The sequence below is a fragment of the Sphingomonas sp. P2_B6 genome, from assembly GCF_056404755.1.
The window spans coordinates 110,772-274,872 of sequence record NZ_JBFUDK010000006.1; the positions used below are offsets into that span (position 1 = coordinate 110,772).

Here is a 164,101-nt window from a genome sequence, read left to right on the forward strand (position 1 = left end):
ACGGCAAACGCCTCGGCCTCGATCTCGGCGATCCGCAGCTTCTCGGCCGCTACGAACGCTGGCGCAGCCTCGACACCTTCATGGTCGCCGCCGCCACCGACGGCCTGACTCGCCTGTTCGGCATCCCCGGCCGCACGGCCTCCGCCGTGCGCCGGTTCGGTCTGTCGGCGGTGCAGAAGCTGCCACCGCTCAAGGACCGCTTCATGGCCGAGGCGCGGGGCGAATCGGGCGACGTGCCGAAGCTGCTCCAGGGGCTGACGGTTTAGATATTTTCGCAAGAAGGAAGTCGCGGATGAGCGTCATCGTCGCCCTGGCAATTCTGGCGGCCGCACAGGAAGGAATTCCGACAGCTGCCGATCCTCTCGCGCCGGCAGCGTCCGGCATGCTGCAATGCTATGAGCCGGACGTCACGAAGCACAGCTGCCGGTCGCTTGCGGGTTACCGCAAGCGGCCCGACGGCAACTATGACAATAGCGCCACCGTCCTGGTCTCGCCGGCTCCACTGGTCATCGTGGACACGGTCACGACGGTGGAGATCGATGCGGGCGCTGTCTGCGGGACGATCCGGAAACAGGATATCGACGCGGCCGGCATCTCGCTCGAGGGCCAGAAGCTCAGCGAGAGTGAGGCGGTGGGGATTCGCCAGCTGATAGCGGGTGGTCTGGCGAGCATCATCGATCGCCGCATCTGCACCACCTATGTGCCCGCCGGCTCGGACTATGTGGCGAAGGCCACCATCGAGGGCGCGACGACGCCGCCGTTGGAACAGAAGATGATCTGGGTGGCACCGACGGACGGATACAAGGTCGGGATGTAACACTGAGGCGCAGAGCGCTATTGCAGCGTCACCGAATCCTCGCCGTCGTGGCGGCCGAAGAACTGCATCAGCTGGATGATCAGCTCGGCGCGGTCCTCGATTCCCGGCGCTTCGAGCAGCGCCTGTTTCGCCGCCACGTCGAACGGCGCGATCTGGGCGATGCCGTTGACCAATGCCTCGTCGTCGAGCCGGGTCACCGCCTCCCAGTCCACCGCATAGCCCTGCGCATCGGCGAAGCGGCGCGATTCGATCTCGAGCGAGGATCGCCGCGACAGCGACAAGATCTCGGCTTCGCTCGGCACCGGCAGCAACAGCGCCTCGACCTGGCGGAACGCGGTCGTCACGTCGAGCTCGCGGATGATGCGGAACAGCGCGACACCTTCCAGCACGAGATTGTAGCGTCCGTCCTCGCTCGCCTCGAACTCGGCGATCTTCCCGACACAGCCGATCTCGAACAGCGCCGGCGCCTCGCCGGGCGCCAGCGGGCCGGGGCGCGGCTGGATCATGCCGATCCGCCGGTCGCGCGCCATCGAATCGGATATCATCGCGCGGTATCGCGGCTCGAAGATGTGCAGCGGCAGGTGCATGCCGGGAAACAGCAGCGCACCGGGGAGCGGGAAGATCGAAAGCCGAGTCGAGACCGGCGCGTCGGTCATCCGAACAGGATCGCCGACAGCCGTCGCCGCTGCGCCGAAACCCAGGGATCCTCCAGGCCGACCACGTCGAACAGCTTCAGCAGTTGCTGGCGCGCAGCGCCCTCGTTCCAGTCCTTGTCCGCGGCGATGATGCCGAGCAGCGAATCGGCCGCGGCATCGCGGTCGCCCGCCGCCATCTGGCCGCCGGCCAGCTCGAATCTCTTGTCGAAATCATCGGGGTTGGCCGCGACTTCGGCCGCCAGACCCGCGAGGTCGTCGACCGGCTTGACGTCCTTCGCCAGCGCCAGCGCCGATTTCGCGCGCTCGATCTCGGGCAGCTTGGCGAGCTCCTCGGGAAGCGCCGCGATCGCCGCCTCGGCCTCGTCGATCCGATTCGCCGCGACCAGCGCGCGCACCCGGCCCGACAATATAGCGGGGTGCTCCGGCACCATCTCGCCGATCTGTTCGAACACCGACAGCGCCCGATCTGTGTCGCCGTCAGCCAGCAATTGCTCGCCCATCGCGATCAGCGGCTCGATCTCGGCCTCGGCGCTGGCCACTTCGCTCTCCACCGGCAGCTGACGGAGGATCTGGTCGAGCATCGTCTTCAGCTGCGATTCGGTGCGTGCGCTGGTCAGGTCGGCGACCAGCTGCCCCTGGAACATCGCATAGACGGTCGGGATCGACTTGATCTGGAATTGGGTGGAGATGAACTGGTTCTTGTCGGTATCGACCTTGGCCAGCACCACGCCCTTGTCGGCATACTCGGCTGCGACCTTTTCCAGCACCGGGGTCAGCGCCTTGCACGGCCCGCACCATTCGGCCCAGAAATCGATGATGACGAGCTTCGTCATCGACGGCTCGACGACGTCGCGCCGGAACCCTTCGACTGCCTCGCGCTCCGCGGCGGTCATTCCCAAACTGGCCAAGTGTCGCTCCCGTGCTTCTATGTCGCGCCTTATGTGGGTGCGCGGGCGCTCAAGCCAACCCTTTTCGTCGGTTGTGCATCAAGGGGTTGCCGGACCCAAAAGCCGATGCTAGAGGCCGCCCCCTTACCCGCCCGGTCCACCGACCGGTCAGGCGCCAGAGCGGGYGTAGCTCAGGGGTAGAGCACAACCTTGCCAAGGTTGGGGTCGAGGGTTCGAATCCCTTCGCCCGCTCCAGTTTTCCCAATGGGAATCAGCGAATTTCCTGGATTGGCCGCGCAAGCGGCCTTTTCCATATGTCGGGCGCGCGGGTTTCGCGATTCGTCCCATCTACCGCGCCGGGCTCCGTACATCTCCGGAGGGCGGTTGGGCGTCAGCCTCGCTAGAAGGCCGGGAAAGGAGATCCAGCATGACCGATGAGTCCCAGTCCTCCGCGATTCGCCATGTCGTGATTCTCTGCCACCCGGAACAGGAAAGCTTCAACGCGTCGGTCGCTCATGCCTATAGCACCGAGGTCAACCGGCACGGCCATGAGGTGCTGGTCCGTGACCTGTACGCCATGGGGTTTCATCCGGTGTTGAAGTCGGCGGAGCGCCCCGGAGCCGGCTTCCGGCAGTTCGCTGATGTCGAGGACGAACTGGCCCTCCTCAGCACCGCGGCCGTGTTCGTGCTGGTCTATCCACTCTGGTTCGGCACCCCGCCTGCGATGATGAAGGGATATATCGAGCGCGTGCTCGGAACCGGGGTGCTCCCCGGCGACGTACAGGGCCGCTCCGCCAAGGGCGTGCTTGCGGGCAAACGCATGCTGAGCTTCACCTCGTCGGGCCTGAAGGACATCTGGCTCGACGAGCAAGGGCAGCTGCAATCGCTGATCACCTGTTTCGATCATTATCTCCAGAACGCGTTCGCCATGGGTCCGTCACGGCATTTTCACTATGGGTCGATCGTTGCCGGCATGGATCCGCGTTGGGTCCGGCAACATCTCGAAGACGTGCGAACCCAGGCCCGCGCAATCGTGCAGGATCTCGAGCAGGAGCGTGCCGCGACCTCGGCTTTGCCGTCCTGAAGGATGCGCGCTCAGCCCCGTCGGCGGGGATGCCCTGTCGCTACGCCGCCGGACAGGCGGGCGACCCACGGATAGCGCGCGGCGACCTCCTCGGTATAGCCGAGGTTGAACACCGTCGGGCTTTTCGCCGGCCGCTCGCTGCGGCTGTAGAGCGTGCCGAACAGGCGATCCCACAGGAAGTTGGTGATGCCGAAATTGCCATGCTCGTCGTGGAAATGATGTTCCATATGGCGTTGCTTCATCACTGCCAGCCACCGGACGCGCGGCTTGTAGGCGAGGTGCTGGATGCAGTGGAAGAATTCGTAGAAGCAGGTGGCGAGCAGGCCGGTCGCGAACCCTGCCGCGGCGCCGCCGACCCCGCCGATCAGCCAGCCGGGCAGGGCCGAGACGATCAGCAATGTCGGCAGTGTCGTGTAGAGCGCGCCGAACAACACCTCGAGATGGTTGGGATCCTGGTGATGGTCGTAATGGATGCGCTTCCACAGCCCGGCGAGCGCCGGCACCTTGAACATCCAGTGGCAGTGCAGCACCCAGCGGTGCAGCGCGTACCACACCAGGGGATATGCCAGCACCACCAGCAGGATCGCCGCGAGCGTCGGCAGCGCCGCCGCCGGGCGCCACAGCCAGATGCCGATCGAGGCCATGGTCAGCACGAGATAGCTGAGGATCGTGTAATGCCCGAAATAGGCGGCCACCAGCTCGCCAAGGGTCATCCGGTCGAGATGGTGCGATTGCGTCCAGAAGGCGCGACGTGGGGCGGGATGGCGAAGATGCATGGGAATGGCTGGTCCGGTTGAGCTCGCTGGCGAGCGGATCGCGTCAGCGGTTATCATCGTGCCGACCGCGCCGGGTTGACGGCGATCAAACGCGCGTGCCGGCGGCAGCTTCGTATTTCTACCAATAGGCCCGGGCCGGCGGACGTCGCATCGATCGCGCATCGCCAACAGTCGCAGGACTCGCATCATGCAAGCGCTCGTTTATCAGGGCCCCGGCCGCAAGGCATTGGAGGAACGGCCCAGGCCCGTCATCATCGACGCCGGCGACGCGATCGTCCGCGTCACGAAGACCACGATCTGCGGCACCGACCTCCACATCCTGAAGGGGGACGTGCCGAGTTGCGCGCCAGGCCGTATCCTCGGCCATGAGGGTGTCGGGGTGATCGAGGCGATCGGCGCGGGGGTGACCGCGTTCAAGCCCGGCGACCATGTGCTGATCTCCTGCATCACCTCTTGCGGACGCTGCGACTATTGCCGGCGTGGCATGTATTCGCACTGCGTCACCGGCGGCTGGATCCTCGGCAACATGATCGACGGCACCCAGGCCGAGTTCGTGCGAATCCCCCATGCCGACACCAGCCTCTATCCGATCCCCGCCGGCGCGGACGAGGAAGCATTGGTGATGCTCAGCGACATCCTGCCGACCGGTTTCGAATGTGGCGTGCTCAACGGCAAGGTGTCCCCCGGCTCGAGCGTCGCGATCGTCGGGGCCGGGCCGATCGGCCTCGCCACGCTGCTGACCGCGCAATTCTACTCGCCGGCCGAAATCATCATGATCGATCTCGACGACAACCGGCTTGAGGTAGCGCATCGTTTCGGGGCGACCCATGCGATCAACAGCGCCGATGGCGGCGCGGTCGAGGCGGTCAAGGCGATTACCGGCGGCCGCGGCGTCGATGCGGCAATCGAGGCGGTGGGCATCCCGGCAACCTTCGAACTGTGCGAGCAGATCGTCGCGCCGGGCGGCGTGATCGCCAATATCGGCGTGCATGGTGCCAAGGTCGACCTGCATCTTGAGACGCTCTGGTCGCAGAACATCTCGATCACCACGCGGCTGGTGGATACCGCAACGACCGCGATGCTGCTCAAGACCGTTACGTCGAAGAAGCTCGACCCGACCAGGCTGATCACGCATCGCTTCAGTCTGGACGATGTGCTCCAGGCCTATGACGTGTTCGGCCGCGCCGCCGAAACCAGCGCGCTCAAGGTGATCATCGACGCGAGTGCGCCATGAGCGCGGTCGCACCGGCCGAACGCCGCTTCGGCTATTGGGCGGCGATCGGTGCCTGCGCGGCAAGCATCGCCTATGGCGTGCCGCAGGTCCTGCAGGTGGCCGGATGGCTGCCGACCCCGCTCGACCGCTATCTCATCTTCGCGCCGTCGCTCGCGCTGGCGCCGCTGTTCGTGCTCGCCATGGCGGCGTCGAGCGCCCAGGCGGCGCCGGAGCATCGCGCCAGGCGGCTCGGGGCGCTGGCGCTGGCGGTGGTCTATGCGACTCAGGTCAGCAGCGCCTATGCCATCCAGCTCGGTTCGGTCCTGCCGCGCGAAGCGGCCGGGCAGATCGGACCGCTCAGCGACTTTACCTGCTGCACCTTCCGCGCCCCGATCACGACGGTCGACCTGCTCGGCTACACTCATATGTGCCTGTCGTTGCTGCTGCTCGCGACGACCTATGGGCGCGGATGGCTGCGCTGGATGCTGCTCGCCAATGGCGCGCTGGCGCCGGCGCTGTTCTTCCAGCTCGTCTGGCCGGAACTGATCCTTGTCGGGGCGATCTGGCTGGTCGTCTTTCCGCTGGCGATGGCGCTGCTTGCCCGCGACCTCGATCGCGGGGACAGCTGACGAGTCACCATAGCGCAACGCCGATTCCGAGCGCGATCGCCGCTGTCGCAGCACCCAGCGGCGCTGCTGCCACGAGATGCGCGCGGGATCGCGACACGCCGAGCACAAGCCCCGTCTTCAGCACCATGTTGAGCAGCACCGGCATCGCCAGCACCACGCCGGCCATGCGCGGCGCGATCGCGTCGGGCGGCATGGCGCCGAAGGCGATCACCGCCGCATCGACATCGGCCAGTCCGATCACCGCCAGCACCCCCGCGACGCCCGCATCGCCGAACGCGATCAGCGCCCAATGGCTGGCGATGGAGGAGATGGCGACGACCATTGTCAGGACGAGCGCCGCGCCGAGTTCGAGCGGATTGCCCAGTGCGACGGCCTGTTCCTGCTGCGTCGTTTCGTGGCGAAGCCGCCACCAGGTCGTGCCCGCCAGTAGGGCCACCGCCGGCCCCAGGATGATCGCAAGCGGCCCGATCGCACGTGGCGCGAGGATGGCGACGAGCACGCAGACTCGTGCGACGCTGATCGCCGAGGCCAGCGCGATCCCTGCCGACAGCGCGGCGGCCGCGGCCGGGCTGGTCGCCAGCCTGCGCGCGAACGCCAGGGTTACGGCGGTGGAGGAAACCAGCGCGCCGCAGGCCGCCACCAGCACCATGCTGCGCGATGCCCGTGCCCGGCGGGCCAGGATATAGCCGGCGAAGGACAGGCCGGTGACGAAAATGATCACCAGCATCAGCTTGTGCGGGTTCAGCGCCGCATAGGGGCCGATGGCGCGATCGGGCATCAGCGGCAGCAGGACGAGCGCGAGGATCGCGAACCGGGCCGCCGCGCGAAGCTCCGCCGCGCTCAGGCCGCGCACGATGCCGTGCAGCTGGCCACGCATCGACAGCAACAAGGTCGCCGCGGCCGCCGCGCCCAACGCCATCGCCGGCTGTCCGGAGGTGGCCAGCATGCCGAGCGCCAGCACGACCACGCCGGCGATCGCGCTGGTCGCGCTCAGGTCGTCCGGCTCGCGGCTCTGGCGCAGATAGCCGACCAGGATGATCAGGCCCGCGCTGCCCAGCAACGCGATCGCGCCCAACGCCGGCAAAAGGCCGGCGACGCCACCGGCCAGCCCGAGCAACCCGAAGGTGCGGAATCCCGCGACCCGCGTTCCCGCCCGCTCGCGCCGGCTCGTCCAGCCCCGTTCCAGACCGATCAGCAGCCCGATGGCGAGGGCATAGCCCAGCGACGCCGCCATGACCGGATCGAGATCATCCATCTACGTCATGCTCGCTCAAGCACCATTGCCCTGTACGATTGCCCGGGTCTGTATCTTGTGCCGTTCGCTCAGCACCATGGCGCAGGTCGATCGGGCCTGTTCGCGGACACGCTCGAGATCTTCTCGCACGAACCGTTCGTCACGGCCATCGACGATCGCGTCGAAATGGACATGCGCGCTGCCCGCCATCGAAAAGATCGTGGTGAGATAGGTGTCGAAGGCCTGGCGCATCGACGCCCATTGGCCATGCTCCTCCAGCCACGGCATGGTCGAGGCGGAGGAGCTGAGGATCACCAGCCGCTTGCCCTCAAGCGGCCGGAGACCGGTGCCTGTCTTGATGTCGCGCGCGGCGAGCCCGGCGCCCATCACGCGGTCGACATACCCCTTGATGATTGCCGGGGGCATGCCGAACCAGATCGGGTAGACCAGCACGATCACCGCGCTGTCGCGGATCAGGTCGATCTCCTCCTGAACGTCCGGCGCCGGCGCAAAACCCGGCATATCGGGGCGTTCCTCGTTCTTGAGCAGCGGATCGAACCCGATTTCATAAAGGTTCCGGAGCACCGCGGTCTGGTCGCAGCCGCGCACCGCGTCGCAATAATCGGCGGCGACCGAGCCGTTGAAGCTCCACGGCGCGGGGTGACCGAGGATCACCAGGTGGCGGATGTCGTGCGGATCGACGGACATCACAGGACCCCGTTGATCGCAAGGGCCGCCGCGAGTTCCGCCAGGACGATGCAGCAGAGAATGGAGCCGCCGACGGCAAGGCGCGGCTGGCGGGCGGCGAAGGTCGCCGCGCGGTCGGAAAGGGCATGCAGGGCCGTTGCCATATCGAGTCCTCCGGATGGGATGCACGGACTCTAGCGGCCGGACCCGACGGCCATATGCGGAACTATACGGATGTCTCGGCCGGGGCTTGCTGTGGGAAAACAACGGTGCCGGGAACGCACGTCGCGCCGTCCCGCACAGGAGCGATCCCATGACTGTCCGCAATCTCGACGGCCTTCTCCATCCGCGCAGCGTCGCCGTGATCGGCGGATCGCAGCGACCGGGCTCGATGGGCGAAATGGTGCTCACCAACATCGTCGATGGCGGTTTCGCCGGCACGGTGTTCGCGGTGAACCCGAAGCCGGTCGAGATGGAGGGCGTGTGGTGGGTGGCGTCGGTTGCCGACCTGCCCGGCGTGCCCGACCTCGCCGTCATCGTCACCCCGGCGGAGACGGTCGCGACGATCGTCGCGGAACTCGGCGCGCTCGGCACCAGGGCGGCGGTGATCGTGTCGGCCGGCCTGCACGATCCGGCGACGCGCCAGGCGATCCTGGATGCCGCCAAACCGCATCTGTTGCGGATCGTCGGGCCGAACTGCCTCGGCGCGCTGCTTCCCCATGCGAAGCTCAATGCGTCGTTCGCGCCCCGGGTCGCGCTGCCGGGCCGGCTCGCCTTCGTGTCGCAGAGCGGCGCGTTGGTCACCGCGATGCTCGACTGGGCGGGGGCCAGGAATATCGGCTTTTCGGGCGTCGTCTCCGTCGGCGACATGGCCGATGTCGACCTCGGCGATCTGATCGATCTGTTCGCGGCCGATCCGAAGACCGACGCGATCCTGCTCTATATCGAAGGCGTCACCAATCCGGCCAAGTTCATGTCGGCCGCCCGCGCCGCCTCGCGGATCAAGCCGGTGATCGCGATCAAGGCCGGGCGGACCGAGGCGGCCGGCAAGGCGGCGACCTCGCATACCGGCGCGCTGACCGGCGCCTATGACGTTCACGCCGCTGCCTTCCGCCGCGCCGGGATCATCCTGGTCGACAGCCTGTCGGAGCTGTTCGACGCGGCGCAGATGCTCAGCCGGCATCGGCCGCGCAGCGGCGAACGGCTCGCCATCGTCACCAATGGCGGCGGCGCGGGCGTGCTTGCGGCCGACGCCCTGCCCGCGACCGGCGGCACGCTCGCGACATTGTCGCCGGACACGATCGCCGCGCTCGATCCGCAGCTTCCGGCGAGCTGGTCCCGCGCCAATCCGATCGACGTCGTCGGCGACGCGCGGCCCGAACGTTTTGCCGCGGCGACGCGCGCGGCACTGGCCGATCCGGGCGTCGATGTGGTACTGGTCATGCACTGCCCGACGGCCGCGGCGACCGGCACCGATATCGCGGGCGCGGTGATCGATGCGGTCGCGGGTCATGTCCCCGCGACCAAGGCCGTGATCGCCTGCTGGCTCGGCACGCACAATGCGGAGACGGCGCGGGCGCAGTTCGACGCAGCGGGCATTCCGCTGTTCGACAATCTCGACGATGCCGTGCGCGGCTTCGGCTATCTGCTGCAGGCGGGCAAGGGCCGGGACGCGCTGATGCGCGCGCCGGCGCGCGTCACCGTGGCCGAGGCGGATCGCGCCCGGGTGCGGGCGATCCTGACGGGGGCGCGGGCGGAAGGGCGCACGATCCTCAGCGGATGCGAAGTCCGCTCGATGCTCGCCGCGTACGGCATCCCGGTGGTAGAGGCGCGGCTGGCGCGCACCGTCGAGGCGATCCCGACCGTCTGCGCGCGCATCGAACCGCCCTATGTCCTGAAGCTCATCTCGCCGCAGTATCCGCACAAATCCGATATCGGCGGCGTGGTGCTCAATCTGGCGAGCGCTGGCGAGGTGGTTACAGCCGCGAAGGCGATGATCCGCCGTGTCGGGCAGGACCATCCCGAGGCCTCGATCACCGGTTTCGAGATCGAGCCGATGATCGCTCCCATGCACGGCCGCGAACTGCTGGTCGGCATTGCCGAGGATGCCATATTCGGGCCGGTCATCGCTTTCGGTGCCGGCGGCAAGGCAGTGGAACTCGTCCGCGACCGGGCACTCGGCCTGCCGCCGCTCGACGATGTGCTGGCCGGGGAGATGATCGACTCGACCCGGATCGCCCGGCTGCTCGACGGCTATCGCGACGTACCCGCGGCCAACCGGACCGCGATCGTGTCGGTGCTCAATGCGCTGTCGGCGCTCGTCCTGGATTTTCCGGATATCGTCGATCTCGACATCAACCCGCTCGTCGCCGACGAACGGGGGGTGATCGGTGTCGATGCGCGGGCCCGGATATCCGATGCGCCCCGCGCGTCGCGCGCCGTGATCCGCCCGGTGCCGATGGAATGGGCGCGGGAACTCACCACGCGGGACGGCGTCGTGATGCAGGTTCGCCCGGTCAAGCCCGATGACGAGGAAGCGCTCGCCGCGTTCTTCCGCCACGTCACGCCCGAGGATCTCCGCTTCCGCTTCCTCACCGGCCTGCAGGAAGTCGGCCGGGACCGGCTCGCCGCGATGACTCAGATCGATTATCGCCGGACGATGAATTTCCTCGCCTTCGCCGGGGACGGCCTGCTGATCGCGACCGCGATGCTGGCCTGCGACCCGGACGGAGTCCGCGCGGAACTGGCGATCTCGGTCCGCGCCGATTTCAAGGGGCGCGGTGTGAGCTGGACGCTGCTCCAGCATGTGCTCGACTATGCCCGCGCCGAAGGCATCGACTCGGTCGAATCGGTCGAGAGCAGCGACAATCACGCCGCCCTGAAGCTGGAGCGCGAGGCAGGTTTCAAGGCCGTTCCGGGCGAAAGCGGCTCGACCGAAGTGACCGTCCGCCGGAAGGTCGAATCGGCCTGATCCACCCTCTTTGTTCGAAAGATATCCCATGACGCATATTGCCGTGATCGATGGCCATCCCGATCCCGATCGCGCCCGCTTCGTCCATGCGCTCGCCGACAGCTACAGCGCGGGCGCCGTCGATGGCGGGCATGAGGTGAAGCTGATCGAGCTCGCCACACTCGACTTCCCGCTCCTCCGGTCGCGGGCCGCCTGGGAAAAGGATGCGCCGCCGCCAGCCATCGCGGCGGCGCAGGAGACGCTCGCCTGGGCCGATCATTATGCGATCTTCTATCCGCTCTGGCTGGGCGACATGCCCGCGCTGCTCAAGGCCTTTCTGGAGCAGGCATTGCGTCCGGGCTTCGCGATCGACCCGAAGGGGGCGGGGCTGAACAGTGGCCTGTTGCGTGGCAAATCGGCGCGGCTGGTGGTGACGATGGGGATGCCGGCGATCTTCTATCGCTTCTATTTCGGCGCCCACAGCGTGAAGAGCTTCGAGCGCAACATCCTGAAGCTGGTCGGGATCAAGCCGGTGCGCCAGACCCTGGTCGGCGGCGTGGAGGGAAGCCCGGAGGATCGGGAAAAGGCGCTCGACGATCTGTTCGAACTGGGCCAGACGGGTTCCTAGAGTCGTTTGCAGCTTCGCTGAATCGGCACCAGCCCGCTCCCCAACCGGCCTCCCACAGAATATCCTGGATGGGAGGCCGGGTGGGGGAGCGGGCTGGTGCCGTCCTACTGAACTAGAGCCCGGCGGCCACGCGGCCGTCGCGGCGATAGAGATCGTCGAGGAAGCGAACGCCACCCTCCGTGGCGGCATCCGGCTCCGCGGTGAAATACACGATATAGACCGGCACTGGCGTCGTCAGCTTCAAGGTGCGGTTGACGCCGCTCGCCATCAGGCCGTCGAACTCGGCGGCGCCTTCCGGCGACAACAGGATCTTGGCGAGGATGTCGGGACGCGCCGTGCGCACGCAGCCATGCGACAGGGCACGCCGGTCCTGCTCGAACAGCTCGCGTGACGGTGTGTCGTGGATGAACACGCTGTGCGGGTTCGGCATCTCCAGCTTCACCAGGCCGAGCGCGTTGCGCGGCCCGGGCCGCTGCCGGACCTGCAGCCCCCCACCGGCGCCGCGCGCCGCGACATATCCTCTCCTGGCCGCTTCGGCGGGCTGGGTGCGCACCAGCGCGCCGACACTTTCGGCCACGATGCTTTGCGGGACGTTCCACCAGGGGTTCGCGGTGACGCCGGTCACCTGGGCGGCGAAGACCGGTGTCGGGCTCGCCGGCTTGCCCACGATCACGCGGTGGCTTGAGATGACGGCGTCATGCTCGATGAGATCCAGCCGAAAGGCGGGCGGGTTGACCAGGATATGGTTGGTCCCCAGGTCGCGCGGCAGCCAGCGCCAGCGCTCCATGTTCACCCGGATCGTCAGGCAATGCGCGGGCGAATCGCAATGCCCAAGGGCCTCGCGCAGACCCGCATAGGCTGCATCCCGCGGCAGCAGCGCGTGGAGAGCCGAGGCGATGTCATGCCGGGCCAGCGCTCCGGCGAGCCATGCGGCATAATCGATCCGATCGCGGGGGATGCCCCATCCGGCACGCGCCGCGGCTGTCGCCGACCCCTCGGCATAGTCATGCGCCAGCGACAGCGCGAGGCGGTCGGCCTGCGCGTCGAGATCGGGTGCGCCCGCCCCGGCCTGGGCCTCGAAGCCCGCAATGTCGTAGCGCCCGGCCCCGATTCCCTCGGCCTGGCTCCGTTGCGCCTCCCCGATCAATGCCGTCACATCGGTAGTCGACCAGCGAGTTGTCTCGGCGGCCGCGGGCGCGGCGATGGACGCGGCCCCGAGCAACAGCAGGGCGGCCAGCTTCCGGACAAAGGGCACGCGTCAATGCGCCATGAACAAGGGCACCGGGCTCTTGGTCAGCATCGCCCGGGTCACGCCGCCGAACAGCGCCTCGAGCCACCGGCGATGCCCGAACCCGCCCATGACGATATAATCGAAGGCGCCGGTCGCGACCCGCTCGAGCAAGGCGTCCGCGGTCGTCCCCGTGCCGCGTGGCCATCGCCGGATCATCGCATGGACATCGTGACGCGAGAGATAGGCGGCGGCGTCCTCGGCCGGGGCGTGGACTGAAGTGTCGTCGATCTCCACGATCTCGACCCGGCTGGCGAGCTTCAGGAGCGGCACCGCGGCGCGGAGCGCGGCAGCGGCCGCAGACGATCCGTCCCAGGCGACCAGGGCATTGTCGAGATCCAGGCGTTTGGCCGACTCCGGCACGGCGAGGATCGGCTTGCCCGCGCCGACGACCAGCGCGCCGGCGGCGGTGCGCATGTCGGGGAGGGGAAATTCGTCGAGCTCGCGGTTGACCACGATGAGGTCGGCCAGGGTCGAAGCGTCCTTCAGGCAGGCCGCGATCTCACCGGTCGCGTCCAGCCAGTTCCACGTGACGTCTTCCTTGGCGAGACGCTGCTCCAGCCTCGTCCGGTTCGCCGCTTCATGGTCACGCTCTTCGGCCAGCAACATCTCGGCGCCGAACGCCGCATCGCACGCATATTCCGTACCGAGCATCGCGGGCAGGATGGCGACGTCCAGACAGGTGACATGGCCGCTCACGGCGCGTCCGATATCCAGGGCGGCCTGAAGCCGCGCTTCCTGGCCCGCATCGTCGTGGACCAGCAGGAGAATGTTCTTCATCATGTCCATCCCTCTCTGCGCCGGCGCGGATGCGGTCGGCGGCGTTACGGCAAGCGGGTCAGCCAGTGATCGCGCCTGCCAGTTCATTGGGCCGCAGCGGCTTTTCCAGCACTGCGTCGAACCCGCAGGCCTTGGCGCTCGCGGTCAGCGTCGGCGACGAAAAGGCCGTCACCAGGATCGACCGTCCGTGCCAGCCATTGCGGCGCAGCGCCCGCAGCACGCCGAGGCCGTCGCCATCGGGCAAGCGATAGTCGGTCACGAGCAGATCGATCTCCTCCGCGCGCAGATTGGCCAGGAACGGCAGCGCCGAGGCGAAGGAGCGGACCTCATAGCCGCGGGCGTGGAGCACCAGCTGCAACGACCGGCGGACGCCTTCGTCATCCTCGATGAGAACGGCCTGTTCGCGGGGAGCGGTCGGAAAATCTGGTCGAGGCATGGATCACCTTGAAAATGAGGTCGCTGCCCTTGTGAAGCCGCCACCCGCGGCGGTCTCTACGCAGATGTGCGTAAGATCGTCCGGCGGTCAGCGGCCATGAGCGAGGAACAGCGGGACCGGGCTTTCCGTGAGCATCCGCTGCGTCGCGCCGCCGAACAGTTCCTCGATCGCGCGCGCCCGGCCGAAAGCGCCCATCACGACATAGTCCGCCTTGGACCATTGCTGCGCCGACAGGATCACCGCGCCGGGGCGGTCCATCAGGATCTTTTCGCGCTGGATCGTCGCCTTGATACCGTGGCGAGACAGATAGGTCGCAGCCTCTTCGGCCGGGATCTTCAGGGAGCCATCGTCGACATAGAGGATCGTGACGGCGGCGGCTTGCCCGAGCAGCGGCACGGCCGCCCGCAGTGCCGCCTCGGCGGAGGGAGAGCCGTCCCAGGCGACCAGCGCGTGGCCGCGAATATCGAGGCCGGTTGCCGTCTCCGGGACGGCCAGCACCGGAAGCCTGGCCTCGACCAGCAAGCGACCGGCCAGCTCGATCGCGTTCGGGAACAGGCTCGTCTCGAGTTCGCGATTGATCACGATCAGGTCGGTCAGCGCGGCGGCATCGAGGATCGACTCGGTCAGGTCGCCGGTGACGTCGATCCAGTCGAACGGCACATCGTCATTCTCCAGCCGCTCGCGCAGGCGAGTACGGTTGGCCGCTTCCTTCACTTCCTCGTCGGCGCGCAGCAACGCGCTGCCGCCCATCGAGGCATAGTCGGTTACCAGCTCCGGTACGATCGCGACATCGACGCAGCGCAGATGCCCGCCGACGCCGCGGGCCACGTCGAGCGCGGCCTGGACACGCGCCTTCTGTCCGCTGTCGTCATGGATAAGGACGAGGATGTTCTTCATGGCATTGCCTCCTGATCGATGCGCCCTTGTCGCGCTGGCAGCGGATCGGGAACATTGGGAAGTTTACGGATGAGCATCGGTCGCGCCGCTTGACCCGCGTCAAAGCGCGCTCCCGCCGGACGGGCGACAGCGCGGTGTCATGATTGAATCGCAGACATTGCGCGACGCGGCGCCCGGGGCGACGGCGGACGCGGAACTGATCGACCTGCTCGGCCGGCAGCTGCGCGACGATCACGATGCGCAGCTGGCGCTCTGCGTCGAGCTGGAGCGCCTCGCCGACATGCTGCCCGCCCTGCCGCCACCGCGGCGCGTCAGGCGCATCTGCAGCCATATCGAGTTCGTGACGACGCGGTATTTCCGGCGTGCCGAGACGATCTTCGCCGATGTCATGACCGCCCGGACCGATCCGGTGCTGCGCCAGATGTTCGACTCGCTGACGAGGATGCATGCGCTGGACGCGGTCCATGGCGAGGATGTCGTCGCGGCCTTGTGGGACGGGACCGCACGGGGCAGCGCGGCCCGCCCGGAGGAGCTCGGCTATATGCTGCGCTGCTTCTTCGACGGCTGCCGCCGGGCGGTCGCGCTGGAGGAGGCGCTGATGCTGCTGGTCGGCGCCGGTATCGAGCGGGAGCAGGGTGCCAGCTGAAGCTCAGCCGGCGTCGGCGATCGCCCGAAGCGTCGCCATGTCGGTCACGTCGATGCTCCGGCCGCCCTTGGCCAGCGCGATGGCGCCCATCGTCTTCAACCGGGTGAGCTGGCGGCTGACCGTCTCGATCGTCAGCCCCAGATAATCCGCCATGTCGCCGCGGCTAATCGGGATCTGCAACGCGGCCGGCGCCCCGCCGCCATCCTTGGCGGCGCGGTGCGCGAGATCGATCAGAAAACCGGCGATGCGTTCCGGCGCGCCGCGTTTGCCGAGGGTGAGCATCCGTTCGCGCGCATCGTTGAGCGACGTCATGGTCCGGCGCAGCAGGGCATGTTCGAGCGCGTGCGAGCCGCGCAGTACGTCCTCGAAACGCTCGCGCGGATAGAGGCACAGGTCGGATTCAGTCAGCGCGGTGACCGTGAGGGTCGCTTCCTGCAGGAAGAGCTGGCCGATGAAATCGCCCGAGAAGAGCAGGCCGACGATCTGTTCGCGGCCGTCCGCGGTGGAGCTCGTCACCTTGAGGATGCCGGACACCAGATTGGCGCAGGCAAGATTGGCGTCGCCCGCCCAGCTCAGCACCTGCCCCGCCGCGATCGTGCGGCGGCGGCCGATCGCGCTGAGTGCCTGGAGTTCGGTATCGGCGAGGCCCCCGCAGATGGCGTGCTCGCGCACCAGGCAGGATCGGCAGCGGTCGACGACGGGGTTCATGTCCGTCCAGTGCCAGCGGCCGTGCGGCGCGGCTGTACGTAACTATCCGGAGTCGACCTCGCCGGCCTGTTTGCGGGGGCAGGCGGCGTGGCAGGCGACGGGACAATCGCGGTCCCGCGCCGGCGACCGCGGCCCGATCGGCAGGGGCATGCTGGCATGCTGGCCGCAGATCGCGACCAGGACGACAGGACGATCAGCCGCGCAGAGCGGCGTTCCCGACAAAGCGAGTCCCGCGACCGCCGCCAGGGAAAACAGGGCGGACAGGCTAGACGGCATTGCTGAACCTCACCTGGTTGGACGTTCGATAGGGGTCGAGCGTCGCAGCGATGCTGCGGGCATAAGGAAGGGCATCGGGCGCGAGGGTCAGCCGATGGCCGTCGCGAGCGACAAGGCCGAGCGCGCGAAAACGGTCCAGCGCCGCCTCGGTCGATGCGGTGAGGGGCAGGCCGGACAGATCGGCGCGTCCGTTGCACAGGATCTGCTCGATCGCCGCGCCGGTGCATGCATCCAGCGCTGACCGCCGCACGCCGCGCGCGGTGGCGAACCGCCCGCTGCCGATCTTCAGATGATAACGCCCGGTGTTCTTCTCGTTCTGCAGCAGCCCGTCGGGGAAGGCGCTGATCGCCGAGGCGCCGAGACCGATCAGCGTGTCCGACGCGTCCTCGGTAAAGCCCTGGAAATTGCGCCGGAGTTTTCCCGCGCGCGCCGCGACCGCGATGGCGTCGCCCGGCCGGGCGAAATGGTCGAATCCGATCGGCTGATAACCGGCGGCGGTCAGCACCTCATGGGCGATGCCCGCCTGGGCGAAGCGTTCGCGCGGCGAGGGCAGGGCACTCGCGTCGATGCGTCGCTGGCGGGGCAGCAGATGTGGGACATGGGCATAGCCGAACACGGCCAGCCGGTCCGGCCCCATGGCGATCGCGCGGTCGAGCGTGTCGACCAGGTCGGCCGTCGACTGGCCCGGCAGGCCGTACATCAGATCGAAATTGATCGATTCGACTCCGGCCTCGCGCAGCAGGCGCACCGTCCTGGCGATGTCGGCCTCGGGCTGGACCCGGCCGATCGCGGCCTGGATATGCGGCGCGAAGGTCTGCACGCCCAGGCTGACCCGGCCGATATGGTTGCGCGCGATGCTGGCGGCCCATGCCCGATCGAAGCCGCGGGGATCGACCTCGATCGAGGCGACGGCGCCGACATCGTTGAATGCGTCCAGCAGCCGGTCGTTCAGCCGGTCGAACGCACCCGGCGCCAGCGCGTTGGGGCTGCCGCCGCCCCAGGCGATGCGGGCAATCCTGCCCCGACCCGCGAGATGCGCCGCGACCAGCTCGATCTCCTCGCCGAGGCGCTGAAGATAGGCGTCGAGCCGCGCGCTGCGGTTGGCGGCGCCGGTGTTGCAACCGCAATACCAGCAGATCTCCCGGCAATAGGGGATGTGCAGATAGAGCGAGACGGGCGCGTCCTGCCCGACCGCGGCCAGCGCGCCTTCCATATCGGATGCGTCGACGCCGTCGGTGAATTCGGCCGCGGTCGGGAAGCTCGTATAGCGGGGGACCGGGGTCGCGAGCAGGTCTGGGATATGGCGCCACATGCCGTCCTGGATGCGGCACCCATGGGGTCCATGCCTTGACCCCGGTCAAACCACTTCTTGCCTGCGCTCAAATGCCCCGGCGCCGCGGCCGCCTAGGAGCGGGCCAGCTCAAAGGAGGCTGTACATGAAACAGATGATATCGATCGCCGCGGTCACGCTGGTCGCCGCAATGGCATGGGCCGCGCCGGCCAGCGCGCAGGAACGGCAGGGAATCGAGGCCGGCGACGTGCTGCTGCGCGTTCGCGGCATCCTGGTCGCGCCGACGGGCGGATCGGGCGGCATCGCGCCGACCTTCCCCGGCGAGAAGGTCTCGGTCGATACCGCGGTGATGCCGGAGGTCGACCTGACCTATATGGCCACGGACAATATCGGGTTCGAGCTGATCGCCGCGACCACCAAGCACACGGCCTCCGGCAAGACCGGGACGACCGGCGGCATTGGCGATCTCGCCTCGACCTGGGTGCTGCCGCCGACACTGACGGTGCAATATCACCTGAACCCGCAAGGCAAGATCCGTCCCTATGTCGGCGGCGGCATCAACTACACGGTGTTCTACAATGAAAAGGCCTCGGCCGGTTTGAAGAGCGCGGTCGGCCCGACCAGCGTGCACATGTCGGACAGCGTCGGCTGGGCGGCGCAGGCGGGCATCGATATCGATCTGACGAAGCGCGTGTTCCTGAACCTCGACGTCAAATATATCGACATGGACACCAAGGCGACGCTGCGGACGACGGCAATCGGCACGCAGACGGTGAAGGTGCATCTCGACCCGGTCGTGGTCGGTGTGGGCTTCGGCATCCGCCTTTGATCCGGCCCGGCGGATCGGAAAGGGCCGGCAGCAATGCCGGCCCTTTTCTGTTGGCGACCTGTCGGATCGGGCGTTATTTCAGCGCGTCGCTCGGCGCCGATGGCGGGCCGGTATCGTCATCGTCGATCAGGATGCGCAGCGCGGCACCGTCGAGATCATCGAACTGGCCGGACCGCACCGTCCAGAAAAAGGCGCCCAGCGCCGCCAGGCCGAGGCCGAGCGCAACGGGGATCAGCAGGGCGAGACCGTTCATCGCGCGGCATTCCGCAGGCGCAGGGCGTTGGCCACCACCAGCAGCGACGATCCCGACATGGCCAGGGCAGCGATCAGCGGCGTGACCTGCCCGGCCATGGCCAGCGGCACCGCCAGGACATTATACCCGATCGCCAGCGCGAAATTCTGGCGCACCACCGCCATCGTCCGCCGGGCCGCGGCGATGGCGATCGGCACCGGCATCAGCCGGTCGCCGAAAAACACGACATCGGCGGCAAGCTGGCCGACATCGCTGCCCGACGAGGGCGCCATCGCGACATCGGCGCTTTTCAGCGCGGGCCCGTCGTTCAGGCCGTCGCCGACCATCAGCACATGGCGCCCGGCCGCCCGGAGCGTTTCGATCGCGCGATATTTGTCGGCAGGGGACATCCGTGCCCGCCCGCTGATGCCGAGTCGATCGGCAAGCGCCGTCACGACCGGCGCGGAATCGCCCGACAACAATTCGGGCGCGAAGCCCAGCCGCTTCAGCCGCGCCACCGCCGCGGCGGCATCGGGCCTGGGCGTGTCGCCGAACAGGATGAGACGAGCGGTACCGCCGGTCATGGCGAAGGCGGTTGCCACGGTGTCCGCCACCCCGCACCCGCCGACCCAGTCCGGCCGGCCCAGCCGGACGAGGCGATCCCCGAACCGTCCCTCCATCCCGAGGCCGGCATGCTCCACCAGGTCGGTGAGCGGTACCGGCACGACGCCGTCGCGTTCGAGCCTTGCCGTGAGCGCGCGGGACAATGGGTGGTGGCTCGATTGCGCCAGCCGCAACAGCGCGGCGCGCTCCAGCGGATCGTCCGGCAGGCCGGACCGGGGCTCGATCCTGGCGAGCGTGACGGTGCCGGTCTTGTCGAGCAGAATGGCATCGGCTTCGGCCAGCCGTTCCAGCGCGCTGCCGTCCTTGATCAGCACACCGGCGCGGAACAGCGAGCCGGCCGCGACCACCTGCGCGATCGGCACCGCCAGCCCGAGCGCGCAGGGGCAGGTGATGATCAGCACTGCGACGGCGATCATCACGGCCTGGTGCACACCCGCGCCGGCGATCAGCCAGCCGGCAAAGCTGAGCAGGGCGAGGGTGTGGACGGCGGGTGCATAAAGCCGCGAGGCGCGGTCGGCGATGCGGACATAGCGCGACTTGCCCTGTCCGGCCGCTTCCATCAATCGCGCGATGTCGGCGATCGCGGTCGCGTCGCCTGCCGCGGTCGCCCGCACCGTCAGCGGGGCGGAGAGGTTGATCGTGCCGGCCAGCACGACGCTGCCCATGGCGGCGGATTCGGGCAGACTCTCGCCGGTGACCAGCGATCGGTCGACATTGCTGTGGCCTTGCTCGACCACGCCGTCGACGCCGATGCGCTCGCCGGCTGCGACCAGGATCTTCATGCCCGGCGCGACATCGGCGGCGGCGCGGCGCCGCGTGGTGCCGTCGGGCCTGAGGACCAGCACGTCGCCCGGCACGCGGCGCATCAGCGCGGCGACGCCGTCCTGCGCTCGCGCGCGCATCGCACTGTCGAGGAAGCGGCCGGCGAGCAGGAAGAACAGCAGCATCACCGCGCCGTCGAAATAGGCGTGGTGGCCGCCGGTCGCGGTTTCGTAGAGGCTCATCGCCGCGGTGAGCGTCACGCCGATCGAGATCGGCACGTCCATGTTGGTGCGGCCATGGCGGAGCGCGCTCCAGGCGCTGCGGAAAAAGGGCCGGCCGGCAAAGGCGATCGTCGGCAGCGCGATCAGCGCGGACAGCCAGTGGAACAATGTACGGGTCGGCCCTTCGGCGCCCGACCAGATCGCCACCGAGAGCAGCATGATGTTCATCGCGGCGAAGCCGGCGACCGCCATGGCCAGGACGAGCGCCCGGCTCTCGTCGCGCGCCGCGCCGCCGGTGTCGCCGGCAAAGACATGCGCGGTGAAGCCCAGGCGTCCGATCGCCGCCTGCAGGCTCTCCTCGTCCAGCGCGTCGTGCAGGATGCGTACGCGCCTGGTGGTGAAATTGACCCGGGCCGAGGCGACCCCGGGGAGTTTTGCCAGCCCGTCCTCCAGTGTCGCGATGCAGCCAGCGCAGCGCATGCCGTCGACCGTGAAGCTGGTCTCCATGGCGCGCGGCGCGCGGGCGATCGGGAGGACGGCGTTCACAGCCGCACCTCGTCGTCGAAGCGCGCATCGTTCCGGCCGTCGCGCACCTCGATATGGAGCAGCCAGCGACCGGCGGGCAGCGGCGCGGTCGCGACGAAGCGGCCATCCGGGCCGCGCCGGAAGGAGAGCGCGCGGGCGGGAACGCGGCCGAGCGGATGGGCGGCCGTCGCGGTCACCGTCGCGGCCGTCAGCGCTCCGCGCGGTCCGGTCGGGACGATCCGCACCAGGCGGTCCGCCTCTGCCGTCACGGTCACCGACCAGCCCAGCGCCCGCTGCGCACGCGCTTCGGCCAGCCAGGTGTTGAACTGCTGGCTCGCGACATAGCTGTTGTCGACCACCGTCCCGCCAAAGGTGCCGACCGCGTAGCTCGCCATCAGGAAATTGACCGCGATCACCACCCCGAAAAAGGCGACCATGATGCCGGTCATGTGCCAGCCGGTGAAACCTCGTGTCATTGCCCTTGCTCCGGCCGTTCGAAATAGCTGTCGTCGTTTGCACCGCCGCCCTCGGCATCGATCGCGCGGACGGTGAAGCGCATGTCGGTGCGCGCCGCGCCCGCAGCCGGTGCCGCGACGAAGACCTGGGTTTTCGCGACCTGATCGGCGGGGACCGTGAGGCGGACGGTCCGGCCTGCGCCGCTGCGCCCGCTCGCCTCGGTCCACATCACGCCCGGCACGCCGGAAATGCCGATTTCCACCGTGCGCGGCCGCGCCTCCATGTTGCGGACCTTGACGGTATAGCCGTTGCGGATGCTGCCGTCGGAGAGGCGCACCCATTGCGGATTGCGGGTCTGCAGCACGCTGATGTCGATCCGCGTCCGGCTGCCGAGCGCGAACAGCATGCCGAGCCCGATGCCCGCCCAGACGGCGAAATAGACGATCGTGCGTGGCCGGAGCAGGCGCTTGATCGGCGATAATGGCGTGCCGCCGGCCGCGGCGATCCGCCCGTCCAGGTCGGTGGTGTAGCCGATCAGCCGCGGCGGCCGGCCGACCTTCGCCATGATGCCGTCACAGGCATCGATGCACAGGCCGCAGGTGATGCAGCCGATCTGCGGCCCTTCGCGGATATCGATGCCCGTAGGGCATACCGCGACACAGGCGTTGCAGTCGATGCAGTCGCCGATGCGCGGCGCGAGCGACTGGTTGCCCGCGAGCGCGACGAGTGACGGCATGCCGCCGGCATCGAGATCGAGCGCCGTCGCCTCGCGCTTCAGCCCGTGCGTGCGCGGCTCGCCGCGCCACGCCTTGTAGGTCACGGTCAGCGATTTCTCGTCGAGCATCGCGCCCTGGATGCGCGGCCAGGGGCACATATAGATGCACACCTGCTCGCGCATCAGCCCGCCGAAGACATAGGTGGTGAGCGTGAGGATGCCGATCGTCGCATAGGCGGCATAGGGCGCGGTGCCGTGCGCCAGATCGCGCAACAGGGCCGGCGCGTCAGCGAAATAGAAGATCCACGCCCCGCCGGTCAGCGCGCCGATGATGAGCCAGATCGCATGTTTCGACACGCGCTTCAGGATCTTGGCCGGGCCCCAGGGTGCCTTTTGCAGGCGGAGCTGCGCGTTGCGATCGCCGTCGATCGCCCGCTCGACATGCACGAACAGGTCGGTCCACACCGTCTGCGGGCAGGCATAGCCGCACCAGGCGCGGCCGACCGCGGAGGTGACGAGGAACAGGCCGATCCCGGCCAYGATCAGCAGACCGGCGACATAATAGAATTCGTGCGGCCAGATCTCGATCGCGAACATGTAGAAGCGGCGGTGCGCCAGATCGACCAGCACCGCCTGGTCGGGCGCGAAGGGGCCGCGATCCCAGCGCAGCCAGGGCGTCACGTAATAGATCGCCAGCGTCACCGCCATGATCGCCCATTTCAGGCGGCGGAAGCTGCCATCGACGGCCTTGGGGAAGACCTTGCGCCGCGCCTCGAAGAATTGCTCGCCCGGGAGGAGGATTCTGTCAGGGTGCGACATTCTGCTTCACCGGGATGGGCGCCCCCGTCTCGGGTGCCGCCGGCGGCCCCACCGGTTTTTCAGGCACCATCGCCTCGCCGCCGCCGAGCGAATGGACATAGGCGGCGAGCATCTTGATCGTGACCGGATCGAGGCGCGAGCCCCAGGCCGGCATGATGCCGTAGCGCGCATTGGTGACGGTCTCGGTCAGAGTGGCGCGGTCGCCGCCATAGAGCCAGATACCGTCGCTCAGGTTCGGCGCGCCGACCGCGCGATTGCCGGTGCCGGCATCGCCGTGGCAGACGGCGCAATTGGCCGCGAACAGCGCCTTGCCGCGCCGGGCGGAAAGGCTGGCCGGTTCCTGTTTCGACAGGACGCGGACCCAGGATACGACATCGTCGATCTCGACCGGCTTCAGGATGCCGTCGCGACCGAAGGCGGGCATCATCGACAGGCGGGTCTGGTCGTCGCCGGGCTGGCGAATGCCGTGCGTGAGCGTCTGCTGGATGGCCTTGATGTCGCCGCCCCACAGCCAGTCGTCGTCGTTGAGATTGGGATAGCCCTTGAAGCCGGTGGCACCCGAGCCATGGCATTGCACGCAATTGACCTTGAAGGCAGCGCGTCCGCCCTCTTCCGCCGCATGGAGCAGCTTCGAATCGGCCGGCAGCCGCTCGATCGGGATTTGCGCGAGGGCGAGCATCACCGGGGCCTTGCGGTCCTTGTCGGCGGCGACCTCCTGTTCGAACTGGGCCTGGCTCGACCAGCCCAGCGTACCCTGCGTCGCGCCGTGCAGCATCGGGATCGCGGGGTAGAGGACCATATAGATGATCGCGAAGACGATCGTCCCGTACAGGGTGTAGAGCCACCAGCGCGGCATCGGGGTATCGAGTTCCTCGATCCCGTCCCATTCGTGGCCGACCGTCGGGGTGCCGGTCGCCTCGTCGATGCGCTTTCCGTCAGCCATCGATATCGTCCTCTCGTTCGAAGATGCTCAGGGCCGCGCGCTGGTGGCTTTCGGCCACGCCGCGCAGGAAGGTCCAGCCGACCAGGACCAGGAAGACGATGCCCATCATCACCAGGCCCCAGCTGTCGGCGAGATGCCGAAGCGTGTCGTAGGTGCTCATTTCTGTTGCTCCCTCGGGGCCGCCGATTTGAGGTCGATCTGCGTGCCCAGGCCCTGGAGATAGGCGACCACCGCATCCATCTCGGTCAGGCGGCCGGGATTGCCGTCGAAATCGCGCGACTGGGCCTTGGGATAGCGCTTCGCGATCGCGGCGGCGTCGCCATCGGCCGAGCCCTGGCCGACAATGTCCTCGGCCGCCTTTTTGATATCCTCGTCGCTATAGGGCACGCCGACCCGGCGCAGCGCGATCAGGTGATCGGCGATATGGCTGGTGTCGACATCCCGCTCGGCCAGGAAGGCATAAGGCGGCATGATCGATTCCGGCACCACCGAGCGCGGATCCTTCAGGTGCTGGACATGCCATTCGTCGGAATAGCGCCCGCCGACGCGCGCCAGATCGGGGCCGGTGCGCTCCGATCCCCATTGGAACGGGTGATCGAACATGCTCTCCGAGGCGAGACTGTAATGGCCGTAGCGTTCGGTCTCGTCGCGGAACGGGCGGATCATCTGGCTGTGGCAGCCATAACAGCCCTCACGAATATAGATGTCGCGTCCGGCGAGCTCGAGCGGCGTATAGGGCCGCACCCCTTCCGTCCGGGTGACGGTGGAGTCGATCCAGAACAGCGGGGCGATCTCGACGATGCCGCCGATCGCGACGGTGATGAAGGCGAGGACCGCGAGCAACGTGACGTTGCGCTCGATCGCCTTGTGGCGGGAAAGGGCGTTGGCCATGGCGGGGTCCTCAGGCGTGAGCTGGCTGGGTGGCGGGCACGACCGGCACGTCGCGGGCCGGATCGAAGGCGGGGCTCGACATCGGCGCTTCGTCGCGCAGCTTGCCCGCGATGGTCATCCAGATGTTCCAGACCATGAACAGCGCGCCGAGCAGGTAGAGCAGCCCGCCCGTGGTGCGGATCACGTAATAGGGGTGCATCGCCTGGACGACCTCGGCGAAGGAGTAGACGAGATAACCGTCGGCCCCATATTCGCGCCACATCAGGCCCTGGGTGATGCCCGCCACCCACATCGCCGAGGCGTAGAGCACGATGCCGAGCGTCGCGCACCAGAAGTGCCAGTTGACCATGCGCAGCGAATAGAGGCGGGTGCGACCCCACAGCCTCGGTGTCATGTAATAGAGCGCGCCGAAGGTGATCATGCCGTTCCAGCCGAGCGCGCCCGAATGGACATGGCCGATCGTCCAGTTGGTATAATGGCTGAGCGAGTTGACCGACTTCACCGACATCATCGGCCCTTCGAAGGTCGACATGCCGTAAAAGGCGAGCGCGAAGACCATCATGCGGATGATCGGGTCAGTGCGGATCTTGTCCCACGCGCCGTTGAGCGTCATCAGCCCGTTGATCATGCCGCCCCAGCTCGGCATCCACAGCATGATCGAGAAGACCATGCCCAGCGTCTGCGCCCAGTCCGGCAGCGCGGTGTAGTGGAGATGATGGGGACCGGCCCAGATATAGAGGAAGATCAGCGACCAGAAATGGATGATCGACAGCCGGTAGCTGTAGATCGGCCGTTCCGCCTGTTTGGGCACGAAATAATACATCATGCCGAGGAAGCCGGCGGTCAGGAAGAAGCCGACCGCGTTATGGCCGTACCACCACTGAGTCAGCGCATCCTGGACCCCGGCAAAGGCGGAATAGGATTTGGAGCCGACCAGGCTGACCGGCATCGACAGGTTGTTGACCAGGTGGAGCAGCGCGACCGTGATGATGAAGCCGAGATAGAACCAGTTGGCGACATAGATATGCGGCTCGGACCGGCGCACGATCGTGCCGACGAACACCGCGAGATAGGACACCCAGACGATCGTCAGCCAGATGTCGACATACCATTCGGGCTCCGCATATTCGCGGCCCTCGGTGATGCCGAGCAGATAGCCGGTCGCGGCCAGCACGATGAACAGCTGATATCCCCAGAACACGAAGCGCGCGAGCCAGGGAAAGGCCAGGCGCGCGCGGCAGGTGCGCTGGACGACGTAGAAGCTGGTGCAGATCAGCGCATTGCCGCCAAAGGCGAAGATCACCGCCGAGGTATGCAGCGGCCTGAGGCGGCCGAAGGTGCTATATTCGGAATGGAGATTGAGCAGCGGGAAGGCGAGCTGCGAGGCGATGACGAGACCGACCAGGAACCCGACTACGCCCCAGAACACGGTCGCGATCACGCCCCAGCGGATGACCTCGTCGTCATAGCGATTGCGCGGTGCCGCCGCGGGATAGGGATTGCTCGCGCCGCGCATCGTGCCCGCGGCGGCGATGAGCGCCGCGCCGGCGACGATGCCCATCTGCACGGCGAAACCGTGATCGATCGCGCTCGCCGCCGCGAGCAGCGCGAGCAGGCCCAGCAGCAGCCAGGCGCCAGCCCTGAATAGAATATCGTCCATTGCCCACCCTTCCACGGTCATCAGCGCGTGCCGAATGACGGTCGCCGCGCTCGCGGCCCTTGATCGTCGTCAAACTGCTAGGGGGCGGGGCAGCGCGCGGCTGTACGTAAAGGTCCTAGGATCGGACTGGCCCTCCCGCCTTTATGGAGAGGGCATGAGGAGCAGATTGCGGGCCGGCGACGGATCGATTAGCCCTGCGGGCCATGCGGAAGATGGCGGACGAATGACCCTGGTGACTGCCCCGGATGCGGAACGGCAGGAATCATCGATCTTTGGCTATGCCGTGGCGGCCCTGGCCGTTTGTATCGGTGCGGTCGGCCAGGTGATGCTCAACCCCTGGTTGCAGGCCGATGCCCATTTCCTCTTCTATATCGTGGCGGTGCTGGGCGCTGCCGCCTTTGGCGGGACTGGCCCGGCGGTCGCCGCGACGATCGCGGCGCTCGTCTTCGCGATCGCGCTCGGCGGCCTGCCGCGCGGCTCGGCCGGCCTTGTCGAACCCGCCGCCTTCGTCGTCGCGAGCGCGCTCGTCATCGTGATCGCCGACCGGATGTCGCGGTTCAAGCGGCGCTCGCTGGTCTCCGAGGAACATGCCGTCGCCCGCGCGCGCTCGGCCAGCGAGGTCGCGGACGAGCTCAACCTGCTGATCGACGGCGCGGCGGGCTATGCGATCTACATGCTCGACCCCACCGGCCATGTCACGATCTGGAACCAGGGCGCCGAACGGCTGAAGGGCTGGACCGAGGAGGAAGTGGTCGGCCAGCACAGTGCGATCTTCTATCCCGAAAGCGCCGTCGCCGCAGGCAAGCCTGACGCCGACCTGGAGCGCGCGCGCCTTCACGGAAAGCTCGAGGAGGAGGACTGGCGCCTGCGCAAGGACCGGACCGAGTTCCTGGCGCATGTGACGGTGACGCCGCTTTACGATAACGAGAATGTCCTGCGCGGTTTCGGCAAGGTCATCCGCGACGTGACGGCGCAGCGCGCCGCCGAGCGCGAGCTGAGTTCCAATGCCGCGCTCCTCCAGTCGATCCTCTCCACCGTCCCGGACGCCATGATCCTGATCGACAATCGGGGGCGAATCATGTCGTTCAGCGCCGCCGCAGAGCGCACCTTCGGCTACAGCGAAGCGGAAATGGTCGGGAAGAATGTGTCCGTCCTGATGCCCTCGCCCTATCGCGAGGCGCATGACGGGTATCTCGACCGCTATCTGACGACGGGCGAGCGCCGCATCATCGGCATCGGCCGGGTCGTCACCGCGATGCGCAAGGACGGCAGCCATTTCCCGATGGAGCTGGCGGTTGGCGAAGCGCTCGCCGGCGACCAGCAGGTCTTCACTGGCTTCGTGCGCGATCTCAGCGAGAAGCAGCGGGCCGAGGCCGAGATCGAGGAGCTTCGCTCCGGCCTGATCCATGTCGCGCGGGTGAGCGCGATGGGCACCATGGCGTCGACTCTGGCGCACGAACTGAACCAGCCGCTGACCGCCGTGGCCAATTACATGGAAGGCGTGCGCGACCTGCTCGATCGCCCCGATCCGGACGACCTGCCGATGATTCGCGAGGCGCTGAACGACGCGGCGGGCGAGGCGATGCGCGCCGGCAACATCGTGCGGCGCCTGCGCGAATTCGTCGCGCGCGGCGAAGTGGACAAGACGATCGAGGATCTGCCGCCGCTGATCGACGAGGCAGCGAAGCTCGGCCTGATCGGCGCGCCGCAAAGAGGGGTCGAGACGGTGTTCGACCTGGCCGTGACGTCGCCCGTGCTGGTCGACAAGATCCAGATCCAGCAGGTGCTCATCAACCTGCTGCGCAACGCCATCGATGCGATGGCGGAAAGCGACGAACGCCGGCTGCTCATTGCGACGCGCCAGGCAACGCCCGGCACGGTGCGGGTGACCGTCTCGGATACCGGCCCCGGTCTCGCGCCCGAGATCGCGGAAAACCTGTTCCAGGCGTTCAACAGCAGCAAGAGCGAGGGCATGGGGCTTGGCCTGTCGATCTGTCGCACGATAGTGGAGGCGAACGGCGGTCGAATCTGGATGGAGCCGCGCCCCGGCGGCGGCACCAGCTTCCATTTCACGCTGGTCGGTACGAGCCTGGAGGTGGAAGATGAGTGATAGGCGCCTGATTCACATCGTCGATGACGAGGACTCGATCCGGCGTTCGGCCAGCTTCATGCTCAGGACAACGGGTTTCGCGGTGGAGACCTGGCCTTCCGGCGTGGCGTTCCTGAAGGAGGTCAAGCATCTCCAGTCCGGCTGTATCCTGCTCGACATCCGCATGCCGGAGATGGACGGCCTGGAGGTGCAGAATGCCCTGAACGAGCGCGGCATCACCATGCCCGTCGTCATCTTGACCGGGCATGGCGACGTTGCGATCGCGGTGCGGGCGATGAAGGCGGGCGCGGTCGATTTCCTGGAAAAGCCGTTCGAAAAGGCCGCGCTGCTCCGCGCGATCGACGCCGCGTTCGATCGGATCGCCCAGTCGGAGACCGCCACCGCGCGCGCGGAGGATGCCGCGGTGCTGGTCGGCGCGCTCACCGCGCGCGAACGCGACGTGCTGGAGGGCCTCGCCAAGGGGCTGCCGAACAAGACGATCGCGTTCGACCTCGGCATCTCGCCGCGCACGGTCGAAGTGCACCGCGCGAACATCATGGCGAAGTTCGAGGCACGCAGCTTTTCGGACGCGCTGCGCATCGCCTTCGCCGCGGGTTACGGCCAGGGCGAGTGACATCCGGGGTAATGGTCGGCAGCGCATTTTCGAGCTGGCTGGAGCAGCCAGCGGCTCGGAAAACGCGACGGAAAATCTAGAAACCAAAGCCCTGCTGGGCCGGTTCGGGCGGCGACAGGTCGATACCCTCGATCGCCAGCATCTTCACCTTCGACTCGGATCCGCCCGGCGCGGAAAAGCCGCCGACCTTGCCGCCGGCTGCCAGCACACGGTGGCAGGGCACGATCAGCGGCACCGGGTTGGACGCCATGGCCTGGCCCACCGCGCGCGCCGATTCCGGGCCGGCGCCGAGTTCCTTCGCCACGGCGCCGTACGTCGTGGTCTCACCCCAGCCGAGCCGCCGCACCGCGTCATAGATCTGCACGAAGAACGGCGCCTGCTCGCCCAGATCGACCCTGACGGCGGAGAAATCGGTTTCTTCGCCCTCGAAATAGCGCTGCGCGGCGGCGATGGTTTCGGCAATCTCCGGCGGCGGCGTACGGCGCGCCGCGTCGGGAAAGCGGCGCAGCAACGCCCGCTCGGTCCTGTCGGCCGAGTCGGCCGGCAGACGAAAGCCCACCACCCCGGCGTCGACCCACGCGATTCCCGCGACGCCGTTCGCCGTATCGAAAAGCTGATAGTCGGCCACGGCCTCACCCTGCTTGACTGTTCCCCCATGAAGATAGGGAATGCGGCGGCGCCGAACCAGCCCGCAGGGTGAGTCTGCGGTCAGGCTTTCTTGCCGCGCAGCGTATTGATCACCGCCAGCGCGAGCGTGCCGACCAGAGCAGCCGTCGCCCAGGGCCGTTCCTTGGCAAATGCCTTGGCCTTGTCCGCCAGCGGACCGGCGCCCTGCACCACGGCATCCCGTGCCGCGCCATAGCTTTGCTGCAAATTGCCGACGACCTGATCGGCGACGCCCTGATTCTCCGTGGCGGCATCGCCCGTCGCCTTGCCGATCGTTTCCTTCACCTGGCCGGCGAGATTGCGGCCTTCACCCTCGAGCGTGTCCTCGTTCATCTGGATTCCCTTCGCGCGGCATCTCACCGGTGAAATGCCCAACCCCGTAACGATCGACAAGCCCGACGTGTCCCTCGCACGCGCCTTTTCGCGCGAATCCTGCGGCAACCCCCACGCCGGTGCGACGTTGAAGGCTTATGCCTTCCAGCGTCATTCGCTCCTATGACTATGACCCGGTCGAGCAGCGGCTCGACATCGAGTTCGTCAGCGGCCGGCGCTATTCCTATCTGGACGTGCCAGAATCGGTGTTCGACGCGATGCGCCGCGTGACCTCGAAGGGTGGTTTCTTCAACCGCCGCATCCGCGATTACTACGACTTCGTCGAGCACGCCTGACCGGCATCACTCCATCGGGTGCAGGAAGCGGTGGACCGAGGACACCACCACCGATCCCTCGCCCACACCCGAGGCGACGCGCTTGACCGATCCCGCGCGGACGTCGCCGATCGCGAAGATGCCCGACTTGCTCGTGGCATAAGGCGATGTCGATCCGTCGGCGTCGGCGCCGGTCTTGACGAATCCCTTGTCGTCCAGCGCCAGGCACCCGTCGAGCCAGTCGGTATTGGGCTCCGCGCCGATCATCACGAACATGTTGCTGATGTCGTGCCGCTGCGCCTCGCCGGTCTTCGCATTGGTCCAGGTCACGTGGCGCAGATAACCATCCCCCTCCAGCCCGGTGACCTGGCAATGCGTGTGCAGCGTGATCTGGCCCGAGGAGAGGATGCGCTGGACGAGATAGTCCGACATCGTCTCCGCCAGCCCGCGCGACCGCACCAGGATATGGAGATGCTTCACTGTGCGCGACAGGAACACGGCTGCCTGCCCGGCGGAGTTGCCGCCGCCGACCACCAGCACTTCTTCGCCGGCGCACAGATTGGCCTCCATCGCCGTCGCGGCATAATGGATGCCCTGTCCCTCGAACCGGTCGTAATCGGGCACGTCGAGCCGGCGATAGCGCGCCCCGCTGGCAACGACGACGGCCCGGCCCGTCACGCGCTGCCCGTCCTCCATCGTCACGACATAAGGGTCCTTGCTGCAATCGAGCCCCGTCGCCGGCCGCGCAATGGCCAGCCGCGCGCCGAATTTCTGCGCCTGTACCTGGGCCCGCCCGGCCAGCGCCCGGCCGGAAATGCCGGTCGGGAAGCCGAGATAATTCTCGATCTTGGAACTGGTCCCGGCCTGCCCGCCCGGGGCGAGGCCCTCCAGCACGATCGTGTCGAGCCCTTCCGATGCGGCATAGACCGCCGCCGCCAGCCCGGCGGGCCCCGCGCCGACCACGATGACGTCATGGACGCGTGTCGGGTCGAGCGTCTCGGTCAGCCCCAGCGCATCGGCCAGTTCGCCCGTCGGCGGGTTGCGCAGCACCGATTCGCCCGGCGCGATGACGACCGGCAACTGGTCCGGCGTGATCGAGAAGCATTCGAGGAAACCCTCCGCATCCGGATCGCTTTCGGTGTCGAGCAACCGGTGCGGATAGCCGTTGCGCTCGAGAAAGCGCTGCAGCCGCTGCGTATCGCCCGAATGGCCCGATCCGATCAGCGTCGCGCCGCCATGCGCATGCTTGATCAGTCCGACGCGCCGCAGGATGAAGGCGCGCATGATGATCTCGCCGATATCCGCCTCGGTCGAGACCATGCGGCGGAAATCGACGCGCCCGATCCGCAGCACCCGGCTGTCCTCGCCGGTGCGCCCGGTGACCAGGATCGCGCGATTGTTGAACAGGTCCAGCTCGCCGGTGAACTGCCGCGCATGATGCGTGGTGAAGATATTGGCCACCCCATGCTCGTCGATATCGAGCACCTGGATCGACCCATCCAGCACGACGAAGAAATCCACGCCCCGCTCGCCCCGCGAATAGAGCGCGGTGCCCTTGGCGACCGATTCTTCGCGGCCATAGGCCATCATGCGCTCGACCATCGCCTCGGCCAGCACCGGAAAGGTCTGCGCGGTCCGCTCATAGGGATCAGTCGGATCGATCTCGGTCCGGTCGGTCGCCATCATCTTCCCCATGCCATGGTCCATTCCGGTTCTAGCAGGGTCGCGCGCCTTCGCGAAAGCGACTTCGTCCGCGCTCACGAGCCCGTCTTTGCGGCGCTCGGCGGGAGGGGCTCGTTCTGCGTATCGTTGGCCGAGCTATGATCGACCTCCAAAAAAGAGCACAACTGGACGGTGCCTCAGCCGTTCGCCACAATGTCTCTTGGAGTGTTTGGGAACTTGCCGAATAAATATCGACGCAAGGCACCGGCATGATCGCAGGGGGCGACCGTGCGCCGATCGTCCTGCCGGTGGAAGCACGACTTCTGCTCGCCTGCGCGCTTGATCCAGCTCTGATACCACCTCCTCAACTGAGGCACCTCGCAGGCGAGGTCTGCGACTGGCCGGCCATGTTACGGCAGGCGACCCACCACCTGTCGCTTCCCATGCTGCGGGAGCGACTGGTCGAGATCCGGGACTGCGTTCCGGCCGAGATCATGGCCGAACTCGATCGCGCCGTGATCGTGGCGACCGCCCACACCCTTCAGCTCAGCGCGATCGCCGCCGAGCTCAATCGGTCCTGGTTCCGACCGGAACAAATCCGCTTTGCGGTTTTCAAAGGGGTGGCACTGGCCCAACGCTATTATGGCTCGGTCAACGGACGGTCCTGCCGTGACCTCGACCTGCTGGTGAGCAGCAAGGGGTTCGCGGATACGGTGACGCATCTGATCGCCCGGGGGTTTCGCCTGACCAAGCCGTTCGAGCTGCCCGCGGACCAACAGAGCCATGCGGCGCATGTCGAGGCGATGTGCAGCCTGAACCGGGAAGTCTCGATGCGCGCGCCATCGGGCCAGATGGTCGATCTTCATCAGAACGTGGATCTCACCGGGGCCGACTTTCCCACCGAACAACTGCTCGACCGGGCGGAGACGGTGGCGATCAGGGGCGAGACATTGCCGGTCTTCTCGACCGCCGATCTGTTCGTCTACATCTGCTATCACCACAGCCGCCATCGATGGTCGCGCCTTCACTGGATCGGCGATCTCGGGCGGATCGCCGCGGCGCCCGATTTCGATGTCGCCGTGGTGCGCGTGCGCGCGCAGCGCGCCGGACTGGAAAAGCTGGTCCTCGCGTGCCTTGACATGCCCGCGCTCCTCGCCGCCGCCGTGGCGGGGCATTGGCCTGCCGATGCGGGGCTTGCGGACAGGATGGCGCGGGATTGCATCAGGTTTCTCCATCCGGACCATGCGCCACCCGAGCTCGAGCGGCACAGCCGCGGTGCTGATCGGCTGTTCCGCTGGCGCGACTGGTTCGCGACGACCGCAGTTGAATGGCGCCAGCGAAAGGGGCTGCGGCGCCGTGCCCGGGCGGTCGGGCGAAGCTTGACCCCGTCGTGGCAAGCCTATCGCGATCTGCCGCTCCCCAGGAGGCTTCGCTGGCTTTACACACCCTGGCGGGTAGCAGCGCATTTGGTCAGCTATTTTCCAGTGCCCAGGTTCGGGCGGAAAGACAGGAACGACGGATGAGAGATCGCGCGCGGGAGCTACTCGCCATGCGACCCTTGGTCGAGGGAAAGCCGATGGCGATGCTGGCGCTGGCGCGTCAGCTGCCCACGGTCGGTGAGCGCGCGAGCGCGCTCGATCTGATCGCGCGCGCGCTCGCGCTGGAGCCCGGCGATGGAGAGGTGCGTGCTCTGGCCACCGAGTTGCTGAGCGACGGCGTTCATTCGTGGCACTTCTCGATCGTTCGGGATGCGGTGCGCAACAAGGCCTATGACGCGGCGCTGCGCAGGGCGGTTTTTCCAGGCTGCACGGTCCTTGAAATCGGCACCGGTACGGGGTTGCTCGCCATGATGGCCGCGCGCGCGGGCGCAGCGCGGGTGGTCACCTGCGAAGCCGATTCGGCCGTCGCTGCCGCGGCGCGCGAAAATATCGCCATCAATGGATTCGCCGACCGCGTCACGGTGGTCAACAAGCACTCGACCATGGTCGAGCTCGCGGATGTCGGCGGGCCGGCCGATGTGCTCGTGTCCGAGATCGTCAGTAACGACATGCTGAGCGAAGGCACGCTCCTGGCGCATGAGGATGCGGTGCCGCGCCTTCTGAAACCCGGCGGTGCCGTGATTCCGGTGCGTGGCCAGATCCGAATCGCGCTGGTGGACGACGGTGGCGCGGCGCAAGCGGATCTGGGCCTTATCGACTCCTTCGACCTGAGCGCGTTCAACAAGTTGCGCCAGCCCTATCGCAACATCCCGATCGGTAACGCTTCGATCGCGCTGCGCAGCGCCGCCACCGACTTGTTCACGTTCGATTTCGCAAATGGTCCCTGGCGGGGAGAGCGCCGCGCAACCATTGTCGCTTCGCAAGGCGGGCGCGTGAGCGGCGTGCTGCAATGGATCGCGCTCGACCTGGACGATCGGGAACGGTACGAAAACAGTCCCCGGCCAGGCGCGACGTCGTGCTGGGGCGCGATCTTCTGGCCCTTTGCCGTGCCGGTCATGTCGGCGCCCGGCGAATCCTTCGCGATCGGCGCATGCCACGAGGGAAATCGCGTCCGCATCTGGCGGGGCGACCCCGCCGGATTTGACTTGCAAGCGATTTCGGCGCATCGCTAATGGGTTAGGCAATGCTGGATCAGCTCATGAACGATACCAACAATGATGCACCGGTCCCCGAGGCTGTAGTTGTCGACAAGCCGGAATGGGTGAAGCCGGAGATCACGTCCTTTGCGCCGGTTCAGGCCGCCGAAGGCATCTCCTACCGGCCGAACGACGGCATCAGCAACCTCACCTGATCAACGCGCTGTTTTTGGACGTTGACTGACGGACCTGGGACGGCAGGCGCGCCGAGATCTGGGACTTCTCCTGTGGTGGCAGGTTCGCCTGGCGCGGACCCGCCCAGCAGGCCATATGATCTCGCAACGGCGGATCATGACTATCCCGCCTGGGATGGCGCGCCGCTCCGCACGATCCTGATCTGCACTCATCCCCGATCTGGCAGTACGCTGCTCGGGGAGGCGTTGTATTTCGCCAGCGGCCTGGGTTGTCCGCTGGAATATTTCCATGCCGGGTTCCGTCCGGTTCTCGCCGCGCGATGGGGATGCGTCGGCCTGTCGGATTATGGTCGGGCGGTCCATCGCTGGCGTACCGACGTGTCCGGCACCCTGTCCGTGAAACTGTTCTGGCGCGATGTGATCGAACTGGCCGAGGAACTCGAGCCCGGCCGTTTCGACGATTTGCACGGGCGTCGGCCGGAGGAAACCCTGCCCGACACGTACCGCGAGATCGCCGGGCTGATCGCGCCGCTCTTCCCCGCCGCGCACCATATCCATCTCGTCCGGCGAGACCGGGTGCGGCAGGCGGTCTCCGCCGCCGCCGCGGTGCAGACCGGCATCTGGCGCCAGATACCGCAGATGGGCGAACGGCCCGAAGCGACGGCGCCGAGTTTTGATTTTGCGACGATCGAACGGCTGATCGCCTATGCCGATTTCTGCCATCGTCACTGGCTCGGCTTTTTCGCGGCGATCGGCGCTGTCCCCGATGGCGTGACCTATGAAGGTCTGACGCGCGATCACGACGCGGTGATTGGGTCCCTCCTCGGCCATCTCGGCAGCAAGGCGGCAGTTCCGGCAGTTCGCATGAAGCGCCAGTCGGACGTGCGGAACGAGGCGATGGTGCTGCGCTTCCTGCGGGAGAACGCCACGCGCGGGGCGAGCGGCTGCACGTCGTGAACGCCTCTCGCGGTCTCATGCCGCCATGGCAGGTGCGACGCGACATGCTGTCCCCGCACCAATGTCGCGATCTGCTTGGCTGGACACTCGACAACGAGGCGCGCTTCAGGCCCGCCGCGCTGGACAAGGGGCTGGTCGATCCGACGATACGCCGCTCGCTCAGCTTGCGGGACCTCGGGCCGTTCTCGGCCCTGTTCGAGGCGCATGTACGCGCCATTTTGCCGGACATGATCGAGCAGATGCGCGTGACGCCCTTCGTCGCCGACGACATCGAGCTGGAGTTGGTTGCGCATAATGACGGGGCGCATTTTGCCCTGCACGGCGATCTCTACACGGGCGAGGGCAGCGCCAGGGGCGATCGGATGCTCAGCGCCGTCTATTATTTTCACCGCATGCCAAAGGCATTTTCGGGCGGCTGCCTCAGGCTGCATCGGATCGGCGCGGTGCCCGGCGACATGGGTGTGGATATCGCCCCGGACCACAACAGTCTTGTCGCCTTCCCGTCCTGGGCGCCGCACGAAGTGCTCACCGTGCGATGCCCATCAGGCGTGTTCGGCGATTCCCGTTTCGCGGTCAATTGCTGGGCTTACCGTGCGCGCCGGCGCCGATCGTCAGGCGACGGCGATTAAGTCCCTGTCGCGCATATCCGCGATGAATTCGATCACATCGTCGTGACAGAGCGCCGCATCGACTGAATGGGCCTCAGCCATCTTCGCGCACAATTCGCCAACGGAGATTTGCGATTCGAGCAATGCCCAGATCTGGGCCGCGGTGCGGTTGAGCTGGAAGAAATAGCCGCTCTGGATATCGAGAATGACCGCTTCGTCGCCCACGTCCGCCGCGATCATGTTCCCACAGCGGCTGACCATCCTGCCGTCATCAATGTCGTTCGCTCGCATCGGTCGCGCCGCTCCTCATGGACGATGTTCAGATCTTGAAGGCGTTTTCCAGCCACATGTCCATCGCCAGCGTGAACCATACCGGCCCCCAGGGTTGATCGGGAATGGGGCCGGTCGACCCCTGGTCGCGCCAGCGCTGGAAGGCGGCATGCATTTCCCCGATCCTCGCGCCCTCCACCCAGCCAAGCTGGGCGCAGAGCAATTGCTCGACCGGGCGTCGACGCAGCAGTTCGGAGATCGCGTCGACGGTGTGGGCGACGAACGCCGCCTTGCTTTGCCGCGTCCGGACCTTTTCGGGCAACGTGCCCTTCATCGCCTGACGGAGCAGGTATTTCTTTTGTCCATATCGGTTCAGCACATTGCCCGACGCGCCCATCATGAAACGCGCGAGGCGCTGATCATGGAACGGATGGCGCTGCTCGATGCCGAAGCTGGCGCTATACGCCATCGCCGGCTCGACGTTCACGTGGCGCCGCGCCAGTGCGAACACGCCGTAGCGCTGCTTTTGCGCGAAGCCCGGAAGATCGACGGGAAGGGCGTCGGCATGCCATCGCTCGGTCAGGCCGATCCGCTCCGCCCAATCGGCATTGAGCCACGGGGGTGCCTGAGTGGCGAAATCGAGGTGCGGCCGGAGCAGGCGCTCCCGGTGGCGCGGGCGAACCAGGGGCCCGAAGCCGTGATAGAGGATTCGGCGCGCCGAAACATAAGCCGGCTTGTCGGGAAATTGCTCGAAACCCGTCCTGAGCAGCGCGCCCCACCGACCGGTCCTGGCAAGGTCCGGCCAATGTGCCAGCGACCCGGCGAGCCAGTCGTCGCCGCCCTCCCCGGTCAGGAGCACACGTTCCCCATCGGCCTGCAGGCGGATACAGACCTCCGCCAGGGTGTCGAGCACATTGGGCCGCAGGGGAAGTTGCAGCGTTTCGGCGCACCACGCCGCGGCGGCATCCGCGCTGAACGGCCGCGCCCCGACGACTTTGGCGGTGATACCGAGATGCGCCTCTACCGCGCTGCTCCACTCCGTCTCGTCATGCGGCTCCCCGGGAAAGCGCGCCGTTATCGCCCCGATCTGCCGGCCGATCCGTCCCGCCCGGTGGAGTTCCGTCGCCCGGCACACGACCGAAGAGGAATCGAGCCCACCCGAAAGCTGCGACGACAAGGGTGTCGCGCTGCGGGTGGTCGCGATCAGCGCCTGATCGAACAGCTCCTGGAAACGCGCGACATGATCGGCCTCGGACAGGCGGGACCAATCCTCGAACGGACCTGTATGCCAATGCCATTGTCTGACCCTGCCTTTCTCCAAGGCCAGCGCCGAGCCCTGCGGAAGCCGGTTGAGCCCCTGCCAGAACGTATCCGTCTGGCTGACGAAGCGCGCGGAGAGAAACTCTCCGATCGCGGGTTCGTTGAGCTTGCGCTCCATGCCCAGACCGACGACGAGCGAGCGTGGTTCGGTCGCGAAGCCGAAGGTGGTCCCGTCAAACGTCCACACCAGCGGCCGCCAGCCATAGGGCGACCGCACCATCAGCAATCGCCGGTCGCGCGGTTGCCAGGTGGCGATGGCAAAATCGCCGACCAGCGACGCGACATAATCGTCGCCCCGTCGATCGAACAGCGCCAGCGCGATTTCGCCATCGGGGGCGGCCTTCATCCCCTCGCCCTGCGCGCCGAGCTGGGCGATCAAATCGGCACGATTGTCGAGGCGGCCGTCGAATACCATGACCGCGCCCGAGCGTTCGCTGATAAAGGGCTGCACTTCGCCGATCGACTCGGGCGTGGTTGCATGGGCGAAGCGGATCAGGCCCGCCGCGCCATCATGCCAATGCTTGACGCCGTCGAAGCCCCGGGGCACGGCGGCCCTGACAATGGACGCAAGCAGTGCCTCGGTCATGTCCCGGCCATCGACATGGACCGCGCCCGCAATGGCACCCAATTTCGTCTCCAGTCCGGCCTGACAGCGTTTCGGCATAGCATGTATCACTGACCTGGCAATCGGCTGGCCGGTACGAGGAAAGGTGGGAACGGGTTGACGTCTATCTACAGTTTCGGTGGGCTGCGGCTGCATTCGGCCATACCGGTCGATCAATTGCGGACATGCCCTGTCGACGCCGATGGCTGGGCCGATCTCGCGCTTTCGTTCGAAACCGGGGAGCCGCCCGTTCACGACCGGGTGTCTTATCGCTGGCCGGGCCGTTACGAGCTCGTCATTGGCACCTGTGGCGACGAATGGCTGATGACCTCGGCGCTGGATGGGGCGTTCCTGATCAGCAGGGAGCGGCGCACGGTGCGGTGCATCGCCGCGCCTGGCGCCTCCTTCGACGCCTGTGTCGACGTTCTGGTCCGGCGCGTGCTGCCCCGCGTGGCAACGCTGTTCGGGGCGAGCGCCATCCATGCCGCGGCGTTGGCGCGGCCGGAGGGCGGCCTTCTCCTGCTGGGCATGTCCGGGGCGGGGAAATCCACCATGACCGCGGCGTTGGGTCATGCCGACTGGCATATCCTCAGCGACGATATCTCCGTGCTGTGGGGGCAGGAAGAGCCCCTGATCGCGCCTGCGGCAAAGGGCGTGTGCGTCTGGCCTGCGTCGCGCGAAGGGCTCGGCCTTCCGATCGAGCGATGCCGGCCGATGCCGGGTTATCACGGCAAGACCCATTTCGTACCGGACGGCGAACCGGCCATAGTGCCCGTGCCGCTGCGCGCGCTCGTCTTTCTCAGGCGCGACGGCGACATCGCCCCGGTGCTCGAGCCGATGAGCGAAACCGAGGCACTGGTGACGGCGGCGCATATGCTGGTGCAGTTCGACCCCGGCGACCCGGCCCGGCCCGACCGGGTACGCGGGTTCGCGCGCCTGAACGCCGCGGTCAGGGCGGTACCAAGCTACCGCCTCCGCTATCCCCACGACTTTGCCGCGCTCGCCGATGTCGGCGCGTTGCTGCAGGGGATCCTGAAATCCTGAGGCCACCACCGCGCCGCGACGTGGGGTGCGAGGCCTATGCCGCTACCTCGAGCGCGCCGGCCTTGTGCAACAGCGACTGGGCGGTCACCTCATGCCGCGCCCGGACGACGATGCTCATCAGCCTGTCCTCGTAATCGATGACGAAGTCCCGCGCGATCAGCCAATCGGCATCGGCCAGTTTTTCCGAGGCCAGCGATCGGCGGGGTAGCGGCTTTTCGAGCTCCAGCAGGACCGCCGCCTGCCCGGTCGTCAACGGCGTGAGCGGTGCGCGCGCCAGCGGGCGGGTATCGAGCACCGCCTGTGTCGCACCGACGTCGAACAGCTCGAGCGCGGGCAGCTTTTCCTGCCGCCAGGTCTGTTTCCAGGCGTCCATCACGGCACGAAGGCGCTCGAGCAGATCGGTATCGCTCAGCAGCGGCGTGGTGTAGGAACCGCTGAAATGATAGCCGACCTCGTCCGCTCCGACATCTGCCGGATAGAGCTGGCGATAGCCCGGGAACGGTGCGAGCTCGCCGATGCCCAGGCCGATCGGATCGTTATAATAGGGGCTGTAGCGATCGATCAGGATCGAGTTGCTTCCAGTCGGACCGTGAAGATGCACGAGCTTGGGGATCAGGCCGATCATCGCTTCGTAATCAGCGGCCTGCTCGCCCGGGAAGCCGTAGATCATGCCCCAGTGCACCCGCATGCCGATCCCGCGACAATGTCGCAGCAAGGCGATGTTCTGGTGCGCCGACACGCCCTTGCGCATCAGCTTGAGCACGTCGCTCGACAGGGATTCGATGCCTGGCTGGATGGAGACGATGCCGCCCATGGCCATGGTGTCGAGCTGGGACTCGGTCAGGTTTGCCTTGACCTCGTAGAACATCTTCACGCGCGGGCCGCGCGCGGCGAGATCGGGCCAAAGCTCGCGCAGATAACGCATCGGCATGATATTGTCGGTCATGAAGACCTGGTCCACGCCCCAATGCTCCAGCGCGTCGAGCTCGTCGATCACCGTCTCGGCCGGCTTTTCGCGAAACGCCATGCCCTCGCCGTTCAGCCCGCAAAAGGTGCAATGGTTCTTGGCGCCCCACCAGCACCCGCGCGACGTCTCCATCGTCAGATAGCGTGGCAGCCATTCGGGCAGGGCGCCGGCGGCCTGTAGCGGGCGCAGCGTCGCGAAGAAATCCGAATAGTCGGGCGGGAACACGGTGCGCATGTCGCGGATCGGCTCGGTGTGGATCACCCGCGCCGCCGCCCGCGCGCCATGGCGAAGATAGTTTTCGCAGAAGTCGGGAAAGTCGATATCGGCCTCGCCCGCGAAGAAATGGTCGATCCACGGAAAGGCCTTGGCGAGGCCAAGGCTGAGGGGCCATGCCGCGTTCGCGCCCCCCATCACCGTCACGATCGTCGGATCGGCCTCCTTCACGCGCAGTGCGATGGCGGAGGCCGCCATATTCTGCTCGAATGTCGACGACACACCGACGATGCGCGGGCGCAGCGCGAGAATCCGTTCGATCGCCTCGTCGAGCATCGGGGCGATCGCATCGACCACCCGGCGGTAATCGGCATCCTGCGTGTCCGTCAGCGCTTCGAGCGGCGGGAGCGCGGCCACGATGTCGGGGGGATAGGCGTGTGGACGGAACAGCCGCTCGCCGACCATCGCCTTTTTCTGGCCGTGGCTGATCGCATCATAGGCCTCCAGCCCGACCCGCCCCGCCAGCATCATCCCCGGATAGAAGATGCGCGTGCCCAGGCCACGCGCCGTACAGGCGCTTTTGAGGATCGCGGTTCCGAGCTGCGGATAATGCATTGAATCGAACGGCGGGACGACCATGCAGATTTCCGTGGCGGAAGACGTCGATCCGCGGCTCATGTCACTCTCCCTGCCATGCCGCTGGTTTATCATAATGCGGCAGGCTTGCCATCGTGCCGCCGACGCCAGCCGAAGCGCGGCTGGCGCCACGCCCGGGCAGGGCGTATCGCCATGGACCGAGGTTCAGCAAGAAGAGCAAAGTGGCCGATTCATCAGCATCCGCCGAACGCAGAATCGACTGGCTGGATTATCTGCGGCTGCTGTGCGCGATCATGGTCGTGGTGACGCACTATGTCGTTGTCGTCGTGCCCAGGATACCGGGCCTGACGAACACCGATCTCGGCCTGATCTCCGATATGGCGAGTTATGGGCATATCGCGCTGTTCGCCTTCTTCATCATGAGCGGCATGATGATCGTCCAGATCGTCCAGCGCCAGAAATTGTCAACCTTCGTCACGCACCGCGTGACGCGCATCTATCCGACCTTTGTCGTCTGCCTGTCGCTCACCAGCTTGCTGGGAATCGGGGAACTGGGCCGGATGCATGTCGGCTTCTGGCAATATCTCGCCAACCTGACGATCAATGCCGAGGCGTTCGGCTATCGTCCGGCGGACGCTTCCTACTGGACCCTGAGGGTCGAGATCATTTTCTATGCGATGATCGTCGCGGTCGCGATGCTGGGGTGGCTCAGGCACATCCAGGCGGTCGTGGCGGTGTGGATCGCGCTTCAGGTGGTTGCCGCACCCTTTTTTCCGCGGGCGCCGTTGCTCGGGACAGATTATTATTTCCTGGCCGCGGGCTGTGTGATGGGATTGCTGTACCAGCGCCGCAACGAAAGGCTGAACCTGGCGCTGCTCGCGGTCACTGCCCTGCTCGGCACGCGGACCATCATCATCGCCTCACGCGGCATGCCATTCGATCCCTGGATCGGGATCGTCCTGATGATGGGGGTCTTCGTCCTTTTTCTGGCGATGCGGGGCAGCGATATCCGCCTGCCCTGGGCACGCCGGATCGGATCCTTCACCTATCCGCTCTACCTTCTTCACTTCAAGATCGGCACGATCATGCTGACATGGTGGGCAACCGATGCGAACAAATGGTGGCTGGTGGCCGCCTTGTTGCTTGGCATGATCCTGTTCTCGCTCGTGCTGGACGACATCGTCGAATTCAGGCTGCGTCGGATGTGGCGCAAGCTTGCCATGGCGACGGTGGCGCGGCCGTTCGCCCTGTGGGAGCAGCGTCGGCTTCAGGCCGGGATGCCCGCTGGTGTCTGGCCATGAGCGCGCAGGGTAGAAACACGATGCTGACGATCCCGAGCTATATCGCCTGGCAGAATGTCGACGGCGATCTCGCCTTGTTCGACGAGCGTGATGACCGGTATCATTTGCTGAACGGCACCGCCGCCGCGATCTGGCGGGGAATTGCCGCCGGGATGGACCGGGCCATGCTGATTGACCGGATAGCAACCGACTTTCGCGTGAAGGCCGACGACATCGTCGCGGATATCGACGCCTTTACCGAAGCGGCCATCGCGCAGGGCCTGCTGCTGAGGCAGGGCACTCCCCCCTGACGGCGGACCCGCGCTCGGCAACGTACCGATGACGCGACCGTCGATCTGCCCTAGAATCATGCTCCAGGAGCAATGGGCATGAGCAACGGCATGATTCGCACCGGCATCGGCGGCTGGACCTATGAGCCCTGGCGCGGGGTGTTTTTCCCCGAGGGCCTCGCCCAGAAGCGCGAGCTCGAATATGCCTCGCGCGCGGTGACGGCGATCGAGGTCAACGGCACCTATTACGGTTCGCAGAAGCCGGCGACCTTCGCGTCCTGGGCCAAGACCGCGCCCGATGGCTTCGTCTTCGCGCTCAAGGCCTCGCGCTTCTGCACCAACCGCAAGGTCCTGGCCGAATCGGGCGAGTCGATCGCGAAGTTCGTCGGCCAGGGCATCGTCGAGCTTGGCGACAAGCTCGGCCCGATCCTGTGGCAGTTCATGGCGACCAAGAAATTCGACGCGGATGATTTCGCCGCTTTCCTGAAGCTGCTGCCCGCATCGCATGAGGGCGTCGCGCTGCGCCATGCGATCCAGGTCCGGCACGACAGTTTCCATGTGCCCGAATTCGTCGCCATGGCGCGCGCCGCCGGCGTCTCGCTCGTCTTCGCCGATTCGGCCGAATACCCCGCCATTGCCGATGTCACCGGCGATGTCGTCTATGCCCGGCTGGAACAGGCAGTCGAGAGCGTGCCGACCGGCTACACCGCCGCCGAACTCGATCGCTGGCTGGAGGTCGCGCAGGACTGGGCGGCGGGCGGCCAGCCCGACGGCCTGCCCTATGCTTCACCCGAACAGCCGCCGAAAAAACCGCGCGACACCTTCGTCTTCTTCATCAACGGCGCGAAAGTGCGCGCGCCCGCCGGCGCGATGGCGTTGCTGGAGCGGATCAACGCCAACGGTTGATACTGGCTACCAAAAGAAGGCGGGAGTCGGTGCTCGCCTTCACCTTCTCTGCTTCCCCGGCGAAGGCCGGGGCCCAGTTGGGGGACGTTCTTGGCTTGTGCTGCGGGTCGTTACTCGACCTCTCCAACTGGGCCCCGGCCTTCGCCGGGGAACAGTTCCTGCTCGCCGCCGCTCTACCGAACGGCCGCACCCTGCCCCAGGATCGCCGCCGTCTCGATCGTGTCGAGCGCCTGGCGCGCGCCGATGTAGCGCCGCGCGGCGGTCGTCCAGCGCTCGGCGCTTGACGCACCCGGCATCCGCGCCACTTCGGCCAGGGCTGCCTCGACATGCCCCGCCTCCAGCGTGCGGCGCGCCCGGGTGAGCCGGTCGGCGGGCAGCGGCGAGGGCGTATCGGCGCGGTGCAGGACGATCAGATTGCCGAATTCGCGGCCCAGGCTGGCCAGCCAGCCGTCGCGGGCGGCGCCGGTCTTCAGCTCGGGCGCGATCGAATCGAGCCCGACGCGCAGATCCTCGATCGTCACCGGCTGCTGCGCCGCCTGGATGATCGTGCCGACCGCCTGGGGCTGGATCGGGCCGAAGCGCTCGCGCAACTGCTCCTCGATATAGCCGAGCGGCAGGCCGCGATCGATCTGCCGGCGCGCGGCGAAGGCGATCATCAGGCCCTCGGCGCGGGTGGCATAGCCGGAGGCGGCGCGTGCCTGCCCGCCGACGCTCGCGGTGCGCGTTTCCAGGTCGGCGAGGCGCGCGGCCAGCTCGGTCTCGCGGGTCGACAGCGCGTCGAGGTCGATCGCCGGCGCGGCCGTGGTGGCGTCGCCGGGCACGATCACCACGGGGGTGCGCTTGCCGTCGGCGGTGGCGGCAAGCGGCAGGGTCACGGTGGCGACCGGCTTGTGGCCGAACCATTGCGGAAAGGCGTAGAGCCCCAGCGCCATCGCGCCGAGCCCGGCGAGGAAGGCGATTGCCCCCAAGATCGCCGCGGTGCGCCAGTCGAGCTTGCGGGGGGGAGCCGTCGGGGTCGGCAGGTCGTCGCTCATGCCGCCTTATCCCCGCGCATGCTCACCCGGTCAATCGCGCGTGCGTCGCGATCGCAGCCTCGATCAACGCGGCGTCATTGGGCGCGGCAGCAGTGGCGATCCACGCCCAGCCCGTCCCGGCTGCCGCCGCGACGGCGGGGCTGAACGCAGCGAGACCGACCGATGATCGGGCGAGACCATGCGCGTCGGCCAGTTCGCCGAGGCGGATGGCGGCGCGGGCCGAGTGCAACAGCGCGATCGACCCGCTCAGGGCAGCGAGGTCCGCCGCCGGTACCGGCAGCGGCTCGCTGGCATAGACCGCAATGGCGCGCGCGATCACGCCGCCTGTATCGATCGACCGCTCGCGCCCGCCGAGATGGAGGATATGGGTAAAGCCATGGTCACCGGCGAGCAGAGACGCAGCGTCGGATGTGCCCGACACCATGACGTCAAGTCCCGCCGCGCGGCTGATCTCCGCGGTTCTTGCACCCACGGCCAGCACCGGCAGATGCCGCAGCGCCTCCAGGCCCGGCCCGGCGAAGCGGACGGCGTTGGCGCTGGTCAGCAGCAGCGCGTCGAACGCGGCAGCGCTGGGCACCGTCCAGCCAAGCGCGCGAATCTCGAACAGGGGGAGCCGGATCGCACGGAGGTCGAGCGCTTCGATCCGCCCGATGGTCGCGGCATTGCCCGGTTCCGGGCGCAGCACCGCGACGCCTGGCGTCATGCCGCGAACAGCCGCCGCACTGCCGGCGGCGCCCGGTCGAGCAGGTCGCGCGCCAGTTCATCGGCACTGACCTTGTCGATCGACTCCATGGTCTCGCCCGCGACATGGGCACTGCCGTCCTCGGCCAGCAATTCCGCGCGGATCGTCATCCGGTCGCCGTGAATCGTCGCCAGCGCCGCCACCGGCGAATGGCAATCCGCCTGGAGCGCGGCGAGCAGCGCACGCTCCGCCAGCACGCAGCGATGCGTGTCGACATGGTCGATCCCCGCCAGCCAGCCGATCACCCGTTCGTCATCGGCCCGCGCCTCGATCCCGACCGCGCCCTGGGCCGGGGCCGGCAGCATGACGTCATTGGAGATCGCCACGCCGATATCGAAACGCCCCAGCCGGTCGAGCCCCGCCGCGGCGAGCAGGGTGGCGTCGACCTCGCCCGCCGCCAGCTTGGCGAGCCGCGTGTCGACATTGCCGCGGAAGAACACGGTCTCCAGGTCCGGCCGGATCCGCTTGAGCTGTGCGCTGCGCCGCGGCGAGCTGGTCCCGACCACCGCGCCCTGCCGCAAGGCGGCGATGCTGTCGGCGCCGATCAGCCGGTCGCGGACATCGGCGCGCGCCAGCATCGCGGCGATGCGGATCGCCGCCGGCCGGATCGTCTCGACATCCTTCATCGAATGCACCGCGCAATCGATCTCCCCGTCGATCAGGGCGCGATCGAGTTCCTTGGTCCACAGCGCCTTGCCGCCGATCTCGGCCAGCGCCCGGTCCTGCACCCTGTCGCCGGTCGTCCTGATCGGCACGATCTCGACGGCATCCTCGCCCCAGCCCTGAAAGGCGCAGATGGCACCCCGCACCATGCCGGCCTGCACGAGCGCAAGCGGCGATCCGCGGGTACCAAGGCGAAGGCGGGGATTGGACAAGGCAGACTCCGTTGGACTGAACGTTTCCGGCCTAGAAGAAAGAGCGGGCCTTCGACAAGCTCGGGGCGAACCGTTAGGGAGGCGCGATGGCACTCATCCTCGGCCTCGAATCGAGCTGCGACGAAACCGCCGCCGCTCTGGTGACCAGCGACCGCCGCGTCCTCGCCCACCGCCTGCTCGGGCAGGAAGCGGAACATCGCCCCTATGGCGGTGTCGTGCCGGAGATCGCGGCACGCGCGCATGTCGAGGCGCTGATCCCGCTGGTCGAAGGCGCGCTGGCCGATGCCGGGGTGACCCTGGCCAATGTCGACGCGATCGCCGCGACCGCCGGGCCCGGGCTGATCGGTGGCGTCATGGTGGGCCTCGTCACCGGCAAGGCGCTGGCGCATGCGGTCGGCAAGCCGCTGATCGCGGTCAATCATCTGGAAGGCCATGCGCTGTCGCCGCGCCTGTCCGATCCCGATCTCGATTTTCCCTATCTGCTGCTGCTCGTCTCGGGCGGCCATTGCCAGCTGCTGCTGGTCGAGGGGGTCGCGACCTATCGCCGCCTCGCCACCACGATCGACGACGCGGCGGGCGAAGCCTTCGACAAGACCGCCAAGCTGCTCGGTCTCGGTTTTCCCGGTGGCCCGGCCGTCGAGCGTGCCGCCGAGCTGGGCGATCCGACCGCCGTGCCGCTGCCGCGCCCGCTGAGAGGTTCGGCCGAGCCGCATTTCTCCTTCGCAGGGCTGAAGAGCGCGGTCGCCCGCGCGCGCGATGCCGGCACCTGGAGCGCGGAGGATATCGCCGCGTCCTTCCAGGCGGCCGTGGTCGATTGCCTGATCGATCGGACGACGCAGGCGCTGGGCCGGGCTGACGGCGTGACGTCACTCGTCGTCGCGGGCGGCGTGGCGGCCAACCGGTCGGTCCGCACCGCGCTGCAGGGTCTGGCGACCGCCAGCGGCCTGCGTTTCGTCGCGCCGCCGCTGTGGCTTTGCACGGACAATGCCGCGATGATCGCCTGGGCCGGGGCGGAGCGCTTCGCCATGGGTCTCACCGATCCGCTCGACGTGGCGGCGCGGCCGCGCTGGCCGCTCGATCCGGGGGCGGAGGCTGTGCGCGGCGCGGGAGTGAAGGCATGAGGATCGGAGTCGTCGGCGGCGGTGCCTGGGGCACCGCGCTCGCCAGCGTCGCGGCGCGCGAAGGCGAGCCTGTCCTGCTCTGGGCGCGCGAGCCCGAGGTGGTCGAGGCGGTCAACGCCACGCACCGGAACCCGCTGTTCCTGCCCGACATCGCCTTGCCCGCCTCGATCGAGGCGACCGGGTCGCTCGACGCCGTCTCGGCCTGCGATGCGTTGCTGATCGTCGTCCCCGCCCAGCATATCCGCGGCATCCTCGGCGCCATGCCGATCGGCGCCACGCCGCTGGTGCTCTGCGCCAAGGGCATCGAGGCCGGATCGCGCCTGCTGGTCGGCGAGGTCGCGCGCGCGGTGCATCCCGACGCGCCGATCGCGGTGATCTCGGGCCCGACCTTCGCGTTCGAGGTCGCCCAGGGCAAGCCGACTGCCGTCACGCTTGCCTGCGACAGCGAGGATCTCGGCGCGCGCCTGGCCGATCGTCTCGCCGGCCCGGCGTTCCGGCCCTATTTCTCGTCCGACGTCATCGGCGCGGAGATTGGCGGCGCAGTCAAGAACGTGCTCGCCATCGCCTGCGGCGTGGTCGAGGGCGCCGGGCTTGGCCAGAATGCCCGTGCCGCACTGATCGCGCGCGGGTTCGCCGAGATGACGCGCTTCGGCCTGGCGCGCGGCGCCCGGGCGGAAACGCTGGCCGGCCTCTCGGGGCTGGGCGACCTCGTGCTTACCTGCTCCTCGACCAGCTCGCGCAACTTCTCGCTCGGCATGGGGCTCGGCCAGGGCAAATCGGCAAGCGACCTGATGGCGGATCGCCGCACCGTCGCGGAAGGCGCCTTCACCGCGCCCGTGTTGCGCGAGGCCGCGGCCGAGGTCGGGGCCGACATGCCCGTCACCGAAGCCGTCTGCGCGCTGCTCGACGGCGCGGACGTGCGCGAAGTCGTCGGCGCGCTGCTGGCGCGGCCGCTAACCCGGGAGGATCAGTGATGCGCTGGGCAGCCCTGCTCAAGGGGATCAATATCGGGGGCAAGAAGATCCCGATGACCGAGTTGAAGGCGCTGGTCGAGAAGATCGGCCATCGTGACGTCAAGACGCTGCTCGCCTCGGGCAATGTCGTCTTTACCGCCACGGAGACTGACGGGGCGAAACTGGAAAAGGCCCTGGAGGAGGCACTCGCCGCCTGGGGCCTGAAGACCGAGGTCGTGGTGCGCAATCTGAAGGAACTGGAAGCGGTGATCGCCGCGAACCCCTTTCCGGACGCCGCAAAGGCCCATCCCAACCATCTGCTGGTGTCGTTCCACCGCGACCCGGTGCCGGACGGGCTGATCGAGAAAATCCCTGCCATCTATGACGGACCCGAGCTTCTGAAGGCGATCGACCGCGAGCTGTTCATCGATTTCCCGGTGGATGTCGGGCATTCGAAGCTGCTGCCGGCAATGGCGAAGGTGAAATTCCCGAAGCTCGCGACGATGCGCAACTGGAATACGGTGCAAAAACTGCGGGACTTGCTCGTCTGAACTCTCCCGCCGTTGTCCCGATCTCACCCTTCCGTTCGTGCTGAGTAGGGATCGAGTAGGCGAAGCCGTATCGAGAGCCCGTATCGAAGCACCTTGGCGCGTGGTACGCTTGTCCTTCGATACGCCATTTCGACAAGCTCAATGGCTAATCAGGACGAACGGTGGTTGGTCGATTACCGATCCGCGCTGGGGCGGATCGACAATCAGGAGAACCTCGATCGCCTCAGAAATCGACTGCGATGCCCTTGAGCGTCCAGTCGCCATAGCGCGTCGGATCGAGCCCGAGCGGGTCGTTTTCCGCCTCGGGCGCGGGCTGGGGATCGGGTTTCGGCACCGGCGGGCTCTTGGAAAGATAGGCTGGCGGCTTCACATGTGGCGGGCGGCGGCCCATGGCGGTTCATCCCGGATGCTGCTTGCCACCCCATCCACCCGCAACGACATGAGTTCAAGCGATTTGACCCGACCCCCACGCCAATCTTCCGACCGCCCCGCCGATCCGCCGGGCGTGCCCGCCCGCCGCGCCGCGCTGAAGCTGCTCGATGCGGTGCTGCGCCAGGGCCTGCCGCTCGAGGCAGCGCTCGACCGCGCGACTCAGGGGATCGATCGCGGCGACGATCGCGCGCTCGCGCATGCCATCGCCGCCGAAACGCTGCGGCGCCTGCCCGATCTCGACCTGCTGATCGATTCGGCGACGCGCAGCCGCCTGCCCGATGACGCCAAGGCACGCTTCGCCCTGCGCATCGCCCTGGTCCAGGCACTGGCGCTCGGCACGCCACCGCATGCCGCGATCTCGACCGTGCTGCCGCTGGTCGATGGCGGCCCGCGCAAGCTGGTCCACGGCGTGTTCGGCACCCTGATGCGCGGCGCCGCCACGCTCCCGGAATTTCCGACCTTGCCCGAGGATGTCGAGGCGCGCTGGCAGAATGCCTGGGGCGAGGACCAGGTCGGCGCCGCCGAACGCGCCATTGCCGTGCCCCCGCCGCTCGATCTGACCCTCGCCGATCCGGCCGCTACCGAGGCGTTGGCGGAGGAAGTGGGGGGCATTTCGCTGCTCCCCGGCCATATCCGTCTCGCCAGCACTAACGTTCGGGAACTTCCGGGTTTCGAAGAGGGCGGCTGGTGGGTGCAGGATATCGCGGCCTCGCTGCCCGCCCGGCTGATCGGCAGGGGGCAGGGTGTCGCGCTCGATCTCTGTTCGGCCCCCGGCGGCAAGACGATGCAGCTCGCCAGCGCCCGCTGGAGCGTGACGTCGGTGGATTCGTCGGACAACCGCCTGGCGCGGCTTCGCGAGAATCTTGAGCGCACCCATCTCGACGCGACGGTCATCGCCGCCGATCTGCTCAAATGGTCGCCCGATGCGCCCGCCGATGCCGTGCTGCTCGACGCACCGTGCAGCGCGACCGGCATCTTCCGCCGTCACCCGGATGTGCTCCACCGCGTGAATCCGCGGGTGATCGCCGAGATGGCACGCGTGCAGGCGCAATTGCTCGCCCGCGCGGCCAAATGGGTCAAGCCCGGCGGCACCCTGGTCTATGCCACCTGCTCGCTCGAACGCGCCGAGGGCGAGGAGCAGCTCATGGCCTTTCTCGCGGCCCAGCCCGATTTCGCGATCGATCCGGTACGCGACGAGGAATTGCCCAGGGGCATCGCGCCGCATCAGCGCGGCTGGGTCCGCACCTTGCCCGGCATGCTAGGCGACGAAGGCGGCTGTGACGGCTTCTTCATCGCCCGATTGCGCCGTGCGGCCTGACTTGCCTTGCGGGGCGACTCAGCCATGCTAAGGAATCGGTCATGCAACAGCCTGTCCGTATCGCCCCTTCGATCCTCTCCGCCGATTTCGCGCGTCTCGGCGAGGAGGTGCGCGCGATCGATGCGGCTGGCGCCGACTGGATCCATGTCGATGTGATGGACGGCCATTTCGTGCCCAACATCACGATCGGCCCGGCCGTGGTGAAGGCGCTTCGCCCGCACACCACCAAGCCGCTCGACGTCCATCTGATGATCGCGCCGGTCGATGCCTTTCTCGACCAGTTCGCCGAGGCTGGCGCCGACACCATCAGCATCCATGTCGAGGCCGGGCCGCACACGCACCGCAGCCTCCAGCACATCCGCAAGCTCGGCAAGCGCGCCGGCGTGGTGCTGACGCCGCAGACGCCGGCCAAGGCGCTCGATTACCTGCTTGAGGAAGTCGATCTGGTGCTGGTGATGAGCGTCAATCCCGGCTTTGGCGGCCAGGGCTTCATCGCCAGCGCGCTGCGCAAGATCGAAAGCGTGCGCAAGATGATCGACAAGGCCGGGCTCAGCGTCGATCTCGAAGTCGATGGCGGCATCGATCCGGTCACCGCGCGTGAGGCGATTGCCGCCGGCGCCGACGCGCTGGTGGCGGGCACCGCGACCTTCCGGGGCGGCGCCTCGGCCTATGCCGCCAATATCCTTGCCTTGAGAGGCGGGTGAAGGACGGCGATCGCGATTCCGGCGCCGACGGCATCGAAGAAGGCAAGCGGCTGATTCGATCCGGGGGCGACAAGGGCCTGTCGCTTGCCGAGCGTCTCTCGGAATATCTCCACCGCCTGACCTGGAAGACGCCGATCCACGGCATGCGGCTGAAGGGCCGGCATCCGCTGAAGCTGATCGCGGTGCCCGACGATCCTTTTCCCGGCGATCCGCGCCGCGGCCAGGCGCTGCTTGAGGGAACACTGAACCTGCGGGGCGAAATCCGGGTCATCGCCGACCTCGATCTCGCCGCGCCCGATTTCTCGCGCGCCTTTGGCGATTATCTTCACGGCTTCCTGTGGCTGCGCGACCTTTCCAGCGCCGCGCCGCGCCGCCAGGCGACGCCGATCGCCGAGGATCTGATGCGCCGCTGGCTCGCCGCGCATGCCGACAAGGTCAGCGAGCCGGCCTGGCGCGCCGATCTGTGGGGCCGCCGCATCCTGCTCTGGGCCGCCCATGCGCCGCTGATCCTGTCGAGCACTGACCTGGTCTATCGCAGTCTCGTCCTCAACACGCTGGCCCGCGGCGCGCGCCACATCGATCGCGGCGCGGACAAGCTCCCGCCCGGCGCTCCCCGGGTCGCGGCGTTGTGCGGCGTGGTCGCGGCCGGCCTGCTGATCCCGGGCGGCGATGCGCGGCGCGGCGCGGCTGAGTCCGCGCTGGCCAAGGCGCTGTCGGTCTCGGTGTTCGAGGATGGCGGCAGCGTGGCGCGCTCGCCCATGGCGCAACTCGACATCATCATGCTGCTGACCAGCCTGAAGCATGTCTATGCTGCCCGCCGCCTGGTCGAACCGCCGGCCATCGCCGCGGTGCTGGCGCGCATGGTGCCGGCGCTGCTCGGCGTGTGTCTCGGCGATCACGGGCTTTCCAGCTGGCAGGGCGGAGGCCCCGTCCGGGGCGAGACGCTCGACGCGATCATCGCCGCGACCGGGATTCGCGCACGGCCGCTCCGCCAGGCGCGCGACTGGGGCTATCAGCGGCTCGCCGCCGGTGCCGCGGTGCTGATCATGGATGCGGCGCCCCCGCCGATCGCCCGGCTGGTAGAGGGTGGCTGCGCCTCGACGCTCGCGTTCGAACTCTCCGACGGGCCGCACCGCCTCGTCGTCAATTGCGGCGGCGCCCGCGCTGCCGTCGCGCAGCTGCCCGCCGCGCTCGCCGATGGCCTGCGCACCACTGCCGCGCATTCGACCCTGGTCGTTGGCGACAGCAATTCGACCGCGATCCATGCCGACGGAACGCTCGGCCGGGGTGTCGCCGAAGTCGAGTTGACGCGCCAGGAAAGCGAGGCGTCGAGCCGGATCGAGGCAAGCCATGACGGCTATGCCAGGCGGTACGGCTTCCTCCACCGCCGCCAGCTCGTCATGACCGGCGACGGGCGCGAGGTGCGCGGCGAGGACATGCTCCTGCCCGCGAGCAAGAAGCGCGCGCTCGCCGCGACGGCCTTCGCGGTCCGTTTCCATCTCGGCCAGGGCGTCTCGGTCTCGCCCACGGCGGACGGCATGGCCGCGCTTCTGCGCCTGCCGGGTGGGGTGTTGTGGCAGTTCCGCTGCCGCGGCGGCACGCTGACGATCGAGGACAGCCTGTGGATCGACGGCGACGGCCGTCCCCAGTCGACCCAGCAGCTCGTCGTCTCCGGCGAATCGCCCGCCGGCGGCGCCAATGTCAGCTGGACCTTGAAGCGCGCGACCTGAGGCGGCAGAGGGGCGCGCAATCCTTACCCCCGGAGTGCCCCATGACCGCCATCACCATCCGCCGCGCCCTGTTGTCGGTATCCGACAAGACCGGCATCGTCGATCTCGGCCGGGCGCTCGCCCGCCACGGCGTGGAGCTGGTCTCGACCGGCGGCACCGCTGCGGCGCTGCGTGACGCGGGGCTCGCAGTGCGCGACATCTCGGACCTGACCGGCTTTCCCGAAATGATGGACGGCCGCGTCAAGACGCTCCACCCCAAGGTCCATGGCGGCCTGCTCGCCGTGCGCGACGATGCGGCGCATGTCGCCTCGATGGAGGAGCATGGCATCGGCGCGATCGATCTGGTGGTGGTCAACCTCTATCCCTTCCTCCAGACCGTGATGAAGGGCGCTGACCGGCCCGAGATCATCGAGAATATCGATATCGGCGGCCCGTCGATGGTTCGCTCGGCGGCGAAGAACCACGCCTTCGTCGCGATCGTCACCGACCCTGCCGATTACGAGGCGCTGATCGCCGAGATGGACGCGGGCGCCGGCGCGACCACGCTGGAACTGCGCAAGCGCCTCGCCGCGCGCGCCTTTGCCGCGACGGCTGCCTATGACGGCATGATCGCAAGCTGGTTCGGTTTCGCCGATCAGGGCGAGGCCTTTCCGGAAACCCTGCCGATCACGCTGAAGCGCGGCGCGACGCTCCGCTATGGCGAGAACCCGCATCAGTCGGCCGCCTTCTACACCGCCACCGGCCCGGCCGCGCGCGGCGTCGGCCAGGCGCGCCAGGTGCAGGGCAAGGAACTCAGCTACAATAATTACAACGATGCCGATGCCGCGCTCGAGCTGGTCAGCGAATTCCGCGATGCCGCGCCGACCGTGGTCATCGTCAAGCACGCCAATCCTTGCGGCGTCGCCACTGCCGCGACGATCGAACAGGCCTATGCCGAGGCCTTTGCCTGCGACACGGTCTCGGCGTTTGGCGGCATCATCGCGCTCAACCGCGCGCTCGACGAAGCGACCGCGCGCGCCATCTCGGGCATCTTCACCGAGGTGGTGATCGCCCCCGATGCCGACGAAGCCGCGCTCGCCATCTTCGCCGCGAAGAAGAACCTGCGCCTGTTGCTCACCGGCGACCTGCCCGATGCGGCGCGGAACGGCATCATGGCCAAGTCGATCACTGGCGGTTGGCTGGTCCAGACCCGCGATAATGGTGCCGCACCCGATCTGAAGGTGGTCACCAGGCGCCAGCCGACCGAGGCCGAACTCGCCGATTGCCGCTTCGCCTGGACCGTCGCCAAGCACGTCAAGTCGAACGCGATCGTCTATGCCAAGGACGGCGCCACCGCCGGCATCGGTGCCGGGCAGATGAACCGCCTCGAATCCGCCCGCATCGCCGCCTGGAAGGCGAAGGACGCCGCTGACAAGGCCGGCTGGGCCATACCGCGCACGATCGGCTCGGCCGTCGCCTCGGATGCCTTTTTTCCCTTCGCCGATGGCCTGCTCGCCGCGGTCGAGGCGGGGGCGACCGCCGTCATTCAGCCGGGCGGCTCGATCCGCGACGACGAGGTGATCGCGGCGGCGGACGAAGCGGGGCTGGCGATGGTGTTCACCGGCATGCGCCACTTCCGCCACTAATCCTCAGGTCGGCAGCGCGTCTTCCGCCGCGGGGATCTTGCCGAACAGCGCGCGGTCCTCGGGGCCGAACGCCCAGCGGTGCAGCACGAACACATAGCAGGCGAGGATCACCGGCACGCCGATGATCAGCTCGGCCCATTCATAGCGCCTGGGCAGCGAGGTGAAGAGCGAGCCGACCGCGATCGCGGCGACCGCGGCCCAGAGCAAGGGCCATCGGAACCCCGATACCCGCGCCTTGAGCAGGCGCGACAGGAAGCTCGCCTTCACGATCGAGCTGATCGCAAGCGAGATCAGCAGGGCGACGGCAGGTCCCGCCGCCTGGAAATTGACCGGCCAGCCGATCGCCCGCATCGCGAAGATCAGGCCGAAACTCAGCGCGACCTGAAAGCCCAGCATGAAGAGCGAGATCGCCAGGTTCCGCATCCGCGCGACATAGACCAGCGCCGATTCGCACACCGCCCCGGTCGATGCCGCCACTTCGGCGGTCAGCAGGAAGGCGAGCGCCGCGGTGCCGGCGACGAATTGCGGACCGATCACGCCCATCACCGCCTCGCCCGGAATCGACCCGACCAACGCCAGGCCGGCCTGCGCCGCCATGATCCAGAAACCGACCTGGCGGACCTGCGCCGCCACTGCCTCGCGGTCGTCCCGGGCCAGGCTCGCGGTGATCACCGGCCCCAGGATCGGATCGAAACTGGTCTTCAGCTTGGCGGGCAAGGAGGCGACCTGCTGCGCCATATAATAGATGCCGACGATCTTCGGTTCGAACATCACGCCCAGGATGAAGCGGTCGACGTTGCGCGTGCTCCATTCGATCGCATCGGCGCCCGCCAGCGGCACGTTGCGGCTGGCCATGGCGAACAGCCGCACCACGCGCGGCCGCCAGCCATAGGGCAGGCCATAGCTGCGGATGAACGGGATCAGCGAGGCGACCAGCGCCGCCGCCATCGACAGGATATAGGAATAGAACAGTCCGTCGCGCAGCGAGACGAAGGAAAAGGCATAGGCCGCGACGCTGATCGTCCAGGGCTCGACGACCGCCCGGGCCGTCACGGTCGCCTTCACGTTGCGGCGATAGGCCAATGCCGCCAGGCTGACATCGGACCAGGCGACGGCGAAGACGATGCACGGCAGCCACCGGTCCATTCCCTGGATCGGGCTGTTGGGGAACATGATCTCGGGGATGGCGATCAGCACGCTGCTCGCGATCAGCGAGGCGCAGAACGCCACCGCCATCGCATCCCAGGCGACGTGGACATGCGGCCGCTCGGACGAGGACAGGGCCTGGGCAAGCCCGCGCTTCAGCCCCAGCGTCGCCAGCAGCGCGGCGAGCTCGACCACCACCACGGCCAGCGCGAAGCGGCCGACGATGTCCGGACCATAGACCCGGCCAGCGATGAACAGGAAAGGCAGCCGGGCCAGCAGCCGCAATGCGAAGCCGAGGATGTTGGTGCGCCCGCCCTTGGCAAGCGCCTTCAGATCCTCGGTGCCCCCGTCATCGGCGGCGACCGGATTGGTCAATGCGCCGCTCCCCAGCTGGCGCCCACGCCGATCTCGATCCCGAGCGGCACGCTGAGCACCACGGCAGGCTCGGCCGCGGTCGCCATGACGCGCTCGATCACTGGCTTTGCCGCCGCGACGTCGCCCTCGGGCAGCTCGAACACCAGTTCGTCATGCACCTGCAGCAGCATGCGCACCTTGGGCAGCCCGGCTTCGAGCAGCGCCGGGCCCATCCGCACCATCGCGCGCTTGATGATGTCGGCGCTGGTGCCCTGGATCGGCGCGTTGATCGCCGCGCGCTCGGCGCCCTGGCGCTCGTGCTGGATCTTGGATTTCAGCCGCGGGAAATGCGTCTTCCGGCCGAACAGCGTCTCGGTATAGCCCTTCTCGCGCGCCTTCTCGGTCGTCTCGACGATATAATGGTTGATGCCCGGGAAGCGCTCGAAATAGCGGTCGATCATGCCCTGCGCTTCGTCGGCGGTGACGTCCAGTCGTCCGGCCAGGCCCCAGCGCGAGATGCCGTAGAGGATCGCGAAGTTGATCGTCTTGGCGCGACCGCGCGTGTCGCGATTGACCTCGCCGAACAGCTCCTGCGCGGTCAGGCTGTGGATGTCGTCGCCATTGGCGAACGCTGCCTTCAGCGCGGGCACGTCGGCCATATGGGCGGCGAGCCGGAGTTCGATCTGCGAATAATCGGCGGCGAGCAGGACATTGCCCGATTCGGCGACGAAGGCGTCGCGGATCTGACGGCCGATCTCGGTGCGAATCGGGATGTTCTGCAGGTTCGGGTCGGTCGAGGACAAGCGTCCGGTCTGCGCGCCGGTCAGCGAATAGCTGGTGTGGACGCGCGCCGTCTCCGGGTTGATCTGCGCCTGCAACGCGTCGGTATAGGTGGATTTCAGCTTGGACAGCTGGCGCCACTCGAGCACCTGGCGGGCGATCTCCTTGCCCGGCGAGTCCTTGTCCGCGGCGATCCGCTCCAGCTCGTTGACGTCAGTCGAATAGACGCCCGACTTGCCCTTGCGCCCGCCCTTGATGCCCATCCGCTCGAACAGCACGTCGCCCAGCTGCTTGGGGCTGCCGATGGTGAAGGGGCCGCCGGCAAGGCCGTGGATCTCGGTCTCCAGCGCGGCGATCGAATGCGCGAACTCGGTGGACAGCTGGGCAAGTCTCTCGCGGTCGACCTTGATGCCGTGCCTTTCCATCCGGGCGATGACGGGGGCGAGCGGCCGGTCGACCATCTCGTACACCCGCGTCGCCCCCTCGGCCGGCAGGCGCGGCTTGAACCGGCGCCACAGCCTCAGGGTGACGTCGGCGTCTTCCGCGGCGTAGCGGGTGGCCGATGCCAGGTCGATCTCGTTGAACTTGAGCTGGCTTTTTCCGGTTCCAACCACGTCCTTATAGGCGATGCAGCTGTGCGACAGGTGAGTCGCGGCGAGCTCGTCCATGCCGTGGCCGTGCAGGCCCGCATCGAGATCGAAGCTCATCAGGATCGTGTCGTCATGCGGCGCGACGTCGATGCCGAGCCGCCCGAGCACGATCATGTCATATTTGAGATTGTGCCCGATCTTGAGCACGCCGGGATCCTCGAACAGCGGCCCGAGCTTCTCCAGCGCCACGGCTGGCGCAAGCTGGTCGGGCTTCTCGGCGAACAGCCCGGTGCCGCCATGGGCGAGCGGGATGTAGCACGCCTTGTTCGGGGCGAGCGCCATGCTGATCCCGACCAGCTCGGCCCGGGTCGCATCCACGCCGGTCGTCTCGGTATCGATCGCGACCCAGCCCTGGCGCCGCGCCTCGGCGATCCAGCGGTCGAGCGCGGTCTCGTCGATCACCGTTTCATAGCCGTCGTGATCGCAGGGCGGGTCCTCCTCCTGCGGCACGCTCTTCGGTGTTTCGACCGGCGCATCGGCGACGGCGGAAAGCTTGGCGAGCAGCGACTTGAAGCCGTGATGCTCCAGGAACGCGCGCAGCGGCGCCGCGGGAATCCCCTGCAGCTCGAGCGATTCGAGCGGCTCGGCCAGCGGCGCATCGTCCTTCAGGGTGACCAGCACGCGCGAGAGGCGGGCATTGTCGGCATGCTCGATCAGATTGTCGCGCAGCTTGCCCGGCTTCATCGACGGGGCAGCGGCGAGCACGCCTTCGATATCGCCATGTTCCTGGATCAGCTTGGCCGCGGTCTTCGGGCCCACGCCCGGCACGCCCGGCACATTGTCGACGCTGTCGCCCATCAGGCCCAGCACATCGCCCAGCCGGTCGGGCATCACGCCGAACTTCTCCATGACATGCTCGGGCCCGAGCCGGCGATTGTTCATCGTGTCGTACAGGTCGAGCCCCGGCTCGATCAGCTGCATCAGGTCCTTGTCGGAACTGACGATGGTGACCGACCAGCCCTCGCGCAGCGCGGCCTTGGCATAGCTGGCGATGATGTCGTCCGCCTCCAGCCCGTCCTCCTCGATGCAGGGCAGCGAAAAGGCGCGCGTGGCGTCGCGAATCATCGGGAACTGGGGCACCAGGTCCTCGGGCGGCGGCGGACGCTGCGCCTTGTATTTGTCGTAAAGCTCGTTGCGGAACGTATGGCTCGATTTGTCGAGGATCACCGCCATGTGCGTCGGTCCGTCGGCCTTGTGCAGCTCGTCGGCGAGCTTCCACAACATGGTGGTATAGCCATAGACCGCGCCGACGGGTTCGCCGTGCACGTTGGTCAGCGGGGGAAGCCGGTGATAGGCGCGGAAGATATAACCCGAGCCGTCGACGAGGTAGAGATGAGGCATGGCGGGTGGATAGCAGCGTGGAGCGCTTGCCCCAAGCCCGACTTGCCCTGCGCTCTAGTTGTTCAGCGTCGTCGCGGCATCGGCCGCGCCGCCGCCGCTGGCAACGGCATAACCGCCCCCGCGATGGCTCCCCACCACCGCCGTGACGACTGCCTGCATCAGCGCCTGGCGCGCCGGGATCGGCCTGGGCGTGTCCCCGATCATGATCGCCACGGCATAGCTGCGGCCGTCGGGGGCCATCAGCAGGCCGACATCATTATAGCCCGCGGTGCGACCGCCAAGATCCTGGCCGGTGCCGGTCTTGTGGCCGAAGCTCCAGTCGCCGGGCACCGCGCCGTGCATGCGCTGCTTGCCCGTCTTGGAGGCTTCCATCGTGCCGATCAGATAGTCGGTCGATTGCCTGGACAGCAATTGGCCGGTCTTGAGCCTGGCGAGCGCACCGGCGATGGCGGCGGGCGCGGCACCGTCTGGCGGATCGGCGACATAACGGTCGAACGCAGCGGTCCGTGCGGCCTGGGGCAGCCGGGCGCGGGCAACCGCAAAGGCATTGCCATAGGCGTATTCCGGCTTCCACTCGAGCCCCGCCGTCCCGCTCTGCAACAGCTTCTCGCCCGGGCCGAAGCGGATGTCGCCCAGTCCCTTGCGCCGGATGAAATCGCGCACCGCCGCCGGCCCGCCGACATAGCGCAGCAGCCGGTCGTTGCAGGTATTGTCGCTCATCGTCAGCGCGCGCCGCAGCAGCTCGCCGATCGTGGTGCGATAGCCGTCGCCCTTCACCAGCGCGGCGATCGGCTGGTGGAACAGGGTGAAATCCTCCCGGGTCAGCGTGACCGGATCGTCAAGCGTCAGCCGGCCGCTGTCGCGATAGTCCAGCACGGTCATCGCCACCCACAGCTTGCTCACGCTCTGTTGCGGCAGCCGGGTCTCGCCATTGCTGGAAACGGTCCATCCCTGGTCGATGCTGCGCACCGCGATGCCGACCTTGCCGTTGAAGTTGCGGGCGAGCGACGCGATGTTCGCGACCAGCGCCTCGGGCGCCGCGGGCGGCAGCGGCCTGGGTGCGGGCGGCGGAACGGGAACGACCAGCTGATAGCTGGGGCGCGCCGGCGCGGGGGGGATCAGGGCGAGGTGCCGGCTGGTGTCGTGGCCGCACGCGCAGAGTGCCGCGGCGAGCAGGATGACCGATACCGGCCTTGGAAAATCAAACGGCAGAATCTGCGTCACCAATCATGTCCCACCCCGGCGCCGATCTTAGGCCCGGAATCTCCTTGAGGAATCCCCAATGTGCCAGCGTTGCGATGAACCGCGGCTGTCACAAGGTGAAATGGTGGTGACAGCAATCGGGACCAGGCTTTTGATTCCATTCGCGAGTCTTGCGGCTCGATCAGGTCCGGGCGCGTTCTCAGGGGATCAGGACCGTGTCGATCGCTTCGGGCAGCATCGCGGGATAATCGAGCGTGTAGTGCAGCCCGCGCGATTCGTGCCGATGCAGCGCGGACCGGACGATCAGCTCAGCGGTCTGGAGCAGGTTGCGCAGCTCGATCAGGTCGGGCGTGACACGGAAATGGCCGTAATAGTCGTTCACCTCGTCGGTGAGCATCCGGATGCGGTGCTGCGCGCGTTCAAGCCGCTTGGTCGTGCGCACGATACCGACATAATTCCACATGAAGCGCCGGATCTCGGTCCAGTTCTGCTTGATCACGACTTCCTCGTCCGAATCCTCGACCCGGCTTTCATCCCAGGGACGGATCGGGGGCGGCGCGGGCAGTTCGTCCCAATGCTCCAGGATATGGTCGGCCGCGGCCTCGCCGAACACGAAACATTCGAGCAGGGAATTGGAGGCGAGCCGGTTCGCGCCGTGCAGGCCCGATTCGCTGCACTCGCCCGCGGCGTAGAGCCCGGGCAGGTCGGTCTTGCCGTGCAGGTCGATCACGACCCCGCCGCACGTATAATGCTGCGCCGGCACCACCGGGATCGGGTCCTTCGTCATGTCGATGCCCAGCCCCAGCAGCTTTTCGTAGATGTTGGGGAAATGCTCCTTCACGAACTCCGGCCCGCGATGGCTGATGTCGAGATGGACATAATCGAGGCCGAGCCGCTTGATCTCATGGTCGATCGCGCGCGCCACGATGTCGCGCGGCGCCAGCTCCGCGCGCTCGTCGAAATCGGGCATGAAGCGGTATCCCGTATCGGGAATCAGCAGATGCCCGCCCTCGCCGCGCACTGCCTCGGTGATCAGGAAATTCTTGACCTCCAGATTGTAGAGGCAGGTCGGGTGGAACTGCATGAATTCCATGTTCGACACCCGGCATCCCGCGCGCCACGCCATGGCGATGCCGTCGCCGGTCGCGCCGCGCGGCGCGGTGGAGAAGAGATAGGTCCGCCCCGCCCCGCCCGTCGCCAGGATCGTGGCGCGCGCGGTGCAGAGCTCGACCCGCCCGGTCGCGCGGTTGACGGCATAGACGCCCCAGACATGGCCCGATCCCGAATAGCGCTCCTCATGGCGGCCGGTGGCGAGGTCGATCGCGACCATGTCGGGCACCAGGGTGATGTTGGGATGCGCCTCGGCGGCGCGCTGCAGCGCTTCCTGCACCGCCCAGCCGGTCGCATCGGCGACATGCACGATCCGCCGGTGGCTGTGCCCGCCCTCGCGCGTCAGGTGCAGGGTGTCGCCGTCAGTGGCGAAGGGCACGCCAAGCTCTTCCAGCCGCGCGATGGCGGCGGGCGCGCGCTCGACCACGAACTCGACGGTCTCGCGGTCGTTCAGCCCCGCGCCGGCGATCATCGTGTCCTCGATATGGCTTTCGAAGGTGTCGCCCGGCTCCAGCACCGCGGCGATGCCGCCCTGCGCCCAGGCAGTCGATCCTTCGTTGAGCCCGCCCTTGGCGAGCACGGTCACCTTGACCCGGTCGGCGAGATTGAGCGCGGCGGTCAGCCCGGCCGCGCCGGATCCGATGATCAGAACATCGCTTGAATGAAAGTCCGGCACGCCTACTCCGTTCGTATCGAGCGAAGTCGAGACCAGTCGTTCGATCCGCGTTTTCAGCGACTACGCCCGAAACGGAAGGGAAAACAAGCGGTCGCTACCCGTTGGATGCCCGGGTGAGGTTCAGGAACACGTCTTCCAGATCGGCCTCGCGGGTCGAAACATCGACGATGCCATAGCCGTCGGCCTGAACCGCGGCGAGCACTTCGCCGGCATTCACCCGGTCCTTGGCATAAGTGATCGCGAGCGTTCTCGTGCCCTTCAGCTCGATCTTCTGGAAACACACCGACTGGGGCGGCGTCACGACGTCACGGTCGACCGTCACCTCGACCAGCTTCTCGGTCGCCTTGCCGACCAGCTCGCGAGTCGGCTCGTTCGCGATCACCTTGCCATGGTTGATGATGGCGATGCGGTCGCACAGCTGCTCGGCTTCTTCGAGATAATGGGTGGTCAGCACCACCGTCACGCCCTGCTGGTTGAGTCCGCGGACATAGGCCCAGAGTTGCTGGCGCAATTCGATGTCGACGCCCGCGGTCGGCTCGTCGAGCACCAGCACTGGCGGCGTGTGGACCATCGCCTTGGCGACCATCAGCCGCCGCTTCATCCCGCCCGACAAAGTGCGGGCATAGGCGTTCGCCTTGTCCTCCAGATGCACCGCGCGGAGCAGCTCCATCGACCGCCGCTTCGCCTTGGGCACGCCGTAGAGCCCGGCCTGAATCTCCAGCGTCTCGAACGGGGTGAAGAAGGGGTCGAACAGGATCTCCTGGTTGACGATACCGATCGACGCCTTGGCATTGCGCGGATGCTGGTCGATGTCGAAGCCCCAGATCGAGGCCTTGCCCTCGGTCTTGTTGACCAGCCCGGCCAGGATGTTGATCAGGGTCGACTTGCCCGCGCCGTTCGGCCCGAGCAGCCCGAAGATCTGCCCGCGCGGCACTTCGAAGGACACATCGTCAAGCGCGCGCTTCCCGCCCTTGTAGGTCTTGCACAGGGAGTCGATGACGATCGCGGCTTCGGTCATGCGGGAGCGCATAGCGCGCGACATCGCGCCGGTCATCCCCTCCCGTAAACGGGACGGGAGAACGCCGATTGCTCGACTCGCCCCACCTTGCTATCGCGCCACCTCATGATCGCCCCGCCCGAAACCCTCCGCGTCTCCCATCGCCGTGTCGCCTGTGACGGCGCGACCGACATTCCCGGCGGCGCCGCGCTCGGCCATCCGCGCGTGTTCCTCGAGATCGACGAGCATGGCTATGTCGATTGCGGCTATTGCGATCGGCGCTTCGTGCTGATCGGCGGGCCCGCCGATGGTGTCGATCAGTCGACGCTTCCCGATCATCCGGCTGGCGCCAGCGTCTGACCTGCCTATATTGGCGGGCATGACCAGCCTTACAGACCCCCGCTCGTTCCTCTATCACGATGGCCAGCTCGATCCCGCGGAGGCGCAGCGCCTGACCGCGTCGGCGCTTGCCAGGGCCGATGACGGGGAGCTCTATCTCCAGTATCGCAAGTCGGAAGCGTTCGGCTTCGACGATGGCCGGCTGAAGACCGCGAGCTACGACACGCATTCCGGCTTCGGCCTGCGCGCCGTCTCGGGCGAGACCACGGCGTTCGCCCATGCCAATGAACTGAGCGCCGCCGCGATCGGCCGTGCCGCCGAGACCATGGCGCTGATCGATCCGTCCGCCGCGGCCAAGGCCCCGCCGCCGCGCGCGACCAACCGCCATCTTTATACCGATGCCGATCCGCTCGATCCCATCCCCTTCGCCGACAAGGTGAATCTCTGCCAGACGATCGACGCCGCCGCCCGCGCGCGCGATCCGCGCGTGGCGCAGGTCTCGGTCTCGCTGTCCGGAAGCTGGAGCGTGGTCGAGATCGTCCGCGCCGATGGCTTCGTCGCGACTGACATCCGCCCGCTCGTCCGTCTCAACGTCTCGATCGTGGTCGAGCAGAATGGCCGGCGCGAGACAGGCAATTTCGGGCTTGGCGGCCGCTATCTCTACGACACGCTGATGCAGCCCGAGACGTGGAACCGGGCGATCGACGAGGCGCTGGCCCAGGCCGTGGTCAATCTCGATTCGGTCGCTGCGCCCGCCGGCGACATGACCGTGCTGCTTGGCCCGGGCTGGCCCGGCATCCTGCTGCATGAAGCGATCGGGCACGGGCTCGAAGGCGATTTCAACCGCAAGGGCACCAGCGCCTTTTCCGGCCGGATCGGCGAGCGCGTCGCGGCGCCGGGCGTAACGGTGATCGACGACGGCTCGATCGCGGACCGGCGCGGCTCGCTGTCGATCGATGACGAAGGCACGCCGACTCAGGAAAATGTGCTGATCGAGGACGGCATCCTGCGCGGCTATATCCAGGACCGGCTCAATGCGCGGCTGATGGGCGTCGCCCCGACCGGCAATGGCCGCCGCGAAAGCTTCGCGCATGCGCCGATGCCCCGCATGACCAACACCTTCATGCGCGCCGGCAAGGACGATCCCGCCGAGCTCCTCTCGCGGGTCAAGAACGGCATCTTCGCCAAGAGCTTCGGCGGCGGCCAGGTCGATATCGTCTCGGGCAAGTTCGTCTTCTCCTGCACCGAGGCGTACAAGATCGAGAATGGCAGGCTCGGCGCCCCGATCAAGGGCGCGACGCTGATCGGCGACGGCCCCAGCGTGCTGACCAAGGTCACCGGCATCGGCAACGACTTCGCGCTCGACGAAGGCGTCGGCATGTGCGGCAAGGGCGGCCAGAGCGTCCCCGCCGGCGTCGGCCAGCCGACCCTGCTGGTCAGCGGGCTGACGGTGGGCGGCACGGCGGTCTAGCGCATCAAAAAGGACTGGAGCGCAAGCGCGGCCGCCACGATCACCATCACGATCGACCAGCTCTCCATGGGCAGCGACATGAATTTGTGCCGGGCACGATAGAGAAAGCGCCTGACCAGCGTGGCAGGCGGGGCGAAACCCCGCCGCTTCGCGTTCATCCGCCGGCCGACTTCCCAGTTGATCGGCGCAGCGGCGAACAGGACGCTGGCCCAGAAAAGGGATGTGTAGGATGGCAAATGCGCCGCATCGGCGATCATGCCGATGATGATCGCCACTGCGATCACGATCACCGGCGTAAGAAACCCTTTTCCCTGCCACCAGAAAACAAACATCGCGCCCCTCCTGGCCTACGCTAGCTCAGGCGGCGGTCGGCTGGTAGGCTCCAATGATGGACGAATCTCAAGAAGCATCCTGGCCGGTCCTCGACTGGCCCGCGTGGCGCGAGACCGCGATCGGCCTCCAGCTTCGCACCCAGATCATCGGCAAGGTCCGCCTCGCCCTGACGCCGTGGCTCAACCATAGCTGGCATATCCCGCTTTACGTCACGGCGCGCGGCTTGGGCAGTTCGGCCATCCCGTGCGGCGACCGCATCCTGCAGATCGATTTCGACCTGATCGCTGACCGGGTCGTCTTCGCCGCCAGCGACGGCGGCGTGAAGACCGTTCCGCTCGCGGCCGGCAGCATCGCCGATTTCCACGCTGCCGTGGTGGAGGCGCTCCGGGACCTTGGCGTCACGACGTCGTTCGACGGCACGCCCAGCGAGATGCCGGGCGCCCTGCCTTTCGCCGAGGATCGCGAGCATCGCCCTTATGATGGGGAGGCCGCGCGCCGCTTCTGGCGTGCGCTGATCCAGGCGCAGCGGGTGTTCGGCCAGTTCCGCACCGGCTTCCTCGGCAAGGCCAGCCCGACTCATTTCTTCTGGGGCAGCTTCGATCTCGCCTCGACCCGTTTCTCCGGCCGCGATGCGCCGCGTCATCCCGGCGGTTTGCCCGGCCTCCCTGACGATGTGACGTGCGAAGCCTACAGCCATGAGGAATCGAGCGTCGGCTTCTGGCCCGGCAGCGACGCCTGGCCGCACGCCTCCTTCTACGCCTATGCCTATCCGGCGCCCGCCGGCTATGGCGATGCCAGGGTCGAACCGTCCGAAGCCGTCTACAGCAGCGAGATGGGCGAGTTCCTCCTGTCCTATGACGCAGTCCGCACCGCCGCCGATCCCGACGCGGCGCTGCTCGCTTTCTGCCAGTCGACTTATGATGCCGCCGCCGACCTGGCCGGCTGGGACCGCGACGCGCTCGAATGCCCGCTTGGCCGGCCACGGGTGCCACGCAAGGTCTGAGCTTCCAAGCTTTCCCAGGCGCGCGTTGGAAAGAAGGGCGTTTCACGCGAAGGCGCGAAGATGTGCCGTCGCGGACGAGCGCCCATCGGGTTCCTCTTCGCGTCTTTGCGTCTTCGCGTGAACATATTCCTTTCTCGCGCCCCTCCCGAACCGGCAACGGCTGTGGTACGGACCGCCCATGGCCGAGTTCTTCGATGCCCTCACCGACGACCACCGCGCCTTTCTCGCGCGCCAGCCGGTGTTCTTCGTCGCCACAGCTGCCGAGGGGGCTCGGGTCAACCTCAGCCCGAAGGGCATGGACTGTTTCCGGGTGCTGGACGACAAACGTGTCGCGTATCTCGACGTCGCCGGCTCGGGCAACGAGACCAACGCGCATCTCCTCGCCGACGGCCGCATCACCATCATGTTCTGCGCCTTCGAGAGCCCCGCGCTGATCTTCCGTATCTATGGCCGGGGCGTGCCGGTCCTGCCGCAGGACGATCGCTGGGCCGTGCTGGCAGCTCATTTCACCTTGCTCCCGGGCACCCGCCAGATCTTCGAGGTGGCGATCGACCAGGTGCAGACCAGCTGCGGCTGGGGCGTGCCGCATATGCGCTTCGAGCGCGAGCGCGAGACGCTCAGCAAATATCATGCGAAGTCGAGCGATGAGGAGCGGTTCGGCAAATATGCCCGGCGCACCCACAGCATCGACGGCCTGCCCGTCCGCAATCCGACCCGGGCCGCTCAATAGTGGCGTTGGTAGAGTTGGGCCGCTTCAACCGCAACGAAGCCCATATCGTGATCGGCCGGCTCGATTCGGAAGGGATCGATGCACTCGCGCTCGACGGCAATGCGAGCATCGCGGACGGCAGCTATCTGTTCATTCCCGTCCGCGTGATGGTCGATGACGAGGATCTGGCGGCCGCCCGCAAAATCCTGTCGGATACTGCCTGATTCTTGGGCAGCCGTTAGCGGCTGCACAAAAATTTACCTGCGGGTAACATTTCCTTTCAGAAAATGGCGCGGAAACGCGTGTTTTCGACTCTGGCACGACCATTGCTGATGTTCCCCCGGGACAATTCTCACAAGGGGGGCGCCGGTGAAACTCATCATTGCCATCATCAAGCCATTCAAGCTCGACGAGGTCCGCGAGGCCCTTACCGAGATCGGCGTCGCGGGCATGACCGTGACGGAAGTGAAGGGCTTTGGCCGACAGAAGGGCCAGACCGAGATCTACCGGGGGGCCGAGTACAGCACCAACATGGTGCCCAAGATCAAGATCGAGATCGTCTGCGCGGCGGACCTCGCCGGCAAGGTCGTCGAGGCGATCCAGGCATCGGCCAACACCGGCGCGATCGGCGACGGCAAGATCTTCGTTCTCGATGTCGGCCAGGCGGTGCGCATCCGCACCGGCGAAACCGATGAAACCGCGCTGTGAGTAAGGGGGCAGTGATGAAGCATGCATTGAAATACGCCGGCATCGCCGGTCTCGGGGCCGGTCTCGGGGCGGCGCTCTTCGCCGCTCTTCCTGCCTGGGCGCAGGATGCCGCAGCGGCCGCACCGCCGGCACCCAACAAGGGCGATACCGCCTGGATGCTCACCTCGTCGGTGCTGGTGCTGATGATGTCGGTGCCCGGCCTCGCGCTCTTCTATGGCGGCCTGGTCCGCACCAAGAACATGCTGTCGGTGCTGATGCAGGTCCTGATGATCGTCTGCGTCGCGTCGCTCGTCTGGGTTTGCTGGGGCTATTCGATGGCCTTCACCGCCGGTTCGGGCGCGACCGCGCCGTTCGTCGGCGGCTTCTCCAAGCTCTTCCTGAAGGGCGTCGATGCCACCACCCTGGCGGCGACCTTCTCGAACGGGGTCTATATCCCGGAATATGCCTATATCTGCTTCCAGATGACCTTTGCCTGCATCACGCCGGCGCTGATCGTCGGTGCGTTCGCGGAACGCGTGAAGTTCACGCCGCTGATCATCTTCGTGGTTGCATGGCTGACGATCGTCTATTTCCCGATCGCCCACATGGTCTGGTACTGGGCCGGCCCGGACTTCCTGCCCAAGCAGCCGGGTGACTTCGGCTATCTCTACGGGATCGGCGCGCTCGACTTCGCCGGCGGCACCGTGGTGCACATCAACGCCGGTATCGCCGGCCTGATGGGCTGCCTCGTGATCGGCAAGCGTCTCGGCTACAAGAAAGAGCCGATGCCGCCGCACTCGCTGACCATGACCATGATCGGTGCCTCGCTGCTGTGGGTCGGCTGGTTCGGCTTCAACGCAGGCTCCAACCTCGAAGCCAACGGCGTCACGGGCGTCGCCTTCATCAACACCTTCGTCGCCACTGCCGCCGCGGCCGTTTCCTGGGCCGTGATCGAGCAGATTGTCCACAAGAAACCGTCGCTCCTCGGTGCGGCAACGGGCGCCGTCGCCGGCCTCGTCGCGATCACCCCGGCCTCGGGCTTCGGCGCGCCGATGACGTCGATCATCCTCGGCCTCGTCGTCTCGCCGATCTGCTTCCTGTTCGTGACGACCGTGAAGAACGCGCTGAAATATGACGACTCGCTCGACGTGTTCGGCGTCCACTGCATCGGCGGTATCGTCGGCGCGCTGGCGACCGGCATCATGGCCGATCCGAACCTCGGCGGTCAGGGCTGGTTCGACTACACCGTCATGCCAGCGGTTGCCGGCAAGTACGACATGGGCGCGCAGATGATCACGCAGCTCAAGGCGATCCTGATCACCCTGGTCTGGTCCGGGGGCGTGTCCTTCGCCCTGTTCACGCTGCTCAAATACACCATCGGCCTTCGCCCGAGCGAAGATGTCGAGGCCGAAGGCCTGGACATCAGCGAGCATGGCGAGCGGGCCTACAACTACTGACAAGTTCGGGGCCGGCCATAAGGCCGGCCCCCCCTCTCGTTCCTCCTGCGGACGACCTCAGGCCGGTGCGGCAACGCACCGGCCCTTTTTTACGTCAGGAAGCGGGAGGCGTTTCTTCCTCATGGGTATCCGCGGGTTCGGAGGCGACATCGCCCTCACCCTGCTGCTTGCGATAGCGCCGCGCGGCCAGGGTCGCGCCCAGGAGGAAGCCGCCGGGCACGAGAAGGATCGCGGCCGCCAGACCGACGCGGTTCAGGGTCTTTCTGTCCATCGGGCGGCGCTACACCCGAAAAGCCGGACGCGCGCCATATGAATGGTGTCAGCCCGCGAGATCGGCCTTCACGAAATCGGCGCAGCGCTCGCCGATCATGATCGACGGCGCATTGGTGTTGCCGGAGATCAGCTTGGGCATGATCGAGGCATCGGCGACATAGAGCCCTTCCACCCCGCGCACACGCAGCTTCGGATCGCACACCGCCAGATCGTCCGATCCCATCCGCGCCGTGCCGACCGGGTGATAGATGGTGTCGGCCCGGGCGCGGATCAGCCGCTCCAGCGCGTCGTCGTCGTCAAGGTCGACCGGATAGCGGTCGCGGCCCTTGTGATCGGCGATCGGCGGCGTCTCGAGGATGCGGTACATCGCCCGCACGCCCTTCTTCAGCAGCTCGACATCGCGCCGGTCGCTGAGAAAGGCGGGGTCGATCAGCGGCGCGGCGCGCGCATCGATCGACTGGAGCCGGACGGTGCCGTGGCTCTCCGGGCGCAGCACGCAGACATGACAGGAAAAGCCGTGGCTCTTCACCTTGGTCCGTCCATGATCCTCCAGCACCACCGGCACGAAATGCAGCTGGATGTCGGGCGCGGGGGAAATGGGGTCGACCGTCAGGAAGCCGCCCGTCTCGGCATAGGGCGTGGTCATCGCGCCGCGCCGGTGCCGCATCCACTGCACGATCGCCCCCATGGACTTGAGCGTGCCCTTGAGCGACTGGCCGATGAAATAGCTGCCCTTCACCTCGAACCCGGCGACATAATCGACATGGTCCTGCAGGTTCGCGCCGACCATCGGCCGGTCGATGCGCACGGCAATGCCCTGCTCCCGCAGATGCTCGCCCGGCCCGATGCCCGACAGCATCAGCAATTGCGGCGTGCCGAACACCCCGCCCGCGAGCACCACCGCGCGGCGGGCGCGGATCACCCTGGCCTGACCATTCTGCACATAGGCGACGCCGCTGGCGCGGCCTTCGTCGAACAATATCCGCTCGGCGGTTACCTCGGTCAGCACCTGCAGGTTGGTCCGTCCGGCCGCGCTCTCGACATAGGCGCGCGACGAGCTCCAGCGCTCGCCGCCCTTCTGGGTCACCTGATAGACGCCGACGCCGTCCTGCCGGGCGCCGTTGAAATCCTCGTTGACCGGGATCTGCAGCTGCCGCGCCGCCTCGACGAACTCGATCGATCCCGGATGCGGGTCGCACTGGTCGCTGACATGCAGCGGCCCGTCCCCGCCGTGCCAGGCATCGGCCCCCCGCTCATTGCTCTCGCTGCGTTTGAAGACCGGCAGCACCTCGTCATAGGACCAGCCGGGGCAGCCCATCGCCGCCCAATTGTCGTAATCCCATTTGTTGCCGCGCAGATAGAGCATCGCGTTGATCGCGCTCGACCCGCCGAGACCGCGCCCGCGCGGCTGGTATCCGCGCCGGCCGTTCAGCCCGGCCTGGGGCACCGTCTCGAACTGCCAGTTGGTCTTGGGCGTCTGGAAAGCGATGAAGCCCGGGATTCGCGTGCGGAACCCGGTGTTGGGCCCTCCCGCCTCAAGCAGGGCAACGCTGAAGCGCCCATCCTCGCTCAGCCGGCCGGCTGCTGCCGCTCCGCCCGATCCGCCCCCGATGACGACGATGTCGGCTTCTTCCACGCGACCCCCTCTCGTGCCTGCTCTTTTTCGAGCCAGCGTTGTTTGATTGTTTCGGACGTGTCGCGGCTGCCGTCGTGGCTCCAGCCCGGCGGCTGCACGATATAGCCGAGCTTGGCGCGCAGCCCGGGTGCCGCCCACACGTCCCTGGCGATGCCCACCCATTCGTGGAACGCCGCCCAGACCAGGTTGAAGCTGCCCAGATTCTTGACGATGCCGTACCGCGGCCGGTCGTCGTCGCGCTCGGGCTCGTAGGTACCGAGCCATTTGTCCCAGACAATGAACACCCCGGCATAATTCTTGTCGAGATAGCGCGGGTTGGTCGCGTGATGGACGCGGTGGTGCGACGGCGTGTTCATCACGGCTTCGAACCAGCGCGGCATGCGGTGGATCACTTCGGTGTGGATCCAGAACTGGTAGATCAGGTTGATCCCGCCCACGAAGAACACCATCGCCGGCGGGAATCCGATCAGGAACAGCGGCAGCCGGAAGATGAAGCCGATCGAGATGAAGCCGGTCCAGGTCTGACGCAGTGCGGTCGACAGATTATAATGCTGGCTCGAATGGTGGATGACATGGCTCGCCCAGAACCACCGCACCCGGTGCGCCGACCGGTGGAACACATAATAAGCGAAATCGTCGATCACGAAGCACAGGACGAACCAGTACCAGGCATAGCCGATGTCGAAGAGCCGGTACTGCGACAGCCACACCGCCAGCGTATAGACGAAACCGCCGGTCAGCACGCCCGCCACGGTGCTGCCCGTGCCGAGCGCGAGCGAGGTCAGCGTGTCCTTCGGCTCATAGCGTTTGCGGTCCTTCGCCCAGGCGACCAGCATCTCGGCCAGCACCAGCAGGACAAAGGCCGGAACCGCATAATCGACGGGATTCGGCAGCGTCATGCGGACTGCTTACACTCTTGTCAGCGACGCTTCCAGCCCGCGCACATCCGATTCCAGCACGCCGAGCAGGGTCACGTCGCCGAACAGCCGCTCGCCCGTCCTGACCGTGACGCCCTCGATCGCCGGTCCGATCGACAGCGGCGCGAGCAGCCGCCGCGCCGCGACGCGCGCGCCGTGCCGCTTCAGCACCGCGATCGCGCCATTGCCCGCGACGATCGCCGCCCCGCCATCCTGGCTGACCAGCGCGGCGTGCGCATAGAAGCCGACCAGCATATCCTCCGCGATCTCGCGCGCCTCGGCCGCGCTGGCGATCCGGCTTTCGCCCAGCCGCAGCCACCGCGCGACCCCGGCCAGCGCCAGGATCGCCACGATCGACCCGGCGAGCTGGACCCAGTTCACCTGCCGCCGGCCAGCGTGTCGAGCAAGGGCTGGATGCCGGTCAGGTCGTATCCCGTGGCCGCGGCTTTCGACATCAGCCGGTCGGGGTTGTCGCCCATCTTCGCGCGCGCCAGCGCCCAGAGATTGCAGGAGCGCGTGCCCGAGCGGCAATAAGCCAGCACCGGCCCGTCCGCTCCTTCAAGCGCCGCGACCATCGCATCGACCTGGTTGCCCGAGAAGCCGGCATGGGTGATCGGGATCGCGGTATAGGACAGGCCGGCCGCCTCGGCCGCGGCGCGGATCGCCTCGCCTTCGGGCTGGCCGCCTTCCTCGTCATCGGGCCGGTTGTTGACGATCGCGGTGAAGCCGGCCGCGGCGATCTCCGCCACGTCCTCGGGCGTGATCTGGGGGGAGACGGAGATCGAATCGTCGATAGGGCGAATGTGCATGCCGAACCTTCATAAAAACCCCTCTCCCAGCGGGAGAGGGAGGGGCCCATGCGCAGCATGGGAGGGTGAGGGCGACTCAGCTACCGGTCGGACGCCGGGAAATGGGTCAACCTCACCCCAACCCCTCTCCTAAAAGCAGAGGGGCTTTGCGTCACGCCCCATCGCGGATCACGCTGAGAAACGCATCGCCATAGGCTTCGAGCTTGCGTTGCCCGACCCCCGAAATCCGTCCCAGCGCGGAGAGATTGCCCGGCTTGGTCGTCGCCATCTCGCGCAACACCGAATCATGGAAGATGACGTAAGGAGGCACCTGCCCCTCCTGCGCCAGCTCGCGACGCTTGGCGCGCAATGCCTCGAACAGCGGATCGCCGACCGGATTGGCCACAGCATTCGCGCCGCGCCGTCCTCGCCGCTCGCGCCTGGGCGGCAGGATCAGCGCCACCTCGGACTCGCCCTTCAGGATCGCCCGCGCCTCGGGCCCGAATTCGAGCCCGCCGAAATCATTCGCCCGCAACGCATCGCGCAGCAGCAGCGCGCGTGCGACCGGCTTGATCAGCGCGGCTTCCTCGGGGCTCGACGCGATACCGAACACCTTCAGCGCCTCATGCCCGTTCATCAGGCTGCGCTCGCTCGACTGGCCGGTCAGGATGCTTTCGATATACCCCACGCCGAAGCTCTGCCCGGTGCGGAACACGGCGGAGAGGAATTTGACCGCGACCTCGGTGGCATTCACCGCGCTCGGCGGATTCAGGCAATTGTCGCAATTGCCGCAGGTCTCGGGCGACTCGTCGCCGAAATGCTTGAGCAGGATGCGCCGCCGGCACCCCGCCGTCTCGACCAGCGCACCCAAAGCGGTCAGCCGGGTGCGCTCGCCCGACTGGCGATGCGGCTCCACTTCGGAAATCCGCTGGCGCGCCTTGGCGAAATCCTCCGCCCCCCAGAACAGATGCGCGATGGCCGGGTCACCGTCGCGCCCGGCGCGGCCGGTCTCCTGATAATAGGCCTCGATCGATTTGGGCAGCCCGGCATGCGCGACGAAGCGGACGTCGGGCTTGTCGATGCCCATGCCGAACGCCACCGTGGCGACCATCACCATGTCCTCGGACGCGACGAAATCAGCCTGGTTGCGCGCGCGGACATGCGGTTCGAGGCCGGCATGATAGGGCCGGGTCGACCTGCCCGTCGCCGCCAGCTTCTCGGCGAGCTGTTCGACCGCCTTGCGCGTCTGGGCGTAGACGATGCCCGGGCCGGGCTGCTCGGCAATCACATCGGCGATCTGCCGGGTCGTGTTGTCCTTGGGCGAGATCAGATAGCGGATGTTGGGCCGGTCGAACCCGGCGACGATCATGCCGTCGCGCGGGATGCCGAGCTGTTCGAGGATGTCGGCGCGGGTATGCGCATCGGCGGTCGCGGTCAGCGCGAGTCGCGGCACATCGGGGAAATGATCGAACAACGGCCGCAGCAGGCGATAATCGGGCCGGAAATCATGCCCCCATTCGGACACGCAATGCGCTTCGTCGATCGCGAACAGCGCCAGCCGCGCCTGGCCGAGCAGATTGCGGAAGCTCTCGCCCGACGCCCGCTCGGGCGCGACATAGAGCAGGTCGAGCTCGCCTGCGCGGAACCGGCCGATCGTCTCCATCTGGTTGGTGTCGACCGAGGTCAGGGTCGCGGCGCGAATGCCGATCGCTTCCGCCGCGCGCAGCTGATCGTGCATCAGTGCGATCAACGGCGAGACGATGACGCAGGTGCCGTCGAGCATCACCGCCGGCAATTGATAGCAGAGCGACTTGCCCGCACCGGTCGGCATCACCGCGAGCGTATTTTGCCCGGCCAGCACGCGGTCGACCACCTGGCGCTGGACGCCGCGGAACTCGGGAAAGCCGAAAGTGGATTGCAGGACGGGAAGCGGATCGTTCACGCTGCCTCACATAATCCCGCCGCTTCAAAAAGCCATGCGGCACCTTGGGATATGTGGTGCGAGGTGGCTGGCCTAGCCCGGTGCTTTCCTGTTAGCGGGTGTGCATGACCGAGGAAGTTCGCGACAATATCGCTGCCCACCGCTTCGAGCTGGTGGTCGATCGCCATCTCTCCTTCAGCGAATACACGCTGGACGGCGATGTCATCACCTTCACCCACACCATCGTCCCGCCGGCGCTGGAGGGGCATGGCGTGGCCAGCCGGCTGATCTCGGGCGCGCTGGCTCAGGTGCGCGCCCGCGGGCTGAAAGTGCGGCCGGTCTGCAAGTTCGTGAAGGCCTATATCGAACGGCATCCGGAGTGGCAGGATCTGCTGGCCGAACCGCTGGCCTGAGCCTTACTCGGCTGCCAGTGCACCCTCTTCGCGTTCCTGCGCCTGGCGGTTCCACATCTCCGCATAGAGCCCGTCCCTGCGCAGCAACGCCGCATGGCTGCCGCGCTCGACCACGCGTCCCGCCTCCAGCACGACGATCTCGTCGGCATGGACCACGGTCGACAGTCGGTGCGCGATGACGATCGTGGATCGGCCCCGCCCGATATCCTCCAGCGTCGCCTGAATCTCCGCTTCGGTGCGGCTGTCGAGCGCGCTGGTCGCCTCGTCGAGGATCAGGATCGGCGGGTTCTTGAGCAGGGTGCGGGCGATCGCCACGCGCTGCTTCTCGCCGCCCGACAGCTTCAGTCCGCGCTCGCCGACCCGGGTCGCATAGCCCAAAGGCTGGCGCTCGATGAACTCGGCGATCGCCGCGCCGCGCGCCGCGCGTTCGATATCCTCCTGGCTCGCGCCCTCGCGGCCATAAGCGATGTTGTAGCCGATCGTGTCATTGAACAGCACCGTGTCCTGCGGAACGATACCGATCGCGGCGCGCAGCGAATCCTGCGTCACCTGCGCGATATCCTGCCCGTCGATGGTGATGCGTCCGCCCGTCAGATCGTAGAACCGGTACATCAGCCGCGCGAGCGTCGATTTGCCCGCGCCCGACGGCCCGACCACCGCCAGGGTGTGCCCGGCGGGAATGTCCAGGTCGATGCCCTTCAGGATCGGCTGGCCGGCATCATAGCCGAACCGCACATCCTCGAACCGCACATGGCCGGCGCCGACGACCAGGGGCTTGGCGCCCGGCGCATCGGTCACTTCCGACGGCGTGTCGATCAGGTCGAACATCGCGCCCATGTCGATCACGCCCTGGCGGATCGTGCGATAGACCATGCCGAGCAGATCGAGCGGGCGGAACAGCTGGGCAAGCAGGGTGCTGACCAGCACGACGTTGCCGGCGGTATAGCGCCCCTCGCTCCAGCCCCACACGACCAGCGCCATGCCGCCCGCCATCATCAGATTGGTGATGAGCGCCTGGCCGATATTCAGCCAGGCTAGTGAATTCTCGCTGATCACCGCGGCACTGGCATAGGCGGCGATGCCTTCGTCATAGCGCCTGGCCTCGCGTTCCTCGGCGCCGAAATATTTGACCGTCTCGAAATTCAGCAGCGAATCCACCGCATGCGCCACCGCGCCGGTGTCGAGATCGTTCATCCGGGAGCGCAGTGCCGCGCGCCAGTCCGTCACGAACCGGGTGAAGACGATGTACGCCGCGACCATCACCAGGGTGCCGACGACCAGCCCGGGCCCGAATTTGGTCCAGAAGATGCCGAGCACCAGGCTCAGCTCGAGCACCGTCGGCGCGATGTTGAACAGCAGGAAATAGAGCATCGTGTCGATGCTCTTGGTGCCGCGCTCGACCACCTTGGTGACGGCGCCGGTGCGCCGTTCGAGATGGAAGCGCAGCGACAGGCGGTGGAGGTGCCGGAACACCGCCGCCGCCAGCCGGCGCGTCGCTTCCTGCCCGACGCGCTCGAACACGGCGTTGCGCAGATTGTCGAACACCACCGATCCGAAGCGCGCGGCGGCATAGCCGATCACCAGCAGCAGGATCAGCGTGGTCGCGCTGCGGTCGCCCGCGCCCATGCCGTCGATCGCCCCCTGCAGGGCGAAAGGCGCGCCGTAAACCTGCACCAGCTTGGAGGCGAGCACTAGCAGCAGCGCGATGACGATGCGCAGCCGCAACATCGGCGCATCGGCCGGCCACAGATAGGGCAGGAAGCGCCGGAGTGTCGGAATCAGCGGGCGCTCGATGCGGGTCGGTTCGGTCATGGGGGGCATTGTGGCCAATATAGGCACGCTGCCTCCAATCGAAAGCATTTCACGGAACAAGAGTCTCGCTTCGTCGATTGATGCCTTGACTGGGAGCCGAAGCATGGAACCGTTCTACTTCGTCATGGCGATCATGGGCTGCGCGGACGGTTCGACTCAATGCGCGGAGGCGCGCGTCGTGCCCGTGCGTTATGCCTCGGTCGCGCAATGCCAGGCGGCGATGCCCGCCACGCTCCAGCGCAACAGCGACATCGATTACCCGGTCATCAGCGCCGCATGCCGCTCCAACCGCCCGCAACTCGTCCAGGCCAATCCGCAACGCCGGGGCGGCTGAAGCCCTTCCGCTTTCAGGCGTCGCTGCTACGGTGACCGTCACACGCGGCGGGGCGGGCGATGCGCAGGATTCTAGGCATTATTCTTGGCGTGATCGCGGCACTGCTGGTGCTGTGGGTGACGGGCTATCTGTATCCAGTGTCCGAACTGGACAGTGCCGACTCCGCTGCGTTGGCCGAGATCGTCCGCGGCATGCCGGTTTTCGCCAAGCTGGTCGTAGTGGCTGGCTGGCTGGTCGGCGCGCTGGCCGGGGCCTGGCTCGCGCTCCGTGTCAGTGACTGGCGCGTCGCGGGATGGATCGTTTCGTTGGTCGTGCTCGCCGACAATATCGCGACCATCGTCACCTTGCCCCACCCGCTGTGGATGCAGGCCTGCGCGGTGACCCTGCCCATCATCGGCGGCGTGATCGGCATATGGGCGCACCGCAAGCCCTATGCGGGCGAACCGTTGCTCGGCTGAAACCTCAGCGCGGCCTTGTCCACAAATCCGGGTCGCGGGGCAGGGGCGGATAGAGCGTCCGCCGCTGGGTCGCCTCGCGCGCCGCCCGCGCGATCATCGCGATCTTGGCGCTGGTCGAGGTGGTGACGCGGTGGTCCCAGGCATGTTCGCCGCGCTCGGCCACCGCACGCCCGATCGCGCCATAGATGCCCGCCGCCGCCAGCACCGCCCAGGCGGATCGGAAGGGCAGCGCCGGGGTCCCCGCCCGCGCGCTCGTTTCATAGTCGGCGGCGCGTGCGGCGAGCCTTTTGGTCAGCACCGCGAGCCGCTGGCGGAAGGGCGGCTTCATATGCTGGCCCGGCGGGATGTCCATCTCGACCAGCCAGTCCTCGGGCAGATAACAGCGCCCGACCCGGTCATCCTCCTCCACGTCGCGCGCGATATTGGCGAGCTGGAAGGCAATGCCGAGGTCGCAGGCGCGGTCGAGCGTCGCGTCGTCATCGGGCGACACGCCCATCGCCACCGCCATCATGCAGCCGACCGCGCCGGCGACATGATAGCAATATTTGTAGAGGTCATCCTCGCTGCGCGGCCGCCAGTCCTCCGCATCGAGCGCGAATCCCGCGATCAGGTCGCGCGCGAAGCGTCGCGGCATGTTCGTCTCGGCCGCGACGATGCGCAGCGCGTCGAATGCCGGGTCGCCGACCCAGTCGCCGGCGAGCGTCGCCTCGGTCATCGCCGAGATCCGCGCCAGCCGCGCCGGCGCATCCTCGACGATCGTCATGCCGTGCCCATGGTCCTGGCCGTCGGCGATGTCGTCGCATTTGCGGCACCAGGCATAGAGCAGCCAGGCGCGTTCGCGCGTCTTGCGGTCGAACAGCCGGCTCGCCGCCGCGAAGCTCTTCGATCCCCGTGCGATCGATTCCGCCGCCGTCGCGACGATCGCGTCGCGTGTGGGGAGGTTACCGGTCGTCACCGTGAAATCCCCTTCCCTCCGTTCGTATCGAGCGAAGTCGAGACACCCTGGTCAGGGACGGGCTGCTCGACTTCGCTCGATACGAACGGAGGGGATGCGGGAATCACAGGTCCTTGGCGCGCATCTTGGTGATCGTCTCGATCGGCGTGTGATCGGCCATCTTCGCGAGCAGCCCGTCGAGCGTGTCGTCGATCAGCAGGATGTTCTGATGCTGCGGCCGCAGGAAACCGACTTCGCCCATCTTTTCGTAAAAGGCAATGAGATGGTCGTAATAGCCCGCCACGTTGAGCAGCCCGACCGGCTTGGCGTGATAGCCGATCTGCGCCCAGCTCAGCGCTTCCCACAACTCGTCCATCGTGCCCGTTCCGCCGGGCAGGTTGATGAAGCCGTCGGACAGGTCGGTGAAGGCCTGTTTGCGCTGGTGCATCGTGTCGACGACCTGCAGCTCGGTCAGCCCGCGATGCGCAACCTCGGCGGTCACCAGCGCGGTCGGGATGATCCCGATCACCTCGCCGCCCGCCTCCAGCGCACTATCGGCGATCGCCCCCATCAGCCCGAGCCGCCCGCCACCATAGACGACGCCGATCCCTCGCTCGGCAAGCGTGCGGCCGACGGCGCGGGCGGACTCGATGTAAACCGGATCGGCTGGGCTGGCCGATCCGCAATAAACGGCAAGGCGTTTCATGCGATCTCCGATGCGGACGGCAGGCGCACGTTGACGATGTATCGTCTATCGCTGGCACCGAAGGCCCGATAATTTTCTTGAGCCATTGTCAGGGTGAGTGAACCGTTGGGTCCTCCGTGACTGTCGTCGGCGGTCGACGCCGTTTGTCCATCGTCTTCCCAGAAGCAGACGCCGCAGATCTCGTACGCGCCTGATTCCTTCAAGGTCAGATGGCCGCAACAGGGGCACGCACGACTCACCGTGGTCCCTCCAGCATCAACGCCGCCGTCGCCTTGGCGCTACCGACGACCCCTGGAATCCCCGCGCCCGGATGCGTGCCCGCGCCGACGAAATAGAGGTTCGGAATCTCGTCGTCGCGATTATGCACCCGGAACCAGGCGCTCTGCGTCAGGATCGGCTCCAGGCTGAAGGCGCTGCCGAGATGCGCGTTCAGGTCAGTCGCGAAATCGCTCGGCGCGTAATGGAATTTGGTCACGATCCGGTCATGGATATCGGGGATCAGCCGCCGCCCGATCTCATCGAGGATGCGCTTCTCCAGGATCGGCCCGATCTCGGCCCAGTCGACCGGGAATTTGCCGAGATGCGGCACCGGTGCCAGCGCATAGAAGGTCGAATGACCCTCTGGTGCCAGGCTCGGATCGGTCACGGTCGGGTGGTGGAGATAGAGCGAGAAATCCTCGGGCAGCACGCCGGTCTCGTACAGGTCGGTCAACAGGCCTTTGTAGCGCGGGCCGAAAAGGATCATGTGGTGCGGGATGCCGGGCCAGGTGCCCTTGATCCCGAAATGCACCACGAACAGCGACGGCGAGAAGCGCTTGCGCTCGAGCTTGGGCACCGTGCGTTGCGCGCTGCGCGAGGATTTCAGCAGGTCGCGATAGATATGGACGACGTCGCCGTTGCACGCGACCATGTCGGCGGTGCCTTCCCAGCCCGACGCCGTGACCACGCCGGTCGCCTTGTCGCCCAGGGTCTCGATGCTGGTCACCGGATCGTTCAGGCGCAGTACCCCGCCCAGCCGCTCGAAATGCGTGACCATGCCGGCGATCAGCCGGTTGGTCCCGCCCCTGGCGAACCACACCCCGCCGTCGCGCTCCAGCTTGTGGATCAGCGCGTAGATCGCGCTGGTCGTCATCGGGTTGCCGCCGACGAGCAAGGTGTGGAAGCTCAGCGCCTGGCGCAGATGCTCGTCCTTCACGAAGCTCGACACGATCGAATAGACCGATCGCCAGGCCTGGTATTTCGCCAGCGCCGGCGCCGCCTTGATCATCGACGCGAAGTCGAGGAACGCGACATGGCCGAGCTTCTCATAGCCTTCGTGGAAAACGCCGGCCGAATAGTCGAGGAACTTGCGATAGCCGGCGACATCCTCCGGATTGAGCCTGGCGATCTCCGCCATCAGCACAGCGTCGTCATTGGTATAGTCGAAGCTGGTGCCGTCGGGCCAGTTGAGCCGGTAGAAAGGCAGCACGGGCGTGAGCGTCACGTCGTCCGCCATGCTGCGCCCGGTCAGCGCCCATAATTCCTGCAGGCAGGGCGGGTCGGTGATGACGGTCGGCCCGGCATCGAAGGTGAAGCCGTCCTTCTCCCACACATAAGCGCGCCCGCCGGGCTTGTCGCGCGCCTCGACGATGGTCGTCTCGACGCCCGCCGATTGCAGGCGGATGCCGAGCGCGAGCCCGCCGAACCCGGCGCCGATGACGATGGCGGTACGGCTCATGCCGGGCTCCGGCGCGCGGCCGGGCGGATGGCGGAACCGGCGATCGCTTCGAGCGCGCGACCCACCGGTACGGGGGGCTTGCCCATCAGGACACGGGCCTTGTCGGATAGGGTCGATTTTCCAGCATAGAAACGGCCTATAAGACGAGGATCGAGTCGATAGAAGCGTTCCAGGATGCGATAGCGTTCGGCGGGCTCGGCAGCCCTGAACAGCATCTTGTCGAGCATGCGGTAGAAGCCGCGCCGGCGCCAGGTCGATCGGGCGAGGTCATAGGTCAGGTCGTGCAGCGCGCTGCCCGACAGGTCGGCCGCCCGGGCGATCAGCGATGCGGTGCGCACCGCATCGGGCAGCGAATAGCCGGTGGTCGGGTGGAACAGCCCGGCGCGCATGCCGGCCTTGGCGACCCTGGCGCCCCCGCTGCGCCAATAGGCCTCGAAATCGCCGCCCATCGCGACGGGCAACACACCGGTCTCCTCGCGCAGGACCTGTCTGACCTGCCAGCCGCGCCGCGCCGCATAGCCGTCGATGCGCCGGATCAGCGCGGCGCGGTCGAGATCGGGGGTGTCGCTGTAATAGGTGTCCTCGACGAACATCCGCGTCGCCGTGAAGGGCAGGCAATAGACGAACCGGTATCCGTCGATCTGCTCGACGGTCGCATCCATCACCAGCGGCGTCGGCTGGTCGTGCGCCGCGCCCAGTTCGAGCTCGCGGCCCAGGAATTTCTGCCAGCCCAGATCCAGCAGGCCGAGATCGGCCGGCCCCCGGGCATCGATCACGCCCCCTGCCGCGATGCGTTCGCCGTCCTCCAGCACCACCATGGTCGGACCGGCCTCGATCACTCTGCGCCCCGTCACCAGCGCGCCTTCCGGCAGTGCGGCGCGCACGACGCTATCCAGCTGTGCGGAGTCGATCGAATGATAGGCGGTGTTCAGCGTGCGCCGGTGCGCCGGAAAGGCGATGTCATATCGCCCCCAGCCGTGGCTGATCAGCGGCGCGACGATCCAGCGGTCGCCCTCCGCCACGTCGCTGGCGAAGAAGGACCAGAGATGGTTGCCGCCGATCCGGCCCGATTCCTCGATCAGCCGGATGTCGAGATCGGGGCGTCGCTTCTTCAGCGCCAGAGTCACCAGCCCGCCCGCCAGTCCGGCGCCGATGATCGCGATATCGCAGGAGAGAGGCGCGGGCATGATGTTGCGTAGCGGAATCGCTTCGCTGTGCAAATCGCCCGCTTGTCCCTTTGCGATGGTGGATTAGGATCGGGGCCGAGGGGACATCATCCATGAATATCCTGGCCGCCATCGCCGCACTTGCCCTGACGCTGTCGCCGGCCGTGGCGCAGGAGCGGATCAAGACCGCGGATCTGGAGACGGTGAGCCGGCGCGGCGCGCAGCTTTACGCCTTCGATCAGGCCGCCTGGTATACCACCGACGCGATGGTCGCGAAGAAATTGCCGGGCGAGACCATGGCCGCGATCCGCGGCTGGGTCGTCGAACCGCATGGCGACGCCCTTACCGTCACCTATTACGGGTTCGACGGCACGAAGCCCTATGCGATCTACGCCGCGGATTATGCGGACGGCAAGGTCGCTGCCGAGCGCGTGCCGGCGACCCGCGAGGCGCTGTCGGCCCAGGGCGAACGCATGATCGCGGCGCTCGAGGTCGCGCGGGACCTGGAGCTCAAGGGCTGCGTCGACCGGCCTTATAACAGCGTGGTCCTGCCACCCCAGCCGGACGGCACTATCCCGGTCTATCTCCTGACCCCGATGGTCACGCAGAACGCCTATCCGTTCGGTGGCCATCACGAGGTGGATATCAGCGCTGACGGAAAGGTCGCCGCCACGCGCGATTTCGCCAAGACCTGCCTCGTCGTGGCGCAGCCCAAGGACGCCGTCATGGGCTTCGTCACGCACCTGCTCGACCCGCACCCGACCGAGATCCATGTCTATCTGTCGCTCTGGATGGGCAAGCCGATCGCGGTCGGGACCGGAAACGACACCGCCTGGATGGTCGAAGGAACGAAGATCTCGCCGCTCGACCTGAAGGACGGTGCCAAAAAGCGCTGACGCCGTCCCTCCGGGCTCAGGCGGCCTGGAGCAGCGGCATCTCCGCTCCCATCGCCCGCGCGATCGAGGGGCGCTTGCGCATGCGCGTCCGCCAGCCGAGCAGCACCGGCCAGTCGGCGATCGGCATGCCGGCATGCTCGCACCAGTTGAGGATACTCAGCAGATAGGCATCGGCCACGCTGAAGCTGTCCCCCAGATAGTCGGCGCCGTCGAGATGGGCCGACAACAGGTCGAGCCGCTTTGTCGCCAGCGCGCGCGCCCAGGCTTTGGCACCTTCGGGCGCCGACTTGCTCATCAGCGGGACGAATACGGCCTTGTGCAGCTCGGTCGAGATGAAGTTGAGCCAGCGCATCATCTGATAACGCTCCTCGGTATAGGGCGCCGGCGCCAGCACGCCCTCGGCGGCGAGATCGGCGATATAGGTCAGCACCGCCGGCCCCTCGGTCAGCGCGAGGCCGCCGATCGTCTCCATCGCCGGGACATAGCCCATCGGGCTGATCGTGGTGAAAGGCCGCCCGTCGGGCAGACGCCCGCCCGGCAGGACCTGCACGAACTCGGCATCGAGCTCGGCTTCCTCGATCGCGATCCGCGTGGCGAGCGAGCAGGCGAAGGGAATGAAATAGAGCTTCATGGGGACCTCCCGGGCCTTGGTTGATTTCTATACTGTTTCGCATAATATAGTCGTTCGTCAATGATTCTTTGCGAAACGGTACAGATTTGTCAGAACGCCCCCGCGGCCGCCCGCGCAGCTTCGATGCCGATGTCGCGCTCAAGGCCGCGTCGGAACGCTTCCGCACGCACGGGTTCGCCGGCACGTCGCTTGACGAACTGGCCGACGCGACCGGCCTCGCGCGCCCCAGCCTCTATGCCGCGTTCGGCGACAAGCGCGCGCTCTATGTCGCCGCGCTGACTCGGCTGATCGAGCGGGTCGAGCGTTCCTTCGGCACGCTGCACGGGCTCGGCCTGCCGCTGCGCGAGATGGTCGAACGCATGCTGATCGGGGCGATCAACGGCTATATGTCGGGCGAGAAGGGGCCGTCGGGGTGCCTGCTCGTCGGGACCGCCACGGCGGAGGCCGCCGCCGATCCGGAGGTACGCGCGGTGCTCGCGCGATTCCTCGCCATGGAGGATCGCTGTATCGAGGCATTGCTGGTGGAGGCGGGCAGCACGCGCCCGGCCGCGTCCGCCGTGGTCGTCGCCTCCGCGCTGCATTCGCTCAGCGTGCGGGCCCGCGCCGGCGAATCGCGCGAGTCGCTGGAACGTATCGCGCGGGATTGCGCCGCGATGGTGGTCTAGCCGGGGCTTTGCCGTGTAAGGCGGTGCCGATGACTATCGCCTTCGCCATCCTGCTCTCCGCCGTCGCGATGACGCTGATCGTCGGCGTGCGCTACCTGATCGTCAGCGGCGCCTTCGATCTGGCGACCCGCGCGAAGCATCCCGGCCTTTACGCCGGGCTCGATCCGCAGATCCGGCGCGAGATCTGGTGGAGCCTCGCCTCCGCCGCGATCTACGGCGCGCCCGCCGGCATCATCGCCTGGGGCTGGCAGAATCGCGGCTGGACGAGGATCTACAGCGACGTCCACGCCTTCCCCCTCTGGTATCTGCCGGTCTCGGTGCTGCTTTACCTGATCGCGCATGACGCCTGGTTCTACTGGACGCATCGCTGGATGCATCTGCCCCGGCCGTTCCGCCTCGCGCATGCCGTCCATCATGCCAGCCGCCCGCCCACCGCCTGGGCGGCGATGGCGTTTCACCCGATCGAGGCGATCACCGGCGCTGTGGCAATTCCGCTACTGGTGTTCGTGATTCCGATCCACCCCTACGCGCTCGCGGTGGTGCTCACCGTGATGACCGTTATGGGGGTTACCAACCATATGGGGTGGGAGGTTTTTCCTACGTTCATGTGGCGGGGGCGAATGGGGGCCTGGCTCATCACGGCGAGCCATCATCAGCGCCACCATGAGCAATATGGGGGGAATTATGGGCTCTATTTCCGCTTCTGGGATCGCCTTTGCGGCACGGACCGCGGCGTCGGCGATTTCGCCCGCGACCATGCGCGTGCGCGTCGGAAGGCGATTGGGCCTGGCGATCGTCGCGATGGCGCTGCTGCCGGGCGCGACGCCGGTCTCTGACCTGTCGCTCGACGTGGCGAAGCTGCGCTCGACGCATGGTCTGATCCGCATCTGCCTCACCGCCGATCCCGCGAACTTCCCCAAATGCACCGACGACAGGCATGCGGTGACCCGGTCGGTGCCGGCGACTCGCCACGATATCGCCTTTGACGGCCTGCCGCGCGGCGATTACGCCATCGCGGTGATCCATGACGAGAATGGCAATGGCCGGCTCGATACCTTTGCCGGCATTCCGAAAGAGGGTTTCGGCTTCTCGCGCAACCCGGTCATCACCTTCGGCCCGCCCAGCTTCAAGGCGGCGCGTTTCACCGTTTCCGGTGATGCCGATGCGCAACAGGTGAGGATGCTTTACCTGCTTTAGGATCGAGGCGGCGGACCCAAAGCGCGGCAGGCCGCGTTTGCCGCCCTGATGACCCGTTCCTGGAGTATGCTTGTGACCGCACAAAATCGTATCGCCCTGCTCGCCGCAACCTTGTCCTGCTTCACCGCGGCGCCCGCCTTCGCGCAGGAGATACCGGCGGTGTCCGCCCAGGGCCCTTCGCAGCAAGAGGCCCCCGATGCCGACCGCACCAGCTTCACCATCGGCGGCGGCGCGGCCCTGATGCCGAGCTATGAAGGGTCGAACGACTATATCATCGCCCCCGCCGTCGCGGCGCGCGGCAAGGTCGCCGGCTTCGCCTTCTCGACGCGCGGCACCCAACTCTATGTCGATCTGATCCCGAACCCGTCGGGCCCGTCCTTCGATGTTCAGTTCGGCCCGATCGTCGGCCTCAACTTCAACCGCACCGGCCGCGTCACCGATCCGCAGGTCAAGGCACTGGGCAATCGCAAGATCGCGCTCGAGGCCGGCGGCTATGTCGGCATCGCCAAGACCGGTGTGATCACCAGCGATTATGACAGCCTCTCGCTCAAGGTCGCCTATGTCCATGATGTCGGCAAGGTCTATCGCAGCTACGTCATCACGCCGTCGATCGAATATACCACGCCACTCAGCCGCAAGGCGTTCGTCGGCATTTCGGTCTCGGCCGATTATGCCGGCGCCGGTTATTCCCGCGCCTATTTCGACGTCGATGCCGCTGGCTCGGCACGCAGCGGCCTGCCGGTATTCAGCGGCGGCAAGGGGTGGAAGGACGTGAGCTTCGGCACGGTCGTCGGCCATTCGCTCACCGGCGATCTGCTCCACGGCCTCGGCATCTATGCGATGGGGTCCTACACCCGGATGCAGGGCAGTTATGCCGACAGCCCTGTGGTCAGCATCGCCGGCAGTCGCAACCAGTGGTTCGGCGCGATCGGGCTCGGCTACACCTTCTGATCCCTTTTTTGAGGTGGACCGAAGGGATGTGCGATGGATCGGGGGCGAACGACTGTTGCTGTCGCCCCCGCACATCGGCTACCCGAAGACGGAAACCGGTCGGAAATCGACATGCCCGGTCATGCAAATGACGGGAAACGGTGGCTGAATCCGTCCTGTCATGGGACACCATCTCAAGGAGAGGTCATTTTGACCGACGACCAGCAGCTGATCGAGGGTAGCGAGTCGCCCCTCCAGCCGGAAAGCAACCTGCGCAACGAGCGCCGCGAATTCTTCAGGGCCGCACTCGGCGCCGCCGCGGCGACCGCGGCGGGCGCCGGCGCCTTGTCGATCGCCACGTCGGCCTCGGCCGCGACGATCGTCGACAACGACATGGGCAATTTCCTGCTCCAGCTCGAATATCTCGCCGCGCAATATTACAGCTTCGCCGTCACCGGCGCCGGCCTTCCCGCCGCGATGCTGACCGGGGTCGGTACCGCCGGCGCCGCCACCGGCGCGCGTCAGGTGACCTTCACCGATCCGCTCGTCGCTCAATATGCCAGCGAGATCCAGCAGGACCTGGCCGCGCATGTCTCCTTCCTGCGCGCCACGCTCGGCACCGACGGTGCGACCGCTCAGCCGGCGATCGATCTCGGCACCGGCACGACCAGTGCGTTCAGCAAGATGGCGGTCGCCGCCGGCATCGCTGCCGCGGGCGCGTTCGATCCCTATGCCAGCGACGAGAATTTCCTGCTCGGCGCCTATATCTTCGAGGACGTGCTCGTCACCGCCTTTGCCGGCGCCGCCGCCTCGATTTCGGACAAGGCGTTCCTCGGCAAGGTCCTCGGCCTGGTCTCGACACATTCGCATCACACCGCGGTGATCCGGTCGCTGCTCTATGCAAAGGGCGTGGCGACGCCGGCGCTCAGGACGAACGCCGACAAGGTCTCCGACGTCCGGGATACGCTCGATGGCACGGCAGATCTCGATCAGGGCATTTCGCCCAGCACGGTCAGCGGCAATATCGTGTCGAACATCGTGCCCGCCGGCGCGGACGGCCTCATCGCCGGCCGCTCGACCGGCCAGGTGCTCAACATTCTCTATCTGAACAGCGCTGCCGTCAGCCTGGGCGGCTTTTTTACCGCCGGCCTCAACGGCACGGTGAAGACCAGCTCGGCGAACTGATCGCACCTGTGCTCCCCAAAGGGAAGATTTCACGATGACCGATACCGACTCCCCGATCCCGGCGCTCGACATGGCCGGCCCCGCCGACGACCGCAGCTTCGGGCAGCGCCGGCGCTTCCTGCTGCTCGCCGGCAGCGCCACCGTGGCGATGGGCCTGGCTGCCTGTGGCGGCAGCAACGACACCTCGCCAACGCCGACGCCCACCTCGACCGTCACGCCCACGCCGTCGCCCACCTCGACCTCCACGGTCGCGCTCGATGTCGACTACCTCAACTTCACGCTTCAGCTGCAATATCTCGTCACGCAATATTTCATCCGCGCGACCACCGGCGCTGGTGTCGAGGCGATTCCTGCCTCGGCCACCCTGCCCGGCGGCGGTGCCGCGCTGCTCACCGGCACCGGCACCCAGGGCGCGGTAACGGGCGGCACTCAGGTGACCTTCACCGATGCCCTGCTCGGCCAATATGCGCGCGAGATCGCGGCGGGCGAGCTCGCCCTGCTCGGTTTCCTGCGCTCGGCGATCGGCTCGGCGGCGGTTTCCGCCCAGCCAGTGATCGACATCTCGAACAGCATCACCGGCGGCTTCACCCGGCTGGCGCGCGTGGCGGGCCTGATCGGTCCCGCCGATCAGTTCGATCCCTATTCGAGCGAGACCAACTTCCTGCTCGGCGCCTTCCTGCTGCAGGACGTCATCGTCAGCGCCTATATCGGCTCGGCGCCGTCGATCGCGAACCTGCTCTATCTCAACGCGGCGGCGGACGCGCTGGCGACGAAGTCCTTCCACGCCGCGATGGTCCGCTCGCAGCTCTACGCCCGTGGCACCGCCGCGCGCTCGGCGACCGATCAGCTCAGCAACGCCCGGGATTCGTTCGACGGCGCCAGCGACAATGATCAGGGGGTCACCGGCAATGCCAGCACCGCCAACGTCACGCCGACCAATATCGACGGCATCGTCTTCGGCCGCACCCCCGGCCAGGCGCTCAATGTGCTGTACACCTCCTCTTCGGCGGTGGTCGGCGGGGGTTTCTACCCCAACGGCGTGATCAGCACCTATTTCAAGACCAGCGCCGCCAGCTGAACCTGGCAGGATCGCAAAGAGACAGGCCGCGCGACCCTTGGGTCGCGCGGCCTTTTCTTTATGCGCCGATACGCCTAGACCGGTCCCATCCCCGGGGGGGCGCTGATGCGCGCCTGAGAGGGGGGCTGCAGCCCCCGACCCGCCGAACCTGATCCGGTTGAGACCGGCGGAGGGAGGGAGCGGCTTTCACCCGAAATCCGTCCTCGCTCCGCATATTGGAGCGAACACCCATGGCCGACATCCCCGCCCGCACCGAAATCGGCGTCACCACTGGCCCGATCCGCGGCTCGCGCAAGATCCATGTCGGCGAATGGCGGGTGGCGATGCGTGAGATCGTGCTCGAGCCGTCGAGCGGTGAAGTGCCTTTGCGCGTCTACGACACCTCGGGCCCCTATACCGATCCCAAGGCGATCATCGACATCAATGCCGGCCTGCCGTCGCTCCGTCGCGACTGGATCATCGGCCGCGGCGACGTCGAAAGCTATGACGCGCGCGAGATCAGGCCCGAGGATAACGGCCTGTCCGGCCCGGACCGTTCCGCCGGCGTGCCGCAATTCCCCAATGTCGTGAAGCGTCCGCTGCGCGCAAAGGCCGGCCATAATGTCAGCCAGATGCACTATGCCCGGCGCGGCATCATCACGCCCGAGATGGAATATGTCGCGATCCGCGAGAATATGGGCCGCGCCGCCGCCAAGGAGAAGCTGATCCGCGACGGCCAGGATTGGGGTGCCTCGATCCCCGATCACGTCACGCCCGAATTCGTCCGGGACGAGGTTGCCCGCGGTCGCGCGATCATCCCCAACAACATCAACCACCCCGAATCCGAGCCGATGGCGATCGGCCGCAACTTCCTCGTCAAGATCAACGCCAATATCGGCAACAGCGCCGTCGCCTCGAACGTCGCGGCGGAAGTCGACAAGATGGTCTGGTCGATCCGCTGGGGCGCGGACACGGTGATGGACCTGTCGACCGGCCGCAACATCCACGACACGCGCGAATGGATCCTGCGCAACTCCCCCGTGCCGATCGGCACCGTGCCGATCTACCAGGCGCTGGAAAAGGTCGGCGGCGTGGCCGAGGACCTGACCTGGGACATCTTCCGCGACACGCTGATCGAGCAGGCCGAACAGGGCGTGGATTATTTCACCATCCATGCCGGCGTGCGCCTGGCGTACGTCCCGATGACCGCGAAGCGCGTCACCGGCATCGTCAGCCGCGGCGGCTCGATCATGGCGAAATGGTGCCTCGCGCACCACAAGGAGAGCTTCCTCTACGAGCGCTTCGACGAAATCACCGAGATCATGAAGGCGTACGACATCGCCTATTCGCTCGGCGACGGCCTGCGCCCCGGCAGCATTGCCGATGCCAATGACGAAGCGCAGTTCAGCGAGCTCTATACCCTGGGCGAACTCACTCACCGCGCCTGGAAGAGCGACGTCCAGGTCATGATCGAAGGCCCCGGCCATGTGCCGATGCACAAGATCAAGGAAAATATGGACAAGCAGCTCGAGGTCTGCGGGGAGGCGCCCTTCTACACGCTCGGGCCGCTCACCACCGACATCGCGCCCGGCTATGATCATATCACCAGCGGCATCGGCGCCGCGATGATCGGCTGGTACGGCACGGCGATGCTTTGCTACGTCACCCCCAAGGAGCATCTCGGGCTCCCCGACCGCGACGATGTGAAGGTGGGTGTCGTCACCTACAAGCTCGCCGCCCACGCCGCCGATCTCGCCAAGGGCCACCCGGCCGCAAAGCTCCGCGACGACGCGCTGTCACGCGCCCGCTTCGAATTCCGCTGGCGCGACCAGTTCAACCTGTCGCTCGATCCCGACACGGCGGAGCAGTACCACGACCAGACCCTCCCGGCTGAAGGCGCCAAGACCGCGCATTTCTGCTCGATGTGTGGCCCTAAATTCTGCTCGATGAAGATCACGCAAGAGGTGCGCGACTTCGCGGCGAAGCAGAACAGCGGCGTGGACAGCTTCCTTGCCGCCGCACCGGCGCAGGACGGGGACGCGGCACGGGCGCGCTTCGCGAATGCCGATGCGGAAAGGGGCATGGACGAAATGAGCGAGAAGTTCCGCGAGAAGGGCGGGGAGATCTACCTGCCGGCGGCGGAGTAAGGTTTACGCGCGCGTGAGGCGCCCCTCTCATTCCTCCCTCTGCGAAGCAGGGGGAGGGGGACCATTCGCCCTTTGCGAATGGTGGAGGGGGCGTTGCCACAAGCAAGACGGCGGAAAAGGCCATTGGTCATGACCGAGAATCTCCATGAAATTCTTCGGCCGTAAAAAGCCCCCCTCCGCGCTGGACCGCCTGTGCGGCGCAGGCTGGAAATGCACCTCCTGCGACCTGACCCACAAGGGCATGTTCCACCTCGCATCCTTCGCCCCGGATTTCTGGGAGGGGCCGGAAGAATATGAGTCCAACGGCGCCATCCGCTTCGACGGCGATTTCCTCTCGGAGGATTTCTGCGTCGTCGGCGGCGAACATTTCTTCATACGCTGCGTGTTCGACATCCCGGTCCACGGCCTCGCCGATAAATTCGGCTTCGGCGTGTGGTCCACGCTCTCCCGCGCCAATTTCGACATCTATCTCTATGGCTTCGACGAGGGCGCCTATGCGAACCTGGGGCCATGGACCGGCTGGTTCTCCAACCGTCTCGCGCCATTCGGGGACACGCTGAACCAGCCCTGCTGGGTCCATCCCCAACTGGCCCGCCAGCGGCCCGTCATCACCTTGGGGAACGAAGATCACGATCTTGCGCGCGCGCAGGCGGAGGGCATAACGCCGGAGCGGGTGCTGGAGTTATATGCGGCTTACGGTCACGTCGTGGGCTAAGTCTCCGTCGCTTCTGCTACAACGTGCACTGTCACCGATATTCCGATATTCCGAATGCCGATGCCGAAAAGGGCATGGACGAAATGAGCGAGAAGTTCCGGCAGACGGGTGGGAGATCTACCTGCCAGCGGCGGAGTAGCTGCGTTTGCCATGTCAAATAAATTGCTATAGTTCTGCAAATGTTCTTTGCGACGGGGCGATGGCATGGTTGGTACGACGCAGCAGTTTGGCAGTGCTCATACCGAGAGGAAGCTACAGACAGTTCAGAAGTACCTCGGCGCCTTCACGACGGCCTTAAAAAGGCAGTCTTTCGAACTGCTATACGTCGATGCGTGTGCCGGCTCGGGCTCCTCGACGGCTAAGCGCCCATCGACGGGCCAAGGTCACTTGGTCGACGCTGATGACATAACGATTGGATCAGCTGTCCGAGCCTTGGAAGTTAGACCGCCGTTTGATCGTTACGTTCTGAATGACACAAAGCGCTCAAACGTGCGCTCCCTAACCGCTGTCGTCGCAGAACGATTTCCGGAACTCTTTGAGCGCGTCACGTTTCTTCAGTTGGATGCCAATGAGGCGTTAATTTCACTCTGCCGAGATACGGATTGGCGTAAGAGCCGAGCGGTTGTTTTTCTCGACCCGTTCGGGCTTCAGATGAATTTTTCCATGGTTCGAGAACTCGGGCAGACGCGGGCCGTCGATCTTTGGTATCTGGTCCCTGTCCTAGCTATGAGCCGTCAAGTGAAGGGCGATGGCTCGATACTCGAAGCTGGTGGCTCTCGGATTGATGAGATTCTGGGGACCGATCAGTGGCGGAAGGCTGCGGTTGTCGAGGAAGAGTGTGGAATGGACCTCTTCGGAGCCATTGAGCCCACGACTAGAAAAGTCGCTAACGCGGCATGGTTTGAGAAGGTCGCAATGGCGCAACTAGGCACAGTGTTTAAAGGGGGCGTGTTAGATGCGGCGCTGCCTCTTGGCCGTGGGGGACTGCACGAATTTTCGCTCATATTCGCCTGCGCTAATCCCAGCGCAGGCGCGAACACGCTTGCCAAGCGGCTGGCCGCAGCAGTGTTGAAATAAAATGGCTGGCACCTCAGATATCGAGTGGACTGATGTAACGTGGAATCCGGTCGCGGGTTGCAATATCGCGTCTTCGGGATGCACCAATTGTTACGCGATGCGGATGGCAGCCCGACTGCAAGCGATGAGGCATCCCAAATACGAAGGTACAACGCGGAAAAGCGGCGGTAGGACTGTATGGACCGGAAGAATAAATATCGATCCATCTACCCTTAATGAACCGCTGAACTGGAAGCGCGGCAAGCGTATTTTCGTAAACTCGATGTCTGACTTGTTTCACGATGATGTGCCATCCGCCTTTATCCAAAATGTCTGGGCAATTATGGCCCAATGTCCGCAGCACCAATTCCAGGTTTTGACAAAGCGCCCCGAACGAATGGCGGCACTTTTTGCGAGCGGCGAGCTAGCCCCGCTACCACAGGTATGGATAGGGACATCTGTGGAAGACGAGGCAGTAGTGAGCAGAATTGGTCACTTAACCTCAATATCCGGAATGACCCGGTTCGTTTCGTTCGAGCCACTTATTGGTCCTGTTGGGGCTTTGAACCTGCGCGGCGTGCATTGGGCAATTGTCGGTGGTGAGTCTGGCCCGAGTGCACGCCCGATGAAAATCGAATGGGTCGATCAGATTAAAGACGCTTGCCGAAAATCCGGTTCTGCGTTTTTCTTCAAGCAATGGGGCGGGCGCAACAAGAAGGCTGCGGGGCGAAAGCTGCATGGGCGGACCTATGACGAGTATCCCCACGAATTAGCTGCATAACTGCGCTAGCGTGGGAAGGCGTAATGGCCATCGTTCTGCCGGAAAGTCGCCTCTCCAAGGCGGATGAGCGGCTGCTGCTCCTGCTTGAGTTAAGGGAACACTATACTAAACTCGCCCTCCGCCCTGGCTGGCACCTAAGCCGTCAAGGCGCTGTGAGCCCAGCCAGATCATCCGGACGATTGACGTTCGGAATAGGCCGCTCCACCTCGATCTCGATCGCGCCAACCTTCTCCGCCCAGCCCATGATCGACCGCTCCGGCGACCGCTCCAGATAGTCCGCCAGGTCGCTGACCAGGTCCGCTGGCCAGCATCCGATAACCGGCATTCCCCGGACAAAGGCCGGCGCTTTCGCGGCGACCAGGCGGACGAAGACGGATGCCGGGACGACAGGCGTGTCGCAGGCGATGGTGAGGACGGTGGAGAAACCCATGTCGCTGGCGTGCCGCATCGCGCCGCAAATCCCTCCCAGCGGGCCGAGATCGTCGCGTGGCCAATCGGGGATGGTCGGGAAGCCCATCGCGGCACGACTGCCACCCGAGACCGCGACGAGATCGCAATGGGGGGCAAGCGTCTCCGCCGCATGCGACAGCAGCGGTCGGCCGCGCCACAGGGCCATGGCCTTGTCCGTTCCAAATCGCCGCGACATGCCCCCGGCGAGAACCACACCGAGGATCATGGCGCTCCGTCCCCTCCGGCGACCGAGAGCACGGCATCCGGTCTGGCCAGGACCATCAGCCTCAACCCACAAGATCGAGCGCGAGCGATCGCAAGGTCGGTTGCGGCCGAGATCGTCACCAGCGTCGGGCACCCGCTGAGAGCCGCTTTCTCGACCAGCTCATAGGAACAGCGCGACGACAGCAAGGCAAAGCCTCCATCCCACCGGATGCCTGCCCTCACCATGGCGCCGATCAGCTTGTCGAAGGCATTATGGCGCCCGACATCCTCCCGCACGTCGATGATCGATCCATCCGCCGAACATCGGGCCGCGGCGTGGACCGCACCGGTCGCGCGATTGAGCGGCTGGCGGTCGCCAAGCTGCTCCAGCGCAGCGAAGATCGCGTGGTCCGCGATGCCGTGCGCTGCCGGTACCCGAGGGAGCGGCCGCAGGGCGTGTTCGAGATTGTCGATCCCGCAAAGACCGCATGAGGAATCGGATATGCGGTGGCGGACCCGGTCGACCACTCTGGCGGCATTCGCGGCCGGGAGCTGAACCCGAAGGACGACGCCGGCGGCCACTTCATGCGTGTCGATCGCCAGAACGTCGCGATCGTCTTCGATGAGCCGCTCGCTCAAGGCGAAGCCGACCGCGAAATCTTCCAGATCCTGCGGGGTAGCCATCATGACGGCATAGCCGATGCCATTGAATTCGATCGCGATGGGCTTCTCCACCGCAACCGCGCGGGTCACAGGGTCGCGATCGCCGTTTCTGGCGATCCGGTCGAACAGGCCGGGTATGGAGCGATTCATCGATCTTCCACATCGCCATTCGCGGGCGCGGCGTTCACCCGACCGGTAAGGCGACCCCTCACCGCTCGGACCGATCGGCGGGCGATTGCTGCATCGCGACGGATCCCCGCGCCCGAGACGCGTCATCCGCACGCCCGACCAGGCCCGCGCGAATAACGGTAGCGGTGGCGAGGTCCGCCGGAGACGCGCGCCGCAACCGCACCGGGACCGATTTGTACGACGGGGTCAGGCTCGCCGGATCATGATCCTCGAGCGCGATCAGCGGTTGCGTCTCGGGATAATAGGCGGCGCAACAGCCATCCGGCAGATCATAGCGGACGATCGTCAGCGCCCTCACGACCCGGTCGGGATGGGCATGAGTCAGCGCCGTCTCGACATCGACCACATCGCCCTCGGCAAAGCCGAGACGCGCCATGTCGCGGACATTCAGGAACAGGACGTCGCGCCGCCCGAATACCCCGCGATAGCGATCGTCCAGCCCATAGATGGTGGTGTTGTATTGGTCGTGCGCGCGCAGGCTGGTCAGGCGCAAGATGTCGGGCTGCTCCGCGGCGCTGTCGTCATCGCCCTGCGGGAAGATCAGGAAATTGGCTTTGCCGCTCTCCGTCTTCCACACCCGCTCGGCAGCGGAATTGGGCAGGTGGAAGCCGCCGGGTTGGCGGATGCGGTCATTATAAGCCTCGAAATCGGGGAAGACCGCTTCGATCCTGTCGCGGATCAGGGCATAGTCGCCGGCGAGCATTTCCCAGTCGACCGGCACCTTGTCGCCCAGAGTCGCGCGCGCGAGCCGGGCGATGATCCAGGGTTCCGATCGCACCATGTCGCTCGGCGGCGCGAGAAAGCCCCGCGAGGCATGGACCATCGACATCGAATCCTCGACCGTGACCGACTGGACGCCGGTCGCCTGCTCGTCGAGCTCGGTACGGCCGAGTACGGGCAGGATATAGGTCGTCTTGCCGGTGAGCAGGTGCGTGCGGTTGAGCTTGGTCGCGAGCGAGACGGACAGATCGAGATTGCGGAACGCCGCAAAGCAGGCCGCCGGATCGGGACCCGCGACCGCGAGGTTGCCGCCAAGGCTGATGATCGCCTTCGAGGTCCCGTCGCGCATCGCCGCGATCGCATCGACGACCGAATGGCCGTGCTTGCGCGGCTGAACGAAGCCGAAGACCGATTCCATCCGGTCGAGAAACGCCTTGGTCGGGATCTCGGTAATGCCGACGGTGCGATCGCCCTGGACGTTGCTATGGCCCCGCAACGGGCAGATGCCCGCGCCGCGGCGGCCGATATTGCCTTTCAGCAGGAGCAGGTTGGCGATCTGCTGGACATTGGAGGTGCCGGTGCGATGCTGGGTGATCCCCATGCCATAACAGACGATCGTTGCCTCGGCGGCGGCATAGGCCCTGGCGACCTGTTCGAGATCGGCCCGGGCCAGGCCGCTGCCGCGCTCGATCTCCGTCCATGAGATGGCGTCGAGATCGGCGGCGAAGGCGTCGAAGCCCGCGGTGTGCCCCGCGATGAAGCTGTGATCGAGCACCGGGGCGGTATCGGCCGCCGTGGCGGCGCGGTCCATGTCGATCAAGGCCTTGCAGATGCCCCTCAGCGCCGCTGCATCGCCGCCGATCCTCACCTGGAAATAGGCCGAGGCGATCGGCGTCGAGCGCATCGTCACCATCTCGACCGGTTCCTGCGGCGCCTGGAAACGCTCGAGCGCGCGCTCCTTCAACGGATTGAGCACGATGATGGTCGCCCCGCGCTTCGCTGCGTCGTGCAGCGACGTCATCATGCGCGGGTGATTGGTCCCTGGATTATGGCCCATCGACAGGATGAGATCGGCATGGTCGAAATCCTCGAGGCTGACCGTGCCCTTGCCGATGCCGATCGACTTCGGCAGCCCGACCGATGTCGCCTCGTGGCACATGTTCGAGCAGTCGGGGAAGTTGTTGGTGCCGAACGCGCGGGCATAGAGCTGGAACAGGAAAGCGGCTTCGTTGGAGGCGCGTCCCGACGTGTAGAATTCCGCCTGGTCCGCATGGTCTAGCGCCGCCATCCTGGCGCCGATATCGGCGATCGCCTCTTCCCAGGCGACGACTTCATAATGGTCGGTCGCCGGATTGTATCGCAACGGATGGGTGAGGCGGCCCTGGCCTTCGAGCCAATGGTCGGGCTGCTCCCAAAGGTCGGCGACCTTGTGCGCGGCAAAGAAGTCCGGATCGACGCGCTTGGCCGTCGATTCCCACGCGACCGCCTTCGCACCATTTTCGCAAAATTCGAACGCGGAGGTGTGCTTGGGGTCGGGCCAGGCGCAGCCTGGACAGTCGAAGCCATCGGGCTGGTTGTTCTTCAACAGCGTCTTGCTGCCCTGGACGATCACCTGTTGGCGTTTCAGGGCGACCGCGACCGCCTTGAGCGCACCCCAACCGCCGGCGGGTTCGTGATAGTCCCTGATGCCATCCGGACGTTTTTCGGTCATGCGAGGGACCTTGTCTAAAAATGCCTGCCGCGTCGTCAGGACAATGGCGGATTACCAGCAATGTTGATCTCATACCAAGGTCTCGGTGCCGCCGGGCGGAAGATGCCGTCTGCGCTGTTTCGGCCGAATGCCGGAGCCGCGGCGCGTTTCCGTATCCTGCATACCCTTTTCATTCCGCTACCGTCATAAAACCGCTCGCCGACGCCCTTCCCGCGATATAATCTGCGCGAAACAAGGGGGTGGGCAAATGATTCTCGGACTATCCGTGCCAGCGTTCACACAGCTTCACACGATCATCAGCCTGATCGGCATCCTGACCGGACTCGTCTTCCTCGCGGCGCTGCTCGGTGGACGATGGCTGGGCGCGTGGAACCTCGTTTTCCTGGTCTTCACCATCCTGACCAGCGTCACCGGCTTCTTCTTCCCGCTGAAAGTGATCGGTCCGCCGCACATTGTCGGCGCCATCTCGCTGGTCGATCTCGCGGTGGCGCTGGTCGCGCTGTATGGTTTCGCGCGGGCGGGTATCTGGCGCGCGGTCTACACGATCACCGCGGTCTTCGCGCTCTACCTCAACGTCTTTGTCGGGATCGTGCAGGGGTTCCAGAAGATCCCCTTCCTGAACGCCTTCGCGCCGACCGGCACCGAGCCGCCCTTCGCCATCGCCCAGGGCCTCGCGCTCATCGCCTTCATCGCCGCCGGCGTGATCGCGGTCCGGCGCCCCACGCCGCGCTGACGCGCCAATACGACGCAGCCCCGGCCTCAGTCTCAAAACGGTTTGACGACTACCAGCAGCGCAATGAGCGTGGTCGAGCATCCGATGAAGGCCACTACGCCAAGGGCGGGCACGCGCGCGTCACCTTCGGCCCCGTTTCGCAACCGCCGCAGCCTGCCCGACTGAACCCCGTGCAACCCCGTGAGCGCCAGCACGAAGACCAGCTTCGCCCATAGCCACCCGCTCCCGAACCATGCCCCCTGCACCGCGATCGTCGCGCCGGTCAGCCACAGCAGCAGCATCGCCGGCACCGTCACCCGCCGGTCCCAGGTGGCAACCAGCGTCGCCATGGCCGGCTCGCCCCGCCGGCCGGCCGCCACCGCGACACTCTGCGCGAACAGCCCGCCGATGAAGAGCAGGACGGCGGCGACATGCGCTGCCTTCACCCAGAGATAAGGCATCATCGCCGCTCCAGTCCGGCGGCGAGCGCCGCCCGCTTGCGGCGCAGCAGCCCGGCATTGAGGAAACCACCGAACGGCACGAACGCGGCCACGCCCAGCCGGAGCGTCTCGCGCCGCGACCAGCCGCCGCCCGAGACGGTGGCGATCATGCTCCACAGATAGGCGACGAACGCCGCGCCGTGCACCGGCCCCATGATGCGCGTGGCCATAGCATAGCCGAGGACATGCTTGAGCGGCACCGCGACCAGCAGCAGGATCAGCAATGTGCTCGCCTCGACGAAGGAGGCGAGGCGCAGCCGCCGCAGCTGCGCGAGGTCGTCGATAATCGCCGACGAAGCGGCTGAGGAGGCCATGGAGTTGCTCCGGGGCTAGAGATCTGCGGGGTCGGCGCCGTTTCGCCGCAGCAACGCGACCAGCGCCGTCTGCGCGCGCCGGTCGGCGTCCGGGTCGCGGTGGAAACGCATCGCGCTATGGTGCGCGAGATAGATGCCGCATAGTTCCCAGACGAGCTGGTCCAGATCCGTGTCCGCATGCAGATGGCCCCGCACCACCGCCGCCCCGGCCTCGGCGCGCAGCAGCCCGCGCCACTCAGCGTCCAGCGCCGCCACCCGGTCGCGCACCGCGCCCGGCGCGTCGTCGAGCTCGAACAGCGCGGCGGCAATCGGGCAGCCGCCGCGCAATCCCGCGCGGGCCGACCAGCCGAACCACTGGCCCACCAGCGCCATCAGCCGCGGCAGTCCCTGCGGATTGCGCATCGCCGGTTCCACCACATGGTGCCGCGCGACTCGGACGGCCTCTTCGATCAGCGCGATCTCCAGCGATTCGCGCGATCGGAAATGAGCGAACAGGCCGCTCTTGGACAGGCTGGTCGCCTCGGCCAGCCGCCCGATCGTGACGGCGGCAAGCCCGCCCTGGCTCAGGCTCTGTAGCCCTTCCTCGATCACCCTCGCACGAGTCGCATCCGCTTTCATGCATTTTTAGTACGAACGGTCGTGCTATTTTGCAACCGTTATCGATTTTCGGGCGAGAGCTGCCGGACTTGCGGCCCCCTCAAGGCTCGGAAGCTGCCGCCCCGGCCGGCTCCGCCACCGGCTGCCCCGGCTTGGACAGATAGCTTGCCGTGCCAACCGCCCGGCCACGCCCTTCCTTGCCGTCGATGCGATTGACCAGCCCGCCCAGGCTGTTGCCGAAGGTGCCGCCATAGACGAACGCCGGCTGCACCAGCGGCCGCGAGGCCAGCCAGGCCGGGATCGCGATATCACCCTCTGCCCGCGGGCGGATTTCCAGCCGGTTCGGCACCGGCTCGATCCGCTGGTGCAGGAACATCATCCCGATCAGCTTACCGCTGGTCAGCTTGGCGTCGGGATTGTCCGTCTCCTCGCGCTGCGGCTCGAACACGCCCAGGTCAAGCACGTCGCCAGCCCTGGCCTGGAAATGATAGCTGCCCAGCGAAAAGCTCGTATCCGCCGATCCCAGCGACGCGCCGCTGCCGCCCGTCCCGGCGATCACCCAGGTGCCGGGGTCGATCTCCAGCAGAAACAGGCGACGCTTGCCGTCTTTCGCGATCGGCTCGTTCTGCGCCATCACGCCCGCACGCACCTGCCTCGCCTGCACGTCATAGGGCGCGAACAGGATCCCGGTGACCATCCGACTCGTCCCCATCAGTTTGACCACCACCGGGTCGACCTGCACGAGCAGATAGGCCTTGTCGGGCTTGAGCTGGCCGGCCGATGTGATCTTCGCCGGCGCGGCGGGCGCCACGACCAGCAATGCCAGCGCCAGTACCGCGCGTATCAATGCCCTCATTCGTACATTTCCTTGCCCGGTGGTGTGGTGCTGGAGGCGAGCGCGAACCATTTGTCGATCCGCGCGGCGACGTCCCCCGTCTTCTCGATCGCCTTCCAATCGGCCTTGTCCATCTCGAACCGGCGATAGCCCTTGTCGGCGAGGCAGATGCGCTCGACCTGCCATTGCAGCCGCCGCGTCTCGCTGCCCGCCAGCAAGCCGACCAGCAGGTTGGCGATGCCTGCGGCAGCGGCCGATTGGCCGGTGGTCAGATTGTTGTTCTGCCAGATCTGCCGGTTCATCTCGGTCGTGTCGGGCGAGACGCGCGCCACGCCGCCCGCGAGAGCGTCGCAGGCCAGCCGGTCCTCCAGATAGGTCTGGCGATCGACCGCGGGCTTGTTGAAATAATAATAGTCGCGGGCGATGGCCGGCGACGACACCAGCAAGGCGGCGATAGCCCCGGCAGCGGACAAGAACAGCTTCATCGGCGCCCCCCGACCCCTCTCTCCGCCCGATGAATGCGCCGCCGCGCGCGATTCCGCAAGCGTCAGGCCACCCGCCGTCCCGCCTCCACCCTGAGCGCACGCCCCTTGCCGCCGCGCTTGGCCGCGTACAGCGCCTCGTCCGCCGCCTGCAGCAGCGTATCCAGATCGAGACCGTCCCCGGGGCAGGACGCATAGCCCAGGCTGCCCGATACCGGCAGCTCCAGCTCCCCGATCTGCGTCGGCCGGCACAGCCGCGCGATCACCCCGGCCAGCCGCGCGTCGACCGACGTTTCGCCCGCGTCCTCGCGCAGCATCAGCACGAATTCGTCACCGCCCAGCCGCCCGACCAGCGCGCCCGGTCCGGCATGCCGGGTCAGGCGTTTCGCCACCACCTTGAGCAGGGAATCGCCGACATGGTGGCCGTGCGTGTCATTGGCTTCCTTGAACCCGTCAAGATCGACCAGCGCCACCGTCACCCGCTCGCCGCTCCGCCCGGCCTCGGCCAGCGCCCGCTCGATCGCCTCGCAGATCGCGCGCCGGTTGGGCAGGCCGGTCAGCGGATCGGCATTGGCCAGCGTCTCGACGCGTCGGTGCAGCATCAGCGTCTCGATCATCTGGCGGTAATAGTCGCGCAGGAAGCCGATATTGAGCAGCGCGACGCTGATCATGCTGACGCCCAGCACCATCGCCATGAAATCGCCCGACACGATCATCGCCGCGCCGGAGGGCAGGATGCCGATCAGCAGCGTCGCGATCGAGGTGAGGCGCAGCGGCGCCAGGCAATGCGCGATGCTGAACGTGCCGAAGGCGAGCGAGATCGGGATCAGCAGGGGATAGCCCAGGCCGCCTTCGGCGAAGCTCGCGGCGCTGAACGCGCTGACCAGCGCCACCGAGGCGATCGCCGCGATGCGGGTGCCCTTCAGGAACCGGGCGATCGCGACCGGGTCGCCCCCGGTTTCCGGCCGGCGGAGCCATTCGGCCAGTCGCCACAGGCTGAACGCGACCCCGATCACCGTCCAGCCATAGTCGCGCAGCGGCACCTGCTGATGCCACAGCACATAATCGACCAGCGCGATGTTGATCAGCGCGACGAGGTGGAGCGTCGGAATCTGGCGGTGGATGCTGGCGAACTGAAAGGCGACCAGGCTGTCGCGTATTTCGGCCGGCGGCGGTGACGACCATCGCCGCCAGACGGCTTGGGCCGCACCGAAAACACTGGATCGCATGGCTTTTCCCCGCCGGATCGTCCGGGAAACTATCGGGCCACATGGTAAACAAGTTGTAAAGAGAGGCGTGGACCGCGAGGGGCGTCGGGGGCCATTTCCGGCCAGCCGGACTTGTTGCCTTCAATGTCAGCGACCCTACTGACATTCGCCCGCACGACCACCGTCTTCGTGTCGATTCAATCACGCCGCAGGCTAGCCCACTACTTCATCCGCGCTGTCGCCGCCCTTCGATCACGCGGCGAAATGAGGATGGGAGAAGCGGGATATGTATCCGCGCGGCCCGATGGTCGGACAGTGGTGGGAAATGACGGCATCGGCGCTCGCGCCGTGGGATCACCCCGGCGCACCCTCGCTCATCGCGAACGACCGCGCCTGCCGCACGCCGCGCAGGCCATAGCCGGGAGGGCGCGTCGCCGGCCCGGCGTCATTGGCGGCGGGCGCCATGAACACGCTCTCCAGCGCCGCGCGGTTGATGCCGTCGGGCGCCGAGCTGCACGGGAATTTCGTCCTGAGACCCTGCACGGTGGCGGCCTGGGCCAGGGCGCGCTCCTTCAGCCGTTGGCCGACCGATTTGCGCACCGGCAGCCCGGCGACGATCTTGATCCAGCTGTTCCAGCTGATGCCAAGCCGCTGCATCACCTCGGCCTGCGATCCGACCAGGGGTTCCAGATCCTCCACCAGCTCGCGGTTGACGATGCACATTTCCGGTCGTCGCTGCATGATCTGCTTCCTCGAAGAGCTATGTCGGCCCGGCACAGGGCGAATTCATCGCCGACCAGCGTGCATGGCGATGCCGCCATGTCCCCTGGAAGGCACGGTGCCTTTCTCGGAGAGAGCGATTCTCCCCCGGCAAGCCTCTCCGAAACATACCGCAATGGTTGCGGCTTATCCATAAACGATCGTTGAGCATGAACCGAAGATATTCCAGACGAGCAGGCGCCATCGAGGCGCCTTGTCCGCAATATACTATAGGATGTAGTTGGTGGCCGGCGACTCGTTGCTGTTATTTTATGTATCTTGTTTGTTCGGTTCCCGGTGCGCCGCGGGGACGCGCCGGGCATCATGGTTGATATCAGATCGCTGGCGCTGTTTCTCATCAAATCCGCGCGATTTACGCACCGCACGTGCCAAATTCATGCATAAAGACCTGAATCGCGCAGGAATCCTGCGTCCTATCGGCTCGACGCAACGGAAAAGACCTGCGCGCGCGTCGGCTGATTCGCGCCGGTGTGTCGATCAGATCCAGCCGGGCGCGTGGACCAGTTCCAGCTTCATGCCGTCCGGATCTTCGAAGAAGACCGCATAATAGTCGCCCGAATAGTCAGGATAATGCGCCGGCGCGTCGAGCACCCTGATCCCATGGTCGATCAGCAGGTCATGCAGCCGGTCGACATCCTCGCGGCTTGCCGCCCGCCAGGCGAGATGGTGCAATCCCGGCGCGTAGCGGTCATGCACTTGGGATGCGAGCGCGGGGTCGCAGACCCTCAATCCCAGGGATGCGCCTGACCCGTCCGGGCCCAGATCCCATTCGCACCCCTCGGGCTCGTCCTTGACGCAGCGATAGCCGAGATATTCGAGCACCGGGCCGTACACTGCCTTCGACGCGGCGACGTCGCGGACGGTCAGGTCGATATGGTGGAATCCGCCGCGGTGGCTCCTGGTCATGTCTTCCTCTCCTCAGGCAATGCACTGAACCATCGTCGGGCTGGCCCGCTTCAATCAAGGCGCCCAGCACCACCGGGGACTGGACACGCTGCGAAGAATAGAACATAAAGAGAACACACTGTCGAGTCGCATGCCATGTTCTTCGAACGGTCAGATCGCCTGCTCTTCCTGCTGCGTCCGCCGGCACCCGTGGCGGCGCATATCGATCAGGAACGCCGCCTCCTCGATCTCGGCTGGCCCGTCCGGACCGACTATCTGCACATCACGCTGTGCAAGCTGGATTTTCCGCGCCTGCCGGGCTGGGCCGTTCCGCTGATGCAGGCGATCGGCGAGTGCGTTGCCGTCCCGCCGTTCCGGATCGTGATGGATCGCATGACCGGCAGTGCCCGATCGGTCGTGCTGCGGCCGAGCGAGCGGATCGGAGCGCTGTTCGACCTGCAGGCGCGGCTCGCGGCCGCGATCGCGCGGGTCGATCGCTTGCGCGGGCAGCCCTATCGTTTCAGCCCGCATCTCACCCTGGTCTATCGCAAGGGCGACGCGTTCGACTGGGAGGTGGAGCCGATCAGCTGGCAGGCGGACGAGCTCTTGCTGGTGCACAGCAAGGTCGGGCTGACTCAGCATATCGTGTGCGGTCGCTGGCCGCTGGCCGCGCCGGCGTCAGTTCAGGGCCGGCAACGCCCAGTCGATCGGTTTCTGCCCATGGCTTTCGAGAAAGGCGTTCGCCTTGGAGAAATGCCGGCACCCGAAAAAACCCGCATGTGCGGATAGCGGGGAGGGGTGCGCTGCCTTCAGCACCAGATGCCGCCCGCCGCGATCCACGCTGTCGACGAACGCCGCCTTTTTCTGGGCATAGCTGCCCCATAGCATGAACACGACCGGCTCGGGCTTCGCATTGACGAGGCGGATGACGGCGTCGGTGAACTTCTCCCATCCGCGGTCGCGGTGCGAGGCGGCCATGCCCATCTGCACCGTCAGCACGGAATTGAGCAGCAGCACGCCTTGCTTCGCCCAATGCTCCAGGAAACCGTGGCGCGCCGGCTGGATGCCCAGGTCGCTCGCCATTTCCTTGTACATGTTGACCAGGCTCGGCGGCGGCCGGACGCCGGGCTGCACCGAGAAGCACAGGCCGTGCGCCTGGCCCTCGCCATGATAGGGGTCCTGCCCCAGGATCACGACCCGCACCTCCTCGAGCGCGGTCAGGTCGAGCGCGCGGAACCACTCATTACCCTTGGGAAAGATGCGCTTGCCCGCTGCCTTCTCCGCGACGAGATAGGCCTTGAGCGCCGCCATATAGGGGCTGTCGAACTCGGGCCGGAGGGGTTCGAGCCAGCTCGGATGGAGTTTGACCGCATCGCTCATGGCCCCCGGCATGTCCGAACCCGGCCGCGCCTGTCAATCGCGCCGTGACGGACAGTCGGCCGCGAGCGGGCAGGCAGCGCATTCGGGCGAATCGAACCGGCAGATCGTCCGGCCCAGATATTTCATGACGATGTGGAAGGACAGGAAGTCGTCGCCGCTCCAGCCCGGCATCGCTGCGGTCACTGTCTCGCTCGCCGTCCGCGCATCGGCGGCTTCGGTGACGAACCCAAGCCGTTGCAGGATGCGCAGCACATGGCTGTCGACGATCATCACTGGCCGCGAAAGCGTACTGGCATTGAGCGTCGATGCGGCCACCTTGCGTCCGACGCCCGGAAGCTGCTCGAGCCACGCCATAGCGTCGTCGAGCGGTGGTCCGCCCAGGAAGGCGAGGTCGCAATTTCCGCGTTCCAGCTCGATCTGTCGGAGGGCGCCGACAAGCCATCTGGCCTTGTTCGGCGCAAAGGTGACGTCGGCGATAATGTCCTCCACCGCAGCTGGCGTTGCGGCGGCGATTCCGGATGCGGATCCGAAACAGGCCCGCAGGCGATGATAGGCGGCCAGCGATATGGGATCGCGCGTTCGCCCGCTGATCAGCGATTTGACGAACTGACCTGTTGGCTTGCGGCGTGCCGGGAGGCCCAGGCCGTCCAGCACCGGCCCAAGCCGGTCGCGCCAGCGGACGATATCCCCGGCCAGGAAATCGAAGCATTGCTGCATGCCCGCAGAATAGAACATAATAAGAACACAGGCAAGCTTAGCGAGGTTCCGGAATCGCACCGATGCAGATCAAGCCGCTGATATCGCCCGCAACCTTGATTGCGTCCTGACGTTTCACCGCTGCCGCTCGGCGCCCCCTGTGGCCGGACCGGCCAATATCAATGGAGACGAGACATGGGACTTTTCACCAAGGATATAGAGTCGCTCGACGACCTGTTCGTGCATACCCTGCAGGACATTTATTACGCTGAGCACCAGATCACCAAGGCATTGCCCAAAATGATCGAAAAAGCGACCGCAGCCGACCTCAAGGCCGGCTTCGAGACTCATCTGCGCGAGACAGAAGGGCAGATCGCCCGGCTCGAGCGCGTTTTCCAGATGCATGGTCGGGAGCCGAAGGCAGTGACCTGTCCGGCGATCGACGGCATCATCAAGGAAGCCAACGAGATCGCCGGCGATATTGCCGACAAGCAGGTGCTCGATGCGGCGCTGGTCGCTGCGGCGCAGGCCGTCGAGCATTATGAGATCACGCGGTACGGCACCTTGATCGCCTGGGCAAAACAGCTTGGCCGCGCCGACTGCGCGAGCGTGCTCGCCGAAACCCTGGCCGAAGAGAAGGCGACCGACGAGAAGCTGACGGCGATGGCGGAAAGCACGCTCAACGCCCAGGCCGAGCTGGCCGAAGCCGACGCCTGATCGACGGCGGCGTGGGCCGGCCCGGCCGGTCCGCGTCAGCGCTTGCGCACGAACTCCGCGCGCAGCACCAAGCCCTTGATGCCCTCGTACCGGCAGTCGATCTCCTGTGGATCGCCGGTCAGCCGGATCGATTTGATCAGGGTGCCGCGCTTCAGCGTCTGGCCGGCACCCTTCACGGTCAGGTCCTTGATCAAGGTCACCTGGTCGCCATCGGCGAGCAGATTGCCCACCGAGTCGCGCACTTCGACGATATCGGCGTCGGCCGATAGCGCCTGCGCAACGGCAGCGCTGATCCATTCACCGCTTGCTTCGTCATAGACGAAATCGTCGTCGTCACTGGCCATGGATCAGCTCTTGATCGTGGTCATTTCGACGGCCTTGCCCTTGCTCGAAGGGTTCGACGCGTTGGCCTTGGGGGCTTTTTCCGCCTTGGGCTTGCGGACTTCCTTGTTCGATTTTTTCTGGCTCTTGGCCATGGCGGCGGTTCCTTATCGGGCGGATGCCCTGGCGGAACGCTACACGCTTCGCCCCCGCTACGCCCGCATTATCGCTGCGGGCGGCGGGGCGGGGTCTTCAGCCGATCGCGCCGACGGCGGCGTACTGGCCGAGGATGAGGAGGGCGGTCGTCGCGAAGGACGCGAAACCGATCACGAGGGAGCGAGTCATTTTACGATCTTTCTCTGGGTCTGCGTCCCGGTTCAGACAACCGGGACGACGGGGACGGCTGCGCTGACCATCAGCGCGGTGAACAGCAGCGCACCGAAGAACGAGAGCGCGAGGTTCTGGACATTGTGAAAACGGACGGACATTGTTTCATTCCCTGATCTTGGCGATCCGGACCATCCGGCCGCCGATGCCAGGATGACTGCATCGAGCGTGCCAAACTCGCAAAGCATTGAAATTGCTGGGTCGACCAATCCCGCCCACATCGGAATGGGAAAAATGACGGCGCGATATTGGGATTTTGCACCATTAATTGGCGTGGCTAATGCGCGACCCGCGGCTGGTCCGGCCCGCGCTGCCACCCCCGAGTGGCGTTGCGCCTAGCGGGTGAAGGCGATGCCGATCCGGGCGTGTGTAGCGCGGCGATTATAGTCGCTCAGCGCCTCGCCATAGCCAGTGAATGCCTGACCAAAGAGATAGATGTGCGGCAGATCGTCGGAAATGGAGGCGAGCGGATAGGACAGATAGGCTTCGGCCGCGCCCTTGCCAGTCCCCGGATTGCCGCGGCCGGTCACCGAAAGCTTGATGCCGTCCTTCCGGCCGATCGAGGCAGTGAGCGCGCTATAGCCCCAATAACGGTCGAGATCGGGCGCGGCGCCCTGCTGTCCGACATAGAACCAGGCCTGGGGCACCAGCTGCAGGGTCCAGCCGTTGCCCAGCCGGAAATCCCTGGCGGCGCGGACGAACACGCGATTGACGTCGATCGAGCCGCCCACGCCCAGCCCGTTAGAATCGTGGCGATAGCCGCCGCCGACCGTCGTCGTCGGGTCGATCGGCATGTCGACATAGACTTCCGGACTGTAATTGGTCGCGCGGAACGGGCCGGAGGGCTCCCCCAGCGCCCAGAACATGGTGTGGGTATAGGCGAAGTTGAGATTGGGGCCGCCTTCCCGGCCCAGCGCGCGGAAGGCGAAGCTGAATTGCAGCTTGGCACCGGCATCGCCCAGGCCGGCCGCGCCGTAAATCGGCTCGTGCGGCCGGAAGCGATCCCAGAAGCCGCTCGACGAACCCGAGGAATCCGTGACGACCCGTTCGACGGCCGCGACCTGAACCGGGGGCGTCACGGGCGAGTCCGCTTCAATGGCCTGGGCGGTCTCGGCTGGCCGGGCCGGCGCGGCGGCGGCTAGCCGGTAATGCAGTCTGGCGAATGCGCCGGGCTGCACGGTCAGCACTGCGTCGGGCGTGATGATCAGCCGCAAATGGGCACCGTCCCCGGCGATGGTCTCGATCTCGGCCGGGCCCTCGGCCGGTGCCGCGGCAGTGCCCTCGTTGAGCAGGAACACCTCGACGCCCTGCCGGGCGGCCTCGGCCGAGGCGACCGGCTCGACCAGCGGGCGGAGCTGAGCGGCGGCGGGGCCAGCGAGGAGCAACATCGTCGCGGCGGCGGGGATCGTCAGGATGCGCATTCGCAAAGTGTTGCCAGCCGATTGTTACGGACGCGAGTCCCAACTGACCGGGCTGGCGCGCCGCGAGCGGCCCGGCTACGCGATAGCCATGCGAGTCACCGATGCAGAGATCGCCTTTGCCGAAACCCTTGCCGGCCTCGCCGGGGAGGCGATCCGGCCCTATTTCCGCAACAGCCATGGGCTCGAGGCCAAGGAAGACGCCTCGCCCGTCACCCTCGCCGATCGCGCCGCCGAGGCAGCGATGCGCGCGGCGATCGAGGCGCGCTTCCCCGACGATGCCATCATCGGCGAGGAATATGGCGTGCGCGAAGGCACCAGCGGCCGCGCCTGGGTGCTCGATCCGATCGACGGCACCCGCGCGTTCATCTCGGGCCGCCCGATCTTCGGTACCCTGATCGCGCTGGTCGCCGATGGTTGGCCGGTGCTCGGCGTGATCGACCAGCCGATCCTGCGCGAGCGCTGGCTCGGCGTGATCGGCCGCCCGACCCTGTTCAACGGCAAGCCCGCGGCCACGCGCAGTTGCCCCGAACTGTCGAAGGCGCTGCTTGCGACGACCTCGCCGGCGCTGTTCGGCGACGATCAACTCCACGCCTTCGAACATCTCGATTCGGCGGTGATGAGCACGGTGCTCGGCGGCGATTGCTATAATTATGCCTGTCTCGCCTCGGGCTGGCTCGACATCGTGGTCGAGGACGGGCTGAAGCTGCACGATTTCGCGGCGCTGGTGCCCGTGGTCGAAGGCGCCGGCGGGCGCATGTGCGACTGGTCGGGTGATCCGCTCACCGCCGACAGCATCGGCGAAGTCGTCGCGGCGGGCGATCCGGCACGGATCGAGGATATTCTGGAAGCCCTGGCCTGTCGCGGGCACTGAGTTCGCGTCAGAAGATCCCCAGAAACTTCTTCTTCTGCTCCTTGCGCTCCTGCGGCGTCTTCTTCCCGTTTTCCGCCTTGGCCGTGGTGCCGTGGCCGACATCGTCGCGCGGCAGCCCCTTGGTGGTACGCTGCGCCGTTGCGGTCGCGCCCGACAGCACGGGCCCGCACGCCGCGCTTTTCGCGTCGCCGATATCGACAAAGGCAAGGACACCCGCGATCGGGCTCGCCACCAGCGCCAGGCCAAGCCCGGCACCAGCTCGCGTCAGCAATTGCGGACTGACCACGTTGATCCCGGGCTTCGCGAAATAGCCGTTCAGGCCCACCGGCGACTGGCCGGAGATCAGGCTGAACTTCTTGCCGTCGGCGCGAAAGGCGAGATCGAGCGATTCGTTCCGGAAGCTGAACCCGCCCCTGCCCAGGATCACATTCTTCTGGGTGTCGATCAGGATCGGGTCGGCCGCCGCGATACCGCGCCGCACCGTGAAGGCGATCAGCCCGCAATTGATCCGCACCGGTTCCTTCAATTTCCCCTCGAACATCTTCTGGACAAAGGTGCCGATATCGAGCTCGGACAGCTGCACGTTGCGCGTCCAGAAACTGCCGGCCGGAATGATGATCGCGATTCGCCCGCTCGAGGTCGACAGCGATTCGTGGACGGTATCGCCGTCCCCGGTCAGCTGGATCCGCGCCTTCACGGTGCCGCTGGTACCGGCCTCGTCCACCCCATAGCCAGCCAGCAGAACGCCCATCGGCGTCGGCGACAGGCGGATATCGTAATCGGTGTGCACCACCGGCTGGCGCGCATTGATCTTGATGTCCGATGAGACGTGCCCGCGCGCCATGTCGAAGGTCAGCGGCGATAGCGTCAGCAGGCTGTTGTCGAGCCCCAGCGTCAGGTCGATGTTCGACACCGGCACGCTCTTCGCGCGCAGCGACCGCACCTTGTACTGGACGGCCGCATCGAAATTGCGCAGCGCCTCGACGCGCAGGGTCGCATCGGGCAGCAGCCGCGGCGCGCCGCCGACCTGCGTGATCACACCCGCCTTGCCCCGGGCTGCGACCTCATCCGGGTTATAGCCGATGAACGGCGCCACATCGACGATATCCAGGGTGCGGGTCGCCAGCGCCGCGGTAATCTTCAGCCGGGGCTCGATCATCGCCACCGTCAGCTTGCCACCGATATCGCTGTCGCCGAAATGGCCTTTCAGCCCCATGAAGCGATACTCGTCGCCGACCTTGGTCAGCGCCGAATCGAGCCGATAGGACCGGGTCTCGGGCACTGCCACGCCGATGATGCTGAACAGATCGGCGATGTTGGTGCCGCGCGCGGTGACCTTCAGGTTCGCGCCTTCGATTCGCGTCGGCGCGTCGAGCGTGCCTGAAACGTCGATTGCGGTCCGCGCCGCCTTGATATGCATTTCGAGCTGGTTCTTGCCGTTGGTCACGGTGGCGTTCGGCGTCAGCATCGCCCCATACAGCGTGAAGGGCGTCGTCCGCTCGATACCCTTGCCGGTGAACTGGATCGTATTCTCGAACCGCGTGTCGCTCGCCTTGATCGTCTGGAAAGCGAGATCGACTGATAACTGCAGCCGGGGATCGACATAGCGCAGCGTGGTCCCCGAAACGGTCGCACGGCGGATCAGCGGCATCTCGAAGGGTTTTCCCTTGCCCTCGCTGAACGTCCAGGTGTTGCTCTTGCGGTCCTTGCTCCACTCCAGATCCACCGCGCCGTCGAGCATGTCGAGCCACCGGATCCGGCGATTGCCGAAGATCAGCGGGAAGGTGGCGATTCGCGTATCGATTCGCTTTGCCTCGAACAAATTGGGTTTGGACGCCCAGGCCGGATTGGAGATCGTCATCCCCTCGGCGACGAAATGGATGCTGATCGGATCGAAATAGAGCTGGAAGTCGCCCGGCACCTTCACCGTGCGGTGTGTCATCGCCGCGACGGTCCGTTCGAACGGATGCTTCAGGAACCGGCCCTTGGTGATGTACAGGATCAGCCAGGCAAGGAAGATCGTGCCGATAACGCCCAGCACCACGTTGCGCACGATTCGCCAGGGCTTGGAAAGCCGCCGCCCGGTACTTGGCGTTTCCGCAGCCGATTCGGTCGCGACGGGCGGTTCTTCGACCCGATCCGCAGCCGTTTCTTCGGCGGGGTTGGTTTTAGGCGGCAAATCCATCGCCCTCCAACCGTTCGCGCACGCCGCAAGTTCCAAAAGGTTGCATTCCACGGGGCATGCCGCTATGCGCCCGCCTTTCCGCGAGTAAGAGGAACTGCCCGGCCGGTATGGGCTGCCGTGGCCGTTCATAGATCGTCGCGAATATGAGGAGACGAAAATGCCCAAACTCAAGACGAAGAGCGGCGTGAAGAAGCGCTTCACGCTCACTGCCACCGGAAAGCTGAAGCATGGCGTCGCCGGCAAGCGCCACCGCCTGATCAGCCACAACGGCAAGTATATCCGCCAGAACCGCGGCACCTCGGTCCTGTCCAAGGCAGACACCGCAACCGTGAAGGCCTGGGCGCCTTACGGTCTGAGCTGAACTGGAGGATATAGAGAATGGCACGCGTAAAACGGGGTGTAACCACCCGCGCAAAGCATAACCGGATCCTCGATCAGGCGAAGGGCTATTATGGCCGTCGCAAGAACACGATCCGCATCGCCCGTCAGGCCGTCGAAAAGGCCGGCCAGTACGCCTATCGTGACCGCAAGGTGAAGAAGCGCTCGTTCCGGGCGCTCTGGATCCAGCGCATCAACGCGGCCGTCCGCGTTGAGGGCCTCACCTATGGCACGTTCATGCACGGCCTGAAGCTCGCCGGCGTCGAACTCGACCGGAAGGTCCTGGCCGACATCGCGATGCACGAAGGTGCTGCGTTTAGCGCCATCATCGCGCAGGCGAAGGCGGCTCTGCCCCAGGCCGCCTGAGCGACCTGTAGCGACCGAAATTTGGGGCGCGGGTGGTTTTCCACCCGCGCCCTTTTCGTTGGGAATCGAGTTGATGATCACGCTCCACCCCATGACTGACCGTGACTATGCCTGGCTGCTGGGCGAGGAATCGCGCGCTGACGGGCTGGTCCAGTGCGAAGGGGGCATCGCCCCGCCCGAGGTCAGCGCCATGCTCCGCGGCGTCACGGCGCAGGTCGCCGCGACGACGGACAAGCCGACTGCCTGGCTGATCGCCGAGGGCGACATGGTGGTCGGCATGACCAGCTTCACCAGGCGCGACGAGGATGGCCGCTACGAGATCGGCTATGGCATCGCCCCGGCGCATGAAGGTCGCGGCGTGATGACCCGGGCGCTGGCTGCCTTGCTGCCGATCCTGCTCGAACACGGACATCCCGGCTTGACCGCCGGGACGAGCGTGGACAATCCGGGCTCGCAGCGCGTGCTCGAAAAGAACGGTTTCGTTCGTACCGGCACGCGCGACGATCCGGAGGACGGCGCGCTCATTCTCTGGGCGATCGACCTTGATATGAAGAGGGCTGCATGACCGATCTCGACCAGTTGCGTGACCATTTGCTCGCCGCCGTGGAGGCGTCGGGCGGGCTCGACGCGCTCGATACGGTGCGCGTCGGCGCGCTGGGCAAGCAGGGCACGATCACCGGCCTGCTCAAAACACTGGGCGGCATGTCGCCCGAGCAGCGCCTTGTCGAAGGCCCGCGTATCCAGGGCCTGCGCGAAGCCGTGACGGCGGCGATCGCCGACAAGAAGGCAGCGCTCGACCGTGCCGATCTCGACGCACGCCTCGCCCGCGAGACGCTCGACATGACGCTCCCCGCCGACGGCGCCAATAGCGGGGGGGGCACCGGCAGCGTCCACCCGGTCAGCCAGGTGATGGATGAGCTGGCGGAGATTTTCGCCGATCTCGGCTTCGCGGTCGCGACCGGCCCGGAGATTGAAGACGACTGGTATAATTTCACCGCGCTCAACATCCCGGAGACTCACCCGGCCCGCGCGATGCACGACACCTTTTACTTCCCGGCGCAGCCGGAGGCGAGCACGGCCGGCGACGGGCAAAGCCCGTCGTCCGACGGCGAGCTTGGCTCGCCGCGGGCCGCGCTCGGTTCCTCGCGGATGCTGCTCCGCACGCATACCTCGCCCGTGCAGATCCGCGCGATGCAAGCGGCCGGCGGCAACAAGCCGATCCGCATCATCGCACCCGGTCGCACCTATCGCTCGGACAGCGACGCCACCCACWCSCCGATGTTCCATCAGGTSGAGGGGCTGGTGATCGACAAGGGCATCACCCTCGGCCATCTCAAATGGACCCTGGAGACCTTTCTCAAGGCGTTCTTCGAGCGCGACGACATCGTCCTGCGCCTGCGCCCCAGCTATTTCCCCTTCACCGAGCCGTCGGCCGAGGTCGATGTCGGCTTCAGCCTGGTCAACGGCAAGCGCGTGATCGGCGGGTCGGATGGCTGGATGGAAGTGCTCGGCAGCGGCATGGTCCACCGCAAAGTGATCGAGGCCGGCGGCTATGATCCCGACGAGTGGCAGGGCTTCGCGTTCGGCTGCGGCATCGATCGCCTCGCCATGCTCAAATACGGCATGGACGATCTGCGCGCCTTCTTCGACGGCGATATCCGCTGGCTGAAACATTATGGATTCGCGGCACTCGACGTGCCCACCTTGTCCGGGGGAGTCGGGGCATGAAGTTCACCCTGAGCTGGCTCCAGGAGCATCTGGAGACGACCGCAGACCTCGACACGATCGTCGAGGCGCTGACCCGTGTCGGCCTCGAGGTCGAAGGCGTGGAGAATCCGGGCGAGAAGCTCGCTGCCTTCAAGGTGGCGAAAGTGCTGACCGCTGCCCCGCACCCCCAGGCCGACAAGCTCCAGGTCCTCACCGTCGATGCCGGCGAGGGCCCGCTTCAGGTCGTGTGCGGCGCGCCCAACGCGCGCGCCGGCCTGGTCGGCGTGTTCGGCCTGCCCGGCGCGGTCGTGCCGTCCAACGGCATGGTGCTGAAGGTCGCGGCGATCCGCGGCGTCGAATCGAACGGCATGATGTGCTCCACGCGCGAGCTAGAGCTGGGCGAGGATCATGACGGCATCATCGAGCTGCCCGAAGACGCGCCGATCGGCACGCCTTTTCCGGACTATGCCGGCCTCAACGATCCGGTGATCGACGTCGCCATCACGCCCAACCGCCAGGATTGCATGGGCGTGCGCGGCATCGCGCGCGATCTCGCCGCCGCTGGCCTCGGCACGTTGAAGCCGCTCGCGGTCGATCCGGTGGCGGGCGAAGGCCCGGGCCCCGATGTCCGAATCGAGGATCCGGAGGGCTGCCCGGCCTATTTCGGCCAGTCGGTCTCGGGCGTGACGAACGGCCAGGCGCCGGGCTGGATGCAGCGCCGCCTCACCGCGATCGGGCAGCGCCCGATCTCGGCACTGGTCGACATCACCAATTATGTGATGATCGATCTCGGCCGCCCGCTCCATGTCTATGACCGGGCGAAACTGACGGGCGGGCTCGTCGCACGCCGGGCAAGGCCGGGCGAAACCGCCCTCGCGCTCAACGGCAAGACCTACACCCTCGACGAGACCATGACGGTCATCGCCGACGATATGCATGCCCATGATATCGGCGGCATCATGGGCGGCGAGGAATCGGGCGTGTCGGCGGAAACGACCGACGTGCTGATCGAATGCGCCTATTTCGATCCCGATCATATCGCCCGCACCGGCCAGAAGCTCGGGCTGACCAGCGATGCCCGCGCCCGCTTCGAGCGCGGCGTCGATCCGGCCTTCCTCGAAGACGGCCTCGCCATCGCCACGCGGCTGGTGACCGACATTTGCGGCGGCACGGCCAGTAGCGTGACACGCGCCGGCACCCCGCCGGTGACGCCGCGCGTCATTGCCTATGACACCAACCGCGCCGAGACGTTGGGCGGCCTCGCCATCGCGCCCGACCGGCAAAAGACGATCCTCGAAAGCCTCGGCTTCGCGGTCGATGCCGGCTGGAACGTGACCGTGCCGAGCTGGCGCCGCGACGTGGACGGCTCGGCCGATCTGGTCGAGGAAGTCATCCGCATCGAAGGCATCGACAAGGTCCCGCCGGTCCCGCTCGATCGCCTGCCCGGCGTCGCCACGCCGACGGCCACGCCCGAGCAGAAACTGGAACGCCGCGCCCGCCGCGCGGCCGCCGCGCGCGGCCTCAATGAGGCGGTGACGTGGAGTTTCCTGTCCGAGGCCGAAGCCGCGCCCTTCGGCGGCGGTGCCTGGAGCCTCGCCAACCCGATCAGCGAAGACCTCAAGGTCATGCGCCCGTCGCTGCTCCCCGGCCTGCTCGCCGCGGCAGCGCGCAATTTGAAGCGCGGCGCGCAGACCGTGCGCCTGTTCGAGATCGGCCGCCGCTATCTGGCTGACAAGGAACGCCCGACGCTCGGCGTGGTCCTCGCCGGCGAAGGCCGCCCGCGCGGCTGGCAGCAGGGCAAGGCCGTCCCGTTCGACGCGTTCGATGCCAAGGCGGAGGCGCTCGCGCTGCTCGCCGCGGCCGGCGCCCCGGTGGAGAATCTCCAGGTCATGGGGCCAATTGACGAAGCGTCGGGCGATGCCTGGCATCCCGGCCAGTCCGGCACCCTGCGCCTCGGCCCGAAGACGGTGCTCGCCGCCTTCGGCATGGTCCACCCGCTCACCGCCCGCGCTTTCGATCTCGACGGTCCGGTCGCCGCGGTCGAGCTGTATCTCGATGCGATCCCCGGCAAGCGCTCGGCCGGCTTCATGCGCCCGGCCTATGCGCCGCCCGCGCTGCAGGCCGTGCGCCGCGACTTCGCGTTCCTCGTGCCCGTCGATCTCGGCGCCGATTCGTTGCTCCGCGCCGTGAAGGGCGCGGACAAGGCGGCGATCACTGGCGTGCGGCTGTTCGACGTCTTCACCGGTCCTGGCGTCGACGAGGGCCAGAAGAGCCTTGCGCTCGAAGTCACGCTCCAGCCCGGTGAGAAGAGCTTCACCGACGAGGAACTGAAGGTCGTCGCCGACAAGGTCGTGGCGGCGGCGACAAAGCTGGGGGCGGTGTTGCGGGGCTGAAGCATCTGGCTAAGCGAGGCCTGTTTCCCTCTTCCGTTCGTTTCGAGCGAAGTCGAGAAACAGGCCTCATAGTCAGGCTTCTCGACTTCGCTCGAAGCGAACGGAGGTTTTGTGACGGATCTGATCGACATCGCCTCGTCGGGCCTCTCCGCCGCGATCAACCCGTTCGGCGCCGAACTCACCCATCTCCGCGACGCCGAAGGCCGGGAGCTGATGACCGATGCCGATCCGGCCTTCTGGACCGGCCACGCCCCGATCCTTTTCCCGATCGTCGGCCGCCTGAACAATGATGTGCTCCGCATCGACGGCACCGACTATCCGATGAAGCAGCACGGCTTCGCCCGCCGCATGCCCTTTACGGTGTTGGAACGGGCGCCAGACCGCGCCGTTTTCCGCCTCACGGACTGCGAAGAAACCCGCGCCGCCTATCCCTTCGCCTTCGCGCTCGACCTGGCCTACGTGATCGCTGGCACGACGCTTCACATCGAGGCCTGCATCGAAAATCGCGGAGGCGCTTCCATGCCGGCGAGCTTCGGCTGGCATCCGGCCTTTGCCTGGCCGCTACCCTATGGCGAGCCGCGCGAGGCGCATCACATCCTGTTCGACAGCGATGAGCCCGATTCGCTCAAGCAGATCGTTCCCGGTGGCCTGATCGGCAACATTCCGCGCCCGTCGCCGCTCGACGGGCGCATCCTCGCGCTGCGCGACAATCTCTTCACCGACGATGCACTGATCTGGGATCCGGTCCAATCGCGCCAGGTCACCTATGGTGCGCCGATCGGCGCACAGCTCGACATCGCCTTTCCCGACACCGCAAAGCTCGGCATCTGGACCAAGCCCGGCGCGTCCTTCCTCTGCATCGAGCCATGGCACGGCATCGCCGACCCCGAAGGCTATACCGGGGAGCTCCGCGACAAGCCCGGCGTCTTCGAGATCGCGCCCGGCGACAGCTGGACATGCGCACTGGGCGTGACGTTGCGCCCCTGACCCGCTAGGGGCGCTGCGATGACTGGAATTTCCGACCGCCGCACCTTCGCGATCATCTCGCATCCCGACGCGGGCAAGACGACGCTCACTGAAAAGCTGCTTTATTTCGGCGGCGCGATCCATCTCGCCGGCGAGGTGAAGGCGCGAGGCCAGAACCGGCGCGCCCGCTCGGACTGGATGAAGATCGAGCAGCAGCGCGGCATCTCGGTCACCTCCTCGGTGATGACCTTCGAGAAAGACGGCCTGACCTTCAACCTGCTCGACACGCCGGGCCATGAGGACTTTTCGGAAGACACCTATCGCACCCTGACCGCGGTCGATTCGGCGGTGATGGTGATCGACGCCGCGCGCGGCATCGAGGCCCAGACCCGGAAACTGTTCGAGGTCTGCCGCCTGCGCTCGGTGCCGATCATCACCTTCGTCAACAAGGTCGATCGCGAGGGCCGCGATCCGTTCGAGCTGCTCGACGAAGTCGCCGACATCCTGCAGCTCGACGTCTGTCCGATGAGCTGGCCCGTCGGCATGGGCAGCGATTTCGAGGGCGTGTACGATCTCTACGCCAATACGCTGAGCCAGCCCGAAGGCCCGTCGCGCGAATTTATGGGCAAGCCGCTGCGTTTCACCGGACTGGACGATCCCGCGCTGGCCAAGGTCCTTTCCGAGGATGGCCTGCAGAAATTGCGCGACGAGGCCGAACTGGCGCAGGGCGGCTATGCGAGCTTCGATGCCGATGCCTATCGCCGCGGCGATCTCACCCCGATCTATTTCGGTTCGGCGCTGAAGGATTTCGGCGTGGCCGAACTGATCGGCGCGCTCGGCCAGCATGCCCCGGGCCCGCGGCCCCAGCCGGCCCAACCCGACGCGATCGCGCCGGACTATGCCGAAGTCACTGGCTTCGTGTTCAAGGTCCAGGCCAATATGGACCCGAACCACCGCGATCGCATCGCCTTCATGCGGCTCTGCTCGGGCATTTTCAAACGCGGCATGAAGCTGACGCCGACGGGGCACGGCAAGCCGATCGCGATTCATTCGCCGATCCTGTTCTTCGCGCAGAATCGCGAGCTCGCCGACGAGGCGTTCCCGGGCGACATCATCGGCATCCCCAACCATGGCACGTTGCGGGTCGGCGACACGCTCAGCGAAAAGGCGACGATCCGCTTCACCGGCCTGCCCAACTTCGCGCCCGAAATCCTGCGCCGCGTGGCGCTCAAGGATCCGACCAAGACCAAGCAGCTGCGGAAAGCGCTCGACGACATGGCGGAAGAAGGCGTGACTCAGGTCTTCTATCCGGAGATCGGGTCGAACTGGATCATCGGTGTGGTCGGCCAGCTTCAGCTTGAAGTGCTGCTGTCGCGCCTCGACGCCGAGTACAAGGTCGATGCCGGGCTGGAGATGGCGCCGTTCGACACCGCCCGATGGGTCTCGGCCGAGAATCCCGCCGACCTCAAGGCGTTCATGGATCTCAACCGCTCCTCCATGGCCAAGGACCGCGACGGCAACCCGGTCTATATGGCGAAGACGGCCTGGGACGTGGGGTACGTGGCGGACCGCTACCCCAAGGTAAAATTCGCCGCGACGCGCGAGCGGTAGGCCTCAAGCAGAACGTCACCCCGGCCTTGTGCCGGGGTCCATCGTGCATCAGGCGCCGCGTGTCGTCATAAGGGGCAATGCTCGCCGAGACACGGATGCCGGAACAAGTCCGGCATGACGAACTGGGTCAGTCGACCCAATCCTTGCGCAGCGGCTTCGCCGCCAGCCACATCAGCAGCGCCGCCACCAGATACAGCACCAGCCCGATCAGCATCGAATAACGCAGCGCCTCGTCCCCGAACCGCCTGGTCAGCCCGTCGGACAAAGCCCCCAGCGCAAAGCTCCCAGCTCCCAGCCCGATCAGATTGTTGATGAACAGGAAGCTCGCCGATGCCGTCGCCCGCATGTGCGGCGGCACGAGATGCTGGACGGCGGTGATCACCGGCGCCAGCCAGACATAGGCCAGCGCCTGCGGCACCAGGAAGAACAGGAACGCCGCCGTCACCGACGACGACAGGATGCCCGCGGCGAACAGCGGCACCGCGATGACGAAGGCGATCGCTGGCGCCCGCGCATAGGCCGCCCGATCCTTCGTGCCGAACCTGTCGCCGATCATCCCGCCGAGCAGCACGCCCGGCACGCCGCCGAGCAGCAGGATCGCGCCGTAGAAATAGGACACGTCCTGCAGCTCGAGATGGAAACTCCGCTTGAGCAAGGAGGGCAGCCAGAAGGCGAGACCGTAGCCGAGCATCGAGCTGGCCGAGGCGCCGAAGGCGAGCAGCCAGAAGCTCGGCTTGCGCGCCAGGATCGCGAACACCCGCCGCACCGGCTCGGTGGTGGCAAGGGTGCGGTCGCGCACCGGCTCGCGCACCAGCAAACGGAACAGCGGCGCGATCGCCACGCCCGCCAGCCCGACGACGACGAATGCCGCCCGCCAGTCGACCGTCGTCGCGATATAGCCGCCGAGCAGCACGCCCGCCGCCGATCCCAGCGGAATGCCCAAGGAATAAACTGCCAGCGCCCGCGCCCGGCTCTCCGGCGGAAAGGTATCGGCGATTACGGCGTAGGAAGGCGCGACACCCCCGGCCTCGCCCACGCCGACACCGAGCCGCGCGCCGAACAATTGCGCGAAATTCCCCGCCCAGCCGCAGAGCGCGGTAAAGCCGCTCCACACGCCCAGGCTGATCGTGATCGTCCAGGTCCGGCTCGTCCGGTCGGCGATCCAGGCGAGCGGGATGGCGAGGGTCGAATAGAGCAGGGCAAAGGCCAACCCGCCGAGCACGCCGAGCTGCGTATCGGTCAGGCTCAGCTCCGCCTTGATCGCCGGCACCAGGATGCTGAAGATCTGCCGGTCGACGAAGTTGAAGGTGTAGACCAGCAGCAGCATCGTCAGGGCGAGCGCGCGATATCCGCGGGAGTCGGTCTTGGTCATATGCGCCCTTCGCAAATCCAGTCCTCGTCACCCCGGACTTGTTCCGGGGTCCACTGGGCCGCGGGACCATCTGCCGATGCTCCTGCGGATGGGTGGATGCCGGAACAAGTCCGGCATGACGGATATTCCCTCGCCGTCTCGTCAAACAGGAAACCGGGCGCTCCTGGTCGGCGCGCCCGGTCTCACCTTTTCCATTTCGTTCAGAACTTCACGGCCAGCGTCCCGAAGATCTGCCGCGGATTGCCGTAAAAGGCGGTGGCGATGCCTTCCTTGCCCAGCGTCGGCACATAGGGCCCGTTCGGCACCGGCACGTTCGTCGCGCTGATCGGGTTACCCGCAATGTCGGTGCGGATATATTGATAGCCCGCCGTCTTGTAGTGCTTGTTGGTCAGGTTCTTGCCGTGGATGCCGATCGAATAGCGCCCGCCCTCGCCAAAGCTGTAGGTCAGATGCGCGTCCCACAAGGTATAGGCCGGCTGGTCGAGGAACGGGCTCGCCGTCTCGAACTGATGTGTCAGGCTGCGATAGGAAACGACGGTCGACGCATTGACCGTGCCCGAACCGACCGGGACACTGGTGCCGAGCGTGCCCGACAGGGTCCAGTCGGGCGTGTTCTGGAACACGCGGACAGCGGCGACGTCAGTGCCGGTCGGGCCGATGAACGTCTTGTACTTGGCGTCCATATAACCGAGCGTGCCGGCGAAATAGATCGACGATCCCGGCCCGGCAAAGTCGCGCGCCAGCGTGGCGTTGGTCTCGAGCTCGACGCCCTTGATCGTCGCCTTCGCCGCGTTGGTGGTGATGCCGCAGAAGGACTGGACGCCGCCGATTACGCAGCCGACCGATCCCGGCACCTGCACGTCGCTGTAATCGGAATAGAAGCCGTCCAGCGCCCAGGTCAGCCGGCGGTCGAATGCCGCGCCCTTCCAGCCGATCTCATAGGTCTTCACCACCTCGGGGTCGAAGGAGAGGTAATCGTAGATGTCCTGATAGGTCCGACCAACCGCCGGGTTGGCGATCGGCGACGAGGTGCCCGATCCACGCGGGTCGAAGCCGCCGCCCTTGAAGCCCTCCGAATAGGACGCATAGAGCATATGGCCCTCGACCGGCTTGAAGCTGAGCGAGGCGCGGGGGGTAAAGCGCTTGAACGTCGCCTTGCCGCGGAAATCCGTGGAGGGGGCGCCGACGATGGTCGGGTTGCCGCCAAATTCGGCGCTCTGGCCAAAATAGCTCGCCTTGAACACATAGGACTGGCGTTCGTCCCAGGTATAGCGGCCGCCCAGCGACAGGCTGATCTGCGGCGTGAAATCATAAGTGAAATCGCCATAGATCGAGCTGGTCTCGGTGCGGACATCGCCCTTGGTATTGGCGTTGAAGTTCGCGAGCGTCGTCGACAGCAGCACGTCGAAGGTCGTGCTCGCCTTGGCGCCGAGATAATAATAGCCGATCAGGCCGTTCAGCTTGTCGCTCTTGTAATGGAGCTGGAATTCCTGGCTGGTCTGCTCGTTGCGATAGACCGCGGGCACATCCACATCGACCGCGGGCAGCGCGTCGAAATCGATCGGCGTCAGCGACTTGTCCTTGCGCCAGGCGCTGATGCTGCGCAGCGTCAGATGGTCGGTCAGGTCGGCCGTCACCGCCATCGACAGGCCGCCGGCCTCGATGTCGTTCCTTGGATTGTTGAGCCCGGCGCGCGTGTCATAGACGTTGGATTGCACCGGCGCGCCCGACAACAGGCCCGGGATCAGGCGATACCCGTTGCGCGCGTTCGACTTGTCATGCGTGTAATCGCCGGTGATCCGGACGAACAGGCGCGAATCCGGCGAGTTGAACTCGACGGTGCCGCGGCCGGCCCAGATATCCTTGTTGTAATTGTCGATGTTCAGGTTGGTGTTCTGGCCGAAGCCACCGCGCGACAGCCGCGCGCCCGACACGCCGACCTTCAGCATGTCGCCGATCGGGGTGGAAACGCTGACGATGCCGTCGGCCTGGTCATAGGAGCCATAGGTGGCCTTCAGGCTTGCCTCGAAATGGTCGGGCAGCTTCTTGGTGACGTATTTCACCGCGCCGCCGATCGTGTTGCGGCCGTACAGCGTGCCCTGCGGTCCGCGCAGGATCTCGATCCGGTCGACGTCATAGATGTCGAGCACCGCGGCCTGCGGGCGGTTGAGATAGACATCGTCGAGATAGATGCCGATGCCCGCCTCGAAGCCGGGGACCGGGTCCTGCTGGCCCACGCCGCGGATGAAGGCGGCGAGCGTGGAGTTGGTGCCGCGCGCATCCTTCAGCGTGGTGTTGGGGGTGATGTTCTGCAGGTCGGTGAGATCGAGCGCGCCGGTGCGCTCCAGCTTTGCCGCCGAAAAGGCGGTCACCGCGACCGGCACGTCGAGCAGGGTCTCTTCGCGGCGGCGGGCCGTGACGACGATGTCGGCATCGTCGGCGGGCGCCTCTGCTGCCGGCGCCCGGTCCGCCGGCGCGTCCTGCGCCATGGCGGGYGCGGCGGCCAGCGCGGCAATCGCGGCGCCGGCGTTGAGCAGCGTGCGCATGGAATAATGGCGTGTCATGAAGATATCCCCTCCTGCGGCGCCGCTTGCATGCGCCCGGTCTGTTACCGGGTTGTGCGCCAGTCGAAGGCGCTATACTGAAACATGAACCAGGTTTCAACTTGGGAATGGGAGGGAGCCGCAAATGGCGGGTGAGCGTGGCCAACCGGCAACGGTCGGGACTGGCGTCGAGGCCAGGGATCAGACAGGTCTTTCAAGGAGCGATACCGCGCTGGCGGCCAGCGAGGGCAAGGCCCCGCGCACCGAGCGTGGGCGCAAGACGCTGCGTTCGATCCTCGACGCCGCCGCGATCGAGTTCGGCGAGAAGGGATTCCACGAGGCGTCGATCAGCGGCATCACGCGCCGCGCCGGCGTCGCGCTGGGCAGTTTCTACACCTATTTCGATTCGAAGGACGCGGTGTTCCGCGCGCTGGTGCGCGACATGTCGGATCAGGTGCGCGATTTCGTCGCCCCGGCGATTCGCGCCGCGCCCGACCAGATCGCCGCCGAGCGCGCGGGCCTGCGCGAGTTCATCGCCTTTGTGCGCGGCCACAAGGAAATCTACCGGATCATCGACGAATCCGAATTCGTCGATCCGGAAAGCTTCCACCTCCATTATGCGGTCACCGCCGATCGCATCGCCGCCCGGCTCAAGGCGGGGGCGGCGCGCGGTGAAATCCGCGCCGACGTGTCGGAAGTCCATGCCTGGGCGATCATGGGCATGAACGTGTTCCTCGGCCTGCGCTACGGCGTGTGGGAAGACGATGCCTCGCCCGACCAGGTCGCCGACTCGATCGCCGAGATGCTCGCCAGGGGGATAGGAGTCGCCCGGGGGTAGACTGCCTGTTGCCCGCCAACCCTGAATCCATCGGCGGCGCGTGACCGGCCGGAACGCTCCGGCGCTGGATTAACGCTGCCGGTCGAAACGATCGCGCAAACGGTTGATCCGGTCGATCGAGTGGCGCAGGTCACCGTTGCCGCTCGCCCAGGACACCAGCACGGCAAGCTTGCTGCGCCAGATCGTTCGGAAGCGGACGGCGTAGCAACGCAGGTCGGCCCACAGGCCCTGGTCTGGCCTGCCGTAACGAGCCCGTACCTCGAGCCTCGGCGGGACGAGTCCGCGCAGCAGGGCCGCACTCCGGACTTGCCATCCGGCACCGCTCGCCAGCGCCTGGCCGAGCCGCGCCCCGGCAATGGGCATGATCGCCGGAAAGCTGCCGAGCGAGGCGGGCGTCTCGGGCAGCAGTGCCGCGAGTGCCGGATCGGGAACGCTGTCCCAGTGACGGGCCATGGGCGCTCCGAGCATTTGCTCGACGAGGTGAAGCGTCGCCGTGACCGTCTCATACAGTCCCCAGCCCGCGGCACGCTCCCGGATGATACGCCAGTCAAGCGGCAGGGCGGGGCAGTCCGCCAGTTCGGCGATGTCCCACAGGCTCGTCAGCGGTACCTCGAAAACATGGTGCTGCAGATGCAGGCAGAGGTGCAGGAACAGATCTTCCGGCGCCATCACCCGCGCGCCGTCGGGAAGCGCGGAATGGGGCAGACTGCGCGACCAGATCCCGTCCATGTCGATCGCGGAGTCCAGCCGCCCACCGGCGAGCCGCCAGTGGAGCTCGAACGGAAGCCCCGATCCGCCCGGCGGCGCATAGATCAGATGGTGCTGCCAGTCGGTCGCGCGCATCGCGTCGTCGGGCACCGCGCCAGCGGTGAAACCGCGCGCGATGAGCCAGGCGTGACAGGCCATCGCATCCTCGTCTTTGACGAGGAAGTCGACATCGCCCATCTGGCGGTGCCCGGGATTGGCATAGAGCCGGTCGGCTAGGTCGATGCCCTTGAGCAACAGCATCGGGCGCCCGGTCGCCGCGATGGCCTCGCCGATCAGCGCGCGCGCCTGCATGGTCCGCGCCGCCACTCCCATGCCATGCGCGCGCAACCGCGCGGCGACCGGAGCCGGGGGGCGCAGAGACGCCCGGCGCAGCCGCCGCGCAAGCAGCGACAGGCCGACATCCCGCTCGGCCTGTGCAAGCAAGCCAGGCCATTCCTCCTGTGTCAGCGCGGCCAGGCGGCTGTCGCCCGCGGCATCCCAGCGCAGGCAGCCGAGCAGCGCCGCTGCCTCGTCATGGCGTGTCATGACGCTCAGGCCTCGATGCGGATCAGCGCCTCGTCGGCCAGCTCCTGGATAAAGGCGCTGACGTCCTTGGCGATCCGGTCCGCATCGGCGCGATATCGCGGGGCCAGCGCAGCGCAAAGGTCGCCGACCGTGATTGGCTCGGCGATCCGCTCCCAGATGTCCCGACCGATCTCGTCGAGCCCGACATAGCGTCCGGTCGCGATGTTGAGGATGACGATGTCGTCGTCCACGGGCGTGGCGGGCAGCGCTGAATCGCGCACGACGATCGTCCCCGGCCCGATCGGCCGCGATTGGCTGGACATAGTGACAAGACCCCCGGTTATTCTTCCATATGGTTCTGTGTGTCCGGGGGAATCCGCCCCGTCATCACAGCATTCATGACATGATTGCGTCGAGCACCGCGCTCATCGTCCAGTTCGTCCGAGGCCGCCTGACGCGCAACATCTCGACGCTCCGCAGGGCCTGGCCGACAAGCATCGCGCGCGCCGCGACCGTCTCGGCCAGATAGGGGCCGTAGACGCTCTCCATCAGAAGCGGCAGCTTACCGCGTCCGGTCACCCGCGCGACCTCTATGCCGGGCGAGTGCGCGCATTCGAGATGGACGATCCGGCGGAGCCTGCGCGGCGGCCTGACCGGTTCGACAAGCGCCGGCACCGGCATCTTCATCCGGTGCCACGGATTGCGGGGGAGACCTCGCGTGTCCAGGTCGAGCGCTTTCGACGATTCCTCGAAAAGATGGACGTGGCGCGCGCCGGCGGGAACGTCGATCGAATCCTTCCCGTCGAGCCGAAGTGCGCTGACATCGTCGGTCTGCAACGGCCAGCCAAGCTGGGTCAGCGCCGCGGCGGTCGTCGATTTGCCCGCGCCCGAATCGCCGCACAGCAACACCACTCCATCCGGCGACACCACGCCCGAGGCATGGAGCACGAACATCTCGCGCTGACGCAGCAACGCCGCAATCATCGGGTTCAGCAGGATGTGCCGGAAGAGCGATTCCTCGCACTGCGGTCCGCGCTGGAAAAGGAGGGTGGTGCCGCCTTCGGCGAGGAATCGTCCGGCCGCGCCGGCCCGCATCAGATAGCGGGTCTGCGACGTCTCGTGCGCCGGGTCGCGGAACCTCGCGTCGATCAGCGTCTCCGGTACGGGGCCCTCGTGCACGATGACATCAGGCACCGCTCCGGGGGCGGCGCGCGGAAATTCGTCGCACGCGAAGGGCAGCGACAGCACCAGTCCATGCGCAAGGTGGAGGTGGCTCATGCGTCGCGACCGCCTCGATAGTCAGTGCCGAAGCCGTTGACGAACAGTCCGGCCATCAACCCGCGCAGGAGCAATGTTCCGCCAAGGTCGAGCGCCCTGCGGCTGTCCTCGGTCTGCATCAGTCGCCAGACCTCGCGCATCTTTGGCAGATCGACATAGCCGGCGCCGGGGCCATGCTCGATCTCGGCCAGTGCGTCTTCGACATCGCCGGCGACCTGTCGCAGCCGTGGGACCAGATCGCCCGATTGGCGGCCGATCGAGCGGTTGAGGCGGACTTCGTCGGGAAGCCGGCCCTTCATCGCCTCGCGTACCAGCCAGCGACCCATGCCGGTCTCGGGATCGACATAGGCCGAATCGGGGATCGACAGGCAGAATTCGAGCAGTCTCGGGTCGGCGGTTGGATCAGTGATCGCGATGCCCGCGGCCGCGCCAAGCTCGGCCTGCATCGCTCCGGCCTTGAGCGCGCCGGGCCGGATCAGTCTGAGGCGTTGCGCAAGCGCGGGCAGATAGGGGCCTTCGGAAGGATCGTCGCCGCGCTGCTCATCGAGCCGGATCCGGTCCGCGAAGTCGCTTCGGATCGCCGAGGTGGGATGGCCGGGGCGGGCGCGGAGCCGACGATAGGCGCGCTCGGCGGGCCAGGGCAGCGCGCGCCGCAGCCGCAGCTTCGCCATCTCCACGGCCCGTCCGCGGTCCATCTGGCGCCACAGCGGCATGGATGTCGGGTCACCGTCCCACGACATGCCGCCATTGCCCATCTGGCCGAGCAGCAGCACGCCGTTGCCGTCCCGCGCGGCGGTGCGGAACAGTTCGAGCATCCAGAAAAATCCGGGGGCCGCGTGTTCCGGTTCGCGCGTGATCGCCAGTGCCTCGCGCAGCGCGCCGACCGGAGAGACGTCGGCCGCGTCGATCCGCGTGAGGTCGATCGTCCCGCCAGAGCGCGCGGTGGCCGACGCCAGGGCACCTTCGTCGCCGATACTTTGCCCGACATAGGGGCGTGGATCATGGGCCGGTGTCGAAACATAGGCCGATAGCCGGCGCCCGTCGCTGGCCAGCATCGGCGCGGCGGTCACCGCTACGGAGCCGGAATCCAACCCGCCGCTCAGCGTTGCTGCGACCGCACCATGCGGCGGCAGGCGGTCCCGCACCGCCTGATCGAGCAGTTCGCGCATCCGCGCGGCATAATCTTCGCGCCGCGGCAGGCGCGTTTCCGGAGTGTCCTCCAACCGCCAATAGCAATGGCTGTCGATCCGGTCCGGCGTCACGGACAGGTGATGCGCGGGAGGTAGTCGGGCGATCGACCGATCCGCGGTCCGTTCGCCATGATAAGCGAACCAGGAGACGAGCACCTGCGCCAGATACAACTCGTCGATCACGGAGGGAGCGAGGTCGAGCGCGAGCAGGTCGGCGCGCGACGATGCGAAGGCGAAGATGTGCGGCGCGGCGTGATAATAGAGCGCGGTACTGCCGAACCGGTCGCGTGCGAGCAGCAGGCGGCGCTCGCGCGGGTCCCACATGGCGGCGCTCCAGTCGCCCTGGATCCGCACGCTCGCAGCGGCACCCCAACGCGCGAAAGCGGCGTGCAAAAGTGTCGCATCACATGGCTGGCCCGGACCGACGCCGAGCGCGTGCGCCAGTTCCTGCCGGTTGTGTACCGTACCGTCGCTAACGATGGCGCGCGGCGTGGCCGGATCGGCCACGGCCGTACCCCAGAGTGTCACCGCCGCGTCGGCCCAGGCGGGGGCGCCGCGCCGTCCGCGGCCGATCGCCTCAAGGCGAGGGCGCTGGGAAAGCCCGGTTTCTTTGCGCAGGAAGTAGCCGAAGAGCGCTGACATCGCGGCGGCGCTAGCCGATCGACTCGGCGCTTGCGAGGGCAAAGGGGCTTCAATATCCGCGGCGCGGTATTTTTGGGTAACTGTCTTGGCCAGGTGCCCGGGGCACATGCTTGATGCCGGAAAACAAACATGATTTAGGCTCGTGCCGAGGGGCTGGCTGCCTTCACGTGATGGCAGGCACGCGCATCGTTCTGCAGGAAAGGGGAAGGCCAATGCCAACGGTTCCGATCAACGACGAGATTGCCCGGGACGCCCAGCGCGCGTGGCACCGCCCGACCCTGGTCTCCCACGCGATCGAAGAGACGACGCTGGGCAAGCTCGGCTCGGACTTCGACGGAGTCGCCCAGCCCGCCCTGTTCGACGGCTGACAGGCGTCGGGACGGCTTTGGCCGGTCCGTCTTGTGCGAACGCGGCGGATATCAGGACGGAGCGGCGGTTCGCGCGGCCAGCTTCGGCTGAGCGGCTTCGATATCCGCGGCACGGCATTTTCGGGTAACTGTCTCGGCCAAGTGCCTGGGAGAGGTGCTTGATGCCCGAAAACAAACATGGTTTAGGCTCGTGCCAAGGGGCTGGCTGCCGTCGCGTCGTGGCAGGCACCCGCATCGTTCTGCAGGAAAAGGGGACGGCCAATGCCGACGGTTCAGATCAACGACCAGATTGCCCAGGACACCCAGCGCGAGTGGCACCGCCCGACCCTGGTCTCCCATGCGATCGAAGAGACGACGCTGGGCAAGATCGGCTCGCAGTTCGACGGACCCGCCATGCCCGCCGTGTTCGACGGCGAATAGGCGCGGGGCGGCTTTTGGCGGCCCGTCCCATGCGAGCGCGGTGTAGGGTAGCGCCGGGCGCAACGGCATGATGACGCGCGGCTCGATTCAACGCCACGAATCGTCATGGCAGCGTGGCACGGTCGGGATTCAGGCCGGAACCGCGATCCGCTTTTTCTCATCGTCAGCTTTGTTGGATGGTTTTCCGCCCGATTCACGCGCGGAAACCGCTCTTGTTCCGCTGTTCCGCGTCCGTTTTTCCGCTGTTACGCGATAACCGGGAAAGTGCGCTCAACCCGTTGAAAAGCAGCGCCGAATCCGGGTGCGGAATCCAACATAACAGCGGAAAAAAGCGGACGGAAATGCCGGGTCGTGTTGGATCGAACGACCCTGCTCAGGCGCGGCTCGAATCGTCCGCCAGCGCGTCGGCAAGCGAGTCGCGCACCGAGCGGATCGCGTCGATATCCGCGCCGCCGGTCGCCCGGGGCGATGCCGGCGCGCGCTTGCGCTCGTCGGACAGCAGCTTCTGCACGCCGCGGATCGTATAGCCTTCCTGGTTGAGCAGGCTGTTGATCCGCGCCACCAGCGCGACGTCCTCGGGCCGGTAATAGCGGCGCTTGCCGGCGCGCTGCAGCGGCCGGAGCTGCGGAAAGCGCGTTTCCCAATAGCGCAGGATATGCTGGGGCAGGCCGGTCTCGCTGGAAAGCTCGCCGATCGTCCGGAACGCGCCGGCCGCCTTGTCGGGCATGCCGGCCATGATGGGGTCAGCCCGCGCTGACGATGCGGTCGCGCATCATTTGACTGGCGCGGAAAGTCAGCACGCGGCGGGGCGCGATCGGCACTTCGACGCCGGTCTTGGGGTTGCGGCCGACGCGTTCGCCCTTGTCGCGCAGCACGAAGGTCCCGAAACCGGAGATCTTGACGTTCTCGCCCTTCGACAGCGCCTCGCACATATGACCGAGAATCTGCTCGACCAGCTTGGACGAATCAGCCCGGGACAGCCCCACCTGATGGTGCAGCGCCTCGGCCAGATCAGCTCTTGTCAACGTGCCCGCAGGTGCCATTCGCTACCCTCCCCCGAGTGGTAAGAACTTAACCTAACACAATGAGGGAGCGGACGGAAAGGGCTTTGTTACACTCTGAGAACGGCGTCCGATCCTATAGGCTATAGCCTGACGACGGCGGCGCCCCAGGTGAAGCCGCCGCCCATCGCCTCGAGCACGATCAGCTGGCCCGGCCTGATCCGCCCGTCGCGTACCGCCGTGTCGAGCGCGAGCGGCACCGAGGCTGCCGAGGTGTTGGCATGCTGGTCGACGGTGACGACCACCTGCGCGGGATCTAGCCCGAGCTTGCGCGCGGTCGCGTCGAGGATCCGGGCATTGGCCTGGTGCGGCACGACCCAGTCGACATCGGCTGATTCAAGGCCGGCGGCGGCAAGTGTCTCGGTCATCACCGCGGCCAGATTGACGACGGCGTGGCGGAATACTTCGCGCCCCTTCATCCGCACCTTGCCGACGGTGCCGGTGGTGGAAGGGCCGCCATCGACATAGAGCAGCTCGTTGTGGCGCCCATCGGCATGGAGGCGGGTCGCGAGGATGCCGCGCGCGCCATCGCCCTCTTCTCCCTCGAGCACGATCGCGCCGGCACCATCGCCGAACAGCACGCAGGTGGTGCGATCTTCCCAGTCGAGGATCCGGCTGAACGTCTCGGCGCCGATCACCAGCGCGCGGCGCGCGGCGCCGGCCCGGATCATGCTGTCGGCGACCTGCACCGCGTAGAGGAAGCCGGAACAGACCGCCGCGACGTCGAACGCCACGCAGTCGTTGATGCCCAGCATCGCCTGCACCTTGGTGGCGGTCGCGGGGAAGGTCTGGTCGGGCGTCGCGGTGGCGAGCACGATCAGGTCGATCTCCTGCGCGGTGCGGCCGGCCGCGGCCAGCGCCGCCTTGCACGCGTCGGCGGCCAGCGTGCCGGTCGTCTCGTCGGGGCCGGCGATATGGCGGAAGCGGATGCCGGTGCGCTCGACGATCCACTCGTCGGACGTGTCCACGGTCTCGGCCAGTTCTTCGTTCGACACGCGGCGCGCGGGCAGCGCTGATCCGGTGCCGGTGATGATCGATCGAATCACGCTGCCTTTGCCTCGAAATTCCCCAGGTCTTCGCTGATGCGCCGGGTCAGGTCGTCCCGCACCATCTTGGCGGCCGCGGCGATCGCGGTCGCGACGCCGAGCTCGTTGGCGCCGCCATGGCTCTTCACCACGATTCCGTTCAGGCCGAGAAAGACCGCGCCATTGTGGTTGTTCGGGTCGAGATGGTGCCGCAGCAGCTCGGTCGCCGGCTTCGAGATCAGGAACCCGATCTTGGAGCGGGTCGAGCTGCGAAAGGCGCGCTTGAGCAGGTCGGCGACGAATCGGGCGGTGCCTTCCGCCGTCTTCAGCGCGATATTGCCGGAAAAGCCGTCGCACACGATGACGTCGACATCGCCGCGCGACAGCCGGTCGCCCTCGATAAAGCCAGTGAAGGTCATCGGCAGGTGAGTCGCATCGCGCAGCGCCTGGGCGGCATCGCGAATCTCCTCGGTGCCCTTCTGGTCCTCGCTGCCGATGTTGAGCAGCGCGACCCGGGGTGATTCGAGATCGAGATTGGTGCGCGCATAAGCGGCGCCCATGACGGCGAACTGGACGAGGTTGCGCGCGTCGCATTCCGTGTTGGCGCCGAGATCGAGCACGACCACGTCGTTTTCGCCGAGCGTCGGCAGCATCGCGGCGAGCGCGGGGCGGTCGATCCCGGGCAGCATGCGCAGCGACAGCTTGGCCATCGCCATCAGCGCGCCGGTATTGCCGGAGGATACGGCGGCGCCGGCGCGGCCCTGCTTCACCATGTCGATGGCGACGCCCATCGACGTCGTCTTGGCGCGGCGAATCGCCTGGCTCGGCTTGTCGCTCGATCCGACGACCTCGGGGGCGTGGACGATCTCGCTGTGCGCGGTCAGGTTCGGATGAGTCTTCAGGCCCTCGCGAATCTGCGCCTCGTCCCCGACCAGGATGAAGCGCATGTCCTCGAAGCGCCGGCGCGCGCGCGCGACGCCGGCCAGCATGACGGCCAAACCTTCATCGCCGCCCATCGCATCGACGGCGATCCGGGAGCTGTTCGACACGCGGCTGGCCCCCTGTTGGACTGTCTGGCTCAGCCTTCGACCGAAACGATCTCACGGCCATTATAATGGCCGCACGATCCGCACAGGTTATGCGGACGCTTCAGTTCGCCACAGTTCGGGCACTCCTGGAAGGAGTCGATGCTGAGCGAGTCGTGGCTGCGGCGCATGCCGCGCTTGGACGGCGAAGTCTTTCTCTTGGGGACGGCCATTTCGGCGAAACCTTGTCTTGTCTGGGTCAATAGCGCGGTACGCCCGGAGGGACGCCTACGCAACCGACGCTTCCGTCAGCCGCGGTAGGCACCAGCGGCCGGACGCATCGCGAAGCGTGCGCCTATAGCGATTCGGGCGAGCGTTGCAAGCACGGCGAAGGGCTGGCACGCTCGCGCATCATATTCAGGGGGAGAGAGATAATGAATCCGATCATGCTGCCGATCACGCTCACGACGGCGGGGGCGGCCGCCCTGATCGCCTTGTGGCTCGCGCTCCGCACCGGGGGCGTGCGGCAAAAGGCCCAGGTCAGCATCGGCGACGGCGGCGACGCGGCGCTGATCTGCCGCATGCGCGCCCAGGCGAACTTCACGGAATATGCGCCCTTCATCGTGATCCTGATCGCGCTGATCGAATTCACCGCCGGCAGCTCGACCTGGCTCTGGGTGGCGAGCGTTGCGTTCCTCGTCGCCCGCATCCTCCATCCGCTCGGCATGGACGGCATGAAATATGGCCGCTCGATCGGGACCGGCGTCACCTTCCTGCTGCTGCTCGGCCTCGGCCTCTACACGATCAGCCTGCCGCTGATCGCCAAGCATGCGGCGAAGCCGACCGTGATCGAGACCGTCCCGGCGGCGGGATAAGAAGCCCTTGGCGTTGAGCCCTTCCCTTCAGGGGAGGGGCTGATCGTCAGGCCGCCATCGCCCGGTCGCTGACGAACATGTTGTGCTGCCGCTCATGGCCGAAATTGCTTGCCGGGCCATGGCCCGGGATGAACGCGGTGTCGTTGCCCAGCGGCCAGAGCTTCTCTACGATCGACCGCAACAGGTCCTGATGGTTGCCGAGCGGGAAGTCGGTGCGGCCGACCGATCCCTGGAACAGCACGTCGCCGACCAATGCCAGCTTCGACGGCGCGTGGTGGAAGACGACATGGCCGGGCGTGTGGCCGGGCGTGTGATAGACGTCGAGAACCACGTCGCCGACCGTCACCGTGTCGCCTTCGACCAGCCAGCGGTCCGGCTCGAACACGACGCCGCGAATACCGTAATTCCTGCCGTCCTCGTCGAGCCGCGCGATCCAGCAACGGTCCGCCTCGTGCGGCCCTTCGATCGGCACGCCATATTCCTCGGCCAGCGGCTTGGCCTCGCCGCAATGGTCGATATGGCCGTGAGTCAGGATGATCTTTTCGATCGTCACGCCGTGCTGGGTCGCCGCGGCGCGCAGCCTGGGCAGGTCGCCGCCCGGATCGACAAAGGCGCCGCGCAGCGTGGCGGTACACCAGATGAGCGAGCAGTTCTGCTGGAGCGGCGTGACCGGGACGATCGCCGCGCGAAGAGGGGGAAGAGCCATGGTGTCGAGGTAAGCCCGCCCGCGTCCGCGGGCAAGCGTGGGATATCCGCGTCCGCGGGCAGGCTTTAGTTACCGCCGTCTTACCCGCGTCTTCGGGAAGCACGGGCTTGCCGTCTCCGCCTCCCGGTTGCATTTGGCGGCTCCCTGATGCTTGCCCGTGAAACCGCCCCCTTCGTTCTGCTGGACGATGCCCGACTGGAAGCCGCGCCCGCGCGGCTCTATCGCCGGCCAGCGCGCGTGGTGGAGGCACGGACGATTGCGGAGGTCCTCCCGGCGCTCGACGCGCTCCGCGCGGCGCGGCATGCGGGCCTCCATGCCGCGGGTTTCGTCTCCTATGACGCGGGTGCCGCGTTCGAACCGGTGCTGGGCGCGCCGCGGACCGACGGCCGGCCGCTTCTCTGGTTCGGCCTGTTCCATGATTATGCGGAGATTGCGCCAGGCGAGGTCGCCGCGCTGCTACCGGATCCCGACGGCGCCTGGCTCGCTCCGCCCGAGCCGGGGATCGACCAGGTCCGATATGGCGAGCAGTTCGCCCGCGTGCTCGATCTGATCGCGGCCGGGGACGTCTATCAGGTCAATCTCAGCTACCGCGCGACCGTCCGGCATGCCGGCGACCCGCTTGCCCTGTACGCACAGCTGCGCGCCCGCGCCCGCGCCGGATTCGGTGCGGTGATCGATACCGGGCAGGACATGCTGCTGTCGCTGTCGCCCGAGCTGTTCTTCGCGCTCGACGGTCGCCGTCTCACCTGCCGCCCGATGAAGGGCACCGTCAGGCGCGGCGCCACCCCGGCGGCGGACCGGGCGCTCGCCGCGACGCTCAGCGCCGATCCGAAGCAGCGGGCCGAGAACCTCATGATCGTCGATCTGATGCGCAACGACCTGTCACGCATCGCCCGGCCGGGCAGCGTCGCCGTGCCGGCCCTGTTCACGGTCGAGACATATCCGACCGTCCATACCATGGTCTCGACTGTCACCGCCGATCTGGCCGAGGATCGCGACGCGCTCGACGTGCTGGCGGCGCTCTTCCCCTGCGGCTCGGTGACCGGAGCGCCGAAGATCCGCGCGATGCAGGCGATCGCCGAGGTCGAACGGGCCAGTCCGCCGCGAGGCGTCTATACCGGGGCCATCGGGCGGCTGGACGCGGACGGTGATGCGATGTTCAACGTCGCAATCCGGACTCTGGCGCTCCGGCGCGGCGATGCGGCGGTATCGCCCGCGCTGTTCGGGGTGGGCGGCGGCATCGTCGCCGATTCGAAAGCACAGCAGGAATGGGACGAGTGCCTTGCCAAGGGTGATTTCCTGACCAGCCCCATCGCCTTCGATCTGATCGAGACCATGGCGTTCGATTCCGACACGGGCATGCCGCTGCTCGAACGCCATCTCGCGCGGATGAAGGCGAGTGCCGAGCTGTTCGGCTTCCCGTTCGATCGCCATGCGGTGCGCAACGAACTCCAGGCCGCGACCTTCCGCCTGCGCCAGCCGCGCCGCGTCCGGCTGGTGCTCGCGAAAAGCGGCGCGGTCGCGATCGAGGTCTCGCCCATGCCTGCCCCGCCGGCGGAACCGGTCACGGTTGGCCTCGCGCCGTTGCCGGTCGACCCGTCCGATTTCCGGCTGCGCCACAAGACCAGCGACCGCGCCTTTTACGGCATGCCGCCCACCGGCTGTTTCGACTCGCTGTTCCTCGACCCTGAAGGCCGCCTGACCGAGGGCGGATTCACTTCGATTTTCGTCGAACGCGACGACGGCATGCTCGTCACGCCGCCGCTCGCGCGCGGTCTGCTGCCCGGCGTGCTGCGTGCTGAGCTGATCGCCACCGGCCGGGCGATCGAGGGCGATCTGACCGTCGCTGATCTCACCGGTCGCTTTTTTGTCGGAAATGCGCTGCGGGGGCTGATTCCCGCCATTGTTGCGGTTGCGAACGGAACCGGCACGGGTCTATAGCCGCGCCGCTTCCAGACAAAGGCGCCCAATTCATGCAACCATCCGCCGCGCTCGCTCGAATCAAGCCCTCGCCCACGCTCGCGATCACCTCGCGCGTGCAGGAGCTGCAACGTGCGGGTGTTGACGTGATCGGCCTGGGCGCGGGCGAGCCCGATTTCGACACGCCCGAATTCATCAAGGAAGCCGGCATCCAGGCGATCCGCGACGGCAAGACGAAATACACCAATGTCGACGGCACGCCCGAGCTGAAGGCGGCGGTCGTCGCCAAGTTCCGGCGCGACAACGGCCTGACCTATACGCCCGAGCAGATCACGATCAACGCCGGCGGCAAGCATACCCTGTTCAACGCGATGGTCGCGACGCTCGATACAGGCGACGAAGTGATCGTGCCCGCGCCCTATTGGGTGAGCTATCCGGACGTCGTGCTGTTCGCCGGCGGCACCCCGGTGTTCGTCGCGGCCGGTGCCGATCAGGGATACAAGCTTCGTCCCGAACAGCTCGAGGCGGCGATCACGCCGAAGACCAAATGGGTCATCATCAACTCGCCCTCCAACCCGACCGGCGCCGCCTATAGCGAGGCCGAGCTGAAGGCGCTGGGCGAGGTGCTGGAACGGCATCCGCATGTCTGGATCTTCGCCGACGACATGTACGAGCATATCGTGTTCGACGATTTCCGCTTCACGACCATCGCCCAGGTCTGCCCGTCGCTATACGAGCGCACCTTGACCGCGAACGGCTGCTCCAAGGCCTATGCGATGACCGGCTGGCGCATCGGTTTCGCCGGCGGCGCGCCCTGGCTGATCAAGGCGATGGCCAAGCTCCAGTCGCAATCGACCTCGAATCCCTGCTCGATCGCCCAGGCCGCGTCGGTCGCGGCGCTGACCGGCGACCAGGGCTTCCTCAAGGATCACGCCGCGCTGTTCCAGTCGCGCCGCGATCTGGTGGTGTCGATGCTCAACCAGGCGAACGGCATCACCTGCCCGCGCCCCGAGGGTGCCTTCTACGTCTATCCGGAGTTCTCGGCGCTGATCGGCAAGTCGACCCCCAAGGGCGTGGTCATCGACACCGACGAAGCAATGGTTGCCTATCTGCTCGACGAAGCGAAGGTGGCGGCGGTGCAGGGCGCGGCGTTCGGCCTCTCGCCGGCGATGCGGATCAGCTACGCGACCTCGGAAGAGCTGCTGCGCGAGGCCTGCGAGCGCATCCAGACGGCCTGCGCGGCCGTACGATAGGAATAGCCAGCTTTCGTTCATCCGGGCGACGCAAAAAGCTGGCTGCGTAACGAATCGGCCCCGGGGTCAGTCGACCCCGCRCCGTTTCGACGCCCGGACTGACGAAGGTAGATGCGATGCGCACTATTTTGAGAGATGGTTTCTTCTGGCGGTTCGCGGGTGGCTTCGTGATCGGCGCGATCGGCCTGCTCGTGCTCCAGCCCGCCGAGGCCAAGGGGCTGGTGAACAATCTGGCGACGGCGATTCACATCTGCCCCTGACCGTCCACTTCCGGTTCAGCCGGGAATACCCATATCCGCCTCGATGCCCATCGAAAGGCGATCCATGTTCAAGACCCTGTTAGCCGTTGCCGCCGCCGGCGGCGTTGCCTTTGCCGCGCTGACTGGCGGCGTCGCCAATGCCGAGCGCGCGGTGCCGATCCCGGTCGCGGCGCAAGACGTGCCGAAAGCGCCCGGGCTCCAGACCGCCGTCCTTGCCGGCGGCTGTTTCTGGGGCATGGAGGCCGTGTTCGAGCGGGTGAAGGGCGTGCGGGCCGTGACCTCGGGCTATGCCGGCGGTACCGCGAACAGCGCGACCTATGATCAGGTCAGCACCGAGACGACGCGCCATGCCGAAGCGGTGAAGATCGTGTTCGATCCGGCCCAGGTCAGCTACGCGACCCTGCTCCGCGTCTATTTCTCGATCGCGCATGATCCGACCCAGCTCAACCGCCAGGGCCCGGATACCGGCCCGAGCTATCGCTCGACGATCTTCCCGCAGTCGCCACAGCAGCGCGCCGTGGCCGCCGCCTATATCGCGCAGCTCGGCAAGGCGCGGGTGTTTCCGGCACCGATCGTGACGACGCTGGAAAACGGCGGCTTCTATCCGGCCGAGTCCTATCACCAGAATTTCTACGACCGGAACCCGGGCCACCCGTATATCGTGCGGTGGGACAAGCCCAAGGTCGCGGCGTTCAAGGCAGGTTTTCCAAGCCTGGCGCGCTGAGCGCGCTATGCGAGCCGTCGAGTCGTGGGCCGCACCGTGGCGCATGCGGGCGTGCCGTCCTTGCCCGTCCCGTTGACCGATATTTCGATGACGCCGCCGCCGTTCACCGCGCGATCCAGCAGATCCTGCCCGATATCGTGGATGTCGATCTTCATGCGGCGGGTCCAGGACGAGGTCGCGTCGCCGGCCAATTGCCCGATGCGGATATAGACGAACCGGCGAACCGGTCCCTCGCGCCGCACCTGGTCCCCGAAGAATTTGGGGCCCGGCCCGATGCGGATTGGGAAATCGAATGCCAAAGGCTCGCCCGCCCTGGAAGATTTCGGATCGAGCGGCTGGTCGTCCCCGGCCTGCAGGCTGTGCAGCACGCCGACGACCGGCTGCTCGATGACGATCCGCAGGCGAATCTCGGTCTGGTCGGTCCTCGGCATCGGGAATTTATAGTCTGTCTGGCTCGTCCCTCAATGGTGAGCCGGTTGCGGCATTTCAGGTCGCTCGAGCGGAAGCATGTCAGGCCGCCAGCGGGAACCGCAACAGCCTGTCCTCGACCGGCACCAGCGCCTCGGCGCCGCCGCCCACGGCACGGATGATCTCCGGATGATCCGCATCCAGCCCGCCCGTCAGGGCGCCGAACGCCGGGAGAATCAGCTTGGTCGGCGTGGCGACGAAGCAGCGGCGCGAGACCTGCCGCCCGCGCACCCGCACCCGCAGCTTGGGGTGGAAATGCCCTGACAGCTCGGGCCTTGTTTCGCGCGGATCGGCCTCGTGGCGCAGCATCAGGCCGTCGACCAGCGCGTCGTCCATCACCGCGCCGCCGCACCGGTCGATCGTCCGGTCGTGATTGCCGGTGATCCAGACCCAGCGCCGTTCGCGAGTCAGTGCGCGCAGCATCGCCTGCGCATCCGCGGGCAGCCGGTCGCACCCGGCCGAATCGTGGAAGCTGTCGCCGAGACACCAGATCTCGGCCGCGTCGGTCTGCACCGCCAGCGCGCGAAGCGCGGTCAGGGTGGCGATCGTGTCGTAAGGGGGCAGCATCTGGCCGCGAATCGCGAACCAGCTCGCCTTCTCGAAATGCAGGTCGGCGACCAGCAATGCGCGCCGCACAGGCCAGAAAAGCGCACCCTGCGGCAGCGCGAGCAGATCGTGGCCAGCGAACGAAAAGGGAACCATGGTCTTGCTATGCAGCGATCGGCTCCCCAAATCAACGGCTTGCGGCAGTGCAACAAAACCGCTTGCGCTGCCCGGCAACAGGCGTAAAGCGCGCCGTCCTTCTCGGCAGGCCAGAGTCACATGTCCTCAGTCCCTGAATCTTCGGGGCACCCGCATCGCCCCCATCCGGCGATGCTGGCACTCACCATCGGCGCGATCGGCGTCGTCTTCGGCGATATCGGCACCAGCCCGCTCTACGCGTTTCGCGAAGCGCTGGCCCAGTCGGCGCAGGACGGCATCGATGCGAGCGAAATCCTTGGCGTGCTCAGCCTCGCGCTGTGGACACTGACGATCATCGTCACCTTCAAATATGTTCTGTTCCTGATGCGTGCCGACAATCAGGGCGAGGGCGGCGTGCTCGCCCTGACCGCGCTGGCCAGGCGCGCGCTCGGGCGGCGATCGATGATCGCGCTGGTGCTCGGCGCGACGGGCGCTGCGCTCTTCTATGGCGACGCGATCATCACCCCGGCCCTGTCGGTGCTGTCGGCGGTGGAAGGGCTGCGGACCATTCCCGGTGCCGGCACCCTGGTCGGCGAGCACACCATCCTGCTCCTCACCATCGCCATCCTGGTCGCCCTGTTCATGATCCAGGCGCGGGGCACCGCGCATGTCTCGAAACTGTTCGGGCCGGTCTGCATCCTGTGGTTCGTGACGATCGGCGGCGTGGGGTTGTGGCATATCTGGGACGAGCCCTCGATCCTGCGGGTCGCCTCGCCCTGGTACGGCATCGAATTCCTGATGACTCACGGCGTGACCGGGCTGTTCGTGCTCGGCGCGGTGTTCCTGACCGTCACGGGCGCCGAAGCACTGACGGCCGACATGGGCCATTTCGGCGCCGCGCCGATCCGGATGGGCTGGTTCATCCTGGTCTTCCCCGCGCTGATGCTCAACTATCTCGGCCAGGGCGCCTTCGCGCTCAACGCGCTGGAAACCGCGTCGTCCCATCACGTCGCCTTCGCCAACCAGGACTGGTTCTTCCTGATGGCGCCCGATGCCTTCCGTCCCTGGCTGGTGCTGCTCGCCACCCTGGCGACGGTCATCGCCAGCCAGGCAGTGATCACCGGCGCCTATTCGCTGACTCAGCAGGCGATCCAGCTCGGCCTGCTTCCACGCCTGCGTATCCGCCAGACCTCGGCGCGGCATTCGGGGCAGATCTATCTGCCCTCGATCAACTGGCTGCTGCTGATCGGCGTGCTGGTGCTGGTCATCCAGTTCCGCACCTCCTCGTCGATGGCGGCGGCGTACGGCATCGCGGTGACCGGTACGATGGTGGTCACCACGTGCCTTGCCTATATCGTCGCGCGGCACCGCTGGAACTGGTCGCGGCCGCTGGCGATCGCGGTGATCCTGCCCTTCTTCGCGCTCGACTCGATCTTCTTCGGCGCGAACATCCTGCGCGTGATCGAGGGCGGCTGGGTGTCGCTGGTCGTCGGCGCGATGATCGCGTTGCTGATCTACACCTGGGTGCGCGGGCGCGGCATCGTCCGCGCGTTCGAGCAGCGCCAGAGCGTTCCGCTCGCCGATCTCGCCGCCGCGCTGAGCCGCCGGCCGCCGGAACGGGTCGAGGGCACGGCGGTATTCCTCACCGCCAATCCGGAAAGCGCGCCCGGCGCGCTGTTGCACAATCTCAAGCACAACAAGGTGCTTCACGAGCGCAACCTGATCGTCAGCATCCGCACCGCCGATCGTCCGACCGTGCCGCCCGAGGAGCGCGCAAGGACGACGCGGATCGACGACAATTTCTGCGCGGTCGTGCTGACCTATGGCTTCATGGAATCGCCCGACGTGCCGCGCGATCTCGGCCTCGAACAAGCGGGCGCGAAGAAGCTGCTCAACCCGGCCAAGACCAGCTATTTCATCGGCCGCAACACGCTGAAGCCGGTCGCCAACCAGGGCATGCCGATGTGGCAGGACCGCATCTTCATGTTCCTGCAGCGCAACGCCAGCGACCCGACCGATTTCCTGCGCATCCCGCCCGGCAAGGTGCTCGAGCTGGGCGAGCAGGTGACCGTCTGAGGTCTATCCGGCATACGCCTTGACCAGATCGTAGAGATAGTCCCGGCCCTCATAGAGCGATCTGGTCCTGATCCGCTCGTTCAGGCCGTGAATGCCGTTCAGGTCGGTGTCGACGAAAATGCCTGGTGCGCCGTATACCGGGATGCCGATCGACTGGAAGAAGATGCCGTCGGTCGCGCCGGTCGACATCAGCGGCAGCATCGGCAGGCCCGGGAAATATTTCGCCGCGACGGCCTTGGCCGGCCCGACGATCTTCGGGTCGAGCGAGGGCGGGATCGCGGTCGGGCGGATCGGCTGGTTGATCGTCACCTTGACCTTGGGCCCGGCCAGTTCCTGCAGCTTGGCGAAGGTCGCCTCGACCGTCTCGCCCGGGAAGATGCGGCAATTGATATTGGCGGTGGCGCGCTGCGGCAGGGCATTTTCGGCATGGCCGGCATTGACCAGGGTCGCGACGCAGGTCGTGCGCAAGGTCGAATGCATCGCCTTGTCGCGGCTGATCAGCGCATCGGCGTCCTTGTCACCGGGATTGGCCAGCAGGCGCTTGATCGCGTCGCCCACCGGCCCCGGCATCGCTGCCGCCGTCGCCCCGAAAAAGGCGCGGGTGGTGTCGGTGAACCTGACCGGGAATTCGTAGGTGCGCACTGCCTGCAGCGCATCGGCCAGGTCGTAGATCGCGTTGTCGGGGGTCGGCTGCGAGCTGTGGCCGCCGGGGTTGACCGTCTCGAACGTATAGTTCTGCGCTGCCTTCTCGCCGACCTGGATGGCGAGCAGCTGCGGCTTGCCGGCTGGATCGTAACGGCCGCCGCCGCCTTCGTTCAGCGCGAACTCGGCGGCGATCAGGTCGGGCTTGTTCGCCGCCAGCCACTGCGCACCGTTGAACGCGAAGGTCGTTTCCTCGCCACAGGTGAGCGCAAGCTTGATCGTGCGCTTCGGCTTGTAGCCGCTGGTCTTGAAGCGGATCAGGCTGTCTGCCCACACTGCCGCCATCGCCTTGTCGTCGACCGTGCCGCGCGCATAATAATAGCCGTCTTCCTCGACTAGCTTGAACGGGTCGCGCACCCAATCCTCGCGCTTCGCCTCGACCACGTCGAGATGGCCGAGCAGCAGCATCGGCCTGGCCTTTTTGTCCGATCCGGCCAGCACCGCGACGATGCCGCCATCCTTGGGATGGTCCGGCACCGAGAAAGTGGTGATGTCGCTGTCGGCGAAGCCCGCCGCCTTCAGCCGCGCGCCGATCTGCGCCGCGGCCTGGGTACAACTGCCCGAGGACAGGGTCGTGTTGGTCTCGATCAGCTCCTTGTACAGGCCGAAGAACGCCTGCTGGTCGGGACGGAGCGTCTGGGCTGAGGCGCTGACGGGCAGCACGGCGATCGCGGCCGCCGTGCACAGGAATTGCAGTCGATGAATTGCCTTGACCCCCCGCTGGATGATGCAGGGGCGAGCTTAGCGCCCAAGCGGTATCGAGTCCAAGGGCGACACGCCCGCCGTCGCGGCACGGTTGGCGGTGACCATCAGCCGGACTTCGCGATTCGGGAAATCGATCTTCACCTTCTCGAACAGGCGCAGCGAATCCATGCCGAGCAGCAGGGCTGGCTCGTCGAGCAGGCCGAAATGGCGGAACGGCTCGGCATCCGAAAAGGCGACGGGCAGATGCGAGAAGGTGATGCCGGCAAAATCGACCTTGTCGATCTGCGTATAGTCGGCGACCATCGCTTCGCCGGTCACGCCCCACAAGGAGATCGGCCGGACCAGCTTGCTGGTGCGCGCGACGAGGCGCTGGAGCGCCATATTGCCCATGGTCAGGCCGGACCCGGTGTCGAGGATCACCTTGACCTTGCGGCCGCGATATTTCGCATCGGCGACGATCAGCTCGCCATAGAGATCCTTGCCGCGCACCACGACTTCGCCGTGCCTCGGGGCAAGGCTCCTTTTGCGTCTGGTCGATGGGCTCAGCGTCATCACGTCCTTGATGAAGTCGATCGTCAGCGCATGGCCTTGCAGCGTATCCAGCCCGAGCATGCCGGGCGCGCCGAGATTGCGCGATTCGAGCGATGGCGCCTCGATGCTGGATCCGGCGATCGTGCTCACGCTCAGCATCGGGATCATGACGGTACCGACATCGGCCGATCCGGTCATCGCGGTGAGACGGACATTCTTGCCCGGTACCAGGCCCAGGCGGCTGGCGAGCTCGCGCGAGATGACGGTGCGCTGCGCGCCGGTGTCGACGACGAAATGATAGGGGCCGTCGCTGCCGATCGAGACGGGAACGGTCATCCGGTCCTGCATGTTGGCAAAGTCGAGGACCGTCACCTTCTGCGGTGGCGGCGGCGCGTCCGGGTCCTGCGCGACGGAGGCGCCGGGCGACGCGGCGGTGATGGCGAGGAGCGGAAGGATCAGCCGGCGCACGCCCCACGCGTATCCGCCCCTGCGAGGACTGGCAGGCGGCTCAAAAGCCATTGTAGCGATAGCCCTTGGGCAGCGCGAACCGGACCTCGCGATTGGCGAAATCGACATCGACTTTCCGGAACAGGCGCAGCGCATCCATGCCGAGCAACAAGGCGGGCTGGTCGGTCAGGCCGAACCGGCGGAACGGCGCGACATCGGCAAAGGCGATCGGCAGATGGTTGAAGGTGACGCCGCCGATGTCGAGGCGGGTCGCCTGGGTATAGTCGGCGACCAGCGTATCGCCCGTCACGCTGGTCAGCGTGATCGGCAGCGGTGTCTTCAGCTCGCTGCGCATCCGCGCGCGCAACGCCGAATTGCCCATGCTGACCGAGGATCCGGTGTCGATGATCACGCTGACGCGCCGGCCCTTGTAATAGGCCTGGGTGACGATCAGCTGGCCGTACAGGCTCCGTGCACGAACCACGATGTCGCCATTGCTGACCGTCGGGCGGTTGCGCTTGGTCGATGGTCGCACGGTCATGCGGTTGGTCTCGAAATCGATCGACAGCGCATGGCCGCTCAGCGTGTCGATGCCGAGCATGCCCGGCGCGCCGAGATGCGCGGAATAGAGCGCGGGCGCCTCGATCGGCTGGCTCGCGATATTGCTGACGTTGAGTGACGGGATCACCACCGTGCCGACATTGCTCGTGCCGGTCATCGCGGTCATCCGCACGTCCGGGCCCCGCGACAGGCCGAGCGTGGCAGCGAGCTCGCGCGAGATCACCGTGCGCTCGGCGCCGGTATCGATGATGAAGGAATAGGGCCCGGTGGCGCCGATGGTGACCGGCACCGTCATCCGCTCGGCCGAATCGTCGAAGGCGAGGGTGGTTTCGGTCGGCGCCCGAGGGAGCTCGCCCTGTCGCGCAGGCAACGCCCCTGGGGCGGCGGCCGAGATAGCGATGGCAAGGGCGGTTATTCCGCGCATGAGACAAGGTTACGCCCGTTGCGGACCTTCAACAAGGGGCTATTCGACCGCAAAAATGGGACGTTCAGCGGACGAGATCACTCCAGCCGCATTGCCTCCGCCGCGAGCGACTCGGCTTCGATCAGCAGCGCGTCGTCGGCCAGCCCCATCGCGATGCGCTCGCGCCCGATCAGGGTCAGCACCGGCACGGCAAGTGGCGAGACGCGGTCGAGATCGACATGCAGCATCGTTTCCGCCGCGCGGTCGAGCAGGTCGGCCAGGCGGCCGACATCGGTCATCTTGGCGCGCGCATCCGCCCAGGCGGCCTGGAGCAGCAAGTGGCTCGGCTCATATTTGCGCAGCACATCGTAGATCAGGTCAGTCGAGAAAGTGACCTGCTTGCCGGTCTTGCGCTTGCCCGGATGCTGGCGCTCGACCAGCCCGCCGATCACCGCGACCTCGCGAAAGGCGCGCTTGAGCAGCGCCGAGCTCTGCACCCAGTCGACGAACTCGTCCTCCAATATGTCGGGCGAGAGCAGGGCGGCGGGATCGGTCACGGGGTCGAGCGAATAGCAGGCGATCGAATAATCCGACGCGACGAAGCCGAGCGGCTTGTACCCCTGGGTCTCCATCCGCCGCGTCAGCAGCATGCCGAGCGACTGATGCGCGTTCCACCCTTCGAAGCTGTAGACGACCATGTAGTGCCGCCCCTCGCGCGGGAAGGTCTCGACCAGCAGCTGCCCCGGCGTCGGCAGCTTCGAGCGGTACGACTGAACCTCGAGCCATTCGCGCACATCCGCCGGAAAGCGCGGCCACTCCGCGGGGTCGGCCAGGAAGCCGCGCACCCGGTCGGCGAGGTTGGTCGAGATCGGCATGCGCGCGCCGCCATAGGTCGGGATGCGCGCGGGCTTGGAGGTCGCCCGGACGATCAGATCCTCGGTGTCGATCTTCTCCACCTCCAGGCTCATGCCCGCGAAAAAGAAGGTGTCGCCGTGGCGCATCGAGGCAGCGAACGCCTCTTCGACCTTGCCGAGCGTGCGGCCGTTGCGGAACCGCACCGTCAGCATCGTCGCCTCGACGATGATCCCCGCGTTGAGGCGGTGCTGCGCGACGAAGCTGGGGTGGCTGACGCGCCACGTCCCGTCCTTGTCCTGAGTCAGCCGCTTGAACTTCTCATACGCCTTCAGGGCATAGCCGCCGTCGCGGATGAAGCCGAGCACGCGCTCGAACGTCTCGGTATCGAGTGCCGAATAGGGCAGGGCGGATCGCACTTCGTCGAGCATCTCCTCCTGCCGGAAGGGCGCGGCGCAGGCACAGGCCATGATATGCTGCGCGAGCACGTCGAGCGCGCCGGCGCGGAAGATGTCGGGATCGAGCTCGCCCGCCACCACCGCGTCGAGCGCGGCGCGCGCCTCGAGATATTCGAAGCGATTGCCGGGCACGATCACGGCTTCCGAGGCTTCGTCGAGCCGGTGGTTGGACCGGCCGATGCGCTGCAGCAGCCGCGACGATCCCTTGGGCGCGCCCATCTGGATCACGCAATCGACATCGCCCCAGTCGACCCCGAGATCGAGGCTGGCGGTCGCGACCAGCGCGCGCAGCTTGCCCGCCGCCATCGCGCCTTCCACTTTGCGCCGCGCCTCGAGTGACAGGCTGCCATGATGGATGCCGATCGGCAGCTGCATCTCGTTGACCTTCCACAGGTCCTGAAAGATCAGCTCGGCCAGGCTGCGGGTGTTGCAGAACACGATCGAGGTTCGGTGAGTCTCGATCTCGGCCATCACCTGCTCGGCGGCATAACGCCCCGAATGGCCCGCCCAGGGCACCCTGCCCTCGGGCAGCAGGATGGCGATGTCGGGGTCGGCGCCGGGCTCGCCCTGCACCAGGGTCACCTGGTCGATATCGCCGTCGGGCGCGAGCCAGGCGCGATAGCCATCGGCATCGGCGACCGTGGCCGACAGCGCCACCCGGCGCAGCCCCGGCGCGAGCCGCTGCAGCCGCGCCATGCACAGCGACAGCAGATCGCCGCGCTTGCCCGTGGCGAACGCGTGCACTTCGTCGACCACGATCGTCTTCAGCCCCTCGAACATCAGCATGCTGTCGGGATAGGACAGCAACAGGCTGAGCGATTCGGGTGTGGTCAGCAGGATCTGCGGCGGGCGGATGCGCTGCCGTGCCTTGCGGTCGCTCGAGGTATCGCCGGTGCGCGTCTCGATGCGGATGTCGAGGCCCATCTCCTCGACTGGGGCTAGCAAGTTACGCTGCACATCGACCGCCAGCGCCTTGAGCGGCGAGACGTACAGCGTGTGCAGGCCCTCGGTCGGCGATTCGATCAGCTCTGCCAAGGTCGGCAGGAAACCGGCCAGCGTCTTGCCCGCGCCGGTCGTCGCGACGAGCAGACCGTGCCGCCCCGCGCGGCCGACCTCGAGCATGTCGAGCTGATGGCTCCGCGGCGCCCAGCCACGCGTCGCGAACCAGTTGGCAAGGGGGGCGGGAAGATCCGTCACTGGGAACTCAAGGTCATCCCATCCATATAGGCACGATGGCGAAACTCGGCGACTGGATCGATCCGCAACCCCACGGCATCTATGTGAAGCCCGCCGATGCGTGGATCGATCCCTCGCGCCCCACGCCCAAGGCGCTCGTCACCCACGGCCATGCCGATCACGCGCGCGGCGGCCATGAGGCGGTCTGGGCCACGCCCGAGACGCTGGCGATCATGGAGACGCGCTACGGCCCCCAGGCCGGCCACCCGGTCGCCTATGGCGAGTCGATGCGTTTGGGCGAGGTCGATATCCGCTTCGTGCCCGCCGGCCATGTCCTGGGCTCGGCGCAGATCGTGCTCGAGCATCGCGGCGAGACCATCGTCGTCTCGGGTGATTACAAGCGCCGCCCCGACCCGACCTGCGCGCCGTTCGAGCCGGTCGCCTGCGACGTGTTCGTCACCGAGGCGACCTTCGGCCTGCCGGTGTTCCGCCACCCCGATACCGGCGACGAGATCGACAAGCTCACCGCCGCGCTCCACGCCAATCCCGATCGCTGCGTGCTGGTCGGTGCCTATGCTTTGGGCAAGGCGCAGCGCGTGATCGCCGAGCTGCGCGCGCGGGGGTTCGACGATCCGATCTATCTCCACGGCGCGCTTCAGCGGCTGTGCGATCTCTATGTCGCACACGGCGTCACGCTGGGCGAGCTGCGCCCGGCGACGGGGGTGCCCAAGGCCGAGCTGAAAGGCCGGATCGTCATGGCACCGCCCGGCGCGCTCAACGATCGCTGGTCGCGGCGGCTGCCCGATCCGATCACCGCCATGGCCTCGGGCTGGATGCGTGTCCGCCAGCGCGCGGTGCAGCGCAATGTCGAGCTGCCGCTGATCCTCTCCGACCATGCCGACTGGGACGAGCTGACCGATACGCTCACCGAGATCGCGCCCCGCGAAGTCTGGGTCACGCATGGCCGGGAAGAGGCGCTGGTCCATTGGTGCATGACCCGCCAGATCAAGGCGCGCGCGCTGGCGCTGCTCGGCTATGAGGACGAGGACGACTGATCCGCCTCAGCCCGCCGGGCTTGCCTCGTACATCGATATGCTCTCGCTCGACGCGGCGAGCCGGCGGACCGCGGCGATGAACTGGACCGAACCGGGCTGGACGAAATGCGTCTTCAGCGCATCCATGTCGCTCCACCGCTCGAAGAAGAACAGCCGCATCGAATCCTCGCAATCGACCTGCACCGAATGGCTGATGCAGCCCGGCTCGGTGCGCGAGCGATGGACATGGTCCAGGCTCGCCTGGCGCAGCTCCTCGAACGAATCGGGCCGTGCGGTGACGCTTCCCGTGACGATGATCATGGCGCTCTCCTCTCTTGTCTCTTCTTGGCGCCAATCATCGTCCAGCGCGCCGACCAACGGGCCTATCCCACGCCCTCAAGCGCCTTTTGCCGCCGCCGCTGCACCGAGCTGCCGATGCCGAGCGCCTCGCGATATTTCGCCACGGTGCGCCGCGCGATGTCGAAGCCCTTGGCGTTGAGCAGCTCGACCAGCGTGTCGTCGCTCAGGATCGCCTTGGGCTCCTCCGCTGCGATGAGCGCGCGGATCGCGCTCTTCACGGCCTGGGCGGACACCGCGTCGCCGCCGTCCGACGACTGGATCGCCGAGGTGAAGAAATATTTCAGCTCGTAGAGGCCGCGCGCGCAGCTCAGATATTTGTTGCTGGTCACCCGGCTCACGGTCGATTCGTGCATCTCGATCGCGTCCGCCACCTGGCGCAGGGTCATCGGCTTCAGCTGCGATACGCCGTGCACGAAGAACGCTTCCTGCTGCTTCACGATCTCGCTCGCGACCTTGATGATGGTGCGCTGGCGCTGGTCGAGCGCCTTGACCAGCCAGTTGGCGCTGGCCAGGCATTCCGACAGCCAGGCCTTGGACGCCCTGTCCTGCTGCCCGGCGGACAGCTCGACATAATAACCGCGATTGACCAGCAGGCGCGGCAGAGTTGCCGCGTTGATCTCGATCGCCCAGCCGGTCTTGCGCTTGGCGACGAAGATGTCGGGCACCACTGCCTGCATCGCTTCCCCGCCATAACGGCAGCCGGGCTTGGGGTCGTAGTTGCGCAGTTCGCGGATCATGTCCGCCAGATCCTCGTCATCGACGTCGCAGATCCGGCGGAGCCGCGCCATGTCGCCGCGCGCGACCAGCTCCAGATTGTCGATCAGCCGCGCCATGCACGGATCGTAGCGGTCCGCTTCCTTCGCCTGGAGCGCGAGGCATTCGGACAGCGAGCGCGCGCCGACACCGGTCGGATCGAAAGTCTGGATGAGCCCTAGCACCTGCTCGACCCGGACAAGCGGAACGCCCAGCCGGTTGGCGACCTCGAGCAGCGGCACGGTGAGATAGCCCGCCTCGTCGATCTGATCGATCAGATGCGCCGCGATGAACATGTCGGGGCCCTCGACCACGGGCCCCGCCTGGGCGAGCAGGTGATCCGCAAGGCTCAGGCCGGTATCGGCGAAGCCGTCGAGATCGGGCCCGTCCTCGCCCATCGCCCCGCCGCCACTGCCGTTCAGGCCGAGCGATCCGTCCATGCCGCCGCAATCGGCCGGGCTGTCATGATGGAAGCTCTCGGCGTTGAAATCGACGTCGAGCGATGCCTCGCCGGTGCTGTCGCCGCCCATCAGCAACTCGTCGGCGCTGGCCGGCTCGTCGCGCGGCTCCGGTGGGGCGTCGCGCTCCAGCGTCGGGCCGTCATCCTCGGGCGCGCTCGATTCGAGCAGGGGATTCTTCTCGATCTCCTCGGCGATGAACCCCTCGACCTCGAGATTCGACAGCGCGAGCAGGCGGATCGCCTGCTGCAGCTGCGGCGTCATCACCAGCGATTGCGACTGGCGCAGATCGAGGCGCGGGGCGAGACTCATGACGCGCTAGAGCGAGAAACCCTCGCCCAGATACAGCCGGCGGACATTGGCGTCGGCGACCAGCTCTTCCGGCGAGCCGGTGAACAGCACGCGGCCGTCATAGATGATATAGGCGCGGTCGACGATCTCGAGCGTCTCGCGGACATTATGGTCCGTGATCAGCACGCCGATGCCGCGCTTCTTCAGCTCGCAGATCAGGTCGCGGATGTCGGCGATGGACAGCGGGTCGATGCCGGCAAAGGGCTCGTCGAGCAGCATGATCGACGGGTCGGCCGCCAGCGCGCGGGCGATCTCGGCACGGCGGCGTTCGCCGCCCGACAGCGCCATCGCCGGCGCGTCGCGCAGCCGGGTCAGGCCGAATTCCTCCAGCAGCGTGTCGAGCCTGGTCTGGCGCGCCGCCGGATCGGGCTCGGCCAGTTCCAGCACGGTCAGGATGTTCTTCTCGACCGTGAGCCCGCGGAAGATCGACGTCTCCTGCGGCAGATAGCCCAGGCCCAGGATCGCGCGGCGATACATGGGCAGGCCGGTGATGTCGTCGCCGTCGAGCATGATCCGGCCCGAATCGGGCTTCACCAGCCCCATCACCGAATAGAAGCAGGTCGTCTTGCCCGCGCCGTTGGGCCCGAGCAGGCCGATCACCTCGCCCTGCCCGACCGACACCGAGACGTCGGACAGCACGACGCGCTTGTCATAGGATTTGGCGATGGAGACGACCGACAGGCCCTTCATCACCGGCGCTTCGGCGATCGGCTCGACGTCATCGAGGGTGGTCACATCGGTCATTCTGCGTCCCGTGCTCGCATCGGATGGTCAGCAGGAAGCCTGCCCGAACGGTGTTTGGCAGGCTTTGTGCATGACGTTGCGGAAAAATCCCTGCACCAGACGCCCGGACAAGGGAAGGGGCGAGCGGCAAGGCGACGAAAAAACGCTGGCGAAACGTCTAAAATCAAGCCCCCTTGCCGCTGATCATCACCCAGGACGCAGCGCAGGCAGATCGAGACAGGATTCGCGCGGAGGCGCGGAGGCGCAGAGAAATTCCGAAGAAGCGCAGCGTTCGAAGACGCAAAGGAGATCGGGCAGATCGGTGCCGGCGCCGCACCCTCTTTGCGCCTCCGCGTCTCCGCGCGAACCTCATCTTCGACTTGAGAGAAACGCCCGCGGGAGCCTAGTTCCGCTTCGGCACCGAGAAAGTGCCGGTCACCCGCCCGCCGCGGCTCGTCGTCGTGCCCGATGCGGCGCCGCCGCCGCCGACCGCCGACCCGTCGATCACGGCACGCCCGGTATCGAGATTGATCGTCAGCCGCCCGCCATTGACGGTGTTGCCGCCCTGGAGGAGCGAGACGCCGCCCAGCATGGTGATTACCCGGCGGTTGAGATCATAGACCGCATATTGGCTGCGCGCGGTCTGCTGCGGCCGGGTCACGGTGACGCCGCCCGCCGCGTCGAGGCGCGAGACCTGGGGGGATCCGTCGACCACCTGCCCGGTATAGGCGACCGTCATCCGCGCCGAATTCAGCGTCATCTCGGCCTGGCGGACCGAGACATTACCGGTCAGGATCGCGCGATTCGCCTTGTCCTGCAGCTCGATATGGTCAGCGCCGAAGTCGATCGGCGCCGCCGAATTGTGGCTCTGCGCGGCCGCGCCCGAGGCGAGGAACAGCGCGCAAGGCGCGAGGAGGCGGGTCATCATGGCCATGGTTCGCCTATCTCGCCCTTCGCGGCACGATCCGCAAGCGGGCGTTACCGTCAAGTTTGACGATATGGTTCTCGAGGTCGGCGGTCAGGCGCGAGGCGCTGAAATTGCCCTGCGGCACCTTGCCGGTCACCGCGCCGCCGCTCTGCAGCCGGCGCGACTTCAGATCGACCGTCGCGTCATGCGTGTCGAGCTGATAGCCGTCGGTCGTGTTGAAGCGGACCGGGCCGTCGACCATGACCTGCTGGCTGTCCATATTGTAGCGGCCGCGGTCGGCGACGAGCCGCGCCGGCCCGTCGGCCAGCCCGATCTCGGCCGAGAGCTGGCTGAGCTGCACGATCGGCTCGGCGGAACTCTTCTGCACGGCCGATCCGGCGTTGAGCGCGAAGGGCTGGCCCTTGCCGTCCTCGCCGCGATAGGTCGCCGACTGGAGGCGCAGCCGCTCCTTGGCGACGTCGACCTTGTTCTTGTCGAGCAGGAAGCTGACATCGCCGCTGCCGGCGAGCGGCATCATCACGAGGAAAGCGGAGAGCACACCGATCATCAGCGGCAGCACGATGCGCAGGCTGCTCACGACCCGGTCGTGGCTGCTCCCGGGCGCCGCCCAGATCTGCCGCGCCGAGCGGACGCTGGCCGCCACCTCAGACATGAGCGAAGATGTCTATCTCGGGCCAGCCCGCCAGATCGAGATCGGCGCGCGCCGGCAGGAAGTCGAAACAGGCCTGGGCAAGCGCGGCCCGGCCCTCGCGGGCGAGACGGCGGTCGAGTTCCTCGCGCAGCTTGTGCAGGAAGCGCACGTCGGATGCGGCATAGTCCTTCTGCGCGTCGGACAGGACCGGGCCGCCCCAGTCGGACGATTGCTGCGCCTTGGAGATGTCCTGGGCGAGCAGCTCGCGCACCAGCTCCTTCAGGCCGTGCCGGTCGGTATAGGTGCGCACCAGCCGCGACGCGGTCTTGGTGCAATAGGCAGGCGCCGCCTCCACCTTGAGATAATGCTTGATCGCGGCGAGATCGAAACGCGCGAAATGATACAGCTTCACCCGGTCCCGGTCGGCGAGCAGCGCGCGCAGATTGGGCGCGGCATAGTCGCTGCCGGGGGAAAAGCGCACGAGATGCTCGTCCGGCCCGCCATCGGAAAGCTGGACGACGCACAGCCGGTCGCGCGGCGTGATCAGCCCCATGGTCTCGGTATCGACGGCGATGTCGACGCCCGGTTCGAACAGGCCGGCGGGAATGTCTTCTTCGTGCAGATGAACGGTCATGACGCCCGCCTAGACGCGAACGGGCTCATGCTCAATGCCCGCCGCCGCCGGTCTTCTTCCGCTCGCGGGCCTTGCGCGACCAGATGTTCAGCGATTCGACGCCCGCCGAAAAGGCCATCGCGCTGTAGATATAACCCTTGGGCACATGCACGCCGAAGCCATCGGCGATCAGCACCGCGCCGATCATCAGCAGGAAGCCGAGCGCGAGCATCACCACCGTCGGGTTGCGCGCGATGAAATTGGCGAGCGGGTTGGCCGCGAACATCATCACGCCGACCGCGATGACCACGGCGATGATCATCACCGGCAGATCGTCGGTCATGCCGATCGCGGTCAGGATCGAATCGATCGAAAACACCATGTCGAGCAGCAGGATCTGGATGATCGCCGACCAGAAGCTCATCACCGCCCGGCCCTTCTTGTCGAGCGTCGACCCCGATTCGTCGGGGTCGACGCTGTGATGGATTTCCTTGGTCGCTTTCCACAGCAGGAACAGGCCCCCGGCGATCAGGATCAGGTCGCGGATCGAAAAGGCCGTCTCGAAGCTCGGTTCGCCGTGCGAATCGAGTCCCCCGGTCAGCCCCAGGTCGAACACCGGCACGGTCATGCTGGCGATCCAGGCGATGGTGGACAGCAGGCCGAGACGCAGCACCAGCGCCAGGCTGATGCCGACTCGGCGCACCTTCACGCGCTGGCTCTCGGGCAGCTTGTTCGACAGGATCGAGATGAAGATGAGATTATCGATGCCGAGCACCACCTCCATCACGATCAGGGTGGCCAGCGCCGCCCAGGTGGCGGGGTCCGAAAAGAGCGTGATAATCGACATAGTGTGGCTCTGCCGCCTCACCCGTCGCTAAGCAAGCAAGGCCTGCCGCAATTCGGACGAATTTATTCGCAGCCCAGAGGGAATTACGCTACACCGACTCGGTGACGCGATAGGTTTGGCGTTCGAACAACCGCGCTTTTCGTCCAGCGCGGGCGTGTTGACATGGCGATTTGGGCGAGCCGGGAAGACGAACAGGGCATGAGTTTCGATAAAGGACGCCGCGGGGATCGCGGTGGGCGTGGCCGCGACAAGCGCGACGGTTTCGGCGGTGACGATTTCGGTGGCGGCGGCTTCGGCGGTGGTGACCGTTTCGGTGGCGGCGGCGATCGTTTCGGTGGCGGTGGTGACCGCTTCGGCGGCGGCGGCGATCGTTTCGGCGGCGGTGGCGGTGGCGGTGGTTTCCGCAGCGGCGGCGGTGGCGGCTTCGGCGGCGGTGGTGCTGGCGGCGGTGGCCGCGGCATGCCCCCGCAGGTTGTCGGCGAAGGCACCGGCGTGGTCAAATTCTTCAACGGGCAGAAGGGCTTCGGCTTCGTCGTTCGCGACGATGGCGGCGAGGATGTGTTCGTGCACATTTCCGCGGTCGAGCAGGCTGGCCTGACCGGTCTGGCCGAGGGTCAGCCGCTCGGCTTCACCCTGGTCGATCGTGGCGGCCGCATCTCGGCGACTGATCTCAAGATCGAGGGCGAGCCTCTTCCCGTCACTGACCGCGGCCCGCCGCGCGACCGTGACGCGGCAGGTCCGGGCGGCCCGCGCGGTGGTGCACCCGCCGGCGGCGCAGGCCCGGCGCGTCAGCTGACGGGCGAGAAGGCGACGGGTACCGTCAAGTTCTTCAACGCGATGAAGGGCTTCGGCTTCATTCAGCGCGACGATGGCCAGCCCGATGCGTTCGTGCACATTTCCGCGGTCGAACGCGGCGGCATGACCAGCCTCAACGAGGGCGACCGGCTCGAATTCGAGCTCGAGGTCGATCGTCGCGGCAAGTACGCGGCGGTGAACCTCACCTCCATCGCATAAGGGCTCAGGCCAAAACCTTTTCCCGAGGCGACACGATCAAGACCCGGCATGCCTTTGGGCGTGCCGGGTTTTTCTTTATTGTTTTACAGCGCGAGTCGTCGTTAATTCATAGTGAATCACTATGAATTGAGGGACGGTCATGCGCGCACCCCTTGTCGCCCTGCTCTCCCTGGCGCTGGCCGCACCTGTCGGTGCCGCAAGCGCGCCCCTTGTGCCGGTCGCCAGCTTCGAGCAGCTCGCCAAACCGCTGCCGCTTCCCTATGACGAACAGGCCAATGCCCAGGCCGTGGTCGCGGCGGCCAAGGCGCGCGCCAGGGCCAGGCACAAGCTGCTGCTGATCGATCTGGGCGGCAACTGGTGCCTCGATTGCCGGTTGCTCGCCGGCACGATGGACATTCCCCAGCTCCGCAAATTCGTCGCCGCCCATTATGAGGTGGCGGTCGTCGATGTCGGCCGGTTCGACAGGAATCTCGACATCCCGGCGCATTACGGCATCAGGGATCGGCTGGAAGGCGTGCCGAGCCTGCTGATCGTCGATCCGCGCACTGATCGGCTGGTCAACCAGGGCCATACCGCCGCGCTGGCCGATGCCCGCAGCATGACGCCCCAGGCGCTCGCCGACTGGCTCGCCGGCTGGACGAAGTAATCGGCCGCTTCCTTGCTCTCCCGACGAGCCTATCGGGCCGGATCGGAAGTTGGGAATAGCCGCCGTTAAAGCTCCAGATACCCTTTCCGGACTTTCTCCGCGATCAGCTTGGCAGCTTCGCGCTTGGCGCGCTCTGGCGTTTCGAAGGTCTTGGTCACGGTACTGCCCTTGGTGCCGATGCGCCCGAAGATGACCACCACCTCGCCCTCGGACACCGCGATCTTCCAGAATTTGTCGGAACTGCCCTGCTGAAAACGAAATTCGCTGAAGCCTGCGGTTGAAGGTTCGGGGTCGGGTTCGGCCGGCGCCGACGCGTCGGGCTCGGGCGCGCTCACGACGTGCCCCGCCATCGCCACGCCCTCGAAGGGATCGTCGTCTTCCTCTGCGGAGTCGCGGCGCAGCGCAGCCTCGATCTGGGCGATCACCGCTCCGGAATCGCGGAGCCAGCTGTGCGCGGGCACGTCGATCACCTTCCAGCCGAAAGTCCGCAGGATCGCGGGCTGGAAGACATAACGGTCCTCGAGCGCGCCACCGCCGTTGCCGTCGAGCAGGATGCCGAGCAGATAGCGGTTGCCGCCCGGCGCCAGGATCGCGAGATCGCAACGAAAGCTCGCGCTACCGACATGCGTGCGGACCTTATGGCCCCGCGCGGTAAGTGCGGCGGCGATGGCGTCGCGCAGCGCATCATCGGGCGCGGCACGTGCGAAGATGCGCTGCGCTTCGGGATTGAGCGTCGCGAGCACCGTCTGGCCGTGGTTCGTATCCCCGCACGCCTGCGCCTCTGCAAAGGACAGGAAGGTGCGCAGTGCGCGAGCGCCGTCATTGTGAATATTGGTGATAGCCTCGGCGCGGATGGTCGAAACCACCGCCATATGATGGCGGGCGCGGCTGAAGATGACGTTCAGTCGTTTCTCGCCGCCCCGCTGGTTTATCGGGCCGAAGTTCATCGCCATGCGCCCGTTGGCGTCGGGCGCATAGCAGATGCTGAGCAGGATCACGTCGCGCTCGTCGCCCTGCACATTCTCCAGATTCTTGACGAACAGGCCATTGATCTGGCCGTCGTCCTCACGGACATATTCGGCCTCGAGCCGCGCCGCGAAAGCCTTGTCCTCCGCGGCAAGCGCATCGAGTTCCGCCTCGATCTCGGTCTGCTGCGCTTCGGAAAAGGCGACGATGCCGATGCTGAGCCCGGTCTCGCGGAACAGCAGGTCGCGGACCATGGCGGCGATCAGCCGGGCCTCGGGATCGTTGATGCGCTTTTCGTAGAGGCCATCGGCGACCGGATGGAAGCTGATCGCGCGCGCCAGCATGCGGTTGACCGCGGCGGATGCCGATGCGGGATCGTCCGAGCGAAGCGGCTCGGGCGGGTTCGAGGAATCGGCGATGGCAAGATCAGGGATGGTGATCAGGCGGCCGTCATAGAAAGCCGCGTTGGAGAAGCTGATCAGCGCTTCGGACCGGCTGCGATAATGCCAGGCGAGTAAGGTCGCCGGCAGGCTGCGCGCGGCCTGATTGAGCAGGCTGTCGGCATCGAGGATGATCGCGACGGTCTCGCCATCTTCCTGTGCGGTGACCTGCATCTCATCCTCGTCGCGGGCGGAGGCGAAGAAGCTGGTCGGCGGAAGCTGCATCTCGTCGCCGACCACGATCACCTGCGGCGCCCGCGAAAGCGCCGGCACGGCTTCCTCGGTTGGGATCTGGCTCGCCTCGTCGAAGATCACGACGTCGAACAGCTCGGAATGGAGTGGCAACGTGTCGGACACCGACAAGGGGCTCATCAGCCAGATCGGCTTGAGATCGATCACCACCGCGCCGGTTTCGTCGTCCGAAAGATCGCGGATCGAACGGTAGCGCATCGCCTTGCCGAACTCGTGCTCCAGTTCGCGGCGGCCGGTCGAATAGAGTTTCTTGAACTCGCGCCCCGCCGCGTCGAGCTGAGTCACCGACAGGGTCGAGCGCTTTACATGGCCGCGGAAATTGCGCTGGTTGATGGCGAGGATCGTGGCGCTGTTGTCGGCCTGGAGCAGGGTTCGCGCCCGCGCGGCGCGGCGAGCGCTGGACGCGAGCTCGGCTGCGTCGAAGCGCTGCAGCGCCGGCTCTTCGCGCAAGATGCGGGCGAAAGCTTCTTCCAGGACCTGCGCCTCGATCGCCTCGGGCGTCAGGGCAAGATTGCGAATGGCGAAGGCCATCCGTGGCCCGGCCTTGTCGGCCGCGGCCAGTAGCGGGAGCAGGTCGGGAAGCTCCTCCAGCCCCTCGCGCATGTCGCGCATCGCTTCGGCCAGCGCGCCGATCGGCATGTCGTCCGCGGCAAGGAGAAACCGGTCGCAAAGCGCGGCCAGTGCCTCGATCCGGCCGGCGGACGCGGCTTCGCGGGCGATGAGCGCCACGGGGTCCGCCGCTGTGCGAACATGGCCGATCAGCGTGCGCATCATCGGGGCGGTTGTCCCGATCCATGCATCGCGCGCCGCCGCCAGGCGATCGGCATCGGTGGTCGCGAAACGCTGCGCGAGCGCCCGTCGCGCAGCGGCCTCGGCGGCGAGGGTCGTGTGACGCGCGGCGAGGCGTTCGAGAACCGTCACGACGCTGGGCTCGACGGCATGCGCGGAAAAATCGTAGCGCTCGCGAACCGTCTTCTTCAGGCGGCGCCAGGTGCCGCTCAGGAACTTGAAGAATGATCCTTCCTGCCGCCGCGCCTGGTCGAGCGCGGCATCGGTGTCTTCGGGCGTGAGCGGCTCGCGCCAGTTGGCCGCCGCCTCGGCCGCAGCTTCGGCCTCGGCATGCGCGCGATCGAGTGCGGCGCGCCCGCTCGCGAAATCGTTCGATAATGCGGATCCCGGATCGAGCAGCGCCAGATTGCCAGCCAGATTGGTGTCCACTGCCTGCCCCGCCGCGCGCACCAGCACCAGCGCATCGGCGAGGCGCGTTTCGGGAGACAGCAACGTCGTATCGTCTTCCAGCGCTGCGTCGAGTGCGTTGAGCAGGCGCTCGGCTTCCTCCAGCGCCGCATCGACTTCCGCATAGGCACGCTCACTCGCGACCATCGCCGGGGCGAGGCGCGAAAAGGAGTGGCCGGCGAGGCTGGTCAGCCCGAAGTTCTCCATCACCGTGCGATGAATCCGATCGGCGAGCGTGCGACCGGCATCCCATTCGGCAAGCAGCGGCAGCCGCTCACGCGATGCCGGGCCAAGGGGGCTGGCGCCTGGCAACGCGGCGCGGCGGCGGACGATGGCGCGCACGCTCGCCCCGGTCATCTCCGGGACATGGCTGGCGGCGGCCTCGAACGCGGCGATGCGCTGGAGGTGGCGCGCCAGCGCATCGAGCGTGCGGGTACGCGCCGACTGAAGGGCATCCAGCCCGTCTTCGCGCGTCGTCCAGCGCTCGTAACTGTCCTTGAGATCGAGGACGAACGCCTTCTTGTCTTCCTGTGAATCATGGATCAGGCAGGCGAGCCGGTCGAGTCCGGCCGACCGCAGGCGGTTGAACACCACGTCGAGCGCGGCGCGCTTCTCGCAGACGAACAGCACGCGCTTTCCGCGCGCGGCGTAATCGGCGATCAGATTGGTGATCGTCTGCGACTTGCCGGTACCCGGAGGGCCCTGGATGATGAAGCTGCGGCCCGTCCGCGCCATCGCGACCGCAGCGTCCTGCGTCGCATCGGCCGGGACCACGCCGTTGAGCTCGGCGATCGGCAGCGGCGGTGGGGCTTCCGCTTCGAGTTCGCGTGGGTCGATCGAGAAGATCCGGTCGAACGCCGGCGGTGGCGTGCTGTCGTCGATCAGCTGGTTATAGTCCCGGACCAGCGACATCTTCTTGTAGTTGAAGTTGGCCAGCGTAACCTGGGTGAGATCGATCTCCCATTTGTAGCGATGGCCCTCACCACTCGCGAGCGCATAGGTCAGCGCTTCGGCATCGCCGCCCGCCACCATCCGATCCGGCCGTGGCGGCATCCGCCCGCCGACGGCCAGCCGCTGCGGAAGCGGCGCGGGGCGCACATATTTCTCGAACAATGCCAGCCCCAGCGGGCGGTAATCGTCGCGCTCGTAACTGAAATCGGGCCGCGCGACACCGTCCGCCCGGGCGGTCCGCTGCTTGCGGCGCTGGAACAGCTTGAGCCGCTGCACTGCCTTTTGATGGATCAGCTCGATCTGCGGCTTGTCGGTCACCGACAGGGTAACGCCGGGTTCGCCACGATGGATCTGCGCGGCGATGTCGGCATGGACTTGCTCGATCGAGGTGCGCGCGAGATCGACCGTCTCGGGCAACTGGATGTCGTAGAGCTGACGCAGATAGTGGCGCAGCGCCGGATTGAACTCGGCCTCGGTACCGGGGCAGCGCAGCAGATACTGGTCGCGAACGCCCTTCTTCTTCGTTACTTCGACCGGCAGCCACAGCAAGGGGGACTGGATGCGCTCGTTCGGCGCTTCCTTGAGATTGTGCCAGTGGAGATAGGCCGCGACGAGGCGCAAATGGCTGAAGCCATATTCGGCGCGATCGCGCCGGGTCTCCTGGATGATCCGGTCGAACGCCGAGGGAAGATAGGGCTGGTCCTCGAAGCGCAGCCATTTGGCGAGCGGGATCTGGCTGCCGCTCAGCACATCGGCGGCAAACTTGCTGTCCCAGGTACATAATTGGTCGGCCCGGATCGATTCGAGGCGCATTACCACGGGCACGCTGGCCACCGTGAGATTGACGCTCGCCTGGGTGGGCCGGAAATGGATCAGCCGGTTGCGGCGCGAGAGATCGAACAGGCGGTCGCGCAAATGGGCCAGCACCGCCGCGCGGCGACCCTTGACGCCCGTCGCACCGGCCAGCGCGCGCTCGACGTCGAGCGCGGCGGGCTGGTCGCGATATTCCTCCAGCCGCCGGGCGAGCGTGCCGAGATCGGTCGCGCGCTCGTGCCGGTTGAGCGCGGTCATCTCGACGATCAGCGCGGCGATCACCGGGTGAAGTGACGGATTGAGCCGGAAGAGATTGGCCTGCGAGCCCGAGAAGCGCGCGACATCTTCGTCGTCACGCAAATCGAGCCCGCACGCAAGGCTGGCGAGGATCAGGCCGACAACGAAGATGTCGGCCATCTCGTCATGATGGCCGATCGCCTGCTCCCAGGCGCGATAGCCGGTGAGATAGGCGGGCTTGAACTCGGCGTCGGCACCGTCGCTGCGCGCCCGCAGATCCTCGATCGTGCTGCCGATGTCGATTTCGGTCGCGACGCGATATTCGCCGACGACGCGCAGCGCCGATCCGGCATGCGGCTGCACCTCGCGCAGGCGCGCCGGATTGTAGCTCGGGCGGCGGCCCTCCGGATGCGCCAGCGCCAGCCGGCCGTCGCCGGGATCGATCACGGCGTCCGCGCTCAGATCGGCGACGCGCTCCGCGGCATGCAGCGCCGCCACCACGCGCATCAGCGGCAGCATCGCATGGAGCAGGTCTTCGGCCGGAAGCGCGCCGCCCTCGGCAACCCGCTCGCCCAGCGTGACCGATATGCTCTCGCTCATGCCTGGGCCTTCTTCAGCGGCGCGAATACCCTGTCGATCGCCGCCTTGGTGAATTTGAGGTCGCGCTTGAGCGCCGCCTTGAATGATTCCGTGCCGTCATAGCTCGACGCCAGCCGCGCGCCTGCGGTCAGCATCGCGTCGCGGCTGTCTGGATCGGCCATTGCGAGATCGAGGCTGAGCGCAACCAGATAATCGCGAAACGAATCGTCGAACTGATCGCCGTTCAGGGCGGCGTCCTCGATCGCTTCCTCCCCCGGATGCCAATCGGGGAAATAGCGGCGGACCAGCGTGCCGGCGACCTCGGCGTCGGCAGCGGGATCGGCGACGAGCCGCGTGATGAAGCGACGGGTGACCGCGGTCGCCTCGTGCTGGCGCGGCAGATCGAGCGCGCTGAGCGACAGCGGCCCGCGGATGCGCTTTTCGATCCATGCCTCGCACCCGGCGTCGCCACGCCACCATTTGTCGAGCGCCTGCGCGCGCAGGAAGATTTCGGGATGCGTCTCGCCCTGCGATGTCCGCGCGTGGCTCTCGGCTTCGGCAGCCTGACGAAGATAGGCGGCGGGATCGACTGCGGTGAGGCCGGTCATGGTCTTCACCAATGTCGCGATCGCCGGTCCGGGCGCATTGGCCGCAACGGCGCCGCCGCGATCGGCATAGAGTTCGGTGTGCAGACGGAACAGACGCGCGGTCTCGACATGGGCGGGCACGGCACCAGGATAGGCCAGTGCGTGATCGAGGATGGTGGCCGCCGTATAAAAAGCGCCGTCCTCGATCGACCAGAGCCGGTAATGCGCAAGCTCATGCCCAAGCAGAGCGATGCGTTCCTCGCGTGACAGCTTCTCGAGCACCGGGCCGTGGAACAGGAGATGGATTTCGCCCGGCACGAAGCAGAGCGCGGCGTTCATCGCGCCGTCCGCTGCCTGATAGAGCGCGAACGGCGCGTCGATTTCCAGCTTCGCGAGCACTGCGGCGCAATCCTCGTGCACTTCCGGATGCGCCGCCGCGTCGAGCCGGTAGGTTTCGCGCAGCAGGTAGGAACGCATTTCCTGCACCTGCTCCTCGCGCGTCTGCTGCGAGCTGCCCCACGACCAGATCTCGGGCTCGTTCTCGCGGAGATGATCGACGATCAGGCGATGATAGGCCAGCGGATCGAGCTGTGGCGCGGTTTGAGATTCTTCCCCCATTCCGCCGATCCTAGCGGCGCTTCGCTTACGGTCCAGAGCCGTTCGACGTCAGGGCGCCGGCAATCGAAGACCGCCTGATTGCCCCTGAGGCGGTCGACGACCCGGGTCGTAGCTGAAACAGGGAGGCGTCTGGCAAGAACGGAGGTTCATCGCAGTCCATCGAATGGCGGCAACGGATCGGCCCGCCTCCACCACGTCCGGTCACACCGCCTTCCGCCCTCACCCCGCCAGGATCAGCGCCGCGCCGCCCAGGATGCCGAACACACCGATCACCCGGCCGGCGGTGGCGCGCTCCTTCAGGAACAGGATCGAGATGAGCAACGCCGTGACCATGCCGGTCTCGCGCAGCGCGGCGAGTGGCGCGGTCGGGCCAAGCGCGAAGGCGGCAAGCGCAAGGCCATAGGTCAGGATCGACAGCGCACCGGCGATCACCCCCGGCTTCCACTGCGAGCGGGCGGCGGCGAACATCGTGCCGCGCGAGAGCAGGCCGAACATCGCGACGACCACCGCGCCCATCTGGACGAATACCCAGACGATATAGCTGGTCGCGCTGGGCGCGGCGCGCACGCCGATCGCGTCGACCACGGTATAGGCGGCGATGCACAGGCCGGTCAGCAGCGACCATCCCAGCGCCGCGCGGCCGAGGTGGCGGCCGGCGATCATCACGAACATCGCTCCGCCGATCAGTGCGATTCCGGCGATCTGGCCGGTCGTGGCATGTTCGCCGAGCAGGCCGATCGTCACCGTCGCGGTGACCAGCGGCGCGGTGCCGCGCAGCACCGGATAGACCGCGGAGAGATCGCCGGCCTGGTACGCCCGGACAAGGAAATAGAGATAGAAGCCGTGGATCGCCGCGCTTGCCGCGAGATATGCCCAGGCGCCGTGCGGCAGCGGCACGAGCAGGGTGGCCGGCAGCAGGATCAGCGCGCTGGTCCCGTCGGTGACTGCGCGGCCCGCCGCCTTGTCCCGCCCGCCCTTCACGATCGCGTTGACCACCGCATGGATCGACCCGGAGGCGATCATCATCAGGGCGGCAAGCGTGAAGGCGGGCATTGTGTCGCCATGCAAGGTGGCGTGGTCGCGGGCAAGCGGTCTGGCCTCGCTCCTGTACAGGATCGACGATCACGCAAAGGCGCGCTGTTCGGGCGCGATGGAAGGACTCACCCCATCGCTGGATGTACCGTAAATCTCCGCCTTCGCGTGAATCACCTCTTCATAACGTCGCCCGACACTGGCGGCCTCAGGGGGCAACCGCCTTTCCGCCAGCGAGAAGGGGGGCGTGAAGTGCAGCGTCGATTCAACCCTGCGCCGAATCGGGGCATCGTCCATACCGGCCAGGGCGCCACGACCCCGGCCCGTTCTTTCCCATGACGGTCCAACTGTGCGCGCTTCTTCTGTCCCCGCCTCATGCCAACCGTCCCTGTTCCGGGGTCGGCCTTCCCTGTTCCGTGCGAGCCGTTCCCTGTTAGTCAGGAACAGGGAAACGATCATTAAGCGCTTGAGATATAATGATATTTCTGCAGCAAAATTTGGCGTAACAGCGAAATAAAAAATCCTTCCCTGTTCGCACCCTGTTATCTGCCGATAACAGGGTTGGAGTGACCCCCTTTAGTGAGACACGTTAATTAGAGAGAGCTCGGTTGCTTGTTTGAAGGGCTGCTGCGCAGCAGCCCTTCGCATGGTTTCCTCATACTCGTCGGGCGACCTGTAGGCCAAGGCGGAGTGCAGGCGCTGGCGATTGTAGACCTGCTCGATGAAGGTCCCGATCCGCTCGCGTGCGTCGGCGAGGTCGCGATAGCCGGTACCGTCGACCTCCTCCTGCTT

167 protein-coding genes, 1 tRNA gene, 1 pseudogene and 1 riboswitch (1 of these 170 running past the window's edge) are annotated in these 164,101 nt (G+C 66.7%); of the genes and pseudogenes, 74 read left to right on the plus strand and 95 right to left on the minus strand.

Annotated elements, in window-relative coordinates; genetic code table 11:
- On the plus strand, nt 1-266 hold the final stretch of the coding sequence (locus AC1DX5_RS10710) for a UbiH/UbiF/VisC/COQ6 family ubiquinone biosynthesis hydroxylase (RefSeq protein WP_478015338.1). It extends 952 nt beyond the left edge of the window; 266 of the gene's 1,218 nt are visible here — the last part of the coding sequence; the start codon falls outside the window, past its left edge; its stop codon occupies nt 264-266.
- A gap of 26 nt (nt 267-292) precedes the next feature.
- Nucleotides 293-817 (plus strand): hypothetical protein, encoded by a 525-nt coding sequence (locus tag AC1DX5_RS10715; RefSeq protein ID WP_478015339.1) that lies wholly within the window; start codon nt 293-295, stop codon nt 815-817.
- 17 nt (nt 818-834) lie between these two features.
- Here AC1DX5_RS10715 and AC1DX5_RS10720 read toward each other — a convergent pair whose 3' ends face one another.
- Complete coding sequence (locus AC1DX5_RS10720; RefSeq protein ID WP_465175269.1) at nt 835-1,473, minus strand: LON peptidase substrate-binding domain-containing protein; 639 nt, start codon at nt 1,471-1,473, stop codon at nt 835-837.
- Entirely contained in the window at nt 1,470-2,366 is an 897-nt protein-coding gene (locus tag AC1DX5_RS10725; RefSeq protein WP_478015514.1) for a tetratricopeptide repeat protein, read from the minus strand. Before AC1DX5_RS10725 ends, AC1DX5_RS10720 begins: the two co-directional genes overlap by 4 nt.
- A gap of 174 nt (nt 2,367-2,540) precedes the next feature.
- On the opposite strand from AC1DX5_RS10725, the gene AC1DX5_RS10730 reads away from it, so the two are divergent.
- A tRNA-Gly gene (locus AC1DX5_RS10730) sits at nt 2,541-2,615 on the plus strand.
- 172 nt (nt 2,616-2,787) lie between these two features.
- Nucleotides 2,788-3,444, plus strand: coding sequence for an NAD(P)H-dependent oxidoreductase (locus tag AC1DX5_RS10735; protein WP_465171223.1), 657 nt, complete (start codon nt 2,788-2,790; stop codon nt 3,442-3,444).
- Nucleotides 3,445-3,455: 11 nt separating this feature from the next.
- Here AC1DX5_RS10735 and AC1DX5_RS10740 read toward each other — a convergent pair whose 3' ends face one another.
- Nucleotides 3,456-4,220 carry a sterol desaturase family protein gene (locus tag AC1DX5_RS10740; RefSeq protein WP_465171224.1) on the minus strand — a complete coding sequence of 255 codons (765 nt, stop codon included), beginning with the start codon at nt 4,218-4,220 and terminating at the stop codon, nt 3,456-3,458.
- Nucleotides 4,221-4,407: 187 nt separating this feature from the next.
- Between AC1DX5_RS10740 and AC1DX5_RS10745 the strand changes: the two genes are divergently transcribed.
- Entirely contained in the window at nt 4,408-5,454 is a 1,047-nt protein-coding gene (locus AC1DX5_RS10745; protein WP_478015341.1) for a zinc-dependent alcohol dehydrogenase family protein, read from the plus strand.
- The gene (locus tag AC1DX5_RS10750; RefSeq protein WP_478015342.1) at nt 5,451-6,062 is read left to right on the plus strand and encodes a hypothetical protein; all 612 of its coding nucleotides are present in this window, start codon (nt 5,451-5,453) and stop codon (nt 6,060-6,062) included. Before AC1DX5_RS10745 ends, AC1DX5_RS10750 begins: the two co-directional genes overlap by 4 nt.
- Nucleotides 6,063-6,066: 4 nt before the next feature.
- Here AC1DX5_RS10750 and AC1DX5_RS10755 read toward each other — a convergent pair whose 3' ends face one another.
- Genes AC1DX5_RS10755 through AC1DX5_RS10765 form a run of 3 tightly spaced genes read right to left on the minus strand, consistent with a single transcriptional unit; the run spans nt 6,067 to nt 8,147 of the window.
- The gene (locus tag AC1DX5_RS10755; protein WP_478015344.1) at nt 6,067-7,317 is read right to left on the minus strand and encodes an MgtC/SapB family protein; all 1,251 of its coding nucleotides are present in this window, start codon (nt 7,315-7,317) and stop codon (nt 6,067-6,069) included.
- Between the two features lie 15 nt (nt 7,318-7,332).
- Nucleotides 7,333-8,004, minus strand: coding sequence for an NAD(P)H-dependent oxidoreductase (locus AC1DX5_RS10760; RefSeq protein WP_465175274.1), 672 nt, complete (start codon nt 8,002-8,004; stop codon nt 7,333-7,335).
- Entirely contained in the window at nt 8,004-8,147 is a 144-nt protein-coding gene (locus tag AC1DX5_RS10765; RefSeq protein WP_478015345.1) for a hypothetical protein, read from the minus strand. Before AC1DX5_RS10765 ends, AC1DX5_RS10760 begins: the two co-directional genes overlap by 1 nt.
- Nucleotides 8,148-8,296: 149 nt before the next feature.
- Between AC1DX5_RS10765 and AC1DX5_RS10770 the strand changes: the two genes are divergently transcribed.
- Nucleotides 8,297-10,954, plus strand: coding sequence for a bifunctional acetate--CoA ligase family protein/GNAT family N-acetyltransferase (locus tag AC1DX5_RS10770; protein WP_478015347.1), 2,658 nt, complete (start codon nt 8,297-8,299; stop codon nt 10,952-10,954).
- A gap of 28 nt (nt 10,955-10,982) precedes the next feature.
- On the plus strand, nt 10,983-11,561 hold the full coding sequence (locus AC1DX5_RS10775) for an NAD(P)H-dependent oxidoreductase (protein ID WP_465171231.1): 579 nt from the start codon (nt 10,983-10,985) through the stop codon (nt 11,559-11,561).
- Nucleotides 11,562-11,673: 112 nt separating this feature from the next.
- On the opposite strand, the gene AC1DX5_RS10780 is transcribed toward AC1DX5_RS10775, so the two are convergent.
- The 4 genes from AC1DX5_RS10780 to AC1DX5_RS10795 all read right to left on the minus strand — a co-directional run bounded on the left by AC1DX5_RS10780 (nt 11,674) and on the right by AC1DX5_RS10795 (nt 14,962).
- Complete coding sequence (locus AC1DX5_RS10780) at nt 11,674-12,816, minus strand: L,D-transpeptidase family protein (protein WP_465171232.1); 1,143 nt, start codon at nt 12,814-12,816, stop codon at nt 11,674-11,676.
- 3 nt (nt 12,817-12,819) lie between these two features.
- Complete coding sequence (locus AC1DX5_RS10785) at nt 12,820-13,632, minus strand: universal stress protein (RefSeq protein ID WP_478015349.1); 813 nt, start codon at nt 13,630-13,632, stop codon at nt 12,820-12,822.
- Between the two features lie 55 nt (nt 13,633-13,687).
- Nucleotides 13,688-14,065, minus strand: a complete 378-nt coding sequence (locus AC1DX5_RS10790; protein WP_465171234.1) for a response regulator — start codon at nt 14,063-14,065, stop codon at nt 13,688-13,690.
- Between the two features lie 87 nt (nt 14,066-14,152).
- Nucleotides 14,153-14,962 (minus strand): universal stress protein, encoded by an 810-nt coding sequence (locus AC1DX5_RS10795; protein ID WP_478015351.1) that lies wholly within the window; start codon nt 14,960-14,962, stop codon nt 14,153-14,155.
- A 139-nt stretch (nt 14,963-15,101) separates the two neighbouring features.
- Between AC1DX5_RS10795 and AC1DX5_RS10800 the strand changes: the two genes are divergently transcribed.
- Complete coding sequence (locus AC1DX5_RS10800) at nt 15,102-15,608, plus strand: hypothetical protein (protein ID WP_465171236.1); 507 nt, start codon at nt 15,102-15,104, stop codon at nt 15,606-15,608.
- 3 nt (nt 15,609-15,611) lie between these two features.
- Here the strand turns inward: AC1DX5_RS10800 and AC1DX5_RS10805 are convergent, their stop codons facing one another.
- Complete coding sequence (locus AC1DX5_RS10805) at nt 15,612-16,316, minus strand: Crp/Fnr family transcriptional regulator (RefSeq protein WP_478015352.1); 705 nt, start codon at nt 16,314-16,316, stop codon at nt 15,612-15,614.
- A gap of 265 nt (nt 16,317-16,581) precedes the next feature.
- Nucleotides 16,582-17,904: an oxygen-independent coproporphyrinogen III oxidase gene (gene hemN, locus AC1DX5_RS10810; RefSeq protein WP_478015354.1), complete on the minus strand. Its 1,323-nt coding sequence runs from the start codon at nt 17,902-17,904 to the stop codon at nt 16,582-16,584.
- A gap of 124 nt (nt 17,905-18,028) precedes the next feature.
- On the opposite strand from hemN, the gene AC1DX5_RS10815 reads away from it, so the two are divergent.
- Complete coding sequence (locus AC1DX5_RS10815) at nt 18,029-18,712, plus strand: OmpW/AlkL family protein (protein ID WP_478015356.1); 684 nt, start codon at nt 18,029-18,031, stop codon at nt 18,710-18,712.
- A gap of 73 nt (nt 18,713-18,785) precedes the next feature.
- Here the strand turns inward: AC1DX5_RS10815 and ccoS are convergent, their stop codons facing one another.
- From ccoS to ccoN, 8 genes are read right to left on the minus strand one after another with little or no spacing between them, the layout of a single operon-like run.
- Nucleotides 18,786-18,965, minus strand: a complete 180-nt coding sequence (ccoS, locus tag AC1DX5_RS10820; RefSeq protein ID WP_465171240.1) for a cbb3-type cytochrome oxidase assembly protein CcoS — start codon at nt 18,963-18,965, stop codon at nt 18,786-18,788.
- Nucleotides 18,962-21,058, minus strand: a complete 2,097-nt coding sequence (locus AC1DX5_RS10825; protein WP_478015516.1) for a heavy metal translocating P-type ATPase — start codon at nt 21,056-21,058, stop codon at nt 18,962-18,964. Before AC1DX5_RS10825 ends, ccoS begins: the two co-directional genes overlap by 4 nt.
- A 35-nt stretch (nt 21,059-21,093) precedes the next feature.
- Entirely contained in the window at nt 21,094-21,552 is a 459-nt protein-coding gene (locus tag AC1DX5_RS10830; RefSeq protein WP_478015358.1) for a FixH family protein, read from the minus strand.
- Nucleotides 21,549-23,066, minus strand: coding sequence for a cytochrome c oxidase accessory protein CcoG (ccoG, locus tag AC1DX5_RS10835; RefSeq protein WP_478015360.1), 1,518 nt, complete (start codon nt 23,064-23,066; stop codon nt 21,549-21,551). Before ccoG ends, AC1DX5_RS10830 begins: the two co-directional genes overlap by 4 nt.
- Nucleotides 23,053-24,009, minus strand: a complete 957-nt coding sequence (gene ccoP / locus AC1DX5_RS10840; protein ID WP_478015361.1) for a cytochrome-c oxidase, cbb3-type subunit III — start codon at nt 24,007-24,009, stop codon at nt 23,053-23,055. The genes ccoG and ccoP overlap by 14 nt, the downstream gene beginning before the upstream one ends.
- Nucleotides 24,002-24,169, minus strand: a complete 168-nt coding sequence (locus AC1DX5_RS10845) for a cbb3-type cytochrome c oxidase subunit 3 (protein ID WP_465171244.1) — start codon at nt 24,167-24,169, stop codon at nt 24,002-24,004. The genes ccoP and AC1DX5_RS10845 overlap by 8 nt, the downstream gene beginning before the upstream one ends.
- Nucleotides 24,166-24,900: a cytochrome-c oxidase, cbb3-type subunit II gene (ccoO, locus tag AC1DX5_RS10850; protein WP_465171245.1), complete on the minus strand. Its 735-nt coding sequence runs from the start codon at nt 24,898-24,900 to the stop codon at nt 24,166-24,168. Before ccoO ends, AC1DX5_RS10845 begins: the two co-directional genes overlap by 4 nt.
- A gap of 10 nt (nt 24,901-24,910) precedes the next feature.
- Nucleotides 24,911-26,560 (minus strand): cytochrome-c oxidase, cbb3-type subunit I, encoded by a 1,650-nt coding sequence (ccoN, locus tag AC1DX5_RS10855; RefSeq protein ID WP_478015363.1) that lies wholly within the window; start codon nt 26,558-26,560, stop codon nt 24,911-24,913.
- Between the two features lie 223 nt (nt 26,561-26,783).
- On the opposite strand from ccoN, the gene AC1DX5_RS10860 reads away from it, so the two are divergent.
- Complete coding sequence (locus AC1DX5_RS10860; protein WP_478015365.1) at nt 26,784-28,670, plus strand: PAS domain S-box protein; 1,887 nt, start codon at nt 26,784-26,786, stop codon at nt 28,668-28,670.
- Nucleotides 28,663-29,283 carry a response regulator transcription factor gene (locus AC1DX5_RS10865; RefSeq protein WP_478015367.1) on the plus strand — a complete coding sequence of 207 codons (621 nt, stop codon included), beginning with the start codon at nt 28,663-28,665 and terminating at the stop codon, nt 29,281-29,283. The genes AC1DX5_RS10860 and AC1DX5_RS10865 overlap by 8 nt, the downstream gene beginning before the upstream one ends.
- Before the next feature lie 76 nt (nt 29,284-29,359).
- Here the strand turns inward: AC1DX5_RS10865 and AC1DX5_RS10870 are convergent, their stop codons facing one another.
- Both AC1DX5_RS10870 and AC1DX5_RS10875 read right to left on the minus strand, forming a co-directional pair.
- Complete coding sequence (locus tag AC1DX5_RS10870) at nt 29,360-29,911, minus strand: methylated-DNA--[protein]-cysteine S-methyltransferase (RefSeq protein WP_465175283.1); 552 nt, start codon at nt 29,909-29,911, stop codon at nt 29,360-29,362.
- 80 nt (nt 29,912-29,991) lie between these two features.
- On the minus strand, nt 29,992-30,282 hold the full coding sequence (locus AC1DX5_RS10875; RefSeq protein ID WP_465171250.1) for a CsbD family protein: 291 nt from the start codon (nt 30,280-30,282) through the stop codon (nt 29,992-29,994).
- Between the two features lie 137 nt (nt 30,283-30,419).
- Between AC1DX5_RS10875 and AC1DX5_RS10880 the strand changes: the two genes are divergently transcribed.
- Complete coding sequence (locus tag AC1DX5_RS10880; RefSeq protein WP_465175284.1) at nt 30,420-30,617, plus strand: KTSC domain-containing protein; 198 nt, start codon at nt 30,420-30,422, stop codon at nt 30,615-30,617.
- Nucleotides 30,618-30,623: 6 nt separating this feature from the next.
- Here AC1DX5_RS10880 and AC1DX5_RS10885 read toward each other — a convergent pair whose 3' ends face one another.
- Nucleotides 30,624-32,291: an FAD-dependent oxidoreductase gene (locus tag AC1DX5_RS10885; protein ID WP_478015369.1), complete on the minus strand. Its 1,668-nt coding sequence runs from the start codon at nt 32,289-32,291 to the stop codon at nt 30,624-30,626.
- A gap of 236 nt (nt 32,292-32,527) precedes the next feature.
- On the opposite strand from AC1DX5_RS10885, the gene AC1DX5_RS10890 reads away from it, so the two are divergent.
- The 5 genes from AC1DX5_RS10890 to AC1DX5_RS10910 all read left to right on the plus strand — a co-directional run bounded on the left by AC1DX5_RS10890 (nt 32,528) and on the right by AC1DX5_RS10910 (nt 36,613).
- A complete protein-coding gene (locus tag AC1DX5_RS10890) occupies nt 32,528-33,781 on the plus strand; it encodes a nucleotidyltransferase domain-containing protein (protein ID WP_465175286.1) in 1,254 nt (417 codons plus the stop codon).
- 53 nt (nt 33,782-33,834) lie between these two features.
- Nucleotides 33,835-34,869: a 50S ribosomal protein L11 methyltransferase gene (locus tag AC1DX5_RS10895; RefSeq protein WP_478015370.1), complete on the plus strand. Its 1,035-nt coding sequence runs from the start codon at nt 33,835-33,837 to the stop codon at nt 34,867-34,869.
- A 26-nt stretch (nt 34,870-34,895) separates the two neighbouring features.
- Nucleotides 34,896-35,048 carry a hypothetical protein gene (locus tag AC1DX5_RS10900; RefSeq protein ID WP_478015372.1) on the plus strand — a complete coding sequence of 51 codons (153 nt, stop codon included), beginning with the start codon at nt 34,896-34,898 and terminating at the stop codon, nt 35,046-35,048.
- Between the two features lie 75 nt (nt 35,049-35,123).
- Entirely contained in the window at nt 35,124-35,984 is an 861-nt protein-coding gene (locus AC1DX5_RS10905; RefSeq protein ID WP_478015373.1) for a Stf0 family sulfotransferase, read from the plus strand.
- Complete coding sequence (locus AC1DX5_RS10910; RefSeq protein ID WP_478015375.1) at nt 35,981-36,613, plus strand: 2OG-Fe(II) oxygenase; 633 nt, start codon at nt 35,981-35,983, stop codon at nt 36,611-36,613. Before AC1DX5_RS10905 ends, AC1DX5_RS10910 begins: the two co-directional genes overlap by 4 nt.
- On the opposite strand, the gene AC1DX5_RS10915 is transcribed toward AC1DX5_RS10910, so the two are convergent.
- Together AC1DX5_RS10915 and AC1DX5_RS10920 are read right to left on the minus strand one after the other, a co-directional pair.
- Nucleotides 36,596-36,883 carry a PqqD family protein gene (locus tag AC1DX5_RS10915; RefSeq protein WP_465181563.1) on the minus strand — a complete coding sequence of 96 codons (288 nt, stop codon included), beginning with the start codon at nt 36,881-36,883 and terminating at the stop codon, nt 36,596-36,598. The two genes, AC1DX5_RS10910 and AC1DX5_RS10915, sit on opposite strands and share 18 nt — an antisense overlap.
- 28 nt (nt 36,884-36,911) lie before the next feature.
- Nucleotides 36,912-38,846 (minus strand): asparagine synthetase B family protein, encoded by a 1,935-nt coding sequence (locus AC1DX5_RS10920; RefSeq protein ID WP_478015376.1) that lies wholly within the window; start codon nt 38,844-38,846, stop codon nt 36,912-36,914.
- Between the two features lie 57 nt (nt 38,847-38,903).
- Here AC1DX5_RS10920 and AC1DX5_RS10925 point away from each other — a divergent pair, with 57 nt between their 5' ends.
- Nucleotides 38,904-39,830, plus strand: a complete 927-nt coding sequence (locus tag AC1DX5_RS10925; protein ID WP_465181562.1) for a hypothetical protein — start codon at nt 38,904-38,906, stop codon at nt 39,828-39,830.
- 34 nt (nt 39,831-39,864) lie between these two features.
- Here AC1DX5_RS10925 and AC1DX5_RS10930 read toward each other — a convergent pair whose 3' ends face one another.
- Nucleotides 39,865-41,688 (minus strand): RiPP maturation radical SAM C-methyltransferase, encoded by a 1,824-nt coding sequence (locus AC1DX5_RS10930; protein WP_478015378.1) that lies wholly within the window; start codon nt 41,686-41,688, stop codon nt 39,865-39,867.
- 140 nt (nt 41,689-41,828) lie between these two features.
- Between AC1DX5_RS10930 and AC1DX5_RS10935 the strand changes: the two genes are divergently transcribed.
- The 3 genes from AC1DX5_RS10935 to AC1DX5_RS10945 all read left to right on the plus strand — a co-directional run bounded on the left by AC1DX5_RS10935 (nt 41,829) and on the right by AC1DX5_RS10945 (nt 44,083).
- Nucleotides 41,829-42,908 (plus strand): acyltransferase family protein, encoded by a 1,080-nt coding sequence (locus tag AC1DX5_RS10935; RefSeq protein ID WP_465171263.1) that lies wholly within the window; start codon nt 41,829-41,831, stop codon nt 42,906-42,908.
- 20 nt (nt 42,909-42,928) lie between these two features.
- Complete coding sequence (locus AC1DX5_RS10940) at nt 42,929-43,198, plus strand: PqqD family protein (protein WP_465171264.1); 270 nt, start codon at nt 42,929-42,931, stop codon at nt 43,196-43,198.
- A gap of 78 nt (nt 43,199-43,276) precedes the next feature.
- Nucleotides 43,277-44,083 (plus strand): DUF72 domain-containing protein, encoded by an 807-nt coding sequence (locus AC1DX5_RS10945; RefSeq protein WP_478015380.1) that lies wholly within the window; start codon nt 43,277-43,279, stop codon nt 44,081-44,083.
- Between the two features lie 173 nt (nt 44,084-44,256).
- Here the strand turns inward: AC1DX5_RS10945 and AC1DX5_RS10950 are convergent, their stop codons facing one another.
- Genes AC1DX5_RS10950 through hemC form a run of 3 tightly spaced genes read right to left on the minus strand, consistent with a single transcriptional unit; the run spans nt 44,257 to nt 46,734 of the window.
- Nucleotides 44,257-45,117 carry a hypothetical protein gene (locus AC1DX5_RS10950; protein ID WP_465171266.1) on the minus strand — a complete coding sequence of 287 codons (861 nt, stop codon included), beginning with the start codon at nt 45,115-45,117 and terminating at the stop codon, nt 44,257-44,259.
- A 22-nt stretch (nt 45,118-45,139) separates the two neighbouring features.
- A complete protein-coding gene (locus AC1DX5_RS10955; protein WP_478015382.1) occupies nt 45,140-45,820 on the minus strand; it encodes a uroporphyrinogen-III synthase in 681 nt (226 codons plus the stop codon).
- Nucleotides 45,817-46,734, minus strand: a complete 918-nt coding sequence (gene hemC, locus AC1DX5_RS10960; RefSeq protein ID WP_478015383.1) for a hydroxymethylbilane synthase — start codon at nt 46,732-46,734, stop codon at nt 45,817-45,819. Before hemC ends, AC1DX5_RS10955 begins: the two co-directional genes overlap by 4 nt.
- Before the next feature lie 86 nt (nt 46,735-46,820).
- On the opposite strand from hemC, the gene tsaD reads away from it, so the two are divergent.
- From tsaD to AC1DX5_RS10975, 3 genes are read left to right on the plus strand one after another with little or no spacing between them, the layout of a single operon-like run.
- Nucleotides 46,821-47,855, plus strand: a complete 1,035-nt coding sequence (gene tsaD, locus AC1DX5_RS10965) for a tRNA (adenosine(37)-N6)-threonylcarbamoyltransferase complex transferase subunit TsaD (RefSeq protein WP_478015384.1) — start codon at nt 46,821-46,823, stop codon at nt 47,853-47,855.
- On the plus strand, nt 47,852-48,829 hold the full coding sequence (locus tag AC1DX5_RS10970) for an NAD(P)H-dependent glycerol-3-phosphate dehydrogenase (protein ID WP_478015386.1): 978 nt from the start codon (nt 47,852-47,854) through the stop codon (nt 48,827-48,829). Before tsaD ends, AC1DX5_RS10970 begins: the two co-directional genes overlap by 4 nt.
- Entirely contained in the window at nt 48,829-49,359 is a 531-nt protein-coding gene (locus AC1DX5_RS10975; RefSeq protein WP_465171271.1) for a DUF1697 domain-containing protein, read from the plus strand. Before AC1DX5_RS10970 ends, AC1DX5_RS10975 begins: the two co-directional genes overlap by 1 nt.
- 223 nt (nt 49,360-49,582) lie before the next feature.
- Here AC1DX5_RS10975 and AC1DX5_RS10980 read toward each other — a convergent pair whose 3' ends face one another.
- A complete protein-coding gene (locus AC1DX5_RS10980) occupies nt 49,583-49,750 on the minus strand; it encodes a DUF1674 domain-containing protein (RefSeq protein ID WP_478015388.1) in 168 nt (55 codons plus the stop codon).
- Nucleotides 49,751-49,813: 63 nt separating this feature from the next.
- On the opposite strand from AC1DX5_RS10980, the gene AC1DX5_RS10985 reads away from it, so the two are divergent.
- Genes AC1DX5_RS10985 through purH form a run of 4 tightly spaced genes read left to right on the plus strand, consistent with a single transcriptional unit; the run spans nt 49,814 to nt 55,168 of the window.
- A complete protein-coding gene (locus AC1DX5_RS10985) occupies nt 49,814-51,109 on the plus strand; it encodes an RsmB/NOP family class I SAM-dependent RNA methyltransferase (protein ID WP_478015389.1) in 1,296 nt (431 codons plus the stop codon).
- A 41-nt stretch (nt 51,110-51,150) separates the two neighbouring features.
- A complete protein-coding gene (rpe, locus tag AC1DX5_RS10990) occupies nt 51,151-51,813 on the plus strand; it encodes a ribulose-phosphate 3-epimerase (RefSeq protein WP_478015391.1) in 663 nt (220 codons plus the stop codon).
- Nucleotides 51,810-53,543 (plus strand): heparinase II/III family protein, encoded by a 1,734-nt coding sequence (locus tag AC1DX5_RS10995; RefSeq protein ID WP_478015393.1) that lies wholly within the window; start codon nt 51,810-51,812, stop codon nt 53,541-53,543. Before rpe ends, AC1DX5_RS10995 begins: the two co-directional genes overlap by 4 nt.
- A gap of 41 nt (nt 53,544-53,584) precedes the next feature.
- Nucleotides 53,585-55,168 carry a bifunctional phosphoribosylaminoimidazolecarboxamide formyltransferase/IMP cyclohydrolase gene (gene purH, locus AC1DX5_RS11000; protein WP_478015395.1) on the plus strand — a complete coding sequence of 528 codons (1,584 nt, stop codon included), beginning with the start codon at nt 53,585-53,587 and terminating at the stop codon, nt 55,166-55,168.
- 3 nt (nt 55,169-55,171) lie between these two features.
- On the opposite strand, the gene AC1DX5_RS11005 is transcribed toward purH, so the two are convergent.
- The 5 genes from AC1DX5_RS11005 to AC1DX5_RS11025 all read right to left on the minus strand — a co-directional run bounded on the left by AC1DX5_RS11005 (nt 55,172) and on the right by AC1DX5_RS11025 (nt 63,446).
- Entirely contained in the window at nt 55,172-56,689 is a 1,518-nt protein-coding gene (locus tag AC1DX5_RS11005; protein WP_478015397.1) for a lipopolysaccharide biosynthesis protein, read from the minus strand.
- On the minus strand, nt 56,686-59,439 hold the full coding sequence (polA, locus tag AC1DX5_RS11010) for a DNA polymerase I (protein WP_478015398.1): 2,754 nt from the start codon (nt 59,437-59,439) through the stop codon (nt 56,686-56,688). Before polA ends, AC1DX5_RS11005 begins: the two co-directional genes overlap by 4 nt.
- A 54-nt stretch (nt 59,440-59,493) precedes the next feature.
- On the minus strand, nt 59,494-60,666 hold the full coding sequence (locus tag AC1DX5_RS11015; RefSeq protein WP_478015400.1) for a serine hydrolase: 1,173 nt from the start codon (nt 60,664-60,666) through the stop codon (nt 59,494-59,496).
- Between the two features lie 175 nt (nt 60,667-60,841).
- Nucleotides 60,842-62,428, minus strand: coding sequence for an L-aspartate oxidase (gene nadB, locus AC1DX5_RS11020; protein ID WP_465171279.1), 1,587 nt, complete (start codon nt 62,426-62,428; stop codon nt 60,842-60,844).
- 94 nt (nt 62,429-62,522) lie between these two features.
- Nucleotides 62,523-63,446: an ABC transporter ATP-binding protein gene (locus tag AC1DX5_RS11025; RefSeq protein WP_465171280.1), complete on the minus strand. Its 924-nt coding sequence runs from the start codon at nt 63,444-63,446 to the stop codon at nt 62,523-62,525.
- Between the two features lie 105 nt (nt 63,447-63,551).
- On the opposite strand from AC1DX5_RS11025, the gene AC1DX5_RS11030 reads away from it, so the two are divergent.
- The gene (locus AC1DX5_RS11030; RefSeq protein WP_299904562.1) at nt 63,552-63,785 is read left to right on the plus strand and encodes a zinc-finger domain-containing protein; all 234 of its coding nucleotides are present in this window, start codon (nt 63,552-63,554) and stop codon (nt 63,783-63,785) included.
- 19 nt (nt 63,786-63,804) lie between these two features.
- A complete protein-coding gene (tldD, locus tag AC1DX5_RS11035; RefSeq protein WP_478015402.1) occupies nt 63,805-65,235 on the plus strand; it encodes a metalloprotease TldD in 1,431 nt (476 codons plus the stop codon).
- Here the strand turns inward: tldD and AC1DX5_RS11040 are convergent.
- The gene (locus AC1DX5_RS11040) at nt 65,232-65,567 is read right to left on the minus strand and encodes a hypothetical protein (protein WP_478015404.1); all 336 of its coding nucleotides are present in this window, start codon (nt 65,565-65,567) and stop codon (nt 65,232-65,234) included. The two genes, tldD and AC1DX5_RS11040, sit on opposite strands and share 4 nt — an antisense overlap.
- A gap of 53 nt (nt 65,568-65,620) precedes the next feature.
- Here AC1DX5_RS11040 and AC1DX5_RS11045 point away from each other — a divergent pair, with 53 nt between their 5' ends.
- The 5 genes from AC1DX5_RS11045 to AC1DX5_RS11065 all read left to right on the plus strand — a co-directional run bounded on the left by AC1DX5_RS11045 (nt 65,621) and on the right by AC1DX5_RS11065 (nt 69,424).
- Nucleotides 65,621-66,571, plus strand: a complete 951-nt coding sequence (locus AC1DX5_RS11045; RefSeq protein WP_478015405.1) for a DUF5996 family protein — start codon at nt 65,621-65,623, stop codon at nt 66,569-66,571.
- A 178-nt stretch (nt 66,572-66,749) separates the two neighbouring features.
- Entirely contained in the window at nt 66,750-67,301 is a 552-nt protein-coding gene (locus AC1DX5_RS11050; protein WP_465171283.1) for a pyridoxamine 5'-phosphate oxidase family protein, read from the plus strand.
- Nucleotides 67,301-67,504 (plus strand): putative signal transducing protein, encoded by a 204-nt coding sequence (locus AC1DX5_RS11055; RefSeq protein WP_465171284.1) that lies wholly within the window; start codon nt 67,301-67,303, stop codon nt 67,502-67,504. The genes AC1DX5_RS11050 and AC1DX5_RS11055 overlap by 1 nt, the downstream gene beginning before the upstream one ends.
- A gap of 145 nt (nt 67,505-67,649) precedes the next feature.
- Nucleotides 67,650-67,988 carry a P-II family nitrogen regulator gene (locus tag AC1DX5_RS11060; protein ID WP_372856643.1) on the plus strand — a complete coding sequence of 113 codons (339 nt, stop codon included), beginning with the start codon at nt 67,650-67,652 and terminating at the stop codon, nt 67,986-67,988.
- Nucleotides 67,989-68,002: 14 nt separating this feature from the next.
- Entirely contained in the window at nt 68,003-69,424 is a 1,422-nt protein-coding gene (locus AC1DX5_RS11065; protein ID WP_465171285.1) for an ammonium transporter, read from the plus strand.
- A 94-nt stretch (nt 69,425-69,518) separates the two neighbouring features.
- Here the strand turns inward: AC1DX5_RS11065 and AC1DX5_RS11070 are convergent, their stop codons facing one another.
- The 6 genes from AC1DX5_RS11070 to recQ form a co-directional block, all read right to left on the minus strand.
- Complete coding sequence (locus AC1DX5_RS11070; RefSeq protein ID WP_478015406.1) at nt 69,519-69,695, minus strand: hypothetical protein; 177 nt, start codon at nt 69,693-69,695, stop codon at nt 69,519-69,521.
- Nucleotides 69,696-69,743: 48 nt separating this feature from the next.
- Nucleotides 69,744-71,333, minus strand: coding sequence for a GMC family oxidoreductase (locus tag AC1DX5_RS11075; protein WP_478015408.1), 1,590 nt, complete (start codon nt 71,331-71,333; stop codon nt 69,744-69,746).
- Nucleotides 71,267-72,232 carry a sterol desaturase family protein gene (locus tag AC1DX5_RS11080; RefSeq protein ID WP_465171288.1) on the minus strand — a complete coding sequence of 322 codons (966 nt, stop codon included), beginning with the start codon at nt 72,230-72,232 and terminating at the stop codon, nt 71,267-71,269. The genes AC1DX5_RS11075 and AC1DX5_RS11080 overlap by 67 nt, the downstream gene beginning before the upstream one ends.
- Before the next feature lie 9 nt (nt 72,233-72,241).
- The gene (locus tag AC1DX5_RS11085) at nt 72,242-72,631 is read right to left on the minus strand and encodes a hypothetical protein (protein ID WP_465171289.1); all 390 of its coding nucleotides are present in this window, start codon (nt 72,629-72,631) and stop codon (nt 72,242-72,244) included.
- Nucleotides 72,628-73,059, minus strand: coding sequence for a protein tyrosine phosphatase family protein (locus AC1DX5_RS11090; RefSeq protein ID WP_465171290.1), 432 nt, complete (start codon nt 73,057-73,059; stop codon nt 72,628-72,630). The genes AC1DX5_RS11085 and AC1DX5_RS11090 overlap by 4 nt, the downstream gene beginning before the upstream one ends.
- A 151-nt stretch (nt 73,060-73,210) precedes the next feature.
- Nucleotides 73,211-74,980: a DNA helicase RecQ gene (gene recQ / locus AC1DX5_RS11095; RefSeq protein WP_465171291.1), complete on the minus strand. Its 1,770-nt coding sequence runs from the start codon at nt 74,978-74,980 to the stop codon at nt 73,211-73,213.
- Nucleotides 74,981-75,084: 104 nt separating this feature from the next.
- On the opposite strand from recQ, the gene AC1DX5_RS11100 reads away from it, so the two are divergent.
- On the plus strand, nt 75,085-75,372 hold the full coding sequence (locus tag AC1DX5_RS11100) for a GNAT family N-acetyltransferase (RefSeq protein ID WP_465175301.1): 288 nt from the start codon (nt 75,085-75,087) through the stop codon (nt 75,370-75,372).
- A gap of 3 nt (nt 75,373-75,375) precedes the next feature.
- Here AC1DX5_RS11100 and AC1DX5_RS11105 read toward each other — a convergent pair whose 3' ends face one another.
- The gene (locus AC1DX5_RS11105) at nt 75,376-77,193 is read right to left on the minus strand and encodes an ABCB family ABC transporter ATP-binding protein/permease (RefSeq protein ID WP_465175302.1); all 1,818 of its coding nucleotides are present in this window, start codon (nt 77,191-77,193) and stop codon (nt 75,376-75,378) included.
- A 94-nt stretch (nt 77,194-77,287) separates the two neighbouring features.
- On the opposite strand from AC1DX5_RS11105, the gene AC1DX5_RS11110 reads away from it, so the two are divergent.
- Together AC1DX5_RS11110 and AC1DX5_RS11115 are read left to right on the plus strand one after the other, a co-directional pair.
- Nucleotides 77,288-77,518 (plus strand): hypothetical protein, encoded by a 231-nt coding sequence (locus AC1DX5_RS11110; RefSeq protein ID WP_478015410.1) that lies wholly within the window; start codon nt 77,288-77,290, stop codon nt 77,516-77,518.
- Nucleotides 77,519-77,577: 59 nt separating this feature from the next.
- Complete coding sequence (locus tag AC1DX5_RS11115; protein WP_478015412.1) at nt 77,578-77,976, plus strand: hypothetical protein; 399 nt, start codon at nt 77,578-77,580, stop codon at nt 77,974-77,976.
- Nucleotides 77,977-77,980: 4 nt separating this feature from the next.
- Here AC1DX5_RS11115 and AC1DX5_RS11120 read toward each other — a convergent pair whose 3' ends face one another.
- The 5 genes from AC1DX5_RS11120 to crtY all read right to left on the minus strand — a co-directional run bounded on the left by AC1DX5_RS11120 (nt 77,981) and on the right by crtY (nt 82,520).
- Nucleotides 77,981-78,931, minus strand: coding sequence for a phytoene/squalene synthase family protein (locus tag AC1DX5_RS11120; protein ID WP_478015414.1), 951 nt, complete (start codon nt 78,929-78,931; stop codon nt 77,981-77,983).
- Between the two features lie 103 nt (nt 78,932-79,034).
- Complete coding sequence (locus AC1DX5_RS11125) at nt 79,035-79,616, minus strand: LOG family protein (RefSeq protein WP_465171297.1); 582 nt, start codon at nt 79,614-79,616, stop codon at nt 79,035-79,037.
- A complete protein-coding gene (locus tag AC1DX5_RS11130) occupies nt 79,613-79,855 on the minus strand; it encodes a CPCC family cysteine-rich protein (RefSeq protein ID WP_465171298.1) in 243 nt (80 codons plus the stop codon). The genes AC1DX5_RS11125 and AC1DX5_RS11130 overlap by 4 nt, the downstream gene beginning before the upstream one ends.
- Complete coding sequence (locus AC1DX5_RS11135) at nt 79,852-81,333, minus strand: phytoene desaturase (RefSeq protein ID WP_465175305.1); 1,482 nt, start codon at nt 81,331-81,333, stop codon at nt 79,852-79,854. The genes AC1DX5_RS11130 and AC1DX5_RS11135 overlap by 4 nt, the downstream gene beginning before the upstream one ends.
- Nucleotides 81,330-82,520: a lycopene beta-cyclase CrtY gene (gene crtY / locus AC1DX5_RS11140; protein WP_478015416.1), complete on the minus strand. Its 1,191-nt coding sequence runs from the start codon at nt 82,518-82,520 to the stop codon at nt 81,330-81,332. The genes AC1DX5_RS11135 and crtY overlap by 4 nt, the downstream gene beginning before the upstream one ends.
- A gap of 92 nt (nt 82,521-82,612) precedes the next feature.
- Between crtY and AC1DX5_RS11145 the strand changes: the two genes are divergently transcribed.
- Nucleotides 82,613-83,395 (plus strand): hypothetical protein, encoded by a 783-nt coding sequence (locus tag AC1DX5_RS11145; protein WP_478015418.1) that lies wholly within the window; start codon nt 82,613-82,615, stop codon nt 83,393-83,395.
- A gap of 16 nt (nt 83,396-83,411) precedes the next feature.
- On the opposite strand, the gene AC1DX5_RS11150 is transcribed toward AC1DX5_RS11145, so the two are convergent.
- Complete coding sequence (locus AC1DX5_RS11150) at nt 83,412-84,026, minus strand: glutathione binding-like protein (protein WP_465171301.1); 615 nt, start codon at nt 84,024-84,026, stop codon at nt 83,412-83,414.
- A gap of 86 nt (nt 84,027-84,112) precedes the next feature.
- On the opposite strand from AC1DX5_RS11150, the gene AC1DX5_RS11155 reads away from it, so the two are divergent.
- The 10 genes from AC1DX5_RS11155 to AC1DX5_RS11200 all read left to right on the plus strand — a co-directional run bounded on the left by AC1DX5_RS11155 (nt 84,113) and on the right by AC1DX5_RS11200 (nt 93,759).
- Entirely contained in the window at nt 84,113-84,691 is a 579-nt protein-coding gene (locus AC1DX5_RS11155; RefSeq protein WP_465175308.1) for a TetR/AcrR family transcriptional regulator, read from the plus strand.
- Nucleotides 84,692-84,720: 29 nt separating this feature from the next.
- Nucleotides 84,721-85,527, plus strand: a complete 807-nt coding sequence (locus AC1DX5_RS11160) for a sterol desaturase family protein (protein ID WP_465171303.1) — start codon at nt 84,721-84,723, stop codon at nt 85,525-85,527.
- Entirely contained in the window at nt 85,493-85,888 is a 396-nt protein-coding gene (locus tag AC1DX5_RS11165) for a DUF2141 domain-containing protein (RefSeq protein WP_465171304.1), read from the plus strand. The genes AC1DX5_RS11160 and AC1DX5_RS11165 overlap by 35 nt, the downstream gene beginning before the upstream one ends.
- A 72-nt stretch (nt 85,889-85,960) precedes the next feature.
- The gene (locus AC1DX5_RS11170) at nt 85,961-86,839 is read left to right on the plus strand and encodes a MipA/OmpV family protein (RefSeq protein ID WP_478015420.1); all 879 of its coding nucleotides are present in this window, start codon (nt 85,961-85,963) and stop codon (nt 86,837-86,839) included.
- Nucleotides 86,840-87,028: 189 nt separating this feature from the next.
- Nucleotides 87,029-88,003 (plus strand): ferritin-like domain-containing protein, encoded by a 975-nt coding sequence (locus AC1DX5_RS11175; RefSeq protein ID WP_478015422.1) that lies wholly within the window; start codon nt 87,029-87,031, stop codon nt 88,001-88,003.
- A gap of 34 nt (nt 88,004-88,037) precedes the next feature.
- Nucleotides 88,038-89,081, plus strand: a complete 1,044-nt coding sequence (locus tag AC1DX5_RS11180; protein ID WP_478015424.1) for a ferritin-like domain-containing protein — start codon at nt 88,038-88,040, stop codon at nt 89,079-89,081.
- A gap of 83 nt (nt 89,082-89,164) precedes the next feature.
- Nucleotides 89,165-89,273, plus strand: a riboswitch (TPP riboswitch).
- 38 nt (nt 89,274-89,311) lie between these two features.
- Nucleotides 89,312-91,207 (plus strand): phosphomethylpyrimidine synthase ThiC, encoded by a 1,896-nt coding sequence (thiC, locus tag AC1DX5_RS11185; protein WP_478015426.1) that lies wholly within the window; start codon nt 89,312-89,314, stop codon nt 91,205-91,207.
- A 145-nt stretch (nt 91,208-91,352) separates the two neighbouring features.
- Nucleotides 91,353-91,922, plus strand: coding sequence for a DUF2199 domain-containing protein (locus tag AC1DX5_RS11190; protein ID WP_478015428.1), 570 nt, complete (start codon nt 91,353-91,355; stop codon nt 91,920-91,922).
- Between the two features lie 204 nt (nt 91,923-92,126).
- Nucleotides 92,127-92,999: a three-Cys-motif partner protein TcmP gene (tcmP, locus tag AC1DX5_RS11195; protein ID WP_478015430.1), complete on the plus strand. Its 873-nt coding sequence runs from the start codon at nt 92,127-92,129 to the stop codon at nt 92,997-92,999.
- A gap of 1 nt (nt 93,000) precedes the next feature.
- Nucleotides 93,001-93,759 carry a DUF5131 family protein gene (locus tag AC1DX5_RS11200; RefSeq protein ID WP_478015432.1) on the plus strand — a complete coding sequence of 253 codons (759 nt, stop codon included), beginning with the start codon at nt 93,001-93,003 and terminating at the stop codon, nt 93,757-93,759.
- A gap of 142 nt (nt 93,760-93,901) precedes the next feature.
- On the opposite strand, the gene AC1DX5_RS11205 is transcribed toward AC1DX5_RS11200, so the two are convergent.
- From AC1DX5_RS11205 to AC1DX5_RS11215, 3 genes are read right to left on the minus strand one after another with little or no spacing between them, the layout of a single operon-like run.
- Nucleotides 93,902-94,435, minus strand: a complete 534-nt coding sequence (locus tag AC1DX5_RS11205) for a molybdenum cofactor guanylyltransferase (protein ID WP_478015434.1) — start codon at nt 94,433-94,435, stop codon at nt 93,902-93,904.
- Nucleotides 94,432-95,226: a formate dehydrogenase accessory sulfurtransferase FdhD gene (fdhD, locus tag AC1DX5_RS11210; protein ID WP_478015436.1), complete on the minus strand. Its 795-nt coding sequence runs from the start codon at nt 95,224-95,226 to the stop codon at nt 94,432-94,434. The genes AC1DX5_RS11205 and fdhD overlap by 4 nt, the downstream gene beginning before the upstream one ends.
- 58 nt (nt 95,227-95,284) lie before the next feature.
- Nucleotides 95,285-97,696, minus strand: a complete 2,412-nt coding sequence (locus tag AC1DX5_RS11215) for an FdhF/YdeP family oxidoreductase (RefSeq protein WP_478015438.1) — start codon at nt 97,694-97,696, stop codon at nt 95,285-95,287.
- 265 nt (nt 97,697-97,961) lie between these two features.
- On the opposite strand from AC1DX5_RS11215, the gene AC1DX5_RS11220 reads away from it, so the two are divergent.
- Nucleotides 97,962-98,429 (plus strand): hypothetical protein, encoded by a 468-nt coding sequence (locus AC1DX5_RS11220; protein ID WP_478015440.1) that lies wholly within the window; start codon nt 97,962-97,964, stop codon nt 98,427-98,429.
- Between the two features lie 32 nt (nt 98,430-98,461).
- Here the strand turns inward: AC1DX5_RS11220 and AC1DX5_RS11225 are convergent, their stop codons facing one another.
- The 8 genes from AC1DX5_RS11225 to AC1DX5_RS11260 form a co-directional block, all read right to left on the minus strand.
- Complete coding sequence (locus tag AC1DX5_RS11225) at nt 98,462-98,872, minus strand: CopD family protein (protein ID WP_478015442.1); 411 nt, start codon at nt 98,870-98,872, stop codon at nt 98,462-98,464.
- Nucleotides 98,869-99,222 carry a DUF3817 domain-containing protein gene (locus AC1DX5_RS11230; RefSeq protein WP_465171314.1) on the minus strand — a complete coding sequence of 118 codons (354 nt, stop codon included), beginning with the start codon at nt 99,220-99,222 and terminating at the stop codon, nt 98,869-98,871. Before AC1DX5_RS11230 ends, AC1DX5_RS11225 begins: the two co-directional genes overlap by 4 nt.
- A gap of 15 nt (nt 99,223-99,237) precedes the next feature.
- Nucleotides 99,238-99,840 carry a TetR/AcrR family transcriptional regulator gene (locus tag AC1DX5_RS11235; RefSeq protein ID WP_478015444.1) on the minus strand — a complete coding sequence of 201 codons (603 nt, stop codon included), beginning with the start codon at nt 99,838-99,840 and terminating at the stop codon, nt 99,238-99,240.
- A 79-nt stretch (nt 99,841-99,919) separates the two neighbouring features.
- The gene (locus AC1DX5_RS11240) at nt 99,920-100,675 is read right to left on the minus strand and encodes a hypothetical protein (RefSeq protein WP_478015446.1); all 756 of its coding nucleotides are present in this window, start codon (nt 100,673-100,675) and stop codon (nt 99,920-99,922) included.
- On the minus strand, nt 100,672-101,139 hold the full coding sequence (locus tag AC1DX5_RS11245; RefSeq protein WP_478015448.1) for a hypothetical protein: 468 nt from the start codon (nt 101,137-101,139) through the stop codon (nt 100,672-100,674). The genes AC1DX5_RS11240 and AC1DX5_RS11245 overlap by 4 nt, the downstream gene beginning before the upstream one ends.
- Before the next feature lie 62 nt (nt 101,140-101,201).
- Nucleotides 101,202-102,365 (minus strand): diguanylate cyclase domain-containing protein, encoded by a 1,164-nt coding sequence (locus tag AC1DX5_RS11250; RefSeq protein WP_478015450.1) that lies wholly within the window; start codon nt 102,363-102,365, stop codon nt 101,202-101,204.
- Nucleotides 102,366-102,698: 333 nt separating this feature from the next.
- Nucleotides 102,699-103,085 carry a hypothetical protein gene (locus AC1DX5_RS11255; protein WP_465171319.1) on the minus strand — a complete coding sequence of 129 codons (387 nt, stop codon included), beginning with the start codon at nt 103,083-103,085 and terminating at the stop codon, nt 102,699-102,701.
- A 516-nt stretch (nt 103,086-103,601) separates the two neighbouring features.
- Nucleotides 103,602-104,030: a VOC family protein gene (locus AC1DX5_RS11260; protein WP_465175322.1), complete on the minus strand. Its 429-nt coding sequence runs from the start codon at nt 104,028-104,030 to the stop codon at nt 103,602-103,604.
- Between the two features lie 135 nt (nt 104,031-104,165).
- Between AC1DX5_RS11260 and AC1DX5_RS11265 the strand changes: the two genes are divergently transcribed.
- Nucleotides 104,166-104,798 (plus strand): 2'-5' RNA ligase family protein, encoded by a 633-nt coding sequence (locus tag AC1DX5_RS11265; RefSeq protein WP_465171321.1) that lies wholly within the window; start codon nt 104,166-104,168, stop codon nt 104,796-104,798.
- Here AC1DX5_RS11265 and ung read toward each other — a convergent pair.
- Together ung and AC1DX5_RS11275 are read right to left on the minus strand one after the other, a co-directional pair.
- Nucleotides 104,688-105,389: a uracil-DNA glycosylase gene (gene ung, locus AC1DX5_RS11270; protein ID WP_478015452.1), complete on the minus strand. Its 702-nt coding sequence runs from the start codon at nt 105,387-105,389 to the stop codon at nt 104,688-104,690. The two genes, AC1DX5_RS11265 and ung, sit on opposite strands and share 111 nt — an antisense overlap.
- A 33-nt stretch (nt 105,390-105,422) precedes the next feature.
- Nucleotides 105,423-106,124, minus strand: a complete 702-nt coding sequence (locus AC1DX5_RS11275) for an endonuclease III domain-containing protein (protein WP_478015454.1) — start codon at nt 106,122-106,124, stop codon at nt 105,423-105,425.
- Nucleotides 106,125-106,280: 156 nt separating this feature from the next.
- On the opposite strand from AC1DX5_RS11275, the gene AC1DX5_RS11280 reads away from it, so the two are divergent.
- Nucleotides 106,281-106,802: a YciE/YciF ferroxidase family protein gene (locus AC1DX5_RS11280; protein WP_478015456.1), complete on the plus strand. Its 522-nt coding sequence runs from the start codon at nt 106,281-106,283 to the stop codon at nt 106,800-106,802.
- 35 nt (nt 106,803-106,837) lie between these two features.
- Here the strand turns inward: AC1DX5_RS11280 and AC1DX5_RS11285 are convergent, their stop codons facing one another.
- The 3 genes from AC1DX5_RS11285 to AC1DX5_RS11295 all read right to left on the minus strand — a co-directional run bounded on the left by AC1DX5_RS11285 (nt 106,838) and on the right by AC1DX5_RS11295 (nt 108,931).
- The gene (locus AC1DX5_RS11285; RefSeq protein ID WP_465171325.1) at nt 106,838-107,146 is read right to left on the minus strand and encodes an alkylphosphonate utilization protein; all 309 of its coding nucleotides are present in this window, start codon (nt 107,144-107,146) and stop codon (nt 106,838-106,840) included.
- A 3-nt stretch (nt 107,147-107,149) separates the two neighbouring features.
- Nucleotides 107,150-107,278 carry a hypothetical protein gene (locus tag AC1DX5_RS11290; protein ID WP_372856315.1) on the minus strand — a complete coding sequence of 43 codons (129 nt, stop codon included), beginning with the start codon at nt 107,276-107,278 and terminating at the stop codon, nt 107,150-107,152.
- Between the two features lie 567 nt (nt 107,279-107,845).
- A complete protein-coding gene (locus tag AC1DX5_RS11295) occupies nt 107,846-108,931 on the minus strand; it encodes a phospholipase A (protein WP_478015458.1) in 1,086 nt (361 codons plus the stop codon).
- A gap of 88 nt (nt 108,932-109,019) precedes the next feature.
- Between AC1DX5_RS11295 and hisN the strand changes: the two genes are divergently transcribed.
- Nucleotides 109,020-109,802, plus strand: coding sequence for a histidinol-phosphatase (gene hisN / locus AC1DX5_RS11300; RefSeq protein ID WP_478015518.1), 783 nt, complete (start codon nt 109,020-109,022; stop codon nt 109,800-109,802).
- Nucleotides 109,803-109,809: 7 nt separating this feature from the next.
- Here hisN and AC1DX5_RS11305 read toward each other — a convergent pair whose 3' ends face one another.
- A complete protein-coding gene (locus AC1DX5_RS11305; protein ID WP_478015460.1) occupies nt 109,810-111,987 on the minus strand; it encodes an AsmA family protein in 2,178 nt (725 codons plus the stop codon).
- Between the two features lie 157 nt (nt 111,988-112,144).
- Between AC1DX5_RS11305 and rpmI the strand changes: the two genes are divergently transcribed.
- From rpmI to AC1DX5_RS11340, 7 genes are all read left to right on the plus strand, one after another.
- Complete coding sequence (gene rpmI, locus AC1DX5_RS11310) at nt 112,145-112,348, plus strand: 50S ribosomal protein L35 (RefSeq protein WP_272623764.1); 204 nt, start codon at nt 112,145-112,147, stop codon at nt 112,346-112,348.
- Nucleotides 112,349-112,365: 17 nt separating this feature from the next.
- Nucleotides 112,366-112,731 carry a 50S ribosomal protein L20 gene (rplT, locus tag AC1DX5_RS11315; protein WP_272623763.1) on the plus strand — a complete coding sequence of 122 codons (366 nt, stop codon included), beginning with the start codon at nt 112,366-112,368 and terminating at the stop codon, nt 112,729-112,731.
- Between the two features lie 73 nt (nt 112,732-112,804).
- Nucleotides 112,805-113,296, plus strand: coding sequence for a GNAT family N-acetyltransferase (locus AC1DX5_RS11320; RefSeq protein WP_478015462.1), 492 nt, complete (start codon nt 112,805-112,807; stop codon nt 113,294-113,296).
- Nucleotides 113,293-114,459 (plus strand): phenylalanine--tRNA ligase subunit alpha, encoded by a 1,167-nt coding sequence (gene pheS, locus AC1DX5_RS11325; RefSeq protein WP_478015464.1) that lies wholly within the window; start codon nt 113,293-113,295, stop codon nt 114,457-114,459. The genes AC1DX5_RS11320 and pheS overlap by 4 nt, the downstream gene beginning before the upstream one ends.
- A complete protein-coding gene (pheT, locus tag AC1DX5_RS11330) occupies nt 114,456-116,831 on the plus strand; it encodes a phenylalanine--tRNA ligase subunit beta (RefSeq protein ID WP_478015466.1) in 2,376 nt (791 codons plus the stop codon). The genes pheS and pheT overlap by 4 nt, the downstream gene beginning before the upstream one ends.
- A gap of 111 nt (nt 116,832-116,942) precedes the next feature.
- Nucleotides 116,943-117,818, plus strand: coding sequence for an aldose 1-epimerase family protein (locus AC1DX5_RS11335; RefSeq protein ID WP_465171332.1), 876 nt, complete (start codon nt 116,943-116,945; stop codon nt 117,816-117,818).
- A gap of 18 nt (nt 117,819-117,836) precedes the next feature.
- A complete protein-coding gene (locus AC1DX5_RS11340; protein ID WP_478015468.1) occupies nt 117,837-119,408 on the plus strand; it encodes a peptide chain release factor 3 in 1,572 nt (523 codons plus the stop codon).
- A 127-nt stretch (nt 119,409-119,535) separates the two neighbouring features.
- On the opposite strand, the gene AC1DX5_RS11345 is transcribed toward AC1DX5_RS11340, so the two are convergent.
- Both AC1DX5_RS11345 and AC1DX5_RS11350 read right to left on the minus strand, forming a co-directional pair.
- The gene (locus AC1DX5_RS11345) at nt 119,536-120,780 is read right to left on the minus strand and encodes a spinster family MFS transporter (protein WP_478015470.1); all 1,245 of its coding nucleotides are present in this window, start codon (nt 120,778-120,780) and stop codon (nt 119,536-119,538) included.
- A 200-nt stretch (nt 120,781-120,980) separates the two neighbouring features.
- A complete protein-coding gene (locus AC1DX5_RS11350; protein ID WP_478015472.1) occupies nt 120,981-123,344 on the minus strand; it encodes a TonB-dependent receptor in 2,364 nt (787 codons plus the stop codon).
- Between the two features lie 124 nt (nt 123,345-123,468).
- Between AC1DX5_RS11350 and AC1DX5_RS11355 the strand changes: the two genes are divergently transcribed.
- On the plus strand, nt 123,469-124,161 hold the full coding sequence (locus AC1DX5_RS11355) for a TetR/AcrR family transcriptional regulator (RefSeq protein ID WP_478015474.1): 693 nt from the start codon (nt 123,469-123,471) through the stop codon (nt 124,159-124,161).
- Nucleotides 124,162-124,230: 69 nt separating this feature from the next.
- On the opposite strand, the gene AC1DX5_RS11360 is transcribed toward AC1DX5_RS11355, so the two are convergent.
- From AC1DX5_RS11360 to AC1DX5_RS11375, 4 genes are all read right to left on the minus strand, one after another.
- Nucleotides 124,231-125,454, minus strand: coding sequence for a nucleotidyltransferase family protein (locus AC1DX5_RS11360; protein WP_478015476.1), 1,224 nt, complete (start codon nt 125,452-125,454; stop codon nt 124,231-124,233).
- A 5-nt stretch (nt 125,455-125,459) separates the two neighbouring features.
- Nucleotides 125,460-125,756 carry a PqqD family protein gene (locus AC1DX5_RS11365; RefSeq protein ID WP_465171338.1) on the minus strand — a complete coding sequence of 99 codons (297 nt, stop codon included), beginning with the start codon at nt 125,754-125,756 and terminating at the stop codon, nt 125,460-125,462.
- A gap of 73 nt (nt 125,757-125,829) precedes the next feature.
- Complete coding sequence (locus tag AC1DX5_RS11370; protein WP_478015478.1) at nt 125,830-126,711, minus strand: hypothetical protein; 882 nt, start codon at nt 126,709-126,711, stop codon at nt 125,830-125,832.
- Entirely contained in the window at nt 126,708-128,543 is a 1,836-nt protein-coding gene (locus AC1DX5_RS11375) for an asparagine synthase-related protein (protein ID WP_465171340.1), read from the minus strand. Before AC1DX5_RS11375 ends, AC1DX5_RS11370 begins: the two co-directional genes overlap by 4 nt.
- A 212-nt stretch (nt 128,544-128,755) precedes the next feature.
- Between AC1DX5_RS11375 and AC1DX5_RS11380 the strand changes: the two genes are divergently transcribed.
- The 3 genes from AC1DX5_RS11380 to AC1DX5_RS11390 all read left to right on the plus strand — a co-directional run bounded on the left by AC1DX5_RS11380 (nt 128,756) and on the right by AC1DX5_RS11390 (nt 129,587).
- Nucleotides 128,756-128,911, plus strand: a complete 156-nt coding sequence (locus AC1DX5_RS11380) for a hypothetical protein (protein WP_465171341.1) — start codon at nt 128,756-128,758, stop codon at nt 128,909-128,911.
- Nucleotides 128,912-129,172: 261 nt separating this feature from the next.
- Nucleotides 129,173-129,331, plus strand: a complete 159-nt coding sequence (locus tag AC1DX5_RS11385) for a hypothetical protein (protein ID WP_465175333.1) — start codon at nt 129,173-129,175, stop codon at nt 129,329-129,331.
- Nucleotides 129,332-129,398: 67 nt separating this feature from the next.
- On the plus strand, nt 129,399-129,587 hold the full coding sequence (locus AC1DX5_RS11390) for a hypothetical protein (protein WP_465171343.1): 189 nt from the start codon (nt 129,399-129,401) through the stop codon (nt 129,585-129,587).
- A 117-nt stretch (nt 129,588-129,704) separates the two neighbouring features.
- Here the strand turns inward: AC1DX5_RS11390 and AC1DX5_RS11395 are convergent, their stop codons facing one another.
- From AC1DX5_RS11395 to rpmF, 5 genes are all read right to left on the minus strand, one after another.
- On the minus strand, nt 129,705-130,067 hold the full coding sequence (locus tag AC1DX5_RS11395; RefSeq protein ID WP_465171344.1) for a MerR family transcriptional regulator: 363 nt from the start codon (nt 130,065-130,067) through the stop codon (nt 129,705-129,707).
- A gap of 7 nt (nt 130,068-130,074) precedes the next feature.
- Nucleotides 130,075-130,374, minus strand: a complete 300-nt coding sequence (locus AC1DX5_RS11400) for an integration host factor subunit alpha (RefSeq protein ID WP_465171345.1) — start codon at nt 130,372-130,374, stop codon at nt 130,075-130,077.
- 101 nt (nt 130,375-130,475) lie between these two features.
- Nucleotides 130,476-131,438, minus strand: a complete 963-nt coding sequence (locus tag AC1DX5_RS11405; protein ID WP_478015480.1) for a beta-ketoacyl-ACP synthase III — start codon at nt 131,436-131,438, stop codon at nt 130,476-130,478.
- Nucleotides 131,435-132,466 (minus strand): phosphate acyltransferase PlsX, encoded by a 1,032-nt coding sequence (plsX, locus tag AC1DX5_RS11410; protein WP_465171347.1) that lies wholly within the window; start codon nt 132,464-132,466, stop codon nt 131,435-131,437. The genes AC1DX5_RS11405 and plsX overlap by 4 nt, the downstream gene beginning before the upstream one ends.
- Nucleotides 132,467-132,495: 29 nt before the next feature.
- Nucleotides 132,496-132,675 carry a 50S ribosomal protein L32 gene (gene rpmF, locus AC1DX5_RS11415; RefSeq protein WP_272623741.1) on the minus strand — a complete coding sequence of 60 codons (180 nt, stop codon included), beginning with the start codon at nt 132,673-132,675 and terminating at the stop codon, nt 132,496-132,498.
- A 201-nt stretch (nt 132,676-132,876) separates the two neighbouring features.
- Between rpmF and AC1DX5_RS11420 the strand changes: the two genes are divergently transcribed.
- A complete protein-coding gene (locus AC1DX5_RS11420) occupies nt 132,877-133,317 on the plus strand; it encodes an MAPEG family protein (RefSeq protein WP_478015482.1) in 441 nt (146 codons plus the stop codon).
- Between the two features lie 46 nt (nt 133,318-133,363).
- On the opposite strand, the gene AC1DX5_RS11425 is transcribed toward AC1DX5_RS11420, so the two are convergent.
- Nucleotides 133,364-134,023, minus strand: coding sequence for an MBL fold metallo-hydrolase (locus AC1DX5_RS11425; protein WP_478015483.1), 660 nt, complete (start codon nt 134,021-134,023; stop codon nt 133,364-133,366).
- Between the two features lie 147 nt (nt 134,024-134,170).
- Here AC1DX5_RS11425 and pabB point away from each other — a divergent pair, with 147 nt between their 5' ends.
- The 4 genes from pabB (at nt 134,171) to msrA (ending at nt 138,180) form a co-directional block, all read left to right on the plus strand.
- Nucleotides 134,171-135,964 (plus strand): aminodeoxychorismate synthase component I, encoded by a 1,794-nt coding sequence (pabB, locus tag AC1DX5_RS11430; RefSeq protein WP_478015485.1) that lies wholly within the window; start codon nt 134,171-134,173, stop codon nt 135,962-135,964.
- Between the two features lie 32 nt (nt 135,965-135,996).
- The gene (locus AC1DX5_RS11435) at nt 135,997-137,196 is read left to right on the plus strand and encodes a pyridoxal phosphate-dependent aminotransferase (protein WP_478015487.1); all 1,200 of its coding nucleotides are present in this window, start codon (nt 135,997-135,999) and stop codon (nt 137,194-137,196) included.
- Nucleotides 137,197-137,312: 116 nt separating this feature from the next.
- Nucleotides 137,313-137,456 (plus strand): hypothetical protein, encoded by a 144-nt coding sequence (locus tag AC1DX5_RS11440; RefSeq protein ID WP_465171352.1) that lies wholly within the window; start codon nt 137,313-137,315, stop codon nt 137,454-137,456.
- A gap of 64 nt (nt 137,457-137,520) precedes the next feature.
- Nucleotides 137,521-138,180, plus strand: a complete 660-nt coding sequence (gene msrA, locus AC1DX5_RS11445) for a peptide-methionine (S)-S-oxide reductase MsrA (protein ID WP_478015489.1) — start codon at nt 137,521-137,523, stop codon at nt 138,178-138,180.
- Between the two features lie 5 nt (nt 138,181-138,185).
- On the opposite strand, the gene AC1DX5_RS11450 is transcribed toward msrA, so the two are convergent.
- Together AC1DX5_RS11450 and pdeM are read right to left on the minus strand one after the other, a co-directional pair.
- Nucleotides 138,186-138,611 carry a DUF5990 family protein gene (locus tag AC1DX5_RS11450; protein WP_478015491.1) on the minus strand — a complete coding sequence of 142 codons (426 nt, stop codon included), beginning with the start codon at nt 138,609-138,611 and terminating at the stop codon, nt 138,186-138,188.
- Between the two features lie 79 nt (nt 138,612-138,690).
- Nucleotides 138,691-139,350 (minus strand): ligase-associated DNA damage response endonuclease PdeM, encoded by a 660-nt coding sequence (pdeM, locus tag AC1DX5_RS11455; protein WP_465171354.1) that lies wholly within the window; start codon nt 139,348-139,350, stop codon nt 138,691-138,693.
- Between the two features lie 171 nt (nt 139,351-139,521).
- On the opposite strand from pdeM, the gene AC1DX5_RS11460 reads away from it, so the two are divergent.
- The gene (locus AC1DX5_RS11460; protein ID WP_478015493.1) at nt 139,522-141,405 is read left to right on the plus strand and encodes a potassium transporter Kup; all 1,884 of its coding nucleotides are present in this window, start codon (nt 139,522-139,524) and stop codon (nt 141,403-141,405) included.
- 3 nt (nt 141,406-141,408) lie between these two features.
- On the opposite strand, the gene AC1DX5_RS11465 is transcribed toward AC1DX5_RS11460, so the two are convergent.
- From AC1DX5_RS11465 to AC1DX5_RS11480, 4 genes are all read right to left on the minus strand, one after another.
- Nucleotides 141,409-142,794 carry a M20/M25/M40 family metallo-hydrolase gene (locus AC1DX5_RS11465; RefSeq protein ID WP_478015520.1) on the minus strand — a complete coding sequence of 462 codons (1,386 nt, stop codon included), beginning with the start codon at nt 142,792-142,794 and terminating at the stop codon, nt 141,409-141,411.
- Between the two features lie 54 nt (nt 142,795-142,848).
- Nucleotides 142,849-143,811 carry an aspartyl protease family protein gene (locus AC1DX5_RS11470; protein ID WP_478015494.1) on the minus strand — a complete coding sequence of 321 codons (963 nt, stop codon included), beginning with the start codon at nt 143,809-143,811 and terminating at the stop codon, nt 142,849-142,851.
- Nucleotides 143,812-143,851: 40 nt separating this feature from the next.
- Nucleotides 143,852-144,775 carry a retroviral-like aspartic protease family protein gene (locus AC1DX5_RS11475; protein WP_465181558.1) on the minus strand — a complete coding sequence of 308 codons (924 nt, stop codon included), beginning with the start codon at nt 144,773-144,775 and terminating at the stop codon, nt 143,852-143,854.
- 77 nt (nt 144,776-144,852) lie between these two features.
- A complete protein-coding gene (locus AC1DX5_RS11480) occupies nt 144,853-147,261 on the minus strand; it encodes a ligase-associated DNA damage response DEXH box helicase (protein ID WP_478015496.1) in 2,409 nt (802 codons plus the stop codon).
- A gap of 35 nt (nt 147,262-147,296) precedes the next feature.
- Between AC1DX5_RS11480 and AC1DX5_RS11485 the strand changes: the two genes are divergently transcribed.
- Nucleotides 147,297-148,295, plus strand: a complete 999-nt coding sequence (locus tag AC1DX5_RS11485; RefSeq protein WP_478015497.1) for a ligase-associated DNA damage response exonuclease — start codon at nt 147,297-147,299, stop codon at nt 148,293-148,295.
- Between the two features lie 6 nt (nt 148,296-148,301).
- Here the strand turns inward: AC1DX5_RS11485 and AC1DX5_RS11490 are convergent, their stop codons facing one another.
- The 7 genes from AC1DX5_RS11490 to AC1DX5_RS11520 form a co-directional block, all read right to left on the minus strand.
- On the minus strand, nt 148,302-148,595 hold the full coding sequence (locus AC1DX5_RS11490) for a putative quinol monooxygenase (RefSeq protein ID WP_478015499.1): 294 nt from the start codon (nt 148,593-148,595) through the stop codon (nt 148,302-148,304).
- Nucleotides 148,596-148,657: 62 nt separating this feature from the next.
- A complete protein-coding gene (rpoN, locus tag AC1DX5_RS11495) occupies nt 148,658-150,157 on the minus strand; it encodes an RNA polymerase factor sigma-54 (protein WP_465175345.1) in 1,500 nt (499 codons plus the stop codon).
- Nucleotides 150,158-150,163: 6 nt separating this feature from the next.
- The gene (lptB, locus tag AC1DX5_RS11500) at nt 150,164-150,940 is read right to left on the minus strand and encodes an LPS export ABC transporter ATP-binding protein (RefSeq protein WP_465171362.1); all 777 of its coding nucleotides are present in this window, start codon (nt 150,938-150,940) and stop codon (nt 150,164-150,166) included.
- A gap of 382 nt (nt 150,941-151,322) precedes the next feature.
- Nucleotides 151,323-151,844, minus strand: coding sequence for an LptA/OstA family protein (locus tag AC1DX5_RS11505; protein ID WP_465177199.1), 522 nt, complete (start codon nt 151,842-151,844; stop codon nt 151,323-151,325).
- Between the two features lie 16 nt (nt 151,845-151,860).
- Nucleotides 151,861-152,499, minus strand: coding sequence for an LPS export ABC transporter periplasmic protein LptC (gene lptC, locus AC1DX5_RS11510; protein WP_465171364.1), 639 nt, complete (start codon nt 152,497-152,499; stop codon nt 151,861-151,863).
- Nucleotides 152,492-153,112, minus strand: coding sequence for a ribonuclease D (locus tag AC1DX5_RS11515; protein ID WP_465171365.1), 621 nt, complete (start codon nt 153,110-153,112; stop codon nt 152,492-152,494). The genes lptC and AC1DX5_RS11515 overlap by 8 nt, the downstream gene beginning before the upstream one ends.
- Nucleotides 153,113-153,143: 31 nt before the next feature.
- On the minus strand, nt 153,144-153,938 hold the full coding sequence (locus AC1DX5_RS11520; protein WP_465171366.1) for a TerC family protein: 795 nt from the start codon (nt 153,936-153,938) through the stop codon (nt 153,144-153,146).
- 198 nt (nt 153,939-154,136) lie between these two features.
- Here AC1DX5_RS11520 and AC1DX5_RS11525 point away from each other — a divergent pair, with 198 nt between their 5' ends.
- Together AC1DX5_RS11525 and AC1DX5_RS11530 are read left to right on the plus strand one after the other, a co-directional pair.
- A complete protein-coding gene (locus tag AC1DX5_RS11525) occupies nt 154,137-154,952 on the plus strand; it encodes a cold-shock protein (RefSeq protein WP_465171367.1) in 816 nt (271 codons plus the stop codon).
- Between the two features lie 139 nt (nt 154,953-155,091).
- Nucleotides 155,092-155,598 (plus strand): thioredoxin family protein, encoded by a 507-nt coding sequence (locus tag AC1DX5_RS11530; RefSeq protein ID WP_478015500.1) that lies wholly within the window; start codon nt 155,092-155,094, stop codon nt 155,596-155,598.
- Between the two features lie 65 nt (nt 155,599-155,663).
- On the opposite strand, the gene AC1DX5_RS11535 is transcribed toward AC1DX5_RS11530, so the two are convergent.
- The 4 genes and pseudogenes from AC1DX5_RS11535 to AC1DX5_RS11550 form a co-directional block, all read right to left on the minus strand.
- Nucleotides 155,664-161,093, minus strand: a complete 5,430-nt coding sequence (locus tag AC1DX5_RS11535) for an AAA domain-containing protein (RefSeq protein ID WP_478015502.1) — start codon at nt 161,091-161,093, stop codon at nt 155,664-155,666.
- Nucleotides 161,090-162,277 carry a M48 family metalloprotease gene (locus AC1DX5_RS11540; protein WP_478015504.1) on the minus strand — a complete coding sequence of 396 codons (1,188 nt, stop codon included), beginning with the start codon at nt 162,275-162,277 and terminating at the stop codon, nt 161,090-161,092. The genes AC1DX5_RS11535 and AC1DX5_RS11540 overlap by 4 nt, the downstream gene beginning before the upstream one ends.
- 219 nt (nt 162,278-162,496) lie before the next feature.
- Nucleotides 162,497-163,330, minus strand: coding sequence for an EamA family transporter (locus AC1DX5_RS11545; RefSeq protein ID WP_478015506.1), 834 nt, complete (start codon nt 163,328-163,330; stop codon nt 162,497-162,499).
- 555 nt (nt 163,331-163,885) lie between these two features.
- Nucleotides 163,886-164,101 (minus strand): annotated as a pseudogene (locus AC1DX5_RS11550) (hypothetical protein); the annotation flags it as partial.

Coding starts and splice junctions, on each gene's coding strand:
- AC1DX5_RS11365 (WP_465171338.1), bottom strand. CDS start 125,756: ATGTCCAGCCAATCGCGGCCGATCGGGCCGGGGACGATCGTCGTGCGC.
- tcmP (WP_478015430.1), top strand. CDS start 92,127: ATGGTTGGTACGACGCAGCAGTTTGGCAGTGCTCATACCGAGAGGAAG.
- msrA (WP_478015489.1), top strand. CDS start 137,521: ATGTTCAAGACCCTGTTAGCCGTTGCCGCCGCCGGCGGCGTTGCCTTT.
- AC1DX5_RS10770 (WP_478015347.1), top strand. CDS start 8,297: ATGACTGTCCGCAATCTCGACGGCCTTCTCCATCCGCGCAGCGTCGCC.
- thiC (WP_478015426.1), top strand. CDS start 89,312: ATGGCCGACATCCCCGCCCGCACCGAAATCGGCGTCACCACTGGCCCG.
- AC1DX5_RS11045 (WP_478015405.1), top strand. CDS start 65,621: ATGATGGACGAATCTCAAGAAGCATCCTGGCCGGTCCTCGACTGGCCC.
- AC1DX5_RS11105 (WP_465175302.1), bottom strand. CDS start 77,193: ATGCCCCCCATGACCGAACCGACCCGCATCGAGCGCCCGCTGATTCCG.
- AC1DX5_RS10970 (WP_478015386.1), top strand. CDS start 47,852: ATGAGGATCGGAGTCGTCGGCGGCGGTGCCTGGGGCACCGCGCTCGCC.
- AC1DX5_RS10945 (WP_478015380.1), top strand. CDS start 43,277: ATGAGCAACGGCATGATTCGCACCGGCATCGGCGGCTGGACCTATGAG.
- AC1DX5_RS11115 (WP_478015412.1), top strand. CDS start 77,578: ATGCGCAGGATTCTAGGCATTATTCTTGGCGTGATCGCGGCACTGCTG.
- AC1DX5_RS10765 (WP_478015345.1), bottom strand. CDS start 8,147: ATGGCAACGGCCCTGCATGCCCTTTCCGACCGCGCGGCGACCTTCGCC.
- ccoP (WP_478015361.1), bottom strand. CDS start 24,009: ATGGCTGACGGAAAGCGCATCGACGAGGCGACCGGCACCCCGACGGTC.
- AC1DX5_RS11345 (WP_478015470.1), bottom strand. CDS start 120,780: ATGACCAAGACCGACTCCCGCGGATATCGCGCGCTCGCCCTGACGATG.
- AC1DX5_RS11370 (WP_478015478.1), bottom strand. CDS start 126,711: ATGAGCCACCTCCACCTTGCGCATGGACTGGTGCTGTCGCTGCCCTTC.
- lptB (WP_465171362.1), bottom strand. CDS start 150,940: ATGACCGATGTGACCACCCTCGATGACGTCGAGCCGATCGCCGAAGCG.
- AC1DX5_RS11520 (WP_465171366.1), bottom strand. CDS start 153,938: ATGTCGATTATCACGCTCTTTTCGGACCCCGCCACCTGGGCGGCGCTG.
- AC1DX5_RS11050 (WP_465171283.1), top strand. CDS start 66,750: ATGGCCGAGTTCTTCGATGCCCTCACCGACGACCACCGCGCCTTTCTC.
- AC1DX5_RS10975 (WP_465171271.1), top strand. CDS start 48,829: ATGCGCTGGGCAGCCCTGCTCAAGGGGATCAATATCGGGGGCAAGAAG.
- AC1DX5_RS10875 (WP_465171250.1), bottom strand. CDS start 30,282: ATGAACGAGGACACGCTCGAGGGTGAAGGCCGCAATCTCGCCGGCCAG.
- AC1DX5_RS10790 (WP_465171234.1), bottom strand. CDS start 14,065: ATGCCTCGACCAGATTTTCCGACCGCTCCCCGCGAACAGGCCGTTCTC.
- pdeM (WP_465171354.1), bottom strand. CDS start 139,350: ATGGTTCCCTTTTCGTTCGCTGGCCACGATCTGCTCGCGCTGCCGCAG.
- ccoN (WP_478015363.1), bottom strand. CDS start 26,560: ATGGACGATATTCTATTCAGGGCTGGCGCCTGGCTGCTGCTGGGCCTG.
- AC1DX5_RS11225 (WP_478015442.1), bottom strand. CDS start 98,872: ATGATGCCTTATCTCTGGGTGAAGGCAGCGCATGTCGCCGCCGTCCTG.
- AC1DX5_RS10930 (WP_478015378.1), bottom strand. CDS start 41,688: ATGAGCCGCGGATCGACGTCTTCCGCCACGGAAATCTGCATGGTCGTC.
- AC1DX5_RS11070 (WP_478015406.1), bottom strand. CDS start 69,695: ATGGACAGAAAGACCCTGAACCGCGTCGGTCTGGCGGCCGCGATCCTT.
- AC1DX5_RS11235 (WP_478015444.1), bottom strand. CDS start 99,840: ATGAAAGCGGATGCGACTCGTGCGAGGGTGATCGAGGAAGGGCTACAG.
- AC1DX5_RS11395 (WP_465171344.1), bottom strand. CDS start 130,067: ATGGCCGGCATGCCCGACAAGGCGGCCGGCGCGTTCCGGACGATCGGC.
- pabB (WP_478015485.1), top strand. CDS start 134,171: ATGCTTGCCCGTGAAACCGCCCCCTTCGTTCTGCTGGACGATGCCCGA.
- rpe (WP_478015391.1), top strand. CDS start 51,151: ATGCAACAGCCTGTCCGTATCGCCCCTTCGATCCTCTCCGCCGATTTC.
- AC1DX5_RS10950 (WP_465171266.1), bottom strand. CDS start 45,117: ATGAGCGACGACCTGCCGACCCCGACGGCTCCCCCCCGCAAGCTCGAC.
- AC1DX5_RS11505 (WP_465177199.1), bottom strand. CDS start 151,844: ATGACCCGCCTCCTCGCGCCTTGCGCGCTGTTCCTCGCCTCGGGCGCG.
- fdhD (WP_478015436.1), bottom strand. CDS start 95,226: ATGAATCGCTCCATACCCGGCCTGTTCGACCGGATCGCCAGAAACGGC.
- AC1DX5_RS10920 (WP_478015376.1), bottom strand. CDS start 38,846: ATGCCGAAACGCTGTCAGGCCGGACTGGAGACGAAATTGGGTGCCATT.
- AC1DX5_RS11440 (WP_465171352.1), top strand. CDS start 137,313: ATGCGCACTATTTTGAGAGATGGTTTCTTCTGGCGGTTCGCGGGTGGC.
- AC1DX5_RS11080 (WP_465171288.1), bottom strand. CDS start 72,232: ATGACGCTGCCGAATCCCGTCGATTATGCGGTTCCGGCCTTTGTCCTG.
- AC1DX5_RS11160 (WP_465171303.1), top strand. CDS start 84,721: ATGACTATCGCCTTCGCCATCCTGCTCTCCGCCGTCGCGATGACGCTG.
- AC1DX5_RS11360 (WP_478015476.1), bottom strand. CDS start 125,454: ATGACACGCCATGACGAGGCAGCGGCGCTGCTCGGCTGCCTGCGCTGG.
- AC1DX5_RS10755 (WP_478015344.1), bottom strand. CDS start 7,317: ATGGATGATCTCGATCCGGTCATGGCGGCGTCGCTGGGCTATGCCCTC.
- AC1DX5_RS10865 (WP_478015367.1), top strand. CDS start 28,663: ATGAGTGATAGGCGCCTGATTCACATCGTCGATGACGAGGACTCGATC.
- AC1DX5_RS10880 (WP_465175284.1), top strand. CDS start 30,420: ATGCCTTCCAGCGTCATTCGCTCCTATGACTATGACCCGGTCGAGCAG.
- AC1DX5_RS11525 (WP_465171367.1), top strand. CDS start 154,137: ATGAGTTTCGATAAAGGACGCCGCGGGGATCGCGGTGGGCGTGGCCGC.
- AC1DX5_RS10795 (WP_478015351.1), bottom strand. CDS start 14,962: ATGAAGAACATCCTCGTCCTTATCCATGACGACAGCGGACAGAAGGCG.
- AC1DX5_RS10895 (WP_478015370.1), top strand. CDS start 33,835: ATGGCGATGCTGGCGCTGGCGCGTCAGCTGCCCACGGTCGGTGAGCGC.
- AC1DX5_RS11490 (WP_478015499.1), bottom strand. CDS start 148,595: ATGATCATCGTCACGGGAAGCGTCACCGCACGGCCCGATTCGTTCGAG.
- AC1DX5_RS11255 (WP_465171319.1), bottom strand. CDS start 103,085: ATGCAGCGACGACCGGAAATGTGCATCGTCAACCGCGAGCTGGTGGAG.
- rpmI (WP_272623764.1), top strand. CDS start 112,145: ATGCCCAAACTCAAGACGAAGAGCGGCGTGAAGAAGCGCTTCACGCTC.
- crtY (WP_478015416.1), bottom strand. CDS start 82,520: ATGCCCGCGCCTCTCTCCTGCGATATCGCGATCATCGGCGCCGGACTG.
- AC1DX5_RS11260 (WP_465175322.1), bottom strand. CDS start 104,030: ATGACCAGGAGCCACCGCGGCGGATTCCACCATATCGACCTGACCGTC.
- AC1DX5_RS10890 (WP_465175286.1), top strand. CDS start 32,528: ATGATCGCAGGGGGCGACCGTGCGCCGATCGTCCTGCCGGTGGAAGCA.
- AC1DX5_RS11145 (WP_478015418.1), top strand. CDS start 82,613: ATGAATATCCTGGCCGCCATCGCCGCACTTGCCCTGACGCTGTCGCCG.
- AC1DX5_RS11280 (WP_478015456.1), top strand. CDS start 106,281: ATGGGACTTTTCACCAAGGATATAGAGTCGCTCGACGACCTGTTCGTG.
- rplT (WP_272623763.1), top strand. CDS start 112,366: ATGGCACGCGTAAAACGGGGTGTAACCACCCGCGCAAAGCATAACCGG.
- AC1DX5_RS11180 (WP_478015424.1), top strand. CDS start 88,038: ATGACCGATACCGACTCCCCGATCCCGGCGCTCGACATGGCCGGCCCC.
- AC1DX5_RS11355 (WP_478015474.1), top strand. CDS start 123,469: ATGGCGGGTGAGCGTGGCCAACCGGCAACGGTCGGGACTGGCGTCGAG.
- AC1DX5_RS11305 (WP_478015460.1), bottom strand. CDS start 111,987: ATGGATTTGCCGCCTAAAACCAACCCCGCCGAAGAAACGGCTGCGGAT.
- AC1DX5_RS10720 (WP_465175269.1), bottom strand. CDS start 1,473: ATGACCGACGCGCCGGTCTCGACTCGGCTTTCGATCTTCCCGCTCCCC.
- AC1DX5_RS11205 (WP_478015434.1), bottom strand. CDS start 94,435: ATGATCCTCGGTGTGGTTCTCGCCGGGGGCATGTCGCGGCGATTTGGA.
- rpmF (WP_272623741.1), bottom strand. CDS start 132,675: ATGGCCGTCCCCAAGAGAAAGACTTCGCCGTCCAAGCGCGGCATGCGC.
- AC1DX5_RS10955 (WP_478015382.1), bottom strand. CDS start 45,820: ATGACGCCAGGCGTCGCGGTGCTGCGCCCGGAACCGGGCAATGCCGCG.
- AC1DX5_RS11030 (WP_299904562.1), top strand. CDS start 63,552: ATGATCGCCCCGCCCGAAACCCTCCGCGTCTCCCATCGCCGTGTCGCC.
- AC1DX5_RS11295 (WP_478015458.1), bottom strand. CDS start 108,931: ATGCGCATCCTGACGATCCCCGCCGCCGCGACGATGTTGCTCCTCGCT.
- ccoO (WP_465171245.1), bottom strand. CDS start 24,900: ATGGCCAACGCCCTTTCCCGCCACAAGGCGATCGAGCGCAACGTCACG.
- AC1DX5_RS11385 (WP_465175333.1), top strand. CDS start 129,173: ATGCCGACGGTTCAGATCAACGACCAGATTGCCCAGGACACCCAGCGC.
- AC1DX5_RS11400 (WP_465171345.1), bottom strand. CDS start 130,374: ATGGCACCTGCGGGCACGTTGACAAGAGCTGATCTGGCCGAGGCGCTG.
- AC1DX5_RS11165 (WP_465171304.1), top strand. CDS start 85,493: ATGGCGCTGCTGCCGGGCGCGACGCCGGTCTCTGACCTGTCGCTCGAC.
- AC1DX5_RS10715 (WP_478015339.1), top strand. CDS start 293: ATGAGCGTCATCGTCGCCCTGGCAATTCTGGCGGCCGCACAGGAAGGA.
- AC1DX5_RS11135 (WP_465175305.1), bottom strand. CDS start 81,333: ATGAGCCGTACCGCCATCGTCATCGGCGCCGGGTTCGGCGGGCTCGCG.
- AC1DX5_RS11425 (WP_478015483.1), bottom strand. CDS start 134,023: ATGGCTCTTCCCCCTCTTCGCGCGGCGATCGTCCCGGTCACGCCGCTC.
- AC1DX5_RS10900 (WP_478015372.1), top strand. CDS start 34,896: ATGAACGATACCAACAATGATGCACCGGTCCCCGAGGCTGTAGTTGTC.
- AC1DX5_RS10725 (WP_478015514.1), bottom strand. CDS start 2,366: ATGACCGCCGCGGAGCGCGAGGCAGTCGAAGGGTTCCGGCGCGACGTC.
- AC1DX5_RS11545 (WP_478015506.1), bottom strand. CDS start 163,330: ATGCCCGCCTTCACGCTTGCCGCCCTGATGATGATCGCCTCCGGGTCG.
- pheT (WP_478015466.1), top strand. CDS start 114,456: ATGAAGTTCACCCTGAGCTGGCTCCAGGAGCATCTGGAGACGACCGCA.
- ung (WP_478015452.1), bottom strand. CDS start 105,389: ATGAGCGATGCGGTCAAACTCCATCCGAGCTGGCTCGAACCCCTCCGG.
- ccoS (WP_465171240.1), bottom strand. CDS start 18,965: ATGAACGGTCTCGCCCTGCTGATCCCCGTTGCGCTCGGCCTCGGCCTG.
- AC1DX5_RS10845 (WP_465171244.1), bottom strand. CDS start 24,169: ATGAGCACCTACGACACGCTTCGGCATCTCGCCGACAGCTGGGGCCTG.
- AC1DX5_RS11420 (WP_478015482.1), top strand. CDS start 132,877: ATGAATCCGATCATGCTGCCGATCACGCTCACGACGGCGGGGGCGGCC.
- AC1DX5_RS11025 (WP_465171280.1), bottom strand. CDS start 63,446: ATGACCGAAGCCGCGATCGTCATCGACTCCCTGTGCAAGACCTACAAG.
- AC1DX5_RS11285 (WP_465171325.1), bottom strand. CDS start 107,146: ATGGCCAGTGACGACGACGATTTCGTCTATGACGAAGCAAGCGGTGAA.
- AC1DX5_RS11065 (WP_465171285.1), top strand. CDS start 68,003: ATGAAGCATGCATTGAAATACGCCGGCATCGCCGGTCTCGGGGCCGGT.
- AC1DX5_RS10825 (WP_478015516.1), bottom strand. CDS start 21,058: ATGGAGACCAGCTTCACGGTCGACGGCATGCGCTGCGCTGGCTGCATC.
- AC1DX5_RS11540 (WP_478015504.1), bottom strand. CDS start 162,277: ATGGGGGAAGAATCTCAAACCGCGCCACAGCTCGATCCGCTGGCCTAT.
- AC1DX5_RS11100 (WP_465175301.1), top strand. CDS start 75,085: ATGACCGAGGAAGTTCGCGACAATATCGCTGCCCACCGCTTCGAGCTG.
- AC1DX5_RS11125 (WP_465171297.1), bottom strand. CDS start 79,616: ATGAAACGCCTTGCCGTTTATTGCGGATCGGCCAGCCCAGCCGATCCG.
- AC1DX5_RS11240 (WP_478015446.1), bottom strand. CDS start 100,675: ATGAGGGCATTGATACGCGCGGTACTGGCGCTGGCATTGCTGGTCGTG.
- AC1DX5_RS10815 (WP_478015356.1), top strand. CDS start 18,029: ATGAAACAGATGATATCGATCGCCGCGGTCACGCTGGTCGCCGCAATG.
- AC1DX5_RS10940 (WP_465171264.1), top strand. CDS start 42,929: ATGCTGACGATCCCGAGCTATATCGCCTGGCAGAATGTCGACGGCGAT.
- AC1DX5_RS10980 (WP_478015388.1), bottom strand. CDS start 49,750: ATGGGCCGCCGCCCGCCACATGTGAAGCCGCCAGCCTATCTTTCCAAG.
- lptC (WP_465171364.1), bottom strand. CDS start 152,499: ATGTCTGAGGTGGCGGCCAGCGTCCGCTCGGCGCGGCAGATCTGGGCG.
- AC1DX5_RS11435 (WP_478015487.1), top strand. CDS start 135,997: ATGCAACCATCCGCCGCGCTCGCTCGAATCAAGCCCTCGCCCACGCTC.
- AC1DX5_RS10750 (WP_478015342.1), top strand. CDS start 5,451: ATGAGCGCGGTCGCACCGGCCGAACGCCGCTTCGGCTATTGGGCGGCG.
- purH (WP_478015395.1), top strand. CDS start 53,585: ATGACCGCCATCACCATCCGCCGCGCCCTGTTGTCGGTATCCGACAAG.
- AC1DX5_RS11215 (WP_478015438.1), bottom strand. CDS start 97,696: ATGACCGAAAAACGTCCGGATGGCATCAGGGACTATCACGAACCCGCC.
- AC1DX5_RS11110 (WP_478015410.1), top strand. CDS start 77,288: ATGGAACCGTTCTACTTCGTCATGGCGATCATGGGCTGCGCGGACGGT.
- AC1DX5_RS10745 (WP_478015341.1), top strand. CDS start 4,408: ATGCAAGCGCTCGTTTATCAGGGCCCCGGCCGCAAGGCATTGGAGGAA.
- polA (WP_478015398.1), bottom strand. CDS start 59,439: ATGCCTCATCTCTACCTCGTCGACGGCTCGGGTTATATCTTCCGCGCC.
- AC1DX5_RS10885 (WP_478015369.1), bottom strand. CDS start 32,291: ATGGGGAAGATGATGGCGACCGACCGGACCGAGATCGATCCGACTGAT.
- AC1DX5_RS11460 (WP_478015493.1), top strand. CDS start 139,522: ATGCTGGCACTCACCATCGGCGCGATCGGCGTCGTCTTCGGCGATATC.
- AC1DX5_RS11245 (WP_478015448.1), bottom strand. CDS start 101,139: ATGAAGCTGTTCTTGTCCGCTGCCGGGGCTATCGCCGCCTTGCTGGTG.
- AC1DX5_RS10775 (WP_465171231.1), top strand. CDS start 10,983: ATGACGCATATTGCCGTGATCGATGGCCATCCCGATCCCGATCGCGCC.
- AC1DX5_RS10800 (WP_465171236.1), top strand. CDS start 15,102: ATGATTGAATCGCAGACATTGCGCGACGCGGCGCCCGGGGCGACGGCG.
- AC1DX5_RS10830 (WP_478015358.1), bottom strand. CDS start 21,552: ATGACACGAGGTTTCACCGGCTGGCACATGACCGGCATCATGGTCGCC.
- rpoN (WP_465175345.1), bottom strand. CDS start 150,157: ATGAGTCTCGCCCCGCGCCTCGATCTGCGCCAGTCGCAATCGCTGGTG.
- AC1DX5_RS10740 (WP_465171224.1), bottom strand. CDS start 4,220: ATGCATCTTCGCCATCCCGCCCCACGTCGCGCCTTCTGGACGCAATCG.
- AC1DX5_RS10805 (WP_478015352.1), bottom strand. CDS start 16,316: ATGAACCCCGTCGTCGACCGCTGCCGATCCTGCCTGGTGCGCGAGCAC.
- AC1DX5_RS11485 (WP_478015497.1), top strand. CDS start 147,297: ATGGCGAAACTCGGCGACTGGATCGATCCGCAACCCCACGGCATCTAT.
- AC1DX5_RS11375 (WP_465171340.1), bottom strand. CDS start 128,543: ATGTCAGCGCTCTTCGGCTACTTCCTGCGCAAAGAAACCGGGCTTTCC.
- AC1DX5_RS10785 (WP_478015349.1), bottom strand. CDS start 13,632: ATGATGAAGAACATTCTCCTGCTGGTCCACGACGATGCGGGCCAGGAA.
- AC1DX5_RS11340 (WP_478015468.1), top strand. CDS start 117,837: ATGACTGGAATTTCCGACCGCCGCACCTTCGCGATCATCTCGCATCCC.
- AC1DX5_RS10915 (WP_465181563.1), bottom strand. CDS start 36,883: ATGCGAGCGAACGACATTGATGACGGCAGGATGGTCAGCCGCTGTGGG.
- AC1DX5_RS11040 (WP_478015404.1), bottom strand. CDS start 65,567: ATGTTTGTTTTCTGGTGGCAGGGAAAAGGGTTTCTTACGCCGGTGATC.
- AC1DX5_RS11320 (WP_478015462.1), top strand. CDS start 112,805: ATGATCACGCTCCACCCCATGACTGACCGTGACTATGCCTGGCTGCTG.
- AC1DX5_RS11530 (WP_478015500.1), top strand. CDS start 155,092: ATGCGCGCACCCCTTGTCGCCCTGCTCTCCCTGGCGCTGGCCGCACCT.
- AC1DX5_RS11450 (WP_478015491.1), bottom strand. CDS start 138,611: ATGCCGAGGACCGACCAGACCGAGATTCGCCTGCGGATCGTCATCGAG.
- AC1DX5_RS11230 (WP_465171314.1), bottom strand. CDS start 99,222: ATGGCCTCCTCAGCCGCTTCGTCGGCGATTATCGACGACCTCGCGCAG.
- AC1DX5_RS11290 (WP_372856315.1), bottom strand. CDS start 107,278: ATGGCCAAGAGCCAGAAAAAATCGAACAAGGAAGTCCGCAAGCCCAAG.
- AC1DX5_RS11265 (WP_465171321.1), top strand. CDS start 104,166: ATGTTCTTCGAACGGTCAGATCGCCTGCTCTTCCTGCTGCGTCCGCCG.
- AC1DX5_RS11475 (WP_465181558.1), bottom strand. CDS start 144,775: ATGCGCGGAATAACCGCCCTTGCCATCGCTATCTCGGCCGCCGCCCCA.
- AC1DX5_RS11250 (WP_478015450.1), bottom strand. CDS start 102,365: ATGCGATCCAGTGTTTTCGGTGCGGCCCAAGCCGTCTGGCGGCGATGG.
- AC1DX5_RS10735 (WP_465171223.1), top strand. CDS start 2,788: ATGACCGATGAGTCCCAGTCCTCCGCGATTCGCCATGTCGTGATTCTC.
- hemN (WP_478015354.1), bottom strand. CDS start 17,904: ATGTGGCGCCATATCCCAGACCTGCTCGCGACCCCGGTCCCCCGCTAT.
- AC1DX5_RS11275 (WP_478015454.1), bottom strand. CDS start 106,124: ATGTTCTATTCTGCGGGCATGCAGCAATGCTTCGATTTCCTGGCCGGG.
- AC1DX5_RS10860 (WP_478015365.1), top strand. CDS start 26,784: ATGACCCTGGTGACTGCCCCGGATGCGGAACGGCAGGAATCATCGATC.
- AC1DX5_RS11390 (WP_465171343.1), top strand. CDS start 129,399: ATGATGACGCGCGGCTCGATTCAACGCCACGAATCGTCATGGCAGCGT.
- AC1DX5_RS11380 (WP_465171341.1), top strand. CDS start 128,756: ATGCCAACGGTTCCGATCAACGACGAGATTGCCCGGGACGCCCAGCGC.
- AC1DX5_RS11190 (WP_478015428.1), top strand. CDS start 91,353: ATGAAATTCTTCGGCCGTAAAAAGCCCCCCTCCGCGCTGGACCGCCTG.
- AC1DX5_RS11200 (WP_478015432.1), top strand. CDS start 93,001: ATGGCTGGCACCTCAGATATCGAGTGGACTGATGTAACGTGGAATCCG.
- AC1DX5_RS11515 (WP_465171365.1), bottom strand. CDS start 153,112: ATGACCGTTCATCTGCACGAAGAAGACATTCCCGCCGGCCTGTTCGAA.
- AC1DX5_RS10760 (WP_465175274.1), bottom strand. CDS start 8,004: ATGTCCGTCGATCCGCACGACATCCGCCACCTGGTGATCCTCGGTCAC.
- AC1DX5_RS11150 (WP_465171301.1), bottom strand. CDS start 84,026: ATGAAGCTCTATTTCATTCCCTTCGCCTGCTCGCTCGCCACGCGGATC.
- AC1DX5_RS11090 (WP_465171290.1), bottom strand. CDS start 73,059: ATGCACATTCGCCCTATCGACGATTCGATCTCCGTCTCCCCCCAGATC.
- tsaD (WP_478015384.1), top strand. CDS start 46,821: ATGGCACTCATCCTCGGCCTCGAATCGAGCTGCGACGAAACCGCCGCC.
- tldD (WP_478015402.1), top strand. CDS start 63,805: ATGACCAGCCTTACAGACCCCCGCTCGTTCCTCTATCACGATGGCCAG.
- AC1DX5_RS11535 (WP_478015502.1), bottom strand. CDS start 161,093: ATGAGCGAGAGCATATCGGTCACGCTGGGCGAGCGGGTTGCCGAGGGC.
- hisN (WP_478015518.1), top strand. CDS start 109,020: ATGCGAGTCACCGATGCAGAGATCGCCTTTGCCGAAACCCTTGCCGGC.